The sequence below is a fragment of the Campylobacter volucris genome (assembly GCF_008011665.1).
In the GTDB taxonomy this organism is placed as follows: Bacteria; Campylobacterota; Campylobacteria; order Campylobacterales; family Campylobacteraceae; genus Campylobacter_D; species Campylobacter_D volucris_A.
In genome coordinates this window covers 57,672-227,719 of sequence record NZ_VOWJ01000031.1, presented here as the reverse complement: position 1 = coordinate 227,719, position 170,048 = coordinate 57,672, and the positions used below count along the sequence as shown (strand labels likewise).

170 protein-coding genes, 1 tRNA gene, 1 other RNA gene and 5 pseudogenes (1 of these 177 only partly in view) are annotated in these 170,048 nt (G+C 27.9%); 81 read left to right on the top strand and 96 right to left on the bottom strand.

Annotated features, from left to right (window positions below; all coding sequences use genetic code 11):
* The first annotated feature begins 20 nt into the window (after nt 1-20).
* The 3 genes from FPD38_RS07170 to FPD38_RS07160 are packed head-to-tail and all read left to right on the top strand — an operon-like array spanning nt 21 to nt 2,136.
* Nucleotides 21-110, top strand: coding sequence for a DUF2920 family protein (locus FPD38_RS07170; protein ID WP_261798315.1), 90 nt, complete (start codon nt 21-23; stop codon nt 108-110).
* Nucleotides 111-124: 14 nt separating this feature from the next.
* Nucleotides 125-1,384 carry a DUF2920 family protein gene (locus FPD38_RS07165; protein ID WP_147556035.1) on the top strand — a complete coding sequence of 420 codons (1,260 nt, stop codon included), beginning with the start codon at nt 125-127 and terminating at the stop codon, nt 1,382-1,384.
* A gap of 2 nt (nt 1,385-1,386) precedes the next feature.
* A complete protein-coding gene (locus FPD38_RS07160) occupies nt 1,387-2,136 on the top strand; it encodes a hypothetical protein (protein ID WP_147556034.1) in 750 nt (249 codons plus the stop codon).
* 18 nt (nt 2,137-2,154) lie between these two features.
* On the opposite strand, the gene FPD38_RS07155 is transcribed toward FPD38_RS07160, so the two are convergent.
* Entirely contained in the window at nt 2,155-2,388 is a 234-nt protein-coding gene (locus tag FPD38_RS07155) for an acyl carrier protein (protein ID WP_147556033.1), read from the bottom strand.
* 150 nt (nt 2,389-2,538) lie between these two features.
* Between FPD38_RS07155 and FPD38_RS07150 the strand changes: the two genes are divergently transcribed.
* The 11 genes from FPD38_RS07150 (at nt 2,539) to msrA (ending at nt 13,192) form a co-directional block, all read left to right on the top strand.
* Nucleotides 2,539-3,855 (top strand): MATE family efflux transporter, encoded by a 1,317-nt coding sequence (locus tag FPD38_RS07150; RefSeq protein ID WP_147556032.1) that lies wholly within the window; start codon nt 2,539-2,541, stop codon nt 3,853-3,855.
* A complete protein-coding gene (locus tag FPD38_RS07145) occupies nt 3,831-4,496 on the top strand; it encodes a M48 family metallopeptidase (RefSeq protein WP_147556042.1) in 666 nt (221 codons plus the stop codon). The genes FPD38_RS07150 and FPD38_RS07145 overlap by 25 nt, the downstream gene beginning before the upstream one ends.
* A gap of 73 nt (nt 4,497-4,569) precedes the next feature.
* Nucleotides 4,570-5,397 carry a dipeptidase PepE gene (gene pepE / locus FPD38_RS07140; protein WP_147556031.1) on the top strand — a complete coding sequence of 276 codons (828 nt, stop codon included), beginning with the start codon at nt 4,570-4,572 and terminating at the stop codon, nt 5,395-5,397.
* A gap of 100 nt (nt 5,398-5,497) precedes the next feature.
* Complete coding sequence (locus tag FPD38_RS07135; RefSeq protein WP_147556030.1) at nt 5,498-7,015, top strand: hypothetical protein; 1,518 nt, start codon at nt 5,498-5,500, stop codon at nt 7,013-7,015.
* Nucleotides 6,996-9,197, top strand: coding sequence for a carbamoyltransferase HypF (hypF, locus tag FPD38_RS07130; protein WP_147556029.1), 2,202 nt, complete (start codon nt 6,996-6,998; stop codon nt 9,195-9,197). The genes FPD38_RS07135 and hypF overlap by 20 nt, the downstream gene beginning before the upstream one ends.
* Nucleotides 9,198-9,257: 60 nt before the next feature.
* Entirely contained in the window at nt 9,258-9,989 is a 732-nt protein-coding gene (gene hypB / locus FPD38_RS07125; RefSeq protein WP_147556028.1) for a hydrogenase nickel incorporation protein HypB, read from the top strand.
* Nucleotides 9,989-10,270: a HypC/HybG/HupF family hydrogenase formation chaperone gene (locus FPD38_RS07120; RefSeq protein ID WP_039665546.1), complete on the top strand. Its 282-nt coding sequence runs from the start codon at nt 9,989-9,991 to the stop codon at nt 10,268-10,270. The genes hypB and FPD38_RS07120 overlap by 1 nt, the downstream gene beginning before the upstream one ends.
* Nucleotides 10,257-11,342, top strand: coding sequence for a hydrogenase formation protein HypD (hypD, locus tag FPD38_RS07115; RefSeq protein ID WP_147556027.1), 1,086 nt, complete (start codon nt 10,257-10,259; stop codon nt 11,340-11,342). Before FPD38_RS07120 ends, hypD begins: the two co-directional genes overlap by 14 nt.
* Nucleotides 11,343-11,351: 9 nt before the next feature.
* On the top strand, nt 11,352-12,323 hold the full coding sequence (gene hypE / locus FPD38_RS07110) for a hydrogenase expression/formation protein HypE (protein ID WP_147556026.1): 972 nt from the start codon (nt 11,352-11,354) through the stop codon (nt 12,321-12,323).
* Entirely contained in the window at nt 12,323-12,664 is a 342-nt protein-coding gene (locus tag FPD38_RS07105) for a hydrogenase maturation nickel metallochaperone HypA/HybF (protein WP_147556025.1), read from the top strand. Before hypE ends, FPD38_RS07105 begins: the two co-directional genes overlap by 1 nt.
* A 3-nt stretch (nt 12,665-12,667) precedes the next feature.
* The gene (gene msrA / locus FPD38_RS07100) at nt 12,668-13,192 is read left to right on the top strand and encodes a peptide-methionine (S)-S-oxide reductase MsrA (protein WP_147556024.1); all 525 of its coding nucleotides are present in this window, start codon (nt 12,668-12,670) and stop codon (nt 13,190-13,192) included.
* A gap of 20 nt (nt 13,193-13,212) precedes the next feature.
* Here the strand turns inward: msrA and tpx are convergent, their stop codons facing one another.
* From tpx to FPD38_RS07075, 5 genes are read right to left on the bottom strand one after another with little or no spacing between them, the layout of a single operon-like run.
* Entirely contained in the window at nt 13,213-13,737 is a 525-nt protein-coding gene (tpx, locus tag FPD38_RS07095) for a thiol peroxidase (protein ID WP_147556023.1), read from the bottom strand.
* A 55-nt stretch (nt 13,738-13,792) separates the two neighbouring features.
* A complete protein-coding gene (locus FPD38_RS07090; protein ID WP_147556022.1) occupies nt 13,793-15,823 on the bottom strand; it encodes an ATP-dependent helicase in 2,031 nt (676 codons plus the stop codon).
* 7 nt (nt 15,824-15,830) lie between these two features.
* Nucleotides 15,831-17,072, bottom strand: coding sequence for an ArsS family sensor histidine kinase (locus tag FPD38_RS07085; RefSeq protein ID WP_147556021.1), 1,242 nt, complete (start codon nt 17,070-17,072; stop codon nt 15,831-15,833).
* Complete coding sequence (locus FPD38_RS07080; RefSeq protein ID WP_147556020.1) at nt 17,069-17,743, bottom strand: response regulator transcription factor; 675 nt, start codon at nt 17,741-17,743, stop codon at nt 17,069-17,071. The genes FPD38_RS07085 and FPD38_RS07080 overlap by 4 nt, the downstream gene beginning before the upstream one ends.
* A 17-nt stretch (nt 17,744-17,760) precedes the next feature.
* On the bottom strand, nt 17,761-19,176 hold the full coding sequence (locus FPD38_RS07075; protein WP_147556019.1) for a DegQ family serine endoprotease: 1,416 nt from the start codon (nt 19,174-19,176) through the stop codon (nt 17,761-17,763).
* Nucleotides 19,177-19,339: 163 nt separating this feature from the next.
* Here FPD38_RS07075 and FPD38_RS07070 point away from each other — a divergent pair, with 163 nt between their 5' ends.
* From FPD38_RS07070 to FPD38_RS06990, 17 genes are all read left to right on the top strand, one after another.
* The gene (locus FPD38_RS07070) at nt 19,340-20,212 is read left to right on the top strand and encodes a DnaJ C-terminal domain-containing protein (protein WP_147556018.1); all 873 of its coding nucleotides are present in this window, start codon (nt 19,340-19,342) and stop codon (nt 20,210-20,212) included.
* Between the two features lie 9 nt (nt 20,213-20,221).
* Nucleotides 20,222-20,596, top strand: a complete 375-nt coding sequence (locus FPD38_RS07065) for a heat shock protein transcriptional repressor HspR (RefSeq protein ID WP_147556017.1) — start codon at nt 20,222-20,224, stop codon at nt 20,594-20,596.
* A gap of 24 nt (nt 20,597-20,620) precedes the next feature.
* The gene (locus FPD38_RS07060; RefSeq protein WP_147556016.1) at nt 20,621-22,246 is read left to right on the top strand and encodes a cation:proton antiporter domain-containing protein; all 1,626 of its coding nucleotides are present in this window, start codon (nt 20,621-20,623) and stop codon (nt 22,244-22,246) included.
* Nucleotides 22,243-22,575 (top strand): hypothetical protein, encoded by a 333-nt coding sequence (locus FPD38_RS07055; RefSeq protein WP_147556015.1) that lies wholly within the window; start codon nt 22,243-22,245, stop codon nt 22,573-22,575. Before FPD38_RS07060 ends, FPD38_RS07055 begins: the two co-directional genes overlap by 4 nt.
* Nucleotides 22,572-23,198 carry an HAD family hydrolase gene (locus FPD38_RS07050; protein WP_147556014.1) on the top strand — a complete coding sequence of 209 codons (627 nt, stop codon included), beginning with the start codon at nt 22,572-22,574 and terminating at the stop codon, nt 23,196-23,198. Before FPD38_RS07055 ends, FPD38_RS07050 begins: the two co-directional genes overlap by 4 nt.
* 2 nt (nt 23,199-23,200) lie before the next feature.
* Complete coding sequence (locus tag FPD38_RS07045) at nt 23,201-23,464, top strand: DUF2018 family protein (RefSeq protein WP_147556013.1); 264 nt, start codon at nt 23,201-23,203, stop codon at nt 23,462-23,464.
* A 30-nt stretch (nt 23,465-23,494) separates the two neighbouring features.
* Complete coding sequence (locus tag FPD38_RS07040; RefSeq protein WP_315969957.1) at nt 23,495-23,899, top strand: exporting protein; 405 nt, start codon at nt 23,495-23,497, stop codon at nt 23,897-23,899.
* A gap of 50 nt (nt 23,900-23,949) precedes the next feature.
* Nucleotides 23,950-24,843, top strand: coding sequence for a polyprenyl synthetase family protein (locus FPD38_RS07035; RefSeq protein WP_147556011.1), 894 nt, complete (start codon nt 23,950-23,952; stop codon nt 24,841-24,843).
* Nucleotides 24,843-26,147, top strand: a complete 1,305-nt coding sequence (hemA, locus tag FPD38_RS07030) for a glutamyl-tRNA reductase (protein ID WP_187153116.1) — start codon at nt 24,843-24,845, stop codon at nt 26,145-26,147. Before FPD38_RS07035 ends, hemA begins: the two co-directional genes overlap by 1 nt.
* Nucleotides 26,137-27,834: a proline--tRNA ligase gene (locus FPD38_RS07025; protein WP_147556009.1), complete on the top strand. Its 1,698-nt coding sequence runs from the start codon at nt 26,137-26,139 to the stop codon at nt 27,832-27,834. Before hemA ends, FPD38_RS07025 begins: the two co-directional genes overlap by 11 nt.
* Nucleotides 27,834-28,223, top strand: coding sequence for an FxsA family protein (locus FPD38_RS07020; RefSeq protein WP_187153115.1), 390 nt, complete (start codon nt 27,834-27,836; stop codon nt 28,221-28,223). The genes FPD38_RS07025 and FPD38_RS07020 overlap by 1 nt, the downstream gene beginning before the upstream one ends.
* Nucleotides 28,220-29,146 carry a hydroxymethylbilane synthase gene (hemC, locus tag FPD38_RS07015; RefSeq protein ID WP_147556007.1) on the top strand — a complete coding sequence of 309 codons (927 nt, stop codon included), beginning with the start codon at nt 28,220-28,222 and terminating at the stop codon, nt 29,144-29,146. The genes FPD38_RS07020 and hemC overlap by 4 nt, the downstream gene beginning before the upstream one ends.
* Nucleotides 29,147-30,940, top strand: a complete 1,794-nt coding sequence (locus FPD38_RS07010) for a menaquinone biosynthesis decarboxylase (RefSeq protein ID WP_147556006.1) — start codon at nt 29,147-29,149, stop codon at nt 30,938-30,940.
* A gap of 109 nt (nt 30,941-31,049) precedes the next feature.
* Nucleotides 31,050-31,394, top strand: coding sequence for a flagella length regulator FlaG (gene flaG / locus FPD38_RS07005; protein WP_147556005.1), 345 nt, complete (start codon nt 31,050-31,052; stop codon nt 31,392-31,394).
* A 2-nt stretch (nt 31,395-31,396) separates the two neighbouring features.
* Complete coding sequence (gene fliD, locus FPD38_RS07000; RefSeq protein ID WP_147556004.1) at nt 31,397-33,697, top strand: flagellar filament capping protein FliD; 2,301 nt, start codon at nt 31,397-31,399, stop codon at nt 33,695-33,697.
* Between the two features lie 16 nt (nt 33,698-33,713).
* Complete coding sequence (gene fliS, locus FPD38_RS06995) at nt 33,714-34,085, top strand: flagellar export chaperone FliS (protein WP_147556003.1); 372 nt, start codon at nt 33,714-33,716, stop codon at nt 34,083-34,085.
* Nucleotides 34,082-34,297 carry a hypothetical protein gene (locus tag FPD38_RS06990; protein WP_147556002.1) on the top strand — a complete coding sequence of 72 codons (216 nt, stop codon included), beginning with the start codon at nt 34,082-34,084 and terminating at the stop codon, nt 34,295-34,297. The genes fliS and FPD38_RS06990 overlap by 4 nt, the downstream gene beginning before the upstream one ends.
* Here the strand turns inward: FPD38_RS06990 and rnpB are convergent.
* The 8 genes from rnpB to FPD38_RS06950 form a co-directional block, all read right to left on the bottom strand.
* Nucleotides 34,292-34,619: RNase P RNA component class A (gene rnpB / locus FPD38_RS06985), an RNA gene on the bottom strand. The genes FPD38_RS06990 and rnpB overlap by 6 nt on opposite strands.
* Before the next feature lie 26 nt (nt 34,620-34,645).
* Nucleotides 34,646-35,170: a hypothetical protein gene (locus FPD38_RS06980; RefSeq protein ID WP_147556001.1), complete on the bottom strand. Its 525-nt coding sequence runs from the start codon at nt 35,168-35,170 to the stop codon at nt 34,646-34,648.
* Nucleotides 35,154-36,140, bottom strand: coding sequence for a hypothetical protein (locus tag FPD38_RS06975; RefSeq protein WP_147556000.1), 987 nt, complete (start codon nt 36,138-36,140; stop codon nt 35,154-35,156). The genes FPD38_RS06980 and FPD38_RS06975 overlap by 17 nt, the downstream gene beginning before the upstream one ends.
* Nucleotides 36,133-37,005, bottom strand: a complete 873-nt coding sequence (gene era / locus FPD38_RS06970; RefSeq protein WP_147555999.1) for a GTPase Era — start codon at nt 37,003-37,005, stop codon at nt 36,133-36,135. The genes FPD38_RS06975 and era overlap by 8 nt, the downstream gene beginning before the upstream one ends.
* A complete protein-coding gene (gene hslU, locus FPD38_RS06965; protein ID WP_147555998.1) occupies nt 37,002-38,321 on the bottom strand; it encodes an ATP-dependent protease ATPase subunit HslU in 1,320 nt (439 codons plus the stop codon). Before hslU ends, era begins: the two co-directional genes overlap by 4 nt.
* Nucleotides 38,318-38,860, bottom strand: a complete 543-nt coding sequence (gene hslV / locus FPD38_RS06960; protein ID WP_039665517.1) for an ATP-dependent protease subunit HslV — start codon at nt 38,858-38,860, stop codon at nt 38,318-38,320. The genes hslU and hslV overlap by 4 nt, the downstream gene beginning before the upstream one ends.
* Nucleotides 38,860-39,303 carry a 50S ribosomal protein L9 gene (gene rplI / locus FPD38_RS06955; RefSeq protein ID WP_147555997.1) on the bottom strand — a complete coding sequence of 148 codons (444 nt, stop codon included), beginning with the start codon at nt 39,301-39,303 and terminating at the stop codon, nt 38,860-38,862. The genes hslV and rplI overlap by 1 nt, the downstream gene beginning before the upstream one ends.
* A 9-nt stretch (nt 39,304-39,312) precedes the next feature.
* Nucleotides 39,313-40,533 carry an argininosuccinate synthase gene (locus FPD38_RS06950; RefSeq protein WP_147555996.1) on the bottom strand — a complete coding sequence of 407 codons (1,221 nt, stop codon included), beginning with the start codon at nt 40,531-40,533 and terminating at the stop codon, nt 39,313-39,315.
* A 110-nt stretch (nt 40,534-40,643) separates the two neighbouring features.
* On the opposite strand from FPD38_RS06950, the gene FPD38_RS06945 reads away from it, so the two are divergent.
* Genes FPD38_RS06945 through FPD38_RS06925 form a run of 5 tightly spaced genes read left to right on the top strand, consistent with a single transcriptional unit; the run spans nt 40,644 to nt 43,889 of the window.
* Nucleotides 40,644-40,892 (top strand): RNA-binding S4 domain-containing protein, encoded by a 249-nt coding sequence (locus tag FPD38_RS06945; RefSeq protein WP_147555995.1) that lies wholly within the window; start codon nt 40,644-40,646, stop codon nt 40,890-40,892.
* Nucleotides 40,889-41,296: a tRNA (adenosine(37)-N6)-threonylcarbamoyltransferase complex ATPase subunit type 1 TsaE gene (gene tsaE, locus FPD38_RS06940; protein ID WP_147555994.1), complete on the top strand. Its 408-nt coding sequence runs from the start codon at nt 40,889-40,891 to the stop codon at nt 41,294-41,296. The genes FPD38_RS06945 and tsaE overlap by 4 nt, the downstream gene beginning before the upstream one ends.
* Complete coding sequence (gene lptB, locus FPD38_RS06935) at nt 41,289-42,014, top strand: LPS export ABC transporter ATP-binding protein (RefSeq protein ID WP_147555993.1); 726 nt, start codon at nt 41,289-41,291, stop codon at nt 42,012-42,014. Before tsaE ends, lptB begins: the two co-directional genes overlap by 8 nt.
* Complete coding sequence (locus tag FPD38_RS06930) at nt 42,014-43,261, top strand: RNA polymerase factor sigma-54 (protein ID WP_147555992.1); 1,248 nt, start codon at nt 42,014-42,016, stop codon at nt 43,259-43,261. Before lptB ends, FPD38_RS06930 begins: the two co-directional genes overlap by 1 nt.
* A gap of 7 nt (nt 43,262-43,268) precedes the next feature.
* Complete coding sequence (locus tag FPD38_RS06925; RefSeq protein ID WP_147555991.1) at nt 43,269-43,889, top strand: YggS family pyridoxal phosphate-dependent enzyme; 621 nt, start codon at nt 43,269-43,271, stop codon at nt 43,887-43,889.
* On the opposite strand, the gene murG is transcribed toward FPD38_RS06925, so the two are convergent.
* From murG to flgA, 7 genes are all read right to left on the bottom strand, one after another.
* Nucleotides 43,882-44,913: an undecaprenyldiphospho-muramoylpentapeptide beta-N-acetylglucosaminyltransferase gene (gene murG / locus FPD38_RS06920; protein ID WP_147555990.1), complete on the bottom strand. Its 1,032-nt coding sequence runs from the start codon at nt 44,911-44,913 to the stop codon at nt 43,882-43,884. The two genes, FPD38_RS06925 and murG, sit on opposite strands and share 8 nt — an antisense overlap.
* A gap of 149 nt (nt 44,914-45,062) precedes the next feature.
* Entirely contained in the window at nt 45,063-46,892 is a 1,830-nt protein-coding gene (gene speA, locus FPD38_RS06915; RefSeq protein WP_147555989.1) for a biosynthetic arginine decarboxylase, read from the bottom strand.
* Complete coding sequence (hisS, locus tag FPD38_RS06910) at nt 46,889-48,115, bottom strand: histidine--tRNA ligase (RefSeq protein ID WP_147555988.1); 1,227 nt, start codon at nt 48,113-48,115, stop codon at nt 46,889-46,891. Before hisS ends, speA begins: the two co-directional genes overlap by 4 nt.
* Entirely contained in the window at nt 48,108-48,692 is a 585-nt protein-coding gene (gene tmk, locus FPD38_RS06905) for a dTMP kinase (RefSeq protein WP_147555987.1), read from the bottom strand. Before tmk ends, hisS begins: the two co-directional genes overlap by 8 nt.
* On the bottom strand, nt 48,683-49,159 hold the full coding sequence (gene coaD, locus FPD38_RS06900) for a pantetheine-phosphate adenylyltransferase (RefSeq protein ID WP_147555986.1): 477 nt from the start codon (nt 49,157-49,159) through the stop codon (nt 48,683-48,685). The genes tmk and coaD overlap by 10 nt, the downstream gene beginning before the upstream one ends.
* Nucleotides 49,160-49,162: 3 nt before the next feature.
* A complete protein-coding gene (locus tag FPD38_RS06895; RefSeq protein WP_147555985.1) occupies nt 49,163-49,744 on the bottom strand; it encodes a UbiX family flavin prenyltransferase in 582 nt (193 codons plus the stop codon).
* Nucleotides 49,741-50,409, bottom strand: a complete 669-nt coding sequence (flgA, locus tag FPD38_RS06890) for a flagellar basal body P-ring formation chaperone FlgA (protein ID WP_261798311.1) — start codon at nt 50,407-50,409, stop codon at nt 49,741-49,743. Before flgA ends, FPD38_RS06895 begins: the two co-directional genes overlap by 4 nt.
* Nucleotides 50,410-50,590: 181 nt before the next feature.
* Here flgA and FPD38_RS06885 point away from each other — a divergent pair.
* A pseudogene (locus FPD38_RS06885) lies at nt 50,591-51,858 on the top strand (Cj0814 family flagellar-dependent secreted protein).
* Nucleotides 51,859-51,862: 4 nt separating this feature from the next.
* Here the strand turns inward: FPD38_RS06885 and FPD38_RS06880 are convergent.
* Both FPD38_RS06880 and FPD38_RS06875 read right to left on the bottom strand, forming a co-directional pair.
* Nucleotides 51,863-52,124, bottom strand: a pseudogene (locus tag FPD38_RS06880) (cysteine peptidase family C39 domain-containing protein); the annotation flags it as partial.
* A gap of 347 nt (nt 52,125-52,471) precedes the next feature.
* Nucleotides 52,472-52,546 (bottom strand) — tRNA-Gly (locus tag FPD38_RS06875).
* Between the two features lie 110 nt (nt 52,547-52,656).
* Between FPD38_RS06875 and FPD38_RS06870 the strand changes: the two genes are divergently transcribed.
* Nucleotides 52,657-52,950 (top strand): hypothetical protein, encoded by a 294-nt coding sequence (locus FPD38_RS06870; RefSeq protein ID WP_147555984.1) that lies wholly within the window; start codon nt 52,657-52,659, stop codon nt 52,948-52,950.
* Nucleotides 52,951-53,081: 131 nt separating this feature from the next.
* Here FPD38_RS06870 and FPD38_RS06865 read toward each other — a convergent pair whose 3' ends face one another.
* The 3 genes from FPD38_RS06865 to FPD38_RS06855 form a co-directional block, all read right to left on the bottom strand.
* The gene (locus FPD38_RS06865) at nt 53,082-54,248 is read right to left on the bottom strand and encodes a molybdopterin molybdotransferase MoeA (RefSeq protein WP_147555983.1); all 1,167 of its coding nucleotides are present in this window, start codon (nt 54,246-54,248) and stop codon (nt 53,082-53,084) included.
* Nucleotides 54,245-55,501 carry a UDP-N-acetylglucosamine 1-carboxyvinyltransferase gene (gene murA, locus FPD38_RS06860; RefSeq protein WP_147555982.1) on the bottom strand — a complete coding sequence of 419 codons (1,257 nt, stop codon included), beginning with the start codon at nt 55,499-55,501 and terminating at the stop codon, nt 54,245-54,247. The genes FPD38_RS06865 and murA overlap by 4 nt, the downstream gene beginning before the upstream one ends.
* Nucleotides 55,502-55,578: 77 nt before the next feature.
* Nucleotides 55,579-56,646 carry a tyrosine-type recombinase/integrase gene (locus FPD38_RS06855; RefSeq protein WP_147555981.1) on the bottom strand — a complete coding sequence of 356 codons (1,068 nt, stop codon included), beginning with the start codon at nt 56,644-56,646 and terminating at the stop codon, nt 55,579-55,581.
* Between the two features lie 100 nt (nt 56,647-56,746).
* On the opposite strand from FPD38_RS06855, the gene FPD38_RS06850 reads away from it, so the two are divergent.
* Nucleotides 56,747-56,941 carry a molybdenum cofactor biosynthesis protein gene (locus FPD38_RS06850; RefSeq protein ID WP_147555980.1) on the top strand — a complete coding sequence of 65 codons (195 nt, stop codon included), beginning with the start codon at nt 56,747-56,749 and terminating at the stop codon, nt 56,939-56,941.
* A gap of 385 nt (nt 56,942-57,326) precedes the next feature.
* Here the strand turns inward: FPD38_RS06850 and FPD38_RS06845 are convergent, their stop codons facing one another.
* The 4 genes from FPD38_RS06845 to ybeY all read right to left on the bottom strand — a co-directional run bounded on the left by FPD38_RS06845 (nt 57,327) and on the right by ybeY (nt 59,995).
* A complete protein-coding gene (locus FPD38_RS06845; protein WP_147555979.1) occupies nt 57,327-57,815 on the bottom strand; it encodes a SixA phosphatase family protein in 489 nt (162 codons plus the stop codon).
* Nucleotides 57,812-58,336 (bottom strand): rhomboid family intramembrane serine protease, encoded by a 525-nt coding sequence (locus tag FPD38_RS06840; protein ID WP_147555978.1) that lies wholly within the window; start codon nt 58,334-58,336, stop codon nt 57,812-57,814. Before FPD38_RS06840 ends, FPD38_RS06845 begins: the two co-directional genes overlap by 4 nt.
* Nucleotides 58,337-58,614: 278 nt before the next feature.
* The gene (locus FPD38_RS06835) at nt 58,615-59,577 is read right to left on the bottom strand and encodes a DUF3298 and DUF4163 domain-containing protein (RefSeq protein ID WP_147555977.1); all 963 of its coding nucleotides are present in this window, start codon (nt 59,575-59,577) and stop codon (nt 58,615-58,617) included.
* A 4-nt stretch (nt 59,578-59,581) separates the two neighbouring features.
* Entirely contained in the window at nt 59,582-59,995 is a 414-nt protein-coding gene (ybeY, locus tag FPD38_RS06830) for an rRNA maturation RNase YbeY (RefSeq protein WP_147555976.1), read from the bottom strand.
* A gap of 55 nt (nt 59,996-60,050) precedes the next feature.
* Between ybeY and queC the strand changes: the two genes are divergently transcribed.
* Together queC and FPD38_RS06820 are read left to right on the top strand one after the other, a co-directional pair.
* Nucleotides 60,051-60,716: a 7-cyano-7-deazaguanine synthase QueC gene (queC, locus tag FPD38_RS06825; RefSeq protein ID WP_147555975.1), complete on the top strand. Its 666-nt coding sequence runs from the start codon at nt 60,051-60,053 to the stop codon at nt 60,714-60,716.
* Between the two features lie 65 nt (nt 60,717-60,781).
* Nucleotides 60,782-61,354 (top strand): YceI family protein, encoded by a 573-nt coding sequence (locus FPD38_RS06820; RefSeq protein ID WP_147555974.1) that lies wholly within the window; start codon nt 60,782-60,784, stop codon nt 61,352-61,354.
* A 33-nt stretch (nt 61,355-61,387) separates the two neighbouring features.
* On the opposite strand, the gene FPD38_RS06815 is transcribed toward FPD38_RS06820, so the two are convergent.
* The 6 genes from FPD38_RS06815 to mobB form a co-directional block, all read right to left on the bottom strand.
* The gene (locus FPD38_RS06815; protein WP_147555973.1) at nt 61,388-62,131 is read right to left on the bottom strand and encodes a substrate-binding domain-containing protein; all 744 of its coding nucleotides are present in this window, start codon (nt 62,129-62,131) and stop codon (nt 61,388-61,390) included.
* A gap of 77 nt (nt 62,132-62,208) precedes the next feature.
* On the bottom strand, nt 62,209-63,150 hold the full coding sequence (locus FPD38_RS06810) for a hypothetical protein (RefSeq protein WP_147555972.1): 942 nt from the start codon (nt 63,148-63,150) through the stop codon (nt 62,209-62,211).
* Between the two features lies 1 nt (nt 63,151).
* Entirely contained in the window at nt 63,152-65,044 is a 1,893-nt protein-coding gene (gene metG, locus FPD38_RS06805; RefSeq protein WP_147555971.1) for a methionine--tRNA ligase, read from the bottom strand.
* A 13-nt stretch (nt 65,045-65,057) separates the two neighbouring features.
* Nucleotides 65,058-65,252: a hypothetical protein gene (locus tag FPD38_RS06800; RefSeq protein ID WP_147555970.1), complete on the bottom strand. Its 195-nt coding sequence runs from the start codon at nt 65,250-65,252 to the stop codon at nt 65,058-65,060.
* A complete protein-coding gene (locus FPD38_RS06795; protein WP_147555969.1) occupies nt 65,252-66,100 on the bottom strand; it encodes a class 1 fructose-bisphosphatase in 849 nt (282 codons plus the stop codon). Before FPD38_RS06795 ends, FPD38_RS06800 begins: the two co-directional genes overlap by 1 nt.
* A gap of 9 nt (nt 66,101-66,109) precedes the next feature.
* Nucleotides 66,110-66,589 carry a molybdopterin-guanine dinucleotide biosynthesis protein B gene (mobB, locus tag FPD38_RS06790; protein WP_147555968.1) on the bottom strand — a complete coding sequence of 160 codons (480 nt, stop codon included), beginning with the start codon at nt 66,587-66,589 and terminating at the stop codon, nt 66,110-66,112.
* 88 nt (nt 66,590-66,677) lie between these two features.
* Between mobB and FPD38_RS06785 the strand changes: the two genes are divergently transcribed.
* Nucleotides 66,678-67,172 (top strand): hypothetical protein, encoded by a 495-nt coding sequence (locus FPD38_RS06785; RefSeq protein WP_147555967.1) that lies wholly within the window; start codon nt 66,678-66,680, stop codon nt 67,170-67,172.
* Here FPD38_RS06785 and FPD38_RS06780 read toward each other — a convergent pair.
* Genes FPD38_RS06780 through gltX form a run of 3 tightly spaced genes read right to left on the bottom strand, consistent with a single transcriptional unit; the run spans nt 67,060 to nt 70,282 of the window.
* On the bottom strand, nt 67,060-68,697 hold the full coding sequence (locus tag FPD38_RS06780; RefSeq protein ID WP_147555966.1) for a lytic transglycosylase domain-containing protein: 1,638 nt from the start codon (nt 68,695-68,697) through the stop codon (nt 67,060-67,062). The genes FPD38_RS06785 and FPD38_RS06780 overlap by 113 nt on opposite strands.
* Entirely contained in the window at nt 68,698-68,985 is a 288-nt protein-coding gene (locus tag FPD38_RS06775) for a YggT family protein (protein ID WP_147555965.1), read from the bottom strand. It abuts the gene before it with no gap.
* A gap of 1 nt (nt 68,986) precedes the next feature.
* Nucleotides 68,987-70,282, bottom strand: coding sequence for a glutamate--tRNA ligase (gene gltX / locus FPD38_RS06770; RefSeq protein ID WP_147555964.1), 1,296 nt, complete (start codon nt 70,280-70,282; stop codon nt 68,987-68,989).
* A gap of 123 nt (nt 70,283-70,405) precedes the next feature.
* Between gltX and FPD38_RS06765 the strand changes: the two genes are divergently transcribed.
* A complete protein-coding gene (locus FPD38_RS06765; protein WP_147555963.1) occupies nt 70,406-70,828 on the top strand; it encodes a PepSY-like domain-containing protein in 423 nt (140 codons plus the stop codon).
* Nucleotides 70,829-70,856: 28 nt separating this feature from the next.
* Here the strand turns inward: FPD38_RS06765 and FPD38_RS06760 are convergent, their stop codons facing one another.
* From FPD38_RS06760 to FPD38_RS06740, 5 genes are all read right to left on the bottom strand, one after another.
* Complete coding sequence (locus tag FPD38_RS06760) at nt 70,857-71,390, bottom strand: HyaD/HybD family hydrogenase maturation endopeptidase (RefSeq protein WP_147555962.1); 534 nt, start codon at nt 71,388-71,390, stop codon at nt 70,857-70,859.
* Nucleotides 71,387-72,079 carry a Ni/Fe-hydrogenase, b-type cytochrome subunit gene (cybH, locus tag FPD38_RS06755; protein WP_147555961.1) on the bottom strand — a complete coding sequence of 231 codons (693 nt, stop codon included), beginning with the start codon at nt 72,077-72,079 and terminating at the stop codon, nt 71,387-71,389. Before cybH ends, FPD38_RS06760 begins: the two co-directional genes overlap by 4 nt.
* A gap of 18 nt (nt 72,080-72,097) precedes the next feature.
* Nucleotides 72,098-73,813: a nickel-dependent hydrogenase large subunit gene (locus FPD38_RS06750; RefSeq protein ID WP_147555960.1), complete on the bottom strand. Its 1,716-nt coding sequence runs from the start codon at nt 73,811-73,813 to the stop codon at nt 72,098-72,100.
* Between the two features lie 2 nt (nt 73,814-73,815).
* On the bottom strand, nt 73,816-74,955 hold the full coding sequence (locus FPD38_RS06745) for a hydrogenase small subunit (protein WP_147555959.1): 1,140 nt from the start codon (nt 74,953-74,955) through the stop codon (nt 73,816-73,818).
* A gap of 159 nt (nt 74,956-75,114) precedes the next feature.
* A complete protein-coding gene (locus FPD38_RS06740; RefSeq protein WP_147555958.1) occupies nt 75,115-77,688 on the bottom strand; it encodes an ATP-dependent Clp protease ATP-binding subunit in 2,574 nt (857 codons plus the stop codon).
* A 205-nt stretch (nt 77,689-77,893) separates the two neighbouring features.
* On the opposite strand from FPD38_RS06740, the gene FPD38_RS06735 reads away from it, so the two are divergent.
* From FPD38_RS06735 to FPD38_RS06700, 8 genes are all read left to right on the top strand, one after another.
* A complete protein-coding gene (locus FPD38_RS06735) occupies nt 77,894-79,210 on the top strand; it encodes a S41 family peptidase (protein WP_147555957.1) in 1,317 nt (438 codons plus the stop codon).
* Nucleotides 79,211-79,924 carry a phosphoribosylaminoimidazolesuccinocarboxamide synthase gene (gene purC, locus FPD38_RS06730; RefSeq protein ID WP_147555956.1) on the top strand — a complete coding sequence of 238 codons (714 nt, stop codon included), beginning with the start codon at nt 79,211-79,213 and terminating at the stop codon, nt 79,922-79,924.
* A gap of 8 nt (nt 79,925-79,932) precedes the next feature.
* Nucleotides 79,933-80,169 carry a phosphoribosylformylglycinamidine synthase subunit PurS gene (gene purS, locus FPD38_RS06725; RefSeq protein WP_147555955.1) on the top strand — a complete coding sequence of 79 codons (237 nt, stop codon included), beginning with the start codon at nt 79,933-79,935 and terminating at the stop codon, nt 80,167-80,169.
* On the top strand, nt 80,166-80,816 hold the full coding sequence (gene purQ / locus FPD38_RS06720) for a phosphoribosylformylglycinamidine synthase subunit PurQ (protein ID WP_147555954.1): 651 nt from the start codon (nt 80,166-80,168) through the stop codon (nt 80,814-80,816). Before purS ends, purQ begins: the two co-directional genes overlap by 4 nt.
* Nucleotides 80,810-82,012, top strand: coding sequence for an SH3 domain-containing protein (locus FPD38_RS06715; RefSeq protein ID WP_147555953.1), 1,203 nt, complete (start codon nt 80,810-80,812; stop codon nt 82,010-82,012). The genes purQ and FPD38_RS06715 overlap by 7 nt, the downstream gene beginning before the upstream one ends.
* Nucleotides 81,990-82,679, top strand: a complete 690-nt coding sequence (locus FPD38_RS06710; RefSeq protein ID WP_147555952.1) for a lysophospholipid acyltransferase family protein — start codon at nt 81,990-81,992, stop codon at nt 82,677-82,679. Before FPD38_RS06715 ends, FPD38_RS06710 begins: the two co-directional genes overlap by 23 nt.
* 128 nt (nt 82,680-82,807) lie before the next feature.
* Entirely contained in the window at nt 82,808-84,637 is a 1,830-nt protein-coding gene (gene htpG, locus FPD38_RS06705; RefSeq protein WP_147555951.1) for a molecular chaperone HtpG, read from the top strand.
* On the top strand, nt 84,634-84,963 hold the full coding sequence (locus FPD38_RS06700) for a rhodanese-like domain-containing protein (protein ID WP_147555950.1): 330 nt from the start codon (nt 84,634-84,636) through the stop codon (nt 84,961-84,963). The genes htpG and FPD38_RS06700 overlap by 4 nt, the downstream gene beginning before the upstream one ends.
* Nucleotides 84,964-84,985: 22 nt before the next feature.
* Here FPD38_RS06700 and mog read toward each other — a convergent pair whose 3' ends face one another.
* The 15 genes from mog to FPD38_RS06625 are packed head-to-tail and all read right to left on the bottom strand — an operon-like array spanning nt 84,986 to nt 101,253.
* On the bottom strand, nt 84,986-85,513 hold the full coding sequence (gene mog, locus FPD38_RS06695; RefSeq protein WP_147555949.1) for a molybdopterin adenylyltransferase: 528 nt from the start codon (nt 85,511-85,513) through the stop codon (nt 84,986-84,988).
* Between the two features lie 2 nt (nt 85,514-85,515).
* Nucleotides 85,516-87,114 (bottom strand): AAA family ATPase, encoded by a 1,599-nt coding sequence (locus tag FPD38_RS06690; protein ID WP_147555948.1) that lies wholly within the window; start codon nt 87,112-87,114, stop codon nt 85,516-85,518.
* 2 nt (nt 87,115-87,116) lie between these two features.
* On the bottom strand, nt 87,117-88,361 hold the full coding sequence (gene mtaB, locus FPD38_RS06685) for a tRNA (N(6)-L-threonylcarbamoyladenosine(37)-C(2))-methylthiotransferase MtaB (RefSeq protein ID WP_147555947.1): 1,245 nt from the start codon (nt 88,359-88,361) through the stop codon (nt 87,117-87,119).
* On the bottom strand, nt 88,358-89,887 hold the full coding sequence (locus FPD38_RS06680; RefSeq protein WP_147555946.1) for a mechanosensitive ion channel domain-containing protein: 1,530 nt from the start codon (nt 89,885-89,887) through the stop codon (nt 88,358-88,360). Before FPD38_RS06680 ends, mtaB begins: the two co-directional genes overlap by 4 nt.
* The gene (aroB, locus tag FPD38_RS06675) at nt 89,884-90,942 is read right to left on the bottom strand and encodes a 3-dehydroquinate synthase (protein WP_147555945.1); all 1,059 of its coding nucleotides are present in this window, start codon (nt 90,940-90,942) and stop codon (nt 89,884-89,886) included. The genes FPD38_RS06680 and aroB overlap by 4 nt, the downstream gene beginning before the upstream one ends.
* A gap of 7 nt (nt 90,943-90,949) precedes the next feature.
* Nucleotides 90,950-92,356, bottom strand: a complete 1,407-nt coding sequence (locus tag FPD38_RS06670; protein ID WP_147555944.1) for a COG3400 family protein — start codon at nt 92,354-92,356, stop codon at nt 90,950-90,952.
* A 38-nt stretch (nt 92,357-92,394) separates the two neighbouring features.
* Entirely contained in the window at nt 92,395-93,627 is a 1,233-nt protein-coding gene (locus FPD38_RS06665; RefSeq protein ID WP_147555943.1) for an MFS transporter, read from the bottom strand.
* The gene (locus tag FPD38_RS06660) at nt 93,620-94,456 is read right to left on the bottom strand and encodes a cysteine ABC transporter substrate-binding protein (protein WP_147555942.1); all 837 of its coding nucleotides are present in this window, start codon (nt 94,454-94,456) and stop codon (nt 93,620-93,622) included. The genes FPD38_RS06665 and FPD38_RS06660 overlap by 8 nt, the downstream gene beginning before the upstream one ends.
* 35 nt (nt 94,457-94,491) lie before the next feature.
* Nucleotides 94,492-95,226, bottom strand: coding sequence for an amino acid ABC transporter ATP-binding protein (locus FPD38_RS06655; RefSeq protein WP_147555941.1), 735 nt, complete (start codon nt 95,224-95,226; stop codon nt 94,492-94,494).
* A 3-nt stretch (nt 95,227-95,229) separates the two neighbouring features.
* Complete coding sequence (locus FPD38_RS06650; RefSeq protein WP_147555940.1) at nt 95,230-95,889, bottom strand: amino acid ABC transporter permease; 660 nt, start codon at nt 95,887-95,889, stop codon at nt 95,230-95,232.
* Complete coding sequence (locus tag FPD38_RS06645; RefSeq protein WP_147555939.1) at nt 95,882-96,529, bottom strand: amino acid ABC transporter permease; 648 nt, start codon at nt 96,527-96,529, stop codon at nt 95,882-95,884. The genes FPD38_RS06650 and FPD38_RS06645 overlap by 8 nt, the downstream gene beginning before the upstream one ends.
* 42 nt (nt 96,530-96,571) lie before the next feature.
* Nucleotides 96,572-97,174 carry a Crp/Fnr family transcriptional regulator gene (locus FPD38_RS06640; protein WP_147555938.1) on the bottom strand — a complete coding sequence of 201 codons (603 nt, stop codon included), beginning with the start codon at nt 97,172-97,174 and terminating at the stop codon, nt 96,572-96,574.
* 14 nt (nt 97,175-97,188) lie between these two features.
* Nucleotides 97,189-98,997, bottom strand: a complete 1,809-nt coding sequence (gene recG / locus FPD38_RS06635) for an ATP-dependent DNA helicase RecG (RefSeq protein ID WP_147555937.1) — start codon at nt 98,995-98,997, stop codon at nt 97,189-97,191.
* A complete protein-coding gene (locus tag FPD38_RS06630) occupies nt 98,987-100,207 on the bottom strand; it encodes a M16 family metallopeptidase (protein ID WP_147555936.1) in 1,221 nt (406 codons plus the stop codon). Before FPD38_RS06630 ends, recG begins: the two co-directional genes overlap by 11 nt.
* Complete coding sequence (locus FPD38_RS06625; protein ID WP_147555935.1) at nt 100,207-101,253, bottom strand: dehypoxanthine futalosine cyclase; 1,047 nt, start codon at nt 101,251-101,253, stop codon at nt 100,207-100,209. Before FPD38_RS06625 ends, FPD38_RS06630 begins: the two co-directional genes overlap by 1 nt.
* 103 nt (nt 101,254-101,356) lie before the next feature.
* Here FPD38_RS06625 and FPD38_RS06620 point away from each other — a divergent pair, with 103 nt between their 5' ends.
* Nucleotides 101,357-102,550 carry an MFS transporter gene (locus FPD38_RS06620; RefSeq protein ID WP_147555934.1) on the top strand — a complete coding sequence of 398 codons (1,194 nt, stop codon included), beginning with the start codon at nt 101,357-101,359 and terminating at the stop codon, nt 102,548-102,550.
* On the opposite strand, the gene FPD38_RS06615 is transcribed toward FPD38_RS06620, so the two are convergent.
* Nucleotides 102,547-103,332 carry a CheR family methyltransferase gene (locus tag FPD38_RS06615; RefSeq protein WP_187153114.1) on the bottom strand — a complete coding sequence of 262 codons (786 nt, stop codon included), beginning with the start codon at nt 103,330-103,332 and terminating at the stop codon, nt 102,547-102,549. The genes FPD38_RS06620 and FPD38_RS06615 overlap by 4 nt on opposite strands.
* Entirely contained in the window at nt 103,329-103,892 is a 564-nt protein-coding gene (locus tag FPD38_RS06610) for an MCP protein-glutamate methylesterase (RefSeq protein ID WP_039665449.1), read from the bottom strand. The genes FPD38_RS06615 and FPD38_RS06610 overlap by 4 nt, the downstream gene beginning before the upstream one ends.
* 132 nt (nt 103,893-104,024) lie before the next feature.
* Between FPD38_RS06610 and rpiB the strand changes: the two genes are divergently transcribed.
* From rpiB to ychF, 6 genes are read left to right on the top strand one after another with little or no spacing between them, the layout of a single operon-like run.
* Complete coding sequence (gene rpiB, locus FPD38_RS06605) at nt 104,025-104,462, top strand: ribose 5-phosphate isomerase B (protein WP_147555932.1); 438 nt, start codon at nt 104,025-104,027, stop codon at nt 104,460-104,462.
* Nucleotides 104,459-104,791, top strand: coding sequence for a hypothetical protein (locus FPD38_RS06600; protein ID WP_147555931.1), 333 nt, complete (start codon nt 104,459-104,461; stop codon nt 104,789-104,791). The genes rpiB and FPD38_RS06600 overlap by 4 nt, the downstream gene beginning before the upstream one ends.
* Complete coding sequence (apt, locus tag FPD38_RS06595) at nt 104,788-105,330, top strand: adenine phosphoribosyltransferase (RefSeq protein ID WP_147555930.1); 543 nt, start codon at nt 104,788-104,790, stop codon at nt 105,328-105,330. Before FPD38_RS06600 ends, apt begins: the two co-directional genes overlap by 4 nt.
* Nucleotides 105,331-105,333: 3 nt before the next feature.
* A complete protein-coding gene (locus FPD38_RS06590) occupies nt 105,334-105,927 on the top strand; it encodes a DedA family protein (RefSeq protein WP_147555929.1) in 594 nt (197 codons plus the stop codon).
* A complete protein-coding gene (locus tag FPD38_RS06585; protein WP_147555928.1) occupies nt 105,924-107,375 on the top strand; it encodes a leucyl aminopeptidase in 1,452 nt (483 codons plus the stop codon). Before FPD38_RS06590 ends, FPD38_RS06585 begins: the two co-directional genes overlap by 4 nt.
* Nucleotides 107,372-108,472: a redox-regulated ATPase YchF gene (ychF, locus tag FPD38_RS06580; RefSeq protein ID WP_147555927.1), complete on the top strand. Its 1,101-nt coding sequence runs from the start codon at nt 107,372-107,374 to the stop codon at nt 108,470-108,472. Before FPD38_RS06585 ends, ychF begins: the two co-directional genes overlap by 4 nt.
* Nucleotides 108,473-108,480: 8 nt before the next feature.
* Here the strand turns inward: ychF and FPD38_RS06575 are convergent, their stop codons facing one another.
* From FPD38_RS06575 to FPD38_RS06525, 11 genes are all read right to left on the bottom strand, one after another.
* Nucleotides 108,481-110,244, bottom strand: coding sequence for a tetratricopeptide repeat-containing glycosyltransferase family protein (locus tag FPD38_RS06575; protein ID WP_147555926.1), 1,764 nt, complete (start codon nt 110,242-110,244; stop codon nt 108,481-108,483).
* A gap of 262 nt (nt 110,245-110,506) precedes the next feature.
* Complete coding sequence (locus tag FPD38_RS06570) at nt 110,507-113,920, bottom strand: hypothetical protein (protein ID WP_147555925.1); 3,414 nt, start codon at nt 113,918-113,920, stop codon at nt 110,507-110,509.
* A gap of 454 nt (nt 113,921-114,374) precedes the next feature.
* A complete protein-coding gene (cmoA, locus tag FPD38_RS06565; RefSeq protein ID WP_147555924.1) occupies nt 114,375-115,085 on the bottom strand; it encodes a carboxy-S-adenosyl-L-methionine synthase CmoA in 711 nt (236 codons plus the stop codon).
* Nucleotides 115,075-115,926 carry a bifunctional riboflavin kinase/FAD synthetase gene (locus tag FPD38_RS06560; RefSeq protein ID WP_147555923.1) on the bottom strand — a complete coding sequence of 284 codons (852 nt, stop codon included), beginning with the start codon at nt 115,924-115,926 and terminating at the stop codon, nt 115,075-115,077. Before FPD38_RS06560 ends, cmoA begins: the two co-directional genes overlap by 11 nt.
* Nucleotides 115,892-116,614 (bottom strand): 23S rRNA (cytidine-2'-O)-methyltransferase TlyA, encoded by a 723-nt coding sequence (gene tlyA / locus FPD38_RS06555; protein ID WP_147555922.1) that lies wholly within the window; start codon nt 116,612-116,614, stop codon nt 115,892-115,894. Before tlyA ends, FPD38_RS06560 begins: the two co-directional genes overlap by 35 nt.
* A complete protein-coding gene (gene ligA / locus FPD38_RS06550) occupies nt 116,604-118,559 on the bottom strand; it encodes an NAD-dependent DNA ligase LigA (protein ID WP_147556040.1) in 1,956 nt (651 codons plus the stop codon). Before ligA ends, tlyA begins: the two co-directional genes overlap by 11 nt.
* A gap of 2 nt (nt 118,560-118,561) precedes the next feature.
* Nucleotides 118,562-119,704 (bottom strand): dihydropteroate synthase, encoded by a 1,143-nt coding sequence (gene folP / locus FPD38_RS06545; protein WP_147555921.1) that lies wholly within the window; start codon nt 119,702-119,704, stop codon nt 118,562-118,564.
* Nucleotides 119,691-120,347, bottom strand: coding sequence for a DNA polymerase III subunit delta' (locus tag FPD38_RS06540; protein WP_147555920.1), 657 nt, complete (start codon nt 120,345-120,347; stop codon nt 119,691-119,693). The genes folP and FPD38_RS06540 overlap by 14 nt, the downstream gene beginning before the upstream one ends.
* A complete protein-coding gene (locus tag FPD38_RS06535; RefSeq protein WP_147555919.1) occupies nt 120,344-120,880 on the bottom strand; it encodes a HobA family DNA replication regulator in 537 nt (178 codons plus the stop codon). The genes FPD38_RS06540 and FPD38_RS06535 overlap by 4 nt, the downstream gene beginning before the upstream one ends.
* A complete protein-coding gene (locus tag FPD38_RS06530; RefSeq protein ID WP_147555918.1) occupies nt 120,881-122,083 on the bottom strand; it encodes an aspartate kinase in 1,203 nt (400 codons plus the stop codon).
* The gene (locus FPD38_RS06525) at nt 122,083-122,553 is read right to left on the bottom strand and encodes an RNA pyrophosphohydrolase (RefSeq protein ID WP_147555917.1); all 471 of its coding nucleotides are present in this window, start codon (nt 122,551-122,553) and stop codon (nt 122,083-122,085) included. The genes FPD38_RS06530 and FPD38_RS06525 overlap by 1 nt, the downstream gene beginning before the upstream one ends.
* Nucleotides 122,554-122,635: 82 nt before the next feature.
* On the opposite strand from FPD38_RS06525, the gene hemW reads away from it, so the two are divergent.
* The 4 genes from hemW to queA all read left to right on the top strand — a co-directional run bounded on the left by hemW (nt 122,636) and on the right by queA (nt 125,972).
* Complete coding sequence (gene hemW / locus FPD38_RS06520) at nt 122,636-123,685, top strand: radical SAM family heme chaperone HemW (RefSeq protein ID WP_147555916.1); 1,050 nt, start codon at nt 122,636-122,638, stop codon at nt 123,683-123,685.
* Nucleotides 123,686-123,839: 154 nt separating this feature from the next.
* Nucleotides 123,840-124,223: a Sec-independent protein translocase protein TatB gene (gene tatB / locus FPD38_RS06515; protein WP_147556039.1), complete on the top strand. Its 384-nt coding sequence runs from the start codon at nt 123,840-123,842 to the stop codon at nt 124,221-124,223.
* 2 nt (nt 124,224-124,225) lie between these two features.
* Complete coding sequence (gene tatC / locus FPD38_RS06510; protein ID WP_147555915.1) at nt 124,226-124,960, top strand: twin-arginine translocase subunit TatC; 735 nt, start codon at nt 124,226-124,228, stop codon at nt 124,958-124,960.
* Nucleotides 124,953-125,972 carry a tRNA preQ1(34) S-adenosylmethionine ribosyltransferase-isomerase QueA gene (gene queA / locus FPD38_RS06505; RefSeq protein ID WP_147555914.1) on the top strand — a complete coding sequence of 340 codons (1,020 nt, stop codon included), beginning with the start codon at nt 124,953-124,955 and terminating at the stop codon, nt 125,970-125,972. The genes tatC and queA overlap by 8 nt, the downstream gene beginning before the upstream one ends.
* Here the strand turns inward: queA and mrdA are convergent.
* The 13 genes and pseudogenes from mrdA to FPD38_RS06445 form a co-directional block, all read right to left on the bottom strand.
* A complete protein-coding gene (gene mrdA, locus FPD38_RS06500) occupies nt 125,969-127,792 on the bottom strand; it encodes a penicillin-binding protein 2 (protein WP_147555913.1) in 1,824 nt (607 codons plus the stop codon). The genes queA and mrdA overlap by 4 nt on opposite strands.
* Nucleotides 127,792-128,277: a hypothetical protein gene (locus FPD38_RS06495; protein WP_147555912.1), complete on the bottom strand. Its 486-nt coding sequence runs from the start codon at nt 128,275-128,277 to the stop codon at nt 127,792-127,794. The genes mrdA and FPD38_RS06495 overlap by 1 nt, the downstream gene beginning before the upstream one ends.
* Complete coding sequence (yihA, locus tag FPD38_RS06490; RefSeq protein ID WP_147555911.1) at nt 128,267-128,866, bottom strand: ribosome biogenesis GTP-binding protein YihA/YsxC; 600 nt, start codon at nt 128,864-128,866, stop codon at nt 128,267-128,269. The genes FPD38_RS06495 and yihA overlap by 11 nt, the downstream gene beginning before the upstream one ends.
* Nucleotides 128,863-129,321, bottom strand: coding sequence for an LptA/OstA family protein (locus FPD38_RS06485; protein ID WP_147555910.1), 459 nt, complete (start codon nt 129,319-129,321; stop codon nt 128,863-128,865). Before FPD38_RS06485 ends, yihA begins: the two co-directional genes overlap by 4 nt.
* Complete coding sequence (locus FPD38_RS06480; RefSeq protein ID WP_147555909.1) at nt 129,303-129,809, bottom strand: hypothetical protein; 507 nt, start codon at nt 129,807-129,809, stop codon at nt 129,303-129,305. The genes FPD38_RS06485 and FPD38_RS06480 overlap by 19 nt, the downstream gene beginning before the upstream one ends.
* Nucleotides 129,800-130,288: an HAD hydrolase family protein gene (locus FPD38_RS06475; protein WP_147555908.1), complete on the bottom strand. Its 489-nt coding sequence runs from the start codon at nt 130,286-130,288 to the stop codon at nt 129,800-129,802. The genes FPD38_RS06480 and FPD38_RS06475 overlap by 10 nt, the downstream gene beginning before the upstream one ends.
* A gap of 1 nt (nt 130,289) precedes the next feature.
* On the bottom strand, nt 130,290-131,129 hold the full coding sequence (locus FPD38_RS06470) for a septal ring lytic transglycosylase RlpA family protein (RefSeq protein ID WP_147555907.1): 840 nt from the start codon (nt 131,127-131,129) through the stop codon (nt 130,290-130,292).
* The gene (locus tag FPD38_RS06465; RefSeq protein ID WP_410002937.1) at nt 131,065-132,213 is read right to left on the bottom strand and encodes a lytic transglycosylase domain-containing protein; all 1,149 of its coding nucleotides are present in this window, start codon (nt 132,211-132,213) and stop codon (nt 131,065-131,067) included. Before FPD38_RS06465 ends, FPD38_RS06470 begins: the two co-directional genes overlap by 65 nt.
* Nucleotides 132,213-133,013, bottom strand: a complete 801-nt coding sequence (locus FPD38_RS06460) for a TatD family hydrolase (protein WP_147555905.1) — start codon at nt 133,011-133,013, stop codon at nt 132,213-132,215. The genes FPD38_RS06465 and FPD38_RS06460 overlap by 1 nt, the downstream gene beginning before the upstream one ends.
* Nucleotides 133,004-134,248 carry a bile resistance response regulator CbrR gene (cbrR, locus tag FPD38_RS06455; RefSeq protein ID WP_147555904.1) on the bottom strand — a complete coding sequence of 415 codons (1,245 nt, stop codon included), beginning with the start codon at nt 134,246-134,248 and terminating at the stop codon, nt 133,004-133,006. The genes FPD38_RS06460 and cbrR overlap by 10 nt, the downstream gene beginning before the upstream one ends.
* 75 nt (nt 134,249-134,323) lie before the next feature.
* Nucleotides 134,324-135,358 (bottom strand): annotated as a pseudogene (locus FPD38_RS06450) (DNA repair protein RecN); the annotation flags it as partial.
* Nucleotides 135,332-135,838, bottom strand: a pseudogene (locus tag FPD38_RS08445) (AAA family ATPase); the annotation flags it as partial. The pseudogenes FPD38_RS08445 and FPD38_RS06450, both read right to left, overlap by 27 nt.
* Nucleotides 135,838-136,668, bottom strand: a complete 831-nt coding sequence (locus tag FPD38_RS06445) for an NAD(+)/NADH kinase (RefSeq protein WP_147555902.1) — start codon at nt 136,666-136,668, stop codon at nt 135,838-135,840. The gene FPD38_RS06445 and the pseudogene FPD38_RS08445, both read right to left, overlap by 1 nt.
* Before the next feature lie 93 nt (nt 136,669-136,761).
* Between FPD38_RS06445 and aspS the strand changes: the two genes are divergently transcribed.
* From aspS to FPD38_RS06400, 9 genes and pseudogenes are all read left to right on the top strand, one after another.
* Complete coding sequence (gene aspS, locus FPD38_RS06440; RefSeq protein WP_147555901.1) at nt 136,762-138,513, top strand: aspartate--tRNA ligase; 1,752 nt, start codon at nt 136,762-136,764, stop codon at nt 138,511-138,513.
* Nucleotides 138,510-139,082 (top strand): adenylate kinase, encoded by a 573-nt coding sequence (locus tag FPD38_RS06435; protein ID WP_147555900.1) that lies wholly within the window; start codon nt 138,510-138,512, stop codon nt 139,080-139,082. Before aspS ends, FPD38_RS06435 begins: the two co-directional genes overlap by 4 nt.
* Before the next feature lie 11 nt (nt 139,083-139,093).
* The gene (ppa, locus tag FPD38_RS06430) at nt 139,094-139,612 is read left to right on the top strand and encodes an inorganic diphosphatase (RefSeq protein WP_147555899.1); all 519 of its coding nucleotides are present in this window, start codon (nt 139,094-139,096) and stop codon (nt 139,610-139,612) included.
* 17 nt (nt 139,613-139,629) lie between these two features.
* Nucleotides 139,630-140,688: an OmpA family protein gene (locus tag FPD38_RS06425; RefSeq protein WP_147555898.1), complete on the top strand. Its 1,059-nt coding sequence runs from the start codon at nt 139,630-139,632 to the stop codon at nt 140,686-140,688.
* An 80-nt stretch (nt 140,689-140,768) separates the two neighbouring features.
* Nucleotides 140,769-143,381, top strand: coding sequence for a valine--tRNA ligase (locus FPD38_RS06420; RefSeq protein WP_147555897.1), 2,613 nt, complete (start codon nt 140,769-140,771; stop codon nt 143,379-143,381).
* Between the two features lie 4 nt (nt 143,382-143,385).
* Nucleotides 143,386-144,342: a methionine ABC transporter ATP-binding protein gene (locus tag FPD38_RS06415; RefSeq protein WP_147555896.1), complete on the top strand. Its 957-nt coding sequence runs from the start codon at nt 143,386-143,388 to the stop codon at nt 144,340-144,342.
* A 23-nt stretch (nt 144,343-144,365) separates the two neighbouring features.
* Nucleotides 144,366-144,998: pseudogene (locus FPD38_RS06410) on the top strand (methionine ABC transporter permease); the annotation flags it as partial.
* 9 nt (nt 144,999-145,007) lie between these two features.
* Nucleotides 145,008-146,201 carry a DUF8374 domain-containing protein gene (locus tag FPD38_RS06405; RefSeq protein WP_147555894.1) on the top strand — a complete coding sequence of 398 codons (1,194 nt, stop codon included), beginning with the start codon at nt 145,008-145,010 and terminating at the stop codon, nt 146,199-146,201.
* A gap of 75 nt (nt 146,202-146,276) precedes the next feature.
* Nucleotides 146,277-147,047 carry a MetQ/NlpA family ABC transporter substrate-binding protein gene (locus FPD38_RS06400; protein ID WP_147555893.1) on the top strand — a complete coding sequence of 257 codons (771 nt, stop codon included), beginning with the start codon at nt 146,277-146,279 and terminating at the stop codon, nt 147,045-147,047.
* A 29-nt stretch (nt 147,048-147,076) separates the two neighbouring features.
* Here FPD38_RS06400 and FPD38_RS06395 read toward each other — a convergent pair whose 3' ends face one another.
* Nucleotides 147,077-148,261, bottom strand: coding sequence for an acetate kinase (locus tag FPD38_RS06395; protein ID WP_147555892.1), 1,185 nt, complete (start codon nt 148,259-148,261; stop codon nt 147,077-147,079).
* The gene (pta, locus tag FPD38_RS06390) at nt 148,258-149,721 is read right to left on the bottom strand and encodes a phosphate acetyltransferase (protein ID WP_147555891.1); all 1,464 of its coding nucleotides are present in this window, start codon (nt 149,719-149,721) and stop codon (nt 148,258-148,260) included. Before pta ends, FPD38_RS06395 begins: the two co-directional genes overlap by 4 nt.
* Before the next feature lie 87 nt (nt 149,722-149,808).
* Between pta and flgH the strand changes: the two genes are divergently transcribed.
* Nucleotides 149,809-150,510, top strand: coding sequence for a flagellar basal body L-ring protein FlgH (gene flgH / locus FPD38_RS06385; protein ID WP_147555890.1), 702 nt, complete (start codon nt 149,809-149,811; stop codon nt 150,508-150,510).
* Between the two features lie 11 nt (nt 150,511-150,521).
* Here flgH and FPD38_RS06380 read toward each other — a convergent pair whose 3' ends face one another.
* The 6 genes from FPD38_RS06380 to FPD38_RS06355 are packed head-to-tail and all read right to left on the bottom strand — an operon-like array spanning nt 150,522 to nt 156,322.
* Nucleotides 150,522-151,922: a Mur ligase family protein gene (locus tag FPD38_RS06380; protein WP_147555889.1), complete on the bottom strand. Its 1,401-nt coding sequence runs from the start codon at nt 151,920-151,922 to the stop codon at nt 150,522-150,524.
* A complete protein-coding gene (estV, locus tag FPD38_RS06375) occupies nt 151,915-152,658 on the bottom strand; it encodes an EstV family lipase (protein WP_147555888.1) in 744 nt (247 codons plus the stop codon). Before estV ends, FPD38_RS06380 begins: the two co-directional genes overlap by 8 nt.
* A complete protein-coding gene (locus tag FPD38_RS06370; protein WP_147555887.1) occupies nt 152,645-152,872 on the bottom strand; it encodes a type II toxin-antitoxin system Phd/YefM family antitoxin in 228 nt (75 codons plus the stop codon). Before FPD38_RS06370 ends, estV begins: the two co-directional genes overlap by 14 nt.
* Nucleotides 152,873-152,874: 2 nt before the next feature.
* The gene (locus tag FPD38_RS06365) at nt 152,875-153,915 is read right to left on the bottom strand and encodes a D-alanine--D-alanine ligase (RefSeq protein WP_147555886.1); all 1,041 of its coding nucleotides are present in this window, start codon (nt 153,913-153,915) and stop codon (nt 152,875-152,877) included.
* 11 nt (nt 153,916-153,926) lie between these two features.
* Nucleotides 153,927-154,478 carry a Holliday junction branch migration protein RuvA gene (ruvA, locus tag FPD38_RS06360; RefSeq protein WP_147555885.1) on the bottom strand — a complete coding sequence of 184 codons (552 nt, stop codon included), beginning with the start codon at nt 154,476-154,478 and terminating at the stop codon, nt 153,927-153,929.
* On the bottom strand, nt 154,475-156,322 hold the full coding sequence (locus tag FPD38_RS06355; protein ID WP_147555884.1) for a flagellar assembly protein A: 1,848 nt from the start codon (nt 156,320-156,322) through the stop codon (nt 154,475-154,477). Before FPD38_RS06355 ends, ruvA begins: the two co-directional genes overlap by 4 nt.
* Nucleotides 156,323-156,452: 130 nt before the next feature.
* On the opposite strand from FPD38_RS06355, the gene murJ reads away from it, so the two are divergent.
* The 9 genes from murJ to rseP are packed head-to-tail and all read left to right on the top strand — an operon-like array spanning nt 156,453 to nt 166,767.
* Complete coding sequence (gene murJ, locus FPD38_RS06350; RefSeq protein WP_147555883.1) at nt 156,453-157,910, top strand: murein biosynthesis integral membrane protein MurJ; 1,458 nt, start codon at nt 156,453-156,455, stop codon at nt 157,908-157,910.
* Nucleotides 157,907-159,289, top strand: a complete 1,383-nt coding sequence (gene cysS, locus FPD38_RS06345) for a cysteine--tRNA ligase (RefSeq protein WP_147555882.1) — start codon at nt 157,907-157,909, stop codon at nt 159,287-159,289. The genes murJ and cysS overlap by 4 nt, the downstream gene beginning before the upstream one ends.
* A complete protein-coding gene (locus FPD38_RS06340) occupies nt 159,282-161,045 on the top strand; it encodes an ABC transporter ATP-binding protein (RefSeq protein ID WP_147555881.1) in 1,764 nt (587 codons plus the stop codon). The genes cysS and FPD38_RS06340 overlap by 8 nt, the downstream gene beginning before the upstream one ends.
* A 54-nt stretch (nt 161,046-161,099) precedes the next feature.
* The gene (locus tag FPD38_RS06335) at nt 161,100-162,158 is read left to right on the top strand and encodes a quinone-dependent dihydroorotate dehydrogenase (RefSeq protein WP_147556038.1); all 1,059 of its coding nucleotides are present in this window, start codon (nt 161,100-161,102) and stop codon (nt 162,156-162,158) included.
* Nucleotides 162,155-163,405, top strand: a complete 1,251-nt coding sequence (locus FPD38_RS06330; protein WP_147555880.1) for a M16 family metallopeptidase — start codon at nt 162,155-162,157, stop codon at nt 163,403-163,405. Before FPD38_RS06335 ends, FPD38_RS06330 begins: the two co-directional genes overlap by 4 nt.
* Nucleotides 163,398-164,294, top strand: a complete 897-nt coding sequence (gene dapA / locus FPD38_RS06325) for a 4-hydroxy-tetrahydrodipicolinate synthase (RefSeq protein WP_147555879.1) — start codon at nt 163,398-163,400, stop codon at nt 164,292-164,294. The genes FPD38_RS06330 and dapA overlap by 8 nt, the downstream gene beginning before the upstream one ends.
* Nucleotides 164,294-165,073, top strand: coding sequence for an enoyl-ACP reductase (locus FPD38_RS06320; RefSeq protein WP_147555878.1), 780 nt, complete (start codon nt 164,294-164,296; stop codon nt 165,071-165,073). The genes dapA and FPD38_RS06320 overlap by 1 nt, the downstream gene beginning before the upstream one ends.
* 48 nt (nt 165,074-165,121) lie before the next feature.
* Nucleotides 165,122-165,661, top strand: a complete 540-nt coding sequence (gene pgsA, locus FPD38_RS06315) for a CDP-diacylglycerol--glycerol-3-phosphate 3-phosphatidyltransferase (protein WP_147555877.1) — start codon at nt 165,122-165,124, stop codon at nt 165,659-165,661.
* Nucleotides 165,658-166,767 carry an RIP metalloprotease RseP gene (gene rseP, locus FPD38_RS06310; protein WP_147555876.1) on the top strand — a complete coding sequence of 370 codons (1,110 nt, stop codon included), beginning with the start codon at nt 165,658-165,660 and terminating at the stop codon, nt 166,765-166,767. The genes pgsA and rseP overlap by 4 nt, the downstream gene beginning before the upstream one ends.
* On the opposite strand, the gene FPD38_RS06305 is transcribed toward rseP, so the two are convergent.
* The 3 genes in view from FPD38_RS06305 to FPD38_RS06295 are tightly spaced (at most 56 nt apart) and all read right to left on the bottom strand, a layout consistent with a single transcriptional unit that may run on beyond the window.
* Nucleotides 166,761-167,585, bottom strand: a complete 825-nt coding sequence (locus FPD38_RS06305) for an inverse autotransporter beta domain-containing protein (RefSeq protein ID WP_147555875.1) — start codon at nt 167,583-167,585, stop codon at nt 166,761-166,763. The genes rseP and FPD38_RS06305 overlap by 7 nt on opposite strands.
* 56 nt (nt 167,586-167,641) lie before the next feature.
* Entirely contained in the window at nt 167,642-169,480 is a 1,839-nt protein-coding gene (gene mnmC / locus FPD38_RS06300) for a bifunctional tRNA (5-methylaminomethyl-2-thiouridine)(34)-methyltransferase MnmC2/FAD-dependent 5-carboxymethylaminomethyl-2-thiouridine(34) oxidoreductase MnmC1 (RefSeq protein WP_147555874.1), read from the bottom strand.
* Nucleotides 169,477-170,048, bottom strand: the 3' end of a protein-coding gene (locus tag FPD38_RS06295) for an N-acetylmuramoyl-L-alanine amidase family protein (protein ID WP_410002935.1). 1,243 nt of this gene lie beyond the right edge of the window; only the last 572 of its 1,815 coding nucleotides appear in the window; its start codon lies off the right edge, out of view — the gene reads right to left on this strand; its stop codon occupies nt 169,477-169,479. The genes mnmC and FPD38_RS06295 overlap by 4 nt, the downstream gene beginning before the upstream one ends.

Sequence of the window (170,048 nt, the reverse complement as noted above, 5' to 3'; positions counted from 1 at the left end):
TAAAAGATAAAACCTTTAGTATGAAAGAAGATAGTATAAGTTATCCTTGTAAAAACAAAGTTTTTACTTTTAAGGATAAAGATGATAAATTTGTTTTGGAAATAATTTAAAATAAAGACTAACAATGATAATCAATAAAACTTATGAAATCAATTCTTGTGATGATGTAGAATTAAATATAAAAAGAGAATCTAAGGTTGAGTTTAAACTCATTTATGATGATAGTAAAGAAATAGAAGCTTTAGTTTGTATTATACAAGGTCTTGGTGCTGATATGAGTGATCCTGTATTAGAATTTAATATGCAATATTTTGCTTCTAGGTATAATGTGGCTGTTGTAAGTATGGACTACCATTGCATAGGAAATCGTCCCCAAACTGGAGCTAAATTTTATTTAGACAATATAGATAAACTTATATTTGAAGCTAGCTTAAAAGCTTTAAATATCAAAATTCCTTATGATATACAAAAACTAAATACTTTTGAAGAATTTTATCCTGCTATGGATTATCTTAATAAAAAAATTACTGATATGAAAAATAACTGGGAGCTTAATAGAAGCTATTATTTAGATTTAAGTGTGAGTTTGCGGCCAACTAAAGATGAATATCAAAATTATGGTATTATGCAAACTATGGATGTAATTAATACTTTACTTTATATCAAAGCCAATCCTCCATTTAAAACAGCTAAAGAAAGATTTAAAACTATTTTAGTAGGAGTTTCACATGGAGCTTATATGGCGCTTTTATGTGCCAAAATAGCTCCTTGGAATGTGGATGCTATTTTAGATAATTCTTCACATATGACTCTAAATGATGATGCGTGGAGATATATAGGATTTGGCAAAGAAGTTGATTTTACAAAGTATGCTTGTTTTGGTACTTTTAATTTTTTTAACAATATCAGACTTTGCGCTTGTGAAAAAACCTATTGGACCACAAACAAACAATCTCCGAATTATTTTTCCAATGCTAGAAAAATAATAAGAGAACCATTAAATAAAGAACATTTAAAAATTCAAAGCCTTTATCCAAAACCAAAATACATCGCTTATCATTCTAAATTTGATCAATATGTTCCTTTAGAAGAAAGAGAAGAATATTTTGGTATTTTAAAAGATTTAGGATTTGAAATTGATTTTACTAAAATAACAAGTGAAAAAGAAATAGATGGAAAATTTATTAAAAATTTAGAGCATGGTTGTGGTATACCTATGAAGCTACTCATAAAAAAACATTTAAATGAAATTTTAAAAGAACCTTTACAAGATAAAACTTGTAAAAAAGAAATTTCATATAAATGCGATGATTTAACTTATACTTTTAAAGAAGAGGATGATAAAATATTATTAGATATACAAAAATCTAAAATTAAAGGATAAATATGAAAAATTTTTTTGATACTTTACATGATAAAGAATTTATTTTTGCACCGCAGTGTTATAAAACTTGTAATGGTGGTTGTTGTCATAATATATACGCACAATATTTTAAATTTAATAAATCAAGTGCAGTGATTTTACCGATGTTAGAGATAGAATATCTTTCTTTAAGACAAGCAGGTAATACATATTTAGAAAATGGAAAAGCCAACACGCTTACTTTAAAAAATGGAAAAAATATCAATATTTACTTTGCAAAATGTGATTTGAATGGACTTTGCAATCCACATAGCTTAAGACCTTTGATATGCAAACTTTATCCATATTACCCTAAAGTTGATTTTGATGGAAATTTTTTAGGGGTAAAACCATGTGCTTTGTTTGATATCTTTTATAAAGATGCGCAAAAACATTATTGTACGATCACACATAGGAAAAATGATGAATTTATAAAAGAATTTGAAGAAAATACTCAAATTTTAAGAAAAGAACCTATTATGATTTTTGTTTTTAAAGCTTTAGAAATTATTGAAAATACTCTTAAGGAATATACTTATAATCATTATGGTAAAGTAATTTATCTTGAAGAATTAACGCACGAAGAAAAATTTGATTTTTTTGCATTCCAAGAAATAAATTCTATGACTATGAAAGCATATAGAAATGAGAAATTTCTTAATGAAATTCAAAATTTATATGATAAATTAGAAGAAAAATATCAAGAAAAATTTACTAAATATTTTAGTAATTAAATCAAAATATGCTTGAAATTATTCAATATTTTCAAGCATATTTTTAATAGAAGAAAAATCTTTAAAATTATCTGGTATGATGTATTTTGCATCTAAATTTTTTCCTAAAAATGTTTCGATTTCTAATATAAGCTTCATCATATCCATACTATCAATAATATCTTCATCAATTAAATCACAACTTGCTTCATTAACATCATTTCTACCTATGTTGTTAAACATTTTTTGAATATCTTCAAAAGTTACTTGCATAAATTTCCTTTTTTTGATTATAAAAACTATTTCATAATTTTACCATATAAAATAAACTTTTACTTTTGAAATGAAAGAAATTTATCTTAAAAAAAGTGTTTTTTATTTAAAATACCATTCTTTGATTAAACACACAAAAGAGCGTTCATAATGACTAACAAACAGCTTTCTTTAAAGCATCTTAGTATGCCTATATTGCTTGAAATGTTTTTAAGATATTTTTCTTTAATTATTAACACCACAATGGTATCTCAATATTCTAATTTCTTAGTTGGAGCTTTGGGTGCTGGTAATCATATAGCTGATTTATTTTTAATAGTTTTTAGTTTTTTAAGCGTAGGTTGTAGTGTGGTTATTGCTCAAGCTTTAGGAGCTAAAAATTATGATTTAGCTAGAAAAGCTATCCATCAAAGTTTGTTTTTAAATACTTTGGTGGGTTTGGTATGTGGAAGTTTAATTTTTTGGCATGGGGAGGTTTTGCTATACCTTTTGCAAATTCCGCAAGAACTTTTAAAAGATAGTCAAATTTATTTACAAATGCTTGCAATTTGCTTATTTTTTGATGCTATTAGCATAGTTTTAGCAGCTATTATAAGGGTTTATAATTTAGCTTATTGGGTTATGCTAACTACTTTGATGATGAATATAGTGATTTTTATAGGTAATTATTATATTTTGCATTTTACAAAATTAGAGCTTTTTGGAGTAGGGTTTAGTAATATTATAGGTCGTGTTGTAGCATTTGTTATGCTTGTTATAATTTTTATTTTTAAATTAAAAATTCATCTAAATTTAAAAGAACTTTTAAAGCCTAAAAAAGAAGTTTTTAAAAAGATTTTTAGCATAGGTGGTTATGCTGCTGGGGAGCATTTAGTATGGTTTATACAATACACCATAGCTTTTTCTTTTGTAGCGCGCTTGGGTGAGGCAAATTTAAGTGTGCAAACAATTTATTTTCAAATTTCATTGCTTATTATGCTAGTAGGGCAAGCAATTAGTTTAGCAAATGAAATCATTATAGGAAAGCTTGTGGGTTCAAAGCGTTTAAATGTAGCATATAAACATACTTGGGTGGCTTTGTATTTTAGTGTTATAGCAAGTGCTTTTGTGGCTTTGTTAAATTATATTTTACAAGATTTTACAATGCAAATAGTAGATCTTGAAGAAGATTTAAAAGAATTAATGATACCACTTTTTACTCTTTCTATCTTTTTAGAAATCGCAAGAACTTTTAATATAGTAATGGTAAATTCATTAAGAGCAGCAGGAGATGCTAGGTTTCCTTTTTTAAGCGGTGTGGTTTTTATGCTAGGAGTTTCATTGCCTGTTGGATATGTGCTTTGTTTTTATATGGGATTGGGAATTTTAGGAATTTGGATAGGATTTTGTGCTGATGAATTTTTAAGAGGTATAGTTAATTCTTATAGATGGAAAAGCAAAAAATGGCAAAACAAGGTATTAGTTTAAAGGGAAAGTTTAATTTTAAAAATTTAAATATAGATTTTGAAAGAAAAAAAGTAAAATATTTAAGATTAAAAATAGATAGAACTTTAAATTTTAAACTTACTATACCAATTCATTATGAAGACAAAGATGTTATAAATTTTTTAGAAAAAAATGAAATTTGGATTAAAAATAAACAAAAAGAAATACTTTCTAAAAAAACATTGCTAAATGATAATGAAGTATATTTTTTAGGTAAAAAATATCATTTAGTTTTTGATGAAAATTGCTATAAAACTTGCATTAAAAAAGATAAAATTTTTACAAAAAATCATCAAGAATATAAAAATTTTCAAAAACAAAGTGCTAAAATAATTTTTAATTTTTTTATTAATAAATGGCAATTTGCATTTGATAGGAAAGTTCAAAAAATTAGCATTAAAGAAATGATTTCAAGGTGGGGCTCTTGCAATCATAAAAAAGCTTATATTAATTTAAATTTAAAACTCACGCAAAAACCTATAAAATCTATAGAATATGTAATCTTGCATGAACTTACGCATTTAATTTACCCGCATCATCAAAAAGAATTTTATACTTTTTTATATCAGTTAATGCCTGATTATAAAGAAAGAGAAGTTTTTCTAAAAACCCTTATTTTCTAACAGAAATTTATTTTATTTTAAAATTTTATTTATTAAAATAAATAATTTATAAATATATATTAAAGGAAAAATAATGAAAAGAAGAAGTTTATTAAAAATAGGCGCTCTTGGTTTAGCCACTATGCTTTTTAGTGCAGTTACTTTACATGCCGAATCAACCGATATGGTTGATTTTCCAAAAGACAAGCAAAAAGTTTTATTGCTTTCAAGTTCTGGTTATAAAAATACAGGGTATTTAAATCATGCATTGCCTTGGCTTAAAGAGTTTGTTAAAAAAAATAATTTAAAAGGTAAAAAAGTAGCTTTCATTCCTTATGCTGGTGTGAGAAAAACTTATGAACAATACGAAGCCCAAGTTGCAAAAGCTTTAGAAAGTCTAGGACTTCAAATAATTAGTGTGCATAGAGGAAATGCTATTGATATTATTAAAAATGCTGATGCAATATTTGTAGGTGGTGGAAATACTTTTGAATTAGTAAATCAACTTTATAATAATAATCTTGTGGAATTGATTGCAAAAAAAGTAAGTGAAGGCATTCCTTATGTTGGTTGGTCAGCAGGTTCAAATGTAGCAGGTTCGACCATGAAAACAACCAATGATATGCCTATTGTAGAGCCAAAATCATTTAACACTTTTAATATTTTTCCTCATCAAATCAATCCTCATTTTATTTCAGGTAAACCAGTAGGCCATAATGGCGAAAGTCGCGAAGAAAGATTACAAGAATTTTTAATAGTAAATCCTACAAGTATAGTATACGCCCTACCTGAAGGTGTTGCATTGTTGATTAATGGTAAAAAAGTGAAAGTTTTGGGTATGGATAAAAACACTCCACTTTTAAAATTTGAAAATAAAAAAGAAATTCAAAAAATTGCTATTGACTCTGAATTTAATTACTGAAATAAAAAGCTATCGAATGTTGGATAGCTTTTTAAGCTTTTCTTAGAATTAAAATTGTTATATTTATACTTTAATATTTAGTTTTTCAAGGTTTTTTATTTTGATTTTAGAGCTTACTTTTAATTATAGATCTAAAAATGATGTTTTTGAGTATCTTTTGTATTATTATACTAAAAATTTTACTTTTAATTTTGAGCAAAAAGATGAAAAAATTGTGATTAAAGTTAAAGGTGAAAAAGATGAACTGCAAGCTTTTTGTGAAAATTTGGAAAAAATTAGCCATAGCGTTTTTTTAGATAAATTTGATTTAAAAGTTATAGAAGAAGATTTTGAATTTATTGATAAAACTAAAAAAGATTTTACCAAAAGAGCATTTTTAACAAGAATCAATGCAAATGCCTATACTCAAGGTGAGCTTATAGAAAATGAATGGGGAATTTTTGTAGAAGAAAAATTTAAAATAGAAAATGAATTTGTTAAAATCACTAAAGAAAACTTTCAAAATTTACTACAAAAAGCTTTGGAAAAATTAAAAAATAAAGAATATATAGAGTTTAAAAACCATAAAGGAATTTATGCGTTTGAAATTTTTAATGAAAAATTAGATGATTTTTTAATGCCAAGCGATCCAAAACATATTAACGCATTTTTTTCTTGCAATAATGAGCAATTTAAAATTTTAGCTGGTGTTGAAAAGCCTTTAATGAAATTAAAATTTAATGCTATTTTTAGACAAAATCATGATTTAAAAGAAGATTATTTTAAAGTAAAATTTTATGATAATCTTTTTATTTTCGCTTTGTGTTATGAGTTTGAAAAAGAAGGGGTTAAATTTTTAAATTTTAAAAAGCTAGAATCTTTTGAAGATGATTTTGAAGTAGCTTTGATAGAAAAAAATATGTTTGTGCTTAGAGGGTTTGACTATATTTTATCTGAATTTAAAAATTTAATTTTTCAAAAAGAAGATAAAAACTATGCAAGAATTTCTTGTATATTGTCTGATTTTAAAGATAAAAAACCTTTGCTTTTAGAGCTTAGCAAAAAATATGATGATATTATTTTACTCAATAAAGAAATCAATCTTTTAAAACTAAATTTACCAAAAAGTTTTGATGAATTTTATGAACTAGCTAGTAAAGATGATACGGCTAAAAGATTGCTAGAAAATTATCAAAAAGAATTTACACTTCCTAAAATGAATTTAAATTTAAACCATAATTTTTTTGGAATTTTTTGTATGGTAGGTGTTATTTTAGATCTTGATAGCGATTTAACTCAAGCTGGGTTAAAACTTTTGCATTTGGCTGATGAGAGCAAGATGGCAAAAGGAGTTAAGATAGATTTTAAATTCAATGAAGAAAAAGAATTTGATTATACTAAAACTTTAAGAAGTGTGATGAGTTTTAAGCTTGCTGGAGTTGAAGAGCAAATCATCACTTTAGGAGTAGTGGAATCTTTAGCATATTTTTTAAGAGATTTGTTTGATGATTTAAAAGCTAAAGATCAAGCTGATTGTGTTGTGCTTAGTGGTAGTTTGTTTGAGCATAAGAGTTTGAGCAAAAATATTTTCAAACACATACCATTTTTTAAGATAAGTGATGTTCCGCTTTGGATATGAAATTTGTATTAAAGGCTTAGTTCAAGGGGTTGGTTTTAGACCCTTTGTTTATAATCTGGCTAAAAGTTTAAATTTAAATGGAGAAGTTTTCAACAATAGCTTAGGAGTTGTCATAAGGCTTGATTGTGATGAGATATTAGCAAATCAATTTAAAGATAAGCTTTTAAAAAATCTTCCAAAGTTAGCAAGAATAGATGATTTACAAATTTCTAAAATAACTTTAGAGCAAAAATATAAAGATTTTACTATCACGAAGTCTTTAAATACTAAAAAATTCAGTCCGATTTTAAGTGATTTTGCACTTTGCGAAGATTGCATGAAAGAATTTTATGATAAAACAAACCCTCGCTATAAATATCCTTTTATCACTTGTGTAAATTGTGGTCCTAGGTTTTCTATCATTAAAAAATTACCCTATGATAGAATTAATACAAGTATGGATAAATTTAAAATGTGCGCTTTTTGCCAAAGTGAATACGAAAATCCTTGCAATAGACGCTTTCATGCTCAACCACTTTCTTGTCCAAATTGTAAAATCACATTTTTTTTAAAGGATAAAAACAAAAATATTCTTGCAAAAGACGAACAAGCTTTTATAGAGCTTGCTAAAATGCTAAAAGAAGGTAAAATCATAGCTTTTAAAGGAATGGGTGGTTTTCATTTAATTTGCGATAGCACTAATGAAAATGCTATATCTGAGTTAAGATTACGCAAAAATAGGGCAAAAAAACCTTTTGCTATTATGGTAAAAAATTTACAAATGGCAAAAAATTTAGCTCATATTAATGAAGATGAAGCAAAACTTTTACAATCTAATTTAAAACCCATTGTGATTTTAAAAAGTAAAAATATTTTAGAAAATTTAGCTCCAGATACTGATAAAATAGGCATTATGTTAGCTTATATGGGATCGCATTTGTTGTTATTTGAATATTTTGATAAACCTATTGTAGCAACTAGTGCAAACCTTAGCTCACAAAGCATTATCTATGAAGAAACAAAACTTTTAGAAAAACTTGGAAATGTTTTTGATTTTTATATAGATTATGATAGAAATATTGTCAATTCAAGCGATGATAGCATTGCTCAAATAGTAGGTAAAAAAACTATGTTTTTAAGAACTTCTAGAGGTGTTAATCCACGCTATATCAACACTAAAGATTTTTTTAATTTTGATCAAAATATACTTGCCTTAGGTAGTGAGCTAAAAAATCAATTTGCATGTTTTTTTCAAAATCAAATTTTTATCTCACCTTATATTGGAGATATGAAAGATTTAGATATACAAGAAAGATTTTTTAAGATTTTACATTTTTTTAAAAAATCATATGATGTTGAATTTGATCAAATTTTAAGTGATAAGCATCCTCATTTTGCCTATGTTAAAGAATTTAAAAATTATAAAAATTATGCTATTTCACATCATTATGCTCATGCTTGTGCTTGTTTATTTGAGCATAGAATTTTTAATAAAGATGTATTAGCTTTTATTTTTGATGGCACAGGCTATGGAGATGATGGGAAAATTTGGGGTGGAGAGATTTTTAAGGCTAATTTAAAAAATTATCAAAGAATAGCTCATTTTAAAGAATTTAAGCTTATTAATGCCGATATTAAAAATATTTATAATTTAGCTTTGGCTTTGATTTTTGATTTAAATTTGCAAGATAAAGCTAAAGATTTTTTAAATAAAATTAATTCTATAAAATTATCAAATCTTAAAAAAATTCACACTCAAAGCACTTTATACACAAGCTCATTAGGAAGGATAATTGATGCTTTTGGTGCTATTGCTTTTGATATAGAAAAGCTTGATTATGAAGCTCAAATTGGGCTTTTATTAGAAAAGTATTATGATAAAAATTTAAATTATACTTATAAATTTGTCATACAAAATGATGGAATTTGCATAAAAGATGCTTTTTTACAAGCTTTAAAAGATTCTAACGAGGTTAAAATTAGCACAGGTTTGTTAAATGCTATTGCAAATTTTATTATAGAATTTTCTCATTTATATAAAGAAGAGGTGATTTTAAGTGGAGGGGTGTTTCAAAATAAAACCTTACTTGAAATTTTAAATCGTAAAAAATTTTCTTATAAAACTTCTTATGAATTTCCTTGCAATGATAGCTCTATTGCATTAGGACAACTTGTGCATTATTTGGCGTTAAAAACTTATTAAAACTCATAAATTTTTAATACTTTTAAAGATAAAATAAAATAAAAAATTTAAGGAAAAAACATGTGTAAAGATTGTGGCTGCTCTATAAACAAACACCATCATCATGAACACCATCACGAAAACTCAGCTTTAAAAGATGAAAATACTATTAGCGTAATTAGTAAAATTTTATCAAAAAACGATCATCAAGCTTCACACAATAGAGAGCATTTTAATGAGTATAATACCATTTGTATCAATCTAATGAGTTCTCCAGGAAGCGGTAAGACAACTTTACTAGAAGAAACGATAAAAACTTTAAAAGATAAATTTAAAATAGCTGTAGTAGAAGGGGATTTAGAAACTAATAATGATGCAAATCGTATTATAAATGCAGGAGGATTAGCCCATCAAATCACCACAGGTCAAACTTGCCATTTAGATGCTTTTATGGTGCATGAAGCACTGCATCATTTTAAATTAGATGAGCTTGATATTGTTTTTATAGAAAATGTTGGAAATTTGGTATGTCCTGCTAGTTATGATTTGGGCGAGCATTTAAATGTGGTTTTACTTTCAGTAACAGAAGGTCATGATAAAGTTGAAAAATATCCTGTCATGTTTAGAAAAGCTGATTTATTGGTGATTACAAAAGCTGATTTAGCTCAACATTTTGATTTTGATTTTAAAGTAGCATCTTTAGCAGCTAAAAGATTAAATCCTAAAGTAGATATTATGATTTTAGATAGCAAAACAAAAACAGGTTTTAATCTTTGGATTGATTATTTAAAAATGAAAAAGGAATTAAACTAATGTGTCTTTCTATACCTTCTAAAATTTTAGAAATTGATGAGTTAAATTCAGCTATAGTAGAAACTTTAGGAGTAAAAAGAAGAGTGAGTTTGGATTTAATTAGCGAGCCTTTAAAAGTGGGTGATTATGTATTAATCCATGTTGGTTTTGCGATGGAAAAAATAGATACCCATGCAGCCCAAGAGAGCTTAAAAATTTATACAGATATAGCTGAAAAAATGCAAAATGGACAAATAGATGAATACGAAGGAGATATGGGATTAAAAGATGGATTTAATTAATGATTTTAGAGACAAAGATAGAATTTTAGCTATACAAAAAATCATACAATCAAAAATTTCAAAACCTATTAATATAATGGAAATTTGTGGTGGTCATACGCATAGCATAATGAAATTTGGCTTACCAAGTTTGCTTCCAAAAGAAATAAATTTTATTCATGGTCCAGGTTGTCCTGTATGTGTGATGTCAAGAGAACGCATTGATACAGCTTTAAAACTTGCTAGTATGCCAAATACCATTTTTTGTGTTTTAGGTGATATGCTAAGAGTGCCAGGAAGCTATAAGAGCTTAATCGATCTTAGGGCCAAAGGAGCTGATGTAAGAGCACTTTACACTCCTTTAGAAGTTATTGATATTGCTTTAGAAAATAAAGATAAGACTATTATATTTTTTGCCATAGGTTTTGAAACTACCACTCCTATGAGCGCAGTAATCATACAAAAAAGGATAGAGCTTCAACTTGAAAATTTATTTTTTCATATCAATCATGTATTAGTCCCACCAGCTGTAGAAGCTATCATGCAGGATGAAAAAGTTAAAATCGATGCTTTTTTAGGGCCTTCACATGTTAGTGTTATAACAGGATCAAACATTTATAAACCAATTGCTAAAAAATACAAAACTCCTATAGCAGTGAGTGGTTTTGAGCCTGTAGATATAATGCTTAGTGTATTAAATATAGTAGAGCAAATGAATGCAAATACCTATGAGGTTTATAATGAATATCATAGAGTAGTAAGTAAAGAAGGAAATTTAAAAGCTAAATCATTAATGCAGACTTATTTTCAGCCTTGTGATTTTGAATTTAGAGGCCTTGGGATGATTAAAGATGGTGGTCTTTGTTTAAAAGATGAATTTTCTAATTTAGATGCAAGCAAGGTATTTGATTGCAAAGTCCAAAGTAAAAATGAAAGTAAAGCCTGTATATGCGGTCAAATTTTAAGAGGCTTGGCTAAGCCTTATGATTGTAAAGTATTTGCAAAAGCTTGCACACCAAAAAATCCTATCGGAAGTTGCATGGTTTCTAGCGAAGGAGCATGTGCTGCATATTATAAATATCATCAAAACTAAGGAAAGCAAATGGATAAAATTACTTTAGCCCATGGTGGCGGTGGAGAAGAGATGAACGCTTTGATCGGTGAAATTTTTTCTATCTTTGATGATGATATTTTAAAACAAGCTAATGATGCAGCTATTTTAGAAGATATTGCTTTTAGTACAGATTCTTTTGTTTTAAATCCTATTTTTTTAAAAGATACTAATATAGGAAAATTAGCAGTTTGTGGCAGTGTTAATGATGTTTTGATGGTAGGAGCTAGCCCTTTATATCTTTCTTTAGCTTTAATTTTAGAAGAGGGTTTTGAAATAGATAAGTTAAAAACTATTTTAAATTCTATTAAAAACGAGTGCATAAAAGCAGATGTAAAATTAGTTTGTGGGGATACTAAAGTAGTGCCTAAAAACAAGGGTGATGGAATTTATATTAATACTTCTTGTGTTGGCAAAATGATTAAAAAAATATCAACAAAAGATATTAAAGAAAATTTGAGTATCTTAGTTTCAAGGGATATTGGTACTCATGGATGTGCGGTATTAGTAGAAAGAAATAATTTAGAAGCAAATATACAAAGTGATTGTAAAAATTTAAAAGATGAAGTTTTGGCACTTTTAAATGCAAATATCAAAATCAAAGCCATGCGTGATGCTACTCGAGGGGGGCTTAGTGCTGTGCTTAATGAATGGGCGATATTAAGTCAAAAAGAAATTTTAATATATGAAGAAAAAATTCCAATTTGCGATGAAGTTTTAGGGGTATGTGAGCTTTTTGGTTATGAGCCATATGAACTTGCAAATGAAGGAACTTTCATACTTTGTGTAGAAAAAGAAGATGAGATGAAAGCTTTAGAAATTTTGCAAAAATTTAACAAAAATGCAAGTATTATAGGAAAAATAAATTCTAACGATAATGCTAGGGTTATTTTAGAAAATGCTTATGGAGCAAAACGCTTTTTGGAAGCCCCTAAAGGTGAGCTTTTGCCAAGGATTTGTTAATGCATGAATTAAGCATTATAGAATCTTTACTAGAACTTTGCGAAGAGTATGCTCAAGGAAAAATAGTAGAAGAAATTCATGTAAAGATAGGTAGGTTAAGTGGAGTAGAGGTTTCTTTGCTAGAGCGTAGCTTTGAAACTTTTAAAGAAAATAGTTTATTGTGTAAAAATGCTAAATTTATTACCCATTTACAAGAAATCATTGTTGAGTGTGAAAAATGTCATTTTAAAGGGATACTAGAAAATAACATCTTTTGGTGTCCAAAATGTGAAGATAAAAATTTAAAAATCATAGATGGGGAAGAGCTTTATTTAATGAAGCTTATATTAAAAGAAGAGTAAGTTGTGAATTATAAAGAAATTATATTAGGTGGTGGATGTTTTTGGTGTATTGAAGCTGTTTTTGAAAGAATTAAAGGAGTGATAGATACTGAAGTAGGATATAGTGGTGGAGCTGATAATCCTACATATAAAAGCGTTTGTAATGGTGATAACAATATAGAAGTAGTAAAAATCATTTATGATAAAAATCAAATTTCTTTAAAGCAAATTTTAACTATATTTTTTGATATCCATGATCCAACAAGCAAAGATAAACAAGGAGCTGATGAAGGTATTCAATATAGATCAGCCATTTTTTATCAAGATGATGAAGATTTTAAAATTATTACTCAATTTTTACAAAATGCTCAAAAAAATTACACTAAAGTTATTGTTACGCAAATTTTAAAATTAGAAAAATACTATAAAGGTGAAGATTATCATCAAAAATATTTTACTAAAAATCCAAATCAAACTTATTGTCAATTTGTCATAGCACCAAAAGTTCAAAAAATTAATTTATACGATAAAGAGCTTTCCAAAAGCTAAAAAGCTTTTGGAAAATTTAATTAATGGCAGCCACAACCACCGCAACCACAACTTTGATTAAAAAAGTCTTCTAAAGCTTGCATGTTTGGAAGTTCAGTTACTTCTTTTACTAATTCTTTATAGATAACAACTCCATCTTTTACGACAAATACAGCTCTTGCTAAAATTCCTTCAAGTGGGCCATCGGCCATTAAAACGCCATATTTTTCACCAAATTCTTTAGAAACAAAATCACTTGCTACTATTAAGTTGTCTATACCTTCAGTTGAGCAAAAACGACCCATAGCAAAAGGCAAATCCATACTTACAACAATCACTTCAGCACCGCCTGATGCTGCTTTTTTGTTAAATTCTCTAGCTTCAGTTGCACAAACTGGAGTATCTAAACTTGGAACACTGATAATAATTTGTGTTTTTCCTTTAGGAGCGATTTCAACCCCAGAAAGATCTTTAGCTTTTAAAGTGATATTTGGCGCTTTATCGCCAACTTCAAGATTATTACCTTTTAATTTTACCTCATTACCTTTAAATAATACACTACTCATTTTTTTCTCCTTTTTAAGTGTAAAATTTGATTTTATCATAATATAATAAGGTTAATCAAGTCTTATTTTCATCTTTACACATGCCTGCTTCTATCAAAAAACAAGATGGTTGATAATTGCTTTTTTTAATTTTGTCATATTTTGCATAACTTAAATACAAAATATCCTTAGCTCTAGTAACTGCAACATAAAACAATCTTCTTTCTTCTTCTAAACTACCACCCATGCTCATAAGTTTTTGATTTGGAAACCTACCTTGTGCAAGATCTATTACAAACACAAGTTCAAATTCAAGACCCTTGCTAGCATGTATGCTTAAAAGATTGACTCCATTTCCACTACTCATCTCACTTGCGCCAAGTGTTAGGAAGTTATAGTATTTATAATTATCGCTATAATTTTTTGAAAGTTCTTTTAAAACCATCATTTTTGCATTTATTTTTTCTAAAATTTCATTTTTTTTGTTTAGATCTACATTGGAATTTTTGTTAGTTGCTCTTTTGGTGGCTAAAATATCACAAATTTCTTTAAAATAATCATTTTCTAAAATTAAATTTACAAGCTGTGTTGAGATTTTACATTCATTTGCTTGTTTTATAAAATGATAAAGCTTTTCTAAAGTTTTAGCACAATTTTCATTAATCTTTGGAAGGCTTAAAATAGGATGAGTGTTAAATTCGCTTTTTAAATTAAATCTTGAAGGAGAAGATAATTCTTCGATATCATCAAAAAGACCAAGTTGATAACTTTGTTTTTTGTATTTTTTTAAATTTACATTAGTATCAGGACTTAAAATACCTTTTATAAGATTAGAATTTCCAAGTTTTAAAAGTCCATCAAAAATATCTTTGGCTAAAACACTACCCACGCCTTTAGTAAATTCAAGTAAATGTATAAAAGCCATAATATCTTTTGGATTTAAAACAATTGCTAACATAGAGCAAAAAGTTTTTACCTCTAAGCTTTCAAAAAAACTCCCACTGCCTTTTCTTTTACTTGCTATGCCAAGTTCTCTAAGTGCTACTTCAATTCCATCGGCACTAGAATTATTTCTAAAAATCACTGCTATTTCATTTAAATCAACTCCGCTTTGTAAAATGATTTTAGCAATGGTAGAATATTGATCAAAAAGCTCATTAAAAGTTAATAAACTTGGTGCTTTAAAATCACCATTTCTAGTTACTATTAGCTTTTTAGGATACAATCTTTCGTTATTTGTAATGACTTTATTAGCCAAAGCTAAAATGTTTTTACTAGAGCGATAGTTTTTATTCAATGTAAAAATTCTAGCATCTAAAAATCTATCTTTAAATCCTCCTATGATGGAGATGTCTGCTCCATTAAACGCATAAATACTTTGATCATAATCACCCACACAAAATAAACTTTTACTTTTAAAAGCATCTATTAACGAACCTTGCAAGGTATTAGTATCTTGATATTCATCAACTAAAATTTCATCAAAATCAAAATGATGTGTTTTCAATGTTTGCTTTAGCTTGATTAGTAAATCATTAAAATCTACATAATTAAATCTATTTTTTTCTTCTTCGTATTCTTTTAAAATATCTTCATAAATTTCAGCATAAACGGCTTGATCGTTATAGTTTTGACAAAACCATTCATAAAAATTATTTAAATTTGCATTGGTATTTTGAAATAAAGAATACACATCATATAAATAGCTAGGCATATAAGGTTTTATATCGCTTAAATGATGGAAAGTTCTTTTTTCAAAGATAGATCTTAAAAGCACTTTTAATTCGCTTGATTGTTTTAAAATAATATTGTGATTTAATTCTTTTAAAAGTGTATAAGCAGTGCTGTGAAAAGTCCCTGCTGTTATTTTTGAAGTAATTTTTTTATCAAAGTATCTTCCAAGTCTTTGTATCATTTCCTTACTTGCTTTATTAGTAAAGGTTAAAAGCATGATTTTTTCTGGTTTTGTGCCATTTTGTAAAAGATAGGCTATTCTTGCAACTATAGTTGAAGTTTTGCCTGTTCCTGCGCTAGCTATAATAAGATTGTGTCCAAAAAGAGCACAAGCGGCTTTATATTGTTCTTCATTTAAACGAGATAAAGGCATATTTTTCCTAAGCTACAATGATATTTTCTAAATTTTTAAAATAAAAATAATTACATCGATCTTTGTATTCATAAGAAAGTGTTAATTTATGAGAATCAAGTATGGTTTTAACTATGTAAAGTCCAAGCCCAAAACTATCTTTGTTTTTTTTGCCTTGAGTAAAAGCTTGAGTGTAATATTTTAAATCTTTATCTAAAGCTTTTCCTATATTTTTAAAACAAAGATATTCTTTAGTAATTTCTATGGTTACCTTACTTTCATCAGAATATTTTATAGCATTATCTATCATATTCTTCATAGCAGTAGTAAATAATTTAAAATCAACATTTACACTAAAGCTTTCTTTGATGCTAATTTTAATTTTATCATCATCATTCATAGCTATATCTTTAGCTTCATCTAATAAATCTAAAATATTGTATTTTTTTAAATTTATAAATTGCGCTCCTGAAGTGATTTGTTCAATAGCTGCAAATTCGTTTATAAGTATTTCAAGACGATTAAAAGCTCCTATTAATCTTTCTTTGTATTTGCTATCTTCTATCATTTCAAGGGTGATGAGTCCTTTGGTGATTGGTGTTTTTAACTCATGCATGATATTTCTTAGGAAAAATTGCCTAGAGGTGTTAAGTTTTTGAATTCTTAAAATAGACTCATAAAAGGCGGTTGCAACTTGGGAAATTTCATCTTCTCCTTTGCTGACATTTTGAATTTCATCTAGTTTATTTTCTCCAAATTTATCAATTTGTCTTTTTAAAGCTCTTAAAGGTTTTAATTTTCTTATGATAAAAAGATATAAAACTATCAAAACCATCACAACTATCACAGCAATTAATTTAATTACAAAATATCTATAACCTTGATAGTCTAAGTCTTTATATAAAAAAAGTTTTCCATCATAAATAATCTTTAAATATACATTATCTTCTAGGGTAATGATTTCTACTATAGCTGTGCTAGTTTGTGCTCTAGCTATGGTTTCAGCTTTATAGATGACATTTTTGATAAATTTTGGATTGACTATTTCTACTATTTTATAGTTTTTGGTTTGCTCTTGAAATTCTTTTTCGCTAATCATATTGTTAAAATACAACAATCTTGTATTAGCTACAAAAGAATATTTAGCATTAAGCTCATTAGTGTAATTTTGCTGATCATATTTAATAAGCCATAAAAATGCTAAAACTACACTTGCGCTTGCTAAAATAAAAACAAAAGTTATGGTATAAAAAATTGATGATTTATTCATTGAGTTAGTTTATATCCTATGCCTCTAATAGAGTGGATATATTTTGGAGTTTTGGGATCATCACCGATTTTTTGTCTGATTCTGCTTATGATTACATCTATGCTTTTATTGCTAGAGTCTTCACTGATAGAGCTACAATTATACACAAGCTCTTCTCTACTTACTACACCACCTTCTTTTTTGATTAAGTAGCTTAAAATATCAAATTCAGCATTAGTAAAGTTAATTTCTTGATCCTTCATGGTTATGGTGTGTTTAAATTTATCATAAACTAAATCTTTTTTTACTTGAGCTTGAACGGTTTTAGTATTTGAAATTCTTCTTAAATGACTTTTAATTCTTGCTTGTAATTCTTGAGGATTGTAAGGTTTTGGCAAATAATCATCAGCTCCTAAGTCAAGTGCTGCAACTTTATCGCTAATATCATGTCTAGCACTAGAAATAATAATAGGCGTATCGTATTTTTTACGAATTTCTTCGCAAACTTCAAGTCCATCAAGTCCTGGTAAGCTCAAGTCTAAAATGATTAAATCATAAGGATTTAAAGCAAGTCTTGAAAGTCCTATATAAGGCTCATGAGCAATATCTACTTTCATATCAAATTGTTCTAAATATTCTGCGATAATTTCAGCTAGCTCTAAATCATCTTCTATCATTAAAATATTAGTCATTTTTTCTCCTTAAAAATTTAAAATAATAAAGCTCTAATATATCCGCCTCTATTAATCCAAATTTTAACATATTCTTTGTCTTTATTTAAATTGAGTGCTTTTGATAATTCTTTAAAATTAGAAATTTCATACTGATTAATGCCGACGATTATATCGCCTGATTCAAATCCAGCTTGTTCTGCTTTTGATTTAGGAGCAACTTCGGTGATTAAAATTCCACTAATATTTTCAGGAATACGATACTCTTGTCTATTTTTAGAATCAAGTTCAACTAGTTTTAAACCATCAATATAGCCTTTTTCATATTGTAGAGATTTTTCATCCGTTTTTAGCATAAATTTTATCGTTTTAATTTCATTATCTCTTTCATAACTAAGTTGTATTTGTTGCTTAGGATCAATACTTCCTATATAATTTTTTAAATCCATGGGACTTTTGATAGTAGTATTATCAACTTTTATAATCAAATCTCCTCTTTTTAATCCAGCATTAAAAGCTGCTGAATCTTTTTGCACATCAGTGACTAAAGCTCCTTCTTTGTTTGTGTAAGCTTTTTTAAGATCTTGAGTTAAAGCTCCTATTACTACTCCCAGATAGCCTCTTTCTATTTTGCCATTTTCAATTAATTTTTGAGCTATAGTTTTAGCCATATTTGATGGTATTGCAAAACCTATTCCATTATTTCCACCACTTCTTGAAAGAATTGCTGAATTTATACCAACTAAAGATCCTCTACTATCTACTAAAGCTCCACCTGAATTTCCAGGATTTATTGAAGCATCTGTTTGAATGAAGTTTTCATATTGATTTAAACCTATATTGTTTTTATTTAAAGCCGATATGATACCACTTGTAACACTACTTCCAACGCCAAAAGGATTACCTAGAGCAAACACAATATCGCCTTCTAATAATTGATCTGAATTTGCAAAAGTAACCACTGGAAGATTTTTAGCTTCTATTTTAATCACTGCTAAATCTGTTTTTGGATCAGCGCCTATTAATTTTGCTTTATATTCTGTGCTAGAATCTGGCAAATTTACTGTAATTTTTTCAGCATCTTCAATCACATGATTATTAGTGATGATATAGCCATCACTTGATATAATTACACCCGATCCAAGTGAGCTGACCACTTCTTTATTTTTTTTACTTTTTGGAATTTTTGGAAAATCAAATCCAAAAAATTGTTTAAAATATGGATCATTGAAAAAATCATCTATATTTGTCATATTAGTTTGCATTGTTTTACTTGTAGAGATATTTACAACAGAATTTTTAACCTTTTGAATAGAATCATGATAAGAAAGTATTGCATTTGAGTTATTACTTGGTAGTGTTCTTTGTAAATTTTCTTCTGCTTGTTTGAAGCTAATATTAGCACTAAATAAACTTGTTGAAACAATCAAAGAAAGGATTGTAGTCTTCTTCATCTTTTTCCTTTATTATAAAAATCATTTTTTCAAAAGTATAAAATTTTATTTTTACATAATTGTAAACAAAACCTTTAGTTTTAAAACTTATAAAAGTTGATTGACTTAGACTAAAGTTTTTGATATAATTTTTTCTTATAAATTTTAGAAGAGGAAATTATAAATGAGTAGTAGTTTATATGATACTTTAGGCGTTTCAAAAAATGCAAGTACAGATGATATAAAAAAAGCATATAGACGCTTAGCTAGACAATACCATCCTGATATCAATAAAGAACCAGGAGCAGAAGAAAAATTTAAAGAAATTAATGCTGCTTATGAAATACTAAGTGATGAAAAAAAGAAAGCACAATATGATAGATATGGTGATTCTATGTTTGGAGGTCAAAGTTTTCAGGATTTTTCAAGAAGTGCTGGCGGAGCAGATATTAATGATATTTTAAAAAATATTTTTGGCGGTGGATTTGGTGGCTTTGGCGGAGGTTTTAGCTCTAACAATCATTTTGGCGGTGGATTTGGTGGCTTTGGCGGATTTGAAGAAGATTTAGATTTGCAAGCTAGTATAAAAATTCCTTTTGAAAAAGGAATTTTAGGTGGAGAACATTCTGTAATGATTAACAAAGAGCAGGTAAAAATCAAAATTCCACATGGTATTAAAGATGGAGAAAAATTACGCATACGCAATAAAGGAAAAATGTTAAATGGGCAAAGAGGGGATTTGATTTTAAAAGTTGAACTTGAAAAAAGTCATGAATATGAAAGAGAAGAAGATGATTTATATAAAAATATAGAAATTAGTTTAAAAACTGCTCTTTTTGGTGGAAAAATAAATATACAAACTCCAAGAAAAGAAGTAAAAATTACTATACCACCAAATTCTAAAAATAATCAAAAAATTAGGCTTAAAGGTTATGGAGTGCAAAATAGAAAAACAGATATTTACGGGGATATGTATTTAATATTAAATGTTAAATTACCAGATATTAGCACTTTAGATACTGAATTTTTAAAAATTTTAGAAGAAAAATTATCATAAGGAATAAATATGCAACATAGTTATGATGAACCAGTTTATTTAATCAGTGTTGTAGCTAAAGTTTTAAACATACATCCGCAAACTCTAAGACAATATGAAAGAGAAGGTTTGGTTGAACCAAATAGAACAGATGGAAAAATGAGGTTATATTCCCAAAAAGATATCGATAGGATTAAAATGATTTTGCGTCTTACTAGGGATCTTGGTGTAAATTTAGCTGGAGTTGATGTGATTTTAAAATTAAAAACAAAAATGGATGAATTTGAAAATATTATAGAAGAATTAAGACTAGAACTTGATAAAAAAAATAATCCTTCAAAATCAAGAGCAGTGGTAAAACATAGGAGTAATTTTGATTTAATTTTTTTTGAAAAAATTAAATAATTTAAATTTATTAAAGAGTTGTAAGTGGAAGAATTTTTAACTTTATTTTTAACTGCTGTAGCTGTAGCTGTTGTTTTAAATGTCATTCTTAAAAAATTTGGCATTCCTACTATCATAGGATATATAGCTACTGGTTTATTTGTGCGTGAATTTTATGGTTTTAGTACCAATGAAATTATCATTCATGTGGCTGAATTTGGTATAGTTTTTTTGATGTTTACCATAGGACTTGAGTTTTCATTTAAACATCTTTTAGCTATGAAAAAAGAAGTGTTTTTAAATGGAAGTTTGCAGATGCTAACTTGTGGTTTAGTATGTACTTTATTAGCTACTTATATTTTGGGAGTAACAAGCCATATAGCTATGATAGCAGGATTTGCTCTAGCTTTATCTTCTACTGCTATTGTTTTAAAAATATTAAACGATAGTGGGGATATTAATCAAGAATATGGAAGAAAAGCTTTAGGTATACTTTTATTTCAAGATATAGCAGTGATTCCTTTGCTTTTAATGATAGATATTTTTAGTTCTCAAGGTGCAGATGTTTCAAAATTATTACTTACAACTTTAATTAGTGCAATTATTCTTCTTGTTTTGTTATATTTTATAGGTAAATATCTTTTTACTTATATTTTAAAATTTATTATAAAAACCAATGCTAATGAAATTTTTATAGCAACAATACTTTTCACTGTAATTGGTGCAAGTTTTTTAGCCCATTCTTTTGGTTTTTCTTATTCTCTTGGAGCTTTTATAGCAGGAGCTTTAATAGCAGAAACTAAATATAAACATAAAATAGAAGCAGATCTAGTTCCTTTTAGAGATTTACTTTTAGGTTTTTTCTTTGTAAGTGTTGGTTTGCAAATTGATTTTCATATGGTTTTTGAAAATTGGTTTTTGATTTGTTCTTTTGTGAGTTTAGTATTGCTTGTTAAATTTTTAGTCATTTATGGCTTGCTAAATCTTTACACTAGAAAAAGAGTGGCTTTAAAAACAGCGTTAAGTATATGTCAAATAGGAGAATTTGCTCTAGCAGTATTTTCACTTATGCAGGTAAAATCTTTACTAGATGAAAAAACGGCTCAAATTTTTATTATAGTTTCTATTATCACTATGATTGCAACACCTTTTATTTTAAATAATATCAGAAAAATAGCTAATGTTGCAGAAGGTGAACAAGATGAAATGGCAAATTTTTATCTATGTGATACAAAAATGAAAAATCATTTTATCATTTTTGGTTATGCAAGATTAGGACAAGAAGTAGTACAAAGAGTTAAAAAAACAGGAATTCCTTATTTGGTTTTAGAAAGTGATTTAAATTTAGTTGAGCTTGGGCGTAGTAGAAATGAAAATGTATTTTTTGCCAATGTTGCTCAAATACAAACACTAAAAATTGCAAATATAGAAGAATGCTCAGTTGTAATTATCACTATAAATAATGAAGCAAAACTTGATATGCTTTATCAAGTACTTTCTAATTTAGAAAAGCCTATACAAACTGTTTTAAAAACTAGTGGTAGTGGGTCTGGCATAGTGTTTCCTCATACTGATAAAAATTTACACATCATTAATCAAGAAGCTTCATTGGCTAGAAATTTAGTTCAAGAAGCATTGCAATGTAGAATCAATACAAGTATAGCTGAATGAAAAATGAAGAAAAAACTTTAAGAGTAAAATATGTTAGAGCTTTGGAGAAATTTTCCAATTCAGCCATCAGTGTTCTTAAAAGAGAAGATTTTCAAGAATCATTATTCAGAGAAAGAATGGAAAAAAATTCCAAAGTTTTTGTCAAGATTGAAGCGGTGTTTTTAGATTCTACTTATGCTAAGGCTTTAGAAAGATTTGCAAATGATTGCTTAAATTATAATTTTGACAGAAAGGATTTATTAAATAAAGCTAATGCTTTGTATAAGTTAAAAAATAAACAAAGCTATAAAAAAGACAAACATAAAAATAATTTTAAGGATGAAATATGATAAATGTGATTTTTGATATGGATGGAACTTTGATCGATAGTGCTAATGCTATAGTATGTGCTGTAAATGAAATCAGATCAGATTTAAATTTAAATCCATTAGATAGAGAATTTATACTTCAAACCATTAACACTCCCAATCAAAATTATGCAAAGATATTGTATGGATTGGATAATTATTCTCATACGAGCTTTAAAGAAGGTTATGAAAAATATTTTTTAAAACATTATGATAAAAGTGTAGTGCTTTTTGATGGGGTGCTTAAAGTGCTTGATTTTTGTAAAAAAAATGATTGTTATTTGGCTATAGCTACCAATGCACCGCAAGAAAGTTTAGTTCCTATTTTAAAAAAACACAATATCCTTTCATATTTTGATAAAATCTTAGGTGTTAGTTTTGGTATAGAAGCCAAACCTGATCCTATGATGTTAAAATTAATCATAGATGAAGCAAAATATAAAAAAAGTGTTTTTATAGGAGATAGTTTAAAAGATAGATTGTGTGCTAAAAATGCTAATGTAGATTATATTCATATTTCTTGGCAACAAAAAATTTCACAAGAAGATGAAGTAAATGATGAAAAATCATTAATTGCCAAAATCAAACACTTAATGAAAGGTTAAAAATGGATATTTTTGATGAGATGTTTGCAAAAACTCCGAAAGAAAAATTTATAGAAACCATTAAATATGCTAACACAGGAGCATTAGAAAAGGTTTTAGATCAATTATTAGCAGATCATATAGCAATGATTGAGCTTTTAGAAAAAAATAATCTCAATGAAAGTGATGTTGCTTCTTTTCAAATGGAAAATTCACTCTTAATAGATGAGAGAAAAAATGATTTTTATATAGGTATTAGTGCTCAAATTTTAGGGCATGAAGGTTAAAAAATTTTGCGTATATTTTTTATTTTATGTATGATTTTTTGTTTTTTAAAGGCAGAAGTTTTTTTTGATTATACTTATAAATTCACTTTAAAAAAAGATGAAAAAGCTGGGGTTTGGATTAAAGAAATTGATTATCCTGATGAAGAATATATTTTTGAATTTTCTTGGACTTTATTTGATTTAACCAATATCATAGTACATTCAAAATACAAAAAATACCCTAGACAATTTGTGATGTCTTTAAGAAGAAATTTAAATTGGGTAGATCAAACCTTAGTTCCTGATTATGCCAATCCACATATTGATAGGGCAAGATTGATTTTAGAATTTACAAGTTATAAAAAAAACGAAGCTGTTTTTACTGTTTATATAGAAGATAAAGATAAAAAACTAGAGGTTAAATTTTTAGATCCAAGAAAACCTCCACTTAACTAAAAATAAAGCATAATTTAATAAAATACAGCAAATAAAATAAGGAAAGCATAGTGCAAGAAATAGATCTTTATATGCATAATTTTTTGTCCGAATTGTCTTATAAGCCTATTATGGATATGACTAGCGGACTAAAAGGTGGGAAAAAACTTAGATCAAAACTTCTTTTAAAAATATCTGGAGAAAACCAAATAAGCTATAAAATTTGCGCCATTATTGAATTAATCCATAATGCTAGTTTATTGCATGATGATGTTATTGATGAAGCAAATTTAAGAAGAGGAGTAAAATCGATTAATGCTCAATTTGGAGCAAAAAATGCCATTATGCTTGGAGATATTTTGTATTCTAAAGCATTTTATGAGCTTTCCTTGATTGATTCTAAATTAGCACAAATTATTTCTAATGCAGTAGTTAAACTTTCCATTGGTGAGCTAATGGATGTAAATTTATCACAAAATTTTAATACCAATCAGCAAGCTTATTTGCAAATGATTTATAACAAAACAGCAGTTTTAATCGAAGCTAGTGCAAGATGTGGTGCGATTTTAGCAAATTTAAACGAAGATGATTTTGCTCAATATGGAAAAAATTTAGGATTGGCTTTTCAAATTGTTGATGATGTATTAGATATCACTGGGGATGAAAAAACTCTAGGAAAACCTACTATGAGTGATTTTAAAGAAGGTAAAACCACTCTTGCTTATATGTATTTATATGAAAAGTTAAACAATGATGAAAAAGAAATATTAAAGTCTTATTATAAAAAAGAATTAAACGAGCAAGAAATTTCTTGGATTAAACATAAAATGCAAGAATATCAAATTCTAAATTTAGTCAATATAGAATTAAAAAACTATGCAAACAACGCCTTAAAAGCTATAGAAAAATATAAAATGAAAGATTTAGAAGAAATTATCACTAGTATGATCGAAAGGGATTTTTGATGTATTATTGTATAAGTTTTACACACAAAAATACCGATATTTCAACAAGAGAAAAGCTTTCTTTTTCAAATGAAGATAAAAAAAGAGAATTTTTAAGACTAATTCACTCTAATAATAAAATTTTAGAAAGTTTGGTTTTAAGCACCTGTAATAGAGTGGAAATTTTTCTTTTTTTAGGAGATAGCGAAGGTATTAATGAGTATATTTTAAACGCACTTTGTTTATTGTGTAATGTTAATAAGGATAATTTAAGCTCAAAAGCTGATTTTTATGAAGATAGCGGAGCTATCCATCATCTTTTTTCTGTAGCTAGCTCCTTAGATAGTTTGGTTATAGGAGAAACTCAAATTGCAGGACAATTAAAAGATGCTTATAAATTTAGCTTACAAGAGCAAAGATGTGGCGTAAATATCACTAGAGCTATCCATTATGCTTTTAAGTGTGCAGCAAATGTAAGAAATCAAACAGAAATTTCAAAAAATCCTATTTCAGTAGCTTCAGTAGCTGTTTCTAAAGCAAAAGAATTAATCAATTTAGAAGGTAAAACCGCTGTTGTAATTGGCGCTGGTGAGATGAGTGAGCTAGCCTGTAAGCATTTGCTAAATGCTAAAGCTAAAGTATTGATTTTAAATAGGGATTTGGAAAAAGTAAAAAAACTTTGCGAAGAATTAGGAGAAAATACTAAATTTGAAAGTATAGCTAATTTAAAAGAAGTATTAAATTCATATGAAGTATTTTTTTCAGCTACAAATGCTCCGCATGCTATTATTATTGATGAATTGTTAGAAGAAAGAGAATATACAAGGTATTTTTTTGATATAGCTGTTCCAAGGGATATAGATGTTAAATCTAACGATAAAACCATAATTTATGCAGTAGATGATCTTGAAGAAGTGGTAAGAAAAAATTTAATCCTTAGAGAACATCAAGCTCAAATTGCTTATTCTATAGTTGGAAATATGACGAATGAATTTTTTAAACACTTAAGTAAGCTTGCAACCTTACCTTTAATCAAACAACTACGCTTACAAGCTAATGAAATAGCACAAATACAATTACAAAAAGCTATCAAAAAAGGCTATTTAAAAAATTCAAATCATGAAGAAGCAAAAAAGCTTATCAATCAAGTTTTAAACGCATTTTTACATAACCCTAGCGTGAATTTAAAAAAATTAAGTGGAACTATGCAAAATGATGTAGTGATTAATTCTATGCGTTATGTGTTTGATTTAAAAAATGAAGACTTAGAAGGTTTAAATTCTTATAAATGCGAATTTAGTTTGGAGAATCACGATGAAATTTAGTAAATTTTATGCTGTTAGCTCAAAGGAAAACCCAAAAGATGCAAGTTTGCCAAGTCATATTTTCTTAGTTAGAGGTTCTTTTGTAGAACAAATTGGTAGTGGTTTGTATAATTTTTTACCACTAGGAAAAAAAGTGCTAGATAAAATCAAAGACATCATTAAAGAAGAGATGGATCAAGCAGGGGCTTTAGAAGTAAATTTAAGCTTTAATACTCCAGCTAGTCTTTGGAAAGAAAGTGGAAGATTTAATGTCTTTGGTAAAGAGCTTTTAAGATTTAAAGATAGAAAAGAAAATGATTTTGTCTTAGGACCAACGCACGAAGAAGCTATGGTAGCTTTAATTAGAAATAAAATCACATCTTATAAGCAGCTTCCTTTGCATTTATACCAAATAGGACTTAAATTTAGAGATGAAGCTAGGCCAAGATTTGGACTTTTAAGATGTAGAGAATTTTTGATGAAAGATGGCTATAGTTTTCATGCAAATGATGAGGACTTAGATAGAGAATTTAACCTAATGTATAAAACTTATAGTAAGATTTTAACAAGATTAGGACTTGATTTTAGAGCAGTTGAAGCAGATAGTGGGGCTATTGGGGGAAGTGGCTCTAAAGAATTTATGGTATTAGCTAAAAACGGCGAAGATGATATTTTATTATGCGAACATTGTGATTATGCAGCTAACATAGAAGCAGCAAAAAGAACTAAAAGAACTTGTAAAGATGAAAGACCGCAAGCAGATTTTGCTACGCAATTTCATACTCCAAATGTCAAAACCATAGAAGATTTAGCAAATTTTTTCAAAATTAATCCTTACTATACCATTAAAGCAGTGGTAAAAAAAGCTATTTATGAAAATGAAGAAAAAATTGTCGTTTTTTTCATAAGAGGTGATGATGAATTACAAGAAACCAAAGCCTTAAATGCAGCTAATGCTTTGGAATTAGTTGATGCAAATGAAGATGATTTGCAAAAAGCAAATTTAGTATCTGGCTTTATAGGCTTTGTAAATTTACAAGGTGTTGATTTTTATCTTGATAAAGAATTAGAAAATGAAACGGACATGATTATTGGTGCTAATAAAAAAGATTACCATCTAGTAGGAATCAATGTAGTCAATTTAAACAAAGAACGCTTTAAAGATTTATGCGCGGTTAAAGAAGGTGATCTTTGTCCAAAATGTCAGCATAGACTCAAGCAAAGCAAAGGTATAGAAGTAGGTCATATTTTTAAACTTGGTAAAAAATATTCTCAAGCTATGAACGCAAGTTATTTAGATGAAAATGGAAAAGCGCAATTTTTAACCATGGGTTGTTATGGTATGGGTGTTAGTCGCTTGGTTGCTGTTGCAATTGAAGCAAGTCATGATGAAAAAGGTTGCATTTGGAATAAGGCTTTAGCGCCTTTTGTACTTGATATTATTATTTCTAATATAAAAGATGAAAAAGCAAACGAATTTGCAGATAAAATTTATCAGCATTTTAAAGACAAAGAAATTTTGCTTGATGATAGAAATGAACGCTTTGGAGTAAAAATTAACGACTTTGAGCTTATGGGCTTTCCATATGCTTTGATCATTGGAAAAGGTTTGGAAAAAGATGAAGTTGAAATCATCAATAGAGCAAATTTAGAAAAACAAATTTTAAAAACTAATGAAGTAATTTCATATTTAGAGAAAATTTTATGATGTTAAAAGCAAATATAAATGTATTTTTGATTTTAGAATTAATTGCAAGTGTTATATTTATAGCTTGTTTTGGTTTTTTGAATTTTTTTATGATAGTTTTTGCTAGTATGTTTTTGGGAGCTATTTTTTTAGCTAAAACTTGGACCAATCTCATCACTATGCAAAATACAAATACTAATTTTTTTGGTATGATAAAGCTTTTCTCTCTAACTATTGTTGGAATTTTACTTTTAATACCAGGAATTTTAAGTACTTTTTTAGGTGTTTTACTTTTATTTTTTATCATAATTTTAAAATTATTTGCCAATCAAAAAGAAAAAACATCATATTCAAAAAGTAACGAAGATGAAATCATAGATGTAGAAATAATTGGAGATAATAAAAAATGAAACTAACTATAGCTACAAGAAAAAGCCAACTTGCTTTATGGCAAAGTGAATATATAAAAAAATGCTTATTAAAAGCTCATCCTCATTTAGAGATCGTTTTAGAAGGCTTTAAAACTAAAGGAGATGTTTTACTTGATTCTCCTTTGGCTAAGATAGGGGGAAAAGGACTTTTTACTAAAGAACTGGAAGAAAGCATGCTAAGAAAAGAAGCACATTTAGCTGTACATAGTTTAAAAGATGTTCCTAGTTTTTTTCCACAAGGTTTGGTTTTAGCTGCTATTTCAAAAAGAGAAGAAGTTAATGATGCATTTTTAAGCCAATATTACACTCACTTACAAGATCTTCCCAAAGGAGCTAAAGTAGGCACAACAAGCCTTAGAAGAAGAATGCAGCTTTTAGTTTTAAGACCTGATTTAAGCATCATTTCTTTAAGAGGTAATATCAATTCTCGTCTTGAAAAATTAAGAGCAAAAGAATTTGATGCTATTATTTTAGCATTTGCAGGTATTAAGCGTTTGGGTTTGGAAAAACAAATCAAATTTGTGAAAAAATTTGAACTTGATGAGATGATACCAGCTGCTTCACAAGGAGCTTTAGGTATAGAAAGCATCGATGATGAGCAAATTTTAAGTTTATTAAAATGCTTAAATGATGAAAATGCTTTTATAGAAACACACATTGAAAGAGATTTTATAAAAACTTTAGAAGGTGGATGCCAAGTTCCAATAGGTATTAACGCTAAACTTAGTGGCGATGATATACAAATTCAAGCCATAGTAGGCTTACCTGATGCAAGTAAAATTCTCAAAGAAAAAAAACTTATCAAAAAACAAGACTATTTAAATGCAGGAGAACTTTTGGCAAAAGAGATGATTGCTAAAGGTGCAAAAGAAATTTTAAAAGAAGCAGAAAGTATGATATAAATGCAAAAATTTATCAATATTTTAAAAGAAAATAATTTATTAAAAATCATTGATGAGCCAGTAGATGTAGAACTTGAAATGGCACATCTAGCTTATATAGAAGCAAAAAAAGAAGACTCTAAAGCTTTGCTTTTTACTAATGCGGTAAAAAATGGTAAAAAATACGATTATCCTGTGCTTTTAAACACTTTTTGCAATGAAAAAGCTCTAAATTTAGCCTTTACAAGACCTTATAAAGAAGTAGCTAAAGAAATTTCTTCTTTATTAAAAATGCATATTCCGCAAAGTTTTGGCGCTAAGCTTGATTTTTTTAAAACCTTAATAGGACTTAAAAACATACCACCAAAAAGAATTAAAAAAGATGGAGAATTTACCTATAAAAGTTTAAATTCTTTATATGATATTCCTATTTTGAAGACATGGGAAAAAGATGCAGCTCCTTTCATAACCATGGGGCAAGTTTATACTCAAAGCATTGATGGAAAACAAAATAATCTTGGTATGTATCGTTTGCAAGTAATAGATGAAAAAACCTTGCTAATGCATTGGCAAATTCACAAAGATGCTAGTCATTTCTTCCATGAATACAAAAAAAACAATCAAAAAATGTCAGTAAGCATAGCCATAGGAGGAGATCCTTTATATATATGGTGCGCTCAGGCTCCTTTACCTAAAGGTATTTTTGAACTTTTACTTTATGGTTTCATCAAAAAAAAGCCCGCTATTTTATCAAAATGCAAAAGCAATGATTTATATGTGCCTTATGATAGTGATTTTGTCATAGAAGGTTTTGTTGATCCAAATGAATTTTTACCAGAAGGTCCTTTTGGAGATCATACAGGTTTTTATACACCTATAGAATCTTGTCCAGCTTTAAAAATAGAAAAGATTTTTGCAAAGAAAAATGCCATTTATCAAGCCACAGTAGTTGGAAAACCTCCTTTAGAAGATAAATACATGGGACTTGGAACTGAAAGAGTATTTTTACCATTATTGCAAACTAGTGCTCCTGATTTGATTGATTATAATATGCCTGAAAATGGAGTATTTCACAATCTTATCTTAGCAAAGGTAGAAGCCAAATACCCAGCCCATGCAAAACAACTCATGCATACTTTTTGGGGAGTAGGGCAAATGAGCTTTGTCAAACATGCGATTTTTGTAGGCGAAGATGCTCCTGATTTAAAAGATTATGAAAATTTAATCCCTTATATATTAAATCGTTTTGATGAGTCTAATTTGCTAATTAGTGAAGGAATTTGCGATCAACTCGATCATGCTTCAAGCACATACTGTTTTGGTGGTAAAGCAGGGCTTGATGCTTGCACAGATATAAAAGTAAAAAATATTGAAAAAATTTCAGATGAAAATTTACTTGATCTTTTTAAAAATACAGAAAAAACCATTGTAAATTTAAAACAATACTACTTAGACACCTACGCTCCAATCTGCGTAATAGCTATACATAAAAAAGAAAAAATTTCACATATCTTTGAAAAATTACAAATTCATAAAAAGCATTTTAGAATTTTAGTTTTTCTTGATATCGATGCAAATTTAGCTAACCCTTATATGCTTCTTTGGCGTGTAGTAAATAATATCGATGCACAAAGAGATATTTTTGTAAAAAAAGATTGTGTTGGTATCGATGCTACTGCTAAAGGAAAACTTGAAGATTATCACAAAGAATGGCCTTTGATGACAAATTGCTCCAAAGAAATCATAGACAAACTAATCTCTAAAAAATTACTAGAAAATGATGATAAACTCTTTAAAAAATTTGAAATTTTTTGATTTTGATTTTTTTAAGAACACTTTTTGCTTATAAGTTTTTACATTGAAATATTAAGTTTTTTATACTTTAGTCGATTTTAGCTCTAAAGTCTTTTAAAAAGGAGTTTAAATGGACATTAGTGGTATTCAAAGAGATAATCTAGCACATTTTAGTAGCAATACTAAAAATGTAGAAAAAGTATCTAATGAAAACAAAGAGCAAGTAAATTTAAATAATCAAGATGAGAATTTAAATGAAAAATTAAAAGATGCTATAGAAAAGCTTAATAAGCAAATGGGAACTTTAGAAACCAATATACGATTTGGTTATAATGATAAAATCAATTCTATGTATGTTGATGTTACAGAGCGTGATAGTGGAAGATTAATACGCAAAATTCCTAGCGAAGAAGTGATGAAACTCATAGAACACTTCAAAGGCGTGATAGGAACTATATTTGATAAGGAGAGCTAAAAATGGCTGTAGGTAGCTTAGGTAGTTTAGGTATAGGCTCAGGTGTTTTAACAAGTGAAACATTAAACAAGCTTAAAGAAGCAGAATTAAATGCTCAATTAAAACTTTATAATTCACAAATCGAAACAAATTCTACAAGACAAAAAGACTTAGCAGAATTAGAAGCAAAACTTCTAGCTTTTCAAACTGCTGTAAATGGTCTTGGCGATGCTTCACAATTCAATAAGAAAAAAGTTTCTCCTAGTGTAAGTGGTGATAGCGCTGCAGCGGATTTGAAGGTTGATTCTTTATCGGATTTGAAAAATATGAAAGTCGTTGTTGAGCAACTTGCTCAAAAAGATGTGTATCAAAGTAATGGTTTTAAAGATAAAACTGCTTCTGTAATGCAAAGTTTAGGTATAACGGATAAAGACAAAGCTTCTTTTACTATCACCCAAGATGGTAAATCTTATAAAATAGAGATAGACAAAGGTACCACTTTAACTGATCTTGCAGAAAAAATTAACGGAGCTACCAATGGTAAGATAGAAGCCAAGGTAGTAGATACTGGAGATAAAAAAAATCCTTATCGTTTAGTCATACAAAGCTCTGAAACAGGCACGCAAAATAATATCTCTTTTTCAGGAGATGATGATCTTTTAAAAGGTATGGGTTGGGAGCTTGATAAAAATAGTATTAGCGCTGGAGGTTTATTTGGCTTTAGACCAAGTAGCGAAAGTGATAAAGATAAAAGTGTAATAACCGGATCACTTAATGGTAAAAACCAAGATGATAAACTTTTGGCAAAAGGCGAGAAAACTTCATTAACTTTTGTAGTGAAAAATGGAGATACTTACGATAGATATACCATAGATATAGATAATGAAACTACATATAAAAGCCTAGCAGACGATATCAAAAAACAAACCAACGGCAAAGTAGAATTTGATCCTCAACAAGGAACTTTTAAAGCTACTAATGGTGGAGAATTAAGCATATTTGATGGTGGCTATGCTACCGATGCAGATGGTAATATAGATTATACTAATTACCGAAGAGATCCTAATGCTACAAAATTACTTCAAGATAAATTTGGCATTACTTTAGATGAAAGCACTCCACAAGGTTATAATGTAGATGCTAAAAATGAAAATCACATACAAAAAGGTATGGATGCAATATTTAGTGTAGATGGTGTGAAAATGACTAGACCAACTAACACCATTACAGATATAGGTCCAGGTATTACTTTAGAGTTAAAGCAAAAAGGTGAGATTAGCTTTAATGTTACACAAGATACTGCTGCTATATCAGAATCATTAGATAATTTAGTTAAAGCTTATAATGATTTAATGACAAATATCACAGCCGCTACTAAATACGATGCAGAAGCAGGAGTAAAAGGAAATTTCGTAGGAGTTAGTGAAATATATAATATCAAAACTCAAGTTAATGAAATTTTACTCAAAACCATCACGGTAGATGGAACCATCACAGTGGGAGATAGTGATACTTCTGAAGGTATTCAAATGTCTTCTAAAGTAAGTTTATCTTTGGCTGATTATGGTTTGACACTAACTGATGGACTTTTAAGCTTTGATTCATCTAAATTTGAAGCTAAATTTAATGAAGATCCGGATTTAGCTGAAAGATTTTTTGTAGGTCATAATGGCTTTGAAGATATTAATTTAGTAGGTGATAAAGTTAGTGATTTACAAAAAAACAATCCAGATGGAATAAAATTTGAAGATGGTAAATTTACTATTACTTACAACGATCAAACCATAGATTTATCTAAAACCAAAAATGGCGATCCTTTTACTTTAACTGGTAAAGATGATGCGGAAATGGCTCAAAATTTAGTCAATCATATCAATAGTTTTGGTTTAGAAGGATTAGAAGCTAGTTTTCAAATCATAAACGAAGGTAAAGAGGGTCAAAAAATAGAATTTAAAATCAAAGGAACCACAGGAAGTGATTTAGAAATAGGCGGAGATAAAGAATTTCTTAAAAAATTTGGCTTGCATCCTCAAACTATGTATTCAAAATACAAAGAAGAAACAGGGACTTTTGGTGTATTGAAAAATACCATGAAAGAAATGATGAGTACTGATGGATCTTTTGGAGGATACAAAGCATCTTTAACCAAAGAAGCAAAAAATCTTGAAGAAACAACAAAAACCACAAAAGAATTTATTGAAAGTAAATACGATACTATGTGGTCGCGATGGGCAGCGTATGATAACATCATTGCAAAGCTTAATAATCAAGCAAGTGTAATTGCAAATATGATTAAACAAGCTAGCGGTGATCAAAATTCATAACTAAGGATAAGTAAAAATGATAAATAGTGCAGCTTATAATGCATATTCGCAAAATCAAACTGGCGTAGAGTCTCAAGAAAAACTTATAGAAATGCTATATGGTGGGATTTTACGCTTTGCGAGTAGAATTAAACTAGCTATACAAAATGAAAATATAGAAGAAAGAGTATATTATGTAAAAAGAACTAGTGCCATTTTTATCGAGCTGATTAATTGTCTTGATTATGATAAAGGTGGCGAAGTAGCTCATTATCTAAGTGGTTTATATACTAGACAGCTACAGCTACTTTCTTTGGCAAATATAGAAAATAATCAAGTAAGAGTAGATGAAGTTATCAATGTGGTAAAAGGTTTGCTTGAAGCTTGGAGAGAAGTGCATCAAAAATGAGTGAAAAAAAATGGATAGATGAATTTAAATTAGCAGTTTATACTGAAGATATAGAAAAAATCAATAAACTTTTAGATAAGCCTGATTTTACAGGTTGTCCCAACGAAGCTTTAGCTTTGACCAATGAAGCTTTAGCTCTTGTAAAGAAAAAACAAGATGTTGTGGCGTTAAATTTACAAAAATTAAAAAAAGCATCTGCTTATACAAAATAAAACATGGCTATAAGCCGAGTTCTGTCAAGAGCGATCATTTATCTAGCTTTGTTTTTGCAAACAAAGTCAAGCGAAGGGTTAAATCATAAGACTAAAACCACCCCTTCTTGCTGCAGATTGGGTTTACATAGCTAGCTTTGTTACCAAAGCTACTGGTAGGCTCTTACCCTGCCGTTTCACCTTTTCCATATAAACATATGGTAGTTTTCTTTCTGTTGCACTTTCCCTTAGGTTGCCCTAGCCATCCGTTAGATGGAATCTTTGTCTTATAGCAGCTCGGACTTTCCTCTTCATTTTTTGAAGCGATCGCTTGCCATGTTTGAGCGAATTTTATCAAAAAAAAACTATTTACACTAGTGCAAAAATTAAATTTATAGAAACTTTTATATTTTCTTTTTCTTTTTTAAGCTCTAAATTTTTAATTTTCACATCATTTTCAAGCCCATTAATAAATTTTATCGTAGAAGCAAAATCGCTAATAAATTCAAGCCTTATTTCATAAAAAGTAAAAAAATCATCTTTTTGATGAAAAGTTTGAAATTTTAAATTTTTTACTTTGATTTTATGAAGATTTTGCTCGATTTGTTTTATTTTATTTTGATAATCTTGTGAAAAATAAGTAAGTTTTTCTTGCAAACTAAAATCACATTTTGTTTCTTGGTTTTCATTTAATAAAACTTCATTATCATTGTATTTTATTTGTAAATCTTGCAAATGATGTTGCAATTGTAAATTTTTATCTTGAATTTTTTCAAAAAACACTATGTATATTAGAAAAAATCCAAAAACAAAGCTTAGAATCAATAATAACTTAAATTCTCTACTTGATAATCTAGCAAATAAATTTTCTAAATTTTCATATATTTTTTTCAAAATATAAATTGATTTTACCATTATAGACTTCTTTATTTTTTAAAATAAATCCTTGATTTTTATACTCATCGTAAAAATCAAAGTCTTGTGAAATTTCTATAATAAATTTTTTATTATGGATTTTTAAAGACTCTATATTTGCTTGGTTTGAATTTAAAATTTTAATAAATTCATAAAATGATTTATAGCACATCACATTAGAATAAAATTGATTTAAATTTTCAATTCTTTTTGTGGTTTTAACATATTCTTGCGAAAGTTTATCGTTTTGTTGTTGTTTTTCTTTTAAGAGTTTAAAAGCACTATCTTGATCTTTTAATGAAGATTTTAAATTTAAAATATCTTGCTGGATATTATGGTTTTTAATTATCAAAAATCCCAAAACAATCAAGGCAATCAAAACTCCAAGCACAAAAGCAAGCAAAAATTTAAAGCTCAAGCACTCGCTAAGATTAAATTTTTTATAAGATGAAAAATTAAGTTTAAAATCTACATCTATATTTAATAAATTTTTATAAAGATTTTCATCTTGAAAATTAGAAAATTTTACTCCATCAATTTTTATGACATTGGTATAAATTTCTTTTGTATTTTGCATATGGTCTATTTTTGACAAAGGCAAGGTGTGACAAGATTGTAATTTATTCTCCAAATACTCAATTAAAACTGCGTATTTTTTTTTATAAACTAAAAATAAAGTCTTACCATGAAGTTTGTATTTTTGCAAATAAGCTATAAAAAGCAATGGCTCTGGGACAACAAAAGCATAATCTTTTGGGATATCTTCATATTTAGCTAAAAATATATGAGTAGCTTGATCTTCATAAAAATAAATGATTTTGTGTGAAAAATCATCTTTAATGCCTAATTCTTCAAAACTTTTTAATAAAATTTCATCTTCTTTAAGTATGGTGTGAAATTTTATATACAAAAGCTTTTCATAGGGCAAGAAAGTTTTTTGACTACTCATCGTATAGAATTTTTTTGAGAATTTGCTCATTTTTATGCCAATTTTTTTCAAGATGAACAAATAATTTCAGCATGATTTTTCTTTGAGCTAGTTTTTCTATCTTTTTACGCGCATCTTTACCTATGCGTTTAATTGTCGCACCATCTTTACCTAGTATCATAGCTTTATGAGAATTACTAGAACTAATGATAGTTGCATTGATATAGCAAATAGAATTTAGTTCTTTAACCTTATCGATTTTAACTTCAGTAGTATATGGAATTTCATCGCTTAAATTTTCATAAATAGACTCAAGTATAAAATCTCTATAAATATCTTTTTCATTTGTAGTAGTTATAAATTCACTATCGTAATAATAAGGATGTTCGGGTAAATATTTAACAATCTCATCAAGTAAAATTTTTTTATAAAATTTAACCTTAGCAGAATAGGGGATGATAGCACTAAAATTAGAACTAAATTGATTATATTGACTTAGTTTTTTAAGTAAAGTTTCTTTATCTACTAAATCTACTTTATTGATTAAAACAATATGAGGAACTTTTGGGTTTAATTTTAAAAAATTTTCATAATCAATAATATCATCATAAACACTAGCAACAAATAATATTACATCACAATCTGCGATACTTTTAATCGCTAGATCTATCATAAGCTGATTCATACTTTTAGAGCTTGCGTGCAAACCAGGAGTATCGATAAATATTAATTGATCGTCATTGTGCATTATGATAGCATTGATTTTTCTTCTTGTTGCATTTTGCTTATGAGAAACCATAGCAATTTTTTCTTCTAATAAAGAATTTAGGATAGAACTTTTTCCCGCATTAGTTCTACCCACAATGCTTATAAAGCCACTTTTCACAAAATATACCTAGCAAGGTCTTTATTTTCTATAATATCTCCAAGTTTTACTTGAACTTTAAAATCATCTATTTTATAAACTTTTCCAGCATATTCATCAGCCTCAAAGCTAATGTCTTCTAAAAGCTTTTCAACCACAGTATGTAAGCGTCTAGCTCCTATATCTTGCATTTCTTCATTTGCCTTGCTTGCAATTTTTGCAATCTCTCTAATCGCATCATCTTCGAATACAAGTTCAACTTTTTCAGTTTTTAAAAGTTCAATATATTGAGTGAGTAAAGAATTTTTAGGTCTTGTTAAAATAGCATATAAAGCATCTTCATCAAGACTATCAAGCTCTACTCTTAATGGAAAACGCCCTTGAAGTTCAGGGATTAAATCACTTGGTTTGCTTAGATGAAAAGCACCCGCTGCGATAAATAAAATATGATCGGTTTTTAAAGGGCCAAATTTCGTTTGTATGGTACTACCTTCTACAATAGGAAGTAAATCCCTTTGCACCCCTTCTTTACTAGGATCTTGACGATTAGAATTAGAACTTGAAACAGCTACTTTATCAATCTCATCTATAAAAATAATACCTTCATTTTGAGCTCTTCTTAAAGCTTCACTTTTTATGCTTTCCATATCAAGAATTTTTTCACTTGCTTCTTGGGCTAGAGCATTTTTTGCATCTTTAACTTTCATTTCTTTTTTAACTTTTTTACTACCAACCCCAATCACCTTCACTATATCTTGCATAGCACCCATTTCAGGTGGTAAATTTGGATTTGTATCAAATACATTTTGTGAAATTTCTACTTCGATTACACTATCGTCCAAATCTCCTGCTTGGAGTTTAGAACGCATTTTTTCTAAAGAATTTTTATATTCTTGTTCTTTTTCTTCACTAATACCTTTTGGCAAAGGTGGTAAGAGTTTTTCTAATATTTTATTTTCTATATATTCTTCAATTTTGTCTTGGTTTTTTTCTTTTTCTTCTTGCTTTACTAAATTTATAGCTGCATTAGCTAAATCTCTAACCATACTTTCAACATCACGGCCTACAAAACCAACTTCAGTATATTTACTTGCCTCAACTTTAACAAAAGGAAGCCCCATCATCTTAGCAAGGCGTCTTGCAATTTCTGTTTTTCCTACACCGGTTGAACCTATCATTAAGATATTTTTAGGCATGATATCATCTTGAAGCTCAGGACTAAGCTGCATTCTTCTATAACGATTTCTCAAAGCTATAGCAATGATTTTTTTAGCATTTTTTTGACCGATTACATAATCATCTAAAAAATTTACAATTTCTTTTGGAGTTAAATTCATTTATCATCCTCAATCACATAAGTTTTAATATTTGTATTTGTATAAATGCAAATTTCACCAGCTATTTGCAAGCTTTCTTTTACTAAATTTTCTTCATCTAAATCAGAATGTTTAGCTAAAGCTCTAGCAGCAGAAAGTGCGTAATTGCCTCCGCTTCCAATAGCAGCTATAGCTCCATCTTCAGGCTCAACCACATCTCCAGTTCCAGAAAGTAAGAAAATATGGTTTCTATCAAGCACAAGCATCATTGCCTCTAATTTTCTTAAATACTTATCCTTACGCCATTCTTTTGAAAAATCTATAGCAGCTTTTAATAAATCGCCTTTAGAGCTTGAAAGGAGTTTTTCAAACATATCAAAAAGATTAAAAGCATCTGCAGTGCTTCCAGCAAAACCTGCTAAAACTTTTCCATTGTTTAATTTTCTAATTTTTACTGCATTATTTTTAAGCACGGTATTTCCAAAGCTTACTTGACCATCACCGCCAATAACTGATTTATTTTTGCCCTTATAAGCCAAAATAGTAGTTGCGTGAAACATTATTCCCCTTTAACTTCCAACTTAAATTTAGCATGGATCGCATGACCTAATTTTATAGAAATTTCATGCACTCCAAGCTCTTTTATGGTATCGCATTCTAAACTTTTTTTATCAATATCAATATTTTTTTGCTCTTTTAAAGCGTGTGTGATCTCATCTTTTGTTACCCCGCCAAATAAATGTCCATTAGCTCCTACAGCTTTATTAATACTGATGGTTATTTTGTCTAATTCTTCTTTTAATTTTTCCAAATTAGCAAGTTCAAGTCTTAAATTTTCTGCTTTTTTCTTTTGTTCTGCTTCAAATTGTCTTAAAACTTCATTTGTAGCTGCCTTAGCAAAACCCTTTGCAATTAAAAAATTTTGCCCATAACCATCTTTTACTTCTTTTATTTCTCCAGCTTTTCCTAAACTTTTTACATCTTTAATTAATAATACTTTCATTTTTCTTCCTTAAAATTTTCTACCATTTTTTCCTGCAATAATAAATCTTAAAGCATTTAATCTTATAAAACCTGCTGCATCTTTTTGATTATACACTTCATCTTCTTCAAAAGTGCAATATGCTTCGCTAAATAAGCTATCATTTGCACTTTCTCTACCTATAACCATAATATTACCTTTAAACAGCTCTAGTTTTACTTTACCATTTACATATTTTTGAGACTCATCTATTAATGCTTGAAGCATTAATCTTTCAGGCGAGAACCAATATCCATTGTAAATTAAACTTGCATATTTTGGCATTAATTCATCTTTTAAATGTGCAGCCTCTCTATCAAGGGTGATACTTTCAATAGCACGATGAGCTTTTAAGAGTATGCTTCCACCAGGTGTTTCATAACAACCTCTACTTTTCATACCCACATAACGATTTTCTACTATATCAAGACGACCTATGCCGTGTTTTGCTCCAAGTTCGTTTAGCTTAGCTAAAAGCTGCGCAGGAGATGACTTTTCACCATTAATAGCACTTAAATCTCCTTTGTTAAATTCAAGCTCTATCGTTTCACTTTCATTTGGAGTGTTTTTTAAATCACTCACCCAACGCCACATATCATCTTCAGGTTTAGCCGCAGGATCTTCTAAAATCAAACCTTCATAAGAAATGTGCAATAAATTTGCATCCATAGAATAAGGAGATTTTCCACTTTTTTTACTAATATCTATACCATGTTTTTGAGCATAAGCAAGTAATTTTTCACGACTATTTAAATCCCATTCTCTCCAAGGAGCAATAATTTTTAAATTTGGATTTAATGCCAAAGCGCCTAACTCAAAACGCACTTGATCGTTTCCCTTACCTGTGGCTCCATGACTTATAGCATCTGCTTTAGTTAAATTTGCAATTTCTACTAAAGCCTTTGTTATCAAAGGTCTTGCTATACTTGTTCCAAGTAGATATTCTCCTTCGTAGATTGCATTTGCTCTAAACATAGGAAAAACATAATCTTTTACAAATTCATCTTTTAAATCTTTGATAAAAATATTTTCTTCTTTAACACCTAAAGATAATGCTTTTTTTCTAGCAGGTTCAAGCTCTTCACCTTGACCAATATCTGCTGTAAAAGTTACAACTTCACAATCATACTCATCTTGTAACCATTTTAAAATAATACTAGTGTCAAGTCCGCCAGAATACGCCAATACAACTTTTTTAATGTCTTTTTTCATCAGTGTTTCCTATTTGTAAAAAATGAACTTAAATTTAACGAATTTAGCTTAATATAATGTAAAATTTATGTATTTTGCAATTTTTTATCTAATTTTGATAAAATATTTTTATGAGAGTAGATAAGTTTTTAAATATAGTCAATATCACTAAGCGTCGTGCTATTTCAGAAGATATGTGTAAAAGTGGCGTTGTAAGCATTAACAATCAAGTCGCAAAAGCTAGTAAAGATGTAAAAATTGGCGATGAAATTAGTATTAAATTTATAGAACATACAGATGTTTATAAAGTATTAGATATTCCAAATACTAAAAGCATTCCAAAAAATATGCAAGAAAAATATATTGTGAAGATAAAATGAAAGAATTTATTTTAGATAAAAACGAACTAAATGAGCTTTTTAAATATCTTCCTAATAATGGAGTTATTTTATTACAAGGAGATTTAGCTAGTGGCAAAACAACCTTAGCTCAATATTTAGGTAAATTTTTAAACATTTCAAAAGAAATAAATTCTCCTACTTTTTCTATCATGCAAAGTTATCCTTTAAAAAAATGTATGTTTTATCATTATGATATTTATCAAGAAGGCTTTGAGGGGCTTTTAAAAAATGGTTTGATTGAAAATTTTTTTGAAGATGGAATTCATTTAGTAGAGTGGGGCGATGAAAAATTAAAAAAATATTTAGATAAATACGAAATTTTTAATATAATTTTAAAAATCATTCCTTATGAAGATAAAAGAAAGTATATAATTTATGAGTAAGCTTGAAGCAAAGAATTTAGAAAAAATTATCAAAAAAACAAAAATCATACACGATATATCCTTAGAAGTACAAAGCGGGGAAGTAGTTGGATTACTCGGTCCAAATGGAGCAGGAAAAACGACAAGTTTTTATATGATATGCGGACTTATACTACCTACTAATGGCAAGGTTTTTTTAGACTCTAAAGACATCACAAAAGAGCCGCTTAACAAAAGAGCTAAGCTTGGAATAGGGTATTTACCTCAAGAAAGTAGTATTTTTAAAGATTTAAGCGTGGAAGATAATTTACTCTTAGCTGCACAAATGCTTTATAAAGATCAAAATTTATTAGAAAAAAAAATAGAACAAATGCTAGAATTGCTAAGCATAGAACCGATTAGACATAGAAAAGGCTTAAGCTTAAGTGGTGGTGAAAGAAGGCGTTGTGAGATAGCAAGATCTTTAATATGTAATCCTAAATTTTTACTCCTAGATGAGCCATTTGCTGGTGTTGATCCTATAGCCGTAAGTGAAATTCAAAGTTTGATTAATGACTTAAAAGCTATGAATATTGGTGTTTTAATTACCGATCATAATGTACGAGAAACCTTAGCAATATGCGATAGAGCTTATGTTATTAGAAGCGGTAAATTACTAGCTAGTGGTAATGCAAATGAGATAGCTAATAATGAAGATGTTAAAAAATATTATCTTGGAAGTGAGTTTAGACTTGAATAATGCTTAGACAAAGAACATCTATAACCCAAAAAACCAAACTTTCACAAACTTTAAGATCTTGGCTTCCTATTTTACAAGCTAATATTGAAGATCTAAAAGAAAGTTTAGATGAATTTGCAAAAGAAAATCCTTTTATAGAAATCAAAGAAAATTCAAGTATCACTAATAATCAAAACAAATATTACCAAGAATATTTTAGTAAAAATACAACTGCTGCTATGATTGATTCTAAAAGCTTAGAAAGTAAAAATGTCTATGAGCTTTTAAGCGAACAAATAATACCACCTTTATTTCCAACAAAAATTTCTCAACTCATAGCCGAAAAAATCATAGAATGTCTTAACCATGAAGGATATTTTGAGTATGATGAAGAAATTTTAGCTGAATTTGATCCTATAAAAGTAGAAAATATAAGACAAAGATTTAAATACCTTGACCCAATAGGAGTAGGTGCAAAAAATAATCAAGAAGCTTATATATTTGCATTAGAGCATTTTGATTTAGATGCTCATTTATATGAATTTTGCAAAATTCTTATTTTAAATTTAGAAAATGCAAAAGATTTTATTAAAGATCCACTTTATAAACAAGCTATTGCTGTCATTAAAAAGATTTCTTTACCACCATTTTTAGAGTATTTTGAAGAAAGTATGGCCATCATTCCTGATATTTATATCTATCAAGAAAATGGTGAAATTAAAATAAAAATCAATGATGATTATTACCCTGAAATTGCTTTTGAGAGCGATGGATTAGATCATGAATTTTTAAGCTCTTATTTAAAAGATGCAAAAAATTTAATCGATGCTTTGGCTATGAGAAAAGCTACACTTTACAAGCTTGGACTTATGATTATAGAATATCAATATGATTTTTTTATGGGTGGAGATATCAAACCTATGCAGCTTAAAGACTTAGCTCAAGATTTAGAAAGAAATGCTTCAACTATATCAAGAGCTATTTCTAATAAATATTTAAGTTGCGATAGAGGCTTAATACCTTTAAAATCATTTTTTACCACAGCAGTAGATGATGGAGAAACTTCTAATGCTACAATCAAAGATTTTCTAAGCAATCTAATAAAAAAAGAAAATCCAAAAAAACCTTTAAGTGATTTAAAAATTTTAGAATTAACCCAAAAAGAATTTCCAAGTGTTCAGCTTGGAAGAAGAACTATCACAAAATATCGTATGCAACTTGGCATAGGTAGTTCTAGTGAGAGAAAAAAACTTTATGAACTCATATAGGATATAAATGAATTTAGAAGAAATTTTTGAAAAAACCATCAAGCAAAATGTTAGATTAATAGCGGCTAGTAAATATGTAGATGATGTGCAAATAAGAAATTTATTTTATAAAAATGTCATTGAATTTGGCGAAAATCAAGTCCAAGCTTTAGCTTTAAAAAAAGAAAAACTCCAAGATTTAGAGCAAATCAAATGGCATTTTATAGGCAATCTTCAAAGTAATAAAATCAATCTTTTAATCAAACAAAAACCTATACTTTGGCAATCTTGCAATGGTATCAAAATCGCTAAAGCTGTAGATAAAAGACTTGATTATAAACTTGATACCTTGCTTGAAATAAATACAGCAGATGAAAATTCTAAAAATGGCATAGATAGCACTAAAGCTATAGAAGAGTACTTACAAATAAAAGAAGAATGTCCTAATTTAAATTTAATAGGAGTAATGTGCATAGGTGCTATGCAAGAAGATAAGCTTCAAGAAAGTTTTGAAAAAACTTATGCTATATATGAAAAACTACAAAAACACAAAGCGACAATTTGCTCTATGGGTATGAGCGGTGATTTTGAATTAGCTATAAAATGTGGCTCAAATATGGTTAGATTAGGAAGTATTTTATTTAAATAATTCCCAATTCTTTAGCCTTATAAAGCATAAAATCAGCTCCATTTTCTTGCTCTAATTTACCAAGATTTAAAGAAATTTGCTCTAATGAAAGCTTTTTAATAATATCTATAAAATCTTCATCACAATCTTGACTAAAAATTTCACATAAATTTTGCTCTTTTAGATACATTGCGTTGTGGTATTGATGATTTTTAGCTGCATAAGGGTAGGGTATAAACACACAAGGAAGCTTATTGGCACTAAGTTCAAATAAAGTACTAGCTCCTGATCTTGACACAGCTAAATCAGCCTTTGTGATTTTTTCAATCAAATTTTTATCAAAATCAAACAAATCCACTTTAATTTTCATATCTTCATAAGTTTTTTTACATCTTAAATAATCATTCTTACCGCATTGATGGATGATGTTGATATGTTCTTTTTGAAAATACAAAGCATATTTTAATGCCAAATCATTAATAAATTTAGCTCCCTGAGAACCACCAAGAAAAATTATAGTTTTTAATTCCTTTCTAGTTCTAGCTTTTTGGATAAAAAGCTCATTAATAGGATAAGGACAAAAAAAGGTATTAGAACTTTTAATTTGATCTTTAAAAGCAGTAAAAAAAGCTTTAGAAAAAGGTTTTAATAAAGAATTTAAACTTCCCATTTTTGAATTTTGCTCATGGACAAAAAGTGGGATATTTGACATTAAAGCAGCAAAAGAAGCTGGAGCACTACTATAACCGCCCACGCTAAAAACAGCTTTTATTTCATGCTCTTTAAGAATTTTTTTTACATTTGATGCTAATTTTATAATATGCACAAATGAGCCAATCTTAGACAAACCCTTTTTATCAACCACGCCTGAGCTACTTAAAAAATACCTTTGCTTAAAAGCTAATTCTTGCTCAAACCAAAGCTTATCTTGACCATTCTCACTTCCTATGTAAATGCATTCTATGCCTTGTTTTTTTGCACTTTGCATTAAACATCTTGCTATAGCTAAGTGCCCACCTGTGCCTCCACCTGTAATTGCTATCATTTTACCTCTTTTTAAATTTTTTCTTCTAAAAATTTAATTCTTTCTTCTAATTTTTAAATTATTTCTTTTTTGATTTATTTGAAATTCTTTAATATAAATAAGAATTTCAACTGCAATTAAACGCTATTTTTTCTTATTTAAAAAAACATTCATTTAGAACCTATGCTTTTTAAATAACCATTATCATTTAAAAATAAATAAATTTCACCTAAAATATGTTTTTTTTGATTTTCATTCACAAGCTTTGAAGCATGAATTTTTTCATTGATACTATCCATTATAGCGTGTATATCATAATCAAGATCTTCTAAAGTATCCAAAATAGACTGAGCTTCTAATACACTTTCTATCTCAAAACCCTTTTCATTGATGCTAATACTTGCTTCAGTTGGGTGAGTAAAAAGATTATGTTTCATACCCAATACTTCTTGATAAGCCCCAACTAAGAAAAATCCTAGAAAATAATTTTCAGCTTCCACATCAATATCATGTAAAAATAAAGGATTATTTTTAGAATATGAAATTTCTCCATCACTATCGCAAGTTATATCCCATATGCTCGCACTTCTAGTTGGTTTTTTATTGAGTCTATCTAAAGGCATTATGGGAAAATTTTGCTCTAAACCCCAAAAATCAGGTAAAGATTGAAACAAAGAAAAATTCACTAAGTATTTTTCTTGTACTTCATTTTGCAAGCTTGATAAATCAGCTTGATCACCTACTAAAGAAATAGCCTTTCGCATAATTAAATGCACTAAAATTTCACTATTTGATCTATCTTGTAAATCAACATATCCTAAGTCAAACAGAGTCAAAATACTTTCCATATGATCAATGCTATCATGTAAATACTCTAACGCATTAGAAGCTTTGATGCTTTTGTATAAATCATAAAGTTCATCAATTAATTTAGGATTGTTTTCTTTTAATAAAAGCTTACTTTCAGTGTATTCTTGCGAAAAAAGTTCTAAAACAGGGGCTACTAACACAGCATGATTAGCCGCTACAAAACGCCCACTTTCTATAAAAATATCAGGCTCAAGATCTTTTTTTTGCTCAGCAATGCTTTTTAAAATAAACACTACATCGTTTGCATACTCACTTAAAGTATAATTTCTACTTGTTTCATCTTTAAACTGAGAATATTCCACAGCCAAGCCTCCACCAAGATTGATAGCTTTTAAATTTTTTGCTCCCATTTTTCTTAGTTCAGTATAGATATTTCCCGCTTCATTTAAAGCTTTTTTTAAAGGATGAATTTCGGTAATTTGTGAGCCAAGATGAAAATGTATCATAGTAAATTGATCTAAAAGTTTATTAGTTTTTAATAAATTCACAGCCTCTATTAGTTCAGTAGAAGTAAGACCAAATTTCGAATTTATACCACCGCTTTTTGCCCAAATTCCAACTCCTGCTGAGTGCAAACGAACTCTTAAGCCTATATTTGGCTTTGGTTTGAAGCGATTTTTAGCTATTTCTATCATAGCTTCAAGCTCATTAAGTCCTTCCATAGTTAAAGTGATATTATGCCCCATTTCACAAGCTATAAAACCCATATTAATAAGCTCTTTATCTTTAAAACCATTTACCGTTATAGGCGCACCTTCGTTATTATAAGCCATAGCTAATAAAAGCTCAGCCTTACTTCCTGCTTCCAAGCCATAGTTATAAGTTTTACCAAGTTTAACTAAATTTTTAACAAACCCTGGGTATTGATTAACCTTTAGTGGATATACAGCATTAAAAGAACCTTTGTAATTGAATTCTTTTTTAGCTTTGGCAAATTTTTCATAAATTTGTTCAATTTGCTTATGGATTAAATGAGGAAAACGAAGCAACAAAGGCCCTTTATAGCCATCATCACGCAAAGTATTTACTATATCTATAATGGCTGGTTTTTTGCCATGATTTACACAAACTTTGCCATTTTCGATGATAAAATTATTTGCTCCCCAAATATTAACACCATAATCAATCATATCTCATTCTCCAAATTTGCTAATTTTATATTTTTATTTTCTTTGCTTTCTAAATTTTTATAAAAAATTTCTTCTTTTAAAGATTCTTCGTCACCCATACATAAAAATATCTTTGCATTAGAAATATCAGCTTGATTAAGGTGTTTTGCAAGTTTTTTAGCTTCATAGCTTATTAAAACTTTATGATTTTTTCTTAAAATAGTTCCTAATTTAAAAATTTCATCTATGTATTTTTCATCTAAAGCACATAAATAAATTCCATCTCTTGCTTGTTTGGTTTGATTTTGTTCTAAAATAGCCATAATCCTTTCAATACCCATAGCAAACCCTATACCATAGCCACTTTTACCATCTAAGTATTCTATTAATCTATCATAACGACCACCACCTGCGACAGCAGCTTTTGCACCTATTTCATCACTAATAAATTCAAAAGCAGTTTTAGAGTAATAATCAAGCCCTCGCACTAATTTTTCATCACACTCATAAACCATTTTATTATCTTTTAAAAGTTTTTGTAATTTTTCATAATCTTTCTTGCAACACTCACACAAATTTTCACTCAATTTTGGCACATTGGCAAGTAAATTTTGACAATGCTCATTTTTACAATCAAGCACTCTAATAGGATTTAACTCTTTTCTTCTTATACAATCTTCACAAAAACCTTCTTTAGAATTTAAAAAAGAAATCAATTTTTGTTTATATTCATTCATACAAGTTTTACATCCTAAAGAATTGATTTTTAATTGAGTGCGGATATTTAATCTTTTAAAAATTTCATTTAGCATCAAAATAATACTTGCATCCTCAAATACACTTGCTATACCAAAACTTTCCACGCCAAATTGATGAAATTCGCGTAATCTTCCTTTTTGTGGTCTTTCATAGCGAAACATAGAACCATGATAAAACCATCTTTTTATGCTTTGATTTTTATCCATTTTAGCTTCTATGTAAGATCTTACAACCCCAGCTGTTCCCTCAGGTCTTAAACATACTTCATTACCTGCTTTGTCGATAAATTCATACATTTCTTTACCTACTATATCAGAGCTTTCACCAACACTGCGTTTAAAAAGCTTGCTTAATTCTAAATGTGGAAAATTAATAAAACTAAACCCGTAATTTTTTGCTACTTCTTCGCAAGTTTTAACAACCTTTTCATATAATAAAGCCTGTTCATCTTGTAAATCTTTCATACCTTTTAATGCATTAATCATTGATAAATTCCTTAATTTTCTCGTGTAAATTTTCTATACTCAAACTAGCATCAAGCTTTAATACTTTAAAATCAATCTTAGTTTTTAAAAATTCTAAAGTTTTTTCTAGCTCATCTTGAATTTGCATGAAATATTCTATACCTCTTTTTTCTATACTATCTAAATTTTTATAAGATAATCTTTGTTCTATAAGCTCTTTGGTTGCATGTAAAAATACCACTTTAGTAGGAAAAATCCCTCCTGTGGCAAAAAAATTCAGCTCAAAAAGCATTTGTTTATCAAATTCGTTTTTTGCATAAGCCATACCTGAAATGAAACTTCTATCTGAAATGATTAATTTATTTTTATTTTGCGCTAAAAGTAAATCTGCGTGATTAGCTCTATCTGCTAAAAAAAGTAGTAACTCAGCCTTTTTAGAAAATTCAATCTTACTTTCAAGTAAAATTGCTCTTATCTTTTCCCCAAGTTCTGTTGCGCCAGGTTCTTTAGTAAAAACTGCGTCTTTAAAACATTTTTTTAAAAGCTCTATTTGAGTACTTTTACCTACACAATCAACCCCTTCAAATGCTATATACAATTTTTCTCCTTTAACAAAGGTATGATTTCTTGTGGCACTAGTTTGCTTACATCACCATTATGGGCACAAATTGATCTTACAATAGAACTTGATATAAATGAATTTTTTAAATTGGGCATAAGATATATAGTTTCAAAATCTTCCCAAAGCATATGATTTGCATACCCAATTTGTAGCTCATACTCAAAATCACTCACCGCTCTTAAACCTCTTATGATTATATTGATATTTAAATCTTTTGCAAAATCTACAAGCAAATTATCAAAAGTTACTATTTTTACATTTTTTATATGGCTTGTTGCAAGTTGAACCATTTTTTTTCTATGATCTAAATCAAACATAGGATTTTTACTATCATTTCTTGCTATAGCCACAACAACTTCATCAAAAATTTTACTAGCTCTTAAAATCACATCAAGATGCCCATTAGTAATAGGATCAAAAGTCCCAGGATACAAACAAGCCATTAATTATCCTTCCCATCTTTTATATAAATTATGCTCTATATTGGCAAGATCAAGCCATTTACCTATAATGAATTTTTTCATATCATCTAAATTTTCATTCTTGGCATAGCTTGCTATGATGGGTGCAGCTATGATGACACCTTGATAAGATAGTTTCATCATTTGCTCTAAAGATATGCTAGAATAGGGCATTTCTCTAACACCTAATATTAGTTTTTTTCTTTCTTTTAAAGCCACTGCTGCACTTCTTGTGATAAGATTATCACTAATCCCACAAGCAATCTTAGCTAAAGTATTAACCGAACAAGGGGTGATAAAAGTCGTATCTATACCAAAAGATCCACTAGCAACGCACTCACTTATATTCTCATTGTCTAAAAACTTCACATGCTCTAAATCAAATTCATCACTAATATCTTTTATAAAATCATCACTAATAAAATTCAAGTTTTCTTTTTTAAAACTAATTTGAGCATTTTTAGAAACGATAGTAAAAATTTCACCCTTATTTTTGAGATATTTTAAAAGCAAAAATCCCAACTCACAAGCACTAGCTCCACTTATATTTACAAGAATTTTTCTCATTTAATCTCCACATAATTTTTACTAATCACTTTACCATGGACAACTTTACCTTCTTTGTTTTTAAGACGAATTCTTTGATTTAAATTCCCACTTTGCATAGCTTTTAATTCTATAATCATACTTAAATCCCCATCTTTCATCACCCCATAAACTGAGTCATTTCTTTGGATTAAAGTTTTTGTCTTAAACATATTGTATTTTAAAATCATATTTTCTCTAATATTGCTTTTAGCAATTAAATTTGCTATTTCATCTTTTTTTAAAATACCTGATGGGACTTTGTCAAAAGGAATTTTTACTATCTTAAAACTAGCAGGGCTTAAATTTTCATTACGCGAAATAGGGCGAGTGCTTTGCAAAACTTCTAATTTAGCCTTTAAAAAATATTTAAAAAATATGTTTTTTTTAAATTGTTCAGGAGTTTTAAATTCAGCCTTGATAAAACCATCTGCTTTTTCAAAATTATGATTTCCTAGTTTTAAAAAAACATATTGATTAAAATCTTCTGGCAAACTTGATTGAGTATTAAGCTCTAAAGAGATGATTTCAATTTGCGGATAATTTGTTTTAAATTCTTTAATCAAAGCTAGTTTAACTTCATCAAAATTTGAAGCAAAATTTAAAGTGTAAAAAAATAAAAGTAAAACAATATTTTTTATAAACAACTCAAACCTTTAAGCTAAAAATTTGGCACATATCATACTTAAAAAAAGTTTGATTTTAGTTGAAAATACTAAAATTTGGAAATTAATTTATGATAAACATTATTAAAATTTGAAATAAAATTTGCTTGTAAAAATGCAAGATTGAAGATTAAAGGCAAAAATCTAAATCTAAAGAATTTCAATGAGCATATTTAGTATAAATGATAATTCCTCTTTATGGTTCTATTATTTCACAAACAAAAGCTAATAAAGAAAATAAAACAAGTTCAAAAACAAATTTTGCAAATACTTTTATTAAGCAAAATGCTAGTAAATTAGTTGAAATTCAAAGTAGTAATACTCAAACATTAGCACTTAATGAAGCAATGTCAAATCAAAATAGTATTAAAAGCGATTCTCCTAATTATCATATATCAAGTGATTTTAAAAATTCTATTTATACTTTAAAATATAAACAAGCTAATAACCCTGTTTCTATGGCTTATGGTTATAGTGTAGATGCTAAAAGGGTATATGGGAAGTGATTTTAATAAAGCTGCAGGATTACCTGAAGATTTTAAGATACACAAATCTACTTTAGATGAAATATATAGATATAATAAGGAAAATTATTTTAGTACATCAAGTAAAAATTCATTGGGTGTAACTGGTAGTTATTACACAAATATAGATATAGCTGATACCATAAGACAATATTATTCTAAATTTGATCAAATCATAAATCATAGTTTTGAAAATTCTAATAAGACTAGTTTTAGCATAGAAGATTTAAATTCTTTACCAAAAGGTTATAGCATTTATAATACAAATAACAATTTTGCTTCTTTAGAAAATCTAGACAAACTATAACAAATTTTTATGATACACAAGAGCAATACAATGCTATAGATAACATAGGAATGCAAAATTCTATCAATACGGGATTGAAAAATTAGATTTTTCACCTGAAAGTATGGAAACTCAAAATTTAGATAGTGATATAACAAAAGATACTTTTAATCCTGATATGTCTGTTTATCCTAAAATGAAGATGGAAGCTATACCAAAGAAGCTTTATTTATGAGTTTTTTAAAGTCTAGTGGTGGAGAGGTTTTAGAAGGTGGAAGCACCAAAGTCAATCCTCAAATTCAAGCATTTAAAGACGCTATGGCAAAAGAAAGTTTTGATGGTTCTTTAGCCTCTTTAAATGATATTATGACAGGTAAAGTCGATTTTGCACAAATTTTAAAGGCACACGCTCAAGATGGCTGGCTTGATTCTAAAATTTATGCCAAAGAAAATAATATTGCTTGGCAAAATTCAAGCATAGGTTATGGCGGAGCTTGGTTTGATAATCAGTTTAATCAAGCTAAAGCTAGCGGCTGGTCTCCTAGCAATGAAAGTATAAATTCTTATGTAAATTCTGTAATGGATAAATTAAATAATATTTTAAATCAAACTAGGGCGTAATCTTTTAATTTATACCAAAATGATTTATTTCAAAAAATAAATGTTTTGGTATATTTAATTTAAATTTCTTTAATTCTTTTTTTGGTGCTACAATTAAAGCATATCCACCTTTATTATATCTATCCCACACACTAAAAACTGACTTTTAGAGCTTATATATTCTCCATAACTTGGATCAAATACTTGTAAATAACCCCCTTTATAATTAATAATTACTACAAAATGGGAAAGCGTGGATCATTTTCAATTTTTACGAATATTGATATATAATATATTGACAAAATCAAATATATTTTAAAGAAAAATATTTTAAACTTCAAAAAATACACTCTGTTGATTTTGGTAAAAATATCAAGGAATCTTAAAAATTTTCAAAAAGACAAAAAGTCTTTTAAACCTATACAAAGTAAAAATAGAAACAAAGAAACTATAAAAATAATAACGCAAAAAAACAAACTTATAAAAAAAGCTTTTAAAGAATAAATTTAACACAAGAGAAGAACTAGAAATTCTTTTTGGTATAAAATTAATGATGATAACATAGAAAGATTTAATAAAAACACTATACCAAAAATTATAGATATTAAAATTTAAATTAATTGTATGAAAGAAATGGAGCGGGAAACGAGATTCGAACTCGCGACCCCAACCTTGGCAAGGTTGTGCTCTACCCCTGAGCTATTCCCGCTTATTTTTAAAGTAGGGCGTGATTTTAACAAAAGTTTATATTAAAGTCAAGTATATAAAAATAAGGAATATTTTTTGCTTATAAATTTTAAATCAAAAAAAGGAGATTTCATGCTAGTAAATGATAAACAAAACACTTTGGCTTTAAACAATATGACGAAAATTAAAGAAAAAAATACCTCTTCAGATGAATTTCAAGCTACATTAAATGCTTTAAAAAACAAAGAAGAAGAAAAATACAAAAAAGAAAAAAATGAAAATTTCAACAATACTGATTTAAACATCAAAGATATTTCTAAAGATTTTAGCGTATATGCTTGGGAAAAATTCCGTCAAAGTAAATATGAAAAGAATCAAGAAAATGTTATAAATAATCTTTTTAAAACTTTGGATAATGCAAGATAATGTTTGAAGAATTATTTTCCAATAGCAACAAAGGACAAAATAAAAAATCTTCTTTGTATGATTTACCTTTTGATTATCTTTTAAAGCAAAATAAAACTTGCAGAAGATAAAATGAAAAATACAAAGAAGAATTAATCGCCAATTTGTAAAATTTCAATTTCTTGATCTTTTTTATATTCTAACACATCTTCTTTGCTTATAAATATATATGAATTTTCATATAATGGCTTTATCATACCTGAGCTAAATTTGACTTGATTTTGCATGAAAATTCCCTGTGATAATTTTCCAAATACAAAATCATTTCTTTTGCTTTTAAATTTCAGATCATTTGCTAGTTTTGCTTTTAAAAATGGTAATAAATTTAGTCCATAGAATAAATTTAAAATATTTCTAGCAAAAATATGCGTTGAGATTAAAGAAGCTAAAGGATTTCCTGGTAAAGCTAAAAAAAGTACGCCATTTTTATGAAAAAGTTTTACATGTTTGCAAAGTTTGGCATTAACTTTTTCAAAAATAGGCTCAAATCCACACTCAAGTAAAGCTTGTTTTATAAAATCAGCCTCACCCACACTAGCTCCACCACTACTAATAAGCATATCAAATTCTTTATTATCTAAAAGCTTTTTGTATGCACTTAAATCATCTTTTACAAGCCCTAAATACTCCACATCTGCATAATCTTGCAAAATAGCATAAATTCCAAAAGCATTAGCATTATATATGCTATTTTCATCTGCATTATCCCAAGGTTCTACTAGCTCATCTCCACCTGAAAAAATTCCAATACGAGCTTTTTTTACAACATTTATTTCATAAATTCCTTGTGCAGCAAACATAGCTATCATAGCTGAAGTGATTTTTTGCCCCTTTTTAAATAAAAGCTCACCGACTTTAGCTTCTTCTCCTTTTAAACGGATGGCATTGTTTTCTTTGACATTTATAGCATTTAATTTTTTATTTTCAAATAAAGCTTCCTCAAACATCAAAATAGTATTTGCATTTTGTGGGATCTTAGCTCCTGTCATAATTTTATAACATTCGTTTTTATTTAATACATAAGAATTTTTATCGCCTGCTAGGATGCTTCCTTTTATAGTAAGCAAAGATTTTTTATCAGCATAATTTAGTGCATAGCCGTCTAAAGCAGAATTATCAAAAGAAGGTAAATTTTTTAAAACAAAAATATCTTCATATAAAATTCTTCCTAAAGCCTTAGTTAAATTTACTTTTTCAAATTTAGCTTTTGGTTTGATGTATTCTTTTAAAAATTCTAAAGTAGCAAAAATATCTTTCATTCTTCAAGCCTTCTTATATTAGCTCCTAATTTTTTAAATTTTTCTTCTAAGTTTTCATAACCTCTATCAAGATGATAGATTCTATGAATTTTACTTGTGCCTTTAGCCGCTAAAGCTGCTAAAATTAAAGCTGAAGACGCACGCAAATCAGTAGCCATAACATCGGCTCCAAAAAGCTCTTTTGTGCCATTTATAGTAGCAATATGCCCATTTAATCTTATATCAGCACCCATTCTTAAAAGCTCACTTACATGCATAAAACGATTTTCAAACAATCTCTCATCTATAATGCTTGCACCATCTGCTTTAAGCGCTAGCGCCATAAATTGTGCTTGCATATCAGTTGGAAAACCTGGATACTCGCTAGTTAAAATTTCAACAGGCTTGATTTGCTTAGCTGGATTTATACTAATACTATCTTTAGTAATATCAAAGCTAAACCCCATTTGCTCTAATTTTGCTAAAACTGCACTAAGATGAGTAGCATCGACTTTTTTTAATGTAATCTTTGAATTTACAATAGCCCCTGCACACAAATAAGTCCCAGCTTCAATACGATCAGGGATAATCTCAAAAGGTTTAAATTCTAAAAGCTCTCCGCTAGTTCCATAAATTTCAAGCTCTGAATTCCCTATGCCTTGTATATCAAGTCCAGCCCTAGCTAAAACTTCACAAAGTTGAACTACCTCAGGCTCTTTTGCAACATTTAAAAGTCTTGTTTTGCCATGAGCTAAAGCCGCTGCCATAATGATATTTTCACTACCTGTAACAGTGATTTTATCAAAAACCACATCAGCACCTTTAAGCTTTCCATTGGCTACTACATAACCTTGTTTGATTTCTATATTAGCTCCCATTTTTTCTAAGGCTAAAAGGTGTAAATCAATAGGTCTTTGTCCTATAGCACAACCACCAGGCAAAGATACTTCACAATTTCCAAACCTAGCTAATAAAGGACCTAAAGTAAGTATAGAAGCGCGCATTTTTCTTACTATGTCATATTTTGCTATAGTTTTATTTAAATTTGTAGTATTGATTAATGCTTGATTATTATTAAAAGTATAATTTGCACCTAAATTTTCAAGTAAAGAAAGCAGGGTGCAAATATCTGCTACATTTGGTAAATTTGAAATTTGAACTTCATTTTTAGCTAAAATACTCGAAGCTATCAAAGGTAATGCAGCATTTTTTGCACCGCTTATAATGACTTCACCACTTAATTTTTCTACCCCATCAATCTCTAAATAAGTCATATTAAAATATCCTTAAATTTGCAAAATATATATTATAACTTTTTATAGTAAAAACTTATTTTATAAATCTTAATCACTTAAGTTTTATCGTGAAGTTTTTTAGCTACTTCTGCGGCTAATTTTAGTTTTTCATTATCAAAATGGGTATAAATTCTTGAAGTATTTAAGCTCGCATGCCCTAGTGCTTCTTGAACTAAAACCAAATCTTTTTGCTTTTTATAAAGCAGGGTAGCAAAAGTATGTCTTAACATATGAGCTCCATTTTTTTGCTTGCGAATTCCTGCTTTAAATAAAATTTGCTCTACTATGCGAGAAACATAAGCTTGAGTTAAAGCTTTGCCATTACGATTTACAAATAAAAGTCCATCTTGTGAAAGATAATTTACTTTTACATCTTTTAAAAGATGCTCTATAAGCTCTTTTTTTATCATTACAACGCGATATTTGTTTCCTTTGGCTCTAATGCGTATGATATAAAGATCATTTTCTTCATTGATATCTTTTAATTTTATATTGATAGCCTCGCTAACTCTAATTCCTGTAAAAATGATAATTTTTATAATCAAGCGATTACGAATGGTATTATTTTTAAAATCAATCTCATCAATAGCATCTAAAAATTTACCCACTTCTTCTTCGCTCATATACTCAGGCAATTTCACACCTTTAATACCGCTAATACCACCCCAATTTTTAAGATTTATATCAAAAATATGAGCTTTATTTTCTTCTTTGTTTTGTTTATCTAAAAATGCAAAAAAGTTAATTACCGCAATACGATAGTTTTTCTTACTAGCATCAGATAATGAAGCGCTAATACTTGCTAAAATTTCCACCAAAAGTTCTTCATCGATTTGTTTTAGTGAGTAAAGTTTATAAAACATCAAATATTCAAAAAGTTTTTTTAAAGGATTAAAATATGTATTTACACCACTAAGTCCTACATTTCTAGCTTTTTTTACATAAGCGTCAAGCTCTTGTATATTTTTAACACCTTTACTTAAAGCTAAATTTACCACAGCCAAAGCTTGGGGATCTTTTAATTCTTTATTAGATAAAGAGTTAAGTTTAAATTTAACATATCTACCAAGCCAAAATAAAAATGATTTTTCAAAACTTTCTTCACAATCGAGTGGATATTTCATTTTCAATCTCCAAAACTTTCAAAACAGCTTAAAAAATTATAAATAAATCTTACTTAAAATTATCTAGCTATAATGTTAAAAAACAAAATAGGGCATAATTATGTTTTTTAAGAAAAAAACTCCACAAACCAAGCAAAATAATACTTTAAAACAAAATAACATTACTAAAACTGATTTTGCACAAGAAAAAAGACTTTATGAATTTAAAAACAATATGAAAAAACTTTCTCAAGATGAAAATAGTGCTATGCTTTTAGCAAAACAACTTTCAAGATTAATCATAAAATCTAAATAAATCCAAAAAAACAATCAAATTAATATTTTATACCCAAATGTATAAAAACTTTAAATTTTAAGCAATTTATCTAATAAAAAATATTTTAAATAAAACTTAATATATACATAAAATTATATGATAAATAGTAAAATATTGAAATTTTATATATTTTGTATTGAAAACTATAATTTTCAAACTTTTATATTTTACTTTACTCTTATAAATATCATATATAATAAAAATACTAATATATAGATATCTAAAGCATTTTAACTTTTGTATTAAAATAACTTATCCATAAAAAAATAGTGATAATTTTTTGAAAAATAATTCTATGAGTTTTACAAATATTTATGTGAGTTTATAAATATATACAAGTTTAAGTAAATTTTTATTTTAAAAATTAATCATTTTTACTTTTTGGATAATCAAAAAAAATAAGCTCTCCACTTTGCTCTTTTATATCTTTAAAAGAAGAAACATTAAATTTCAAACACATAATCGATGAAGTTGGAAAATTATCTATATCAATCAAAGCAAGATACTCACATAACTCTATAAGCGTAGGATTGTGCATTATAAATACCACCCTACTCTTTTGTAGTGAGCTTATAAAATTTAAAATTTCAGTTATATTGTGTTGATAAAAGCTTTGTTCTATGAAAATATCTTTTTCTTTTATATCAAAAGTTTTACAAATTTTTTGCGCGGTTTTTATACACCTTTTAGCTGGAGATGAGAAAATGCATTCAGCTTGAAAATTCAATGTTTTAAGTCTAGAGCACATGGTTTTTAAATCTTCTTTACCACTAGAGCTTAAATCTCTTTGCAAATCTTCTATTTTGGGATCTTTTTGGGCTTTTGCGTGTCTTATAAGATAAATATATTTCATTTAATAATCTTAAATTTAGCAAATACATATCCGCATACAAAACCAAAAATATGTGAATACCAAGCTACATTAACACCCATAAAAATAGGCACAAAACTCATAAGCAATCCCGCTATGATCAGTCCTTTTGTAGCACTTTTATCTAAAAATGCATAAAAGCCCATTAAAACAAAGATCGCACCACTAGCTCCAACTAAATTTACCAAAGTCCCATTATAGGTTAAATATAAATAAAAAACACTCAATAAAGAGCAAAACACTCCACCCACTAAATATAAGAGTATAAATTTCAACCAACCTAAATAATTTTCCAATAAAAGTCCAAATTGATACAAAACTATCATATTTAATATCAAATGTGTCCAATTACCATGCATAAACATCGAGCTTAAAACTTGCCAATAAAAAGAATCAAAAAAGAATAAATTCAAACCTAAAAGAAGATCTATATTAAAAGAACTAAGATAATTTGCATATACAAATACCATAAAATTTAGCGCTATTAAAAAATAAACGACCATAACCAAAGCTACCTTTTATAAGCTTTTAAAACAATTTACACACAAAAATTTTACATTAATTAACATAATATCGGCAAAAACTAAAATAAGGTTATAAAATGAAAACTAGCTTTAATATTTATCTGTGCAAAAATACTATCAAAAACACTCATCTCAATGCTTCTGTGATTGAAGTTAAAAGAAAATTTTCTCATTATAAAAATAAAACTTAAAAATAAGATTGTATATTGATGATAATGGGATTATTTTTAAAACAAAAAATGATGATTGAGCTTGTTTTATAAGCTCAAATAGGCTAATTTAGAATTAGCTCTCCAAAAAGGTTTTAGTTCTTCATAGGAAATAAAAAGCTCTATAGTGCCACTAGAATAAGGTGCTATCTCATAAGGCTCCCAAACAAATATCAAACCATTTTGCCTAACTTCAAAAATCTCACTCATTTTGAATTCATCCATATTAAAAAACTCATTTTTGTCATGTTCATTTAAAAGTTTTGATTTGATTAGATTTATAAATTCATCATTTTCTATTTTTAATTCATTTTTTAATTGGATCAATTTCATACTATCAATATCGTAAGTTTTTCTTTGAATTGTGGTGATTCCATGGGCTCCACCTTTATATTCGTAAATATCTTTACCCAATGAAATAATTTTTCCATCATAGTAAAATATATAACTTTGATTTAAATTCTCATTAGAACTTATAGCTTCACTAATCCATTTTTCATTTGCTTGAGCAAGTTTTTCTTTAAGGGATTTTTTATCTAAATTTTCATTAAAATCATCTACAATTTTTTGTAATTTTTGATTTTTACTATCAATAAATATCAAAGAATCCACAAATTCAAAGTCTATATCTTTATTTTCTTTAGAAACTATTTTATCTTTTAAAGTAAGTTGATAAATTTTTGCTTTTATACCACCTTTTTTAAAAACAAAACTTTCATTTTTTTCATTTATTTTACACAAAGCTTGAAAATTTTCTTTTGAAGTGTTTTCAATCGTACAATTTCCAAAATCAGATGCTTCTATGAAATATTTTGCATTTTTTACACTACCCAAAAAACTATAACTACTATTTTTATCTTCAATAAAACCATAACTTGTATTGCTTTTTTGCGATTGGTATAAAGATATATATAATTGTTTTGATTGAAGCGTTTGCACATCAAATATATTCTCTTCGTATGCAAAAATACTACTAGCACATAAAATAAAACCTAATAATACTTTTTTCATTACCCTACTCTCCTTTTTGTGTCCTTATTATCAAACTTGGTGGAAGTTTGAAAAATCCAATCAGCTCTTTTTCCTTTTCTCTCATTTGACCTTGATCTACTTCATGATCATAACCTAATAAATGAAGCATAGCATGTATAAACAATAATGCAATTTCTTCATCTTGAGTATGATTAAATTCCAAAGCCTTAGTTTTAACTTCATCCAAATTAATCACAATAGAACCCAATAAATCATTAAAATTTGGCTCCAAAGGAAAAGAAAGCACATCTGTACTTTTATCAATACCTCTTTGTTCTAAATTAATTTTATGCATAGTTTTTTCATCAACAAATACAAGCTCTACATCAGCATTGCTCATCTTTGAAGCAATTTTTTCAAGAAAAGAAATATCAATTTCTTCTTCGCATAAAATCATTATTATCCTTTTATTTTTATAATTTCAAATTATATCAAATTTACTAAGGAAAGAAATGAAAAAAGCTTTATGTATAATAAGTGGCGGGATGGATAGTACTCTTTGTGCATATTTAGCCAAAAAAGAAAAATATGAAATCATTGCTTTGCATTTTGATTATAATCAACGAACTATGCATAAAGAAAGAGAGTGTTTTGAAAAAATTTGCAAAGAATTAGATGTTAAAAATAAATACATATTAGATGTTTCATTTATCGCAGATATTGGAAATAATTCTTTAACTGATTTTAACCTTGATATTCCTAAAAATGAGCTGTATAAAAATGAGCTTCCAAATACTTATGTGCCTTTTAGAAATGGTATATTTTTATCTATAGCTGGAGCAATTGCTGAAAAAGAAAATTGCGAGAGTATTTTTATAGGAGTTGTTCAAGAAGATAGCAGTGGCTATCCTGATTGTTCTCAAAATTTTATACAAGATGCAAATAAATTTATAAATAGCGGGACTAGTAAAAATTTTAAAACTCAAATCAAAACTCCATTGATTCACCTAAATAAAGCACAAATTGTAACATTAGCTATAAAAGAAAATGTTGCACTAAAATACACTTGGTCATGCTATGAAAAAGAAGACAAAGCTTGTGGAAAATGCGATAGCTGCTTATTAAGATTAAAAGGTTTTAATGAAATTGGCATTAAAGATACAATCGAATATGAATAAGAAATTAACCATTTACAATTTCATAATAAAATTTATTACTTAAAATTTTAAACTAAAGGAAAAATATGAAAAAAATATTATTAAGTTCGGTACTAGCTGTTTCCTTGCTAGGTATAAATGCAATAGCTAAAGATTTTAGCATAGATAAAGCTCATTCGAATGTTGGATTTAAAATCAAACACTTACAAATTAGTAATATCAGCGGAAGTTTTAAAGACTATGATGCAAATATAGATTTCAATAGCGATACTTTTGAATTTAACAAACTCCAAGCTAATGTAAAAATTGCTTCTATTAACACAGATAATCAAACTAGAGATACTCATTTGCAAAGTAATGATTTCTTCAAAACAAAAAAATATCCTGAAATGACTTTTACTATGAATAAATATGAAAAAATTTCTAATGAAAAAGGTAAAATGTATGGAACTTTAAACATAGCTGGGGTTTCAAAAGACATAATTTTAGATACAGAAATTGGCGGAGTTGTGAAAATGGATAATGGAAAGGAAAAAGTTGGTTTTTCGCTTAAGGGAGAAATCACAAGAAGTGATTTTAAATTTGCCCCTGAAACTTCTACTTTAAAAATCGGTGATATCGTTACTATAAATATTGACGCTCAAATGAGTGAAAAATAATCTTTACAAGCGTTTTTAAGCGCTTGTAAATAATTACTTAGCTATCCATCCTTCTTGTTTCCATATTTTTTGAGCTTCTTTGCTTTGTGTAAATTTAATAAATTCAGCAACTTTTTCATTTTTTAATCCTTTTGTGGTTGGAACTATCTCAGCTGCTCTATAAATAATAGCATTTTTATCTGCTTTGATAAATTTGTTTTCTTTTTCACCTACTGCCTTAATCCAATGAGTCCAAATAATTAAAGCATCTATATTTTTATTATTTTTCCACTCATCAACAGCTGTTTTTGAATTTTTAGCATATACTTTAATATTTTTTCTAAGTTTTTCTAAATTTTCTACCTTACCAGTTTTTAATGCCATATCTTCATAAAGACCAACTTGCCCTGCTCCATCAACGACCATAACATTAACACCATCTTTTAAGAGATCTTCAAATTTTTTGATGTTTTTAGGATTATCAGCTCTTACTATCATCCCTGAACCTCTAGCATTTAAAACTTGCACATCATCAATTTTAATTTGTTCTGGCATAGCTTTGATAAAACCATCCATCATTGAAGTATTACCTGAAAAAATAATATCAGCGTCTTTTTTAGCTTTTTTCATCCATTTAGATGTTGGACCAGCTGTGATTATAACTTTCTCTCCTGTTTTTTCTTCAAAATTTTTAGCTAATTCTTTTAAAACTGGAGCAGGACCACCTGGACCATAAACTAAAATTTCAGCATTTAAAGCCATAGCCGCAAAAAGACTTAATAATAACATTTTTTTCATATTTTTCCTTTATTTATTTTTAATAAAAAGCATTAATATATATTTTTAAAGTTAATAAAAGTTTTCATTAAATAATTTTAATCAAATAAAGAATAATCTTTATCTTTAGGTAAAAATACATTTAAAAATTCTTCTTTATTTTCATTGATAAAACAATATTTAAAATCCATATTTTTTTTCAAATCTTCTAAATTTACATATGAAATATCACAAAATAAAGAATTTTTTAAAGCTATTTTGTATTCTTTTAAATCTTGAATTTTATTAGCTATAAAAGAAAAATGCTTTTCATCTTCTACAAGCAAAATCACTCTAGAACTTACCCCAAAAGCACAAATTTGATTTTTATTGTCTAAAAAATACGCATCAAAAAGCTCTAATTTTTTATCATTAAAAGTAAAACAAAACCGATAATCTTCTATAAAACGAATATAACTAGCAAAAATATCTGCATAAAAAAAGGCAAATTTTAAATCTTTAAAATACAAATTTTTACAAAGCAAACTAGTGTAAAATAAAGATTTTTTGCCCAATACTTCATAAGGATTTTTTTGCAAAGAAAGATAATTAGGACTTAATTTTAAAATATAATTCTCATCATCTAAACAAAATAAAATATTTTCTTTGGAATTTTTTAAAGTATAAAAATCTAAAAAAATATCTCCTTGTAAAACCTTAAACCCAAAAGCTAGAGCAAATTTTAACTCTACACTAGAGCAAAATAAAAATTTACACGATTTTTCTTGGATTAAAAATCTAAAAAATCTAAAAATCGCTTCTTCTAAATCATCTACTTGAAGATAAAATACTTCTTTATCATTTATATTAGTATTTTCTTTACTTACTATAACATAAGCTCCAAGTTTTATAGCATAATCAATTTGTTCAATATTTCTTGCAAAAAAAACACTCGCAGGTTTAATATGATTTAAATCAATACTAAAATCATAAACACTTGAAGTTGCTCCATAATTTAAAATTTTAGCATTGATTAACTCGCAAAAATTTGAAATATTCATACTATCCTATTAAGGCACCATTTTCTATAAAAGACTCTGGGCTAATTAAAGTTAATTTTCCATTTTTTTCAGCACTTAAAATCATCCCTTGACTTTCGTGTCCAAAAATTTTAGCTTTTTTAAGATTAGTAATAACACAAACTTGCTTTCCTATAAGCTCATTTGCCTTATAAAATTTAGCTATACCCGAAAGGACTTGTCTTATTTCACCATTTTCAAGTTCGAGTTTGAATTTTAAAAGTTTTTCACTACCTTCTATATTTTCACATTCTTTTACCAAAGCAACTTTGATTTCAATTTTTTTAAAATCATCAATTTTAATTTGAGCTAAATTTGTTGTTTGTTGCTCTTGTTGTTTGGATTCTTGTTTATTTTCTTCTTTTGATTCGATTTTAGGAAATAAAACTTCACAAATTTGTGTTTTAAAATTTAACAATTTATTTTCTTCAATAATTTTTTTATAATTTAAAGTAGAAATTTCAAAGCTCAGAGCTTTTGCAATTTTTAAAGAAGTTTTTGGCATAGCAGCAAAAAGTAAAATACTTACTTTTGCCAAAATATTAGCACACAAAGCCACCAAGGCATTAGCTTTAGCATTTTCATTATTTTTAATTAAATTCCAAGGTTCATATTTACTAATACTTAAATTTGCTAAGGCAAGAGCTTTAAAAAGTTCTTCTAAATAACGATTTGGCTGGATATTTTCCAAAAAACTAATCGCATTTTGTAAATATGCTTGACATTCTTTTAACTCTTCATTAAAAAATTCTTGCACATTTTTTGACTCGATAATATTTTGAGAGTATTTTGCGCTCATACCTATAATTCTATTTAATAAATTTCCTAATTCATTGCTTAATTCTGCATTGATTCTTGTGATTAATGCTTTTTGAGAATAATCGCCATCATTACCAAAAGGAACTTCTCTTAATAAAAAATATCTAAAACTTTCCAAACCAAATATATCCACAACTTCTTTTGGAGAGATAACATTACCTTTTGATTTGCTCATTTTTTCACCATCTTTAGTCCACCAACCATGAGCAGCAATAAATTTTGGCAAAGGAAGTTCCAAACTCATTAAAAAAGCTGGCCAATACACAGCATGAAAACGCAAAATATCCTTTCCTACAAAATGAATATGAGCTGGCCAAAATTTCATATTTTGCCCATCATTGCCCCATCCTAAAGCACTAATATAATTCATCAAAGCATCAAGCCAAACATAAACCACATGCTTATCATCGTTTAATTCTTTTGGTAACTTTACCCCCCACTCAAAACTAGTTCTAGTAATAGAAAGATCTTTTAAACCTCCTTCAACAAAATTAATCAATTCACTAGCTTTATTTTTTGGGATGATAGGTTCTTGTTCTTTATACCATTTTAAAATTTTATCTTGATAGTTAGATAGTTTAAAAAAATAACTCTCTTCTTTTAAAAGCTCTGTTTTTTTACCACAATCTGGGCAATGACACCCATTAACAAGCTGAGTTTGTGTAAAATAGCTCTCACAAGAAACACAGTAAAAACCCTCATAAACTCCTTTGTAGATATCGCCTTTTTCAAACATTTTACTAAAAGCTTTTTGCACGCTTAATGTATGATTTTCATCTGTAGTTCTTATAAATTTATCATAAGAAATATCAAATTCATCCCAAAGTTTTTTAAATTCAGCACTAATCTCATCTGCATATTCTTTAGGAGTAAAATTTTTCAATTTTGCTGCTTGTTCTATTTTTTGACCATGTTCATCAGTACCCGTTAAAAAATAAGTCTCATGTCCTTTTAAACGATAAAATCTCGCAAAAGTATCAGCTATGATAGTTGTATAAGCATGGCCTATATGTGCAACATCATTCACATAATATATTGGAGTAGTAATATAACGCATTTTAATCCTTTAATTAAAAATCAAAACCACCTTCTTTACCCTTAGACATACTTTTATAAACTGCTTCTACATATTCTTTTCGTAAAGAACACTCAAAAACTAAAGAGCAAGAAAGGCAAGATTTTAAGTTTTTTTGATTTTGACAAGCGATTAATTCTTCTTTTTTTATTTCTAATGCTTGTTCGTATTTATCTTTTATTTCAGTCATTAAAGACCTTTATATACTTGCTTTAATTTTTCCATTTCATATTTTGAACCTAAAAAGCAAGGTGTACTAGAATGAATTTTTTCAAATTCTAATGTTAATAAAGAATCATTTTTTCCATCACTTGATAAACCTTTAGCTTTTTCAAATATAAAAGCAAAAGGGAAAACTTCAAAATATGCTCTTAATTTACCATTTGGAGCATCATTTGTCGCAGGATATGAAAACAATCCCCCGCCCTTTAATAAAATTTGATGTAAATCACTAACCATAGCTCCAGAATATCTTAAGCGGTATCCCTCATCAAATAATGATTTTATAAATTCTTTATGGACGCTTGACCAATTTTTTTGCGTTCCACCTGTTGCATTTAATTTTCCTTTTTCGCCAAGTATTAGATCTTTTACAAAAACAAATTCATTGTTTTTATTTAATCTATAAAGTTTAGGAGTGTCAATGCATATTACAAGTTCTAATCTCACACCATAAATAGCATAAATTGCTGTTTTTAAATTTTTTGCCTTTAAATCATTTTCATAAATAGCAAAAATAGAACCTATGGCAAAATTTACATCTACTAAAGATGAACCATCTAAAGGATCATAAGCTATGATGTATTTTTGATTTTCATCAACAATTAGTTGTTTATCTTTTTCTTCGCTGATTAAGCTTTTTACTTCTTTTGTATCTTTTAAAATTCTAGTGATAATCTCATCGCTTTTAACATCAAGTTTTAGCTGTGTATCACCTGTTGCATTTTGTGAAGAAGTATAGTCAAAATCTTCTAAATATCTTAATTCCTGTGCAATTTTAATTACTGCCTTTTGTATATTTTCGATGATATTTTGCATTCTTTTTCCTTAAACTTTTTTTGAATTTTTTAATATAAATTCGCAAATACTTTCTAAATCATTTAAATCAAGCCAAGTAAGTTTATCATGTGTGATTTTTTTATAACTTGCAATAGCATGAGAATACTCAAAATACTCTTCATCAATTTCTTTGCAAAAAACACTAATTCTAGGCATATCTAAGGTTTTTAATCCTTCAATAAATAAAAAATCAAATTCTCCAAGCTTAGCGATAGCTTCATCTAAATCACTAGATGAATGCGCAAATAAAGTAGTTCTTGTAGGGCTTAACACCATCACATCTGCACCACTTTGGAAAAATTTAAAGCTATCTTTTTTTGCTATATCAAAACAAGCTTTATCTGCTGGATCGTGTTTTATAATGCACACTTTAAAATTTTTATCCATAAAATAGTGCGCAATCTTTGTAATAAGCGTAGTTTTTCCCGAATTTGAAGGACCACTAAAAGCCATAGCTAATCTTTTCATTATCTACTCTACTTTATAAAGAAAATGAGCGTAATTATATCTTTTTAAAATTAAAAGCTTATAATTATGAAAAAATTTAGGGATAAAAATGAAAAAACTCTTTATGATGATATTTTTGTTATTGTTTTTCAGTGCTTGCTCAAATAAAACTCAAGAACAAAGCATTATCAATTTAAAAAGTCAAACATTAATGTATGCGCAAAAAATCAATTTTGATTATAAAAATTCAAGAGTTGTAGCTGTACTTAATTATTTAAATCCAATATTAGATGAAAAAAGTAATAAAGAAATTTTTATACTAAGCTTCATACCTGATACAAAAATAAATATTAATAAAATTTCAGTGCTTATTGATGGAGAACAAACAAAGATTACAAATTTAAATAAAAATGATGAATTATTTAAATATATCATCAAAAGTGATTATGCAACATACTACAAAATCACTCTTGATAAGTTAGTAGATAAAACTATTTTAGAACTAAATTCTTGTTTTGAAAATCAATGTTTTGAGTTAGATTTCCAAAAAATTTCGAAATCGGTGTATTATCGTTCAGAAGATGCAAATAAACCACATAATTAGCTAAAACTTTTTTAGCATAATTTCTACTTTCAGCATAAGGAACTAATTCCATAGATAAAAATGGTTCATATTTTCCTTGTTTAAATAAATCTTCTCTTTTTAGCATTCTTGTTGTAAATCCTATACCACCATTGTAAGCATAAGCAACAAAAATAGGAGAATCGAGCTTTGACTCAAGATAATCTAAATGATGGTTTGCAAAAGTATAGGCAATTTTTGGATCAAAAAGCATATCTTGATCAAAATTTGGAATTTGAAGCTCTTTTTTTCCTATATGGTTTGCTAAAAATGGTATAAATTGCATCATTCCCAAAGCATAAGAAGTCGAAATTGCTGTTGGGATAAAACGGCTTTCTTGTCTTGCTAGAGCTAAAATCATAGCCTTTCTTTGCGTGCTATAATCTTTTAAAAGATTAAAATATGGCATGATAAAATAATTTTTTTCAAACCCCTCTGCTCTTTCTTGGATATATGTATAAATAGCAATATTTTCTTTAGTATAAAAGTCTTTAGCTAATTTAACCAACTCTTTTTTAGGAGTTTTATTGATCTTTTGAGAAAGAGCTTGCCATGCGAAAGGATCTTTCATGTTAAAATCATTTTTTTCTTTTTGTGGATTTACAATTTCTATTTTATGGATAGGCTTTTGCTTTAATTCTCTTGCATAAAGACTATAAATATTTAAAGAATTACTTTGAGATAATTCTTCTAAATATTTATCATCTTTACTAATTTGATAAAGCCAAAAAGTAGCATTATCGACTAAAGCTTTGCTTTGAAATGTTTCTTTAGCAGCTTTAAAAAATTTAAATGCTTTTTCATCATTATCTTCTAAAATGGCATTAACTCCTAAATAAAAAGCACTATCTTGATGAGTTAAATTTACATCTACATTAACTAAAGATTTTCTCATCAAAGGATTTTTTTTCTTGATTACAAGCTCTCTTACAAAATTTGTAAATTCTTTTTCTTTGGCAAGTTCATTAACAAATTCAGTTTCTAAAAAGAAATCTTTTTTATTTTTATCAAAATCATAAATTTTATAAAAATTTGAGCTATCATGGTTTAATACTACATAATTTAAAGGATCTTTAGAATTAAAAGCATCTAAAAGCTTAATAAGTTTTGTGTTTTCCTTGGGTATGTTTTTCTTAATTTCATCGCGAGTGCTTAAATTTAGATCTTGTATGAAAGTTAAACTATTTAATCTTACCAATTGACATGATAAATTAGCATCTAAAATATTTTGAGTGTTAAATTTATAACAAAGCTCATATTCTTTATTATATCCTAAAGGTGGAATAATAGTCTCAATTGCTGCTTTTATTTTACCTGCATAACGATAAATGTGTTCTTTTAAATCTTCAGCATCTTTTTTTTCAATTTTATTAGTTTCTAACAAACGATATAGATAATAATCCTTAGCTAAAGAATTAGGTTTTTTCTCTAATTCTTCATAAGAATAAACAGCACAATTTGCATAAACAACACTTAAACATAAAATTACTAAACTTTTTTTTAACACCTATAAACTTCCTAGAATTAAATTTGTTAAAAATATTTGTATAAATTTAAGCGTTAAAACAATAATTAAAGGTGCTAAATCTATACTACCTATCATCGTAGGGATAAATCTTCTAACTAAGTTATAAGCTGGCTGGGTTAAACGATATAAAATTTGCACAATCGGATTATATGGATCAGGTCTTACCCATGAAATTAAAGCTGCTATGATTATAACCCAAACATAAATATCAATAATTAAAGAAAAAATTTGAACTATAGAAATTATCAAACTTGAACCAATATCCATTTTAATCCTTTATGATTTCTTTTATAAAAGGTTTAATTAAAACATACAGATCGCTAAGCTCAGGGCCATGTTTTGCACCTGTTAAAACTAAACGCAATGGCATAAAGAAATTTTTGCCTTTTAAATTAGTTTTATTCATAAGATCTTTTTTGAATGTTTCATAATCTTGAGCTAATTCTAAATTTTGTAAAATATCCTTGATCACATTACATTCATTTTCAAATTCTTCAAAATTCTTAGGTGTAAAGATATTTTGTATTTTTTCTTTGATTTTATTTAAAGTACTAGCTTCTTGAGTATAAAATTTGGCCAATTTTGCCACATCTTTACCTAAATTTAACATTTCATTTAAAGTATTCTCATCAAGCATTTTTATATGCTCACGATTTATTTGCATTAAACGCTTAGTATCAAATCTAGCAGGAGATTTTGAAAGATTTTTTAAATCAAACCATTCTATGGCTTCTTCTAAGGTAAAAATTTCTTTAGGAGTTTTATTACCCAAAAGCAATAAATAATTTGCAATAGCACTAGCTAAATACCCGTTATCAAGCATCCACTTTACGCTAGAATGAGCTTCTCTTTTGCTCATTTTAACACCTTCTTCATTTAAAATGATAGGCAAATGTGCATAAGTCATATTTTTATCATACCCTAAACTTGCTCTAATATGCTCTTGTTTAGGAGTATTTGAAACATGATCTTCGCCCCTTATAATACAAGTCACACCTTCTAACATATCATCTACCGCACAAGCAAAATTATAAGTTGGAGTTTTATCTGTTCTCATGATAACAAAACTATCAATATCAGCTGGATTAAAAGCAATCTCTCCTTTGATAAAATCAGTAAATTTCATCTCTTTATTTGGTTTTTTAAGTCTTACAACAAATGGTTTTTCACTATTTAAAACATCAATATCAGCTAAATTCTCGCAAGTTCCATCGTATCTATAAGCTTGGTTTTTATTTTTTGCTTCTTCTTTTTTTTTCACTAATTCTTCTTCAGTGCAAAAACACGCAAAAGCTTTTTTTTCACTTACCAATTTCAAAGCCATTTGGCGATGAAATTTTAAATTTTCACTTTGAATATAATAATGCTGCCAAGTTATACCGAATTTTTTTAAAATATCTTTAATCTCTTCTTCTTTTCCAATTATATTTCTAGCATTATCAGTATCTTCTATACGCAAAATAAAATCAGTATTTTCTTGCTTAGCTTTAATGTAATTAATTAACGCAGCTCTTAAATTTCCAATATGCATATCTCCTGTAGGAGAAGGTGCAAACCTATACATTCAATATTCCTTTATCGTAATTTTTGAAATTATACAATTAAATCATTACTTATTATTTAAGTTCTCAAAAATTCACTCATATTAAGTATAATTTTAATGCAAAAACAATCAAAAGGATTAAAAATGAAATTAAAATTAGCTTTAGCTGCTTTGACTTTAGCAAATCTTACTTTTGCAAAAGATGTAGTAATACAAGCAAAAGATTTACCTCAAAACTCACAATCTTTCATCCAAAAATATTTTTCTAGCGCAAAAATATCATTAGTTAAACAAGATATAGATAGTTTTGATGTGTATTTAGATGATGGAACAGAACTTGAATTTACAATCAATGGAGAATGGAAAGAAATCGATGCTAAATATAAACCTATAGATACATCTTTTTTAAATCCTAATGCTATTGCTACTATTGAAAAAATGCATCCAAATGCAAATATTATTAAAGTAGAGAAAGAAATTCAAGGATACAAAATCAAGCTTAACAATATGATAGAAATCTACACTGACGCAAATGGTAATTTATTAGGACAAAAAATAGATGATTAATCTAATCTCAAGCTATTTAGCTTGAGGTTTAATTTTTATATGAATTCAAAGCTAATTCTTGAATTTGATAATTTGCTATTTTTTCGTATGCAAAGCCTTTTTGTGCTAAAAAATCTAATATAATTTTTTCCATCTTTTCTAAAGACTTTAAAACTTCTTTTGAAATTTCAAAACTTAAAGGCTCAATGCGTTTTGGCACACATGCAAGAATATGAGTTTTTGGTAAATCACCCATTAATTCCATATATTGTAAAGTTTGAAGCATTTCTACTTCATGAGCACTACCGCTCCAATTAATTTTTTTTGGCATAACATCATAAGGAAAAAAGAAAATATCTCCTATCTTTGCATCATCAGCAGCTATACAATCAATAACAACCATTTCATCATAACTAGCAATAATATAACTAAGTTGCAAAGCTAAAGTTCCACCATCAATAAAATCTACACTATCACTCTCATGATAAAATTTGTAGTTTTTTTCTAAGAGTTTGCACAGATGAACACCTAAGCCCTCATCTGCAAACATAATATTTCCAATGCCTAAAATTAATAATCTCAATGATTTTCTCTTACAAATTTATAACCACTAAAAATAGCATCTAAAGCACCATCTTTACCTTTAACTGAATTAAACACAGCCATATAAATATGAACTGGAACAAAAATCAATACAACCCACATTAAAATTCTATGATAGGTTCTAACATCAGCCAAACCACCAAGCATCGCTTCAATAGGTCTTAAAATATTATATAAAAACCCACCTAAACCTTCATGATAAACATGCATATAAAGAATCAATCCTGTTAAAATCAACCCAAACATTGCAAAATAAAAGAATAAATAAGTAACAAATTGCAAAGGATTATATACACCTTGTAAATGAGGATGTTTTCCCAAGAAAATGTAAAATTTAATTTGCTCTATCCATAATTTTACATTGAAAATATCTTTGATACTTTTTCTTTCACCATCGCTTTTTTTATCAAAAAAGAATAGATAAAGTTTAAACATAATACAAGCAATCAATATAAACCCAAAAATTTGATGAATCATACGATATTTTGCTTGCATAAATAAATTTGGCTCTGAAGATATAAAAGGAGACTGAAATACATATGAAATATAATATCCAGTTCCCACTAAAATCACAATAGCAAAAGCTCTTAACCAATGCGTAAAACGAAGCCCAATACTAAATTCATATTGAGCTTTTCTATCTGATTTTAAGGAGTGTTTAGAATCCATAATACTAAAGTCCTTTCCTTATAAATTTACATTTACTTTATACTCGCTAAGATTATTACCTTTAGTATCCATAACATGCACCGCACATGCAATACAAGGATCATAAGAATGTATAGCTCTTATAATTTCTAAAGGCTGTTTAACATCAGCTAGTTTTGTACCTATAAGACATTGTTCATAACTTCCACCTACACTATTTGCATCTTTTGGACTTGCATTCCAAGTAGAAGGAACTACAGCTTGCCAATTTTCAATCACGCCATTTTTAATTCTACACCAATGGCTTAATGCTCCACGAGGCGCACTACCCATAAATCTACCTTTATATTCTTTATTGTTATCAATTGTATAAGTAGCACAAGTGCTTTCATCAGATTTTAAATTTTCCACTAAAGAATTAAAAGCTTTCAAACCATTATCAGCAATAATTTTAGCTTCAATTGCTCTAGCCCCTGTTCTTCCTAAAGTACTCATTAAAGCTTCTAAAGGTAAACCAGTAGCTTTTAAGAAAGCATCTGTTTCTTTAACAACAATTTGATTTCCTTTAGCATAATTTACTACAATATTTGCTAATGGTCCAACTTGCATTGGTAAATTTTCATATCTTGGTGCCTTAATCCAGCTATATTTACCCTTAGTATCAAATACTTTACTATGAACCATATTTCCTTTATCATCAATACTTTCACCATCAACTAAGCCTGTGTAATTTGGAGTTGTTTTACCATCATATGGATGTAAAGCTTCATTGTCTGCATACCAAGATCTTGTAGCTTCTTCAGTGATTTTTGCTTCATCTACTTCTTCAACTTTACTTAAATTACCATTTTTAATAATACCACCTTCAAACAACCATTCATCTTTGGAAACTTGGAATTCTTTTTCAGTATAGAAGTTATTAACCCCAACATCATTTAATACACTTGCTTCTTTAGAATAAGCTTTAGCTGCCATAATTAAATCAGGGTAGTAAGCACGATTAATAAAATCAGCTACTTCTTGAAATTTAGTCATATATTCAGCCATTCTAGAAGGATTTAAAAGATCCATAACACAAGTCACACCACCAACAGTTAAACTTTGTGGATGCGGATTTTTAGCTCCAAAAATTGCCATAGCTTGAGCTATAATTCTTTGAATTTTTAAACACTCTAAGTAATGTGAGAGTGCTATTAGATTTTGCTCTGGAGTAAAGCGATAAGTTGGATGCCCATAATATGCATTAGCAAATGGCCCAAGATTTCCTTTATCCACAAAAGTTTTTACTCTTTGTTGTACTTCTAAAAGTTTATCTGCACCTGCACCATAAGGTATATCTGTATATTTGAATGCTTCATCACTTGCTTTTTTAACATCAGCACTCAAAGCACTTACAACATCAACAAAATCAAGACCATGGAGTTGATAAAAATGGACAACATGATCATGCATATATAAAGCTGCATTCATCAAAGTTCTGGTTAATACTGCATTTAAAGGCGGAGTAATACCCAAAGCATTTTCAACAGCTATAATACCAGCTCTATAATGAGAAAAAGTACAAACACCGCAAATTCTTTGAGTTAAAAAACCTGCATCCCTAGGATCTCGTCCTTTTACAATAGTTTCTATACCTCTCCATAGTGTTGATCCTGAATAAGCTTCTTTAATAACATTATTTTCATCAACCACTACTTCAATTCTTAAATGCCCTTCTATCCTAGTGAGTGGATCTACAATAATTCTTTTTGACATTTTTAATCCTTATTTTTTTCTAATGAAGCAATAACAGCATGAGCAGCAATAGCAACTCCTGTTACACAAAGCACACCTATACCAATTTTATCCGAAACGCTATCTGCTCCTAATCCTAAAACCGTATCAAACTGATGACTTGCCATAGGCTTTTCAAAAGGCCCCATAGTATCCCAAAAATCAGGCTCTGAACAACCTATACAACCATGTCCAGCTTGAATAGGCCAAGAAGTATGTTGATTAAATCTTTCTCTTGAACAATTATTAAAAGTATAAGGTCCTTTACAACCTACTTTATATAAACAATATCCTTTTTTAGCTCCCTCATCGCCAAATTGCTGTACAAATTCACCCGCATCAAAACGCCCTCTTCTTTCACACAAATCATGAATTCTAAGTCCATACGCCCATTTTGGTCTATTATAAGCATCAAGCGCAGGTAATGTTTGATAAAGTATATAATGAATTACATTTCCCACTATATTTTTTTCACTTGGAGGGCAGCCTGGCACATTGATAACTGCTTTGTTTGTTACCTTGCTTAAACTTACAGCATTACTAGGATTTGGTCTAGCAGCTTGGATACCTCCAAAAGCTGAACAAGTTCCTATAGCAAAAATAGCTAAAGCATTATCACAGGCTTCTTGTGCAACTTGCTTACCTGTTTTACCATGTGGCCCTATAGTTAAAAAGTGTTCTGTATTTCCAGTAGGAATACCACCTTCAACCATTAAAATATATCTACCCTTATATTTTTCCATAGCTTCTTCAAGGTTGTGTTCAGCCTGCCATCCTGCTGCACCCATTATAGTTTCATGATATTCCAAGGAAATATGATCAAAAATCAAGCTATCTATACTTGGAGCATCGCTTCTTAATAAACTTTCAGAACAACCTGTGCATTCAGCCATATGAAGCCATATTACCGGAAGCCTATCGCTAAGTTCAGCTGCTCTTGCAACAACCGGAGTAAAACTAGCAGGTAATGCCAAAAAAGCTGTCATAGCTCCAGCCCATTTCATAAAATCTCTTCTTGAAAAGCCCGACTGTTCTAAAGCCTTTGATATGGAAATTCCATTTTTCAAAAGAGGGAGTTTTTCCAATTCGTCTAAACGGCGATTAAAAACATCTAAATCACTCATTTGTTTTTCCTTAAAAAATAAAAAGTACCAAAAATAAATTCTAGAATAATAATTGTTAAGAATTTATAAAAAATAAAAATTTTTATAAAATATACTTTATATTTAAAATTTAATGATAATAAGATATTTTTAATCTCAAATAAGCAAGCCTATACTTGCTTATCTTTTGTTTATAATGATATCTTCATCACTTGCGTCTATTATTATCTCATCATTAGCATTAAGCTTATCGGCTAATATCATATCGCTTAGTTTATCTTCAACCATATCATGCATAGCTCTTTTTAAAGGTCTAGCACCAAAATCAACATCAAAACCAACTTTAGCTATAAACTCAGCTGCTTTATCACTAAGTATAGCTTTTATACCTTTATTTTCAAGATTTTTTTGCAAATTCTTAAATATCAATTTTACTATCTTAATAGCTTCATCATTGCCCAAAGGGTTAAAAGTTATAATATCATCTAAGCGATTTAAAAATTCAGGTCTAAAAAATTCTTTTAAAGCTTCTTTTATAGCCTTAGCTCTTTCTTCACCTTTTAAATTCATTATAAAATTTGCACCTATATTTGATGTTAGTATTATTATAGTATTTGAAAAATCTACACTAACACCTTTGCTATCAGTTGCCTTTGCATCATCTAAAATTCCCAAAAGTATATTAAATACATCTTTATGTGCTTTTTCAACTTCATCAAACAATATCACACTATAAGGTTTTCTTCTAACAGCTTCTGTTAGTTCTCCACCTTCTTCGTGTCCTATATAACCTGGAGGAGCCCCTAAAAGCCTTGATACACTATGTTTTTCCATAAATTCACTCATATCAAAACGTATCATAGCTTTTTCATCATCAAACAAAAATTTAGCCAAAGCCTTTGCACTTTCTGTTTTTCCAACCCCAGTCGGCCCTAAAAATAAAAAACTTCCTATAGGCTTAGAGCTTTGATTAAGTCCTGCTTTATTACGCTTTATAGCTCTTGCTAAAGCTTTTAAAGCTTCATCTTGTCCTACTACACTTTCTTGCAAATACTCTTGTATGTGTAAAAATTTCTCTTTTTCAGAAGTTAGCATTTTTTGCACACTAATTCCCGTCCATTTGCTTAAAATTCCAGCTACTAAATCCTCATCGACTTGATTTTTAAGTAATACTCCATTTTCGCTCATTTTTTTCCATTTTTCTTCAAGCTCTATTACTTCTTTTTCACATTCTGGAATTTTTCCATATTCTATTTCAGCTGCTTTTTGAAAATCTCCTTTATTTTTAGCAAAAATAGCCTCACTTTTTAAATTATCTATTTCTTTTTTCTTTAAGCTTATAGAATTAAATACACTTTTTTCATTTTCAAATTGAGAATTTAATTTACCTTGTTCTTCTTTTAAATTTGCTAATTCTTTGTTTATTTCATCTATTCTTTTTTCATTTATTTCATTTTTTTCCATTTTTAAAGCTTCATTTTCTACTTCCAAGCTTTCTATTTGTTTTCTAACTTTTCTTAGTGAATTTGGCTCACTTTCTATTTGCATTTTAAGTTCGGCTGCTGCTTCATCTATCAAGTCTATAGCCTTATCAGGCAAAAATCTATCAGCAATATAACGCTTAGATAATCTAGATGCAGCTACCAAAGCACTATCATTGATACTTACATTATGATGAATTTCTAATTTTTCTTTTATACCTCTAAGCATTGCCAAAGCTTCATTTATACTAGGTTCTCCTACATTTATAGGCTGAAATCTTCTTTGTAAAGCTGCATCTTTTTCAAAATATTTTCTATACTCTTTTAAAGTAGTAGCTCCTATAGTATGAAGCTCTCCTCTTGCTAAAGCAGGTTTTAATATATTTGCTGCATCCATACTTCCTTCGCTAGCTCCAGCTCCCACTATAGTGTGAATTTCATCTATAAACAAAATAATGTTTTTATGTTTTATAACCTCATTCACAACAGCTTTTAATCTATCTTCAAATTCACCTCTATACTTAGCTCCAGCTATCAAAGCACTCATATCTAAAGCTATAACTTTTTTATTTTGCAAAGAAGTCGGAACATCTTTTTTAGCTATTCTTTGAGCTAAAGCTTCTACAACAGCTGTTTTTCCAACGCCTGGCTCACCTAATAATATAGGATTATTTTTTGTTTTTCTTATTAAAATTTGCATTAATCTTTGAATTTCTTCTTCTCTTCCTATAACTGGATCAAGTTCGTTATTTAAAGCTTTTAACGTTAAATCTATACCAAATTTAGATAAAGAATCTAAAGTTTCATCGCTTGTTTTACTATCTATTTTATTGTTTCCTCTTATTAGCTCTAATTCTTTTTTTAATTCATTTATATCTAAAAATTTGGACAATATTTCTTTTATCGGCTGATTGTTACTTTCTGAAATTAACCACATATCAACTGCTAAATAATGATCGCCATTTTTTAATGCCAAACCCTTAGCACTCTCTAAAGAATTGACAAATTCATTTGAAAATTTAATATTTTCTTTATTTATATTAGAACTAGTAGGTAAAGATGAAATTTTACTTTTTATTTCAAGCTCAAAAGCTTCTTTTGAAATATTTAACTTATTAAATACTTGATTTAACAAACTAGAACTATCCACACTCAAAGCCCATAATAAATGAAGTGGTTTTATCTCGCTATTTTTACTATGAATTGCTAAAGATACAGCACTTTCTATATTTGAAATCATCGTATCAGTTAAAAATTCTTGTATATTTGCCATATCAAACTCCTTTAATTTTATTTATATAAATCATATTATATAACTTTAGTCTATTAATGTCAAATTTATTTAGTTATTTTTATTAAAAAATCTTTATATCATATTAATTATATATGTGCAAAAATATTTTATATTATTTACGAATTTTTAAGCAAAAAGCACTAAAATTATGTATTTATTTTAATTATTTTTTTGGAGTCCTCCTTTGAAAACAAAAAGAAATCTTATCATTATGGCCAGTTTGTGTAGTTTGCTAACCGCTTCATTTATTTTCACACATTTACAAGCTAAAAATACCCCTACTAGCGAAGCTGAAAAAAAAATCGAAGCCTTATCAAAACTAACAAAAACTATGTCTATCATAGAGCAATATTATGTTGATGATGTAAATTATACTGATTTAGTTGATAAATCGATTGCAGGATTATTAACAAATTTAGACGCTCATTCTTCTTTTTTAGATGAAAAAGGATTTAAGGAATTAAAAGAACAAACTAATGGAGAATTTGGCGGTTTGGGTTTTACTATTACTCAAAAAGACGGGGCAATTACTGTGGTAGCTCCTATCGAAGGAAGCCCTGCTGATAAAGCTGGTATAAAAACAGATGATATTATTTTAAGAATTAATAACGAATCAACCTTAGGTATGACACTCAATGAAGCTGTTTCAAAAATGAGAGGAGAACCTAAAACTAAAGTTAGTTTAACTATTTATAGAAAAGGTGAAAATAAGCCTTTTGATGTAAATTTAAAAAGAGATATTATAAAAGTAGATAGTGTTTATACTAAAATAATAGAAGATGAAAATTTACTTTATATCCGCATTACTAATTTTGATAAAAATGTTGTTGATGAAGCTAGCAAGGCCATTAAAAAGCATCCTAAAGTTAAAGGAATTATATTGGATCTTAGAACAAATCCTGGCGGAGTGTTAAATCAAGCAGTGGGCTTGGTAAATCTTTTTGTAGACAATGGTGTTATTGTCTCTCAAAAAGGAAAAATCGAAAATGAAAATGTTGAATTTAAAGCAAATCCTAGCAAAAAAATATCTAATGCGCCTTTGGTGGTGCTAGTAAATGGAGGTAGCGCGAGCGCAAGTGAAATAGTAAGCGGTGCTTTACAAGATTTTAAGCGAGCTATCATAGTAGGAGAAAAAACCTTTGGTAAAGGTAGTGTTCAGCTTATATTACCTATAGATGAAAAAGGTAAAGAGGGTTTAAGACTTACCATAGCAAAATATTATCTTCCAAGTGGTAGAACCATACAAGCAGTTGGTGTTACTCCTGATATAGAAGTTTTCCCAGGAAAAGTTAGCAAAAATGAAAACAATGGTTTTGAAATCAAAGAAGCAGATCTTAAAAAACATTTACAAGCTGAACTTGATAAAATTGGACATAATGATACTAAAAATGATAAAAAAGAAGATAAAAATATCATCACTAAAGAGCAAATCAATAATGACATTCAACTTAAAACAGCTATTGATGCTATTAAAATTTTAAACATCACCAAAGGAGAGTAAATGCCAAAAAAATTAGAGCTCTTATATGAAGGCAAAGGTAAAAAAATGTTTAAAACTGATGATGAAAACCTTCTCATCACAGAATTTAAAGATGATTTAACCGCATTTAATGCTGAAAAAAAAGGTAGTGAAGCTGGTAAAGGTGAATTAAATTGTAAAATTAGCACTGAAATTTTTTATCTTTTGGAAAAAGAAGGGGTAAAAACTCATTTAGTTGAAACTATTAGCGATAAAGAGCAACTAGTAAAAAAATGCCAAATTATACCTATAGAAGTTATAGTTAGAAATGTTGCAACTGGCTCTTTAACAAAAAGACTTGGAATTAAAGAAGGAGCTATCTTACCTTTTTCTGTGGTTGAATTTTGCTATAAAAATGATAGTCTAGGTGATCCTATTATCAATGATGAACATTGTTTGATTTTAAATTTAGTTAAAAGTGAAAAAGAATTAGAATTTATCAAACAAATTGCTAGACAAATTAATTCCATACTGGTTAAATTTTTCTCTTCTAAAAATCTTAGATTGATAGATTTTAAACTAGAATTTGGTATCGATAGTGATGGAAATATGATTTTAGCAGATGAGATAAGCCCAGATAGCTGTAGATTTTGGGATAGCAAAACAAATGAAAAATTAGACAAAGATAGGTTTAGACAAGATCTTGGTAATGTTAAAATGGCTTATGAAGAAGTATTAAAACGAATTTTGAGCTAGGTTGTCTAATGAAAGCTACTGTAAATATTACTTTAAAAAATGGCATTTTAGATCCACAAGGTAAAGCTATAGAAAAAGCTTTGCATTCTTTAGAATTTAACAATATTTCAAATGTAAAAGTTTCAAAACAAATTATTTTTGATATTAATACAAATGATAAAAACAAAGCCTTAGAGCAAATTCGCACCATGTGTGAACAATTACTTGCAAATACTATCATAGAAGATTATGAGATAATACTATGAAAATAGCAATTATCCAATTTCCTGGAACTAATTGTGAATACGATACTGCTTATGCTTTTGAAAAATTAAACATTAAAAGCGAAATCATTTGGCATGAAAGAGAAGATTTTAACGCTGATTTAATAGTGCTTCCAGGAGGATTTTCCTATGGAGATTATTTAAGATGTGCAGCTATTGCTAAATTTGCACCAGCTATAAAAACTTTAAAAGAACATGCTAAAAAAGGTGGCTACATATTAGGCATTTGCAATGGTTTTCAAATTCTTTTAGAATTAGGTTTATTAAGTGGGGCTATGAAATATAATGATAATTTAAACTTCATTTCTAAAATGCAAAAATTACAAGTAATATCTAATAACAATGCATTTTTAAAAAATTTTAACAAAAATGATATTATAGAACTACCTATAGCACATGGAGAAGGAAATTATTTCAACACTTTAGATGGTTTAAAAAAACTTGAAGATAAAGATTTAATTTTACTAAAATATCTTGATAATCCTAATGGTTCTTTAGATGATATCGCAGGAATTTGTGATGAAAATAAAAAAATTTTTGGACTCATGCCTCATCCTGAAAGAGCGTGCGATGAATTGCTTGGTTCGACTATAGGATTAGATTTACTCAAAGGATTTATAAATTGCTAAATTGTTTAAGATTTCTTTTTATTTTATTTTTTGCGTTAAATATCTATGCACAAGAAAATGGTGTTTTTGATGATTATAATGCTTTAGAAAAAAATTTTAACTCTCTTAATGATCAAGCAAAACAAATTTACAATACCATTTCTCCAAGTGATGAAAATGAATACGATGTAAAAATAGAAAAAGAAGATTTACCTAAAACTTCTTTAGTATTAAATGCAAAAAAATATACACAAAAAGCATATGTAGATGAAATTTTTTCCATAGAACTTGAAGCCATTACTACAACAAATGCAAATTTTGACTTAAATATTAGTTTTGAAAAAAGTGATGATATGATTTGGATCAATCAAAATCCAACTTGGCAACAAATGGCTAATTCTTATCATACTACTTTATGGTTTCAGGCTAAAAGCCTTAATGCAAATTTAAGCAAAATTATCGTTTTTTTAAGTAGAAATGATCAAATCATACAAAGTTCTTCTTTGATTATCAAACCTATTGTTTTAGAGAAAATAGATGCACCATCTAACAAATACTCTCATATAGTAGCTTCAAATTTAGAAGTAAAACAAGTTAAAGCCAATCACTTTGATAATGAAAATATGATTTTATTTATAGAATTAATTGGTGAAAATACCAATCTTGGTGGTTTTTATCTTAAAAATATTGAAAAACAAGGTGTTGAAGCTATTAAGGGGGATTTCAAAAAACAAAGTGCTTTTTATTATGCCATACTTGATAAAAGCAAAACTAGGTTTGATTTTTCATATTTTAACACCACTAAAAAAGAATTAAAAGAATTTTCCTTAAAAGTCGAACTCAAAGAAGATAGTATAAGCACACAAAGCGATCTTAATCCAAAAACCAATGATTTTAATTTTTACAAGCAAATTGTCTTTTGGATTTTATGCGGTATTTTTGCACTATGGTATTTGATCAAAAAAAGTTATATTGCTTTAGGTTTAGCGATTTTGACTTTAATTGCAAGCTTTTTATCACAAAATAATATTTATAAAGCTTCTTTAAAAGCACAAAGTCAAATTCAAATTTTACCAACAAAAAATTCTACTTCTTTTTCTTCTGGAGAGTATGAACAAGAAGTTGAAATACTCAATACAAGAGAAAATTATAAAAAAATTTTACTAAACAATGGCAAAATAGGATGGGTAAAAAATGAAGATTTGGCAAAAAATTAAAGCTTTGTTTTTTTGGATTGAATTTATTATAACTACTCTTATTTTATGTATATCGTTTTTAATCATAAAATCTCAAGATAAAATTTGGATATTAAGAAAATATTGGGCTAAATTTCAAAAATATGCGATTAATTATAAAATTCAACTCACAGGAGAGCTTCATCCACAAACTAATTTACTTTTAATCAACCATCAAAGCCTGCTTGATATAGTTGCATTAGAAGATCTATGCTCTAAAAATATATCTTGGATTGCTAAAAAAGAGCTTGGAGAACTCCCTATTTTTAAAATTCTAATTAAAAAATCTAAAATGATTTATATAGATAGGAGCCCTAAAGGCTTAGTTAAACTTTTAAAAGAAGCTAAAGAAAGATTAAAAGAAAATCGAATTTTAGCAATTTTTCCAGAAGGAACAAGATCAAACACACAAAAACTTTTAAAATTTAAAGTAGGAGCTAAAATTTTGGCAGAAAAATTGAAACTAAAGGTTCAACCTGTAGTTATAGTTGATTCGGCTAAAATTTTAGACACAAAAACTTTTAGTGCAAAAAGTGGAAATTTAAAAATCATTTTTTTAGATCCTGTTGATATAAGTAAAGAAAATTGGCTAGAACAAACACGAGAAGATATGCAAAAAATTCTTGATTTTTATAGACAAGAACTTTGATATATGAAAAATATCTATATTTTCAGCTTTTTCTTATGAAAATTTGCTATTTTTACAAAGTTGAAATTATTTTCACTTTGATTTAAATATATTTTAAATTTATATAATTAAACATTAAAGGAGATAAAATGCAATTTCAAACTGAAGTCAATCAACTTTTACAATTAATGATACACTCTTTGTATTCTAACAAAGAAATTTTCTTAAGAGAGCTTATATCTAATGCTAGTGATGCTTTAGATAAACTGAGCTATTTAAGCGTAAGCAACGATGCTTATAAAAATTTAAAATTTGAACCAAAAATTCAAATTAATTTTAACCAAGAAGCAAAAACATTAACCATTAGCGACAATGGTATAGGTATGAATAAAGAAGATTTAATCAATCACCTTGGAACTATAGCTAAAAGTGGCACAAAAAGCTTTTTGGAAAATTTAAGTGGTGATGCTAAAAAAGATTCTCAACTTATAGGTCAATTTGGTGTTGGTTTTTATTCAGCTTTTATGGTAGCTGATAAAATCGAAGTTTTAAGCAAAAAAGCTTTAGAAGACAAAGCTTATCTTTGGGTTTCTGATGCAAGTGGTTATGAAATAGAAGATGCTACAAAAGATGAACAAGGTACTACCATAACTTTACATCTTAAAGATGAAGAATTTTTAAATTCATATCGTATAGAAAGCATAATTGAAAAGTATTCTAATCATATACAATTTCCTATTTTTATGGAAAAAGAAGAAACTGTGCCTTTAGAAGAAGGTCAAACAGAGCCAAAAAAAGAATTAAAAAATACTCAAGTTAATACAGCAAGTGCTCTATGGAGACAAAATAAAGCAAATTTAAAAGCAGATGATTATGAAAAATTTTATGAGCAAAATTTTCATGATTCTAACAAACCTATGCTCTATATACACACAAAAGCAGAAGGTTCTATAGAGTATAATTCTTTATTTTTCATACCTTCTCAAGCTCCATTTGATTTATATAGAGTTGATTATAAAAGTGGTTTAAAACTTTATGTTAAGCGTGTATTTATCAGTGATGATGATAAAGAATTATTGCCAACTTATTTAAGGTTTATACGCGGAATCATTGATGTAGAAGATTTACCTCTAAATGTAAGTCGTGAAATATTGCAAGAAAATAAAATTTTAAAAAGCGTTCAAGAAGCAAGCGTTAAAAAAATCTTAGCAGAGCTTAAAAAATTTAAGGAAAAAGATAAAGAAAATTATCTTAAATTCCATGAAAATTTTGGAAAAGTTTTAAAAGAAGGTTTATATGGCTTTGGTGAAAATAAAGACGCTATCGCAAAACTTTTATATTTTAAAAATTCAAACAAAGAAGAATTAATAGATCTTGAAGAATATAAACAAAATTTACAAGAAGGGCAAAAAGAAATTTTTTATATCACTGGTAAAAATGAGAAAATTTTAAGAAATTCTCCACTTTTAGAAAGCTATAAACAAAAAAATATCAATGTTTTATTACTTGATGAAGAAATTGACACTATAGTAATGCCTATGATGAATGAATTTGAAGGTTTAAAATTTAGTGCAATCAATCATCTAGCTAATGAAGAAGTAAGTGAAGAGCAAAAAAGTGAATTTGCACCATTACTTATTAAAATCAAAGAAACTTTAAAAGATGAAGTTGAAGAAGTAAAACTAAGCCAAAGACTATCAAAAAGCCCAAGCTGTATAGTTTATGATCAAAACAAACCTGATTTTGCTATGCAACAAATTTTAAAACAAATGGGACAAGAACAACAAGTTAAACCTATACTTGAAATCAATCCTAATCATGAAATACTAAAAGCTTTAAAGGAAAATGATTCTTTGGCAAGCGAAATGGCTCATATACTTTTAAATATGGCAAAATTAAGCGAAGGTATGGGCATAGATAATCCTAATGAATTTAACAATGCTTTAAGTAAAATCGTATCAAAGGCTTTAGGTAAATGAAAAATATAGCCGTATCAAAAGATATATTAAAAGATTATTGCATAATCGATGTTAGAACTCCTAGTGAATGGAAAAATGGTATCGTAGAAAATGCAAAGCTTATCATGCTGTGTGATGATAATGGTTTATTAAATCAAAATTTTATAGAAGAATTTAAAAATACAATTGATTATAAAAACCAAAATATCGCTTTTATATGCGCAACAGGATCAAGAAGTAAGCATACAGCTTTGATGATAGAAGATGTTTTAGGGGTAGAATGCACTAATCTTGATGGAGGTATGGTAGCCCTTTTATCTCAAGGATATGAAGCTATTAAAAACTAATTTTCAAGAAGTAAGTTTTAACTTACTTCTTTTTAGGTCTAAATACTGAAATTTTATCTTCATTATTTTCTATATAAGCTCCACCTATTAAATCAACACAATATGGTATCGCAGGAAAAATAGGCTCTATACATTCTTTAATCGCTTTTGGATTGCCTGGTAAATTTACAATTAATGATTTATTTCTTATACCAGCACTTTGTCTAGAAAGTATAGCTGTTGGAACATATTCTAAGCTTTTTGCTCTCATTAACTCACCAAAACCTGGAAGCATTTTATCGCATACAAGTTCTGTAGCTTCTGGGGTTACATCACGCAAAGCAGGTCCTGTACCGCCAGTGGTGAAGATGAGATCACATTCTTTTTCATCAGATAAAAATGTTAATTTTTCAACAATCAAATCATACTCATCAGGAATCAACTCATAATAAAAAGTTTTTTCATTTTTTATATACTCATTTAAAATTTTTTCAATCTCAACTCCTGATTTATCTTCATAAACCCCACTGCTTGCTCTATCTGAAAGAACTAAAATTCCTATTTTAACCATTTTTACTCCATTATAATTTTTGATACATCTTCTTTTTCGATTTTTTCATTATCTAAAAGAATATTTGCAAGTTTTTCAATTTTTTCTTTCATTAATTCTAAAAATTCTCTTACTTCTTGTTTTTGCTCATATAATAAATTTTCATTAGACATATCAAAATTTTCCATAAAAGCTAAAAGTTCTTTGATTTTTAAAAAATCACTTTGAACATTGGTAAAAGTCTCATTAAAAATTAATTCCATTGCGACGCTACCTGCTAAATACACTTTAATTTTGTTTAAAAGTTCTGATTTAGCCTTAATAGTATTTTCAAATTCTTTAAACCTATCTTCAATTAAAGTAATTTTTTCAAATTTTACATCAAAATAAAATGCACATAAAGCCTTAGCAGCTTGATAAGTAGCTTGAATTTTCCTTTCTTTTTCATTAAGAGAAAAAATCTTTTTTTTGCCCATTAAAACTTTATTAAGTACAGCAAAAAAATCATTTTCTTCTATAAGCATAGATTTTCTTCTAATAGCATTGATAGCAGCTTCATTGACTAAAGTTTCTAATGCTGCTCCACTAAAACCCACACTAAGTTTGGCTATTTTTTCCAAATTTGCATTAGATTTTTTTTCTTTCATATAATTTTTTAAAATATTAACCCTATCTTTAAAATCAGGTAAAGAAATAAAAACCCTTCTATCAAAACGCCCAGATCGCAAAAGCGCACTATCCATAAGCTCAATTTTGTTTGTAGCTGCTATGACAATTACCCCACTATTATCTTCAAAACCATCCATTTGAGTCAAAAGCTGATTAAGAGTACTATCTCTTTCAACATTAGAAAAATCACCCCTACTTTTACCTATAGCATCAATCTCATCTATAAAAATGATGCTAGGAGCTTTTGATTTTGCTTTTAAAAAAAGCTCTCTAACTCTTTTTGCCCCCATTCCAACATAAATTTCCACAAAGCTTGCACCGCTTTGGTAAAAAAATGGCACACCTGCTTCTCCTGCAACGGCTTTAGCAATCAAAGTCTTTCCTACACCAGGTGGACCTACTAATAAAATTCCCTTTGGCATTTTCACGCCAAAATTTTTATATTTTTGTGGATTTTTTAAAAAATCAACAATCTCTAAAAGTTCAATCTTAGCTTCATCCACGCCTGCTACATCTTCAAATTTCACATCACTTACAACAGCTTGTATAGAATTGTTTTGTTCATTTTTTTCTAAAATGCTTTTTTCAAGTGATAATAAATTTTGTCTGTCTTTATTTTTTTTATTTAAAAATAACAAAAATCCTATCAAAAATGCAGACATGATTAAAACCATAAAAATATCACTTAAATGATAATCATTTGCAAATTCTAAAGGAATTTTGTCCCATAAAGTATTTAAATCTACTACCTCTTTTGCGATTAAATAATTACCTTCTGTACTTTTTAATAAAATTTCGTTATTGTCAATAATTGCTTTTTGGATTAAATTTTTATCTAAAAGTTCTTCATAATAAGTTTTGCTAATATTTTCTGGTTGGTGTTTTATCAAAACAATAACAAAAAGCACACAAAGTAGTAAAAATGATATTAAAATGATTTTTTTATTTTTCATTATCAAAAACTCACAAAATTATATTCATATTTTATATCATATTTTTCAATCTCAAGCCATTGCTTTGCAATATCTTGTTTAGTTTGAATTTTTATTTTATTGAAAAATTGATCATAACCTTCATAGAGTTCTCCTTTTTTGCTTTCTACTAAAATTTCTAATTTTTGTTTTTGTTTTTTTCTAAATTCAAAATTATTTTTTTCTACTATAGTTTTTAAAGTATTTAATCTTTCTTTAGCAATTTCTCCATTAATTCTTTCACTCATTAAAGCAGAATGTGTTCCATCCCGTGGAGAAAAAATAAAAGCATGGATATGAGTCAAATTAAAATTTTTAAAATTTTCCAAAGCATTTTCCCAAATTTCTTCACTCTCTCCTGGATGAGCCACTATAAAATCTGTGCCTAAAGCAAATCCTTTTTCACTTAGTTCATTAAATAAAGCTAAATCATTTTCAGTATGTGATCTTCTTCGCATAATACGCAACATTTTCTCATGAGTATGCTGTAGAGCAATATGCAAATGCCTCTCAAGCCAAGTTTCATTTAAAATTTCTTTAAAACTTTCATCTATCTGGGCTGGTTCTAAGCTTCCAAGTCTAATTCTTTTTATACCATCAATTCTACCTATAAATTGAAGTAATCTTCCTAAAGTGGTTTTTTCTTTTAAACCATAACTTCCTATATTTGTTCCTGTTAAAACTATCTCGCTGTAACCATTTTGAGCTAAAATTTTAACTTGTTTAACAATTTCATCTTGAGGAACGCTTCTTGATTTTCCTCTTACACTAGGAATAATGCAATAACTACAAGCAAAATCACAACCTTCTTGAATTTTTACAAAGGCTTTAGTATGGTTTTCATAATCACTAACTATTTTTGTATCTATAAAATTTAAATTACCTAGCTCGTAAAATTCTTTATTATAAGATATAAATTCATTAATTTTACTTTTATTTGAAGCCCCTAAAACTCCAAAAATTTCGTTTTTATCAAAAAAGTCTTTACCTTTGCTCACAGCTCCACAACCTGTAAGTATGACTTTTACTCCATTTTTTTTCACGCTATTTATATAAGCTCTAAGTCCGCTATCAGCTCCATTAGTCACTGTACAAGAATTAATCACAACTACATCCGCTTGCGTTTCATCTTGAACGATTTCATGTTCTTTTATATATGTTTTTAGTAATTGCGTATCATAAATATTTGTTCTACAGCCAAAAGTTTTAAAAAATACTTTTTTTTTCAAATATCTTCCTTATGTTCTACAAATTTATTTTTTGCAAGATAAAGATTTTGCGTTGGATATGCGATTTTAATATCTTCATGTTTGTTAAATTCATTAATAATTTCTTTGCTAATATTACTTCTTAAAGCTAAAGCTGCATACGAATTTGTCATATACCAAGCTGATATTCTCATCCCATAATTTTCAAAAAATGTAAAAAATCTTGGCTCTACTTTAGGATTTCTTATGCTGTATTCATTTCTAAGCTTTTCCATGGATTCTTTTGCTATTTTAGTGTATCCTTTGGAAGCTTTAATGACAATTTCTTGAACGATTTCTAAAGCTTTTTGATGATTAGAATCAAAAGTCAAAGTTATATCTAATCCATCCCAAACTGTTTTCATACCATGATGGGTATAATTTGAAATCAAATTGGTAAATATAAAATTATTTGGTATGAAAACTATCCTGCCACTTCTTCTATTATCAGTATAGGTTAAAAGTGTGATATCTTCATATAAAGTCATTCTTAAAAATGAAATATCTATGATATCTCCTATATATTGAGAATTATTTTGATAAACTCTAATTCTATCACCTACTCTAAAACTTCCTCCAAAAACTATCACACACCAGCCAAGCATAGACATAAACATATCTTTCATAGCAATAGCTAAACCTGCTGAAGCAAAACCTAGCACGGTTACCAAATAGCTGATATTTTCTATATATCCAAAAAGCAAAATTAAAACTATGACATTGATATTAATAAAATTGATAATTTTATTTGCCGTATAAAATCTGTCGTTATCTTCTATATATTTTCGAACTATAAATTTAAGCAAAAATGCCACAGCTATAACAATTATAATAGATAAAACTATATTAAAAGCTCTAAGTCCTTGTATTTTAATAGAAATTGTAGTTTTATCAATTTCTTCTTGAATTTTTTTCTCATAAACAGAATATGAAATCTCTCCAAAACGCAAAGTTTGAGAAAAATCTCTTATCATTTGATTAGAAATTTTTAAATATTCTTGATATTCTTTAGTAGGCTTTAATTTAACAAGCTCAGAGATGATGACATTTTCTTTATTTAACTCATCTAAAGTTTGTTTAAAACTATTTAAGATATTGATAAAATCTTCTTTATCTCTTTTTAATTTTTTAATATGAGAATAAGCTGGGATAATAGCCAAAGGATTAGTAATTTCATCGAGTTTATCAACTTCTTCAGGAGCTAAGATTAATTTAGAAAAATTAGTATTTTTATATTCATTTAAAAGTTCAAGTCTTTCTTTTAAAATTAAAATTTGTCTTTCTATAGCGATTTTGTTGTGCTCATTTGCTTTAAGGCTTTCTTTTTCCAAAGAAAGAATTTCATCTTGTGTGTTTTTATAAATTTTAAAATTATTGTATTTAATAACCCAAGTGTTATAGGATAAATTGTTATGTAATTGAGTAAGCTTTTGCTCTAAATGCTCGATATCATCTTGTGCAAACAAAATGCAAGTTAAAACCCATAAAAATAAAATAATCTTTCTCATGAAAACTCCTTAAGAGTTTTAAAAATATCGATTTTATCGATATCATTTTTAATACAAGCTTGACCCAAACCACAAGGTAGCACAAAATTTATTTTTTGATGATAGGTTTTTTTGTCTAAAAAAAATGCTTCATAAAATTCTTGAATATTGGAAATTTTATAAAATACGGGCAAATTAAATTTAGTTAATATCGACTTGATTCTTTGATATTCTTGCATACTTAGCATTTTTAAATTTAATGCTAAGGTATTTGCCATATGCATCCCTATAGCAACTGCTTCTCCATGTAAATATTGCCTATAATTAGTTTGATTTTCTATCACATGAGCAAAAGTATGACCATAATTTAAAAGCATTCTTAGACCATTTTCTTTTTCATCTTGAGAAACAATTTTAGCTTTTAAAGTTATACTTTCTTTGATAATTTTTGCTAACATTTTATCTTCTAAATTTGCATTTAAAAAATCATTTTCATTAATTTGCTCGATAAAATCTAAAATTTTATCATCAAAAATCACGGCCATTTTAATAAATTCAGCCATTCCAGCAGCAAGCTCACGCGAACTTAGAGTTTTTAAATACTCACTTTGACAATACACAGCCTTAGGCTGATAAAAACTACCTATAAGATTTTTGCCAAATTTATTATTTACTCCAGTTTTTCCACCCACACTAGCATCAACACAAGCTAACATGGTAGTTGGAACATTAATAAATTCAATACCTCTTTGATAAATGCTTGCTACAAATCCTCCCATATCAGAAATCACACCACCTCCAAAGCTAATGAGCAAACTTTTTCTATCTAGCTTATATGTAAACATTTGATTTACAATCTCTTCTATGGTTTGTAAATTTTTATACTCTTCACCATCTTTAATGCTAATAACAAATACTTCCTTAGCTTGAATTTTTTCTAAAAAATTATTTAAATGTAATTTTGCAATTGTTTCATTAGTTAAAACAACAACTTTGGTATCAAAATGCATTTTGCTCAATTCATCAATATATACTATATAACTTTTATCTTGATCCAAATTTACTTTTACTTGCATATTATTCTCATAAAGATGGTATAAATAATTGATAATTTTTATTCATTTTATAATATAAAGTATTAAGATCGGTTTTAAAAAATTTATTGAAATTATTTCCTAAAATTTTTTCATTAAATGGCACAAAATGTAAAACATTTTGCCTATAAGAAAATTTAGATATAGGATTGTGTTCTTTTTCTTCAATTTGTAAAAGTTTTTCATCATGAAGTCTTGAAAGGCTTTCAAAATACTGAGTATATTCAAAAAGCTCCATTTTATTAAGCTTGATAGCATAATAATGCAAACTCAAACTAAGCTGAATTTGTTTATTTAAATCAAGCATAATAGAAGCAATACCTTCTACATCTTCAAAATTTGAACTAAGCACTACAGAAGATTTTAAATCTGCAAAATCACCAAAACCTGCTTTTAACACAGGAATTTTTAAATTAAAAAAGAAATTTTTTTCTTTTTCAAAAAGATAATTTTCTACTACTATTAAACCAATATTTGTATTTTCTACATAACTTTTTATATTTTTAATATTGGTGTTATCATAATCAAAATTTACCTCTATGCTATTTTTATTCAAAGAACTAAGTTTATAATATATAGGAGTTAAAGTAGGATTAATGACTTTAAAATAAAGTTTTTTGCTATTAATTCTTATATGAAACAATAAACTTGCAAAAATTAATTTTTCTATAGCAAATTCACTCATTTTTTTCATATCTATAATGCATAAAATATTATCTCCAAAAGGTGAAGGAAAGCGACCTAAGCTTGTTTTGACATTAGAAAATACACTTTGTAATGCTTTGGGATCTCCAACAATTAAAATCGTATCATTTGGCATTAAAATCAAACCAGGACGGGCCAATATATAATCATTATTTCTATACACCATAACAATTCTAAAACGCTTTTGACTAATAGAGCTTATATGTCTATATGCAAAACTTGAACCAGCTGGAATTTTAACTTCCATTATTTCGCCTTTTCCAAGCCCTATAAATTGAGCCATAGAAGGCATATTATCCAAACATCCTGTTAATCTGGTATTTAAGGTATTATAAATATTAATCACTTCACAAAAACTATCATCTATCTCTAAACCCCAAAAATCCATCAATACTACATTTAATCTTGTATCAATTTTTCTTAAATTTTCATAACAAGCTAAAACATCTTCTTTATTTTGCATATAAACGATAGCTTGGTGATACTTTTTTTTAAATAAACTCTCAAGTTTAATCAAACTAGTTGGATCAAATTTATGATAAATAAATTGATCATTTTTTAAATTTAAATCTATGCTATTATCATCATAATACACTATGTCTAATGTTTCTTTAAAAGCTTTATTATTGTATAAATTTTGTATAAATTCTTTAGCAAAAATTCCATCAACCAAAACTAAAATTTTATTCATTAAATCCTCTATAGATTGAAAATATCATTATAGCTAAATTAACTTTCATTTATATTTTTAGAAAAAATTTTTCTTACCAAAATCACGCTTAAAAAACTAACTAGCATTATAAAAACCATATAAATAAACATATATTCTTTATATAAAAAATTCACAATCAAAGGAGTAATAAAACCCAAAATAGCATAAGAAATATTATACGCAAAAGACAATCCACTAGATCTAAATGCAGCATCAAATATTTGAGTCATGAAAATTGGAGCAAAACAAATAATTCCTTGTGCAAAACAAGCTAACAAATAAAAATACAAAAATTTTTCATCATAAGATGCAAATAAAATTCCAAAAATTCCAAAAAATAAACTAAAAATGATACAAATTTTAAAAGCACCGAAAATATCACTTAAAAATCCTTGCACCAAAGCCCCTAAAATCACTGCTATAATGGCAAAATTTTGATAATACAAAGCAGTAGTTTTGCTAACTCCTAATAAACTTTCAAAATATTGAGGTAATATCATCAAAGTAGCAACACCACTAGTTAAAACTACGGTTTGCAAAGCACACACAAACATACTTAATTTATGAGTTTTTAAAGCTTCTTTTAAAGGAAAATTTAAAATAGAATTTTTAGTTTTAAGAATTTTAAATTGCGGGGTTTCATTAAGCTTTGTTCTTAAAAACAAGCTTAAAATTCCAAAAAATCCACCTATGATAAAAGGAATTCTCCAAGCAAAATTTTCCACTTCTTCTTTCGTAAAATACTCATAAACAGCTAAAGTAGCTAAATTTCCAAGTAATAACCCTAAAGTCAAAGTAGCTGAAATAAACCCTAAAGCTAAACCTATTCTTTTTTTGCTTACAAATTCACTAACAAAAACCCAAGCTCCACTTACTTCAGCTCCAATTGCCAATCCTTGAGTGATTCTTATAGCAAAAAGTGCAAAAGTTGCAAACAACCCTATACTTTCATAATCTGGTAAAATTGCTAAAATGAAACTTGGAACAACCATCAAAAGCATGCTAATATAAAAGACATTTTTACGCCCTTTAGTATCTGCAAAATGAGCCATTATAATGGCTCCAAAAGGCCTTGCTAAATACCCCGCACCAAATGCTATATAGGTATTTATCAAAGGCCAAAAATCATCATTTTGAGGAAAAAAAATCTTTGCAAAAACACTTGCAAAAAAGACAAAAAGCACAAAGTCATAAAATTCTAAAATACCTCCTAAAGAAGCATATATAGTATTTTTTAGTGCTTTATTCATAAACTATTTTTCCCTCTTCAATCACAACATCATCGGCTTTAATATCATCACTAAAAAATGGTTTTAAAGTTTCATCATAAGCTTTATGAAAAAATTGTTCTTTTCCTAATTTAACTATAAGCTCATTAAGAAAATTTAACATTTCTTTATCACCTTTTTTTACAGCAGGTGCGATAACATCGTGATTACCAAGTTCTTTAATTACCACTTCAAAATCAGGATTTTCTTTAGCCCATGCAAAAAGTAACGCATTATCATGGCTTAAAGCATCTCCTCTTTTGCCTAACAATGCTGCAAAAGTTTCAGTGTTTTGATCAAATTTGATAGTTTTAATTTCTGGCATATTTTTTGTAAAATATGCATCTGCAGTTGTTCCTTTGTTTAAAATTAAAGTTTTATCTTTTAAATCTTCAACACTTTTAATAGTAGAATCTTTTGGAGCTACAACACCCAAAGCTACTTTCATATAAGGCAATGCAAAATCAACCACTTCAGCTCTTTCTGGAGTTTTAGTGAAATTTGCCAAAATAATATCCACTTTATTAGATTGTAAAAATTCAACCCTATTTGCCGCCTCTACCAAAACAAATTGAACTTTATTTTCATCACCCAAAAGCTCTTTTGCAATGCGTTTTGCAAAATACACATCATAGCCCTGATTTGCACCTTGTGCATCAAGATAGCCAAATGGAGGCTTATCCCCAAAAACACCTATACGAACAACACCTTGTTGTTTAATTCTTTCTATAGAATTTTCATTTGCTTTATCATTTGAGCAAGCACTAAAAAAAAGAGCCATTAAAAATGATATAAAAAGAATTTTCTTCATTATTTCTCCTTTATAAGATTTGAAGCATTTATATTTTAACGATGAAAATTAAATAAATTTAAAAATTTTTTTGCACGATCTGTTTTTGGGTTTTGAAAAAATTCATCAGGCTTTGAAATTTCAACAATTTTTCCATCGTCCATAAAAACTATCCTATCGGCAACTGCTTTTGCAAAACCCATTTCATGTGTTACGATAAGCATTGTCATGCCATCTTTTGCTAAATTTAAAATCACATCTAAAACTTCACGCACTATTTCAGGATCAAGCGCAGCTGTAACTTCATCAAAAAGCATAATATCAGGATTCATACAAAGACTTCTCACTATGGCTATGCGTTGTTTTTGCCCGCCACTTAATTCTTTAGGATAAGCTTTTAATTTATGCAAAAGCCCTACTCTTTCAAGCCAATATTTTGCTTCTTTCAACACCTCTTCTTTATTTCTTTTTTGAACTTTCAAAGGTCCTAAAAGTATATTTTGTTCTACATTTAAATGATCAAAAAGCTCATAAGATTGAAAAACCATACCTATTTTTTGGCGAATTTGAGTCCATTTTTTATAATTTTTATCAATTTTTTCATCTTCTACATAAATAATCCCATCTGCCATTTCTTCTAAACCATTTATACATCTTAAAAGTGTAGATTTTCCACAACCACTTGGTCCAAGTATAACTACAACTTCTTTTTGCTTTATTTCTAAATTTATATCTTTTAAAACATGATGGTTGCCATAATATTTTTGTAAATTTTGTATTTTTAATATCACAACTTAACTCCACTTTTTTTCTAAAAATTTTGAATATATCGACAAAGGATAACAAAGTATAAAATAAATCATTAAAATTAATCCATAAATTATAAAAGCAGAATATGAATTTTTAAACAGACTCAATTCTATTATTTGCTGACCCACTTTGATAAGCTCAACTCCGCCTATTAAATAAATCACAGAAGTACTTTTAATGATTCTAGTAAATAAATTAATACTCATAGGCAAAAGCCTTCTCAAAGATAAAGGAATGATGATAAAAAAATAAACCTGTAATTTATTAAATCCTAAAGAAAAGCCTGATTCATATTGATGTTTAGGTATGCTAACTAATGAAGATCTCACTAAATCCATCATCTCAAAAATACCCCAAATACTAAATACTATAACACTTGATGTTAAAGCATCCAAATGCCATCCAAGCCACTTAGCTAGCCCAAAATGCACCATAAAAAGCCAAACAAGCAAAGGCATAATACGCACAAATTCAAGCATAAAACGACAAAAACTATAAATGATTTTATTTTTAGAATTCATTAATATTCCAAAAAATATCCCGCCAACAAGTGAAATCAAAACACTAATAAAAGAAAGTTCTAAAGTAACTTTTAATCCTTCAAATAATCTTGTTAAAGTATCTTGATTTAAAATTTCAAACATAGTTTAACCTTTTTTCTATGCGATTAAGTATTAAAGACAAAGGTAAAATCAAAATCAAATAACAAACCACAAGCGCAAATAAAGCTTCATTACTTTTATAATAAAGACCTATAAGATCTTTAGCAACATAAACTAAATCTGCTAAAGCTATGATGCTTACAACCGAAGTTTCTTTTAGCAAAAAAATGATATTTGCACTAATACTTGGCATAGAAATACCCAAAGCTTGAGGTAAAATAACATAGCGAAAATTTTGCCATCTATTTAATCCTAAAGAAAGACCTGATTCATATTGTTGTTTTTTAATAGCTTCAATACCTGCTCTTAAGCTCTCTGCCATATAAGATCCACCAAGGAAACTAAGCCCTATAATAGCGCAAGCAAACGAACCAAGATGAATTCCAAATTCAGGTAAAGCATAATATAAAAAGAAAAGTTGTATAAGCAATGGTGTATTTCTTGAAAATTCTATATAAATTTTGCAAATTTTATTTATCAACTTAAATTTAAAAAAGGATACTACTACGCAAAACAAACCCACTAAAAATGCAAAAAATACACCATAAACTGCAAGTTTTAAAGTCAGCCAAGTAGCTTGCAGAAACATCGGGCCAAATTGGATTAAAAAACCAAAATCCATAAAACCATCCCATTTTTTTAGTGTTATTGTAACAAATAAGACTTAAAAAGACTTAATTAAATTTTGCATTTTTTCTTTATTTAAAATCATAATCTTTCCCTTATTAGTACAAATTAAAGAATTTTGCTTAAATTCTTTTAAAAATCTCGACAAAGATTCAGGAGGAATACTAAGCATTATAGCAATTTCTTTTTGTTTTAAAGTTTGTAGTCTTTCTTCATTTTCAATTAAAAATTGAACTAATCTTGATTTTAAATCAAGTGATTTTTGTCTAATAAAATTTTCCAAAATTCTAATCTTGCCAAATAAAGACGATAAAAGTAAAAAACTAATTTCTCCATTTTCTATACATAATTTTTTAAAATGTTCAAAATCAATTACACAAATTTCACAATCTTCTTCACATATAGCATTTGCAGGATAATTGATACCTTCAAAAACAGGCATTTCAGCTATAAAACTAACAGGAATCAAAATATGTAAAGTCAGCTCAAATCCTTTAGAATTTACTCTATAAAGTCTCACTTTACCACTGAATAAAATTAAAATATTTTTAGGTTTTTCTCCTTGAAAAAATAAAATATTATCTTTTTTAAATTTTTTTCTTTGTCCTAAAGATGCCAAAATCTCAAAATGTTTATCCATAATCTATCTTTCATTTATCCTAAAGCTTGTTTAGCTTGTAAAAGAATATCCTCATCTAAAGCATAATCAAAATACTTAAACTGATTTCCATGTTGTATAGTCCCATCAAGTAAATCTCCACTTAATCTATTTTTTAAATCTAGTTGAGCTATTTCAAATCCATCTAAAGTTTTAGAAAATTCAAGCAAACGCTTTGGAATTTCTTTTTGTTTTGTATATAAATAACAAAAACTCTCAAGCCCTACCCTACCTACTCTACCTCTTAATTGATGTAAAGTAGCAAGTCCTAGTCTTTCAGCAGCTACTATTACAATCACACTAAGCCTTGGTAAAGAAATTCCTACTTCAACCACGGTTGTTGAGAGCAAAATATTTCCTTTTTCTTTAAATTCTTGCAAAATTTGATCTTTATTTTTATCTTTACCATGAGTAATATAAACATTTTTATATTTACCAAACCAATAATCTTTTGCCTCTTCTAAAGATAAATACTCCATAGTTTGACTTTCGCGTACTAAAGGATAAATGATGATTATTTGATGATTTTTGGAAATTTCTTGATTAATTTTTTCAAGTAAAAATCTAAAATCTTTATCTTGTATGCAAAATGTTTTAATATCCTTTTTAAACGGCATTTGTTTAATAAAACTAAAATTGACCAACTCACTTTGTATCATAGATAAAGTTCTTGGGATAGGTGTGGCAGAAAATTGTATGATATGTGGGATTAAATCAGATTTTTGATTTAATGTAGCAATTTTTTGTCTTTGATTAGACCCAAAACGATGTTGCTCATCTATCATTACCAAAACTGCATCAAATTCTTCTTGGTAAATTAAAGCATGAGTACCTATGATAAGATGAGCTTGTTTTTTTAGCTCATCTAAGTCTTTATCTTTTTTTCCACCTTTTAATAAAATTATATTCATAAATTTAGGCAGAAGTCTTTTTGCTTCATGATAAATTTGCTCAGCTAAAATACTTGTTGGAGCCATTAGTATGGATTTTTTAGGATAAACAAGCAAACTAGATGCAAGCAAAACTAAAGTTTTACCACACCCAACATCTCCCATTACAACGCGTCTTTTAGCTTCATCACTTTGTAAATCTTGTTTAATATCTTCTATAGCACGAAGTTGATCTTTTGTAGGAGTAAATTCTAAATTTTCAAGCCATTTTTTTATATCAAAAAGTTCTATTTTATAAGCTTTTTGAGTGATTTTTTTCCCTCTTAAACGCTTAAGATGATTAAAAATTTCTATATATTTTAAATCTTTTAAAATGGTATGTAAATTTTCAAACATTAATATGGATTTTTGATCATAAGTGTGTAAATTTAAAAGAAGATTAATGTATTTTTGTTCTAAATTTAATGCTTTAAGATTGTTTTCATTGACATATTTTTGAATGATATTTTTTATCATTTCATCTTTTATAGAATGAATTTGATATCTTGGAAAGATTTCATTAGTATTTTTGATAATCTTAGGATTAACAAACTGCCATATATCATTAAAATTACTTACTTTTGCATAAATAGATATTTGATTAGAAATTTTAAAGGTATGAAAATGCCATTTTTTAGGATTAAACACGATGATGTTTGCTTTGATATTCCATTCTAAACACTCACATTGAATAAAAAGCCGTAAAGAATGAAATTTAGTATTTAAAACCTTTATATTTTGAGCACAGTATCCTTCTTTTGGAAATTTACTCACACGATAATCATCTATTTTTTTAGGTAAAACCAAAGCAAGATCAATGCAATTTTTTACCCCAAGCGATTGAAGTATTTTTAAATCTTTTTCTTCAACCTTCATTTTCTATACTTGCAAAACTAAGTCTTGCAATCTCACTATGTTTATCAATAAACAAATTTAAATCTTTTAAATTTGCATTTTTAATTTTTTGTATATCTTCTTTTAAATTTCCTATTTTTAAACCATGTAAATATTCATTTAACATGATTTCAAGTCTTTTACTTAAATTTTCATAACGCAAAGGCATAAAGCCGATTAAAAATCTTTTAGCAAGTTCAAATTCTTTTTCATTGACACCTTGATTTATAAAATTATCAAAAATTTCTTTGACTATATTTTTTGCTGTTTTTGCGCTTTCATTTTTAGTCTGTAAGTATCCAAAAACTCTACTATAATTTAAATTTACATCAAGCATGGCATATGCTGAATATGCCAAACCTCTTTTAACACGAATTTCCTCCATTAATCTTGATCCAAATCCACCTTGGCCTAGCACAAACAAAGCAATTTTTGCTAAATACATATCTTGACTATTTATACTAATGTCAAAAAGAGAACAAAAGTAAATATAAGCTTGCTCAGTGCTTTTAAATTCTACAACATCTACTATATCTTTATTTAAAATAAATTTTTTATTAAGATTTTCTTTATTATGCTTAAAATAAAAACAAAGTTTTTTTGTCTTTTCTAAAACTTCATCTTCTTTTATATCACCACCAAAAACAAAGGTTAGATTACTCAAATTAAAATTATCATTCATAAAATTTTTTAATTCTTCTATGGAAATTTTTTCTATACTTTCTTTGCTTCCATCAAGTCCTGTTTGAAAAATTTCATCTTTAAAGACATTTTTATTTAAAAGTCTTTTAGCTTGGTAATCATAATCACTATTTAAGCTTATAAGTTCCCCAATAGCTAAAGTTTTTAATCTTTGTAAAATTTTTTCTTCAAAACGAATATTGTTTAACAATTCTTCCAATTTCTCTATGGCAAAATCAAAATGCTCTTTTAAGCATTTTATACTAATTTGAAAATGTTCAAAACTAGCTTTAGCATATAATTCTACGGCCTTTTGTTCTAAATTTTTAAAAAAATTATCATCACTACCTTCATTTAAAATTCTAGCTAGCATACTCGCTGTGCCTGCATTATGCTTTTCTGCTATTTTCCCACTATTTTTAAAAATCATTTTAAAAAACACTACAGGCAATTCATTTTCATACTCATAAACAATATCAATTTTTTTACCATTAATATCTAAATTTAACATCAAAACCTTTCTAAAATATTATAAGCTGTATCGCGTTTTGCTGGAATTTCTCCAATATCTTTTATAAGCTCTATCATCTGCTCTTGATTCATTCTATATTTTGCACCAGCTGCGGCTACAACATTTTCTTCCATCATTGTTGAACCTAAATCATTAGCCCCAAATTGCAATGCTAGTTGCCCTATTAATGATCCTTGAGTCACCCAAGAACTTTGCAAATTTTTAAAATTATCTAAATACAATCTTGCCAAGGCTAATAATCTCAAATATTTATTAGAACTTTGCTTGATAATTTCAGGATGTTTTTGGATTAAAGGTGTATTTTGACTTTGAAATGACCATAAAATAAAAGCTCGAAAGCCATTTGTTTTATCTTGTAAATTTCTCAAATGATCAAAATGTTCTATTAACTCCTCATCCGTTTCTACTGTGCCAAACATCATAGTAGCAGTGCTTTTCATGTCTATATTATGTGCACTTTCATGCACCTTAAGCCAAGTAGCGCTATCGCATTTATGAGGTGCTATAATATCCCTTACTCTATCGCTTAAAACTTCAGCTCCTGCTCCAGGTATAGAAAAAAGTCCGCTAGCTTGAAGTCTTTTTAACACTTCTTCTATGGAAATTTTAGACACTTTAGCTATATAAGCTATTTCTACAGCAGAAAACCCATGTACTGTTATAGTTGGATAATTAGTTTTTATATAAGAAAGTAAATCTTCATACCATTGAATCTTTAACTTAGGATGCACTCCACCTTGAAATAAAATTTGAGTGCCGCCAATTGCTTGTAATTCTTCTATTTTTTGACCAATTTCTTCATATTTTAAAATATAAGAATCATCATCTTTTTCTTTTCTACAAAATGCACAAAAATCACAATCTATACAACAAATATTTGTATAATTTATATTTCTATCTACAACAAAAGTTGTAATTTTTTCAGGATGAATTTCTAGTTTTTTCTTGTAAGCTAATTCTCCAAGCTCATACAGTGGAGCTTCTTTTAATAATCTTAAGGCTTGTTTTTTATCTAATCTACTCATCTTTTACCTTTTTTTATTAAAACTTTAATTATATCATTTAAATGTAAAATAATTTTAAAAACGATATAATTAAGGCTTTTAATTATAAAATTTTAGGATGATTATGACTTATCGTTCTTTATTAAAAAACAATAAAACCTTTTGTCTTTTAGCCATAATACAATTTATCAGTTATTTTGGAGCTTGGTTTTCCCAAGTAGGAATTTTTACTCTTTTAACAAAAGAGCTTAATGCTCCTGCAGATATTATTAGTTTTTCTACTATTTTTGTCTTTTTACCTTCAATTATACTTGCACCAATTAATGGGATCATTGTAGATAAATTTAAACCAAAAAAATTACTTATGAGTATGATCACTATAGAAATGTTTTCTATTTTTATGTTAATTTTTATAAATTCTCTAGCTATGCTTTGGTTTTTATATCTTTTAACCTTTGTCCGTATGGCGGTTGCTAGTATGTATTTTCAAACAGAAATGTCTGTTTTGCCAAAAATTTTAACCCCACAAGAATTAAAACTAGGTAATGAGTTGCATAGTATTATATGGGCTGTTTCTTATGCTTTAGGGATGGCTGCTGCTGGAATATTTATAGATTTTTTTGGTGTAAAATTAGCCTTTATAGCAGATACTTTAATGCTATTTTGTGCTATGCTCATTTTAAAAACCATCATTTTACCAAATAAAAAAAATACCACACAAAACAATGTTTTTATCCTTTTTAAAGAAGGCTTGGTATATGTTTTTAATAATAAAAAAATCATACATTTAATTTTACTCCATGGTATTGTTGGCATAACTGCTTATGATGTTTTAATCACTCTTTTGGCTGAATATCAATACGCAAATATTATATCTATACCATTAGCTATAGGCTTATCTAATGCCATAAGAGCATTATCGTTGCTTATTGGTCCTTATATTTTAAGTCCTTATATTAATAAAAACACTTTAACTTATTTATATTTTGCACAAGGCTTGGGTATAATACTTTGGTCTTGTTTGCAATTTAACTTTTATCTTGCCTTTATTGGACTTATAGCAGCAGGATTTTGCACTTCATCTTTATGGAGTTACACCTATACACTTTTGCAAAACGAATGCGATAAAAAGTATTATGGTAGAGTTATAGCTTATAATGATATGGTGTTTTTAACCTTTAGTGCTATTATAGTTTTTTCTACTGGATATTTATTTGAATTTTATCAGATACAATTAAGTCATTTTACTTTTGCTTTGGGGGTATGCTTTATCTTTGCAACAATTTATTGGTGGTGGTTTAATAAAAAATTTAATTAATCCACCCTATTGTAATAAATTCCACCAGCACTAAAATTTTTTTCAAAATATGCAGTTTCAGGAACCAAATCAGACTTTCCGGGATAAATTCTACCCTCTTTATTTAAAATTCTATGAAAACGCTCCATAAGTTTGATTTTAAAATCTTGGTCAAAATAAATCATCATATTTCTTGAAAATATAAGATCAAATTTTCCAAGTCTAAATAAAGCATCATCAAAAACATTACAAAGCTCAAAACGACATCTACAAGCAAGAGTTTCTTTCTTTAAATGATACATACCATTTTTTACATCAAAAAAACGCTTTTTTTGATTAAGATTTAATCTAGATACAGAACGCTCTGAATAAACCATTTCATTACAACGATCTATCATTTTTTTATTAATATCTATACCAATGATATTCATACCTTTAATGAAATTTTCACTTGCCAAAATCGCCAAAGAATAAACTTCCTCACCACTAGAACATGGAGCACAAAGAATATTTACAGGTCTATCAAGAGATTTTATATAAAAAATAACATCTTTTAATTGTTCTAACTCTCTAAAAAAATAAGTCTCACAAACTGTGATAAAATCCATTGTTTCTTGTTTTAAATTTCTATTAAAACTCACTTTTTCATTTAATTCACTTAAACTATTTATTCCTAATTCTTTTAAAAATTTAGGAAGTTTAATGAGTAAAATATCGCGTTTTGCGGTAAGATTATTTCCACTAATTTGCTCTACAATTTTAATAAAATCATTTAATTCGTTTTCGGTTATTTTTATCATCATTTTTCCTGTGAATTTGCAAAATATGTGATTTCTTTTTTCAATTCAACCAAACTCATCGGCTTTAAAAATGGATTCATTTCCTTAGCTTTTTTAGGCATACCATACACAACAGAATCTGCCTCATTTTCACACAAGCATTTGACTCCTACTTTATAAAGTTCAAATAAAGACTTAGCTCCATCATCCCCCATACCTGTTAAAATCATAGCTAAGATTTTGTTATACCTATGAAGTTTAAGTGCTGAATTAAACAACACATCAATACCAGGATTAAAACTACTTGGTTCATCTGTAGAATTTAAAACCAAAGTGTTGTTTCCATTTAAAACCATATTTCTTTGACAGATGTAAATTCTATTGTTTTTAACTACATCTTTATCACAAGCTACAACAACTTCACTTACAGCTTCTTTGTTAAACTGATTAACAAAAGAAGGTATAAAAGATGGATTCATATGCTGAGCTATAACCACACTACAATCTTTTAAATCAACATCATTAAGTAAAAACTTAAGCTGACTTGGACCACCTGTTGAAGAACCAATTAGTATTAATTTCATGTTTACCCCAGTATTTAACAAGTTAATTATATCAAAAGATATTTAAAACGATAGTTAAATTATAAGAAAGAAAGGAAAATTTTAATTAAATATGATAAAATTAATACTTAAAAAATTTAAAAAAGTGAATTAATGATAAAAGAAAAAATTTACATCGCAAGTGATCATGCTGGTTTTGAACTGAAAGAAAAAATTATTTCATTTTTGAAAGAAAAAAAAATTGACTTTGAAGATCTTGGCCCTTGTGATAATAATCGTTGTGATTATCCTGATTATGCACATTTACTAAGCTCAAAAATTAATGAAAAAGCCTTTGGTATTTTAGTATGTGGATCTGGCATAGGTATGAGTATAGCTGCTAATAGGCATAAAAATATACGCTGTGCTTTATGCAATGAGCCTTTAAGCGCAGAACTATCAAGAAAACATAATGATGCAAATATCTTAGCCTTAGGAGCTAGACTAATAGGCGAAGATATGGCTTTTAAAATTATTAATATTTTTATCTCTACTTCTTTTGAAGGTGGTAGACATTGTGAAAGAATTAACAAAATAGAGGATAATCTATGATATTAAGTTGGCTTATTTTAACTGTGTTAATTTGTATTAGTATTTATATGACTATTATGTTGTTGTATTATAAAACCTTACTAGATAAAGAAAAAATAGCAAAAGAATACATCAAAAAAAATCTTGATGATACTGAAATAGTTATACGAAAATTACAAGTTCAACTCCAAAGAAGCTTAGGAAATATAGATATATTAACAGAAGAACTTAACAAAAGTAAAGCTGATCTTACTTCACTAAGAACAAGAAACTCGCAATATCGTATCGAAAACGAAAAATTAAGACAAAGAATTAAAGAATTAGAAGCAAAAATCGAGGCATTATTATGATAAATGGACAAGATAAAAAATATTTACTAGATAGTATAAGAGCTATTAAAGATTTTCCTAAAGAAGGAATTATTTTTAGAGATATTACAACTTTATTAAACAATAAAAAAGCTTTTTCATTTTTAATGAATCATCTAGAACAAAGATATAAAGATAAAAATATTGACTATATAGCTGGTATTGAAAGTCGTGGTTTTATTTTTGGAGCCGCTTTAAGTGCTAAGTTAAATTTGCCCTTTGTGCCTATTAGAAAACCTGGAAAATTACCTTCAAAATGTTTACAAGAATCTTATTCTTTAGAATATGGGCAAGATACTATCGAAATTCATATAGATGCTTTTAATAATACTCAAAACGCTAAAGTATTGTTGATAGATGATTTAATAGCTACAGGTGGGACAGCCATAGCAGCAGCTAAGCTTATACAAAAATTAAAAGCAAATTGTTTTGAAGCTTGTTTTTTACTAAATTTAAAAGATCTTCAAGGTAACGAGGAATTATCAAAATTTACTTCAGTTTATAGTGTATTAGAGGTGTAAATTATGGAAGAATTTTTAAAACAACTTTTATATGATTATAAAAATTGGGCTTATATTATAGTTTTTTTATGGTGTATGCTAGAAGGGGAGCTTGCTTTAATTTTAGCAGGAATTTTTGCTCATGAAGGTCATGTAAATTTAGGATTAGTCATTTTTGTAGCAGGTCTTGGTGGTTTTGCTGGAGATCAGATTTATTTTTACATAGGAAGATATAATAAAAAATATATTCAAAAAAAATTACGCACACAAAGGCGTAAATTTGCTATTGCGCATTTATTATTACAGCGTTTTGGTTGGCCGATAATCTTTATACAAAGATATATGTATGGCTTTAGAACTATCATACCTATGAGCATAGGACTTACAAGATATAATGCTAAAAAATTTGCATTTATTAATCTCATTAGTGCTTGGGTTTGGGCTGCTATTACTATTTTGCTAGCTTGGTTTTTTGGAGAAGAAATTTGGCTAGGAGTTAAATGGGCAGGAGAACATTGGTATTTTGCTATACCTATTATAGTTTCTTTCTTATTGACTTTATTTTTTAGCATGAAACAAATCGAAAAAAATATACTCAAAAAAAGGATACAAAAGTGATTTTTAAATTTGAAAAAGAAAATATTGATAAAATTCAAGCTGATTTTGAAATCATCTTAATACAAAACAAAAATATGCAAGATTATTTTCAAAGTCAAGAGCTTTTTAAAATTTCAAACTATAAAGGCGAGGGTATTTGTCTTGATATGCAAAATAAAATTCTTTATAGTGAATTAAAAAGTTTAGAATACGAAGACATAAGGCTTGCATTTGCCAATGCTTATAAAGCTTTAAAAAAACTAGAAATTAAAAGTATTAAAACAAAAAGTGTGATAGGAAAATGCGTAGTTAATAGTTTTAATGCTTTAGTTCAAGGTTTTACCTTTGGAGCTTACGAATTTGATAAATACAAAAAAGATAAAAAAACTATCAGCATAGAAAATATTTTCATTTCTCAAGATGAACTTAATAATAAAACATATAATCTTGAAGAAGCTCTTATAGGTATTAATTATGGGCAAATTTTTTCTAGTGCTTGTGATTTTGCAAAAGATATTGTCAATGAAATTCCACAAATTTACACCCCATCAAAGATGGCTGAAGATGCTTTAAATTTAGGTAAAAACGATACAAATATCGCTTGTAAAATTTATGAAAGTGATTTTTTAGAAAAAGAAAAAATGCAAGCATTTTTAGCAGTTAATCGTGCTTCAATACACCCTCCAAAACTGATCCATCTTTCATATAAACCTCAAAATGCTAAGATGAAAGTAGTTTTTGTTGGTAAAGGATTGACCTATGATAGTGGTGGTCTTAGTTTAAAACCAGCTGATTATATGCTGACTATGAAAGCAGATAAAAGTGGCGGAGCTGCTGCTATGGCTATTATCAAAGGAGCAAGTGAGTTAAATCTTGATATAGAAATTCACTCTATCATAGGCGCTACAGAAAATATGATAGGTGGAAATGCCTATAAACCTGACGATGTACTTATCTCAAGAGAAGGAGTGAGTATAGAGGTAAGAAATACTGATGCTGAAGGAAGACTAGTTTTAGCTGATTGTCTGTCATTTGCTCAAGATTTAAAACCTGACTTATTAATAGATCTTGCCACTTTAACAGGAGCTTGTGTAGTAGGTCTTGGAGAATATACAAGCGCTATTATGGGTAATAATGAAGAGTTGCAAAATGATTTTTATCAAGTAAGTAAAAAAAGTGGAGATTTGACAACTATCTTACATTTTAATCCTTATTTAAAAGAACTTATAAAATCCAATATTGCTGATGTAAGCAATACTTCTTCAAGCAGATATGGCGGTGCTATTACTGCAGGATTGTTTTTAAATTCTTTCATAAGAGAAGAATACAAAGATAAATGGTTACACTTAGATATAGCTGGACCTGCATATTTAGAAAAATCATGGGGATATTATAGTTTTGGAGCAAGTTCGGCTGGAGTTAGAATGTGCCTTGCTTATTTAATTCATCTTTCAAGGAAACAAAAATGAGTTTATCAGTTGGTATAGTTGGTCTTCCAAATGTTGGAAAATCAACCACTTTTAATGCCTTAACTAGAGCACAAAATGCGGAAAGTGCAAATTATCCATTTTGCACCATAGAACCTAACAAAGCAGTGGTTCCTGTGCCTGATCATCGCTTAAAAGAACTAGCAAAAATAGTTAATCCTCAAAAAATCATACGCTCAAATATAGAATTTGTAGATATTGCTGGTTTAGTTGCTGGAGCTAGTAAAGGCGAAGGTTTGGGAAATAAATTTCTTTCAAATATACGCGAAACAGAAATGATTTTGCATATAGTTCGTTGTTTTGACGATGAAAATATCACACATGTAGTAGGAAGTATCGATCCTGTGCGTGATGTACAAATCATAGAAACAGAATTAATCTTAGCAGATATAGAACAACTAAGTAAAAAAATAGAAAAACTCACCAAGGGTGCAAAAGCCAATGAAAAAGGTGCAAAAGAAACCTTGGCATTAGCTAATGAGCTTTTAGAACATTTAAATCAAAACAATAGTGCAAGCTCTTTTACTAATAAAAATGAAATTTATCAAGCTTTAGTAAAAGAATTAAGATTATTATCTGCAAAAGAAGTTATATATGGTGCAAATGTAGATGAAAACTCACTTTTAGAAGACAATGAATTTGTAAAAAGTTTAAAAGAATTTGCTGCAAAATCAGGTCATGAAGTCATAAAACTTTGCTCAAAAATAGAAGAAGAAATGATAGCTTTAAGCGATGAGGAAAACTATGAATTTCTAAAATCTTTGGGGATTGAAAATAGTGGTTTAGAAGTCGTTATACGCACAGCTTTTTCAAAATTAAATTTAATCAGCTATTTTACAGCAGGTCAAGTAGAAGTTAGATCATGGACTATACAAAGAGGTTGGAAAGCCCCAAAAGCAGCAAGCGTGATTCATAATGATTTTGAAAAAGGCTTTATAAAAGCTGAAGTGATTTCTTATGAAGATTTTATCACTTACAATGGTGAAAATGGTGCCAAAGAAGCAGGAAAACTACGCCTTGAAGGAAAAGATTATATAGTACAAGATGGCGATGTAATGCATTTTAGATTTAATGTTTGATATTATATTCAAACATTAAATCTATTTTTAAGCATATTTTGCAATTTCGCTTTTGTATTTTCTTTATCAGTAAAAATAAGCAAATTTGCTTTTGGCCAAAAATAACTTTTTGGATCTTCAAATTTGCCCCAACGCCAATCAAACCTAGGCGCCAAAAGCACTATTGTAGGTATATTTAAAGCTAAAGAAAAATGAGCAATCGCACTATCAATACTCACAATACAATCTATATCTTTTAAATTTTCTAAAGTATCACTCCAATTTTTTAGCTTTACCCCTCTGTTTTCAACTTCATTAGGTAAATTTTGAGTTTCTATTCCCTCTACTTGCAAAGATATAATTTCACAATCCATACTAATCAAAGCATCGAATAAAAAATCAAATTCAACGTTTCTTAATAAATCCGAATTAACAGCATTAGGGGTAAACCAAAAAATCCCTATTTTTTTCTTTGAATTTTTTGGTTTTTCTAGAGGTAAAATAGGAGTTGTAAGTAACGATAACTCTCTTAAATTAATATCACACAATAAAGGTAAAGAACAAATTGGCATCGCATAATCAAATTTATTTGGAAAATCTTTAAGAATTTTCATATTTTTAAAAATATCATTTTTACTATTTAAAATTTTAAGCTGATTTTTAAAAAGTCCATACATCGCACTTTGAGGTGCAAATAAAACTTTAGAAGCTATCTTGCAAAGCTTTTCTAAACATCTAGCATACATTATAGTATCACCAAATCCTTGCTCGCAAAAAACTAAAATTTCTTTATCTTTAAATGCTTTAGTTCCCATTTTATTAAAAGCTTGTATGGTTTTATTATAATGATAAGGTGAAAAAGTTTCATTGTGCGCATAAAACAACCTGCTTTCATAAATACGCTTACCTTCTTCAAAATTTTCGCTCTCACCCATTCTCATAAGCAAATATGCCAAATCAAACTGATAAGTAGCATGTGGATGGATATTTAAAGCCTTTTTATACGCATCATATGCACCTTGGTAATTTGAAGTTAGTTCTAGAACTTTTGCATAATTTTGCCAAAATTGTGCGTTATTTTGGTTAAATTCACATAAATTTTCAAATAATTCCAAAGACTCTTGTAATCTTAAAAGTTTAAATAATAAATATGCCTTTTGAGGTAAAATTTGTGTATTTAAGTATTCACAAATTTTTACTATAGTAAGGTTTTCTTGGGTTTTTAGTTGCAACCTATCTTGTAAATTACTACTATTTATAAAATTTTTTTCTACCAACTTACCTTTATGTAGTTTATCTATAACAATTTGAGTAAAGTTATAAAGTTCATTGTGTGCATCTAAAGCTTTTTGAAAATCTATTTTAAAATAAATTTCAACATAATCTTTCCATAAATCTAAATTATATAAATCTTTTTGTAAAATCTCTTTGTATAATATTTCAGCTTCTTCCAAATGACCTGCAACTTTATATGCAAAAGCTAGCTCTAAGCTAAGTTCATCATATAAAAAATCTTTTCTTTTTAAAAGTTTATGTAGTAAAATAATACTTTCCTCAAAACGAGCATTAATTAACAAAGACTTGGAAAGCATAAGCCCATAAAAACTTGTAGGATATAAATTAAAAATTTGTTCTGAATAATGCAAAATTTTTATATTATCACCTAATTTATATGCAGATAGCATAGCATATTCTAAAGCATTTTTTGGATCTTGATTTAAATATTCTTCGCTATACTCTAAAGATTTAACATAATTATTATTATGATAATAATATAATATCTTATCTAACATGACTTTCCTATATTCACTCTCTAAAATTGCACCAACAAATTCAACTCAAATTACACCACTCCCTATAATTTGCTTTTATATCACTAAGCCTTTAAAACTTAATGAAATGAGTTTGCTATAAGGAGGTTTTATATTAATTCATTTTCATGACAATTATTGTGTTTTGTGTTTTTAAAATTTATTTCAAGCAAACTCTAGGTAATTGTTTTACTAATAGTTATTGAATGCATTTGTTTTTTACTAAGCCATAAAGGCTTAGTTGTTAAAATTTAAAATCAAACTGCATATAACCTGTATGAGAATTAGCATTATTAGCAAATATACCATTATAATTAAACGACATGGTTAAGTCTTTTTCTAAAGCAAAAACTAAAGATGCACCTAAGTATTGATAAGTTCTTGGTAAATCTAAAGTTTCACTTGATTTTAAAGAAGCAAAATTGACTTTAGAATTTACCTCAGGATTAAAATTAATCCTAGTTCCTGCTTCTAATGAAGTGCTAATTTGTGGATGCCATTGTTTCATCCAAGAAATAGAAGCAGTACTTGAGAATAAATTTAATTTATTCTCATAATATCTTTCATGATTTAAAGCTGCCTCTCCACTCATACTAAAAGCTTTAATTATACCACCCTCATAAGCTAGATTAAATTTAGGGTTAATGATACTATTTGCTAGATAAAAGTTTATACCAGCTCCTACACTAGCTCCATATCCATAAGTATCCGTATCGCCATTAGCTTTTTTAGCACCTTTGTCGATATATTTTTCCATATCGTTTTGAGTGTAAGCTACTTTGGTTTGAGATTTAAAGAACACATCTTTTTGATTATCTTGGAAAAGCATTTTATCATACTTTAATCCTGCATAGATAGTTTGCATTTTTAAAGAAAAATAATCTTGAGTATTCATTTTAGCTTCTTCTGTGCCTATATAAGCTCCTAACATACCTATATCTTTTATAGTATGAAATCCTGCTAATACACCTTTGGTATTTCCAGTAGAATAATGATTAGTTCCTAATAATTTAATATTATTAGAAGAAAAATATGGCAAAACAAAGCCATGATAGTATCCATCTTCATTAGCTTTAAATGTTTTTAAATCTTTATGTCCTTTAATAGCATTAAATTCTTCTCTTGCATGTTTATATACTTCTTTGGAAGCTTCATCAATAACACTATCTAAGAAAAATGAACGCATTATATAAGTATTAATTAAAGTTTGAGCTAACACCGAAGCCATACCTTGACTTACTTGAGCTTTAGCCATATACTCACCTGTGATAGGATTATAAGCATAATCTAGTAGATTATTATTAGAAGCTACATTACCTACACTAACAAAACCTCCACTTCCTGTAGTATTATTATTGATAATACTATCAGGATTAATAGGCTTACTAGCATCAAAGTTTTTATCACTTGTATCTATGGTTACTTTATCTATACTAGTAGAACCACTACCATTACCACCTACGCTAATAGCTCCATTTATACTACCATTTTCATTAGGTTTAACAATCCAATCTTCTACTACTACACTACCACTACCATTATTTGTAATATGATTACCATTGCTATCAGGTTTAACCATACCTTGATTAGAGATATTAACATTGGCATTGCTATTATTAGTAATACCCCCGCCTATATTACCATTAGAACCATTAGATATAGAAGTATTGCCAGCATTAGCTCCTACTTGGATGGCTCCATTTAATTTACCATCATTGTTAATTTCTATATTACCATTGTTGTTTTCTATATTACCGCTGATATTGCCACTATTGGTAATAGAACCTAAATTTCCATTGTTGGTAATAGATCCGCTAATAGTTCCTTCTCCACTATTAACAACACTTTCTACTTTAGAGCCTTCTCCTACACTTACACTACCGCTAATAGTTCCACTGCCTGTGTTGATGATATTATCTACTTGAGCTCCATCACTGACTTCTATAGAACCATTTAACTTACCATTACCAGCATTAGTTATACCACCTTCTATAGAAGAATTTTTTCCTTGTACCTTGATAGAGCCTGTTACTATACCATTATCATTATTGACTATACCGCCTGTGATAGAAGAACCACTTTGAACAAGAATATTTCCTATAACTTGTCCATTTTCTTGATTAACTATACCACCAATTAATTTAGAGTTATTTTTTAAATCAGTATTACCATATATAACACCACTACCAGCATTTAAAATAGCTGGGCCATTATGATTTATTCTTGCTTTAGTAGAATTTAAAGCTGTAATAACTCCACCATTATCGAGTTTAATACCACCACTCCCATCAGTATTACCTAGCGTTCCTTTATTAATAATACCAGCTGTACCACCAGCTAAAGTTCCACTTATAGTTATATCTTCTGTGAGTTTTTGATTATCGCCTATATAAAAACCAGCTGTACCACCAGCAACTAAGCCGCTAATATCTATTTTACCAATCTTAAACTCTTTGCCTTTATTTGAATTAGAAATTGATATACCATATTTATTTCCTAATATAGTACCTGCGTTTTTAATACAATCTATCTCAGTAGCCAAGCTTGCACTCACACCAGAATCAGCAAATTCAATACCATTGGCTTTATTTCCTATAATCACACTGTTATTTTCTAAAGTACCTATTTTAGAACCATATCCCACAAGAATTCCAAATTTATCTCCAATTATACTACCTGTATTATTTAAAGTATTTACAGTTCCTCTTTTTCCATTTCCAGAACCAACTTCTATACCATTATTTTTATTACCTTTTATAGTTCCGCTATTATTTAAATTAACAATAGTTCCACTCCAAATATTAATACCATTATCCTCTCCTTGAATGAGTTTTTTATTATCTAAAGTGTTAATAATTGAATTGCTTCCAAGACCCACCATAACTCCAAAATAGCCATTAATAGTTCCTGAATTTATTAAAGTATTAATAATAGCACCATTTTTTTGCAAAGAAACACCAGCTGTATTTTCTATTTTATTGCCGCTTATAACACCACTATTTTTTAATGTTTCAATCTTACCATCAACCAATATTCCTTGATTGCCACCTATAGTGCCACTATTACTTAAAGTTTTTATAAAACTATCATTGTTGATAAAAATAGCATCTTTCGATTCTTTACTTATTATAGTTCCGCTATTATTAAGAGTATCTATATGACCTCTATCTACCAATATACCATAACCTTTATTGCTTGAGATAACTCCACTATTTGTTAAATTTTTAATGGTAGATTTATTCTTATTATTATTAGCATTAAGCTTGATACCAGCATTACTACCATTATTATGAATAGTTCCACTATTGTTAAGATTAACTATAGTGCTTTGCCAAAGATCTACAGCATTGTGAGCACCATTTGATTGTATAAATCCTTGATTATTTAAAGTATGATCACTTCCACTATAGGATATGCCTTGTTCTTTCCCTACAATAGAACCTTTGTTGATTATAGTGGAATTAGAATCAGAAACACTTATAGCAGGTTTTTTATTTACATTTACATTTACATTTCCACTATCTTCAATTGTCAAAGTTCCACCGCCATTATTTATAGTGATGGTATTTTTTATTTCATTATTTATGGTGCAATTTGTATTATTACTACAGCCGTTACCTGTAATATTTCTTGAAGTATTATATTTAGAAATTTCCATAAAACCTTTATCTTCGCTAATAATACTAGCACTAGAATAGGTTGATAAAAAAGATATGGTAGTTAAAGAAAGAATGATTTTTTTAGAAACTTTCCGAGAACTCTTTATCCCCCCCCAGTAAGTTTATTTGTCATAATAATATCTCCTTGTGAAATATAATTTTAAAAGCACGAATTATAAATAAAAAAATATAAAAATAATATAAATTATATAATTTTAATTATAAAAAATATAATAACATTTATATAAATAATAATATTTATTATCAAAATATACAATATAGTTTTAAATTGTTTAAAGATAAAAGCATTTTATTTAAATCATTGAAGTTGTATATAAAAATTTTTAAATTTTATAAGGATAATTAAAGAAATAGTTTTTATTTTTATTTCAATAATTTTTATTTTATAAATAAAAAGAGTTTGTTAAGATATATTTTAGTAAATGAGGAGTGTTAAGAATTTTTAAAAGCTACAAAAGTTTCAAAATTTACCCATTTAAAAATGCTTTCTACTCTAGCAAAACCAGCATTTTTAAGCATACTGATATTTTCTTCATGCGTGTAAGGTATTAAGATATTTTCCAAAGCTTGTCTTTTTGTAGCAATTTCTAACTTACTATAGCCTTGATCTTGTTTGTAATTTTCATAATTTTCTATCATTTTTTTAGCAATCTTCACATCTTCATAAAGAATTTTTTCACTCATTATAAACATACCTTGCGTGTTTAAATGTTCATAAATTTGATTGATGATTTCTTGTCTTTTTGGCGGACGGATAAATTGCATAGTATAAGTTGCTATAAAAACATCATTTTTAAAAAAACTAAATTTATCCAAATTTTGCTCATAAAAATCTATCTTTGCACCAAAAGCATTGGCTTTATTTTTTGCTATATCTAGCATAGCCTTAGCACTATCTACTCCACTTAGTAAAAAATCTTTTCTTTTTTCAAACAAAGCAAGTAGCAAACTAGCTGTAGAGCAGCCAAGATCACAAATTTTAGCATTAGTCTGCGTGAATTTATCTACGATATCAACTATAAGTTTTAAATTTTGAGCATAAAAAGGCACAGATCTAGCTACCATATCATCAAATACACTTGCGACATTTTTATCAAATTCAAATTGTTTTTCTAAAGTTTGTTTAAAAATTTCATCTTTCATTGATTTTTCCTAAAATTTGCTTTGCTTGTATAACATCCTTGCTAATTTGTGCTTTTAAAAGTGCCAAATCGTTAAATTTTTGATTTTCTCTAATATAATCAATAAATACAAGCTCAACTTCTTTAGGCACTTTTTCATTAAAATCATCTTCTATAATATGTGTTTCGATTGAAAAATGCTCATCAGTAGAACGAATACCTATAAAAGTAACACTATGAAAAGTTTGATTGTTAAATTTAACCATACTCGCATACACTCCATTTTTTGGCAAAAAAAAGTTTTTTACTTTTAAATTAATCGTAGCAAATAGCTCTTTTGAGCCTATACCCTGCCCTTTGATCACACTTGCAAAGATGTTATAAAATCTTCCAAGATATTCTTTTGCTTGAAATACCAAGCCATTTTTAAGCATAGTTTTAATCATACTCGTATGAACGCTTTGATTATTTTTTTTAAATTCATCTACTATAATAGTTTTTATACCACAAAGTTTATAGATATCTCTAGCTTCCCATTTTCTTTCTTTGCCAAATTTAAAATCATAACCTACAACAATTTTTTCTAAATGTTGAAATTCACTTAATAATAAATTTAAAAAATCTTTTGCATTTAAATGTTTAATCTTTGTAAAGCTTATAAAAACCAAAGGCATAGAGATGATCTTATTTCGAAAATTATTCGGGGTTAAAAAATCTTTTTCATCTTTTAAAATAATCAAAAGCACTGAATTTTCACACAAATGCTTACAAAGCTCTAAATGCCCCAAATGCATACCATCAAAATGCCCTATGGCTAAACTTTTGATATTAGACTTTTCTATAGGCGTAGAAAAACTCCACATTACCTTCTTTTCCTTTTAGATAAGATTTTTGAGTATTTTGCAAAATCCAACCAAGCTTAGCACACTCTTTTTCAAATTTATCTTTTGCATTTTTAATAGCCTTTTCATCTTTAACTACGCCATTTTTATCGCGTTTAGCACTTTTACCTACTTCAAATTGCGGTTTAAAAAGCAAAATGATAAAATCTTTAGCTAATTTATCAATATCATCTAGTAAATAAAGCAAAGATATAAAGCTCACATCACAAGTAATAACATCAAATTTTACATCGCTTTTAAAGACTCTTAAATCTGTATTTTCATATAAAATAATATTTTCAAATTCTTTTAAACTTTGATGGAGTTGATTAGATCCCACATCTAAAGCGTAAATAGTTTTTGCCTTTTGTTGATGTAAAATTTGCACAAAACCACCTGTAGAAGACCCTATATCAAGACAAATTTTATTTTCAATTTCTATGGGAAAATTTTGTAAAAAATATTTTAATTTATATGCGGCCCTACTGACAAATAATTCTTCTAAAAGTGTCAAATTTAACCTTTCATCTTCTAAAGGATTTTCACTTTCTATATTAAAAGAAGTTTTTTTTGCAACGCCATTTAATAAAATTTGATTTTTTTCTATTAACTCACAGGCTTTGTTACGACTAATATTTAATTTTTTACCTACAAAAACATCAAACCTCATCAAAGCCTTTCAAAAGAGCATTTAACTCATCTTCATTGATACACTTAACACTTAAACTTTGAGCTTTTTGAAGCTTTGATCCAGCTTCTTCTCCATATAATACAAAATCAGTTTTTTTAGACACACTCGAACTTACTTTAGCTCCAAATTTTTCTAACAATTGCTTAAAATCTTCCCTTGGCTTGCTTAAAGTTCCTGTGATTACAAAAGTTTTATTTGAAATACTTTCATTATGTAAAAGATCAATTTTTTCATCACTTAAATTTAAAATTTCATAAAAATGCTCGATGCGTTTGTGATTAACTTTTATAAATTCTTGCAAACTTTTAGCCATTTGTTCGCCAAAACCTTCTAAATTTTCATAAGCTTCATAATTTTGTTCATGCCATTTAAACCCAAAAGATTGTGCTAATTTTTTAGCTGCTACTTCGCCAATATGCTCTATACCTAAAGCAGTAATAAATCTTGACAAAGGACAATTTTTAGCATTTTCTATAGCATTTAAAAGATTAGTAATTTTTTTATCTTTAAAGCCTTCTAAATTTTCAAAATCACTATATTTTAAGAAAAATATACTTTCTATGTTTGTGATTTTTCCTTCTTTAAATAGTAATTCTACGATATTTTCCCCAAGGCCATCGATATTTAAACATTTTTTAGAAACAAAATAAATGATAGAATTTACCAACCTTGCCTTGCAATCTAAATTTTGACATTTTAAAAAAGCACCTTCATCTAAAAGCTCACTTGAGCATTGTGGGCAAAGAGTTGGTTTGGTAATATCACTTTCTAAACCATCTCTTCTTTGGGTAAATACTTTGGTTATTTTTGGTATCACATCACCACTTCTTATAATATTAACACTATCTCCAATCTTTAAACCAAGTCTTGCTATCTCATCAAAATTATGCAAAGTGGCTGATTTAACTATAACCCCATCTAAATTTACAGGCTCAAGCACCGCCACAGGAGTAACTACTCCACTTCTTCCAACTTGTAAATTTACTCCTAATAAAGTAGTGGTTTTTTCCAAAGCAGGAAACTTAAAAGCGGCCATAAATTTTGGAAATTTAACCGTATAGCCAAGCATATTGCAATGATTTAAATCATCCACTCTTACAACCATACCATCCATCATCATAGGTTTTTGATCTCTTAAATTTAGCAATTGCTGATATTTATCCAATACTTCATCTAAATTTTTACAGCAAAATACAAAATCATCTTTTAAAAAACCAAGACTTCTTATAAATTGCATTATTTGAGAATGCTTTGAAAAATTAAGAGTATTAAAACCTACACCCCAAGGATAAAATTTCAAATTTCTTTCTTTAGTAATGCTAGTATCAAGCTGTCTTAAAGAACCACTTGCTGCGTTACGCGGATTAGCAAATAAACTTAAATTTTCACTAGCTCTTTTTTGATTAATCTTTTCAAAATCTTCTTTTAAAATCACCACTTCACCGCGAATTTCTATTTTGTCTTTATAGGGTATAGCCTGAGGAATATTAGAAATTTCTTTTACATTTAAAGTAATATCCTCACCTACTAAGCCATCTCCTCTGGTAGCACCGCTAATTAATCTACTATTTTCATAAGTAAGATTTAAACTAGCTCCATCAAATTTAGGTTCTATAAAAAAATCAAACTCACATTTGGCTCTTTTTGCCCAAGCTCTAAGTTCAGTCTCATCAAAAACATCTTCCATAGACCACATTCTACTCTCATGAGTGATTTTATGAAATTCACTTTGTATGATGGGGGCTACTTTTTGAGTAGGTGAGTTTGGATTGATTTTATCTTGATGATTTGCTTCAAATTCTTTTAGTTCTTTAATAAGCCTATCGTATTCTTCATCGCTAGCTAATGGCTCATCATCTTCATAATATGCCCTCATCCACTCTTTTGCTAAATCTACTTTTTTTAAATACTCATCGTAAGTCATTTTCACTCCAAAGAAAGTTCATCCATAACTTTTACAAGTTCAAACATTTGTTTGTGTTCATATATATCATGCACTCTTAAAATGCTTGCCCCATTTTTAAAAGCCTCTAAATGCAAATACAAACTCCCAGCAAGTCTATTTTCTACATCGCTAGGAAAATAAGCATTAATCACACTTTTTCTACTAGCACCGATTAAAAGTTCTTTTTCAAAATACAAAAAATGCTCTAAATGCTTAATTAGCATCATATTATGCCAAGGACTTTTACCAAAACCTATACCGACATCTAAAATCACATCTTTAACACCAAATCGTTCTAAAATAGCTAATTTTTGAGTAAAAAAATCATCAAGTTCAGCTAATACATCTTCATAGTGTGGATTATCTTGCATATTTTGCGGAGTATTTTGCATATGCATTAGCATATAAGTAGCTTTATATTTTAGCGCGAGTTTAGCTAAATTTTCATTTTTTAAACCACTTATGTCATTAATCAATTTAAAACCTTTATCTAAAGCATATTCTAAACAATACTCATCAAAGCTATCTAAACTAAAAATACATTGATTGTAAAGATTTTCTTGATAAATCATATCAAGAGTATTTTTCAAACGCTTAAATTCTTCTTCCTTTCCACAATATACACTACCAGGTCTTGAAGAAACCGCACCTATATCTATATAATCAGCACCTTGCTCAATAATTTGCGTGATTTTTTGCAAAACTTCACTTTCTTTTGCTCTACTTTGTGGATTAAAACTATCTTCATTGATATTAATAACTCCCATAAGCTTAGCTTTTTTAGGTTTTAAAAAATTAATTTTTAAAAAATTTGCTAATTCTTTGAGCTTAAAATCTTGCATTTTTTCTTTTTCTATTAATTTTGCAATTTGTTCTTGAGTAGCCATTAAAAGTGCATTAGAATACTCTTTTGCAAGTATTACTTCTTTATGAGTGATAAGTTCAGCACCTACTCTTAATGCATCTTGCTTTAATATATTTGCAGCAGGTGCTTTAATATCTTTAATCAAAAAAAAATGAATTTTGCTTTTTTGACTCATTATTTTTTGACCCATTTTATGAGGCTTGATTATATTACAAATCTCGTTAAAATCTGTATTTGGATTAATTTTAAAGATTTTCATTTTTTCTCTCATACAACATTAATGCAATCGTGCTTAGCAAAATAGATGGTTTAGCGTTTAACTTAACAAGCTTATAAGCTTTATAAAAAAAATCAATCTCATTATCTTTTAATTTAATATCTTGTTTAAAGCATTCATAGCTTAAAGCATCAAGCAAATCTAAACATTCATTTTTATCTATATTTTCGTATTTTTTTAAAAAATTTAAAATACTAGCTAAATCCATTTTTTGCAAATTTAAATTTAAAACCATTCTTTCTTTTTGAATTTTATATTTTTCTATGATAAATCTTGATAAAACCGTTGGTAAAAATACATTTTTAGAAGGAGCTACTATGATAAAATAAACATTTTTTGGAGGCTCTTCAAAAAGTTTTAGTAAAAAATTTTGTGCTTCATCACGAAAAGATTTTGCCATTATAACTATAATTTTTGCATTTGCTTCAGCAATATAGCTTTCTTTCATGATAGCTTTTGCGGTTGCTTGGGAATTTTTATCATAAGTTGCATCGTTTAACCTTAATTCCATATCAGGATTTTTTGGTATAAAAAATTTTAAATTTTTTATACCAAATTCACTGATAAGCTTTTCTTGTATAAAATCAAAATCATTATGTATTATGATTTTATTTCTAAGATTCAAATTTCTACCTTAGAAAAAATCGCAGCATCTAAACTCTTATCAAAAATCTTATATAAAGATATAAGTTTAAAATCAAGCTCTTTATCGTTAGATGAGAGAAAAAAACTATTTTGCAATTGCTCATCAAACAACCACAATAGACTATCTTCTTTAGATCTTGCAATTTGGGATTTAAAGTCTGAATTTTTACCTATATAAAAATATACATAGCCATTAGGAAAAGATATACTTAAAAGATCATTAAGTAAGGCTATATCTTCTTGATTTTTGCATGTTTTATGATAAATTCCTTTTAAAGATACAAAAGGCACATAAGGTCTAACATTATTAGCATTAATTTTGCTTAAAAAATATTCTTCAAACCAAGTTCTTTGTTCATCTGTAATCATCACAAAAGTATAACCTTGCAGCAATAAAGAAAGTTTTGAAGCGATCAAAGGCGACCACTCTAAACGCCTTTCTTCTAGCCAACTCATATAAGCACCGCTTTGTCTGATTTGCTCTAAAGTAAATTTTAAAAAACTATTACTCATTTATACATCTAATTTATAAACTTCATGTAATACTCTTACAGCTAACTCGCCATATTTTTCATGCACGATCACTGAAATTTTAATTTCACTAGTAGAGATCATCTGTATATTAATATTTTCACTTGCTAAGGCTTTAAATGCTGCTGAAGCTACTCCTGAGTGAGATTTCATACCAACTCCAACAACTGAAACTTTCACTACAGCACTATCAGTTTCTATAAAAGTATTTTCTCCAAGAATTTTTTTAACTGCATTAGTTGCAAGATCAAGTTCATTTTCTGGCACGGTAAAACTTAAATTTGTAGCTCCATCAACTCCTGCATTTTGTATAATCATATCAACATTTATATTCTCATTTGCTAAAGTTTCAAAAATTTCAGCAGCAATACCTGGCTTATCATTTATATTTCTTAAAGTAATTCTTGCTTGATTTTTATCTAATGCAATCCCGCTTACCAAAGCTTTTTCCATGCTATCCTCCTTAGTGATAATAGTTCCTTCATTTTCATTAAAACTGCTTCGCGTTACTAATTTGACATTTAATTTTTTTGCAAGTTCAACAGAGCGATTTTGCAAAACTTTAGCACCTAAACTTGCAAGTTCTAGCATTTCTTCATAAGAAATTTTATCTAGTTTTTTAGCCTTTGGTTCTATTCTAGGATCAGTAGTATATACTCCATCGACATCTGTATAAATTTCACATAAATCTGCATCTAAAGCTCCTGCTAATACAACAGCACTTAAATCACTTCCACCACGACCTAAAGTTGTAACATTACCCATTTTATCAATACCTTGAAAACCAGCCACTACAACTATATAATCTTCTTCCAATGCTTTATTTATATTTGTCGTATCAATATGCTCAATTCTTGCTTTAGTATAAACATCATCTGTGATAATCCCAGCATTACGCCCTGAAAAAGCTACAGCTTTTAAACCCATTTCATTTAGTGCAATTGCAAGTAATGATGAAGTTACACGCTCACCACTACTTAAAAGCATATCCATCTCGCGACCTGAAGGATTCTTACTAAAATGATGAGCAAATTCAATCAATTCATTTGTAACACCACTCATAGCAGAAACTACCACTACTAATTTATCGCAATTTTTTTTGCTTTTTGCAACTCTTTTAGCAACTTCATCTATACGATCAAGAGTGCCGACACTAGTACCGCCATACTTTTGAACAATCAACATTAAAGATATCCTCCTTCTTTAAAGTATTTTAAAACCTTAAAATAAATAGGTTTTTTAAAATGATTAGTAATCTTAAACACATCATCTAAAGAAACAAATTTATATGCATCAAATTCAGGTTCTTTAGTGTTTAAATTTACTTTTGCATTTGCCTTCAATCTTACTAGAAAATATTTTTGACTCTGACCATCATAAGGATACATTTTTTGTGCAACTTTAACAGGAAAATCATAGTTTATCCATTCGGGAAATTCGGCCAAAATTTCAATTTCATCTGTGCCTATTTCTTCTTTTAGCTCTCTCATTAAGGCAAGTTTAGCACTTTCTCCTTCATCGATTCCACCTTGTGGAAACTGCCAAACATCTTCCATATCATTACGCTTTGCAAGCAAAATTTTACATTCAAAAGGATAAGCCGATGACAGCACCACAGCAGCGACATTAGGCCTGTATTTTTTTTCTTTTTCCATAGTTTTCTTATCCTTAGCTTGAAATATAATATAATTCTAACAAAAAATATCAAATCTATTATTATATTTTAAAGAAGTTTTTATGCATTTATATATACATATACCATTTTGTCAAAGCAAGTGTTTTTATTGCTCTTTTACATCTTTAAAAAAACAAGATTATGAAGCAGCATATCTTAAAGCTCTTATTGAAGACATTAAAGACAAAATTATTTTTTTTAAAATTAATAAAAAAAGTATAAAAACCATTTTTATAGGTGGTGGCACACCAAGTCTTATAGATGCTAAATTTTATGAAAAAATTTTTATTTTATTAAATGAATTTGTAGAAGAAAATGTAGAAATTACCATAGAAGCTAATCCAAGTTCAAGCAATTTTACATGGCTTAAAGAAATGAGAAATTTAAATATAAATCGTATTTCTTTTGGAGCTCAAAGCTTTAATGAAAAAAAATTACAATTTTTAGGAAGAAATCATGATAAAAAAAGCATTTTTACCAGCATAGAAAATGCTAAAAAAGCAGGATTTGTAAATATCAATATAGATTTAATTTATGATACAAAATTAGATAATGCTAAAATGTTAGATTATGAAATTACTAATTTATCGTTATTAGATATCACCCATGTAAGTGCTTATAATCTTACAATAGAAGAAAAAACTAAATTTGCTAAAAAATTTCATTATAAAAAAAACGCGCCAAGACTTGCAAAATATTTTATACAAAATATAAAAAATTTAGGGTTTAATCAATACGAAATTAGCAATTTTGGAAAAATTTGTAAGCATAATCTTGCTTATTGGCAAGGAAAAGACTATATAGGATGTGGTTTAAGTGCAGTGGGTTTTTTAAAAAACCAAAGATTTTACACTAAAAAAAATTTAAAAGAATATATAACAAACCCTACTTTTAGAGAAATAGAAAATTTAAATCAGAATGATTTAAATTTAGAACATTTATTTTTAGGACTTAGAAGTATTATAGGAGTAGATGAGAAAAGATTAAAAACATCAGAAAAAGAAAAGGCTTTATTTCTTAGCAAGAAAGGCAAATTAATTTATAAAAATGGATTTTTTTATAATACTAATTTCCTTTTAAGTGATGAGCTTGCATTATATATTAGCACTTAGTTTTATTCATATAAATTTTTAATTCAATAACCAAAATATTACAATTTTTATTTTTCTTTTTTTGTATTTAATATTAATTATATTTAAGTAATAAAATTTTTAAGTAATTTTATGTAAAATGCATAAAGATTTTAAATTGAAAGAAGAATTGACTATGAGTTTTGGCGAAATTATAGTTGTTTTAGTTATAGCTATTTTAGTGCTTGGGCCAGAAAAACTACCTTCAACCATAGTAGAAATAGCAAAAATCATAAAAGCGCTAAAAAGTAATATTGACGAAGCAAAAGCAAGTATCAATAAAGAATTAAAAATAGCAGAATTAAAAGATGAAGCTCAAAAATACAAAGATGAATTTTCTCAAACCAATGAAAATATCCGTAAAAAATTAAGCTTTGAAGAATTTGATCAACTTAAAGAAGATATATTAAATAACACTAAAGAAATAAAAGAACAAAAAGAAAATTTAGAAGATAATATACAAAATTTATCAAAAATTCAAAATAACACAAAAGAAAATACTCAAAAATTAGAAAGCTAAAAATGTTTGAAGAATTAAAACCTCATTTAGTCGAACTTAGAAAAAGATTATTTATAAGCGTAGTATGTGTTGTGGTAATGTTTTTTGCTTGTTTTGCTTTTAATGAATACATCATTGATATATTAAAAGCTCCTGTTGAAGCAGTTTTGCCTGAAATTTCTAAGCAAATGACCTTTGTGGAGTTACAAGAGCCATTATTCACAGCTATGAAAGTTTCTTTTTTTACGGCATTTTTATTGTCTTTACCAGTAATTTTTTGGCAATTTTGGAAATTTGTAGCGCCAGGACTTTATGATAATGAAAAAAAACTTGTCATTCCTTTTGTGAGTTTTGCAAGTATTATGTTTACACTTGGAGCTTTATTTTGTTACTATATAGTCATACCATTGGCATTTAAATTTTTGGTTGATTTTGGCGTGCAAACTCAAGATTTTAAACCTTTAATTAGCATAGGGCTTTATGTGGGATTTTTTACAAAATTAATCATAGCATTTGGCTTAGCTTTTGAAATGCCTGTGATTACTTTTTTCTTTGCAAAACTTGGACTAATAGATGATGAATTTTTAAAAAAGCATTTTAGAGTTTCAGTTTTAATTATATTTGTCTTTGCTGCTATGATGACTCCACCTGATATTATCTCACAATTTTTAATGGCACTTCCATTATGTGGGCTTTATGGTTTATCCATCTATATAGCAAAAAAAGTAAATCCAAGCAAAAAAGATAACAATGAATGAAGATTTTTTACTTTCAAATTATAATTATAGCTTGCCTAATGAATTAATAGCTAATTTTCCTATTTTACCCAAAGAAAATGCAAGACTTTTAGTGTATGAAAGAAAAAAAGATCAAATTTCACATCTATATTTTAAAGATTTAAATTCCATATTGCCCCAATGTGATATCATTTTTAATGACACTAAAGTAATCAAAGCAAGAATTTATGGCCATAAAGATACAGGTAGCAAAATAGAACTTTTTATAAATAATCCTTTTGCAAATGATAGCTTTTTAGTACAAATTAGAGGCAAGGTTAAAAAAGATCAAATTCTATATTTTGAGCAAAATTTACAAGCTAAAATACTACAATTAAACAACGATGGCACAAGAATTGTAGAATTTTTTACCCATCAAAAAAAACTCAACCATCAAGAGGTTTTTGATATATTAGATCACATAGGTCATATACCCTTACCTCCTTATATAAAAAGAGCTGATGAAAATAGTGATAGTATCAATTATCAAAGCATTTTTGCAGATAAAAAAGGAGCAGTGGCTGCACCAACTGCGAGCTTACATTTTAGTGAAGATATGATTAAACAATTAAAAAAAAATCATAACATACATACTATCACACTGCATGTTGGAGCAGGAACTTTCAAAAGCGTAGAATGTGATAATATAAAAGATCACAAAATGCATTCAGAATTTTTTAAAATCAATGATGAAACTTGCAAAATAATTGATTCTAATCAAGCATTATTAGGTGTAGGTACAACAGTAACTAGATGTATAGAGTATTATTCAAGATATAAAATCAAAGAAGGATTTTGTGATTTATTTTTACATCCATATAATAAACCTCAAAGATTAAACTATCTTTTGACAAATTTTCACTTACCAAAATCTACTCTTATAATGCTTGTTTCAGCTTTCATTGGTAGAGAGAAAACTTTAGAAATTTATACTCAAGCAATTAAAAATAAATATCGTTTTTATTCTTATGGTGATGGTATGCTTATAATCTAAGTTTTTCTTTTAAGAAATTTTTTATCTATATAGCCTAAATCAATTAATTTTTGATAAATTTTTAAAAGCATAGGACCACCTGTATTACTACCACTTTTGCCATGCTCTATCAAAACAACGACAACATATTGTGGATTTTCATAAGGTGCATAAGAAGTAATCCAAGCATGAGATCTTAAAAAATATTCTAAGTCTTCTTCTTTAATACGCCTTTTCTCACTTTGTGAAATTCCAACGACCTGAGCTGTTCCTGTTTTAGCAGCTATAGTGACGGGTGAATTTTTCAAATATCTTGCAGTAGTTCCACCTTCTTCGTGTGCCACCTCATACATAGCACGCCTTAAAAAAGGCAATTTTGCTAATTCAAAAGTACTAAAAACACTTTCATTGTTATCAAAATTTATTTTGGTGGTATTATCGTCAATGCTTTTTAAAAAATGCGGAGTAATGGATTTTGCAGTAGCAATCATAGCTGTAAATTTAGCTACTTGCATAGGAGTGGCTAAAAAATTTCCTTGCCCTATGCTGGTATTTAAGGTTTCTCCTTGATACCATGGTTGATTGTATTTTTGTTTTTTCCAAATTTTACTTGGAACTGTGCCTATAAATTCATTTGGCAAATCCACTCCTGTTTTGGAACCAAAACCTAATTTTTCAAAAGTAGAGCTAATAGAATCTATACCAACTTCTAATGCACCTTTGTAAAAATACACATCACAGCTTTCTCTAATAGCATCATTCATATCAACATAGCCATGACCTATTGCTTTCCAGCATCTAAATTTTCTACCACCTAATTCAAAATTACTATCACATAAAAATTTTTGTTGTTCATTAATTTTATGACTATTTAAAAAAGCTAAAGCTGTACCCATTTTAATAACAGATCCTGGAGGATATAAACCATTAATCAGCTTATTAGTAAAAGGATGATTTAAATCATTAGATAAACTATTCCATTCTTCTTGAGTGAGACCTGTTACAAATGGATTTAAATTATATTCTGGAAAGCTACCAGCTGCTAAAATAGCACCTGTTTTAAGATCCATTATAATAGCTGCACCAGCTAAGCCTTCAAAAATTTCAGTTAGGTATTCTTGCAAATCCAGATCAATAGTCAATACAATATTACTTGAAGTTGGTTTTTTATGCGATAAAACTTCTATTTCTTTATTTAAAGCATTAACCTTGCTAACTTTTTCTCCTTTTTCTCCTTGTAAAATATCATTATAATAACGCTCTATACCACTACGACCCATATAACTTGTAAGTCTTGCTATCTCATTTTCATTCATATCGTTTAAATTTGCTTTGCCAACATATCCTATAACATGACTAGCCAAAGAATCATAAGGATAAAATCTTTGTGTTGTAGAGCTTACTTGTATATTCTCACGCAATTTTAATTTTGTAAAATGCTTATTCATGGCATCATATTCAATAAATGGAACCACTTCTATATAATCTTGATTATAATATGAATCTGCTTTTATATAAGCTCTTTTAAGCTTAGTGATATTTAAATCAGGAAAAGCTTCAACAATCACTTGTAATTCTTTATCTAAAAGATTTCTATTTTGTTTTTTAATGTATAAATAAGGTTTAATAGAAATAGAAAAACCAAGTTTATTAACTGCTAATGGTCTGCCTTTTGTATCTAAAATCTGACCCCTATCAGATGCTAAGGGTTGAATTTTGATAGAATTTTGTTTTGCAATTTCTTCATAATAAACATTAGATTTTATACTAATATAATACACCCTTGCCAATAAAAGTATAAAAAATGAAGCTATAAATATCATCACTAAGCGCAAACGCATTAAATTTTACCTTTAAAAATCACAAAAGAAATTAATGCTTCTAGAGCAAAAAACCACAAATATTCAATACCAAATTTTAAAATTTTTTGATTATCTAAATAAGCTAAGAATACATCAAAAATATAAATAAAAACATAAGCACAAAAAGTAAAAATAACCAACAAATAAGGCCCAAGTTTTAGCTTACTTTTAAACCAATCCACAAATACATTATAAAAAACAAAAAAAGCTATCCAAGAACTAAAAATATAAAATCCATGAATAATATCAATCAATAAAATATAAAATAAAGAAAAATACCATCTAAAATCAAGTTTATTGAGCGTTCTTTCTCTTTCTTTTAGCAATACAATCATATAGCAAAAAAACACCCCAATTAATGGCGGCAACCAATAATATATCGATGAGAGTATTTGATAAAATATCAATGAAAAATAAAAAAATAAATAAGATAAATCAAATTTATTTTTAATCTTAGTTCTCATTTAAACCCAAGCTTTCATTGATAATTGCTTGTTCTAGTTTTTCTATACCTTGTTTTTTTAAATTTGAAATTAAAATTGCACTTTTGTTAGCATTTAAAAGTTTTGTTTTTTGGCTTTGATTTAATTTATCACATTTTGTAAAAACTGTGATTTTTTTTTGATCCGCTCTTAAAAATGAATTTAAGTACTCGTCTAAATTTAAATCTGTATCTAATTTTTCATGCCTAGAATCAACTAAATGTATAAAAAGTTTTATGGAAGTTCTTTCTTTTAAAAATTCGTCTAAATTTTTATTCCAAATTTCTTTAGTTTTTTTACTAACTTTAGCATAACCAAAACCTGGCAAATCAATAAAAATTAATTTAAATTTTTCCTCTTGTCTTTTGCAATTTAGTTCAAAAAAATTAATCAATTGAGTTTTTCCTGGAGTAGATGAGCTTTTTGCTAAATTTTTGTTTTTACACAAGGTATTAATCAATGAACTCTTGCCAACATTAGATCGACCTAAAAATGCAATCTCGGTACAAATTGGCTCTGGAGCATTGTCTATTTTTGATGCAGAAACTAAAAATTTAGCATTAAGTATCATTCTTTTACTTCAAATATAAATTTAGCTGGTTTATTGTCTTTACTAATAACTCTGTAGGTCATATTTTTTCTATCTACTATTATTTTATCTCCAAACAATTGCTTATTAGTTTCAAACTCAACAATACTTGCATTCCCAATAATCTCATAGGTATCATTTTTCACAGTATAAATAAATTCATCGCCACTACCATAGTAGGTTTTATCTTTCATTTGAATTTTAAATTTAGCATCATCAGTAGCAATATATTTTATAGGTTGTTTGTTTTTCATAAAAATAGTTAATTTTTGAGAATTTAACACATCTTTTCCTTTTTTTACCTCCACATCGCCGCTTAAAATACTTTTTTCATTTTTTTCATCCAAATAAAAATCTTTTGCACTCACTTCTATTTTTTGCACAGCTAAAGAAAAAACGCTAATTAGGCATAAACTCATTAATAATCTAAAAACCATGCTTTTATCCTTTGAATTTTTAATGTCTTATCTTCAAGTTGGTATAAAAAATTATCTCCAAAAATTTCATTTAATCCCAAATAGGCTTTAAATTTATCATTAGAATAAAGTATTTTTTTATCCATATCATAAATTGCTTTTTGCGTAAAAATAGAAGTTTTATTTAAATCAAAATAACTTACATTACCTTCTAAAATAGATTTTTCCTCATCTCTTATAAGTAAATTTGAACTTAAATTATAATCTATACCTTTAACCTTCAAATCATCAAAAATATCTTTATCTTCATATTTTACCCAACGCGTAGCTTCATAACTTGCTTTAACACTGGTACTATTTAACTCATAATCGATCACTTCAAAAGCTTGAGTATTAGCTACTTGAATATTTTGTGGTTTGATATTAAACAAATATGGATCTTGCGTACTTAAAATCACCATTACAAAAATAAACAAGCTCATTAAAATAGCAAAAATTTTTATCGCCAAAGCTTATTCCATTGCGCTTGCATATTATTATATTCGATTAAAATTTCTATCATCTCATTTACAGCACCATTTCCGCCTTTTCTATTTAAAACCTTATGCGTTTTTAATGCCTTGTGTCCATCTTTTGGTTTAAAACTATATTCTACAGCTTCTAATAAAGCCATATCATTATAATAATCCCCAATAGCAGCACATTGAGAAAAATCTAAATTTAATTTTTCTAAAATTTCTTTTGCACAAGTTAGTTTATCGCTAATTCCTTGATAAACAAGATCAATTTTCAAATCTCTAGCTCTAAAATACACACACTCACTAGTTCTTCCTGTGATGATTGCAACTTTTTTTCCAAGTTTTTGCCACGCTTCTATTGCGGCTCCATCTTTTACATTAAATTCTTTTATCTCGCCATAATTTTGTGTGTAGATGATTTTACCATCTGTTAAACAACCATCTACATCTAAAAATATAAGTTCTATCATGTTACTCTCTTACTATAAATGCACCTGGAAAAGATCCACTATCTACAAAATCTCTTGCTTCTTGTTCACTTCTAAAGCCTTTTAAAAATACTCTATGCAATCCATCTTTAGCACTTGTTTGGATAGTAGAAGTATAAGATTGATAATTTTTATATCTACTAGCAATTAAATCTGCACCACTTTTATTTCTAAAAGCACCAATTTGCACCATAAAATTTCCACCTTGGAAAATATGACCACTATCAGCTATTTCTCCATTGCTGCCTAAATTAGAATTAGTATGAACTGAACCTGAATTTGCACTTGTACCAAAGCCAATTACTTCAAGTCTAACAGGGGCTGTTCCAGATTGAATCATATCAATATCTCTTGCTGCAACATTTGATAAATCAATAATTCTTCCCGCTACAAAAGGACCCCTATCATTAATTCTAACTGTTGTTTGGCGTTGATTTTTTAAATTTGTTACTTTTACAATAGTATTCATAGGTAAAGTTTTATGTGCTGCAGTGTAAGCATGCTGATCATAAGTTTCGCCATTAGAAGTTTTTTTACCATGAAAACCTGGACCATACCAGCTAGCTATACCATCGGCAGTCTCTCCTACTTCCACAACAGTTGGATAATAAGTTTTACCATTAATAGTATAAGGTTTCATTGTGCCCTTAAGATTGGTATTATTATGTTTTACACTTTTAAAATCTCTTTCTGGATAATACACAGTAGGAGCACTTATAGGTGCTATACTACAAGCACTAAATAAAATTCCAATACAACTAGCGACTAACGATTTTTGTATGATTGTCTTTTGATGTTCTTTTGGCAGTTTGAATTTTCTCATTTTTTTTCTCCTTAATTTTTAAAACTAATTTTTGATTGATATTGATTAAATTTCCTTTGATTTTGTTGTATTCTTTTATCGTCTCAACGCTAATATTATGTTTTTTAGCTATGGTGTATATACTATCTCCTTTTTTGACAACATAAATTTTTGTATAAGGAATAGTTGTATCTACTTTGGCTAATTTTACTTCTTTTAAGTTTTGTTTAAATACAGAGCTTTTTCCAAGTGGTACATATACATAATAATCTTTTTTATCAGGTGGAGTAAAATCAAAATTAAAATGTGGATTATAGCGTTTAAATTCCTTATAAGGCATTTTAGCAAGTTTTGCAAGATCTTTTAATGAAACACTGGATGGAACGGAATTTTTTTCTACTTCGCTAGATAAAGCATAGTTTAATAAAGCACCATCTTGAGAGATTAAAAAGTCATTATTATTAGCCAAAAAAGCCATAGTTAAAATTTTTCGTATAAAAACTCTAGTTTCTAAAGGTAAAAATTTTTTATCCGGATCAAGCAAGACTTTTAAATCATCACTTTTAGCCATTTTTATAGCTTGTCTTAGTTTTCCATCACCACAATTATACGCTAAAATCGCTAAATACCATTTTCCAAATTGTTCTTTTAATTGCCTTAAATAAGCAATTGCAGCATAAGTTGATTTTACCAAGTCCTTTCTTTCATCCACATAAGGATCAATTCTTAAACCTAAAGTTTGTGCAGTTGGTTTCATAAACTGCCAAACACCCACTGCTTTAGTCTTAGAAACACTATGGGTTTTCAAACCTGATTCTACAATGGCCAAATATAAAAATTCTTGAGGTATATTTTCTTTTTCTAAAATTTTACGAATAATTGGAGTAATTTTATAAAATTCTCTCATAGTATCAACTAAAGTCTTAGAGTGTATATCAATCGAAGATTCTTTAAATTCTAAAAAAATTACATCACTTAAATAACTTGGTTCGATATCTAAATTTCTTAAAATTTGTGCTTGTTGACTATAGTGTTCTGGGCTAGTTTGCAAAGCATACAAATGAGTATAAAATAAAATTATTAAACAAAAAATTTTGTTTTTTATCATTTTATACCTTGAAAAAACAATTTATTTGCATTTAAATTGGTAATTTTAACTACTTCATTTTTGGTAATATTTAAAATTTGAGCCATTTTTTGTACTACAAAATGAGTTAAAATAGGATCGTTTGTTTTACCTCTGTGAGGTTCTGGAGTTAAGTATGGTCCATCAGTTTCTAAAAGTAATTTTTCTTTTGGAATTTTGGGTAAAATTTCAAGTAAATTTTTAGCATTTTTAAATGTTAAAACTCCGCCTATACCAAAATAAAATCCTTTTTTTGACAAATTTAACAAAAGCTCGCTAGAATTAAAACAATGCAATACTCCACCATTTAATCTATCTGCATATGAATTTAAGATATTATAACTATCTTCATTTGCATCTCTTACATGAACAATTAAAGGTTTATTATATTCTGATGCTAAATTGATTTGAGAAACAAAAACTTCTTTTTGTTTTTCTTTTATCTTAACATCTTCACTTTTTAAACGATAATAATCAAGCCCACATTCTCCAACAGCTATACATTTATCATCAGTGATAAATTCTTTTAAAATCTCTATATCAAATTCATCTATATCATAAGGATGCACTCCACATGCAAAATATACACCCTCATAGCGATGTGCAATCTCTCTTGCCCTCGGTAAATCTTTAATATCAGCTCCCGGAATGATGATCTTATCCACTCCATTTGCAAAAGCATTACAAAGCATTTCATCTAAATAACCAAAATAAGCTTGATTATCTAAATGACAATGAGTATCTATGATTTTATTTTCAAAATCACAATCTAAAAACATACCTCTACCCTATTTCTTCCATTAGCTTTTGCTAAGTCTAAAGCTTTTTGAGCATTATTATATAAATCTTGAGCATTACTTCCTTTTTGACCAAATGCAACCCCAATAGACACGCTATAATCAACTTCATCTAAAGCGATCAACGCACTTTCTTTAGAAATACTCACTCTAATATTAGAAAAAGTTTTTAATGCATCTTTATTTCCGGTATTTTTTAACACCACATAAAATTTGCCATCTTCAATTTTAGTTGCTAAATCCATACCACGAATTTGATCTTTGATTTTTTTAGCAGTATATTTGATAATTCCATCGCCACAATCATAACTAATCTCATAATTAATAGTTGCCAAATTATCGATATCAATTAGCGCCAAAGCAAAATCTTCTCCACCTTGAACATCTTCAAGATAATCATAAAATTTTTTCTCAAAAGTAATATGATCATCAAAACCTGTAAGCAAATCTTTATTTAGACTATATTCATCTAATAAAACGCATTTTTGCATATAATCAAGACAATTATTAACTCTACAATTTAAAGATTCTTTTTGGAAAGGTCTAATCACATAATCATTTACACCCTTTCTAAACGCTCTAGCCTCTAAAGCATCATCTTTATCACCAACCATGATAACTCCAAGATCTATTTTGGAGTATTTTGAGCGAATTTCAACCAATAAATCTTCTCCATTAATCACCGGCATAGTCGCATCACAAATTACTAATTTTGTATCAGGATTATCACTTAAATAATTTAAAGCTTCTTCTCCATGTGCAGCTGCTAAGACATTAAAAAGTTGATTATTTAAATTCTTTTTCATTTCAGCGCGTAAAGCTACATTTGCTATGGCTAATATAATTTTAGTTTTATTGTTTTTTTGAAGCATTCTAATAGAGCTTAACATCTCATCAATACAGCTTTCACTTTCTTTTTGGATGTAGTGGATAATGTCTTTTTCCATAAATTTCTTTCTAGTTTGTCCATCACTACTTCCTGTTAAAACAATAGCAGGGATATTTTTTTCTAAAACTACATCCACAACTTCGCCATTTGGAGCATCAGGCAAACAAAGATCAACAAAAGCCATGAAATAATCATTTTTTAATAATTCTTTTGCCCCATTCATATCAAAAGCAACATCTACTTTTAATCCTAAAGTGCTCTCAACTTTTTTCGCTAAAAGCTTTGTGAGCATTTTGTTATCATCAATAATTAAAATTTTTTCTTCCATAGGCAATCTCTCTTTATATAAAATATTTAAAATAAAATCATCATTATAACATATTGAAATTTACTTTTCATTGTTTTAAAGTAAAGTTTTTGCAAATTCCAATGCTTCTTTGGTAATGTTTTCTCCACTAACCATTCTTGCTAATTCTTTAATTCTTTCTTCATCTTCTATTTTTCTAACCTTGCTTTCATCGTTATTTTTTTCAACTAAAAAATGATTTGCTGCTTTTGAAGAAAGCTGAGGTAAATGAGATATTGCAAAAATTTGATAAAAATTGGCCAACTCCTTAAGTACTTTAGCTATACTCATAGCCTCTTTACCACTTAAATTTGCATCAATTTCATCTAAAAATATAATGCCTTTAGCATTATTCATGATATTACATTCAGTGGCAATAAATGAAAGCCTTAAACGATTAATCTCCCCTGAACTAAGATTTTTTACATTTGCTTCATTGATACTTAAAACAATTTCATCTTTTCCTAAATTTCCTAATTCACACTCTTTTATTTGTAATTTTACATCTTTCATATAAAGTTTTAAAAGATAGGAATTTAACAATTTTTCTAAATCTCCAAGTTGGTTCTTGCGCGCTAAAGTAATTTTTTTACTTTTTTCTTCTAAAAGATCTTTGAATTTTGACACTCTTTGTTCTAATTCTTTTTTTTCAAAACTTAAATTTTCATAATGAGCTAATTCTTGTTTTTTAGTTTTTAAGGCCTCTAAAGCTTCTTCTATACTTCCATATTTTGACATTAAAGAAGATAATTTTTCGATACGATCAAGCACTTCTTCTATATTAAATTCAAATTCATCAAAACTTTGATTTTCCCAAACCACTCTTAATTCATTTAAACACTCAGAAAAAAAAGAACTATCCACATCACTAATATTTAATGCATCAACAACAGCTGATTCTAGCTCAAAAATTTTACTAGCTTTATTCCATGCTGCATCGATTTTGTCTTTTTTTGAAAGTCTTTTTTTTACATTCATTAATTCTTCAAATTCACCAATTTTTGGATTGATATTTTGAATTTTTTCTATTTCAAAGCTAGTAAATTCTTTTAACTCTTCAACTTTTTTTTCTTCCTCATTAATACACTCTAGCTTATTTTTATCTTCTATATATTGTTGAAATATTTCTTTAAATTCTTGTTTTAATGCTTTAAATTTAGCATCTTTTTTTTCTTGCATACAATCAAGTAAATTTAAAAATCTTTCATTTGAAAATTCATTATTTTCCTTAGCTGAAAGATATTTTATAAATTCTTTTGATAGAGTAAGTAGATTTTTTTTAGAAATAAGTTGATTGTTTATAAAATAACGAGTATTTTTATCTTTTAAATATTTAAATACATTTAAATCTTCATTTTCTATCCCAAAGTCTTCTAAATTTAGCTTTTCATCTAATAAAATTTCCACCATTTTTGCTTCACTCTCACTCAAAGCAAAAGCAGATAAAATAGCCTTAAAAAGCACTGATTTACCAGCTCCACTAAGTCCAGTAAAAACAGTAAGACCAGGTTTAAGATCTAATTTTGCTAATTTAAAACCTAAATTTTCTTTAATCAAAATACTTTCTATCATTATTTTCCCCAATTTAATTTTTCTTTTAAAACTTGAAAATAATCTCTATTTTCTTTATGTATAAAATTGAGTTCTTTTTTACTCAAACTTATGGTTATTTTTTCATATTCTTGTGGATTGATGATTTCTTGTCCGTCTAAATATAACAAACACTGCTTTACTTTTAATTCAAGCTCAAACCCAAAAGGTAAAACTATAGGGCGTTGTGTTAAAGAATGCGAACAAACAGGAGTTAAGACAAAAATTTCACTTAAAGGATGTATTATTGGTCCACCTGCACTGATATTATAAGCAGTAGAACCACTGGAACTTGCTATAATCAAACCATCTCCATAATAAGAATTAAAAAGCCTATCTTGAAAAAACACTTCTACTTCAGCCATCAAAGCATTATCTCTTGAAAATACAGCATCATTAAAAGCATATTTTTTGTAAATTTTTCCATTTTTATGCAAAGAAATTTGCAACATTTTTGCAGTTTCTATTCTAAAATTTCCTTCAAAAAAATCTTCAAAAAAATCTTTTATTTCATCAAAAGAGCAAGCTGTTAAAAATCCTAATTTTCCAGCATTTATACCCAAAATAGCCTTTTTAAATTTAAAGCTTTGCCTGCATAAAGATAAAAGCGTGCCATCACCCCCTAAAGAGATTAAAAAATCTAAATTTTGTAAATTTTTTCCAGTAATATCTTCATCATTTAAAAAAAACAAAGAAACATTTCTTTTTTTTAAAATATCTTGCAAAATTATAATTTGCTCGTTTAAATTTGTATCTTTACGACAAAATAAACCAATTTTTTGAATTTTTTCTACATCAATTTGCTTTTTCATAAAAAAATTATAACAAAACTTAGCTAAGCATAAAGAATAAAATAATATAATTACAATTTATTAAAACAAAATCACAGCTTTTAAGGAAAAATTTTGAGAACTCATTACAATACAGATCTTGATATTAAAAATGTCGGCGAAGAAGTGACATTATGCGGTTGGGTAAATTCTTATCGCGATCATGGTGGTGTGATTTTTATCGATCTTAGAGATCGTACCGGATTAATACAATTAGTTTGCGATCCTGCAGATAATCAAAAAGCACATAATATAGCTTCTAGCGTAAGAAATGAATATGTTTTAATTGCAAAAGGTAAAATCAGACCTCGCGGGGAAGGATTAATTAATCCTAAATTAAAAACAGGCGAGATTGAAGTTATTATTAATGAGCTAAATATAGAAAATGAAAGTTCAGTCATACCTTTTGCGATAGGCGATGAAAGTGTAAACGAAGAGCTTAGATTAAAATATAGATTTTTAGATTTAAGAAGTAAAAAATTATATGATAATTTTGCTTTAAGATCAAAAGCTTGTATCGCTGCTCGAAATTCTTTAGCTAATATGGGATTTTTAGAAGTTGAAACTCCTATTTTAACCAAAGCAACACCAGAAGGTGCTAGGGATTATTTAGTTCCATCTCGCGTGCATCAAGGCGAATTTTATGCCCTACCTCAAAGCCCTCAGCTTTTTAAACAACTTTTAATGTGTTCAGGTTTTGATCGCTATTTTCAAATAGCAAAATGTTTTAGAGATGAAGACTTAAGAGCAGATCGCCAGCCTGAATTTACTCAAATTGATATTGAAATGAGTTTTTGTGAGCAAAAAGACATTATCAATATGGCTGAAAATTTACTCAAAGATATATTTAAAGCCTGTGGAAAAGAAATCACTATACCTTTTAGACAAATGAGTTATAAAGAAGCTATGGAAAATTATGGTTCTGATAAACCTGATTTGAGATTTGATATGAAATTTATCGATGTGATTGATATATTTGCAAAATCAAATAACGAAATTTTTGCCAATACAGCCAAAGATACCAAGAAAAATCGCATCAAAGCTTTAAGAGTTCCAAAGGGAGATACAATTTTTTCAAAAAGACAAATGCAAAGATTTGAAGAATTTGTGCGTAAATTTGGAGCAGGAGGGCTTGCTTTTATACAAATGAAAGAAGATGGACCAAAAGGACCACTTTGTAAATTCTTTAGTGAAGATGATTTAAACACCTTGCTTAAAAGATGTGAGTTAGAAATTGGCGATGTGGTATTTTTTGGAGCTGGGGCTAAAAAAACTGTTTTAGATTATATGGGTAGATTTAGAATTTTCTTAGCTAATGAAATGAATATCATCGATGAAGAAAAATTAGAATTCTTATGGGTTGTCGATTTTCCTATGTTTGAACAAAATGATGATGGAAGTTACTCAGCAATGCATCATCCTTTTACAATGCCAAAAAATATAAATGAGCAAGATTTGGAAGAAATTAATTCTATTGCTCATGATGTGGTTTTAAACGGAGTAGAATTAGGCGGCGGAAGTATAAGAATTCATAAAAGCCATATTCAACAAAAAGTATTTAAGCTTTTAAATATTGACGAAGAAGAGCAAAGAAAGAAATTTGGATTTTTACTTGATGCTTTAAGTTTTGGTGCTCCTCCACATGGTGGAATAGCAATAGGCCTTGATAGATTAATCATGCTTTTGACTAAATCTTCGAGCATTAGAGAAGTTATTGCTTTTCCTAAAACCCAAAGAGCACAATGTCTTATGACTCAAGCTCCAAGCGAAGTTAGTAATGAACAAATGAGAGAATTAGGGATTAAATTAAGGGAGAATATCAAATGAAACAATTGTTTTTAATCATCGGTGCACCAGGTAGTGGAAAAACAACAGATGCAAGCATCATAGCTCAAGATGATGCAAATATCACTCATTATTCTACTGGCGATTTATTAAGAGAAGAAGTAGCAAGTGGTAGCGAACTCGGAAAATTAATCGATAGTTTTATTTCTAAAGGAAATTTAGTGCCTTTAGATGTAGTTGTAAATACTATCATTACAGCATTAAAAAATGCTCCAACTAATACTATTTTAATAGATGGTTACCCAAGAAGTCTTGAGCAAATGTTAGAATTTGATAAAGTTTTAAAAACACAAAATGAAGTTGTTTTAAAAGGTGTAATTGAAGTTCAAGTAAGCGAAGAAGTAGCTAGAGAAAGAGTTTTAGGTCGCGCTAGAGGATCTGATGATAACGAAGAAGTATTTAACAATAGAATGAAAGTTTATTTAGAACCTTTAAAAGAAATTATAAATTTTTATTCTAAAGAAAATTTACATTTTAGCATTAATGGCGAAAGAAGTATAGAAGCTATAGTAGCTGATATGAAAAAATTAATACAAGATTTATTAAAATAAAGGATATAAAAATGGATATTAGTAAAATTAAAATTGGAGAAAATCCAAACAAATTAAATGCCCTAATAGAAATTCCATATGGCTCAAACATTAAATACGAACTTGACAAAGAAAGTGGCGCTATAATGGTTGATCGCGTGATGTATTCAGCGATGTTTTATCCTGCAAATTATGGTTTTATACCAAATACCTTAGCAGATGATGGAGATCCTATTGATGTTTTAGTATTAAACGAATACCCTATACAAGCTGGAGCTGTAATTCCTTGTCGTTTGATTGGTGTATTGCTTATGGAAGATGAAAGTGGAATGGATGAAAAATTACTTGCTGTTCCTATAAGTAAAATAGATCCAAGATACGATAGTATTAAAAGTTTAGATGATTTACCAAAAGCAATTTTAGATAAAATCAAAAATTTCTTTGAAACATATAAAATTTTAGAACCTAATAAATGGGTTAAAGTAAAAGAATTTGCTGGAATTGAAAAAGCAAGTCAAATTTTAGAAAATGCTATCAAAAACTATAAATAACAATTTAAGGATTTAAAATGAAAAGTATTATTGCTTTAAGTGTAGCTTTAATAATATTGCTTGGTGCAAGTATTGGTTTTTATGTGTGGTATTTTGATGATGAAAAAACTTATGTGTATGATTATACAAAAGAAAATAATTCATATAAAAATTACTCAAGCACAAATCAAGATTATAGCTATAACACTCAAAACAATAATACCTATAATCAAAATTTAAATTCTTACACCAATGAGACAAATGAACCAACTCAAACACCTTCTATTCAAGAAGTACAAGAAAACTCAAACAACACTGCAAATATAAATAATAATTTAAAAGATGATACAAGCAAAAAAGAAGAAATTATAAATAACGAAAAACCAACAAATCCTACTCAAGAAGAATCCAAACCAATAAAAAATTCTACCAAAGAAGAACAAGCTAGCTCTTTTAAACAAAAACCTACTAGCTCAAAATCACAATATAAAAGCACTATGCAAGAATACATCGAAAAAGGCAAAACAAGTAAATACGAAAGTAGATTAAGCAGTGATTTTGTAAAAGTTTATGTTTTAAATGGCAAAACTTTAAGTGATTATAGAATTGGACTTTTAAATGAAATGATTCGCCCTATTGCTGAAATTTCAAAGGATTATAATTTAACTATTTTTATCCAAATGCTTCCAAATGACAATATGAATTTAAGTATTTATAATAAAGATATTATTTTTGATAAAAATAAGAAAAAATACAAATATGTTAATATGGATATAAAAGATTCTAAATTCTTATTTGACAGAAATGGCTATAGTGATTATAGCAATGAAGATATACTTGAAAAAATCAATCAAAGTTTAGCAAGAGAAGATATCATCAAAAGAGTGAAAATTCAAGGTTATGCAGATGATAGAGGAAGCTCTTTTGCAAACTATATGATAGGTTTAAATAGAGCAATGAATGTCGCAAAACATTTCTTTACTTTCACAGAAGTAGTGCAAATTCAATCTTTGGGTAAAGATCAATATCCACTAAAAGATAAATCTGATCAACAAAGACAAGACAATCGTAAAGTAGAAATTAATTTTTATAACTAATTTCTACATCAATTTCAAAACTTCTTTAATATTTTTAAGCTAATATAGCAATTTTACATCTCTTCTTTAAGGTAAACATTATGTATGATAAATCACTAGAAAAAGAATATTATAAAATTTGCGAAGAGCGTGGATATTTTGAAATAGATGGTAATAAAAAAATTCAAAAAAAAGACAAAAATTTTTGTATCATGATGCCTCCACCAAATGTAACAGGTGTTTTACACATAGGGCATGCTCTAACTTGTACATTGCAAGATATCACAACTCGCTATAAAAGAATGGATGGATATAAAACACTTTATCAACCAGGACTTGACCATGCAGGTATTGCAACTCAAAATGTAGTAGAAAAACAGCTTTTAGCTCAAGGTATAACCAAAGAAAAATTAGGAAGAGAAGAATTTATAAAAAAAGTTTGGAAATGGAAAGAACAAAGCGGTGGAACCATAGTAAAACAAATGAGAATTTTAGGCATCACTCCTGCTTGGAGTCGTTTGCGTTTTACTATGGATGAGGGTTTAGTTAATGCTGTAAAAAAAGCCTTTGTAGATCTTTATAATAAAAAACTTATTGTTCGTGGAAATTATATGGTAAATTGGTGCACACACGATGGTGCATTAAGTGATATAGAAGTAGAACATAAAGAAAACAAAGGGAAATTATACCATTTAAGATATTTTTTAGAAAATAGCAATTCTTATATAGTAGTTGCTACAACAAGGCCTGAAACATATTTTGGCGATAGTGCGATTATGGTTAATCCAAATGATCAAAGATATAAAAATCTAATAGGACAATATGCCATTTTACCTTTAATCAATAAAAAGATAAAAATCATTGCTGATGAACATGTTGATATGGAATTTGGAACAGGAGCTGTAAAAGTAACCCCCGCTCATGATGTAAATGATTATGAAGTTGGATTAAGACATAATCTTGAATTTATTACTATATTTGATGAAAAAGGAATTTTAAACGAGCATTGTTTGAATTTTAAAGGCAAAGAAAGATTAGAAGCTAGAGATGAAATAGTTAAAACCTTAGAAGAAAAAGGTTTTATAGAAAAAATAGAAGATTATACCAATCAAGTTGGATATTGCTATCGTTGTAAAAATGTTGTTGAGCCCTATATTTCCAAACAATGGTTTGTGAAAAATGAAATTGCTAAAGAAAGTATAGAAAAGGTTAATCTAGGTGGAAGCAAATTTTATCCTTCGCATTGGATTAATAGTTTTAATGCTTGGATGAGAGAATTAAAAGATTGGTGTATTTCAAGACAGCTTTGGTGGGGTCATCAAATTCCTGTGTATTATTGTCAATGCTCACATGAATGGGCAAGCGAAGAAACCCCTGCTTCTTGTCCAAAATGCCAAAGTAGTAATTTTAAACAAGATCAAGATGTGTTAGATACTTGGTTTTCATCAGGACTTTGGGCAATGAGTACTTTAGGATGGGGTAATAAAGAATGGGGTAAAAACACCCTTTGGAATGAAAGCGATTTGAAAGATTTTTATCCCAATTCTTTATTGATCACTGGTTTTGATATTTTATTTTTTTGGGTTGCTAGAATGATGTTTCAAAGCACTAATGCCTTAAATGAGCTTCCTTTTAAAGATATTTATTTACATGCTCTTGTAAAAGATGAACAAGGTAGAAAAATGAGTAAATCTTTAGGCAATGTCATAGATCCAGTTGAAAGTGTAGAAGAATATAGTGCTGATATTTTACGCTTTACCCTAGCCTTACTTGCAATCCAAGGAAGAGATATTAAGTTGAGTAACGATAAGCTTTTGCAAGTTAGAAATTTTACAAATAAACTTTACAATGCAAGCAAATTTTTACTTTTAAATGAAGAAAAATTTGAAGATTTAAATCCAAATCAAATCCAATCAACATTAGCAAAATACATGCTTTCTCGTTTTAATCTTTGTATTAAAGAGGTAAGAGAAAATTTAGATAATTATCGCTTTAATGATGCAGCAAATACTTTATATAGATTTTTATGGGATGAATTTTGTGATTGGGGTATTGAACTTAGCAAAGCTGAAAAATCAAGCATAAAAGAACTTGGAAGTATTTTTAAAGAAGCATTAAAACTTTTAAATCCTTTTATGCCATTTATTAGTGAATATTTATATCATGAACTTAGCAAAACTTCCATCCATACACACGAATCTATTATGATTTCTAAATATCCTGAATTTACTTCTCAAGATAAACAAATAGAAGATTTATTTAATATTATCATTGAAAGTATAGTTTCTGTGCGTCGTGCTAAAACTTTAGTAGATTTAGCTAATACAAAAATTCAAAAAGCGTATATAAAATTAAACGATTTTTCTTTAAGCGAGCAACTTAAAAATTATACTAATTTCATCACTACTCTTGCAAAATGTGAACAAATTGAATTGGTTGATAAAAATATAGAAAAATCAATCAGAGATGTAAGTGAAAAATTAGAAGTTTTCATCCCTACGCAAGATTTAGATTTAAGTGGAATTTTAAATCGTTTGAACAATCAAAAAACAAAACTCGAAAAAGAATTTAATAAGCTTGATACAATGATGAAAAATGAAAATTTTATTAAAAATGCACCAACGCAAATTGTAGAACAAAATAAAAATCAACTAAATACTATAAAATCACAATTAGATAAAATTTGTGAAGAAATTTCTAATTTACAAGGTTAAATAAGTGATAAAAATACAAAATTTAAAAAAATACTACGGCAAAGACTTAGTCATCAATGATGTATCTCTAGAAGTTTCAAAAGGTGAAATTTATGCACTTGTTGGGCATAGTGGAGCTGGAAAATCCACTTTATTACGATGCATTAATGGCTTAGAAAGTTATCAAGATGGTAGCGTTAAGGTTTTTGATCAAGAAATTAAAACCCTTAAAGAAAAACAACTTAGAGAATTTAGAAAAGATATAGGTATGATTTTTCAGCATTTTGCTCTAATGAGTCGTAAAAACATTTTTGAAAATATCTCCATGCCTTTAGAAATTCACGGGTTTAATAAAACAAATATACAAAAAAGAGTTTCAGAACTTTTAGAGCTTGTAGGACTTAGCAATAAAAGTCATTCTTATCCAGCACAATTAAGTGGCGGGCAAAAACAAAGAGTAGCTATAGCACGAGCTTTAGCTTTAAATCCTAAAATTTTATTAAGCGATGAGGCAACTTCGGCTTTGGATCCTAATACTACAAATAATATTTTAGAACTTATTGCACAAATTAATAAAGAATTTAATATAAGTGTTATTTTAGTGACCCATGAAATGGAAGCAGTAAAACAAATAGCCCATAAAGCTGTTTTGCTTGAACATGGGCAAATCATAGGAAAAGGGAAAGTTGAAGAATTATTTTTAAAACCCAGTCAAAAAATGCGTGAATTTTTAGGAGAAAATGAATTTTTACCGCAAAATGGGATAAATATTAGGCTTTATTTTTGCAAAGAAAAGGCAAACCAAAGCATTATTACTCATATGGCTAGAACCTTAAATATAGATTTTAATATAGTATGGGGAAAAATTGAAAAATTAAACAATAATGCTTTGGGTAATTTAGTTATCAATATTTCACCTAAAGATCAAGAAAATGTATTAAATTATTTGCAAAATAATGGCGTGATTTGGGAGCTTGTATGAATTTAGAAACCATTTTAACTACTTTTGAAAATATTTTATATCCAGCTTTGTTAGAAACTTTATACATGAGTTTTGTTTCAACATTTTTAGCTTTTTTAATCGCTATAATCCCCGCTATAGTGCTTACCGTTACAGACAAAGGGGGATTGTGTGAAAATAAAAGTATTTACAATGTGCTTGATTTTATCATTAATATTTTAAGATCTTTTCCATTTTTGATTTTAATTGTAGGTTTAAGCCCATTTACTAAATACATCGTTGGTATGAGCATTGGAACGACAGCGACTATAGTTCCTCTTACTATAGGGATAGCTCCGTATTTAGCTAAGATGATAGAAAGCGCTTTTAAAGAAATTGATCAAGGTATTATAGAAGCTGCAAGATCTTATGGAGCAAGCAAAACTCAAATTGTTTTTAAAGTCATGCTTAATGAAGCACTTCCAAATATCATCAATGGCACAACCATGATTTTAATCGTAGTTGTAGGTTTTTCTGCTATGGCGGGAACTGTTGGAGGAGGAGGTTTGGGGGATGTAGCTATACGCTATGGTTATGAAAGATTTAACACTCAAATCATGATACAAACTGTAATAATTTTAATCATTTTAGTGCAAATCATACAATTAATAGGAAATTTACTCTATAAAATAACAAAAAGATAATTTATGAAATACAAACTAGGAATTTTACTAGCAGCAACTAAAAATTCAAGTTTTACAATAGGAACTTTACTTATTAACATCATGGATTTAATGAGTGAAAAAATAGATATATTTTATATCATCCATGATGGTTTTTCCACTCAAGATCAAAACATAATGAAAAAAATCGTTAAAAATAAAACTATTAAATTTATACTATTTACCCAAGAACATTTCATCGAGCTTATAAATCAAGATAAAATTTCAGATTTGTTTTTTATTAAAAGATGGACTCATATGGCTTTTGCTAGATTTGAAGCATTTAAATTTTTACATGAGTGTGAATGTATTGTTTATCTTGATTTTGATGTGTTATTATTAAAAGATATTAGCGAACTTTATCGTTTGCGAAGTAAAAAATACCATTTTGGAGCAAGGTTGGGTAAAACCTTGATTAAAACTGCATTACCTTTAGAAAACAACTACCCTAACAAATGCGTTTATCAAACAGGTATTTTAGTTTTTACTGATCTTATAGAAGATCCGTTAAAATGCTATGATTTCATCTATACTTACTTATCAAAAAACAAATTCAATGTCCAAGATCAAGGCGTATTTTCATTAATGCTTTTGCAAAATAATTTTAAAGTCAAAAATTTAAAAGATAAGTACACAGGAAGTACTCATTATCTTACCAATATAATGCAAAATGCTTCTTTGGTACATGCAAGCGGGGCTAATAGTCGCTTTTGGAATAGCTCATTATGTAATAAAACTTGGCCAAGTTGGCAAAAATATTACGAGCGATGGCAAGAACTTGGCGGAAGTAAATATCAAGGAAAAATTCAAATAGACAAGAGACATGTTAAACAAAGAATTAAATACCATCTTTCATATAAACTAGGATATGCTATCATAGATGCGGCAAAAAACAAAAAAAAGATTTTTTTACTCCCATATACACTTTTAAGAATTTATTATCAACATAAAAATATTGCTAAAAAATTCCAAGAAGATATAAAAAACAATCCTCATCTTAAATTACCTCCTTTAAAAACTTATGAAGACTATCATACAGAAGGTTTGCAAAATAAACGCTCTTGTTCTTATAAAATAGGTAAAAATCTCATACGCGCTCAAAAAAATTGGCGCAAAGGAGGATATTTTATCTTTATCAAACAATTAAAAAAAATATCACAAACTTACAAAAATAGGTAAAGCAAATCTAAAATATCTTATTAATATTTTTATATTATAATCTAAAGCATATCAAATTTATTAAAAGGGGCAATTATGAATTTGTTAAAATTTATTGCTTTAAATACACTTTTAGGTGCAAGTTTATTTGCCAATGAAATCATCACTGTAGCAGCCACTCCTGTTCCCCATGCAGAAATTTTAGAGCAGATCAAGCCTGATTTAGAACAAAAAGGATATAAACTAGAAATTAAAGAATTTACTGATTATGTTTTACCTAATTTAGCAGTTGATGGCGAAGAAATTGATGCGAATTTTTTTCAACACACACCTTATTTGGAAGAATTTAATAAAAACAAAGGAACTAAATTGGTAAAAGTAGCAGCAGTTCATATAGAACCGATGGCTATTTATTCTAAAAAATTTAAAAGTATTGATGAATTGCCAAATGGAGCAACTATAGCCGTACCGAATGATCCAACAAATGAGAGTCGAGCCTTAGATATTATCGCAAAAGCAGATTTAGTTGAATTTAAAGATAGCGTTTTAAAAACCCATGTTGATATTATCAGTAATCCTAAAAAAATTAAATTTATAGAGTTAAAAGCAGCTCAACTTCCAAGATCTTTAGAAGATGTTGATTTTGCAATTATTAATTCAAATTATGCTTTATCAGCAGGCTTAAACCCAGCTAAAGATAGTATTTTAATTGAAGATGGTCAAAGTCCTTATGCAAATATACTTGTCACAAAAGAAGGTCATGAAAATGATGAAAAAATCAAAGCTTTAAGCCAAGCCTTGCAAAGTCAAAAAGTAAAAGATTATATCAATCAAAAATACAATGGCTCAGTAATACCTGCATTTTAAACTAAATCTTGAGTAAAATACTCAAGATTTTATCTACAATTTATAAGATTTGCTGTAATTTTTGCAATTTCTAATTCTTCTTCAGTAGGAACTATCAATATATTTATATTAGAATTTTCTTGGCTAATTTGCCCACTTCTTAAATTTGCATTTTTATTTGTGTCTATTTTAAAGCCTAAATGCTCTAATCTTTTGCACACTTTTTCTCTTACCTTAGAATCATTTTCACCTATACCTGCAGTAAAAATTAATGCATCCACTCTAGGTAAAATAGCATAATATGAACCAATATACTTAGCTAATCGGTAACAAAACATATCTAAAGCAAGTCTTGCCTTATCATCATTTTGTTCAATTTGTGCATGTATATCCCTAAAATCATTATAACCACAAATTCCATATACACCACTTTTTTTATTCATAACAACATCAAGCTCATCAGTGTTTAATTTTAATTCTTTAGATAAAAAAGGTAATACAGCTGGATCCATATCACCACATCTAGTTCCCATGATTAAGCCCTCCAAAGGAGTTAAACCCATAGAAGTATCAACACATTTTCCATTTTCTATAGCACAAACACTAGCGCCATTTCCCAAATGAGCACTAATTACATTAAAATTATTGATATCTTTACCAAGTATATCTGCAGCTTGCTTGCTCACATAAGAGTGCGAAGTCCCGTGAAATCCATATTTTCTTATTTGATATTTTTCATAGTATTCATAAGGAAGTGCATACATATAAGCATAATCTGGCATACTTTGATGAAAAGCTGTATCAAAAACTGTTACATTTGGAACATTTTTAGCAGCACTCATCATAGTTTTGATGCCTACCAAGTGTGCAGGATTATGCAATGGAGCCATATGAGAAATTCTTTCAATTTCTTTTAAAACATCATCATTAACGATGCAGTGTTTAGTTAAATTTGAACCTCCATGAACAATCCTGTGCCCACAACCATCAAGTTCGTTTAAATCGCTCAAAATTCCACTTTGAGCAAACAACTCATTTATCAGTTTTATACCCTCTTCATGATTTTTTATGGCTAATTCTTTTTGAATTTTTTCTGAAGTTTTCAAATTTTTTAATTCTATATTTGAAATTTTCTCACCTATTTTTTCAACTAAACCTGAAGCTATCGCTTCATCATTATCAAAAAGCTTAAATTTGATTGATGAAGAACCTGAATTTAAAACTAAAATTTTCATTTTTCTCCTTCTTGTGCCTGAATTGCACTTAAAACTACAGTATTAATAATATCTTCAACCAAGCAACCTCTACTTAAATCATTAACTGGCTTTTTAAGACCTTGTAAAACTGGACCTATGGCTAAAGAATTAGCCGTTCTTTGAACCGCTTTATAGCATATATTTGCAGCATTTAAATCTGGAAATATAAATACATTAGCATGGCCTGCTACTTTAGAATTTGGCATTTTACTTTTTGCAGTCATTATATCCACTGCTGCATCAAATTGTATAGGGCCATCAATTAAATATTGTGGATATTTTTCTTTTGCAATTTCTACAGCTTTTTTTACCAAATCTACGCTTATTCCACTACCGCTATCACCGCTAGAATATGAAAGCAAAGCTACTTTTGGATCAAGTCCAAAAGCTTTTGCACTATTTGCACTCACATATGCAAGTTCTGCAAGTTGTTCAGAAGTAGGATTTGGCATAACTGCACAATCTGCAAAGACATACACTTGATCTTCTAAAGACATAAAAAACATGCCTGAAACAGAACTTACATCGTTTTTAGTTTTAATAAGCTGTAAAGCTGGGCGTATAGTTTGTGCTGTTGTGGTGCTTGCTCCACTTACCATCGCATGAGCTTTATTAGTATGAACTAACATAGTACCAAAATATGTTTTATCTTGGATAAGACTTTTTGCTTCTTCTTTACTCATACCCTTGTTTTTTCTTGCTTCATACAAAAGCTCTTCAAATTCTTCATTATATTGTGAATTTTTTGGATTTATAATACGCACACCATCAATTTTTATATTTAAAGTATTAGCCTTAGAGCAAATTTCATTACTATCGCCAAGCAAAATCAAATCAACAATATCATTTTGTGCCAAAAATTCACTTGCTTTTAAAATTCTTTCATCAAAACTTTCTGGCAAAACTATGATTTTTTTATTAGATTTTGCTTTTTCAAAAAGCTCATATGAAAATCTTGCCTTTGTTTTATAAGTATAAGAATCAATCAAAGAAAAATCTTTATCATTTTTTAACAATACAAAATTTTTTAATTTTTGCTCTAATAAAAAATGTAAAATTTCATAATCTTTGTTTTCTTTTGCATATAAAGGAGTATTTAATTCTTTAGCCAAAGATATATTTAAATTTAAATCACCCATTAATCCAAAATCATGCACACCAAAACTTATTATATGATGATTTGCTTTAATTTTTTCAAAGTCTTTTATGATTTTTTTAAAAAAATCACTTGAATTTTTAATCATAATTGTTTTGTAATTTTCATTATCAAAAGTATAAGAAAAATTAAAATTAATTTGTCTATCATGGCATAATTTTTCTACTTTTTCTTTAACAATATTGTTTAAAACTGGAAAATAAAAAACAACATCAGCATTGATTTTATTAATACACGAATAAACTAATTTTTCATCATAATTTAAAACAAAAATTGATTTCATTGCTTCCTTCTTTTTTAACAAATTAGTTATTTTTTTTGTAATATAATAATATTAAAATTAATCATAATTAAGATAAGGTTATAATTTATGAAATTTAAAAATGTTAGTTTATATATGTTACCTTTAGTAATGCTTGGTTGCAGTGCTACCGTAGATCCACATATTAATATGAAACCACCTGCTTATGTGGAAGAACTTGCACCAAAACAAAATCATAATACACAAACTAATCCTGGTTCACTTTTTGGAAAAGGAGATAATCCATTATTTTCTGATAAAAAAGCTATGAATGTAAATGATTTAGTAACTGTAATCATTAGAGAAACTGCTACACAAAATTCGCAAGGTTCTAAAGCCACCAGCAAAAACAACAATGTCAATCTAGGCGGCGGACAAATCACCACAGGAGCTGGACTTAGCAAAGCAAGAGATTTTTTAAATGATTATACTAATGTAGGCTACAAAACTTCTAGTACTTCACAATACCAAGGCACAGGAACTCAAACTAGGAGTGAAAATTTCCAAACAACCATTTCAGCAAGGGTGATTAAAGTATTATCCAATGGAAATTATTTCATAGAAGGCAGTAGAGAGCTTTTGATAAATGGTGAAAAACAAATTATCCAACTTAGTGGCGTTATAAGACCTTATGATATTTCTCAAGATAATATGATAGATAGCAAATACATTGCGGATGCAAAAATCCTTTACAAAACCGAAGGTGATATAGACAAATCTACCCGCAAACCTTGGGGAACAAAATTTATGGAAACTGTTTGGCCTTTTTAAGCCAAACATTTCTACATAAAACTTGGTGCATCATTTGAAAATAAAATCAAATCTCCATTTTTTGTAAAATTAGCCAAAGTTTCTACTAATTTAGTTTTATCTTTTAAAACAATATTTTCAAGTTCAATGTATTTTTTTAAAGTTTGACTATTTACTTCTGAAGTGATAATCACAAAATCAAAACACTCATTAATAATCTTACAAAGCTTGATATTTTCTTCTTCATTAACTTCAACTATACCAGGTGTGACAAGCACTCTACGACCTTGATAAGTTTTACAAAGCTCATAACTTTGACTCATACCTTTAAAATTTCCATTAAAACCATCATCAATGATAAATTTAGGCTCCTTTGAAATAATTTCTAATCTATGCTCTACAGGTTTTAATTTAGCCACATTTTTAACAATATCATTTATATCCACTTTTAAATAATAACTCATCGCTATACACGCACTTAAATTATAAGCATTAAAAACTCCAAGTAATGGTGTGTGAAAACTATATTCTTGATTATCAAGTTTCATTTTAAATTTTAATCCATCTAAATTAGCTTGCACTTGAGTTAAAAAATCATCATAAAATTCATCTTTATATAAAGTACTTGAGTGGAGAAAATATTTTTCCAAACGCTTTGAATTTAATGCTTCTAATTTAGTCTTGCGTATATTTTCTTGGGTTTTAAAATACTCAAGATGAGCCAAACCTATCTCCCCTACTATACAAAATTGAGGATTTAAAAATTGAGTGATTTCTAAAATATCATTTTGTTTTCTAGCACCTGCTTCGACTATGTAAATTTGAGTATTTGGATTTAAATTTTCGTTTATATCTTTGATAATTCCTAAAAAAGTATTGACACTTCGTGGGGTTTTATAGCAAATATATTGCTCTTTTAAAAGTTCATATAAAAAATTTTTTATACTTGTTTTACCAAAACTTGCAGTAATTAAAATAATCTTTAAATCATTATTTGCAAAAATTTTTTTCTTAGCCTTTTGTATAAAATACAATTGGTTGATTTTTTCTATTAAAAAACTGCATACAAAAGCACAAATTAACGCTTCTAATCCTAAATAATGAAAATTTACAAAAACCACACTAAATACAAACAAACATAAAAAATATCGTTTGATTCTAGCTGTAAAAACTAATTTTTTATCTAAATTTTTATATAAATATACACTATAAATCAAACAACATACAAACGCGATTAAATATGGTAAAAAATTATTGATATATAAAGAAAAAATAAAAAATATATATGGGATACAGATAAAATATATATGCCACAAAGGTTTAGCAAAATGCAACAAAATTCTACTAAATTTATAAGAATACCATTGCAAAGCCAAAATCAAATAAAAACCTATGATAAAATTTAAACTCAAAAAAGAAATAATTTCAAGCATCAATTGCAAATTCCTTATCGATTGTTTCACTGATAAATTGAGCATGCTTTAAAAAGAAAAAATGATCGCCCTCTAAAGAATAAAATTTCCCTTTTTTTACTAAAGAATGTATTATGGCTCCACTCTTTAATGGCGTGGCTTTATCTTCATTGCCCCAAAAAATCAAAATAGGATTAGATAAGCTTTGAAATTCTTGCTCTAAATTTTCATTGACAACTTTTTTAAAAGTTTCATACATAATCTCATTCATATCTTGAGCATCTTTACTGATGAAAAATTTTCTAATATTATCGCTATATGGGAGATGTTTTAAAATTTTAAAAAGTGTGATTTTAAATTTAACCTTAAAACTTTTTGGCAAAACCACACCCGCACTAGAAAGTAAAATCAAACCCTTATAAACATCTTGCTTACACATCAAAGTAGCAACTTTTCCACCAAAAGAATGGCCCATTAAAAAATCGACCTTAATTTCAAGAGTTTTTATAAAATCCTCTACAACTCTTGCATAAGCATAAGAATCCATAGCTACATCAGTACTTGAATTACCAAAACCGGGTAAATCAAGATAAATTTGTTTGTAATCTTTTAAATATTGGCCAAAAGCTTGTTTCATAAGTTCTTTATTAGCTCCCCAACCATGTAAGATAAGTATGGTATTTTTGCATTGTAAATTTAAAATTTCATAACTTAGATTGTAAAAATAGCCATTAGAATACACTCTAGTCTTTGCCATTATTTGCCTTTTGCTTATAAATATTTTCTAAAAGCATTACAGCTTCACTCAAACGCTCATATTCTTCAAAACTAAGCAAAACAGCTTCAAATTTATTATTTTTAACTATAACAAGCCTACCATTTTCACTTTTTTTAGTTTTTTCAAGTATGGTGCTAAAATTTCTTACCACTTCAGTTGCAGTATAAATTTCATCTTTGCTAAAAGTAGTCATAATTATAACTTGCCTTTTTGCCCGTTAATATTATGTAAAAATTTATAATCAATCTTAATTTGTTTTTCAAGATTAATATTTTTTGCTAGCGTATTTACAATTTGAGTAAAATCTTCAAAAAGATAATTGGCTAATGAACCTGGGTTTGGATTGATTTCATTTAAATAAACCTCATCATCAATCACAAAAAAATCACAACGAATCAAAGCACCTTTAAATAAAGGATTATAAATTTTGCTAAAATTATCTTTTAATTTTTGTTTTAACTCCTCGCTAATATCAGTTTCACTGATTTTATTGCTCTCTGAAAAACCTAAATATTTTTGCTCAAAATCTAAAATTTCATTTTTTTTGGGTTCTTCTATCATAGAAAAACAAAATTCATCATTGATCATACATCCTGCAAGATTGTATTCTTTTATATTGCTTATAAAATTTTCAACCACGATATCATCATCAAATTCATAAGCAATATCTTTTGCATATTTAAAATCTTCTTCATTTTTAACTATACTAATACCAATACTACTGCCAAGCCTTGCAGGTTTTAAAATACAAGGAAAATTAATATTTTCATTTTTATCTTGATGTAAATTTAAAACCTTATAATCAAGAGTTTTAACCCCAACACTTTTTGCATAAAGCTTTGTAAAGATTTTATTAAAAGATAAAACACTAGCTTCTAATCTTGGGCCAATGTATTTTAAACCATAAAAATCTAATAAAGCAGCTATTTTACCATCTTCTCCATCTTTGCCATGAACAACATTAATCATCATATCTATTTCAACTTTTTTATCGCCAAACAAATTTTTAATAAAAAAACCGCCCTGCTTTAAAATCAATTGTTTTTCTTTTTTATATGCACCGCTACTAAAAGTCTTTGCATTCATTTTAACTTCATCAATAAGATAAAATTCTTTTTTATCATCACAAAATATGAATTTTTTTTGAGCTTTTAAGACTTTTTTTAAAACCACTGCACTTACTATGCTAATTTCATGTTCGTAAGAATTTGCACCAAAAATAATCCCATATACCATTAATATCCTTTTTATGCTAATTTTTTCAAAGCTTCTTTTATAAGCTCACTAGTTTCTAAACTTTGACAAGCACTTAAAGCTTTCAAAATACTTTCTTGTTTAAATCCTAAAGAAAGTAGTGCAGCCAAAGCTTGAGAATGTACTGGATTTGAATTTTCAATATTTATTTTAGCATCGCTTAATTCTGCGATAATTCTTTTAGCGCTTTTTGACCCTATGCCTGGAACTTTTTTAAACACATTCTCATCGCCATTTTGCAATGCTGTATAAAATGCATTTGTATCCAAACTTGAGCAAACAGCCATAGCAGTAGTTGCTCCGATACCGCTAATTTTAATCAACAATTCAAACATTTTTTGCTCATTTATATCTAAAAATCCATAAAGTTTATGAGAATCTTCTTTGATAATTTGAGTTATTAATAATTCTATTTTGTCATTTTTATTAAATTTTGCAGAACAAAATAAAGATACATTAATTCCATAACTTATTCCATTTGATGTTTTTAAAAATACAAAAGTAGGATCTTTCTTGGTTATTTGACCTTCTATTGCAACTATCATTGATCTTCCTTATAAGTAGTAAGCGCGCGAATTTCATAACTTGCATCATCTTCACCTATTTTTATTAACTGCAGGCATTGAATTTTTTCTTCTTTTTGAGGAGAAAAAGTTAATTCTTTGCTTGGATATAGCAATTTAAATTTAATTTCATTTAAATCTGCCCAATTACCATTTTTATTAATAATTTTTGCTTCCAATAATTCTTCTTGGACTTTTTTTATTTTTTTAATGCCATCTTTTTCTTGCTCTATCAAATTTTCTAGCGTAGTTTTTAAATGATTAAAAAGTTCTATTTTGTGATTATAATCATTAATCGTGCTTTTGTAAGCTTGTGGTATAGGTTTTTTAGCAGCCATAAATTCTTTTGCTTTCTGCTGCAAAAGCTTTACAGAATCTTTACTTACATGGATGGTGTGTCTTATTTCTTCTAATTCATTTTTAGTTCTTTCTTGTTCGATTTTATTATTTTCTAAATTTTGCAATAACACTTCACCACTATCATCTTGCTCAAAAATTTTAGCATGCTCTATGATTAATTTATTACCGGTTCCTTGAATTTTACCTATACATATAAGTTTTTTTGCACTACACACGCAATTATCAAAAAGTTCATCTATATAAATTTCATCTGCAATAATCTCTCCGCCCATGGCTTTTTTTATATTAACTTTTTTTGCTCTAAGAATTCCATTTTCCAAACCTTCAGCTTTAAATTCATTTGCCTCGCAATATCCTTTTAAAATATCTACTTCAACATTTTCTCCATAAATTTTACTTTTTTGATGCATACTGCCTTTAAGCAAAAGCTTTTTAGCTCTTAAAGTAGATTCTTGAGCTATATTTCCTATTACTTCAAGCTCTTGAGCTTCTAAAGTTATCCTAGGTCCTACAGCTTCTTCTAATAAATTAGTATTTTTAACAACAATACTTACTTGTTTATCTAATCCAGCCCAAATAGAACCTGTGCTTTTAAAATCTACCTTGTTAAGCTCCAAATGATTTTCTATTTCATATGTAGAATTATGAACCACAATAAAACCATCTTTTTTTGCTATATATTTTATACTTTCTTCGTCTTCTTTGATTTCAAAATTATTAGAAACACTTATTTTTTCTTCATTCAGTTTAGGTGGTAAAGATTTTAAAAATTTAAATTTTAAACCCCTACCTTCTTTTCCATCTTTGGGTTTTATCCTTTCTATGGCAAGCTCATCTTTTCCTATAGAAACTATATAATTTCTATTCATCATATCATCAAGATTTTTTAATTTTTCAATATAATGAAAAATAATTTTTTCATCAATACTAGTTTGTGGCTTTAACCCTTTACTCACTTCAAATTCTATCTCAAGATCAAATGTTTTTTTTTCTTTAACTTTTGTATTAAAACTAATAATTTGCCTTTTGAAATCAAAAATTCTAAATCCAAGCAAAAACCCTTCTTTTATCATCCGTTTATAAATAGCTTCAAAAACATCTAAAGCAATTTTTTCATGATATGAAATATTTTCATTGGCTTTTACAATAGCTTTTAAAAAAGTGCATAATTCATCGGTTTTTAATTCTACATTAATTTTAGAACTTGCAATATTTGCTTTGGTATCAATTTGAATTTTATATTCTTGCTCTATGTTTAAATTTGGATTTAAAAAATTTTCATCTTCTTCAAAAATTTGTAATTGTTGCTCATTTACTTTATGCCAAGTTTGATTATCAAAAGTATAAGAAGTGCTAAAACTTAAAAGCTTAAAATCTAAATTTTTAGCATCAATTTTATTTGCAAGAGCAAAAGATAAAAGTTCTTTATAAGGATCTTTGGTATATAAGATTGTATTTTCTTTCATATATTCAAAACTTTCATAAATTTTTATATATTAAAAATCGATTGTAGCTAAAATAAAATCAAAATTTCGTTAAAATTGTTTATATAAAAATTTTACAATATACAAGATAACATTTAAAGAATAAAAATCAATGAAAAAAAATATTATTTTTAAAAATTTTATTATCAATTCTTTAGGAATTTTATTTTCAAGAATACTGGGTGTTTTAAGAGATATTATCTTAGCTTTATACTTAGGCGCTGGCGTATATAGTGATATTTTTTTTGTAGCCCTTAAAATGCCAGCATTTTTTAGAAGAATTTTTGCAGAAGGTGCTTTTGGACAAGCATTTTTGCCAAATTTTTTAAAAGCTAGCAAAAAAGGCGCTTTTTGTCTTAATGTCTTGACTCAATTTAGCATCATTGTTTTTTTACTTTGCGTATTAGTTAGTTTTTTTTCTACTTTTTTTACAAAAATATTTGCTTTTGGATTTAATCAAAAAACCATATTGTTAGCCGCTCCTTTGGTTTCGATTAATTTTTGGTATTTATTTTTTATATTTTTAGTTACTTTTTTAGGTGCTTTGTTAAATTATAAACAAAAATTTTTTATCACTTCTTTCTCTGCTTCTTTTTTTAATCTTTTTGTAGTTATAGCTGGATTTTTTGTCAGCAAAGAAGAGCCATTAAAAGCTTTATATTATTTTTCTTATGCGACTGTTTTAAGCGGATTTGCTCAACTTGTATGGCATATGATTGCTTTAAAAAATACTAAAATTTTAAAAAGTATGTTTTTGAGTATTAAATTTAAAAGAACAAAAGCAAAACTTGATAAATTTCATTCTACTTTTATGCATGGACTTTTAGGTTCTTCTGCAAACCAACTTAGTTCCTTACTTGATACCACTATTGCAAGTTTTTTAATGGCAGGAAGTATTTCGTATTTGTATTATTCTAATAGAGTTTTTCAGCTTCCTTTGGCCTTATTTGCAATAGCTTTAAGTCAAGTAAGTTTTCCTAAAATTTTAAAATACCTAAAGGCAAATGAAGAAAACAAAGCCTTGATATTTATGCAAAAAGCTTTAGAGTATTTAAGTGTATTGCTAATCTTAGCTACCATTATAGGAGTAGTTTTAGCTAAAGAAATTGTTGAATTTTTATTTCAACGAGGAAATTTTAATGAGCAAGATACTATCATCACTGCATTGTTATTGCAAGCTTATCTTTTAGGGTTAATACCATTTGGTTTACAAAAATTATTTTCTTTGTGGTTATATGCAAAATTTAAGCAAAAAACAGCTGCTATTATTGCTTTTAAAACTCTATTTATATCAGCTTTTTTTAGCATAGTTATTATTTTACTTATAAAAGAAGATGAATATAAAAGTCTAGGTATAGCTTTGGCATCCTCTATCAGTGCTTTTTATCTACTTTTTGCAAATATAAAAGAATTTGGTTTTAAAAATCTTTTGGCTATACTTAGGATTAAGTTTTGGGTGTTAAGCTTTATCTTTTTAAGTTTTTTTGCTTTTGTATTATATGAAAGTAAAAGTGTTATGATAAAATTTTTAATTTATTGTTATCATTTTTTTAAAGGTTTATTTTTATGATCTTATTTGATAGTGTTCAAAAGAAAAAATGTCAATTTATCCCTAAAGAAAAAAATAAAGTATATATTTATTTATGCGGACCTACTGTGTATGATGATGCACATTTAGGACACGCTAGAAGTAGCGTTTGTTTTGATTTATTACAAAGAGTACTAATAGCCAATGGCTATGAAGTGATTTTTACAAGAAATTACACAGATATTGATGATAAAATTTTAAAAAAAATGCAAGAAAGCAAAAAAAGCTTAGAAGAAATTACCAATTTTTATATCCAAAGTTATGAAAATGATATGCAAGCTTTAAATATCCTAGAACCAAACTATAAACCAAAAGCTACAGCTTATATTAAAGAAATGATTGATTATATTCAAAATTTATTAGATAAAGATTTTGCATATAGACTTGATGATGGAATTTATTTTGATACAAGCAAAGATAAAAAATATTTTTGCATATCAAACAGAAGTGTAGAAGATACAAAGTCTCGTTTAGAGGAAAATAATACTAAAAAAAATCCAAGTGATTTTGTATTATGGAAATTTGATGAAAAATTTTATCCTGCTATTTTTGGCACTGGTAGACCTGGGTGGCATACAGAATGCGTTGTGATGATAGAAAGTATTTATAAAGATAAATTAGATATCCATGCTGGTGGAATGGACTTACTTTTTCCTCATCATGAAAATGAAGCAAGTCAGTGTCGCTGTAAAAATAATTATGAGTTAGCAAATTTTTGGCTTCACAATGGTTTTGTACAAATTAATGGTGAAAAAATGAGTAAAAGCTTAGGCAATAGCTTTTTTTTAAAAGATTCTTTGAAGATATTTTGTGCAGAAGCAATTAGATTTTACCTACTAAGCTCTCACTATAGAGCTAATTTTAATTATTCTTTGGAGGATTTAAAAAACTCTAAAAAAAGACTTGATAAATTTTATCGTTTGAAAAAACGCTTAAATTTAAATGCCTTCGATGATTTAAAACCTAAATTTAAAAACCAAATAACCAAAAACATCATAGAAATTTTAAATGATGATTTAAACAGCTCTAAAGCTTTAGCACTTATGGATGAATTTATTAATGAGTGCAATAATCATTTAGATAAAAATCCAAAAGATAAAACATATAAAGATTTAAGTAGCGAAATTTTGCATGAGCTTGGTTTTATCTTTGGCATAGGAAAAGTAGACACTATAAAATATTTTCAATTTGGCATTAGCAAAGAAGAATGTAAAAAAATAGAAAAACAAATTATTTTACGCAATGAAGCCAAGCAAGCAAGAAACTATACTTTAGCTGATCAAATCCGTGATAATTTAGCTAAAGAAAATATCTTATTAATGGATACACCAAATGGCGTTGTATGGGAAAAAAATGGATAAAAATTATAAAGAAATGAAGCTCAAAGAGGTTTTGAGTCGCTTTAAACCTTATTATAAAGAATACTGGTTTTACTTTGCATTGGCTATTTTAGGTATGCTTTTAGCTAGTGGAGGAACCGCTGCTAGTGCTTATATCATAGAGCCTATTTTAAATAAAATTTTTATAGAAAAAAATATTGATTTGCTTTATTACATGCCACTTTTTGTTGTAGTGATTTATTTTTTAAAAAATCTTGGAAGTTATATGCAAACTTATTATATTTCTTATGTTGGTATGGATATATTAAGAAGATTAAGAGAACTTGTTTTAAATAATATTTTGCGTTTGGATATGGTTTTTTTTCAAAAATACAGAAGCGGAGAGCTTATAAGCAGATGTACTTCAGATATTGGTGCTTTGCAAAATATAGTCTCTAGTATCATTCCAGAAATTTTACGAGAAAGTATTTCAACCATAGGACTTTTAAGTGTAGTAATTTACCAAAGTCCAAAATTAGCCTTTTTTGCTTTAATTGTGCTTCCGCTTGCTATAATACCTCTAATAATTTTTGCTAAAAAAATTAAAAAAATAGGTCGCAATACTCAAGAAAAAAATTCAGACTTGGTAGCAAGATTAAGTGAAATTTTTTCTAATATAGAACTCATAAAAGCTTCTAATGCTAATGATAATGAAATGCAAAAATTTAGCAAAAATAATGATGAAGTTTGTAAAATTTCCTTACGAGGAATTAGAATAGAAGCTCTTAGTAGCCCTTTTATGGAAACTATGGGTTCAATAGGGGTTGCAATTGTAATTATCGTTGGTGGCAAAGAAGTCATAGAAGGCAATTTAACCATTGGTGCATTTTTTAGCTTTTTAACTGCACTATTTTTAGCTTATACTCCTATTAAAAGACTTTCATCTTTATTTACAAGATTACAAATTGCGGTTGCAGCAAGCGAGAGAACTTTTTATCTACTAGATTTAGAGCCAAAAATCAAAGGTGGTAATCACATCATAAATGAAGATATTCAAAATATAAGCTTTAAAAATGTAGCCTTAAGTTATTATGAAGATAAATTAGTCTTAAAAGATATTAACTTTTCTTTTAATAAAGGGGAAATTTTAGCTTTAGTAGGATCAAGTGGCGGAGGAAAATCTTCAATTATTAATCTTTTGATGTATTTTTATGAAAAAAATAGTGGAGAAATTTTAATCAATCAAAGCGATATAAGCAAATTTAATATAACAAGTTTAAGAGAGCATATTTCTTTAGTTACTCAAAATATTTATATTTTTAACGATACCATTGCCCAAAATATAGCTTATGCAAAAGATTATAATGAAGAAAGAATCATAGAGGTATTAAAACAAGCTAATGCTTATGAATTTGTCCAAGATCTTGGAGGAATTCATACTTTATTACAAGAACATGGCAAAAATTTATCAGGCGGTCAAAAACAACGCATTGCTATTGCAAGAGCTTTGTATAAAAATCCTCAAATTTTAATTTTTGATGAAGCCACTTCAGCTTTAGATAATGAAAGTGAAAAAGCTATAATAAAAACCATTGAAGATTTAAAACATAATCATTTAATACTTATTATTGCTCACAGACTAAGCACCATAGAAAATGCTGACAAAATAACTGTACTTGATAAAGGTAAAATTGCTGCAATTGGAAATGACGCCTATCTAATGGAAAATTGTGAAATTTACAAAAAACTCAAACAAAAAGTTCAAAAGAGTGAAAAAAAATTATCAAAAGAAAACTAAAGATTATGAAATTTCAGCTAAAATAATATTAATTAATTTTATGAGAATACGATGATAAATTATGAAAATATAAAACCATTACTTTATAAATTTGATCCCGAAACCGCCCATAGTATAGTTGAATTAGGTATGCGTGGGATTGATTGTATCTTTCCAGGATCTATGAGTTTTTTTGCAAAAGATTGCATTTATAATGATGAAATGCTTCATCAAAAAATTTTTAATCTAAATTTTTATAATCCCGTTGGTTTAGCAGGTGGTTTTGATAAAAATGCTACGATGATTAGGCCTTTAAGCGCTTTAGGATTTGGATTTTTAGAATATGGTACTTTTACCCCAAAAGCTCAAAAAGGTAATGAAAAACCAAGACTTTTTAGATTAGTTGAACAAGAAAGCATACAAAATGCGATGGGGTTTAATAATAAAGGTAAAAATTACATTGCTCAGCAAGTTAAAAAAGTATATCCTTTTAGTATCCCATTAATTGCAAATATAGGCAAAAATAAACACACTTCAAACGATGATGCTATCAATGATTATCTAATTTTGATAAAAGATTTTAAAGACTTATGTGATATGTTTGTTATTAATATATCATCGCCAAATACTAAAAATTTAAGAGATTTACAAAGTGAAAATTTCATCAACACTCTTTTTGCTCAAGCAAAAGAACTTACTGCTAAACCTATTATATTAAAAATTGCTCCTGATATGGATATAGATAGTGCTATATCGCTTTGCAAAAGCGCAATTGCTGCAAAAGTCGATGCTATTATAATGGCAAATACTAGTATTGATTATTCTTTAATTGATAATATGCGAAATTTTGGTGGAATTAGCGGGAAATTGATCGCACAAAAAAGTGCTACTTTTTTTAAAGAAGTTGCAAAAGAAATTTACAAAGATACGATTTTGATAGCTTGCGGTGGTATTGATAGTGCTGAACTTGCTTATGAGCGTATTAAAAATGGAGCTAGTTTAATACAAATTTATACAGCTTTAATTTTCAAAGGACCGATGATAGTAAAAGAAATTAATAAAAATTTAGCAGAACTTTTAAAACAAGATGGTTTTCATCATATATCTCAAGCTATAGGAGTGAATTTTAAATGATAGAATATAAAAAAATTACCCTTGAAAACCAATTAGAAATTTATACTCTTCCTGTGAATAAAAAAAGTGGAGTAATTAGTGTAGATATTTTTTATAAAGTTGGTTCGAGAAATGAAAAAATGGGAAAAAGTGGTATAGCCCATATGCTTGAGCATTTAAATTTCAAAAGCACTAAAAATTTAAAAGCTGGAGAATTTGATGAAATTATCAAAGGTTTTGGTGGAGTAGATAATGCTAGCACAGGCTTTGATTATACACATTATTATATAAAGTGTTCAAATGAAAATTTAGAAAAATCTTTATGGCTTTTTGCTGAGCTAATGGAAAATTTAAATTTAAAAGATGAAGAATTCCAACCTGAAAGAGATGTGGTTTTAGAAGAAAGAAGATGGAGGACTGATAATAATCCTTTAGGATATTTATATTTTAATCTATATAATCATGCTTTTTTGCATCATCCATATCACTGGACTCCTATAGGTTTTTCTAATGATATTCAAAATTGGACCATAGAAGATATAAAAGATTTCCATCAACAATTCTATCAACCTAAAAATGCTATTTTATTAGTTAGTGGAGATATTAGCGAAGAAAATGTTTTTAAACTTACAAAAAAATATTTTTCCCATATAAAAAATACCAAAAATATTCCATTAGTTTTTGAAAAAGAACCTGTGCAAAATGGAGCCAAACGAGTCATTTTGCATAAAGAAAGCGATGTAGAACTTTTAGCTCTTGCTTTTAAAATTCCACCTTTTAATCACGAAGATATGCCAAAACTTTGTGCATTAAGTGAGATTTTAGGAAGTGGAAAAAGTTCTTTAATTAATGAAATTTTAATCGATAAATTAAGTTTAATCAATGAATTTTATGCTTATCCTAGTGAAAATATTGACGAGAATTTGTTTATTTTTATTTGTATTTGCAACGAAGGTATTAAAGCTATAGATGTAGAAAAAGAACTTTGGAAAATTTTGAATGATCTTAAACATTCTAAATTTGATGATGAAGTAATGGAAAAAATTAAAAATAATGTTAAAAGTGAATTTATTTTTTCATTAAATAATGCTACTTCAGTGGCAAATACTTATGGATCTTATCTTGCAAAAGGAGACTTAAAACCTTTGCTTGATTATGAAAAAAATATTAATTTACTTACCAAAGAAGATTTAGTTCAATGTGCCAAAAAATATTTTATAGAAAATACTTCTACAACCATTATTTTAAAAAAGGAAGACAATGAATAAAAATGTCATCATAGGTGCAATGACTGCATTGATTACACCCTTTAAAAATGGAAAACTAGATGAGCAAACTTATCATAAGCTTATAAAAAGACAAATAAATAATGGTATTGACGCTATAGTTCCTGTTGGAACAACTGGAGAAAGTGCAACACTAACTCACGAAGAACATAGAATCTGCATAGAAATAGCTTTAGATGCTTGTAAAGGAAGCAATGTCAAGGTTTTAGCAGGAGCTGGATCTAACGCTACCCATGAAGCAATAGATTTAGCTAAATTCGCAAGAGATAATGGTGCTGATGGAATTTTAAGTGTAACTCCTTATTATAATAAACCAACCCAAGAAGGCTTATATCTTCACTATAAAGAAATAGCTAAACAAGTTGATATTCCTATTCTTTTGTATAATGTTCCAAGTAGAACTGGATGTGAGTTGCAAACTGAAACCATAATAAAATTATTTAGAGATTGTGAAAATATTTATGGAGTGAAAGAAGCTAGCGGGAGTATTGATAAATGTGTTGATTTGCTAGCACATGAGCCAAAAATGATGCTTTTAAGCGGAGAAGATGCTATCAACTATCCTATACTTTCTAATGGCGGAAAAGGAGTAATTTCAGTAACTTCAAATTTACTTCCTGATATGATTTCAAAACTTACCCATTTAGCTTTAAATGAAAAATTTACAGAAGCTAAAAAAATTAATGATGAGTTGTATAATATCAATAAAATTTTATTTTGCGAGAGTAATCCTATACCTATTAAAGCAGCTATGTACATAGCAGGTTTGATTCCTACTTTAGAGTATCGCTTGCCACTTTGTAAGCCTAGCGATTGCAACTTAGCAAAAATAGAAACAACAATGAAAAACTATAATATAAAAGGATTTTAATGGATAATTTTTTTAAAAACAAAACTTTAGTAATTAGCGGTGGAACAAGAGGTATTGGTAAGGCTATAGTTTATGAATTTGCCAAAGTCGGAGCAAATATAGCATTTACTTATAACTCAAACGTTAATTTAGCTCAAGAGATAATTCAAGATTTAGAAAACAATTACAAAGTTAAAGCAAAAGCTTACGAATTTAATATACTTGAACCAGAAACTTATAAAGAATTATTTGAAAAAATCGACACTGATTTTGATAGAATTGATTTTTTCATTTCAAATGCTATCATTTCAGGTCGTGCAGTAGTTGGTGGATATACTAAATTTATGAAATTAAAACCTAAAGGAATCAACAATATCTTTACAGCTACAGTAAATGCTTTTGTAGTTGGGGCTCAAGAAGCAGCTAAAAGAATGGAAAAAGTTGGTGGCGGAAGTATTCTTTCTATCTCATCAACTGGAAATTTAGTTCATATAGAAAATTATGCAGGCCATGGAACTGCAAAAGCAGCGGTAGAAGCTATGGCAAGATATGCTGCAACAGAACTTGGTGCTAAAAATATCCGTGTTAATGTAGTTAGTGGCGGACCTATTGACACAGATGCGTTAAAAGCTTTTACAAATTATGAAGAAGTTAAAAATGCAACAATCAATCTTAGTCCATTAAATCGTATTGGAGAGCCTCAAGATCTTGCTGGAGCATGTTTATTTTTATGTTCTGATAAAGCAAATTGGATCACAGGTCACACCTTAATAGTTGATGGTGGCACCACTTTTAAATGATTTAAGTCCTTTTCTTATCAAAGGACTTTAAAAAAGGTTATAAAATTAATGAATTTACCTAACATTCTAGCTATTGTAAGAATACTACTTGCACCGCTTTTATTTTTTTTACTCATCACAAAATTTGAAAATATCCATCAAACTTGGATAAATTATTTTGCCTGTGTGTTATTTAGCATTGCCGCTTTGACTGATTTTTTTGATGGGTATATAGCAAGAATGTGGGATCAAACAACTAAATTTGGTTCTATTATAGATCCACTTGCTGATAAAATGTTAATGCTAGCTGCTTTTTTAGGATTATTATTAACCCAAAGAGCCGATCCTTGGATGATTTATATTATTTTGGTAAGAGAATTTTTTATCACAGGATTTAGGGTAATTATGATAAGCGAGCAATTTGATGTAAGTGCTTCTTTTGCTGGTAAAGTCAAAACCGCTTTTCAAATCATAGCTATAATATTTTTAACCATGCAATGGCAATTTGCAAATATATTACTTTTTATAGCACTTTTATTGACACTTTATTCTGGTTTTGAATATATATTAGCCTATTATAAACATAACCAAAAAAAGGACAAATTTTGAAATCGTATTTGTTTTTATTTATTATTTTAGCAATTGGTTTTAAATTTTATTCTTTTAATTTTTTAATCACACTTTTTATTATATCTTTTTTGATTTTTTTTCACGAATTAGGGCATTTTTTAGCTGCTAAACATATGAAAGTTGATGTAGAAATTTTTAGCATAGGTTTTGGCAAGACTATTTTTTCCAAAACCTATAAAAATACGCAATATCGCTTATCAGCTCTTCCTTTTGGTGGATATGTAAAACTCAAGGGTCAAGATGATTTAAATCCAAGCCAAAAAAAATATGAGCAAAACAGCTATACAACCCTTAGTCCTTTAAAAAAAATATATATATTATTTGCAGGACCTTTTTTTAATTTCATCTTAGCTTTTTTCTTATACATTATTGTAGCTTTTCTTGGTGTGCAAAAATTAGCTCCTATCATAGGAAATATTGCTCCAGATTCAGCGGCTAGTAAAGCAAATTTACAAGTTGGAGATAAAATCATTTCTATTGATGGTGTAAAAATTACAAATTTTGAACAAATATCCAAATTAGTTTATACAAAAGAAATATCACTAGTCATAGAAAGAAATAAAGAACCTATAAATATCAAACTAACACCGCAAATTGCTCAAGGATATAATGAGTTTTATCAAAAAATCCAAAAGCCACTAATAGGCATAGCACCAAAAAACGAATTTATAACCATTTACCATCAAGGAATTTCTAGTATTTCATATGCTTTTAATGAAAGCTTAGAAGCATCTTTGCTTATATTTAAAGGTTTAGCAAAGATTATTAGTGGTGAATTAGACGCTAAAAACATGGGTGGAATTATCACCATGGTAGATGTAACTTCTAAAGCAGCTAATAGTGGGTTAGTTGTGTTATTTTTAATTACAGCTTTAATCTCTATCAATCTTGGAGTGTTAAATTTATTACCTATTCCAGCCTTAGATGGTGGACATATATTTTTTAATCTTTATGAGTTAATTTTCAAAAAAGAAGTTCCAAAAGTATATTTTGAATATCTTAATTATTTTGGAATGGCTTTACTTTTAACATTGATGGTATTTGTTACCTATAACGATATTATGCGTTTTATGAATAATCAATAAGTTCTAGTAGCAAAACCGTATCTTTTAAAATCAGCAATATTGCTTTTTTGATACCATCCTTGATAAAGCTGTTTAATTAAATTTTGCTCATAGCTTAGTTTAATCTTTACCCACATTGAAGTTTGATCTTTTGCTATTTGCTCATCTTGATAATTTAAAGACAAATCTAACAAAGAAAAAGGAGAGTAAGTAATATTATATTGTTTTTGAGTTTCTTTTATATTTGTATTGATATTTACTATTTTAAAATAAGGTACATCAATGACAACACCAAGTTCTGTGCTATCATTACTATTGCTTTCTTGTACATCATAACGATTTGCATAAGCTTTAAAAAAATCACTAAATTGCACTTCTGTTCCAAAACTTTTTTTTGCTTTAGCTTCGCTATATTGATCATTAAAAGCATTAAAACCTAATTTAAATTGATCAAAATCATAACGATTAATAAGCCCTAAAGAATAAGCATGCTCATCTTGGCTAAATCTTGCTTGTTTTTCCAATAATAAAGTCGAATTTTCATAATCTAACAAAGTATTAATACTTTTAATGCTTATATTCAAAGCATTATAATCCACATTAGACTCGGTTGTATCATTAGAACTTAAATTTAAAACATTTCCTAAAGATTTTGAAGCAAAAGTGCCCAAATCTGTTGTTTCTTGTTTATATTCTTTAGGTTTTTGAAAAAAAACTTGTTTTGAAATCTCTTTATTTTCTTTTTCTAAACTTATATTCTCATCTACATTTAAACTATCTTCCAAATTTGTACCAAAAGACATGCCAAACATCACACAACAAGCTAATATTTTCTTCATTTTTCACCATTATTAAAATATTTTTTATAATATAATATTTTAAAATTAATATTGTTTTATCTTAAACCTTTTTTTAGCTTTCTAATTAAAAATCTAGCAGGATGTAAAGCATATAAAAAATCTTTTTCTATTCTAGGTTCATTAAAAATTAAAGAACAAATCACTCTAGAAGCAATAATTGAACTCGCAAATGCTCTTGAACCATGAGCTATGGAAAAAAATAATGGTACAAAAGCATTAGGCTGAATTTGTTTTTTATTTTTTTGCCATAATAAAGCTTGATAGTGTTTTTTATAAAATTGTTCATCATAAGCTTGCCCCACAATAGCAAATCTATCACTTGAATAAGATCTAAAACCTACCTTAGATCCTATGATTTTTAAATCATCTTTAAAATTTAAAAATTCTTTGATATTGTTTAAATTTTGCATATCATCTTCTATTTGACTTTGTGAATTTTGATTTAACCTATCATAACTTGCACCAATTAGCTGCATATCCAACCTTGTATTAACAGGACAAATATAAGCTTTTGATGAAAGTGCATAAGGTATATTAAAAAAGGGTTTTAAATGGGTACATTGACCTCTTACCTTGCTTAAACTAATATGAGAATAGTTAATAAAATCTTTAACATCAGCTCCTTGGGCATAAATTAAAACATCATATTGAGTTTGACTTGGAGTATTTTTAAAATTTAAGACAAATCGATCATTTTCATAAATATAATCAACAAATTCATAATTTAAAAAAATTCTGGCATTACTTTTTTCAAATAGCTTCTTTACCACTTCTTTAGGCTCAATACACGTACCATCTTTTAAAAATGCTTTATTATTTTCTATATGAAATAAAACATTATCTTTTTGAGAATCAAATCTTTTTTGCATTAAATCATTATGAGCAAATTCATAAACTCCATTAGGTATTAATTTTAAAGTTTGTTGATAAAACCTACTAGCTTCTATAAAAGCATATTGAGAAAAATCTCCTAGTAAAACATTTGGTTTTAAAACTAAAGAGCTTAAAATACCATTAATATTTCCAGAGGCTCCTTTTGCTATATCATCTTCTTTTTCAAAAACATCCACTTCGCAGTTTCTCAAGCCCAATTCATAAGCTAAACTTGCTCCGGCTATGCCAGCACCTATAATCGCAATTTTTTTTACTTTTTTATCCAAAGAAGGAGTGTTAAAATAAGCCTGTATATCATCAAATTCATAACCATCAAAAATAGCTTGAATCATCTCTCTTTTTTTAAATCCTTTGATTTTTGTAACAATAAAATTATATTTTTCTAAAGATTTTTTTAGCAAACTAGCAGCTGAAAAAGTCAAAATTTTTGCTCCAATTTTAGAATTCTTTGCTACATATTGCATAATAGTTTCATCAAACATATCTTGATTTTTAGAAGGTGCAAAACCGTCTAGATACCAAATATCTGCTTTAAAATTCATTTGTTTTAATTTTTCATTAGCTTGACCAAAAACTAAATCTAAAAAACATCCATCAAAATAAAACCTATAAATTCCATCCTTACAAGGTGGATAATAAGCTAAAAATTGTTCCAGTTCAATTTTAAATTCTTCATAAAAACCTAAAATTTTATAAATTTGTCTTAATTTTTCTTTTTCTATGTAAAAATTTTCAAAACTTACATAAAAAAGTTTTTGATTTATTTGTTTTTGCTCTAAAAAACGACGCAAAGTAAGAAAAAAATTTAAACCTATGCCAAATCCTAATTCTGAGATTATAATTTGATCTGTATTAAATTCAAAAGCTTGAGTATAAATAAATTTACTCTCACTCAATCCATCATTAGAATTAAAATAATAATCTTGGAAATCTAAAGAAAAAGGAGAATTTTCTTTTATAATGATATTAGCTTGTTTCATTGATTTTTATAAAAATAACTCTCAATTCCATTGGCTATACCAATAGCTAAAAGATCTTGAAAATTCCTATCTACAAGTCTTGTTCTTTCACTTGGATGGCTTATATAGCCTATTTCTATCAAAATTGCTGGCATTTGTGCTCCAACTAAAACCCAAAAAGGAGCTTCTCTAACGCCACCATCAACAACTTTGTATTTTTTTCTAACATTACTTAAAATACTTTTTTGAACATCAATAGCAAGTTTGTTTGAAGCTACAATTTTTTCACGATTTAAAAAATTTAAAAAAGTTTGTTTTGAAAAATAATTCATTTCCTCAAAATCTGATTGATTTTCTAATTCTGCTGCTTTTTTACTTCTCTCACTTCTTGCGGGAGATAAAAAGAAAGTTTCTATACCTTGTAAAGTTTTAGCTCTTTGTTTGTTTGGAGCTGCATTAGCATGAATTGAGATAAACAAATCTGCCATTTTATCATTTGCCATGGAAGTTCTATCTCTTAAATTGATAAATTTATCTGTGCTTCTAGTATAGTAAATTTTATACCCTCTTTTTTTAAGCTCATTGCCAA

Bases quoted from the DNA above. Each gene is read 5' to 3' on its own strand.
- FPD38_RS06600 (WP_147555931.1), top strand. From the start codon at position 104,459: ATGATATTAAGTTGGCTTATTTTAACTGTGTTAATTTGTATTAGTATT.
- FPD38_RS06945 (WP_147555995.1), top strand. From the start codon at position 40,644: ATGAGAGTAGATAAGTTTTTAAATATAGTCAATATCACTAAGCGTCGT.
- folP (WP_147555921.1), bottom strand. From the start codon at position 119,704: ATGAAAATCTTTAAAATTAATCCAAATACAGATTTTAACGAGATTTGT.
- FPD38_RS06950 (WP_147555996.1), bottom strand. From the start codon at position 40,533: ATGAAAAAAGACATTAAAAAAGTTGTATTGGCGTATTCTGGCGGACTT.
- FPD38_RS06750 (WP_147555960.1), bottom strand. From the start codon at position 73,813: ATGTCAAAAAGAATTATTGTAGATCCACTCACTAGGATAGAAGGGCAT.
- FPD38_RS06820 (WP_147555974.1), top strand. From the start codon at position 60,782: ATGAAAAAAATATTATTAAGTTCGGTACTAGCTGTTTCCTTGCTAGGT.
- FPD38_RS07010 (WP_147556006.1), top strand. From the start codon at position 29,147: ATGCAAAAATTTATCAATATTTTAAAAGAAAATAATTTATTAAAAATC.
- FPD38_RS06990 (WP_147556002.1), top strand. From the start codon at position 34,082: ATGAGTGAAAAAAAATGGATAGATGAATTTAAATTAGCAGTTTATACT.
- FPD38_RS06640 (WP_147555938.1), bottom strand. From the start codon at position 97,174: ATGGATAAACATTTTGAGATTTTGGCATCTTTAGGACAAAGAAAAAAA.
- murA (WP_147555982.1), bottom strand. From the start codon at position 55,501: ATGACTTATTTAGAGATTGATGGGGTAGAAAAATTAAGTGGTGAAGTC.
- rpiB (WP_147555932.1), top strand. From the start codon at position 104,025: ATGATAAAAGAAAAAATTTACATCGCAAGTGATCATGCTGGTTTTGAA.
- ppa (WP_147555899.1), top strand. From the start codon at position 139,094: ATGGATATTAGTAAAATTAAAATTGGAGAAAATCCAAACAAATTAAAT.
- FPD38_RS07160 (WP_147556034.1), top strand. From the start codon at position 1,387: ATGAAAAATTTTTTTGATACTTTACATGATAAAGAATTTATTTTTGCA.
- FPD38_RS06645 (WP_147555939.1), bottom strand. From the start codon at position 96,529: ATGGATTTTGGTTTTTTAATCCAATTTGGCCCGATGTTTCTGCAAGCT.
- ligA (WP_147556040.1), bottom strand. From the start codon at position 118,559: ATGACTTACGATGAGTATTTAAAAAAAGTAGATTTAGCAAAAGAGTGG.
- FPD38_RS06485 (WP_147555910.1), bottom strand. From the start codon at position 129,321: ATGGTTTTTAGATTATTAATGAGTTTATGCCTAATTAGCGTTTTTTCT.
- FPD38_RS07045 (WP_147556013.1), top strand. From the start codon at position 23,201: ATGGATATTTTTGATGAGATGTTTGCAAAAACTCCGAAAGAAAAATTT.
- FPD38_RS06380 (WP_147555889.1), bottom strand. From the start codon at position 151,922: ATGCTTGAAATTATTTCTTTTTTGAGTTTAAATTTTATCATAGGTTTT.
- yihA (WP_147555911.1), bottom strand. From the start codon at position 128,866: ATGATACTTAATGCTAAATTTTTAGTTTCTGCATCAAAAATAGACAAT.
- FPD38_RS06330 (WP_147555880.1), top strand. From the start codon at position 162,155: ATGATAGAATATAAAAAAATTACCCTTGAAAACCAATTAGAAATTTAT.
- murG (WP_147555990.1), bottom strand. From the start codon at position 44,913: ATGATAGCAATTACAGGTGGAGGCACAGGTGGGCACTTAGCTATAGCA.
- pepE (WP_147556031.1), top strand. From the start codon at position 4,570: ATGAAAAGAAGAAGTTTATTAAAAATAGGCGCTCTTGGTTTAGCCACT.
- FPD38_RS06700 (WP_147555950.1), top strand. From the start codon at position 84,634: ATGAAAAATATAGCCGTATCAAAAGATATATTAAAAGATTATTGCATA.
- cbrR (WP_147555904.1), bottom strand. From the start codon at position 134,248: ATGGAAGAAAAAATTTTAATTATTGATGATAACAAAATGCTCACAAAG.
- FPD38_RS06670 (WP_147555944.1), bottom strand. From the start codon at position 92,356: ATGAATAAAATTTTAGTTTTGGTTGATGGAATTTTTGCTAAAGAATTT.
- FPD38_RS06615 (WP_187153114.1), bottom strand. From the start codon at position 103,332: ATGATGATAAAAATAACCGAAAACGAATTAAATGATTTTATTAAAATT.
- cybH (WP_147555961.1), bottom strand. From the start codon at position 72,079: ATGGATTCTAAACACTCCTTAAAATCAGATAGAAAAGCTCAATATGAA.
- FPD38_RS06305 (WP_147555875.1), bottom strand. From the start codon at position 167,585: ATGAAGAAAATATTAGCTTGTTGTGTGATGTTTGGCATGTCTTTTGGT.
- FPD38_RS06365 (WP_147555886.1), bottom strand. From the start codon at position 153,915: ATGGTATATGGGATTATTTTTGGTGCAAATTCTTACGAACATGAAATT.
- fliD (WP_147556004.1), top strand. From the start codon at position 31,397: ATGGCTGTAGGTAGCTTAGGTAGTTTAGGTATAGGCTCAGGTGTTTTA.
- FPD38_RS07150 (WP_147556032.1), top strand. From the start codon at position 2,539: ATGACTAACAAACAGCTTTCTTTAAAGCATCTTAGTATGCCTATATTG.
- FPD38_RS07155 (WP_147556033.1), bottom strand. From the start codon at position 2,388: ATGCAAGTAACTTTTGAAGATATTCAAAAAATGTTTAACAACATAGGT.
- FPD38_RS06870 (WP_147555984.1), top strand. From the start codon at position 52,657: ATGCTAGTAAATGATAAACAAAACACTTTGGCTTTAAACAATATGACG.
- FPD38_RS06975 (WP_147556000.1), bottom strand. From the start codon at position 36,140: ATGAGTAGTCAAAAAACTTTCTTGCCCTATGAAAAGCTTTTGTATATA.
- aroB (WP_147555945.1), bottom strand. From the start codon at position 90,942: ATGCAAGTAAAAGTAAATTTGGATCAAGATAAAAGTTATATAGTATAT.
- FPD38_RS06535 (WP_147555919.1), bottom strand. From the start codon at position 120,880: ATGAGTAATAGTTTTTTAAAATTTACTTTAGAGCAAATCAGACAAAGC.
- ruvA (WP_147555885.1), bottom strand. From the start codon at position 154,478: ATGATAGTTGCAATAGAAGGTCAAATAACCAAGAAAGATCCTACTTTT.
- FPD38_RS06630 (WP_147555936.1), bottom strand. From the start codon at position 100,207: ATGTTAAATTTAGATATTAATGGTAAAAAAATTGATATTGTTTATGAG.
- FPD38_RS06575 (WP_147555926.1), bottom strand. From the start codon at position 110,244: ATGTTAGATAAGATATTATATTATTATCATAATAATAATTATGTTAAA.
- FPD38_RS06665 (WP_147555943.1), bottom strand. From the start codon at position 93,627: ATGAATAAAGCACTAAAAAATACTATATATGCTTCTTTAGGAGGTATT.
- pta (WP_147555891.1), bottom strand. From the start codon at position 149,721: ATGAAATCAATTTTTGTTTTAAATTATGATGAAAAATTAGTTTATTCG.
- FPD38_RS06610 (WP_039665449.1), bottom strand. From the start codon at position 103,892: ATGAAATTAATACTAATTGGTTCTTCAACAGGTGGTCCAAGTCAGCTT.
- tatB (WP_147556039.1), top strand. From the start codon at position 123,840: ATGAGTTTTGGCGAAATTATAGTTGTTTTAGTTATAGCTATTTTAGTG.
- FPD38_RS07090 (WP_147556022.1), bottom strand. From the start codon at position 15,823: ATGCCTTTATCTCGTTTAAATGAAGAACAATATAAAGCCGCTTGTGCT.
- FPD38_RS06690 (WP_147555948.1), bottom strand. From the start codon at position 87,114: ATGAAAAATAAAAAAATCATTTTAATATCATTTTTACTACTTTGTGTG.
- FPD38_RS07145 (WP_147556042.1), top strand. From the start codon at position 3,831: ATGGCAAAACAAGGTATTAGTTTAAAGGGAAAGTTTAATTTTAAAAAT.
- FPD38_RS06570 (WP_147555925.1), bottom strand. From the start codon at position 113,920: ATGGAAATTTCTAAATATAATACTTCAAGAAATATTACAGGTAACGGC.
- hypD (WP_147556027.1), top strand. From the start codon at position 10,257: ATGGATTTAATTAATGATTTTAGAGACAAAGATAGAATTTTAGCTATA.
- mnmC (WP_147555874.1), bottom strand. From the start codon at position 169,480: ATGAAACAAGCTAATATCATTATAAAAGAAAATTCTCCTTTTTCTTTA.
- FPD38_RS06340 (WP_147555881.1), top strand. From the start codon at position 159,282: ATGGATAAAAATTATAAAGAAATGAAGCTCAAAGAGGTTTTGAGTCGC.
- FPD38_RS06815 (WP_147555973.1), bottom strand. From the start codon at position 62,131: ATGAAAAAAATGTTATTATTAAGTCTTTTTGCGGCTATGGCTTTAAAT.
- FPD38_RS07055 (WP_147556015.1), top strand. From the start codon at position 22,243: ATGAAAAATGAAGAAAAAACTTTAAGAGTAAAATATGTTAGAGCTTTG.
- FPD38_RS06775 (WP_147555965.1), bottom strand. From the start codon at position 68,985: ATGGATATTGGTTCAAGTTTGATAATTTCTATAGTTCAAATTTTTTCT.
- tpx (WP_147556023.1), bottom strand. From the start codon at position 13,737: ATGAGTAGTGTATTATTTAAAGGTAATGAGGTAAAATTAAAAGGTAAT.
- FPD38_RS07040 (WP_315969957.1), top strand. From the start codon at position 23,495: ATGATTTTTTGTTTTTTAAAGGCAGAAGTTTTTTTTGATTATACTTAT.
- fliS (WP_147556003.1), top strand. From the start codon at position 33,714: ATGATAAATAGTGCAGCTTATAATGCATATTCGCAAAATCAAACTGGC.
- FPD38_RS06710 (WP_147555952.1), top strand. From the start codon at position 81,990: ATGAAGATTTGGCAAAAAATTAAAGCTTTGTTTTTTTGGATTGAATTT.
- FPD38_RS06660 (WP_147555942.1), bottom strand. From the start codon at position 94,456: ATGAAGAAAATTCTTTTTATATCATTTTTAATGGCTCTTTTTTTTAGT.
- hemA (WP_187153116.1), top strand. From the start codon at position 24,843: ATGTATTATTGTATAAGTTTTACACACAAAAATACCGATATTTCAACA.
- FPD38_RS06560 (WP_147555923.1), bottom strand. From the start codon at position 115,926: ATGTGGAGTTTTTCTACGCCTATAGAAAAGTCTAATATCAAAAGTTTA.
- FPD38_RS06800 (WP_147555970.1), bottom strand. From the start codon at position 65,252: ATGACTGAAATAAAAGATAAATACGAACAAGCATTAGAAATAAAAAAA.
- flaG (WP_147556005.1), top strand. From the start codon at position 31,050: ATGGACATTAGTGGTATTCAAAGAGATAATCTAGCACATTTTAGTAGC.
- hypE (WP_147556026.1), top strand. From the start codon at position 11,352: ATGGATAAAATTACTTTAGCCCATGGTGGCGGTGGAGAAGAGATGAAC.
- queC (WP_147555975.1), top strand. From the start codon at position 60,051: ATGAAAAAAGCTTTATGTATAATAAGTGGCGGGATGGATAGTACTCTT.
- FPD38_RS06495 (WP_147555912.1), bottom strand. From the start codon at position 128,277: ATGAGAACTAAGATTAAAAATAAATTTGATTTATCTTATTTATTTTTT.
- FPD38_RS06435 (WP_147555900.1), top strand. From the start codon at position 138,510: ATGAAACAATTGTTTTTAATCATCGGTGCACCAGGTAGTGGAAAAACA.
- purS (WP_147555955.1), top strand. From the start codon at position 79,933: ATGAAAGCTACTGTAAATATTACTTTAAAAAATGGCATTTTAGATCCA.
- FPD38_RS07120 (WP_039665546.1), top strand. From the start codon at position 9,989: ATGTGTCTTTCTATACCTTCTAAAATTTTAGAAATTGATGAGTTAAAT.
- ybeY (WP_147555976.1), bottom strand. From the start codon at position 59,995: ATGATTTTATGCGAAGAAGAAATTGATATTTCTTTTCTTGAAAAAATT.
- ychF (WP_147555927.1), top strand. From the start codon at position 107,372: ATGAGTTTATCAGTTGGTATAGTTGGTCTTCCAAATGTTGGAAAATCA.
- FPD38_RS06680 (WP_147555946.1), bottom strand. From the start codon at position 89,887: ATGAGAAAGATTATTTTATTTTTATGGGTTTTAACTTGCATTTTGTTT.
- FPD38_RS06865 (WP_147555983.1), bottom strand. From the start codon at position 54,248: ATGAAAGATATTTTTGCTACTTTAGAATTTTTAAAAGAATACATCAAA.
- tlyA (WP_147555922.1), bottom strand. From the start codon at position 116,614: ATGAGGTTTGATGTTTTTGTAGGTAAAAAATTAAATATTAGTCGTAAC.
- FPD38_RS06420 (WP_147555897.1), top strand. From the start codon at position 140,769: ATGTATGATAAATCACTAGAAAAAGAATATTATAAAATTTGCGAAGAG.
- rplI (WP_147555997.1), bottom strand. From the start codon at position 39,303: ATGAAAGTATTATTAATTAAAGATGTAAAAAGTTTAGGAAAAGCTGGA.
- purC (WP_147555956.1), top strand. From the start codon at position 79,211: ATGCCAAAAAAATTAGAGCTCTTATATGAAGGCAAAGGTAAAAAAATG.
- FPD38_RS06470 (WP_147555907.1), bottom strand. From the start codon at position 131,129: ATGAGAAAATTCAAACTGCCAAAAGAACATCAAAAGACAATCATACAA.
- FPD38_RS06370 (WP_147555887.1), bottom strand. From the start codon at position 152,872: ATGACTACTTTTAGCAAAGATGAAATTTATACTGCAACTGAAGTGGTA.
- cysS (WP_147555882.1), top strand. From the start codon at position 157,907: ATGATCTTATTTGATAGTGTTCAAAAGAAAAAATGTCAATTTATCCCT.
- FPD38_RS07085 (WP_147556021.1), bottom strand. From the start codon at position 17,072: ATGAATAAATCATCAATTTTTTATACCATAACTTTTGTTTTTATTTTA.
- hslV (WP_039665517.1), bottom strand. From the start codon at position 38,860: ATGTTTCACGCAACTACTATTTTGGCTTATAAGGGCAAAAATAAATCA.
- FPD38_RS06460 (WP_147555905.1), bottom strand. From the start codon at position 133,013: ATGTTTTTAGATTGTGATTTTGAAAATAAAATCATAGATACTCATTGT.
- htpG (WP_147555951.1), top strand. From the start codon at position 82,808: ATGCAATTTCAAACTGAAGTCAATCAACTTTTACAATTAATGATACAC.
- mrdA (WP_147555913.1), bottom strand. From the start codon at position 127,792: ATGCGTTTGCGCTTAGTGATGATATTTATAGCTTCATTTTTTATACTT.
- pgsA (WP_147555877.1), top strand. From the start codon at position 165,122: ATGAATTTACCTAACATTCTAGCTATTGTAAGAATACTACTTGCACCG.
- FPD38_RS06765 (WP_147555963.1), top strand. From the start codon at position 70,406: ATGAAATTAAAATTAGCTTTAGCTGCTTTGACTTTAGCAAATCTTACT.
- FPD38_RS06835 (WP_147555977.1), bottom strand. From the start codon at position 59,577: ATGAAAAAAGTATTATTAGGTTTTATTTTATGTGCTAGTAGTATTTTT.
- mog (WP_147555949.1), bottom strand. From the start codon at position 85,513: ATGGTTAAAATAGGAATTTTAGTTCTTTCAGATAGAGCAAGCAGTGGG.
- FPD38_RS06405 (WP_147555894.1), top strand. From the start codon at position 145,008: ATGAAATACAAACTAGGAATTTTACTAGCAGCAACTAAAAATTCAAGT.
- FPD38_RS07080 (WP_147556020.1), bottom strand. From the start codon at position 17,743: ATGACTAATATTTTAATGATAGAAGATGATTTAGAGCTAGCTGAAATT.
- FPD38_RS06355 (WP_147555884.1), bottom strand. From the start codon at position 156,322: ATGAAAGAAAATACAATCTTATATACCAAAGATCCTTATAAAGAACTT.
- queA (WP_147555914.1), top strand. From the start codon at position 124,953: ATGAATGAAGATTTTTTACTTTCAAATTATAATTATAGCTTGCCTAAT.
- lptB (WP_147555993.1), top strand. From the start codon at position 41,289: ATGAGTAAGCTTGAAGCAAAGAATTTAGAAAAAATTATCAAAAAAACA.
- FPD38_RS06445 (WP_147555902.1), bottom strand. From the start codon at position 136,668: ATGAAAAAGCAAATTGATGTAGAAAAAATTCAAAAAATTGGTTTATTT.
- hslU (WP_147555998.1), bottom strand. From the start codon at position 38,321: ATGAATTTAACTCCAAAAGAAATTGTAAATTTTTTAGATGATTATGTA.
- FPD38_RS06795 (WP_147555969.1), bottom strand. From the start codon at position 66,100: ATGCAAAATATCATCGAAAATATACAAAAGGCAGTAATTAAAATTGCA.
- hypB (WP_147556028.1), top strand. From the start codon at position 9,258: ATGTGTAAAGATTGTGGCTGCTCTATAAACAAACACCATCATCATGAA.
- tatC (WP_147555915.1), top strand. From the start codon at position 124,226: ATGTTTGAAGAATTAAAACCTCATTTAGTCGAACTTAGAAAAAGATTA.
- FPD38_RS07165 (WP_147556035.1), top strand. From the start codon at position 125: ATGATAATCAATAAAACTTATGAAATCAATTCTTGTGATGATGTAGAA.
- estV (WP_147555888.1), bottom strand. From the start codon at position 152,658: ATGGCAAAGACTAGAGTGTATTCTAATGGCTATTTTTACAATCTAAGT.
- FPD38_RS06475 (WP_147555908.1), bottom strand. From the start codon at position 130,288: ATGATAGAACTTATATTTTTAGATGTAGATGGTTGTTTAACAGATGGT.
- recG (WP_147555937.1), bottom strand. From the start codon at position 98,997: ATGAAGGTTGAAGAAAAAGATTTAAAAATACTTCAATCGCTTGGGGTA.
- coaD (WP_147555986.1), bottom strand. From the start codon at position 49,159: ATGGCTTGTTTGTATCCTGGGACTTTTGATCCTATTACTAATGGGCAT.
- FPD38_RS06425 (WP_147555898.1), top strand. From the start codon at position 139,630: ATGAAAAGTATTATTGCTTTAAGTGTAGCTTTAATAATATTGCTTGGT.
- apt (WP_147555930.1), top strand. From the start codon at position 104,788: ATGATAAATGGACAAGATAAAAAATATTTACTAGATAGTATAAGAGCT.
- FPD38_RS06400 (WP_147555893.1), top strand. From the start codon at position 146,277: ATGAATTTGTTAAAATTTATTGCTTTAAATACACTTTTAGGTGCAAGT.
- FPD38_RS06845 (WP_147555979.1), bottom strand. From the start codon at position 57,815: ATGAAATATATTTATCTTATAAGACACGCAAAAGCCCAAAAAGATCCC.
- FPD38_RS06530 (WP_147555918.1), bottom strand. From the start codon at position 122,083: ATGTTGATTGTTCAAAAGTATGGCGGTACTAGTGTCGGCACTCTTGAT.
- FPD38_RS07070 (WP_147556018.1), top strand. From the start codon at position 19,340: ATGAGTAGTAGTTTATATGATACTTTAGGCGTTTCAAAAAATGCAAGT.
- FPD38_RS06895 (WP_147555985.1), bottom strand. From the start codon at position 49,744: ATGAGAAAAATTCTTGTAAATATAAGTGGAGCTAGTGCTTGTGAGTTG.
- FPD38_RS06810 (WP_147555972.1), bottom strand. From the start codon at position 63,150: ATGAATATTTCAAATTTTTGCGAGTTAATCAATGCTAAAATTTTAAAT.
- FPD38_RS06840 (WP_147555978.1), bottom strand. From the start codon at position 58,336: ATGGTCGTTTATTTTTTAATAGCGCTAAATTTTATGGTATTTGTATAT.
- dapA (WP_147555879.1), top strand. From the start codon at position 163,398: ATGAATAAAAATGTCATCATAGGTGCAATGACTGCATTGATTACACCC.
- hisS (WP_147555988.1), bottom strand. From the start codon at position 48,115: ATGATTAATGCATTAAAAGGTATGAAAGATTTACAAGATGAACAGGCT.
- hemC (WP_147556007.1), top strand. From the start codon at position 28,220: ATGAAACTAACTATAGCTACAAGAAAAAGCCAACTTGCTTTATGGCAA.
- FPD38_RS06625 (WP_147555935.1), bottom strand. From the start codon at position 101,253: ATGAGTAGATTAGATAAAAAACAAGCCTTAAGATTATTAAAAGAAGCT.
- FPD38_RS06925 (WP_147555991.1), top strand. From the start codon at position 43,269: ATGAATTTAGAAGAAATTTTTGAAAAAACCATCAAGCAAAATGTTAGA.
- purQ (WP_147555954.1), top strand. From the start codon at position 80,166: ATGAAAATAGCAATTATCCAATTTCCTGGAACTAATTGTGAATACGAT.
- FPD38_RS06930 (WP_147555992.1), top strand. From the start codon at position 42,014: ATGCTTAGACAAAGAACATCTATAACCCAAAAAACCAAACTTTCACAA.
- FPD38_RS07025 (WP_147556009.1), top strand. From the start codon at position 26,137: ATGAAATTTAGTAAATTTTATGCTGTTAGCTCAAAGGAAAACCCAAAA.
- FPD38_RS06850 (WP_147555980.1), top strand. From the start codon at position 56,747: ATGTTTTTTAAGAAAAAAACTCCACAAACCAAGCAAAATAATACTTTA.
- hypF (WP_147556029.1), top strand. From the start codon at position 6,996: ATGTTCCGCTTTGGATATGAAATTTGTATTAAAGGCTTAGTTCAAGGG.
- FPD38_RS06590 (WP_147555929.1), top strand. From the start codon at position 105,334: ATGGAAGAATTTTTAAAACAACTTTTATATGATTATAAAAATTGGGCT.
- FPD38_RS06855 (WP_147555981.1), bottom strand. From the start codon at position 56,646: ATGAAATATCCACTCGATTGTGAAGAAAGTTTTGAAAAATCATTTTTA.
- FPD38_RS06740 (WP_147555958.1), bottom strand. From the start codon at position 77,688: ATGGCAAATATACAAGAATTTTTAACTGATACGATGATTTCAAATATA.
- mobB (WP_147555968.1), bottom strand. From the start codon at position 66,589: ATGAAAAGATTAGCTATGGCTTTTAGTGGTCCTTCAAATTCGGGAAAA.
- tsaE (WP_147555994.1), top strand. From the start codon at position 40,889: ATGAAAGAATTTATTTTAGATAAAAACGAACTAAATGAGCTTTTTAAA.
- metG (WP_147555971.1), bottom strand. From the start codon at position 65,044: ATGCGTTATATTACTACTCCAATATATTATGTGAATGATGTTGCACAT.
- FPD38_RS06745 (WP_147555959.1), bottom strand. From the start codon at position 74,955: ATGAGTGATTTAGATGTTTTTAATCGCCGTTTAGACGAATTGGAAAAA.
- FPD38_RS07020 (WP_187153115.1), top strand. From the start codon at position 27,834: ATGTTAAAAGCAAATATAAATGTATTTTTGATTTTAGAATTAATTGCA.
- FPD38_RS07050 (WP_147556014.1), top strand. From the start codon at position 22,572: ATGATAAATGTGATTTTTGATATGGATGGAACTTTGATCGATAGTGCT.
- gltX (WP_147555964.1), bottom strand. From the start codon at position 70,282: ATGTATAGGTTTGCACCTTCTCCTACAGGAGATATGCATATTGGAAAT.
- FPD38_RS07170 (WP_261798315.1), top strand. From the start codon at position 21: ATGAAAGAAGATAGTATAAGTTATCCTTGTAAAAACAAAGTTTTTACT.
- FPD38_RS07065 (WP_147556017.1), top strand. From the start codon at position 20,222: ATGCAACATAGTTATGATGAACCAGTTTATTTAATCAGTGTTGTAGCT.
- FPD38_RS06395 (WP_147555892.1), bottom strand. From the start codon at position 148,261: ATGAAAATTTTAGTTTTAAATTCAGGTTCTTCATCAATCAAATTTAAG.
- hemW (WP_147555916.1), top strand. From the start codon at position 122,636: ATGCATTTATATATACATATACCATTTTGTCAAAGCAAGTGTTTTTAT.
- FPD38_RS07105 (WP_147556025.1), top strand. From the start codon at position 12,323: ATGCATGAATTAAGCATTATAGAATCTTTACTAGAACTTTGCGAAGAG.
- murJ (WP_147555883.1), top strand. From the start codon at position 156,453: ATGAAAAAAAATATTATTTTTAAAAATTTTATTATCAATTCTTTAGGA.
- FPD38_RS06620 (WP_147555934.1), top strand. From the start codon at position 101,357: ATGACTTATCGTTCTTTATTAAAAAACAATAAAACCTTTTGTCTTTTA.
- FPD38_RS06650 (WP_147555940.1), bottom strand. From the start codon at position 95,889: ATGTTTGAAATTTTAAATCAAGATACTTTAACAAGATTATTTGAAGGA.
- FPD38_RS06785 (WP_147555967.1), top strand. From the start codon at position 66,678: ATGAAAAAACTCTTTATGATGATATTTTTGTTATTGTTTTTCAGTGCT.
- FPD38_RS06320 (WP_147555878.1), top strand. From the start codon at position 164,294: ATGGATAATTTTTTTAAAAACAAAACTTTAGTAATTAGCGGTGGAACA.
- flgH (WP_147555890.1), top strand. From the start codon at position 149,809: ATGAAATTTAAAAATGTTAGTTTATATATGTTACCTTTAGTAATGCTT.
- FPD38_RS06525 (WP_147555917.1), bottom strand. From the start codon at position 122,553: ATGGAAAAAGAAAAAAAATACAGGCCTAATGTCGCTGCTGTGGTGCTG.
- cmoA (WP_147555924.1), bottom strand. From the start codon at position 115,085: ATGAAAGATGAAATTTTTAAACAAACTTTAGAAAAACAATTTGAATTT.
- FPD38_RS07075 (WP_147556019.1), bottom strand. From the start codon at position 19,176: ATGAAGAAGACTACAATCCTTTCTTTGATTGTTTCAACAAGTTTATTT.
- speA (WP_147555989.1), bottom strand. From the start codon at position 46,892: ATGATTGATTATGGTGTTAATATTTGGGGAGCAAATAATTTTATCATC.